Annotated in this window: 216 protein-coding genes, 2 tRNA genes and 5 pseudogenes (2 of these 223 only partly in view); 137 read left to right on the top strand and 86 right to left on the bottom strand. The window is 68.3% G+C overall.

All coding sequences use genetic code 11. The features are described from left to right. Positions 1-726: the 5' portion of an acyl-CoA dehydrogenase family protein gene (locus tag HBE64_RS12160; protein ID WP_167102147.1), read on the bottom strand. 420 nt of this gene lie to the left of the window's left edge; the window shows 726 of its 1146 coding nt (coding positions 1-726); it begins with the start codon at positions 724-726; its stop codon lies beyond the left edge, outside the window. A 62-nt stretch (positions 727-788) separates the two neighbouring features. Between HBE64_RS12160 and HBE64_RS12155 the strand changes: the two genes are divergently transcribed. Then, complete coding sequence (locus tag HBE64_RS12155) at positions 789-1367, top strand: TetR/AcrR family transcriptional regulator (protein ID WP_167102145.1); 579 nt, start codon at positions 789-791, stop codon at positions 1365-1367. Between the two features lies 1 nt (position 1368). Here HBE64_RS12155 and HBE64_RS12150 read toward each other — a convergent pair whose 3' ends face one another. Further along, positions 1369-2175 carry an SDR family NAD(P)-dependent oxidoreductase gene (locus tag HBE64_RS12150; protein ID WP_167102142.1) on the bottom strand — a complete coding sequence of 269 codons (807 nt, stop codon included), beginning with the start codon at positions 2173-2175 and terminating at the stop codon, positions 1369-1371. A 319-nt stretch (positions 2176-2494) separates the two neighbouring features. Beyond that, a pseudogene (locus tag HBE64_RS12145) lies at positions 2495-3121 on the bottom strand (biotin/lipoyl-containing protein); the annotation flags it as partial. Positions 3122-3263: 142 nt separating this feature from the next. On the opposite strand from HBE64_RS12145, the gene HBE64_RS12140 reads away from it, so the two are divergent. Further along, a complete protein-coding gene (locus HBE64_RS12140) occupies positions 3264-3608 on the top strand; it encodes an oxidoreductase (protein ID WP_167102139.1) in 345 nt (114 codons plus the stop codon). Positions 3609-3711: 103 nt separating this feature from the next. Then, positions 3712-5460 (top strand): SDR family oxidoreductase, encoded by a 1749-nt coding sequence (locus HBE64_RS12135; RefSeq protein ID WP_167102135.1) that lies wholly within the window; start codon positions 3712-3714, stop codon positions 5458-5460. Here the strand turns inward: HBE64_RS12135 and HBE64_RS12130 are convergent. Further along, positions 5457-6983, bottom strand: a complete 1527-nt coding sequence (locus HBE64_RS12130) for a leucyl aminopeptidase (RefSeq protein ID WP_167102132.1) — start codon at positions 6981-6983, stop codon at positions 5457-5459. The genes HBE64_RS12135 and HBE64_RS12130 overlap by 4 nt on opposite strands. A 40-nt stretch (positions 6984-7023) precedes the next feature. On the opposite strand from HBE64_RS12130, the gene gcvT reads away from it, so the two are divergent. Together gcvT and HBE64_RS12120 are read left to right on the top strand one after the other, a co-directional pair. Continuing rightward, positions 7024-8127: a glycine cleavage system aminomethyltransferase GcvT gene (gene gcvT / locus HBE64_RS12125; RefSeq protein WP_208300629.1), complete on the top strand. Its 1104-nt coding sequence runs from the start codon at positions 7024-7026 to the stop codon at positions 8125-8127. Positions 8128-8150: 23 nt separating this feature from the next. Continuing rightward, positions 8151-9257, top strand: a complete 1107-nt coding sequence (locus tag HBE64_RS12120) for a branched-chain amino acid aminotransferase (RefSeq protein WP_167102127.1) — start codon at positions 8151-8153, stop codon at positions 9255-9257. Here the strand turns inward: HBE64_RS12120 and HBE64_RS12115 are convergent. The 5 genes from HBE64_RS12115 to HBE64_RS12095 form a co-directional block, all read right to left on the bottom strand. After that, complete coding sequence (locus HBE64_RS12115; RefSeq protein WP_167102124.1) at positions 9254-10882, bottom strand: sensor domain-containing diguanylate cyclase; 1629 nt, start codon at positions 10880-10882, stop codon at positions 9254-9256. The two genes, HBE64_RS12120 and HBE64_RS12115, sit on opposite strands and share 4 nt — an antisense overlap. A gap of 113 nt (positions 10883-10995) precedes the next feature. Next, positions 10996-11745, bottom strand: a complete 750-nt coding sequence (locus tag HBE64_RS12110; protein ID WP_167102121.1) for an adenosylcobinamide-GDP ribazoletransferase — start codon at positions 11743-11745, stop codon at positions 10996-10998. 2 nt (positions 11746-11747) lie between these two features. Continuing rightward, positions 11748-12785 carry a nicotinate-nucleotide--dimethylbenzimidazole phosphoribosyltransferase gene (cobT, locus tag HBE64_RS12105; RefSeq protein ID WP_167102118.1) on the bottom strand — a complete coding sequence of 346 codons (1038 nt, stop codon included), beginning with the start codon at positions 12783-12785 and terminating at the stop codon, positions 11748-11750. Then, entirely contained in the window at positions 12785-13312 is a 528-nt protein-coding gene (locus tag HBE64_RS12100; RefSeq protein WP_167102115.1) for a bifunctional adenosylcobinamide kinase/adenosylcobinamide-phosphate guanylyltransferase, read from the bottom strand. Before HBE64_RS12100 ends, cobT begins: the two co-directional genes overlap by 1 nt. A 13-nt stretch (positions 13313-13325) precedes the next feature. Further along, a complete protein-coding gene (locus HBE64_RS12095; RefSeq protein ID WP_167102113.1) occupies positions 13326-13976 on the bottom strand; it encodes a DUF3043 domain-containing protein in 651 nt (216 codons plus the stop codon). Positions 13977-14047: 71 nt separating this feature from the next. Between HBE64_RS12095 and HBE64_RS12090 the strand changes: the two genes are divergently transcribed. Both HBE64_RS12090 and HBE64_RS12085 read left to right on the top strand, forming a co-directional pair. After that, a complete protein-coding gene (locus tag HBE64_RS12090) occupies positions 14048-15136 on the top strand; it encodes a glycerate kinase (RefSeq protein WP_167102109.1) in 1089 nt (362 codons plus the stop codon). A gap of 92 nt (positions 15137-15228) precedes the next feature. Continuing rightward, positions 15229-15591, top strand: coding sequence for an iron-sulfur cluster assembly accessory protein (locus HBE64_RS12085; protein ID WP_167102106.1), 363 nt, complete (start codon positions 15229-15231; stop codon positions 15589-15591). Positions 15592-15713: 122 nt separating this feature from the next. Here HBE64_RS12085 and HBE64_RS12080 read toward each other — a convergent pair whose 3' ends face one another. Beyond that, entirely contained in the window at positions 15714-16391 is a 678-nt protein-coding gene (locus HBE64_RS12080; protein WP_167102103.1) for a hypothetical protein, read from the bottom strand. Between the two features lie 176 nt (positions 16392-16567). Between HBE64_RS12080 and HBE64_RS12075 the strand changes: the two genes are divergently transcribed. Next, positions 16568-17551 (top strand): carbohydrate kinase family protein, encoded by a 984-nt coding sequence (locus HBE64_RS12075; RefSeq protein ID WP_167102100.1) that lies wholly within the window; start codon positions 16568-16570, stop codon positions 17549-17551. 16 nt (positions 17552-17567) lie between these two features. Here HBE64_RS12075 and asnB read toward each other — a convergent pair whose 3' ends face one another. Continuing rightward, entirely contained in the window at positions 17568-19499 is a 1932-nt protein-coding gene (gene asnB / locus HBE64_RS12070; RefSeq protein ID WP_167102097.1) for an asparagine synthase (glutamine-hydrolyzing), read from the bottom strand. A gap of 210 nt (positions 19500-19709) precedes the next feature. Here asnB and HBE64_RS12065 point away from each other — a divergent pair, with 210 nt between their 5' ends. The 5 genes from HBE64_RS12065 to HBE64_RS24730 all read left to right on the top strand — a co-directional run bounded on the left by HBE64_RS12065 (position 19710) and on the right by HBE64_RS24730 (position 22962). Beyond that, positions 19710-20744 (top strand): cytochrome c oxidase subunit II, encoded by a 1035-nt coding sequence (locus tag HBE64_RS12065; protein WP_167102093.1) that lies wholly within the window; start codon positions 19710-19712, stop codon positions 20742-20744. Positions 20745-20756: 12 nt separating this feature from the next. Then, entirely contained in the window at positions 20757-21176 is a 420-nt protein-coding gene (locus tag HBE64_RS12060) for a cytochrome c oxidase subunit 4 (RefSeq protein ID WP_167102090.1), read from the top strand. 171 nt (positions 21177-21347) lie between these two features. Then, complete coding sequence (locus HBE64_RS12055; RefSeq protein ID WP_167102088.1) at positions 21348-22037, top strand: MmpS family transport accessory protein; 690 nt, start codon at positions 21348-21350, stop codon at positions 22035-22037. Then, positions 22037-22747: a DUF2561 family protein gene (locus HBE64_RS12050; protein ID WP_167102085.1), complete on the top strand. Its 711-nt coding sequence runs from the start codon at positions 22037-22039 to the stop codon at positions 22745-22747. The genes HBE64_RS12055 and HBE64_RS12050 overlap by 1 nt, the downstream gene beginning before the upstream one ends. Next, positions 22744-22962, top strand: a complete 219-nt coding sequence (locus HBE64_RS24730) for a methyltransferase (RefSeq protein WP_167102082.1) — start codon at positions 22744-22746, stop codon at positions 22960-22962. Before HBE64_RS12050 ends, HBE64_RS24730 begins: the two co-directional genes overlap by 4 nt. Positions 22963-23241: 279 nt before the next feature. Here the strand turns inward: HBE64_RS24730 and HBE64_RS12040 are convergent, their stop codons facing one another. Genes HBE64_RS12040 through HBE64_RS12025 form a run of 4 tightly spaced genes read right to left on the bottom strand, consistent with a single transcriptional unit; the run spans position 23242 to position 27563 of the window. Next, complete coding sequence (locus HBE64_RS12040; protein WP_167102079.1) at positions 23242-24909, bottom strand: cytochrome bc complex cytochrome b subunit; 1668 nt, start codon at positions 24907-24909, stop codon at positions 23242-23244. Further along, complete coding sequence (locus HBE64_RS12035; RefSeq protein ID WP_167102076.1) at positions 24906-26066, bottom strand: ubiquinol-cytochrome c reductase iron-sulfur subunit; 1161 nt, start codon at positions 26064-26066, stop codon at positions 24906-24908. Before HBE64_RS12035 ends, HBE64_RS12040 begins: the two co-directional genes overlap by 4 nt. A gap of 31 nt (positions 26067-26097) precedes the next feature. Beyond that, a complete protein-coding gene (locus HBE64_RS12030; RefSeq protein WP_243841588.1) occupies positions 26098-26937 on the bottom strand; it encodes a c-type cytochrome in 840 nt (279 codons plus the stop codon). A 14-nt stretch (positions 26938-26951) separates the two neighbouring features. Next, on the bottom strand, positions 26952-27563 hold the full coding sequence (locus HBE64_RS12025) for a heme-copper oxidase subunit III (protein ID WP_167102070.1): 612 nt from the start codon (positions 27561-27563) through the stop codon (positions 26952-26954). 112 nt (positions 27564-27675) lie between these two features. Between HBE64_RS12025 and trpD the strand changes: the two genes are divergently transcribed. Beyond that, positions 27676-28758 (top strand): anthranilate phosphoribosyltransferase, encoded by a 1083-nt coding sequence (gene trpD / locus HBE64_RS24725; protein ID WP_243841587.1) that lies wholly within the window; start codon positions 27676-27678, stop codon positions 28756-28758. On the opposite strand, the pseudogene HBE64_RS12020 reads toward trpD, so the two are convergent. Continuing rightward, positions 28696-30447, bottom strand: a pseudogene (locus tag HBE64_RS12020) (DEDD exonuclease domain-containing protein); the annotation flags it as partial. The gene trpD and the pseudogene HBE64_RS12020 sit on opposite strands and share 63 nt — an antisense overlap. Positions 30448-30633: 186 nt before the next feature. On the opposite strand from HBE64_RS12020, the gene HBE64_RS12015 reads away from it, so the two are divergent. The 5 genes from HBE64_RS12015 (at position 30634) to HBE64_RS11995 (ending at position 34852) form a co-directional block, all read left to right on the top strand. Beyond that, the gene (locus HBE64_RS12015) at positions 30634-30855 is read left to right on the top strand and encodes a hypothetical protein (protein ID WP_167102067.1); all 222 of its coding nucleotides are present in this window, start codon (positions 30634-30636) and stop codon (positions 30853-30855) included. A gap of 170 nt (positions 30856-31025) precedes the next feature. Next, positions 31026-32162: a peptidoglycan hydrolase RipC gene (gene ripC, locus HBE64_RS12010; RefSeq protein WP_167102064.1), complete on the top strand. Its 1137-nt coding sequence runs from the start codon at positions 31026-31028 to the stop codon at positions 32160-32162. A 41-nt stretch (positions 32163-32203) separates the two neighbouring features. Then, on the top strand, positions 32204-33022 hold the full coding sequence (locus HBE64_RS12005; RefSeq protein ID WP_371744150.1) for a hypothetical protein: 819 nt from the start codon (positions 32204-32206) through the stop codon (positions 33020-33022). A gap of 11 nt (positions 33023-33033) precedes the next feature. After that, positions 33034-34182 (top strand): glycosyltransferase family 4 protein, encoded by a 1149-nt coding sequence (locus tag HBE64_RS12000; protein WP_167102061.1) that lies wholly within the window; start codon positions 33034-33036, stop codon positions 34180-34182. Positions 34183-34192: 10 nt separating this feature from the next. Beyond that, positions 34193-34852, top strand: coding sequence for a cutinase family protein (locus HBE64_RS11995; RefSeq protein ID WP_167102058.1), 660 nt, complete (start codon positions 34193-34195; stop codon positions 34850-34852). Here HBE64_RS11995 and HBE64_RS11990 read toward each other — a convergent pair. After that, positions 34849-36645, bottom strand: a complete 1797-nt coding sequence (locus HBE64_RS11990) for a long-chain fatty acid--CoA ligase (protein ID WP_167102055.1) — start codon at positions 36643-36645, stop codon at positions 34849-34851. The genes HBE64_RS11995 and HBE64_RS11990 overlap by 4 nt on opposite strands. Positions 36646-36769: 124 nt before the next feature. Between HBE64_RS11990 and HBE64_RS11985 the strand changes: the two genes are divergently transcribed. The 5 genes from HBE64_RS11985 to HBE64_RS11965 all read left to right on the top strand — a co-directional run bounded on the left by HBE64_RS11985 (position 36770) and on the right by HBE64_RS11965 (position 40144). Then, on the top strand, positions 36770-37159 hold the full coding sequence (locus HBE64_RS11985; protein ID WP_167102052.1) for a polyketide cyclase / dehydrase and lipid transport: 390 nt from the start codon (positions 36770-36772) through the stop codon (positions 37157-37159). A gap of 59 nt (positions 37160-37218) precedes the next feature. Further along, entirely contained in the window at positions 37219-37653 is a 435-nt protein-coding gene (locus HBE64_RS11980; protein WP_167102049.1) for an SRPBCC family protein, read from the top strand. Next, complete coding sequence (locus HBE64_RS11975) at positions 37654-38928, top strand: ArsA family ATPase (RefSeq protein WP_167102046.1); 1275 nt, start codon at positions 37654-37656, stop codon at positions 38926-38928. Next, the gene (locus HBE64_RS11970) at positions 38925-39329 is read left to right on the top strand and encodes a hypothetical protein (RefSeq protein ID WP_167102043.1); all 405 of its coding nucleotides are present in this window, start codon (positions 38925-38927) and stop codon (positions 39327-39329) included. Before HBE64_RS11975 ends, HBE64_RS11970 begins: the two co-directional genes overlap by 4 nt. 77 nt (positions 39330-39406) lie before the next feature. Continuing rightward, positions 39407-40144: a 1-acyl-sn-glycerol-3-phosphate acyltransferase gene (locus HBE64_RS11965; RefSeq protein WP_167102040.1), complete on the top strand. Its 738-nt coding sequence runs from the start codon at positions 39407-39409 to the stop codon at positions 40142-40144. Here the strand turns inward: HBE64_RS11965 and HBE64_RS11960 are convergent. Beyond that, entirely contained in the window at positions 40086-41408 is a 1323-nt protein-coding gene (locus tag HBE64_RS11960) for a glycosyltransferase 87 family protein (RefSeq protein WP_167102037.1), read from the bottom strand. The genes HBE64_RS11965 and HBE64_RS11960 overlap by 59 nt on opposite strands. Before the next feature lie 142 nt (positions 41409-41550). Here HBE64_RS11960 and HBE64_RS11955 point away from each other — a divergent pair, with 142 nt between their 5' ends. Genes HBE64_RS11955 through HBE64_RS11935 form a run of 5 tightly spaced genes read left to right on the top strand, consistent with a single transcriptional unit; the run spans position 41551 to position 46161 of the window. Further along, a complete protein-coding gene (locus HBE64_RS11955; protein WP_167109115.1) occupies positions 41551-42357 on the top strand; it encodes a hypothetical protein in 807 nt (268 codons plus the stop codon). A gap of 10 nt (positions 42358-42367) precedes the next feature. Further along, entirely contained in the window at positions 42368-42889 is a 522-nt protein-coding gene (locus HBE64_RS11950) for a polyadenylate-specific 3'-exoribonuclease AS (protein WP_167102034.1), read from the top strand. 52 nt (positions 42890-42941) lie between these two features. Next, positions 42942-44339, top strand: a complete 1398-nt coding sequence (locus HBE64_RS11945; RefSeq protein WP_167102031.1) for a class II 3-deoxy-7-phosphoheptulonate synthase — start codon at positions 42942-42944, stop codon at positions 44337-44339. A gap of 59 nt (positions 44340-44398) precedes the next feature. Further along, entirely contained in the window at positions 44399-45514 is a 1116-nt protein-coding gene (locus tag HBE64_RS11940) for a sensor histidine kinase (RefSeq protein ID WP_243841586.1), read from the top strand. Beyond that, on the top strand, positions 45511-46161 hold the full coding sequence (locus HBE64_RS11935; RefSeq protein ID WP_167102028.1) for a response regulator transcription factor: 651 nt from the start codon (positions 45511-45513) through the stop codon (positions 46159-46161). The genes HBE64_RS11940 and HBE64_RS11935 overlap by 4 nt, the downstream gene beginning before the upstream one ends. Here HBE64_RS11935 and HBE64_RS11930 read toward each other — a convergent pair. The 5 genes from HBE64_RS11930 to HBE64_RS11910 form a co-directional block, all read right to left on the bottom strand. After that, the gene (locus HBE64_RS11930) at positions 46146-47651 is read right to left on the bottom strand and encodes a multicopper oxidase family protein (protein ID WP_167102025.1); all 1506 of its coding nucleotides are present in this window, start codon (positions 47649-47651) and stop codon (positions 46146-46148) included. The two genes, HBE64_RS11935 and HBE64_RS11930, sit on opposite strands and share 16 nt — an antisense overlap. Before the next feature lie 163 nt (positions 47652-47814). Continuing rightward, positions 47815-49125: a nitrate/sulfonate/bicarbonate ABC transporter ATP-binding protein gene (locus HBE64_RS11925; protein WP_167102021.1), complete on the bottom strand. Its 1311-nt coding sequence runs from the start codon at positions 49123-49125 to the stop codon at positions 47815-47817. Between the two features lie 27 nt (positions 49126-49152). Then, the gene (locus HBE64_RS11920) at positions 49153-50838 is read right to left on the bottom strand and encodes an ABC transporter permease subunit (protein WP_167109111.1); all 1686 of its coding nucleotides are present in this window, start codon (positions 50836-50838) and stop codon (positions 49153-49155) included. 370 nt (positions 50839-51208) lie between these two features. Further along, positions 51209-52660, bottom strand: a complete 1452-nt coding sequence (locus HBE64_RS11915) for an LLM class flavin-dependent oxidoreductase (protein WP_167102019.1) — start codon at positions 52658-52660, stop codon at positions 51209-51211. Between the two features lie 80 nt (positions 52661-52740). Then, positions 52741-53979: a protein kinase gene (locus HBE64_RS11910; protein WP_167102016.1), complete on the bottom strand. Its 1239-nt coding sequence runs from the start codon at positions 53977-53979 to the stop codon at positions 52741-52743. Between the two features lie 38 nt (positions 53980-54017). Between HBE64_RS11910 and HBE64_RS11905 the strand changes: the two genes are divergently transcribed. Continuing rightward, entirely contained in the window at positions 54018-54422 is a 405-nt protein-coding gene (locus HBE64_RS11905) for an Rv2175c family DNA-binding protein (protein ID WP_167102013.1), read from the top strand. Positions 54423-54433: 11 nt separating this feature from the next. Here HBE64_RS11905 and HBE64_RS11900 read toward each other — a convergent pair whose 3' ends face one another. The 4 genes from HBE64_RS11900 to HBE64_RS11885 all read right to left on the bottom strand — a co-directional run bounded on the left by HBE64_RS11900 (position 54434) and on the right by HBE64_RS11885 (position 58473). Beyond that, positions 54434-55972, bottom strand: coding sequence for an alpha-(1->6)-mannopyranosyltransferase A (locus tag HBE64_RS11900; protein WP_167102010.1), 1539 nt, complete (start codon positions 55970-55972; stop codon positions 54434-54436). Between the two features lie 4 nt (positions 55973-55976). Further along, positions 55977-57035 (bottom strand): bifunctional (2E,6E)-farnesyl/geranyl diphosphate synthase, encoded by a 1059-nt coding sequence (gene idsA2 / locus HBE64_RS11895; protein WP_167109109.1) that lies wholly within the window; start codon positions 57033-57035, stop codon positions 55977-55979. Between the two features lie 120 nt (positions 57036-57155). Next, complete coding sequence (locus HBE64_RS11890; protein WP_167109107.1) at positions 57156-57800, bottom strand: DUF3153 domain-containing protein; 645 nt, start codon at positions 57798-57800, stop codon at positions 57156-57158. A gap of 73 nt (positions 57801-57873) precedes the next feature. Further along, positions 57874-58473, bottom strand: a complete 600-nt coding sequence (locus HBE64_RS11885) for an N-acetyltransferase (RefSeq protein ID WP_167109105.1) — start codon at positions 58471-58473, stop codon at positions 57874-57876. Positions 58474-58747: 274 nt separating this feature from the next. Here HBE64_RS11885 and HBE64_RS11880 point away from each other — a divergent pair, with 274 nt between their 5' ends. From HBE64_RS11880 to HBE64_RS11780, 21 genes are all read left to right on the top strand, one after another. Continuing rightward, positions 58748-59155, top strand: a complete 408-nt coding sequence (locus tag HBE64_RS11880) for a DUF3040 domain-containing protein (protein WP_167102007.1) — start codon at positions 58748-58750, stop codon at positions 59153-59155. Positions 59156-59452: 297 nt separating this feature from the next. Beyond that, complete coding sequence (gene mraZ / locus HBE64_RS11875) at positions 59453-59884, top strand: division/cell wall cluster transcriptional repressor MraZ (protein WP_167102004.1); 432 nt, start codon at positions 59453-59455, stop codon at positions 59882-59884. Continuing rightward, entirely contained in the window at positions 59859-61019 is a 1161-nt protein-coding gene (gene rsmH, locus HBE64_RS11870; RefSeq protein ID WP_167102001.1) for a 16S rRNA (cytosine(1402)-N(4))-methyltransferase RsmH, read from the top strand. Before mraZ ends, rsmH begins: the two co-directional genes overlap by 26 nt. Next, positions 61016-62071 carry a hypothetical protein gene (locus HBE64_RS11865; RefSeq protein ID WP_167101998.1) on the top strand — a complete coding sequence of 352 codons (1056 nt, stop codon included), beginning with the start codon at positions 61016-61018 and terminating at the stop codon, positions 62069-62071. The genes rsmH and HBE64_RS11865 overlap by 4 nt, the downstream gene beginning before the upstream one ends. Continuing rightward, positions 62068-64011, top strand: a complete 1944-nt coding sequence (locus tag HBE64_RS11860) for a penicillin-binding protein 2 (protein WP_167101995.1) — start codon at positions 62068-62070, stop codon at positions 64009-64011. Before HBE64_RS11865 ends, HBE64_RS11860 begins: the two co-directional genes overlap by 4 nt. A 40-nt stretch (positions 64012-64051) precedes the next feature. Then, entirely contained in the window at positions 64052-65596 is a 1545-nt protein-coding gene (locus HBE64_RS11855; RefSeq protein ID WP_167101990.1) for a UDP-N-acetylmuramoyl-L-alanyl-D-glutamate--2,6-diaminopimelate ligase, read from the top strand. Next, a complete protein-coding gene (murF, locus tag HBE64_RS11850; RefSeq protein ID WP_167101987.1) occupies positions 65593-67122 on the top strand; it encodes a UDP-N-acetylmuramoyl-tripeptide--D-alanyl-D-alanine ligase in 1530 nt (509 codons plus the stop codon). Before HBE64_RS11855 ends, murF begins: the two co-directional genes overlap by 4 nt. After that, positions 67119-68198, top strand: coding sequence for a phospho-N-acetylmuramoyl-pentapeptide-transferase (mraY, locus tag HBE64_RS11845; RefSeq protein ID WP_167101984.1), 1080 nt, complete (start codon positions 67119-67121; stop codon positions 68196-68198). Before murF ends, mraY begins: the two co-directional genes overlap by 4 nt. 1 nt (position 68199) lies before the next feature. Then, a complete protein-coding gene (gene murD, locus HBE64_RS11840; RefSeq protein WP_167101981.1) occupies positions 68200-69660 on the top strand; it encodes a UDP-N-acetylmuramoyl-L-alanine--D-glutamate ligase in 1461 nt (486 codons plus the stop codon). Between the two features lie 5 nt (positions 69661-69665). After that, positions 69666-71315 (top strand): putative lipid II flippase FtsW, encoded by a 1650-nt coding sequence (ftsW, locus tag HBE64_RS11835; protein WP_167101978.1) that lies wholly within the window; start codon positions 69666-69668, stop codon positions 71313-71315. Positions 71316-71386: 71 nt separating this feature from the next. Continuing rightward, on the top strand, positions 71387-72451 hold the full coding sequence (gene murG, locus HBE64_RS11830) for an undecaprenyldiphospho-muramoylpentapeptide beta-N-acetylglucosaminyltransferase (protein ID WP_371744186.1): 1065 nt from the start codon (positions 71387-71389) through the stop codon (positions 72449-72451). After that, complete coding sequence (gene murC, locus HBE64_RS11825) at positions 72448-73911, top strand: UDP-N-acetylmuramate--L-alanine ligase (RefSeq protein ID WP_167101975.1); 1464 nt, start codon at positions 72448-72450, stop codon at positions 73909-73911. Before murG ends, murC begins: the two co-directional genes overlap by 4 nt. Further along, positions 73908-74873 (top strand): cell division protein FtsQ/DivIB, encoded by a 966-nt coding sequence (locus tag HBE64_RS11820; RefSeq protein WP_371744149.1) that lies wholly within the window; start codon positions 73908-73910, stop codon positions 74871-74873. The genes murC and HBE64_RS11820 overlap by 4 nt, the downstream gene beginning before the upstream one ends. Before the next feature lie 198 nt (positions 74874-75071). Beyond that, positions 75072-76217: a cell division protein FtsZ gene (ftsZ, locus tag HBE64_RS11815; RefSeq protein ID WP_167101972.1), complete on the top strand. Its 1146-nt coding sequence runs from the start codon at positions 75072-75074 to the stop codon at positions 76215-76217. 34 nt (positions 76218-76251) lie between these two features. Beyond that, on the top strand, positions 76252-76959 hold the full coding sequence (gene pgeF, locus HBE64_RS11810; RefSeq protein WP_208300627.1) for a peptidoglycan editing factor PgeF: 708 nt from the start codon (positions 76252-76254) through the stop codon (positions 76957-76959). Further along, positions 76956-77693: a YggS family pyridoxal phosphate-dependent enzyme gene (locus HBE64_RS11805; RefSeq protein WP_167101969.1), complete on the top strand. Its 738-nt coding sequence runs from the start codon at positions 76956-76958 to the stop codon at positions 77691-77693. The genes pgeF and HBE64_RS11805 overlap by 4 nt, the downstream gene beginning before the upstream one ends. Before the next feature lie 63 nt (positions 77694-77756). Beyond that, a complete protein-coding gene (locus HBE64_RS11800) occupies positions 77757-78425 on the top strand; it encodes a cell division protein SepF (RefSeq protein WP_167101966.1) in 669 nt (222 codons plus the stop codon). 130 nt (positions 78426-78555) lie between these two features. Beyond that, positions 78556-78855 (top strand): YggT family protein, encoded by a 300-nt coding sequence (locus HBE64_RS11795; protein WP_167101963.1) that lies wholly within the window; start codon positions 78556-78558, stop codon positions 78853-78855. A gap of 221 nt (positions 78856-79076) precedes the next feature. After that, the gene (locus tag HBE64_RS11790; RefSeq protein ID WP_167101960.1) at positions 79077-79895 is read left to right on the top strand and encodes a DivIVA domain-containing protein; all 819 of its coding nucleotides are present in this window, start codon (positions 79077-79079) and stop codon (positions 79893-79895) included. 72 nt (positions 79896-79967) lie between these two features. Beyond that, a complete protein-coding gene (locus HBE64_RS11785; RefSeq protein WP_167101957.1) occupies positions 79968-80408 on the top strand; it encodes a phage holin family protein in 441 nt (146 codons plus the stop codon). 44 nt (positions 80409-80452) lie between these two features. After that, positions 80453-81823 (top strand): TIGR01777 family oxidoreductase, encoded by a 1371-nt coding sequence (locus HBE64_RS11780; RefSeq protein WP_167101954.1) that lies wholly within the window; start codon positions 80453-80455, stop codon positions 81821-81823. On the opposite strand, the gene HBE64_RS11775 is transcribed toward HBE64_RS11780, so the two are convergent. After that, complete coding sequence (locus tag HBE64_RS11775) at positions 81824-83683, bottom strand: pyruvate kinase (protein WP_167101951.1); 1860 nt, start codon at positions 83681-83683, stop codon at positions 81824-81826. A gap of 125 nt (positions 83684-83808) precedes the next feature. Here HBE64_RS11775 and HBE64_RS11770 point away from each other — a divergent pair, with 125 nt between their 5' ends. The 5 genes and pseudogenes from HBE64_RS11770 to HBE64_RS24720 form a co-directional block, all read left to right on the top strand. After that, positions 83809-84924 carry a 4Fe-4S dicluster domain-containing protein gene (locus HBE64_RS11770; protein ID WP_167101948.1) on the top strand — a complete coding sequence of 372 codons (1116 nt, stop codon included), beginning with the start codon at positions 83809-83811 and terminating at the stop codon, positions 84922-84924. Then, complete coding sequence (locus tag HBE64_RS11765; protein ID WP_167101945.1) at positions 84917-85777, top strand: FAD/NAD(P)-binding protein; 861 nt, start codon at positions 84917-84919, stop codon at positions 85775-85777. The genes HBE64_RS11770 and HBE64_RS11765 overlap by 8 nt, the downstream gene beginning before the upstream one ends. A gap of 1 nt (position 85778) precedes the next feature. Next, positions 85779-86546, top strand: coding sequence for an oxidoreductase (locus HBE64_RS11760; protein WP_167101942.1), 768 nt, complete (start codon positions 85779-85781; stop codon positions 86544-86546). Further along, a complete protein-coding gene (locus HBE64_RS11755) occupies positions 86539-87825 on the top strand; it encodes a Ni/Fe hydrogenase subunit alpha (RefSeq protein WP_167101939.1) in 1287 nt (428 codons plus the stop codon). Before HBE64_RS11760 ends, HBE64_RS11755 begins: the two co-directional genes overlap by 8 nt. Further along, positions 87744-88187 (top strand): annotated as a pseudogene (locus tag HBE64_RS24720) (hydrogenase maturation protease); the annotation flags it as partial. The gene HBE64_RS11755 and the pseudogene HBE64_RS24720, both read left to right, overlap by 82 nt. Before the next feature lie 60 nt (positions 88188-88247). On the opposite strand, the gene HBE64_RS24715 reads toward HBE64_RS24720, so the two are convergent. From HBE64_RS24715 to HBE64_RS11730, 4 genes are read right to left on the bottom strand one after another with little or no spacing between them, the layout of a single operon-like run. Further along, a complete protein-coding gene (locus HBE64_RS24715) occupies positions 88248-88958 on the bottom strand; it encodes a type 1 glutamine amidotransferase (RefSeq protein WP_243841583.1) in 711 nt (236 codons plus the stop codon). A gap of 26 nt (positions 88959-88984) precedes the next feature. Beyond that, on the bottom strand, positions 88985-89734 hold the full coding sequence (locus tag HBE64_RS11740; protein ID WP_167109097.1) for an SDR family NAD(P)-dependent oxidoreductase: 750 nt from the start codon (positions 89732-89734) through the stop codon (positions 88985-88987). After that, entirely contained in the window at positions 89731-90933 is a 1203-nt protein-coding gene (locus HBE64_RS11735; RefSeq protein ID WP_167109095.1) for an MBL fold metallo-hydrolase, read from the bottom strand. Before HBE64_RS11735 ends, HBE64_RS11740 begins: the two co-directional genes overlap by 4 nt. Positions 90934-90981: 48 nt before the next feature. Continuing rightward, positions 90982-92241, bottom strand: a complete 1260-nt coding sequence (locus tag HBE64_RS11730) for a sulfotransferase (protein WP_167101936.1) — start codon at positions 92239-92241, stop codon at positions 90982-90984. Positions 92242-92289: 48 nt separating this feature from the next. Here HBE64_RS11730 and HBE64_RS11725 point away from each other — a divergent pair, with 48 nt between their 5' ends. Together HBE64_RS11725 and HBE64_RS24995 are read left to right on the top strand one after the other, a co-directional pair. Further along, positions 92290-93177 (top strand): helix-turn-helix domain-containing protein, encoded by an 888-nt coding sequence (locus HBE64_RS11725; RefSeq protein ID WP_167101933.1) that lies wholly within the window; start codon positions 92290-92292, stop codon positions 93175-93177. A gap of 10 nt (positions 93178-93187) precedes the next feature. After that, complete coding sequence (locus HBE64_RS24995) at positions 93188-93649, top strand: DUF2784 domain-containing protein (RefSeq protein ID WP_167101930.1); 462 nt, start codon at positions 93188-93190, stop codon at positions 93647-93649. Here the strand turns inward: HBE64_RS24995 and HBE64_RS11715 are convergent. Continuing rightward, entirely contained in the window at positions 93545-93988 is a 444-nt protein-coding gene (locus HBE64_RS11715; RefSeq protein ID WP_167101927.1) for a RidA family protein, read from the bottom strand. The genes HBE64_RS24995 and HBE64_RS11715 overlap by 105 nt on opposite strands. Beyond that, positions 93985-95100, bottom strand: coding sequence for an acetamidase/formamidase family protein (locus HBE64_RS11710; RefSeq protein WP_243841582.1), 1116 nt, complete (start codon positions 95098-95100; stop codon positions 93985-93987). Before HBE64_RS11710 ends, HBE64_RS11715 begins: the two co-directional genes overlap by 4 nt. Positions 95101-95109: 9 nt before the next feature. Between HBE64_RS11710 and HBE64_RS11705 the strand changes: the two genes are divergently transcribed. Beyond that, a complete protein-coding gene (locus HBE64_RS11705) occupies positions 95110-96108 on the top strand; it encodes a TerC family protein (RefSeq protein ID WP_167101923.1) in 999 nt (332 codons plus the stop codon). 6 nt (positions 96109-96114) lie between these two features. On the opposite strand, the gene HBE64_RS11700 is transcribed toward HBE64_RS11705, so the two are convergent. From HBE64_RS11700 to HBE64_RS11690, 3 genes are all read right to left on the bottom strand, one after another. Continuing rightward, on the bottom strand, positions 96115-96423 hold the full coding sequence (locus HBE64_RS11700; RefSeq protein WP_167101920.1) for a hypothetical protein: 309 nt from the start codon (positions 96421-96423) through the stop codon (positions 96115-96117). Between the two features lie 139 nt (positions 96424-96562). Beyond that, positions 96563-96648 (bottom strand) — tRNA-Leu (locus tag HBE64_RS11695). 58 nt (positions 96649-96706) lie between these two features. Next, complete coding sequence (locus tag HBE64_RS11690) at positions 96707-97396, bottom strand: sensor domain-containing protein (RefSeq protein ID WP_167101918.1); 690 nt, start codon at positions 97394-97396, stop codon at positions 96707-96709. A gap of 95 nt (positions 97397-97491) precedes the next feature. On the opposite strand from HBE64_RS11690, the gene HBE64_RS11685 reads away from it, so the two are divergent. The 3 genes from HBE64_RS11685 to HBE64_RS11675 are packed head-to-tail and all read left to right on the top strand — an operon-like array spanning position 97492 to position 100965. Then, complete coding sequence (locus HBE64_RS11685) at positions 97492-98835, top strand: M20/M25/M40 family metallo-hydrolase (RefSeq protein WP_208300678.1); 1344 nt, start codon at positions 97492-97494, stop codon at positions 98833-98835. 24 nt (positions 98836-98859) lie between these two features. Continuing rightward, complete coding sequence (locus tag HBE64_RS11680) at positions 98860-99390, top strand: YbhB/YbcL family Raf kinase inhibitor-like protein (protein WP_167101911.1); 531 nt, start codon at positions 98860-98862, stop codon at positions 99388-99390. Between the two features lie 27 nt (positions 99391-99417). Beyond that, entirely contained in the window at positions 99418-100965 is a 1548-nt protein-coding gene (locus HBE64_RS11675) for an alpha/beta hydrolase (protein ID WP_167101908.1), read from the top strand. An 8-nt stretch (positions 100966-100973) separates the two neighbouring features. Here HBE64_RS11675 and HBE64_RS11670 read toward each other — a convergent pair whose 3' ends face one another. The 3 genes from HBE64_RS11670 to HBE64_RS11660 are packed head-to-tail and all read right to left on the bottom strand — an operon-like array spanning position 100974 to position 103320. Then, positions 100974-102038 carry a quinone-dependent dihydroorotate dehydrogenase gene (locus HBE64_RS11670; protein ID WP_167101905.1) on the bottom strand — a complete coding sequence of 355 codons (1065 nt, stop codon included), beginning with the start codon at positions 102036-102038 and terminating at the stop codon, positions 100974-100976. Then, positions 102038-102292, bottom strand: a complete 255-nt coding sequence (locus HBE64_RS11665) for a DUF5703 family protein (RefSeq protein WP_167101903.1) — start codon at positions 102290-102292, stop codon at positions 102038-102040. Before HBE64_RS11665 ends, HBE64_RS11670 begins: the two co-directional genes overlap by 1 nt. Next, positions 102289-103320: a hypothetical protein gene (locus tag HBE64_RS11660; protein ID WP_167101900.1), complete on the bottom strand. Its 1032-nt coding sequence runs from the start codon at positions 103318-103320 to the stop codon at positions 102289-102291. Before HBE64_RS11660 ends, HBE64_RS11665 begins: the two co-directional genes overlap by 4 nt. A gap of 141 nt (positions 103321-103461) precedes the next feature. Between HBE64_RS11660 and HBE64_RS11655 the strand changes: the two genes are divergently transcribed. From HBE64_RS11655 to HBE64_RS11635, 5 genes are all read left to right on the top strand, one after another. Continuing rightward, complete coding sequence (locus HBE64_RS11655; RefSeq protein ID WP_167101897.1) at positions 103462-103773, top strand: hypothetical protein; 312 nt, start codon at positions 103462-103464, stop codon at positions 103771-103773. 46 nt (positions 103774-103819) lie between these two features. Then, positions 103820-104653: an undecaprenyl-diphosphate phosphatase gene (locus tag HBE64_RS11650; RefSeq protein ID WP_167109091.1), complete on the top strand. Its 834-nt coding sequence runs from the start codon at positions 103820-103822 to the stop codon at positions 104651-104653. A 47-nt stretch (positions 104654-104700) separates the two neighbouring features. Beyond that, entirely contained in the window at positions 104701-105393 is a 693-nt protein-coding gene (locus HBE64_RS11645) for a histidine phosphatase family protein (protein WP_167101894.1), read from the top strand. A 99-nt stretch (positions 105394-105492) separates the two neighbouring features. Continuing rightward, complete coding sequence (locus HBE64_RS11640) at positions 105493-106080, top strand: DUF3090 domain-containing protein (RefSeq protein ID WP_167101891.1); 588 nt, start codon at positions 105493-105495, stop codon at positions 106078-106080. After that, the gene (locus HBE64_RS11635; RefSeq protein WP_167101888.1) at positions 106077-106892 is read left to right on the top strand and encodes an SCO1664 family protein; all 816 of its coding nucleotides are present in this window, start codon (positions 106077-106079) and stop codon (positions 106890-106892) included. The genes HBE64_RS11640 and HBE64_RS11635 overlap by 4 nt, the downstream gene beginning before the upstream one ends. Here HBE64_RS11635 and HBE64_RS11630 read toward each other — a convergent pair. Then, positions 106889-107335 (bottom strand): META domain-containing protein, encoded by a 447-nt coding sequence (locus HBE64_RS11630; RefSeq protein ID WP_167101885.1) that lies wholly within the window; start codon positions 107333-107335, stop codon positions 106889-106891. The two genes, HBE64_RS11635 and HBE64_RS11630, sit on opposite strands and share 4 nt — an antisense overlap. Before the next feature lie 57 nt (positions 107336-107392). On the opposite strand from HBE64_RS11630, the gene HBE64_RS11625 reads away from it, so the two are divergent. The 3 genes from HBE64_RS11625 (at position 107393) to HBE64_RS11615 (ending at position 110394) form a co-directional block, all read left to right on the top strand. Beyond that, complete coding sequence (locus HBE64_RS11625) at positions 107393-108154, top strand: 3'(2'),5'-bisphosphate nucleotidase CysQ (RefSeq protein ID WP_167101882.1); 762 nt, start codon at positions 107393-107395, stop codon at positions 108152-108154. A gap of 100 nt (positions 108155-108254) precedes the next feature. Continuing rightward, on the top strand, positions 108255-109493 hold the full coding sequence (gene mshC / locus HBE64_RS11620) for a cysteine--1-D-myo-inosityl 2-amino-2-deoxy-alpha-D-glucopyranoside ligase (protein ID WP_167101879.1): 1239 nt from the start codon (positions 108255-108257) through the stop codon (positions 109491-109493). A 22-nt stretch (positions 109494-109515) separates the two neighbouring features. Then, positions 109516-110394 carry an SDR family oxidoreductase gene (locus tag HBE64_RS11615; RefSeq protein WP_167101876.1) on the top strand — a complete coding sequence of 293 codons (879 nt, stop codon included), beginning with the start codon at positions 109516-109518 and terminating at the stop codon, positions 110392-110394. 1 nt (position 110395) lies between these two features. On the opposite strand, the gene HBE64_RS11610 is transcribed toward HBE64_RS11615, so the two are convergent. Then, a complete protein-coding gene (locus HBE64_RS11610; protein WP_167101873.1) occupies positions 110396-111499 on the bottom strand; it encodes an acyl-CoA dehydrogenase family protein in 1104 nt (367 codons plus the stop codon). A gap of 9 nt (positions 111500-111508) precedes the next feature. Further along, positions 111509-112684, bottom strand: coding sequence for an acyl-CoA dehydrogenase family protein (locus tag HBE64_RS11605; RefSeq protein ID WP_167101870.1), 1176 nt, complete (start codon positions 112682-112684; stop codon positions 111509-111511). A 150-nt stretch (positions 112685-112834) separates the two neighbouring features. Here HBE64_RS11605 and HBE64_RS11600 point away from each other — a divergent pair, with 150 nt between their 5' ends. Further along, positions 112835-114145 carry an HNH endonuclease signature motif containing protein gene (locus HBE64_RS11600; RefSeq protein WP_167101867.1) on the top strand — a complete coding sequence of 437 codons (1311 nt, stop codon included), beginning with the start codon at positions 112835-112837 and terminating at the stop codon, positions 114143-114145. A 1-nt stretch (position 114146) separates the two neighbouring features. Here the strand turns inward: HBE64_RS11600 and HBE64_RS11595 are convergent, their stop codons facing one another. Next, the gene (locus HBE64_RS11595; protein ID WP_167101864.1) at positions 114147-115037 is read right to left on the bottom strand and encodes a PAC2 family protein; all 891 of its coding nucleotides are present in this window, start codon (positions 115035-115037) and stop codon (positions 114147-114149) included. A gap of 316 nt (positions 115038-115353) precedes the next feature. On the opposite strand from HBE64_RS11595, the gene metH reads away from it, so the two are divergent. From metH to HBE64_RS11580, 3 genes are all read left to right on the top strand, one after another. After that, positions 115354-119112 (top strand): methionine synthase, encoded by a 3759-nt coding sequence (metH, locus tag HBE64_RS11590; RefSeq protein WP_167101861.1) that lies wholly within the window; start codon positions 115354-115356, stop codon positions 119110-119112. An 81-nt stretch (positions 119113-119193) separates the two neighbouring features. Then, positions 119194-119877 carry an HAD family phosphatase gene (locus HBE64_RS11585; protein ID WP_167101858.1) on the top strand — a complete coding sequence of 228 codons (684 nt, stop codon included), beginning with the start codon at positions 119194-119196 and terminating at the stop codon, positions 119875-119877. 96 nt (positions 119878-119973) lie between these two features. Then, a complete protein-coding gene (locus HBE64_RS11580) occupies positions 119974-121437 on the top strand; it encodes a sugar porter family MFS transporter (protein WP_167101855.1) in 1464 nt (487 codons plus the stop codon). Positions 121438-121444: 7 nt separating this feature from the next. Here the strand turns inward: HBE64_RS11580 and HBE64_RS11575 are convergent, their stop codons facing one another. Then, on the bottom strand, positions 121445-122023 hold the full coding sequence (locus HBE64_RS11575; RefSeq protein WP_243841581.1) for a hypothetical protein: 579 nt from the start codon (positions 122021-122023) through the stop codon (positions 121445-121447). A gap of 54 nt (positions 122024-122077) precedes the next feature. Between HBE64_RS11575 and HBE64_RS11570 the strand changes: the two genes are divergently transcribed. Genes HBE64_RS11570 through HBE64_RS11560 form a run of 3 tightly spaced genes read left to right on the top strand, consistent with a single transcriptional unit; the run spans position 122078 to position 123739 of the window. Then, entirely contained in the window at positions 122078-122359 is a 282-nt protein-coding gene (locus HBE64_RS11570) for a phosphoribosyl-ATP diphosphatase (protein WP_167101851.1), read from the top strand. 9 nt (positions 122360-122368) lie between these two features. Continuing rightward, positions 122369-123223 (top strand): ATP phosphoribosyltransferase, encoded by an 855-nt coding sequence (gene hisG, locus HBE64_RS11565; protein ID WP_167101848.1) that lies wholly within the window; start codon positions 122369-122371, stop codon positions 123221-123223. 33 nt (positions 123224-123256) lie between these two features. Next, positions 123257-123739 (top strand): glycine zipper 2TM domain-containing protein, encoded by a 483-nt coding sequence (locus HBE64_RS11560; RefSeq protein ID WP_167101845.1) that lies wholly within the window; start codon positions 123257-123259, stop codon positions 123737-123739. A gap of 1 nt (position 123740) precedes the next feature. Here the strand turns inward: HBE64_RS11560 and HBE64_RS11555 are convergent, their stop codons facing one another. Next, complete coding sequence (locus HBE64_RS11555; protein ID WP_167101842.1) at positions 123741-124514, bottom strand: thioesterase family protein; 774 nt, start codon at positions 124512-124514, stop codon at positions 123741-123743. A 67-nt stretch (positions 124515-124581) separates the two neighbouring features. Next, positions 124582-125430: a RecB family exonuclease gene (locus tag HBE64_RS11550; protein ID WP_167101839.1), complete on the bottom strand. Its 849-nt coding sequence runs from the start codon at positions 125428-125430 to the stop codon at positions 124582-124584. Between the two features lie 83 nt (positions 125431-125513). Here HBE64_RS11550 and HBE64_RS11545 point away from each other — a divergent pair, with 83 nt between their 5' ends. After that, a complete protein-coding gene (locus HBE64_RS11545; protein WP_167101834.1) occupies positions 125514-126371 on the top strand; it encodes a tRNA (adenine-N1)-methyltransferase in 858 nt (285 codons plus the stop codon). A 4-nt stretch (positions 126372-126375) separates the two neighbouring features. Here HBE64_RS11545 and HBE64_RS11540 read toward each other — a convergent pair whose 3' ends face one another. Genes HBE64_RS11540 through HBE64_RS11530 form a run of 3 tightly spaced genes read right to left on the bottom strand, consistent with a single transcriptional unit; the run spans position 126376 to position 127782 of the window. Next, on the bottom strand, positions 126376-126669 hold the full coding sequence (locus HBE64_RS11540; protein ID WP_167101830.1) for a DUF503 domain-containing protein: 294 nt from the start codon (positions 126667-126669) through the stop codon (positions 126376-126378). Position 126670: 1 nt separating this feature from the next. Then, a complete protein-coding gene (locus HBE64_RS11535; protein WP_167101827.1) occupies positions 126671-127276 on the bottom strand; it encodes a hypothetical protein in 606 nt (201 codons plus the stop codon). Between the two features lie 11 nt (positions 127277-127287). After that, positions 127288-127782: a hypothetical protein gene (locus HBE64_RS11530; protein ID WP_167101824.1), complete on the bottom strand. Its 495-nt coding sequence runs from the start codon at positions 127780-127782 to the stop codon at positions 127288-127290. A 147-nt stretch (positions 127783-127929) separates the two neighbouring features. On the opposite strand from HBE64_RS11530, the gene arc reads away from it, so the two are divergent. Beyond that, positions 127930-129741, top strand: a complete 1812-nt coding sequence (arc, locus tag HBE64_RS11525) for a proteasome ATPase (protein WP_167101821.1) — start codon at positions 127930-127932, stop codon at positions 129739-129741. A gap of 16 nt (positions 129742-129757) precedes the next feature. Here arc and HBE64_RS11520 read toward each other — a convergent pair whose 3' ends face one another. The 4 genes and pseudogenes from HBE64_RS11520 to HBE64_RS11505 all read right to left on the bottom strand — a co-directional run bounded on the left by HBE64_RS11520 (position 129758) and on the right by HBE64_RS11505 (position 133739). Further along, positions 129758-130372 carry a hypothetical protein gene (locus tag HBE64_RS11520; protein WP_167101818.1) on the bottom strand — a complete coding sequence of 205 codons (615 nt, stop codon included), beginning with the start codon at positions 130370-130372 and terminating at the stop codon, positions 129758-129760. Next, positions 130365-131373, bottom strand: a pseudogene (locus HBE64_RS11515) (hypothetical protein). The gene HBE64_RS11520 and the pseudogene HBE64_RS11515 overlap by 8 nt, the downstream one beginning before the upstream one ends. 1 nt (position 131374) lies before the next feature. Then, the gene (locus tag HBE64_RS11510; protein WP_167101815.1) at positions 131375-132523 is read right to left on the bottom strand and encodes a hypothetical protein; all 1149 of its coding nucleotides are present in this window, start codon (positions 132521-132523) and stop codon (positions 131375-131377) included. After that, positions 132504-133739: an amidohydrolase family protein gene (locus HBE64_RS11505; RefSeq protein ID WP_167101812.1), complete on the bottom strand. Its 1236-nt coding sequence runs from the start codon at positions 133737-133739 to the stop codon at positions 132504-132506. The genes HBE64_RS11510 and HBE64_RS11505 overlap by 20 nt, the downstream gene beginning before the upstream one ends. A 104-nt stretch (positions 133740-133843) precedes the next feature. Between HBE64_RS11505 and dop the strand changes: the two genes are divergently transcribed. The 4 genes from dop to prcA all read left to right on the top strand — a co-directional run bounded on the left by dop (position 133844) and on the right by prcA (position 137300). Then, complete coding sequence (gene dop / locus HBE64_RS11500; RefSeq protein ID WP_167101809.1) at positions 133844-135352, top strand: depupylase/deamidase Dop; 1509 nt, start codon at positions 133844-133846, stop codon at positions 135350-135352. 105 nt (positions 135353-135457) lie between these two features. After that, positions 135458-135652, top strand: coding sequence for a ubiquitin-like protein Pup (locus HBE64_RS11495; protein WP_167101807.1), 195 nt, complete (start codon positions 135458-135460; stop codon positions 135650-135652). Beyond that, positions 135649-136527 carry a proteasome subunit beta gene (gene prcB / locus HBE64_RS11490; protein WP_167101804.1) on the top strand — a complete coding sequence of 293 codons (879 nt, stop codon included), beginning with the start codon at positions 135649-135651 and terminating at the stop codon, positions 136525-136527. The genes HBE64_RS11495 and prcB overlap by 4 nt, the downstream gene beginning before the upstream one ends. Then, complete coding sequence (gene prcA / locus HBE64_RS11485) at positions 136527-137300, top strand: proteasome subunit alpha (RefSeq protein ID WP_167101801.1); 774 nt, start codon at positions 136527-136529, stop codon at positions 137298-137300. Before prcB ends, prcA begins: the two co-directional genes overlap by 1 nt. A 4-nt stretch (positions 137301-137304) precedes the next feature. Here the strand turns inward: prcA and HBE64_RS11480 are convergent, their stop codons facing one another. Continuing rightward, positions 137305-138999 carry an alpha/beta hydrolase gene (locus HBE64_RS11480; protein ID WP_167101798.1) on the bottom strand — a complete coding sequence of 565 codons (1695 nt, stop codon included), beginning with the start codon at positions 138997-138999 and terminating at the stop codon, positions 137305-137307. Next, entirely contained in the window at positions 138996-139268 is a 273-nt protein-coding gene (locus tag HBE64_RS11475; RefSeq protein ID WP_167101795.1) for a hypothetical protein, read from the bottom strand. Before HBE64_RS11475 ends, HBE64_RS11480 begins: the two co-directional genes overlap by 4 nt. A 127-nt stretch (positions 139269-139395) precedes the next feature. Between HBE64_RS11475 and pafA the strand changes: the two genes are divergently transcribed. From pafA to HBE64_RS11425, 10 genes are all read left to right on the top strand, one after another. Continuing rightward, positions 139396-140754, top strand: coding sequence for a Pup--protein ligase (gene pafA / locus HBE64_RS11470; RefSeq protein ID WP_208300625.1), 1359 nt, complete (start codon positions 139396-139398; stop codon positions 140752-140754). 52 nt (positions 140755-140806) lie between these two features. Then, a complete protein-coding gene (locus HBE64_RS11465) occupies positions 140807-141793 on the top strand; it encodes a YafY family protein (RefSeq protein WP_167101792.1) in 987 nt (328 codons plus the stop codon). Continuing rightward, entirely contained in the window at positions 141790-142761 is a 972-nt protein-coding gene (locus tag HBE64_RS11460; RefSeq protein ID WP_167101789.1) for a YafY family protein, read from the top strand. Before HBE64_RS11465 ends, HBE64_RS11460 begins: the two co-directional genes overlap by 4 nt. 66 nt (positions 142762-142827) lie before the next feature. After that, entirely contained in the window at positions 142828-143094 is a 267-nt protein-coding gene (gene tatA / locus HBE64_RS11455; protein ID WP_167101787.1) for a Sec-independent protein translocase subunit TatA, read from the top strand. Positions 143095-143196: 102 nt separating this feature from the next. Beyond that, positions 143197-144063 (top strand): twin-arginine translocase subunit TatC, encoded by an 867-nt coding sequence (tatC, locus tag HBE64_RS11450; RefSeq protein ID WP_167109085.1) that lies wholly within the window; start codon positions 143197-143199, stop codon positions 144061-144063. Continuing rightward, entirely contained in the window at positions 144047-146875 is a 2829-nt protein-coding gene (locus tag HBE64_RS11445; RefSeq protein ID WP_167101784.1) for an RNA helicase, read from the top strand. Before tatC ends, HBE64_RS11445 begins: the two co-directional genes overlap by 17 nt. 56 nt (positions 146876-146931) lie before the next feature. After that, entirely contained in the window at positions 146932-147783 is an 852-nt protein-coding gene (locus tag HBE64_RS11440; RefSeq protein ID WP_167101781.1) for a DUF4333 domain-containing protein, read from the top strand. 185 nt (positions 147784-147968) lie between these two features. Next, positions 147969-148805, top strand: a complete 837-nt coding sequence (locus tag HBE64_RS11435; RefSeq protein ID WP_167101778.1) for an SH3-like domain-containing protein — start codon at positions 147969-147971, stop codon at positions 148803-148805. Positions 148806-148824: 19 nt separating this feature from the next. Further along, positions 148825-149550 (top strand): thiocyanate hydrolase subunit gamma, encoded by a 726-nt coding sequence (gene scnC / locus HBE64_RS11430; protein ID WP_167101775.1) that lies wholly within the window; start codon positions 148825-148827, stop codon positions 149548-149550. After that, positions 149547-149891, top strand: a complete 345-nt coding sequence (locus HBE64_RS11425) for a thiocyanate hydrolase (protein ID WP_167101772.1) — start codon at positions 149547-149549, stop codon at positions 149889-149891. Before scnC ends, HBE64_RS11425 begins: the two co-directional genes overlap by 4 nt. A 7-nt stretch (positions 149892-149898) precedes the next feature. On the opposite strand, the gene HBE64_RS11420 is transcribed toward HBE64_RS11425, so the two are convergent. Then, positions 149899-151068: an LLM class flavin-dependent oxidoreductase gene (locus HBE64_RS11420; RefSeq protein ID WP_167101769.1), complete on the bottom strand. Its 1170-nt coding sequence runs from the start codon at positions 151066-151068 to the stop codon at positions 149899-149901. 105 nt (positions 151069-151173) lie between these two features. Next, positions 151174-152094: a 5'-3' exonuclease gene (locus HBE64_RS11415; protein ID WP_243841639.1), complete on the bottom strand. Its 921-nt coding sequence runs from the start codon at positions 152092-152094 to the stop codon at positions 151174-151176. Positions 152095-152177: 83 nt separating this feature from the next. Between HBE64_RS11415 and HBE64_RS11410 the strand changes: the two genes are divergently transcribed. Then, entirely contained in the window at positions 152178-153299 is a 1122-nt protein-coding gene (locus HBE64_RS11410) for a Xaa-Pro peptidase family protein (RefSeq protein ID WP_167101766.1), read from the top strand. Here HBE64_RS11410 and HBE64_RS11405 read toward each other — a convergent pair. Next, complete coding sequence (locus HBE64_RS11405) at positions 153296-155050, bottom strand: MOSC and FAD-binding oxidoreductase domain-containing protein (protein WP_167101763.1); 1755 nt, start codon at positions 155048-155050, stop codon at positions 153296-153298. The genes HBE64_RS11410 and HBE64_RS11405 overlap by 4 nt on opposite strands. A 17-nt stretch (positions 155051-155067) precedes the next feature. Beyond that, positions 155068-155481: a F420-dependent biliverdin reductase gene (locus HBE64_RS11400; RefSeq protein ID WP_167101760.1), complete on the bottom strand. Its 414-nt coding sequence runs from the start codon at positions 155479-155481 to the stop codon at positions 155068-155070. 36 nt (positions 155482-155517) lie between these two features. On the opposite strand from HBE64_RS11400, the gene HBE64_RS11395 reads away from it, so the two are divergent. The 4 genes from HBE64_RS11395 to HBE64_RS11380 are packed head-to-tail and all read left to right on the top strand — an operon-like array spanning position 155518 to position 158946. After that, positions 155518-156267: an SDR family NAD(P)-dependent oxidoreductase gene (locus HBE64_RS11395; RefSeq protein WP_167101757.1), complete on the top strand. Its 750-nt coding sequence runs from the start codon at positions 155518-155520 to the stop codon at positions 156265-156267. After that, complete coding sequence (gene cbiE, locus HBE64_RS11390) at positions 156264-157469, top strand: precorrin-6y C5,15-methyltransferase (decarboxylating) subunit CbiE (RefSeq protein WP_167101753.1); 1206 nt, start codon at positions 156264-156266, stop codon at positions 157467-157469. The genes HBE64_RS11395 and cbiE overlap by 4 nt, the downstream gene beginning before the upstream one ends. Continuing rightward, positions 157466-158221, top strand: a complete 756-nt coding sequence (cobM, locus tag HBE64_RS11385; protein WP_167101750.1) for a precorrin-4 C(11)-methyltransferase — start codon at positions 157466-157468, stop codon at positions 158219-158221. The genes cbiE and cobM overlap by 4 nt, the downstream gene beginning before the upstream one ends. Continuing rightward, on the top strand, positions 158221-158946 hold the full coding sequence (locus HBE64_RS11380) for a cobalt-precorrin-6A reductase (RefSeq protein ID WP_167101747.1): 726 nt from the start codon (positions 158221-158223) through the stop codon (positions 158944-158946). The genes cobM and HBE64_RS11380 overlap by 1 nt, the downstream gene beginning before the upstream one ends. Before the next feature lie 7 nt (positions 158947-158953). On the opposite strand, the gene HBE64_RS11375 is transcribed toward HBE64_RS11380, so the two are convergent. The 5 genes from HBE64_RS11375 to HBE64_RS11355 all read right to left on the bottom strand — a co-directional run bounded on the left by HBE64_RS11375 (position 158954) and on the right by HBE64_RS11355 (position 164951). Next, on the bottom strand, positions 158954-160462 hold the full coding sequence (locus HBE64_RS11375; RefSeq protein ID WP_167101744.1) for an amino acid permease: 1509 nt from the start codon (positions 160460-160462) through the stop codon (positions 158954-158956). 107 nt (positions 160463-160569) lie between these two features. Continuing rightward, on the bottom strand, positions 160570-162084 hold the full coding sequence (locus HBE64_RS11370; protein WP_167109081.1) for a precorrin-2 C(20)-methyltransferase: 1515 nt from the start codon (positions 162082-162084) through the stop codon (positions 160570-160572). Between the two features lie 137 nt (positions 162085-162221). Then, entirely contained in the window at positions 162222-162848 is a 627-nt protein-coding gene (locus tag HBE64_RS11365) for a precorrin-8X methylmutase (RefSeq protein ID WP_167101741.1), read from the bottom strand. Positions 162849-162864: 16 nt separating this feature from the next. After that, positions 162865-163977, bottom strand: coding sequence for a precorrin-3B synthase (cobG, locus tag HBE64_RS11360; RefSeq protein WP_167101738.1), 1113 nt, complete (start codon positions 163975-163977; stop codon positions 162865-162867). A 32-nt stretch (positions 163978-164009) separates the two neighbouring features. Continuing rightward, a complete protein-coding gene (locus HBE64_RS11355; protein ID WP_167101735.1) occupies positions 164010-164951 on the bottom strand; it encodes a TauD/TfdA family dioxygenase in 942 nt (313 codons plus the stop codon). Positions 164952-165046: 95 nt separating this feature from the next. Here HBE64_RS11355 and cobN point away from each other — a divergent pair, with 95 nt between their 5' ends. The 6 genes from cobN (at position 165047) to HBE64_RS11325 (ending at position 174030) form a co-directional block, all read left to right on the top strand. Further along, on the top strand, positions 165047-168649 hold the full coding sequence (gene cobN, locus HBE64_RS11350; protein WP_167101732.1) for a cobaltochelatase subunit CobN: 3603 nt from the start codon (positions 165047-165049) through the stop codon (positions 168647-168649). A gap of 261 nt (positions 168650-168910) precedes the next feature. Beyond that, positions 168911-169291: a PPOX class F420-dependent oxidoreductase gene (locus HBE64_RS11345; protein ID WP_167101729.1), complete on the top strand. Its 381-nt coding sequence runs from the start codon at positions 168911-168913 to the stop codon at positions 169289-169291. A gap of 68 nt (positions 169292-169359) precedes the next feature. After that, positions 169360-169845 (top strand): FxsA family protein, encoded by a 486-nt coding sequence (locus HBE64_RS11340; protein WP_243841579.1) that lies wholly within the window; start codon positions 169360-169362, stop codon positions 169843-169845. 48 nt (positions 169846-169893) lie between these two features. After that, positions 169894-171489, top strand: coding sequence for an amidohydrolase (locus HBE64_RS11335; RefSeq protein WP_167101723.1), 1596 nt, complete (start codon positions 169894-169896; stop codon positions 171487-171489). Continuing rightward, positions 171482-173248: an apolipoprotein N-acyltransferase gene (lnt, locus tag HBE64_RS11330; protein ID WP_167101721.1), complete on the top strand. Its 1767-nt coding sequence runs from the start codon at positions 171482-171484 to the stop codon at positions 173246-173248. Before HBE64_RS11335 ends, lnt begins: the two co-directional genes overlap by 8 nt. Beyond that, positions 173245-174030, top strand: coding sequence for a polyprenol monophosphomannose synthase (locus tag HBE64_RS11325; protein ID WP_167101717.1), 786 nt, complete (start codon positions 173245-173247; stop codon positions 174028-174030). The genes lnt and HBE64_RS11325 overlap by 4 nt, the downstream gene beginning before the upstream one ends. Before the next feature lie 3 nt (positions 174031-174033). Here the strand turns inward: HBE64_RS11325 and HBE64_RS11320 are convergent, their stop codons facing one another. Further along, the gene (locus HBE64_RS11320; protein WP_167101714.1) at positions 174034-174372 is read right to left on the bottom strand and encodes an RNA polymerase-binding protein RbpA; all 339 of its coding nucleotides are present in this window, start codon (positions 174370-174372) and stop codon (positions 174034-174036) included. 117 nt (positions 174373-174489) lie between these two features. Between HBE64_RS11320 and HBE64_RS11315 the strand changes: the two genes are divergently transcribed. The 15 genes from HBE64_RS11315 to HBE64_RS11245 all read left to right on the top strand — a co-directional run bounded on the left by HBE64_RS11315 (position 174490) and on the right by HBE64_RS11245 (position 190820). Beyond that, entirely contained in the window at positions 174490-174819 is a 330-nt protein-coding gene (locus HBE64_RS11315) for a hypothetical protein (RefSeq protein WP_167101711.1), read from the top strand. A gap of 168 nt (positions 174820-174987) precedes the next feature. Beyond that, a complete protein-coding gene (locus tag HBE64_RS11310) occupies positions 174988-175770 on the top strand; it encodes an ABC transporter permease (RefSeq protein ID WP_243841637.1) in 783 nt (260 codons plus the stop codon). Continuing rightward, positions 175767-176504, top strand: coding sequence for an ABC transporter ATP-binding protein (locus HBE64_RS11305; RefSeq protein WP_167101708.1), 738 nt, complete (start codon positions 175767-175769; stop codon positions 176502-176504). Before HBE64_RS11310 ends, HBE64_RS11305 begins: the two co-directional genes overlap by 4 nt. Positions 176505-176527: 23 nt before the next feature. Continuing rightward, positions 176528-177544, top strand: coding sequence for an ABC transporter substrate-binding protein (locus tag HBE64_RS11300; protein ID WP_167101705.1), 1017 nt, complete (start codon positions 176528-176530; stop codon positions 177542-177544). Between the two features lie 11 nt (positions 177545-177555). After that, positions 177556-178653 carry an LLM class flavin-dependent oxidoreductase gene (locus tag HBE64_RS11295; protein ID WP_167101702.1) on the top strand — a complete coding sequence of 366 codons (1098 nt, stop codon included), beginning with the start codon at positions 177556-177558 and terminating at the stop codon, positions 178651-178653. A 102-nt stretch (positions 178654-178755) separates the two neighbouring features. Further along, the gene (locus HBE64_RS11290; protein WP_167101699.1) at positions 178756-178926 is read left to right on the top strand and encodes a hypothetical protein; all 171 of its coding nucleotides are present in this window, start codon (positions 178756-178758) and stop codon (positions 178924-178926) included. Next, positions 178913-179113, top strand: coding sequence for a hypothetical protein (locus HBE64_RS11285; RefSeq protein ID WP_167101697.1), 201 nt, complete (start codon positions 178913-178915; stop codon positions 179111-179113). The genes HBE64_RS11290 and HBE64_RS11285 overlap by 14 nt, the downstream gene beginning before the upstream one ends. Positions 179114-179380: 267 nt before the next feature. Continuing rightward, a complete protein-coding gene (locus HBE64_RS11280; RefSeq protein ID WP_167101694.1) occupies positions 179381-179599 on the top strand; it encodes a hypothetical protein in 219 nt (72 codons plus the stop codon). Between the two features lie 315 nt (positions 179600-179914). Then, complete coding sequence (locus HBE64_RS11275; RefSeq protein WP_167101691.1) at positions 179915-180337, top strand: NINE protein; 423 nt, start codon at positions 179915-179917, stop codon at positions 180335-180337. Then, on the top strand, positions 180327-180740 hold the full coding sequence (locus HBE64_RS11270) for a DUF2752 domain-containing protein (RefSeq protein WP_167101688.1): 414 nt from the start codon (positions 180327-180329) through the stop codon (positions 180738-180740). The genes HBE64_RS11275 and HBE64_RS11270 overlap by 11 nt, the downstream gene beginning before the upstream one ends. 176 nt (positions 180741-180916) lie before the next feature. Then, positions 180917-185473 carry a glutamate synthase large subunit gene (gene gltB / locus HBE64_RS11265; protein WP_167101685.1) on the top strand — a complete coding sequence of 1519 codons (4557 nt, stop codon included), beginning with the start codon at positions 180917-180919 and terminating at the stop codon, positions 185471-185473. Continuing rightward, a complete protein-coding gene (locus HBE64_RS11260) occupies positions 185466-186965 on the top strand; it encodes a glutamate synthase subunit beta (protein ID WP_167101682.1) in 1500 nt (499 codons plus the stop codon). Before gltB ends, HBE64_RS11260 begins: the two co-directional genes overlap by 8 nt. A 68-nt stretch (positions 186966-187033) precedes the next feature. Further along, positions 187034-188452, top strand: a complete 1419-nt coding sequence (gene pyk / locus HBE64_RS11255) for a pyruvate kinase (RefSeq protein WP_167101679.1) — start codon at positions 187034-187036, stop codon at positions 188450-188452. A 16-nt stretch (positions 188453-188468) separates the two neighbouring features. Next, positions 188469-189338 (top strand): acyl-CoA thioesterase II, encoded by an 870-nt coding sequence (locus tag HBE64_RS11250; RefSeq protein ID WP_167101676.1) that lies wholly within the window; start codon positions 188469-188471, stop codon positions 189336-189338. 57 nt (positions 189339-189395) lie between these two features. Next, positions 189396-190820, top strand: coding sequence for a bifunctional lysylphosphatidylglycerol flippase/synthetase MprF (locus tag HBE64_RS11245; protein ID WP_167101673.1), 1425 nt, complete (start codon positions 189396-189398; stop codon positions 190818-190820). Here the strand turns inward: HBE64_RS11245 and HBE64_RS11240 are convergent. From HBE64_RS11240 to HBE64_RS11215, 6 genes are all read right to left on the bottom strand, one after another. Next, positions 190798-191316, bottom strand: coding sequence for a DUF4190 domain-containing protein (locus HBE64_RS11240; protein ID WP_167101670.1), 519 nt, complete (start codon positions 191314-191316; stop codon positions 190798-190800). The two genes, HBE64_RS11245 and HBE64_RS11240, sit on opposite strands and share 23 nt — an antisense overlap. A gap of 10 nt (positions 191317-191326) precedes the next feature. Further along, on the bottom strand, positions 191327-192970 hold the full coding sequence (cydC, locus tag HBE64_RS11235) for a thiol reductant ABC exporter subunit CydC (protein ID WP_167101667.1): 1644 nt from the start codon (positions 192968-192970) through the stop codon (positions 191327-191329). Further along, positions 192957-194561 (bottom strand): thiol reductant ABC exporter subunit CydD, encoded by a 1605-nt coding sequence (gene cydD, locus HBE64_RS11230; protein WP_167101664.1) that lies wholly within the window; start codon positions 194559-194561, stop codon positions 192957-192959. Before cydD ends, cydC begins: the two co-directional genes overlap by 14 nt. Before the next feature lie 62 nt (positions 194562-194623). Beyond that, positions 194624-195667, bottom strand: coding sequence for a cytochrome d ubiquinol oxidase subunit II (cydB, locus tag HBE64_RS11225; protein WP_167101661.1), 1044 nt, complete (start codon positions 195665-195667; stop codon positions 194624-194626). 10 nt (positions 195668-195677) lie between these two features. Continuing rightward, positions 195678-197126, bottom strand: a complete 1449-nt coding sequence (locus HBE64_RS11220; RefSeq protein WP_167101658.1) for a cytochrome ubiquinol oxidase subunit I — start codon at positions 197124-197126, stop codon at positions 195678-195680. A gap of 124 nt (positions 197127-197250) precedes the next feature. Continuing rightward, positions 197251-197859, bottom strand: a complete 609-nt coding sequence (locus HBE64_RS11215; RefSeq protein ID WP_167109077.1) for an HdeD family acid-resistance protein — start codon at positions 197857-197859, stop codon at positions 197251-197253. A 308-nt stretch (positions 197860-198167) separates the two neighbouring features. On the opposite strand from HBE64_RS11215, the gene HBE64_RS11210 reads away from it, so the two are divergent. Genes HBE64_RS11210 through HBE64_RS11200 form a run of 3 tightly spaced genes read left to right on the top strand, consistent with a single transcriptional unit; the run spans position 198168 to position 200727 of the window. Beyond that, the gene (locus HBE64_RS11210; protein ID WP_371744147.1) at positions 198168-199037 is read left to right on the top strand and encodes an ABC transporter substrate-binding protein; all 870 of its coding nucleotides are present in this window, start codon (positions 198168-198170) and stop codon (positions 199035-199037) included. Between the two features lie 5 nt (positions 199038-199042). Further along, positions 199043-199966: an amino acid ABC transporter permease gene (locus tag HBE64_RS11205; RefSeq protein ID WP_167101651.1), complete on the top strand. Its 924-nt coding sequence runs from the start codon at positions 199043-199045 to the stop codon at positions 199964-199966. Continuing rightward, complete coding sequence (locus tag HBE64_RS11200; RefSeq protein ID WP_167101648.1) at positions 199963-200727, top strand: amino acid ABC transporter ATP-binding protein; 765 nt, start codon at positions 199963-199965, stop codon at positions 200725-200727. Before HBE64_RS11205 ends, HBE64_RS11200 begins: the two co-directional genes overlap by 4 nt. A gap of 3 nt (positions 200728-200730) precedes the next feature. Here HBE64_RS11200 and HBE64_RS11195 read toward each other — a convergent pair whose 3' ends face one another. The 3 genes and pseudogenes from HBE64_RS11195 to HBE64_RS11185 form a co-directional block, all read right to left on the bottom strand. Further along, a complete protein-coding gene (locus HBE64_RS11195; protein WP_167109075.1) occupies positions 200731-201972 on the bottom strand; it encodes an adenylate/guanylate cyclase domain-containing protein in 1242 nt (413 codons plus the stop codon). Between the two features lie 23 nt (positions 201973-201995). Continuing rightward, positions 201996-202996, bottom strand: a pseudogene (gene speB, locus HBE64_RS11190) (agmatinase); the annotation flags it as partial. Then, positions 202993-204453: a cytosine permease gene (locus HBE64_RS11185; RefSeq protein ID WP_167101642.1), complete on the bottom strand. Its 1461-nt coding sequence runs from the start codon at positions 204451-204453 to the stop codon at positions 202993-202995. The pseudogene speB and the gene HBE64_RS11185, both read right to left, overlap by 4 nt. 128 nt (positions 204454-204581) lie before the next feature. Here HBE64_RS11185 and HBE64_RS11180 point away from each other — a divergent pair, with 128 nt between their 5' ends. Both HBE64_RS11180 and HBE64_RS11175 read left to right on the top strand, forming a co-directional pair. Continuing rightward, positions 204582-206057 carry a PucR family transcriptional regulator gene (locus HBE64_RS11180; protein ID WP_167101640.1) on the top strand — a complete coding sequence of 492 codons (1476 nt, stop codon included), beginning with the start codon at positions 204582-204584 and terminating at the stop codon, positions 206055-206057. Continuing rightward, a complete protein-coding gene (locus HBE64_RS11175; RefSeq protein ID WP_167101637.1) occupies positions 206054-206851 on the top strand; it encodes a nitrilase-related carbon-nitrogen hydrolase in 798 nt (265 codons plus the stop codon). Before HBE64_RS11180 ends, HBE64_RS11175 begins: the two co-directional genes overlap by 4 nt. A 46-nt stretch (positions 206852-206897) precedes the next feature. Here HBE64_RS11175 and HBE64_RS11170 read toward each other — a convergent pair whose 3' ends face one another. Together HBE64_RS11170 and HBE64_RS11165 are read right to left on the bottom strand one after the other, a co-directional pair. After that, a complete protein-coding gene (locus HBE64_RS11170) occupies positions 206898-207713 on the bottom strand; it encodes a polysaccharide deacetylase family protein (RefSeq protein WP_167109073.1) in 816 nt (271 codons plus the stop codon). A 149-nt stretch (positions 207714-207862) separates the two neighbouring features. After that, a tRNA-Leu gene (locus HBE64_RS11165) sits at positions 207863-207939 on the bottom strand. A 114-nt stretch (positions 207940-208053) separates the two neighbouring features. On the opposite strand from HBE64_RS11165, the gene HBE64_RS11160 reads away from it, so the two are divergent. The 6 genes from HBE64_RS11160 to HBE64_RS11135 all read left to right on the top strand — a co-directional run bounded on the left by HBE64_RS11160 (position 208054) and on the right by HBE64_RS11135 (position 213962). Then, a complete protein-coding gene (locus HBE64_RS11160; protein ID WP_167101634.1) occupies positions 208054-208683 on the top strand; it encodes an ANTAR domain-containing response regulator in 630 nt (209 codons plus the stop codon). 187 nt (positions 208684-208870) lie between these two features. Continuing rightward, complete coding sequence (locus HBE64_RS11155; protein WP_371744146.1) at positions 208871-210082, top strand: branched-chain amino acid ABC transporter substrate-binding protein; 1212 nt, start codon at positions 208871-208873, stop codon at positions 210080-210082. An 80-nt stretch (positions 210083-210162) separates the two neighbouring features. Next, complete coding sequence (locus tag HBE64_RS11150; protein ID WP_167101631.1) at positions 210163-211200, top strand: branched-chain amino acid ABC transporter permease; 1038 nt, start codon at positions 210163-210165, stop codon at positions 211198-211200. Then, positions 211197-212402, top strand: a complete 1206-nt coding sequence (locus HBE64_RS11145; protein WP_167101628.1) for a branched-chain amino acid ABC transporter permease — start codon at positions 211197-211199, stop codon at positions 212400-212402. The genes HBE64_RS11150 and HBE64_RS11145 overlap by 4 nt, the downstream gene beginning before the upstream one ends. Positions 212403-212425: 23 nt before the next feature. Beyond that, on the top strand, positions 212426-213235 hold the full coding sequence (locus tag HBE64_RS11140) for an ABC transporter ATP-binding protein (protein WP_371744185.1): 810 nt from the start codon (positions 212426-212428) through the stop codon (positions 213233-213235). Then, entirely contained in the window at positions 213222-213962 is a 741-nt protein-coding gene (locus HBE64_RS11135) for an ABC transporter ATP-binding protein (protein WP_167101625.1), read from the top strand. The genes HBE64_RS11140 and HBE64_RS11135 overlap by 14 nt, the downstream gene beginning before the upstream one ends. Positions 213963-213977: 15 nt before the next feature. On the opposite strand, the gene HBE64_RS11130 is transcribed toward HBE64_RS11135, so the two are convergent. Genes HBE64_RS11130 through HBE64_RS11115 form a run of 4 tightly spaced genes read right to left on the bottom strand, consistent with a single transcriptional unit; the run spans position 213978 to position 216379 of the window. Next, positions 213978-214460, bottom strand: coding sequence for a hypothetical protein (locus HBE64_RS11130; RefSeq protein ID WP_167101622.1), 483 nt, complete (start codon positions 214458-214460; stop codon positions 213978-213980). Positions 214461-214493: 33 nt separating this feature from the next. Further along, a complete protein-coding gene (locus tag HBE64_RS11125) occupies positions 214494-214721 on the bottom strand; it encodes a DUF167 domain-containing protein (RefSeq protein ID WP_167101619.1) in 228 nt (75 codons plus the stop codon). A gap of 9 nt (positions 214722-214730) precedes the next feature. Continuing rightward, positions 214731-215930, bottom strand: coding sequence for a lipid-transfer protein (locus tag HBE64_RS11120; RefSeq protein ID WP_167101618.1), 1200 nt, complete (start codon positions 215928-215930; stop codon positions 214731-214733). Further along, a complete protein-coding gene (locus HBE64_RS11115) occupies positions 215930-216379 on the bottom strand; it encodes a Zn-ribbon domain-containing OB-fold protein (protein WP_167101615.1) in 450 nt (149 codons plus the stop codon). The genes HBE64_RS11120 and HBE64_RS11115 overlap by 1 nt, the downstream gene beginning before the upstream one ends. A 158-nt stretch (positions 216380-216537) precedes the next feature. On the opposite strand from HBE64_RS11115, the gene HBE64_RS11110 reads away from it, so the two are divergent. Next, on the top strand, positions 216538-216915 hold the full coding sequence (locus tag HBE64_RS11110) for a hypothetical protein (RefSeq protein ID WP_167101612.1): 378 nt from the start codon (positions 216538-216540) through the stop codon (positions 216913-216915). Between the two features lie 91 nt (positions 216916-217006). Here the strand turns inward: HBE64_RS11110 and HBE64_RS11105 are convergent, their stop codons facing one another. Continuing rightward, the gene (locus tag HBE64_RS11105) at positions 217007-218140 is read right to left on the bottom strand and encodes an FAD-dependent monooxygenase (RefSeq protein WP_167101610.1); all 1134 of its coding nucleotides are present in this window, start codon (positions 218138-218140) and stop codon (positions 217007-217009) included. A 70-nt stretch (positions 218141-218210) separates the two neighbouring features. Here HBE64_RS11105 and HBE64_RS11100 point away from each other — a divergent pair, with 70 nt between their 5' ends. After that, positions 218211-219101, top strand: a complete 891-nt coding sequence (locus HBE64_RS11100) for a LysR family transcriptional regulator (RefSeq protein ID WP_167101607.1) — start codon at positions 218211-218213, stop codon at positions 219099-219101. Positions 219102-219147: 46 nt separating this feature from the next. Then, on the top strand, positions 219148-221811 hold the full coding sequence (gene polA, locus HBE64_RS11095) for a DNA polymerase I (RefSeq protein WP_167109067.1): 2664 nt from the start codon (positions 219148-219150) through the stop codon (positions 221809-221811). A gap of 29 nt (positions 221812-221840) precedes the next feature. On the opposite strand, the gene HBE64_RS11090 is transcribed toward polA, so the two are convergent. After that, positions 221841-222986: a PrsW family intramembrane metalloprotease gene (locus HBE64_RS11090; protein WP_167109065.1), complete on the bottom strand. Its 1146-nt coding sequence runs from the start codon at positions 222984-222986 to the stop codon at positions 221841-221843. Positions 222987-223174: 188 nt separating this feature from the next. Between HBE64_RS11090 and rpsA the strand changes: the two genes are divergently transcribed. Then, positions 223175-224623 carry a 30S ribosomal protein S1 gene (gene rpsA, locus HBE64_RS11085; protein WP_167101604.1) on the top strand — a complete coding sequence of 483 codons (1449 nt, stop codon included), beginning with the start codon at positions 223175-223177 and terminating at the stop codon, positions 224621-224623. Positions 224624-224702: 79 nt separating this feature from the next. Continuing rightward, on the top strand, positions 224703-225920 hold the full coding sequence (coaE, locus tag HBE64_RS11080; protein WP_167101601.1) for a dephospho-CoA kinase: 1218 nt from the start codon (positions 224703-224705) through the stop codon (positions 225918-225920). Between the two features lie 4 nt (positions 225921-225924). Here the strand turns inward: coaE and HBE64_RS11075 are convergent, their stop codons facing one another. The 3 genes from HBE64_RS11075 to HBE64_RS11065 all read right to left on the bottom strand — a co-directional run bounded on the left by HBE64_RS11075 (position 225925) and on the right by HBE64_RS11065 (position 227207). Further along, positions 225925-226431, bottom strand: a complete 507-nt coding sequence (locus HBE64_RS11075) for a hypothetical protein (protein ID WP_167101598.1) — start codon at positions 226429-226431, stop codon at positions 225925-225927. A gap of 66 nt (positions 226432-226497) precedes the next feature. Then, positions 226498-226998 (bottom strand): DUF402 domain-containing protein, encoded by a 501-nt coding sequence (locus HBE64_RS11070; protein ID WP_208300675.1) that lies wholly within the window; start codon positions 226996-226998, stop codon positions 226498-226500. Between the two features lie 8 nt (positions 226999-227006). Continuing rightward, positions 227007-227207, bottom strand: a complete 201-nt coding sequence (locus HBE64_RS11065) for a hypothetical protein (protein ID WP_167101591.1) — start codon at positions 227205-227207, stop codon at positions 227007-227009. A 62-nt stretch (positions 227208-227269) separates the two neighbouring features. Between HBE64_RS11065 and uvrB the strand changes: the two genes are divergently transcribed. Further along, positions 227270-229432, top strand: coding sequence for an excinuclease ABC subunit UvrB (uvrB, locus tag HBE64_RS11060; protein ID WP_208300623.1), 2163 nt, complete (start codon positions 227270-227272; stop codon positions 229430-229432). A 48-nt stretch (positions 229433-229480) separates the two neighbouring features. Further along, positions 229481-229840 carry the start of an MFS transporter gene (locus tag HBE64_RS11055; RefSeq protein ID WP_167101566.1) on the top strand. It continues 1047 nt past the right edge of the window, so only the first 360 of its 1407 coding nucleotides appear in the window; the start codon lies at positions 229481-229483; the stop codon falls past the right edge of the window.

The raw sequence follows: 229840 nt of genomic DNA, 5'->3' as shown, positions 1-229840 counted from the left end.
GGCATCCAGTGCGCTGAACGCGATCTGCAGGCCCTGGCCCTCGGCGCCGATCCTGCGGTCGGCCCCGATCTCGGCGTTGTCGTAGAACGCCGAGGTGGTGGGCACCGCGGCCAGCCCCATCTTCTCCTCGGGCTTGCCGAAGCTCAGGCCCGGCTGGTCGCCGGGAACCAGGAAGCAGCTGATGCCCTTGGAGGAGCCCTCCCCGGTGCGGGCGAACAGGTTGTAGAAGTCAGCGCGCCCGCCGTGGGTGATCCACGCCTTCGAACCGTTGACGACGTAGTTGTCCCCGACAGGCACTGCGGCGCACCGCAGTGCGGCGGCGTCGGAACCGGCCTGCGGTTCGGACAGGCTGTACGCACCGATCTGATCGCCGGACAACATCCCGGGCAGCCAGCGCTGTTTCTGCTCCTCGGTGCCGAAGGCCAGCAGCGGATGGCAGGACAGACTGTGCACGCTGACCGCGACGGCCACGGCTGCCCACCGCGCCGCGAGTTCTTCGAGTACCTGCAGATACACCTCGTAGGGCTGAGCGCCCCCGCCCCACTCCTCAGGCTGCGTCAGGCTCAACAGCCCGGCGGCTCCGAGCTTCGCGAACACGCCGTCCGGATAGGTCTCCGAGCGCTCGTGTTCGTCGACGATCGGGGAGAGGATCTTGTCGGCGATGTCGCGGGTGAGCTCGATGAGATCAGCGGCGTCCTGAGTCGGAAGGAGTCGGTCGACGGGCATCTGCGGCCTCTCTGCTAGTACCAGAAACAGTACTTTGTTATGACTTTCAGTACTATACGGTGATGGCCACCCGACCGGACTTCGGCACCAAACGCCGCAGCGAGCTGTTCGACGCACTGCTACGGCTGTTTCTCGCCGAGGGGTTCGCCCACCTCACCCTGGAGGACATCGCTTCGCGCCTGCACTGTTCGAAGGGCACGCTGTACACGCTCGCCGGAAGTAAGGAACAACTGGTTCACGCGGTGACCGTGCACTTTTTCCGGCGGGCCACCGACGATGTGGAGAAGCGAGTCGCCGGCGTGGCGGGTGCACGGGACCGGATCACCGCCTACCTGACCGCGGTCGGAGCGGCCCTGGAGGCAGCCTCCGATCGGTTCATGGCCGACCTGGACGCGTTCGGGCCGGCCCGTGCGGTCTACGAGCAGAACACCACGATCGCGGCTCGCCGGGTGGGGGAGCTAATCGCCGACGGGGTCGCTGCGGGGGAGTTCCGCGACGTGCATGCCGCGTATGCCGCCGATCTCGCCGCGGCCGCGATGGTGCGGATCCAGCAGGGGACGGTGCGCGCCGCAACGGGCCTGGACGATGCCGCGGCCTACCGGGAGCTGGCCGCCATCTTGACCGCAGGCATCAGCGCCTGAGTCACATGTGGGCGCCGCCGTCGACGCGCACCTCGGTACCCGAGACGAAGAAGGCGTCGGGGCTGCCGAGCATCGCGACGACTGCGGCGACAGCGTCAGGATTGGCGAAGATCGCGCCTTCGGGCAACGGCAACAGCGGGGCAACCCTGGCGAACAATTTGTAGTTGACGTCCTCGGGCAGTCCCGGGCCGACGCTCTGCTTCGATTCGCCGGTGCCGTCGGTCATGCCGGACGAGATCGAGCCCGGCTGCACGGAGTTGAAGCGGATGCCGTCCTTGGCGAACTCGGCGGCCAGCGCATGGGTCATCGCCTGGACGCCACCCTTTGAGGCGGCATAGGCAGACATATAAGGGTGGGCGAAGGTTGCCGAGGTCGAGCTGAAGTTGACCACCGCCGGTGCGACACCAGCGCGCAGTGCCGGCAACGCCTCCCGGGTGACCAGAAATGTGCCGACGAGGTTGACCCGCAGCACCTGCTCGAAATCGGCCAGCGACGTCTGCTCGAAATGTGCCGACCGCAGGATGCCGGCCACGTTGACCAGGGTGTCCAGGCCGCCGAGTGTGGCGATCGCTTCGCCGACACCGGATCGAACCGAGTCCTCACTACTCACGTCCACCACGACCGTGGACAACCGGGCGGCGAAATCGCCGGCCTTGGCGGTGGTGTCCTTCAGGCCGGATTCGCTGATATCGGCCGCAACGACCTGGCCGCCCTCGTCGAGGATGCGCAGGACGACAGCTTGGCCGATGCCCGATCCGCCACCGGTGACGAGAACGCGGCGGTCGGAGTAACGCTGACTGCTGGCCATGGCGAACTGCTCCTGATTTCCGGGTCGATTGGCGATGACGCTCGATCATTGTGGGACAGGTTCGGGTCCCGGTGAGGGGCATCCCACTGGGTGGGAGCGCCCTGCCACGGGTCCTGTTTGTGCGGTCCACTGGGCGACCGTGGCAACCCCTCCGGCATCGCGACCCGCCCATGGTCTCGATTCGCGAGAACTGCTTCCAGACGAGCGTTAAGTGCACTACTCTGCCAACACGCCACTGCAACACGTTCCAGTTTTATTGACGCACACGAGCATTGCCGTAGTTCTGTCCGGCATGACGATGGAGGCTCGTACAGGCGCCGGCGTCACCGATCTTGGCCAGCTCGCCGCCGACGGCGACGGTCACGTCCTCCTCGGCGGTGATCTCGATCAGCGTGCCGGCCACCGGCGAGGGGATCTCGGTGTCGACCTTGTCGGTGGACACCTCCACCAGCGGCTCGTCGACGGCGACAGCGTCGCCGACCTTCTTGAGCCAGCGCGTCACGGTGCCCTCGGTGACCGACTCGCCAAGCTCGGGCATCAGCACCGGTGTCGAGGATCCCGACGACTGTGCTGCCGGCTGCGGTGCGGCTTCGGGCTTGGGTGTCGGTTCGGGTTCGGTCTCCTCGGCCGCAGGCGCGGGCGCAGCGGCCGGCTCCTCGGCGGGCTTCTCCTGCTCGGCCGGCGCCGGAGCGGACGCGGCCGCTTCGCCTGCTTCGCCGATGACCGCCAGCTCGCCGCCGACCTCGACCGTGTCGTCTTCCTGGGCGACGATCTTGGTCAGCACACCCGAGGCGGGCGAGGGGATCTCGGTGTCGACCTTGTCGGTGGACACCTCCAGCAGTGGCTCGTCGACCTCGACGGTGTCGCCCTCTTGCTTGAGCCAGCGGGTGACGGTCCCTTCGGTGACGCTTTCACCGAGTGCGGGCATCTGGACGGAGACGGCCATAGGTGATGACTCCCTCGAACGGTCAGGCGTGCGGGTCTATGTCCATCCTGTCATCACCGGGCCACTGGCACGCACTCAGGGCGAAGCATGTTTTTTCTCTGGCACCATCGAAGAAAGCCCGTTGAAAGGAGTTCAGCCGAAGTTGGGGTTGTTCGACAGGTTCCGATCCGGCCGCCGCAGCGTGTCAGGGTCGGCAGCCGACCAGAAACACCTGCGGGAGTGGGCCGCCCAACGCACCGGAGTGGAAGCCTTCGTCGAGCCCCAAACCAGCGTCACACCGATGACCGTGGTGCTGGTGGCCGCGGACGGGGAGTGGACACGCAGGCCGACCGGCGGTCCCGCCGGAGCGCGACGCCTCGGCGAACAGCTGCGGATTCCGGTCTACGACGTGCAGAAAGTGGGCTACCCACAGCGCATGCGCAACTATGACGCCAAGCGCCGCATCGAGCGCCGCCGGGCACTGCGGGACGAACTCGGCGAACGCTGAGGTGTCTTGACAGCGGCTCGTCGCGGCGGGCAGGGTCAAAGTTGTTCGGTACCAACGGTATGAGCTACTGGCCGTTACAGGTAATCCTCTCGGGAGGGGTCTGATGCCCACGCGCTTCGTCGACAGCACTGACGGGACTCGCATCGCGGTCTACGAAGAAGGTAATCCAGAGGGCCCGACCGTCGTGCTGGTGCACGGCTGGCCGGACTCGCACGTGCTGTGGGACGGGGTGATGCCCCTGCTCGAGCAGAAATTCCGCATCATCCGCTACGACAACCGCGGGGCCGGGGCGTCGTCGGCGCCGCAGAAGGCGTCGTCGTACACGATGCCGAACTTCGCCGACGACTTCGCGGCCGTCGTCGCCGAGCTCAGCCCCACGGAGCGGGTGCACGTGCTGGCCCACGACTGGGGTTCGGCAGGCATGTGGGAGTACCTGTCCAGACCCGGTGCCGCCGACCGGGTGGCCTCGTTCACGTCGGTGTCGGGCCCATGTGCCGACCACTTCAGCCGCTACGTGCGCGACGGCCTCAAGCGGCCGTATCGGCCAAAGCGGTTCTCCCGCGCGCTTTCCCAGGCCGGCCACCTCAGCTACATGGCGGGCTTCTCCGTGCCGGTCCTGGCGCCTGCGCTGATGCGCGTCGGGGCAAAACGACTGCGGCACTTGATGATCCGGGGGATCCCCGCGGCGCAGGTGCACGATGGCGCCACCTACGTCACCGACGCCGCCAACGGAATGAAGATATACCGCGCCAACTTCTTCCGGTCGCTGCGCCGGGCCCGCACCGACCGCTACATCGACGTCCCGGTGCAGCTGATCGTCAACCTCGACGATCCCTACGTGCGGCCCTACGTCTACGACGACACCCCGCGGTGGGCGCCGCGGCTGTGGCGGCGCGACATCCGTGCCGGGCACTGGGCGCCGTTCTCGCACCCCAAGGTGCTGGCCGACGCGGTCACCGAACTCGCCGACCACCTCGACGGCAAGCCGGCCGCCCGCACCCTGCTGCGCGCCCAGGTCGACCGGCCGCGCAAACAGTTCGGCGACACGCTCGTGTCGGTGACCGGTGCTGGCAGCGGCATCGGGCGCGAGACCGCACTGGCCTTCGCCCGCGACGGTGCCGAACTCGTCGTCAGCGACATCGACGAAGCCGGCCTCAAGGAGACCGCCGGGCTCATCGCCGCCCTCGGCGGGCCCGTGCACGCCTACCCGTTGGACGTCTCCGACGCCGAGGCGGTCGAACGGTTCGCCGACGAGGTGTGCTCGGCCCACGGGGTGCCCGACATTGTCGTCAACAACGCCGGCATCGGTGTCGCCGGTGCGTTCCTGGACACCCCGGCCGAGCAGTTCGACAAGGTCCTCGACGTCAACCTCGGCGGTGTCGTCAACGGCTGCCGTGCTTTCGCCCGCCGCCTCGTCGACCGCAGCACCGGCGGCCACATCGTCAACGTCGCCTCGATGGCCGCCTACGCGCCGCTGCAGTCACTCAACGCCTACTGCACATCCAAAGCCGCGGTGTACATGTTCAGCGACTGCCTGCGCGCCGAACTCGACTCGGCCGGAATAGGTCTCACGACGATCTGCCCCGGCGTCGTCAACACCAACATCGTGTCCACCACCGCCATGCACGCCCCGCAGGACAAACACGACACCGTCGCGGGCCGGCGCGCGCAGCTGGAGAAGATGTTCGCGCTGCGCAGTTACACCCCGGACAAGGTGGCAGCGGCCATCGTGTCCGCGGTCAAGAAGAACAAGCCGATCCGGCCCGTCACCCCCGAGGCCTACCTGCTCTACGGGGTCTCGAGGATCGCGCCGCAGGCGCTGCGCAGCACCGCCCGCGGCAAGGTGCTTTAGCCGTTCTTCGCGATGTCTTCCAGGACGGCGAACATGGTCCGCGTCGGAACACCGGTGCCGCCCTTGGGCGTGTAGCCCCACGGTCCCGAGGTGTTGTAGGCCGGCCCGGCGATGTCGATGTGCGCCCACTGGACGCCCTCGGCGACGAACTCGCGCAGGTACACCCCGGCCACCAGCATGCCCGCGAAACGCTGTGAGCTGACGTTGGCCAGATCGGCCACCGACGACTTCAGGTCGTCCTTGAGTTCTTCGGGCAGGGGCATGGCCCAGGCGTTCTCACCCTCGGCCTGTGACACGGTGGCCACCCGGTCGCGGAACTCCTCGCTGCCCATCACGCCCGGCGTGCGGGCGCCGAGCGCGACGGTCTGCGCACCGGTCAGCGTGGAGGTCTCGATCAGGTAGTCCGGCTTGTCCTCGCAGGCCCGCACGATGGCGTCGGCCAGGATCAGCCGGCCCTCGGCGTCGGTGTTGAGCACCTCTACGGTGATCCCGCCGTACTGGGTCAGCACGTCACCGGGACGCTGCGCTGTCGACGACGGCATGTTCTCGGCCATCGGCACCGTTGCGATCACGTCGATCGGAAGCTCCTGGCGCGCCGCCAGCACGACCGTAGCGATCACCGCCGCGGCGCCGCCCATGTCGGAGGTCATGTGGTGCATCGAGGCGGCGGGCTTGATCGAGATGCCGCCGGTGTCGAACGTGACACCCTTGCCGACCAATGCGACCTTGGGTGAGCTCTTCTTGCCGCCCCGGTATGCCAGCCGCACCAACCGCGGCAGCCGCGAGGAGCCCTTGCCCACGCCCACGATGCCGCCGTAACCGGCCTTGGCCAGCGCCTTGTCGTCGAGCACCTCGACCTCCAGGCCGGCGGCCTCGCCAAGGGCCTTGGCGCGCTTGGCGAACTCGGCGGGGAACAGATGACTGGGCGGGGTGTTCACCAGGTCGCGGGCGGTGTTGACGGCGGCGGCGATGTCGGCGGCCCGGGCGGCCGCCTTCTTGGCACCGGCGGCCGTGCTCAGCGCGGTGATCTTGGCAAGGGCGGCGTCCTTGGGTGCGGTCTTGGCGCTGCGGAACTCGGTGAAGCGGTAGCCGCCGAGGATCAGGCCTTCGACCGCGGCCTCCAGGTGCAGCTCGCTCAGCGTGGTGATGACCGACTCGACGCCCGCCAGCGACCGCGCGGCCACGCCCGAGGCGCGCCGGATCACCTCGGCGGGCCACTCGTCACGCACGGAACCCAGCCCGACGGCCAGCACGCTGCCCACCGGAAGCGACGGCACATGCAGGCGGGTCACCTGCTCGGCGCCGCCCTTGGCACCCAGCGCCCGAAGCGCCACCTCGATCTCGCCGATCGCCTCGGCGTCGAGGAACGGGCCACCCACCACCTTGGGACTGCCGTCGGCGTCACCGCCGGCCACGCTGCCGGTCACGATGGGAACGACCAGCACCGCTGAGCCGATCCCGCGCTTGGGCAGCGAGGTGGCGACGGTGACGACGGGGGCTCGGTATCCGGGTTCGGTGCTCACGAGCATTCACCCTAACGAGGTGCGATTAATGTTGGTGGCCGTGACCGACACATCGGAGTTGTTGCACGGCCCCCTGGAGACCCAGCACCGCGAGCTGGGCGCCACCTTCGCCCCCTTCGGCGGATGGCTCATGCCGGTGTCCTATGCGGGCACCGTGGGTGAGCACACCGCCACCAGGGAGGCGGTCGGCCTGTTCGACGTCAGCCACCTGGGCAAGGCGCTCGTCGTCGGCCCGGGTGCCGCGGAGTTCGTGAACTCCGCACTGACCAACGACCTGCGCCGCATCGGCCCCGGCAAAGCCCAGTACACGCTGTGCTGCACCGAGAGCGGCGGGGTGATCGACGACCTGATCGCCTACTACGTCAGCGACGACGAGATCTTCCTGGTGCCCAACGCGGCTAACACCGCGGCCGTGGTTGCTGAGCTGAAAAAGCTTGCTCCGCATGGTATTTCGGTCACCGACGAGCACCGTTCGTATGCGGTCCTTGCGGTCCAGGGCCCGCGGTCCACCGAGGTGCTGGCCGCGCTGGGGCTGCCCACCGACATGGACTACATGGGCTATGCCGACGCCGAGTACTCCGGTGTGCCGGTACGGGTCTGCCGCACCGGCTACACCGGTGAGCACGGCTACGAGCTGCTGCCGCCGTGGGCGTCCTCGCCGACGGTGTTCGACGCCCTGGTGGCGGCGGTCGGCGACGCCGGAGGTCAGCTGGCCGGCCTCGGTGCCCGCGACACCTTGCGCACCGAGATGGGGTACCCGCTGCACGGCCATGAACTGTCGCTGGACATTTCGCCCCTGCAGGCGCGGTGCGGCTGGGCCATCGGCTGGAAGAAGGACGCGTTCTGGGGCCGCCACGCGCTGCTGGCCGAAAAAGAAGCCGGCCCGCGGCGGCTACTGCGCGGCCTGCGTGCCGTCGGACGCGGCGTGCTGCGCCCCGACCTCACCGTGCTCGACGGCTCCGAGCCGGTGGGCGTGACGACGTCGGGGACGTTCTCCCCGACACTGAAAGTCGGTATCGCCCTTGCCCTCATCGACGCCGGAGCCGGCATTGAAGACGGTGCGACGGTGACCGTCGACGTCCGCGGCCGCGGGATCGAATGTGAGGTCGTCAAGCCGCCCTTCGTCGAGGTCAAAACTCGATAGCGGCTCGGTCTACAATTTCGGTTATGACCAACGGCCCCCTCGAATTCACGGTTGAGCGCAACGCGAACCCGGTGACCGACGAGGTACGGGCCCAGATCCTGTCCGACCCCGGGTTCGGCCGCTACCACACCGACCACATGGTGTCGGTGCTCTACACCCACGAGCGCGGCTGGTACGACGCCCGTGTGCTGCCCTACGGCCCGATCGAGCTGGACCCCTCGGCGATCGTCCTGCACTACGCCCAGGAAGTGTTCGAGGGACTCAAGGCCTACCGGTGGGCCGACGGGTCGATCGTGTCGTTCCGCCCGGAGGCCAACGCCGCACGGCTGCGCAGCTCGGCACGCCGGCTGGCCATCCCGGAACTGCCCGAGGACGCGTTCATCGAATCGCTGCGGCAGCTGATCGCCGTCGACGAGCAGTGGGTGCCGCCGGCCGGCGGCGAGGAGTCGCTGTACCTACGGCCGTTCATCATCGCCACCGAGCCCGGCCTGGGCGTGCGGCCCGCCTCGGAGTACCGCTACCTGGTGATCGGTTCACCGGCGGGCGCCTACTTCAAGGGCGGCATCAAGCCGGTCAGTGTGTGGTTGTCCACCGAGTACGTGCGGGCCAGCCCGGGCGGCACCGGCGCGGCGAAGTTCGGCGGCAACTACGCTGCCTCCCTGCTGGCGCAGGCCGAGGCCGCCGAGCACGGTTGCGACCAGGTGGTATGGCTGGATGCAATCGAACGCCGCTACGTCGAGGAGATGGGCGGGATGAACCTGTTCTTCGTCTTCGGCAGCGGCGGGTCGGCCCGACTGGTCACCCCGGAACTCAGCGGGTCGCTGCTGCCCGGCATCACCCGCGACTCGCTGCTACAGCTGGCCAGTGACGGCGGCTTCGCCGTCGAGGAGCGCAAGATCGACGTCGAAGAGTGGCGCAAGGGCGTGGCAGCCGGCGAGATCACCGAGGTGTTCGCCTGCGGCACCGCCGCGGTGATCACCCCGGTGTCGCACGTGAAGTTCGGCGAAGGCGAGTTCACCATTGCCGACGGCGAACCCGGCGAGGTCACGATGGCCTTGCGCGACACCCTGACCGGAATCCAGCGCGGCACCTTCGCCGACAACCACGGCTGGATGACCCGGCTCGGCTAGCTGCGCACCGCGTTGCGCCCGGAGCGCTTGGCCCGGTACAGCGCCTCGTCGGCGCGCCCCAGCCAGGAGTCGAGCTGCTCACCTTTCTTCAGTTCGGCGACGCCGATACTGACGGTCACCGGACCGACGTCGGCGAAGACCGTGTCGGCGATCTGCGCCCTGATCTTCTCGGCGGTCGGCAACGAATCGTCCATGTCCGCACCGCGCAGCAGGATGACGAACTCCTCACCGCCCCAACGCGACACCACGTCGGTGCCGGGCAGGTTCGCCTGCAGAAGGCGGCTCACCTCGATGAGCACCCGGTCGCCGGCCTGATGGCCGTACCGGTCGTTGATCGACTTGAAGTGATCGATGTCGAGCATCAGCAGAGTCAGCGGCAGACCGCTCTGGTGGGCATCTCGCAGCTCGGCGTTGAACAGTTCCTCGCCGTGGCGGCGGTTCCACACCCCGGTCAGCGCATCGGTGACCGCCAGCCGCTTCAGCTCCGCCTCGAACGCCTTGCGCTCACTGACATCTCGGGTCACGCCGATGATCTCGACCACCCGCCCGTTCTCGTCGAGGTGCGGGATGACCTGCGTCTCGGCGACCATGGTCGTGCCGTCACCGCGGTACATCTCGACCTCTTGCCGATACCCGGGCAACGCTGTGCCGCGGCGGATCGCGGCGTGCAGATCGACGAAATAGTCGTGAATACTGGCGGCCGACTCGGGCGGGTAGATCTCCTCGAGCGGTTGGTTCATGGCCTGTTCGACGGGCACGCCGCGGACCCGCTCGACCGATGGGCTCACGTAGGTCACCAGTCCGTTGGGGTCGGCGGTCCAGATGATCTCCCAGGCGTTCTCGGCCATCAGGCGGGATCGCTCCTCGGACTTGCGCAACTCTGCTTCGACCAGCTTCTGCTCACTGATATCGCGGCTGACACCGAGCAGCTCGACGATCTCTCCGTCGTCGTCGACGTGGGGGATCACCTGTAAGTCGGCGCTCATGATGGACTGGTCTTTGCGGTAGAAGTCGAGCTCGCCGCGGAAGACAGGCAGCTCCTCGCCGCGCTCCTTGGCCTCGAAGAGTTGCTGGAAGTACTCCAACGCCATCACGGCGGAATCCGGCGTGAGCGCCTCGGCCAGCGACTCGCGCATCGCCTCGTCGGGAGTGAGGCCGCGGACACGCGCAACGGCCGGACTGACGTAGGTGATGGAGGTGTCCATCGCCATCGTCCAGATCACTTCCCAGGCGTTCTCGGCCATCAGCCGGTGCCGCTTCTCGGACTGACGCAGTTCCATCTCGGCCTCGCGCAGCTGGGTGATGTCTCGTGCGGAGCCCTCCAGGATCACCGAGCCGTCCTCGCGACGGCGGGACCGGACCTGCACCCGGCTGGCCGTGTCGTACCCGTCGCGGTGTCGCCACACCAACTCGACGCTCGCCTCGGCGCCGGGCGGCAGTGCCAGCGTCTCGGCCATGCGGTCGGCGTGTTCCGGATCGATCCTGCCCAGCAACGCCTCAGCGTCGGCGAGCGCCTCACCGGCCGAGACACCGATCTGGGCCTCGAGGGCATCGTTGATGAACTCGAAGGCAAGATCCGGCTGCACCCTCAGGACGAAGAAGACCAAACCATTGCTGTCGGCCATGCGACGAAACCAGTCAGCGTCGGGCAGTCTGCTTGATTCGTCCACGGCACCCCCTGCGGTTCTGTCGACAGGCTAGACCTCAGAGGCAACCGGCCACGCCGAAAACGTCGGGTTCATCGGGCACCGATCACCAACCCGACGGCGCACAGCGTCGTCGCCAGTTCGATCACCGCACCCAGCACGTCTCCGGTGATCCCACCGAACCGGCGTACGCAATGACGCACCATCACAACCGAAAGCGCCAGCACCGCGGCCACCGTCACCGGACCCTGCCACGGCAGTCCGGTCGCCGGCACCGACAGTGCGGCAGCGGCCAGCACCCACACCGTCGCCACCCACCAGGGCTGGGTGCCTGCGACACGATCACCGAGCACACTTCCGGCCGCGGCCGGCACGGCGCGCCGGCACGCCAGCACTGCCGCCACCCGGCCGGTCGTCACGGCCGTGACCACGCAGGCGAGTCCGGTCAGCCCCGTACCGGCGGCTGCGAACGCCAGCGCCTGGGTCACCACCACCACCACCACGGCCGCCACCCCGAACGGGCCTGCCGTCCCGTCGCGCATCACCTGCAAGGCCCGCTCTGGTGGCCCATAACAGCCCAGCCCGTCGACCGTGTCGGACAGCCCGTCGATGTGCAGGCCCCGGGTGGCCAGCAGCAGAGCGGCCACCGTGATCACCCCGGCCAGCGGACTATGCGGTCCGAAAGCCCACTGTGCTGCCCAGAGCAAGCCGGCCGCCAGTACGCCGAGGGTCATGCCGACCACCGGAAAAGCCGACATGGTCGCCCGCCCGACGCCGGGCCCGCGCGAGGGTACGGGAAGTACCGTTCCGAACGCGAAAGCCGTTGCCAGCGAGCCGAACACGATCAGTCCGTGACACGGTCCGAGACGCCCGCACCTTCGAATGTGGCCATCGACGCCAAGGTTGCGACAGCGGCGCGGACGATCGGCAGGGCCACCGCGGCGCCGGTGCCCTCACCGAGGCGCAGACCCAGATCGATGATCGGGGTCAGGCCCAGGTGATCGAGCGCCAGGGTGTGCGCCGGTTCGGTGGAGCGGTGCCCGGCCTGCCACCACGCCCGCGCCCCGGGCGCCATCCGGTCGGCGATCAGCGCCGCCGAGGTCACCACGACGCCGTCGAGCAGCAGTGGCGTGCGCCGCACCGCGGCCTGTGCGCAGAACCCCGCCATCGCGGCGAGGTCGGCGCCGCCGCACGTCCGCAACAGGCCGAGCGGGTCTGATCGCAGGCGCCGCGCCCGGTACATCGCATCGCGCACCGCCGCCGTCTTTCTGGACCAGCCGGCGTCATCGATGCCGGTGCCACGGCCGACGACGACCACCGGCTCGGTGTCGGTGAGGGTGGCGATCAAAGTCGTTGCAGCCGTGGTGTTTCCGATGCCCATATCGCCCGCGATCAACAGGTCGGCCCCGGCGTCGACCTCCTCGTCGGCGATACGCCTGCCGACCTCGACCGCGGCGATCGCCTCGTCCTCGCTCAGCGCGTCCCCGACGGCGATGTTGCCACTGGAGCGGCGGACCTTGTAGTCGTCAGCGGGCCCGTCGCAGTCCACCGCGATGTCCACCACGCGCACCGATGCGCCCGCCGCCTCGGCGAGTACATTGATTGCGGCGCCACCTGCGCTGATGTTAGCCACCATCTGTGCGGTCACCTCGGGCGGATACGCCGAGACCCCGGCGCGTGCGACCCCGTGGTCACCAGCGAACACCACGACCCGGGCGCGTTCGAACTGCTTTGGTGGACATGAGCTTTGGCAGGATGACACCCACACGGAGAGGTCCTCGAGGCGGCCAAGTGCGCCCGCGGGCTTGGTGAGGATCTCCTGCCTGCGGCGAGCGGCCGCTGCGGCGCGCGAGTCCGGCGGGGCAACGGGAGGGAATTCCATCAGTTCGGCACTTTCGTCGGTTTGACCCATACCGGCAGCCCCGCGACCACCAGGACCACCCGCTCACAGCACTGGGCGAGGCGTTGGTTGAGCGTGCCCAGCTCGTCGGCGAAACGCCTGCCGGATGCCGTCGCGGGCACCACGGTCAGGCCGACCTCGGGGCTGACCAACACCAGCGGGCCCTCGAATTCGCCGACCGCCGTGACTAATTCGTCGACGTCATCGTCCACCGGGCCGCCGTCCCAGCCGCACCGGTCCAGTGTCGCGGTCAACCAGCCGCCGACATCGTCGACCAGCGTCGCGGTATGTGGTTCGGCGCGCAGTTGCCCCGCGACGTCGGCGGTCTCCACCGTGCGCCACGAAGCCGGCCGGCGGTCGCGGTGCCGGGCCACCCGCTGCGCCCACGACGAGTCGGAGTCCGCCACCGGCCCGGTGGCCAGATACCGCACCGCCTGCTCACCGCTGATCGCTGTCTCCGCCCATCGTGACTTGCCCGACCTGATTCCGCCGAGCACCAGGGTGCGCACCGTGCGGGTGAACTCAGGCGACCTGTGCGCCGCGCTCGACCCGAGGTTTCGGGGCGCGCATGCGGCGCATCTGAGAAGCCCGGCCCGCCGCGTACATACCGAGCTTGAACGCGCCCTCGGTGTTGTCCGGGAACTTCGCGGCGACCGCCTTGTTCACCTTGCGTCCCAGCAGGACCGCGTCGAGGCCCATGATCGCCATCAGCACGAGCATCGCCGGCGAGATGAACAGCTGCACCTTGGGCAGCGCGAGCATCACGAAGATCATGAACAGCGCCGCGGGCATGAACAGTCCCAGCACGTTGCGGCGCGAGTCGACGATGTCGCGCACGTAGCGGCGCACCGGGCCCTTGTCGCGCGGCAGCAGGTAGTCCTCGTCGCCGGCCATCATGCGCTCGCGGCGGTCGTTCATCGCGGCGCGGCGCTGCAGCTTCTCGGCCTTGCGCTCTTCCTTGGTCAGCGTCGCGCGCATCTCCTTGCGGCGTTTGCGTGCCTCGGCAGTAGTCATCGGAGCGGGCGCGACCGGACCGCGGCGCTTCTCGGACTGGCTGCGCTTGGGCGTCGGCCTGCCCTTCGGCGCAGTCGTACGCGCCGCCGGGTCCTCGACCACCGTCGGCTCGGCCTCCGGCGCGTCGCCGTCGTCGTTCTTGCGACCCAGCAGCTTCACGCCTGCCAGGTTACTTCGCCACGCTGCAAGCCCGGCATGCACCTCACGATGCCGCGCCTTACCCTGCAGGAATGACCGGCTCCCAGGCCGCCCTTCGGGTGCTCGTGGCCCCGGACTGCTACGGCGACAGCCTCACCGCAGTCCAGGCCGCCGACGCCATCGCCGCCGGTTGGCTGCGGGCCCGCCCGGCGGACGAGATCGTCCGGGCACCGCAGTCCGATGGGGGGCCGGGCTTCATCGGTGTACTCGCCGACCGGCTCGGCGGTGTCCGGCACACCCGGGTCAGCGGTCCGCTGACCGAGGACGTGGACGCCGAGTGGGTCTACGACGACGCGACCTCCACCGCCTACATCGAATGCGCGCAGGCCTGCGGGCTGGCGCTGCTCGGTGGGCCGCCCACCGTCGACACCGCGCTGGCGGCCCACAGCCGCGGCGTCGGTCAGCTCGTTGCGGCGGCACTGCTCGCCGGCGCAGGCACCATCGTCGTCGGCCTCGGCGGCAGCGGCTGCACCGACGGCGGCCGCGGCCTCATCGACGCCCTCGGCGGGCTGCGCGCCGCCCGTGAGAGCCTGGACGGAATCCGGCTGATCGCTGCCACCGACGTCGAACACCCGCTGCTGGGACCGATGGGAGCGGCCCGGATCTTCGGCCCGCAGAAGGGCGCCGACCCGCCCACCGTGGAGATCCTGGAGCAGAGACTGACGGCCTGGGCAGCGCGGCTGGACGCGCTGGCCGGTCAGCCCGTCAGCGCACTGTCCGGTGCCGGTGCGGCCGGGGGACTGGGCGCAGCGCTGCTGGCCCTCGGTGCCACCCGAGAGTCGGGTGCGGCGGTCATCGCCGAGCACACCGGGCTGGCCACCGACATCGCGACCGCCGACGTCATCGTCACCGGCGAAGGCCGGTTCGATGACCAGTCCCTACACGGCAAGGTGGTCAGCGCGCTGGCCGCCGGCGCCCGCCCGCGCGGCATCCCGGTGCTGGTGCTGGCCGGCCAGGTCACCCTCGACCCCGCGGTCCTGCGCGACGAGGGCATCACGGCGGCACACGCGATCGCCGACTACGCCGGGTCGGTTCAGCTCGCCATCGACGACGCCGCCCGCCAGCTGACCGGCCTGGCCGAGCGCACCGCGGCCGACCTGGGCACTGCGTGTAGCGCCTGAGTCGGGAATAGTGGCCGAACAAGGTACCGTTGACCAGGTGGGCCTAACCCCCACGGGAACCCCACGACAGACATCTGCATGAGGGAGACGTAATGACTGTTTCCGACGAGTCGACCACGACCACGACCGCCCACGGCGTGACGTTGACCGACACCGCGGCCGCCAAGGCCAAGTCCCTGCTCGACCAGGAGGGACGCGACGACCTTGCGCTGCGTATCGCGGTACAGCCCGGTGGCTGCGCAGGCCTTCGCTACAACCTGTTCTTCGACGACCGCGCCCTCGACGGTGACCTCACCGTGGAGTTTGGCGGCGTCAACCTGACCGTCGACCGGATGAGCGCCCCGTACGTACAGGGCGCCACGATCGACTTCGTCGACACCATCGAGAAGCAGGGCTTCACGATCGACAACCCGAACGCCACCGGCTCCTGCGCCTGCGGCGACTCGTTCAACTGACGCACCGCTAGCGACGGCCGCCCGTTCAGAACTGGATTCAGTTCTTCACTTCGTTCAGAACTGGAGCTGATTCAGTTCTTCACTTCGTTCAGAACTGGAGCTGATTCAGTTCTTCACTTCGTTCAGAACTGGGCGGCCGTTCGCAGTAGGTACGAGCACACCAGCAACTGGTTGTCCTGGCGCAGCAGTTGCGCCACACCCTGCTCCTCGTCACGGCCGTTGCGCGCCGCCGACGTCGGCGCCACCTTCATCGTGAACAGCACTTGGGCCTGGTACGACGACGACAACACGATCTTGTCGATCGAGGTCACCTCGGCGCGGGCGAACTGCCTGCGGAACGCATCGCTGGCCAGCCGGGCCAGTGCCTGGTCGCCGCGGCGGTCCTTGACCGCGTCGAACATGCCGCACAGGTTGTTTCGCGCGATCGTCTCGGTGTCACCGTTGGCCAGCGCGGTGAGGTAGTTCTGAATGGTCGCCTTGGCTGCGGCGTCGGTGAAGGCGCCTGTCGCGCTCGCGGGCCGCTCAGATCGAATGGCCAACAGCGTCGCGACGAGAGCGCCGACGACGACCACCGCGAGCACGCTCAGCCACACCACCTTGCGGCGGCGGGGCCTGGTGGGGCCGTAGGACACCGGCGGCGGCAACATCCCGGGATAGCCGCCCGGATACTGGGCACCCTGCGGCGCTACTCCCGGTGGGCCGAACCGATCCTCGGGGTAAGGCTCGGAGTAGCCGGGTTGACCGGGGAAGGGATGACCCTCGGCGCCGGCCTGCGCAGGCGGCGGAAAGGGGTCAGCCATCGATGTGTCTCCTGGGGTCTGCGGAAAGGGATCCGGACCTACCGCCCACATCGGCACCGATGCAGGGCCATATAGTCGCCTCTTGTAGGCAGGCTAGCGCACCGGCCGGGAATGAGCGGCCGCGTGACGCGGGTATGGTTACCTAGGTTAGCTATCAATTGAAGGGCGGACGCTTCGTGACCATCGCGGTGACCGGATCCATTGCCACCGACCACCTGATGCGCTTCCCCGGGCGGTTCTCCGAGCAGCTGCTCGCCGAACACCTGCAGAAGGTGTCGCTGAGCTTCCTCGTCGACGACCTGGTGGTGCACCGCGGCGGCGTCGCGGGCAACATGGCCTACGCGATCGGCGTCCTCGGCGGCAAAGCCGCCCTGGTCGGCGCGGCCGGCGTGGACTTCGCCGACTACCGCACGTGGCTGGAGGCAGCCGGGGTCGACTGCACAGGCGTGCTGACCTCTCAGACGGCGCATACCGCGCGGTTCGTCTGCACCACCGACACCGAGATGGCCCAGATCGCCTCCTTCTACCCGGGTGCGATGTCGGAGTCGCGCAACATCAAGCTCGCGGACGTCGTCGCCTCGACCGGCACACCGGAGCTGGTGATCGTCGGCGCCAACGACCCCGAGGCGATGTTCCTGCACACCGACGAATGCCGCACCCTCGGCCTGGCGTTCGCCGCCGACCCGTCCCAGCAGCTGGCCCGACTCTCCGGCGACGAGATCAAGCAGCTCATCGACGGCGCGACCTACCTGTTCACCAACGACTACGAATGGGACCTGCTGCTGTCCAAGACCGGCTGGACCGACGCCGACGTGCTCAGCCAGGTCGGCCTGCGGGTGACCACGCTGGGCGCCAAGGGCGTCGACCTGGTCAGCCCCGACGGCACCAGCATCCACGTCGACGTCGTCCCCGAAATCGCCCAGGTGGATCCGACCGGTGTCGGCGATGCCTTCCGGGCCGGCTTCCTGACCGCCCGCAGCGCGGGCCTGGGTCTGGAACGGGCCGCCCAGCTCGGTTCGCTGGTGGCCGTGCTGGTGCTGGAGACCACGGGCACCCAGAACTGGACGTGGGACCCGGCGGTGGCCAAGACGCGGCTGGCCGACGCCTACGGCACCGAGGCCGCCGAGGAGATCGCTGAGGCGCTCGGCGCCGACAGATAGCGGAAGTGGCGCTCAGCTAGAGCTGCACGGGGTAGTGCGGCTCGCTGATCGTCGGGGTGATGCTGTGCTCGACGAAGATCGCGTGCCACAGCATGAAGATCAGCACCGTCCACAGCCGTCTGCTGTGATCGCTCTCGCCGGCGCGATGCTGGTCGAGCATGGTGCGTACCGCCGCGATGTCGACCAGGTGCCCGGCCTGCGAGCGGTCGATCATCTCGTAGGCCCACTCCATCAGTTCCCCTGAGCGCAGCCAGTGCCGGATCGGCACCGGGAAGCCGAGTTTGGCTCGGTTGAGCACATGGGCGGGCACGATCGGCTCCAGTGCGCGGCGCAGCGCGTACTTGGTGGTGGTCCTGGTGATCTTCTGGTCGTACGGCAGCCGCGAGGCCACCGCGAACACCGCGGGGTCCAGGAACGGCACCCGCAGCTCCAGCGAGTTGGCCATCGTCATCTTGTCCGCCTTGACCAGGATGTCGCCGCGCAGCCAGGTGAACAGGTCGATGTGCTGCATGCGGGCCACCGGATCCCAGCCGGCCGACTGCGCGTAGATCGGCGCGGTGACGTCGGTGTGCGTCCAGGCCGGGTTGAAGCCCGGCAGCACGGCGCGCAGCTGCTCGTCGGAGAAGCTGCGGGCGTTGCCGTAGTAGCGCTCCTCGAGCGTCAGCGACCCGCGATGCAGCAGGCTCTTGCCCCGCACCCCTTCCGGCAGCGGGCGCGAGGCCCGGCCCAACGACTTACGCAAGGGCCGCGGCAGGTAGTCGAAAGGCTTGAGCGACAACGGTTCCCGGTAGATCGTGTAACCGCCGAAGAGTTCGTCGGCACCTTCGCCGGAGAGCACCACCTTGACGTGCTTACGGGCTTCGCGGGCGATGAAGAACAGCGGAACCAGCGCCGGGTCGGCCACCGGTTCGTCCAGGTACCAGACGATTTCGGGCAGCGCGGCCACGAACTCCGCCTGGCTGACCACCTTCGCGACGTGCCGCGCGCCGATCGCTTCCGCGGAGGCCACCGCCACGTCGACCTCGGAGAAGCCCTCCCGTTCGAAGCCGGTGGTGAACGTGATGAGCCGCGGGTTGTGCCGGATCGCCAGCGCGGCGATCGCGGTGGAATCGATGCCACCGGACAGGAACGCCCCGACCGTGACGTCGGCGCGCATGTGCTTGGCCACCGAATCCTCGAGAACCGCGGTGATCTCGTCGTAGCGGGCCTGCTCGCTGCCCGCGGTGAACGGTTTCGCGGCGAATCGCGGGACGAAGTAGCGGCTGATCTTCGGCGCCTCGCCGGGGGAGATCACCGCATAGCAGCCCGACTCCAGCCGCCGGATGCCTCGATGCAGGGTCTCGGGTTCGGGCACGTACTGCAGCACCGTGTAGTGCTGCACCGCGCGCTCGTCGATCCCGGTGTCCAGGCTCAGCTCCGCCGCGAGGTCCAGCAGGCACTTCTTCTCGCTGCCGACGGCCGTGCCGCCGGGGCCGGTCGCCATGAACAGCGGCTTGATGCCGAACGGGTCGCGGGCGCAGAACAGCACCTGCTCGCGGGTGTCCCACAGCGCGAAGGCGAACATCCCGCGCAGCCGGCTCAGCGCCTCGGTACCCCAGAAGTGGTAGGCGGCCAGGATCGCCTCGCCGTCACCATCGGTGGCGAACACCGCGCCGTATGCGGAGCGCAACTCCGCCCTTAATTCCACGTAGTTGTAGATCTCGCCGTTGAACACCAGCACGTAGCGCTCGGGATCATCCTGCGGGCCCCAGCGCAACGGCTGATGTGAGTGGGCGATGTCGATGATCGAGAGCCGGTTGAAACCGAGGACTACCTGTTCGTCGGCCCAGGTGCCGGGTTCGTCGGGTCCCCGGTGGCGCATCAGGTGCGACGCGCCGGCCACCGCCTCGACCGTCGCCGGCGAGATGCCGCTTGCCGGGGCTGAAACCAGGGCAAGCAGTCCGCACACGCGGCCAAGTATGCCGCACGGCCACCGGTGCTTCGAACCCACGGCGCCGTCGGGGAAATGACGGAACACGACCGAATTGGAGGTGTGCCGGGCTTGCTGTTCGCGCGTGGTCTACGCTGCGTAGTATTCGATGCGCGGAAAAGTTCCCGCGATCCGAAAAATGCGGTTCATTAGGGCCACGAGCAGGACCTTGAAACAGGAGGCGCCAAAGTGAAGACCCGCGGATCCCGGCTCCGTTCGGTGGCGCTGGCCGTCACCTTCGGTGTCCTGGCGCTGACGCTCAGCGGGTGCAGCTGGCAGGAAGTCTTGGGCCTCGGCTGGCCCAAGGGCATCACTCCGGAAGCGCATTCCATGCGTGATCTGTGGGTGGGCTCGGTCATCGCCGCGCTCGTCGTCGGCGTGATCGTCTGGGCCCTGACCTTCTGGACCATCACGTTCCACCGCAAGAAGAAGGGCGACGAGTCGCTGCCCCGCCAGTTCGGCTACAACATGCCGCTGGAGCTGGTGCTGACCGTCGTGCCGTTCCTGATCATTTCCGTGCTGTTCTACTTCACCGTCGTTGTGCAGGAGAAGGTGGTGCACAGGGACGCCAATCCCGAGGTCGTCATCGACGTGACCGCCTTCCAGTGGAACTGGAAGTTCGGCTACCAGAAGATCGCCTTCACCGACGGCACGTTCAACTACGACGGCGCCGACCCCGCCCGCAAGGCGGCCATGGTGTCCAAGCCCGAGGGTGTGGACGCCCACGGCGAAGAGCGCGTCGGCGCGGTCCGCGGCCTCAACCCGGAGGATCGCACCTACCTCAACTTCGACAAGGTCGAGACGCTGGGCACCAGCGACGAGATCCCGGTCCTGGTGGTTCCGGTCGGCAAGCGCATCGAGTTCCAGGTGGCCTCCGCCGACGTCATCCACTCGTTCTGGGTGCCCGAGTTCCTGTTCAAGCGCGACGTCTTCCCGGACCCGGAAGCCAACCACTCGGAGAACAAGTTCCAGGTCAGCGAGATCCAGCAGACCGGGGCGTTCGTCGGGCGCTGCGCTGAGATGTGCGGCACCTACCACTCGATGATGAACTTCGAGGTCCGCGTGGTTTCGGCCAACGACTTCAAGGCCTACATGGACGCCCGCATCGCAGGCAAGACCAATGCCGAAGCGTTGCAAGCCATCAACCAGTCGCCGACGGCGACCACCACTCACCCCTTCGACACCCGTCGGGGCGAGCAGGTCATTCCGCAGGCGAGCAAGTAGGGGAGGGGCTCAATGCATATCGAAGCCAGGTTGTTCGAAATCCTGACCGCGTTCTTCGTCCTGGCCGCCGTCGTCTACGGGGTGCTCACCGCACTGTTCGGCCACGGGGGTATCGAGTGGGCAGGCACCACCGCGCTGGTGCTGACCGCCGGCCTGTCGCTGATCATCGGAACCTTCTTCCGGTTCGTGGCGCGCCGTCTCGACACCCGGCCCGAAGACTACGAAGACGCCGAGATCAGTGACGGCGCAGGGGAGTTGGGCTTCTTCTCCCCGCACAGCTGGTGGCCGATCCTGATCGCGCTGTCCTTCTCGACCGCTGCCGTCGGCGCTGCCCTGTGGCTGCCCTGGCTGATCGCGGCCGGCGTCGTCTTCGTGCTCGCCGCCGTGTCCGGTCTGGTCTTCGAGTACTACGTCGGGCCCGAGAAGCACTGACCACCCGAAGGTCACAACAAGGCGTCACTTGGCGCCCAACGGTGTGCTGCGACGCGCCCTGCCCGCCCGGTTGGGTAGGGTTCTGCCAGGGCAACGCGATCCGTCGGCACGCTGCGCGCCAGTCCTTGGCCCGCGTGCTGCGGTGATGTAGTCGAAAGAGGACAGGCGAGGATGAGCGGGCCGAATCCGCCACATGAGGAGCCGGGCGGTCAGCCCTCGGATCAACCGACCCCCGAGTACCGCGAGGACACCAGCGGCACTGGGTTCCAGGCCTACTCTGCCCCCGAGTCGGAGCAGTGGACCGCCGGCCCCTACGTCGCACCCGATCCCCGGCTCTACGACTACGACAACTACGACTCGGCCGCCGACGTGGTCGAAGACGCCGAGCCGCCCAAATGGCCCTGGGTCGTCGGTGTCACCGCGATCATCGCGGCCATCGCTCTGGTGGTGTCGGTGTCGCTCCTGGTGACGAGCACCGATACCAACGAGCTGGCCACGCCTGCGACGACGACGTCTGTCAGCCTTCCGCCGGTGCAGGACGAGATCACCACCACGGTCCCGCCGCCGCCTACCACGACTACGCCTGCCGGGCCGCGCCAGGTGACCTACAGCGTCACCGGGACGAAGGCGCCCGGTGACATCATCACGGTGACGTATGTCGACGCCTCGGGGCGTCGCCGCACCCAGCGCAACGTCTACATCCCGTGGTCGCTGACCGTGACGCCCATCTCACAATCCGATGTCGGCTCAGTGCAGGCCTCCAGCCTGTTCCTGGTCAGCAAGCTCAACTGCGCCATCACCACCAGTGACGGAACAGTGCTGTCGTCCAATCAGAACAACGCTGCGCAGACAAGCTGCTGATGACACGCGACACGGGGCCCGCCGGGGCCGGGGCCACAGAGGATGACGGGCGATCGCCGCAGACGGTGGACCGCCTGCTGGTCGGGATATGCGGGGCGATCTGGCTGGTGCTGTTGGCGGTCACGGTCGTCGCGATCGTCGCGCTGGTGGATCTCGGCCGGGGGCACACCCTCGGCGGCGAGGGTAAGCAGACACCCTGGGTGCTCTACAGCGTCATTGTGGTTTCGGCGCTGATCATCGTCGGCGCCATCCCGCTGCTGCTGCGCGCCCGGCGCGCCGCACAGACCGAGCCACCGCTGCCCGCGCGGCCGCGGCCCGCCACGCCGGCCGCACAGACCCCCGCTCCGGCCGCTGGGCGGCCCGCAGAGGCGCCGACGGAGAAGTTGAAGGTGTTCGGTGCGACCGTCGACCCGTACGAGCCGTATCAGCCGGCATTCGCCCAGTCCTCGAGTTCGCGGGCCGACCTGCTGATTCCGCCGACCCAGCTGGACCGCCTGTGGCTGCGGGGCAGCGCGACGCTGCTCGGAGCCATCGGCCTGGCACTGGTCGGGGTTTCACTGGCGACCTATCTGCTGGCCGTCGGCAGCGACACCGCGGCCTGGGTGGCCCTCGGGGTGTCGGCAGTCGTCACGATCGCCATGCCGGTGATCCCGGTGTTCTATCTCCGCGAGCTGCGCAACGCACTGGACGAGGCCGCTCCGGCTCAGTGAGCCTCGCCTGGGACCACAACGCCTACTACCACCGGCTCGTGCTCGACGAGCTCCCGCCGAGGTGCGGGCGTGTTCTCGACGTCGGCTGCGGGGCAGGCGCTTTGGCCGCGAAGGCGGCAAAACGGGCTGACCACGTCGATGCGCTCGATCGGTGGGACTGCCGGCCCGGGACGTGGCGGGAGAGTGGCACTCCGAGCTTGCCTCGGTGCTGCTGAATCCGGTGTGGGGCGTGGCCTTCGCGGCGCTGCGCCCCCTGAGCGGGCGGCCGTGGTACGCGCACGAAGCAACCCACGACGTTATGCCGGTCAGTGACCGTGCCCCGCTCACCACCCGTCAGATGGGGGGAGCTGACGCGCCAGATCCTGCCCGGCTCGACCGTTCGCCGACTCCTGTTCTGGCGCTACCTGCTCATCTGGCACAAGCCACCGGACTAGCGACGGGCAGAAACGCCGAAACCCCGGGTCCGAAGACCCGGGGTTTCGACTGTGGAACTGCTAGTGCTGGCCGTTGCCGTTCGAACCATTGCCGCTCGAACCGTTGCCGCGCGAGTCGAACTCGTCGTCCTGCCACTCGCGCAGCGCGGTGAGCGCCTTGTGTTCGGTCGCGTGTGCGGCCTCGTTGAGCGCGGCATCCTCGGAAGCCGGATCGGCTGTCAGGAAGCTGCCGCGACCCGGTGCACCACCGGAGCCCAGCTTGTTCATCCGTTTCGGTAGGGCAGCGCCCTGGTACTCCAGCGGAATCGGGTGGCCGTGGTCGTCGACCGGGCCCAGCGGCTGGTGCAGCTCGATGTAGGCACCGTGCGGCAGCCGCTTGATGATGCCGGTCTCCACACCGTGCTCGAGCACGTCGCGGTCGCTGCGCTGCAGGCCCACCGCCCAGCGGTAGGCGATGAAGAACACCAGCGGCGGCAACACCAGCATGCCGATGCGGCCGATCCACGTCGTCGCGTTCAGCGAGATGTGGAACTTGAGCGCGATGATGTCGTTCATGCATGCGTAGGTCAGCAGGATGTAGAACGAGATCGCCATGGCGCCGACCGCGGTGCGGACCGGTGCGTCACGCGGACGCTGCAGCAGGTTGTGGTGTGCGTCGTCCCCGGTGAACTTCTTCTCCAGGAACGGCCACACGATGAGCAGGATGAAGACCAGACCCATGCCCAACGCGATCCATACCGGCTGCGGGATGGTGTGGTGGCCGAAGTAGATCTCCCATGGTGGGAACAGACGGATCAGGCCGTCGGTCCACATCATGTAGAAGTCGGGCTGGCTACCGGCGGACACCTGTGAGGGCTTGTAGGGGCCCAGCTGCCAGATCGGGTTGATCTGCAGCAGGCCACCCATCAGGCCGAGGATGCCGAGCACCATCGCGAAGAACGCGCCCGACTTCACCGCGAACACCGGCATGACCCGGACGCCGACGACATTCTTCTCGGTGCGGCCGGGGCCGGGGAACTGGGTGTGCTTCTGGAACCACACCAGCGCGAGGTGAACTCCGATGAGCGCCAGGATGATTCCCGGGATCAGCAGAATGTGCAGCGCGTAGATGCGGGGGATGAAGATGTTGCCGGGGAAGTCGCCGCCGAACAGCGCCCAGTGCATCCAGGTGCCGACGACCGGGATACCCATCGTGATACCCGACAGTGCGGCGCGGACGCCGGTACCCGACAGCAGGTCGTCGGGCAGCGAGTAGCCGAAGAAGCCCTCGAACATCGCCAGGATCAGCAGCAGCGAGCCGATGACCCAGTTGGCCTCACGCGGGCGGCGGAATGCGCCGGTGAAGAAGATGCGGGCCAGGTGGACCATGATCGCCGCGGCGAACATCAGGGCCGCCCAGTGATGGACCTGACGGACGAACAGACCGCCGCGCACCTCGAAGCTGATGTCCAGGGCCGTCTCGTAGGCCCGCGACATCTGCACGCCGCGCAGCGGCTGGTAGACGCCGTTGTAGGTGACCTCGGCCATCGACGGGTCGAAGAACAGCGTGAGGTACACGCCGGTGAGCAGCAGGACGATGAAGCTGTACATCGCGACTTCGCCCAGCAGGAACGACCAGTGCGTGGGGAAGACCTTGTTCAGCTGTCGCCGGACCGCGGCCGACGGGTGGTAGCGGGAGTCGATGGCATCGCCCTGGGCGGCAAGGCGATCAGCGATCTTGGAACTCATGATGTGCGCTCCCAGAATGCGGGTCCGACAGGTTCGATGAAGTCGCCGTTGGCGACCAGATAGCCATCTTGATCAATGGTGATCGGCAACTGTGCCAGTGCCCGCGCGGCCGGCCCGAAGATCGGCCGAGCGAAATGCAGTGCGTCGAACTGAGATTGGTGGCACGGGCACAGGATTCGGTAGGTCTGCTGCTCGTACAGCGAGGACGGGCAGCCCAGGTGCGAGCACACCTTCGTGTAGGCGAACAGGTCGCCAAAGTTGAAGCTCTCCTGGCCTTTGCGCTTGACCACCCGGGGCATGTCGACCGGCTTGATGCGGATCAGCATCACCGGGTTGCGCACGCCCAGTGCGATCTCCGAGAGCTTCTCGTGCGACTCCACCGTGGTGCCGTCACCGTCGGACTCCCGCCACGGGAACACCGTCTCCATGCCGCCTGCGTCGAGATCCTCCGGGCGCATCTTGACGAACGGGGACTCACCCGGCAGGCCGGTGGCGCGGGCCAGGAAGATGGTCTCGCCCTTGAAGCGCGGGGTCCACCCGGAGGTCCACAGCACCGCCTTCTTGCCTTCGGCGGTGGGCACGACCGGCTTCCACGGATTCTTGATCAGGCCACCGACGAATGCCACCAGCGTGCCGACGCCGAACGCGCCGATGCCGATACCGAGCGACAGGCCGAGAACCTTGCGCCGCCGGATCGTCGAGCCTTCCAGGGCGTCGGTGAGGTTGGCCGCCACCGTCTTGCGGTCGAGTTCGGAGGATGCGCCGTCGTGGCGTTCCTGGACCGAGATCTCCTGCGGGATGAACCGCTTTTGGAACAGCACCGCGCCGATACCGATCGCCAGGATCGACAGGCCGAAGGTCAGGCCGTAGAGCGGAGTGGCCAGGTTGTACAGGAAGTTGCCCTTGGCGCCGTTCGGCTTGTACTCCCACGGCCAGAACAGGAAGACCAGCAGCAAGGCCAGACCGGACACGCCGCCGAGCAGCAGCCAGAAAGCCACCAGTCGCTCGGCGCGCTTCTCGGCGCGGGTGCCCTCGACCGGCCAGCGCGGCTCCTTGAGGATGGTCTCGACGCCGTCGATCCGGCCGCCGAGTTCGACCAACTCCTCGCGGGACATCTCCGCGAGCTGCTCGTCAGTCGGCTTGTTCACGTCGCTCATGCGCGATCCGCCTTCGCTACTCGCTGGGCGCTCATGCCCGCGCCCCGATCCACAGCGCCACACCGATCGTGGCGACCATGCCGATGATCCAGATCGCCATGCCTTCCGGCGCAGGTCCGAAGCCGCCGAGTCCGTAACCGCCGGGATTCGTTGTCTCAGAAGCCGTCCGGACGTAGGCGATGATGTCCTTCTTCTCCTCCGGCGAAAGCTGGCGGTCGGAGAACTTCGGCATGTTCTGCGGGCCGGTCAGCATCGCGGTGTAGATCTGGGCCGGGGTGGCCTGCTCGAGTTCCGGGGCGTACTTGCCCGAGGACAGCGCGCCGCCCTTGCCGGTGAAGTTGTGGCAGGACGCGCAGTTGAGCCGGAACAGGTCGCCACCGCGGGCCACGTCGTTGCCGAGCAGCGAGTGGTCGGCGATCTGACCGTTGGCGTCGCGGGGGACCAGTGGGCCGCCGCCGTTGGCCTGGATGTAGGCGCCGAGGGCGTCGATCTGGTTCTCGTCGAAGATCGGAGCCTTGCGGGGGGCCTGCGCCTCGCCACGCATCGCCGGCATGCGGCCGGTCGAGACCTGGAAGTAGACCGCCGCCTCGCCGACACCTACCAGGCTTGGTCCGCGCCCGTCGATGCCCTGGAGGTTGGCGCCATGGCAGGTGATGCAGGCCGTGTCGTAGAGCTGCTGACCGGTGCGCAGCAGCGCCGACTGCGATTCGTCGGCGACCGCGACCTGCGGCGTGGGCGTCAGCGTGGCAGCCAGCGCACCGGCGAAACCGAGGCCGGCCAGCAGCAGAACTGCGCCCGTCAGCCGGCGACGCAGTCGGCGGCGCGATTTGTCGCTCATGCCGGATCCGAACCGCCCGGTTGTCTTGAGCATCGAACCCCTTCTCATCAACGGATGAAGTAGATCGTCGCGAACAGGGCGATCCACACGATGTCGACGAAGTGCCAGTAGTAGGACACCACGATCGCCGCAGTCGCCTGCGCCGGTGTGAACTTGGCCATCCGGGTGCGCAGCAGCAGCAGCACGAACGCCACCAGACCGCCGATCACGTGCAGGCCGTGGAAGCCGGTCGCGAGGTAGAAGACGCTGCCGTAGGCGCTGCCCGGGATCGTGGTCCCGTGAGTCACCAGGTGGTAGTACTCGTAGGCCTGGCCGAGCACGAAGAAGGTGCCCATCGCCAGGGTGATCGTGTACCAGCGGCGCAGCCCGAACACGTCACCGCGCTCGGCCGCGAACACACCCATCTGACAGGTGAAGGACGACGCGATCAGCACCAGCGTCACCGGCACCGCCTGATACAAGTTCAGCTCGGTCGGTGGCGGCGGCCATACCCCGCCGGCCTGAGCACGGGCAGTGAAGTACATCGCGAACAGTCCAGCAAAGAACATCAGTTCACTGGAAAGCCACACGATAGTGCCAACACTGACCATGTTCGGCCGGTTCAGCGAATGTACGCGCGATGTGATCGCAGTTCCCGAAGTGCCAACAGCGCTCGTCACATCAAGAAGTATGACGCTTTGTAGTTGTCGAGGTACAGCCAGGGGCCGAATTGGTCATAACTGTCGTTGGCCGGCACTGTGAAGTTCCCGGGCGGCGTGCGAATATCGGCGCGTGACCGAGCCCGATTCGCACCCCCAGTCCGACCCCCCGATCTCGACATGGCCGCAGCTCCTGGGCCGGTTGACCGCCGGGGAGGAGCTCGCGTCGGGGGAGGCCGGCTGGGCCATGGACCAGATCATGACGGGAGCCGCGACACCGGCTCAGATCGCCGCCTTCGGCGTGTCGATGAAAATGAAGCGCCCGACGGCTGCCGAGGTGCGTGAGTTGGCCGACACCATGCTGCGCTACGCCAAGCGGGTACCGACCGACGTGATCGGAACCGACACCGTCGACATCGTGGGCACCGGCGGCGACCGCGCGAACACCGTCAACCTGTCCACGATGGCCTCGATCGTGGTGGCGGCCGCCGGCGTGCCGGTGGTCAAGCACGGCAACCGGGCGGCGTCGTCCAAGAGCGGCGGCGCCGACATGCTCGAGGCGCTGGGGCTGCGGATCGACCTGGGCCCCGAGGAGGTCGCCCGCAGCGTGGCCGAGGTCGGCATCGGGTTCTGCTTCGCGCCGGTGTTCCACCCGTCCTACAAGTACGCGGGCGCTCCACGCCGGGAGATCGGCGTGCCGACGGTGTTCAATCTGCTTGGGCCGCTGACGAATCCGGCCGGGCCGCGGGCCGGTCTGATCGGATGCGCGTTCGGAGATCTGGCCGAGGTGATGGCCGGGGTCTTCGCCGCGCGCCGGTGCAGCGTGCTCGTCGTGCACGGCGACGACGGGCTCGATGAGCTGACCACGACGACCACGAGCACGATCTGGCGGGTGCAGGCGGGGACGATCGACAAGCTGACCTTCGACCCGCTCGGCTTCGGATTCCCCCGCGCCCACATCGAGGAGCTGGTCGGCGGGGACGCCGAGTTCAACGCCGCCGAGGCGCGCAATGTGCTGGGCGGCGCGACGGGCCCGGTCCGCGACGCCGTCGTCCTCAATGCGGCCGGCGCGATGGTCGCCCACGCGGGACTATCCAGCCACGCCGAATGGTTGCCGTCCTGGGAGGAGGGGCTGGGCCGGGCTGCCGAGGCGATCGACTCTGGGGCGGCCGAGCAGCTGCTGGCGCGTTGGGTGCGGTTCACCCAGGAGCTCTGAGTCCAGCCGCTGGGCCTGTTCGGCGGCGAGCCGGGCCGAGCGCGCTGCGGCCGCCCACGGCGCCCACGGCCCCGCCGAGCCTGCTGGTGAAGCGAAACCTGTTGTCGCGCAGACAATTCGGACGCCTGGGGCGGCCAGCCAGCGGGCGATCAGCGCGGTCTCCTCGACCAGTGCGCCACCCAGCGGTGCCGACTCCGGCAGGACAGTCTGGGCGCAGGCCTGCAGGGCCTCGACCACTGGCATGGGTGGCACCCGGCGGGCGGCCACCCCGGCGGCGGCGAGCTGCCCGCGCCGGATGACCACCAGCTGCCAGCCGCCTGCGCCGTCGGGTGCGGCGGCCACCAGTTCCTCGACGGCGGCCAGGGCCCGCAGCCGCTGTCCACGCCACAGCACGTCCACCGCGGCCGCGGTCTGGTCGCGCAGCCGTGCGGCGCTCTCGTAGCGGGACCTGGCGGCCAATTCCTCGACGCGGGCCACGGCGTGCGCCAGTGCGCTGCTGTCGAACCCGTCGATAAGCGCAGCGGCCCGCTCGGGCGCCGGGAGGTAGTCGGCGGCGGTGGCCCCGCGCGGCGCTGGGCAGGGCGCGATCTCGCGTTCGGGGCAGGCCGGGCCGTGCTCGCCGGTGCGGCTGATCCGGGCGGTGCAGGTGCGCACGCCGGTGAAGCGTGCGACGAGTTCGGCGGTGTCGACGGCGTCGGCGCGGGACCGGAACGGGCCGATCACCCGGTCGTGGCGCGGCCGGCGGACGACCGACAGCCGCGGGAAGGCCTCGTCGGTCAACGCCACCCACCACCAGCGGTGCGGAAAGCGGGAGCGACGGTTGTAGGGCGGGGCGTGGGCGGCCAGCAGCCGTAACTCGCGCACACCGGCCTCCAGCGGGTGCGCGCATTCGACGTGGTCGACGGCGGTGGCCAGCGCCACCATCTCCTTTATCCGGCCGCGCGGGTCCGCACCGTTGAAGTACTGGCCCACCCGGCGGCGCAGATCGGTGGCCGTCCCGACGTAGAGCACCTCGCCGGTCGGCCCGCGGAACAGGTACACCCCGGGCCGGTTCGGCAGTCGCTGGGCCAGCGTCCGCTTGCTGCGCTGGGCGTTGGAGATGTTGGGCAGGTAGCCGCGCAGATCGGCGTAGGTGTGGATGCCCTGGTTGCCGACCCGCTCGATCAGCGCGTGCAGGACGTCGACCGTGGCGCGCGCGTCGTCGAGCGCCCGGTGGGTGGGCTGGGTGGCCGAGCCCACCAGCTTGGCCAGGGTGGCCAGCCGGACGCTGGGCGCCTCCTCCCTGGTCAGCACCCGGCGGGCCAGCCGCACGGTGCACAACACCGGTGGGCGCGGCCAGGTGATGCCGCACTGTTCGGCGGCCGACTTCAGGAACCCGATGTCGAAACCCGCGTTGTGGGCGACCAGGACGGCGCCGCGGGCGAACTCCAGGAACATCGGCAGCACCGATCCGATGGTGGGTGCGTCGTGGACCATCGCGGTGGTGATGCCGGTGAGCTGGACGATCTGGGGTGGGATGGCCCGTTGCGGGTCGACCAGGGTGGCGAACTCGCCGAGTACCTCGCCGCCGCGGACCTTGACGGCGCCGATCTCCGTGATGGCGTCGCGCGAGCCGTCTGCTGACGCGGTGGCCCGCCCCCCGGTGGTCTCCAGGTCGACGACCACGAACGTGGTGTCCCGCAGGGACACGTCGGCGGCCGGGTCGATGTCGGCGAAGCTCAGCTGAGCGTCGATCGAGGGGCCGTCCACAGCTGTCGACGGTAGGCAGCGGCACCGACAGATCCGGGCTGCCACACCGGGACGGCCACCAACTCGGCCCGTTCTTGTCGGTGCCCCCGGTTAGCGTGCGGCCAAGCCCAATGAGAGGAGCCCGATATGGGTACGGAGCCAGGCGATCCGGTGGTCATCGACTGTGACGACTGCGCGGTGCGCGGCCCGGGCTGCCGGGATTGTGTCGTCAGTGTTTTGCTGGGCGTCCCGGAGACTTTGCTCGACGACGAACGCGCGGCGCTGGAGGTGCTCGCCGACGCGGGAATGGCGCCCCGGCTGCGGCTGGTGCCGATCCATCGCCACGGGGGTTCGGGCCTGGCCAGCTGATCGCCTGGTACGTTGGCCGGCAGGTTGTGACTTGTGAGGCACGCGTGACTGGTCATTCTGTTAAATCTTGATCTCGCGTTGGACAATGCCGATGCCATTTCGTAACCTGTTCGAGACCTAAGGCAGATCGACGCAGAAAGCGTCGGCCGCACTTAAAAGGATGCGTAATCTTGAGGTTTGATCGCAGGTCCCTGGCGAAACGCGTTCTTCGGCGCCATGTCGTCGGTGGGATCGCGGCCCTCCTGTTCGCCTCGGCCGTTATCACAGGCACTGTGCACGCAGACCCCGCCGACGACGGTGTGGCAAAGCTCAACGAGCTGTCCCGGCAGGCCGAGCAGCTCACCGAATCGATGCATTCCGCTCAGCTTGATCTTGACAAGAAGCTGCAAGTCCAGGCTGCCGCGGAGAAGCAGCACGTCGACGACCTGGCCGCAGCCGATGCCGCCAAGGCGCAGCTGGCTACCTATCAGGTATCGGTCGACAAGTTTGCTGCGGCGATGTACATGGGTGGCCGGATGGACGGCTTCAACGCCATCCTGACCGCCGAGTCGCCGCAGGGCCTGATCGACAAGATGGCCGTCCAGAAGGTCATGTCCACCGAGATGACCGCACAGATGCAGAACTACCGGCGGCTGTCCGACGAGACCGTCAAGGCTGAGGCAGCCTCCGCCAAGTCCGCCGCCGACGCCAAGACCGCCGCCGAACAGGCCGCCGCGGTGCGCGCTGACCTGCAGCGCAAGCAGTCGCAGCTGCAAGTCCAGATCGCCATCGTCAAGTCGCGTTACCAGACTCTGACCCCCGATCAGCGGACCGCACTGGCCGCACCTGGCCCCGTCCCGCCGCCGGAGATTCTGGCCGCGCCCGCTCCTGATGCGCTGCCGCCGATCGACGCGCCGCCGCCACCGCCGGAGGCCGCCGAGGTCATCCCGATGGCTGCCGTGCCGTCGCCCGGTGAGGGTTCCAGCGAGGGTGCGATCGCCGTACAGGCTGCGCTCACCCGAATCGGCGACCCCTACGTGTGGGGCGGATCGGGTCCGAATCAATTCGACTGCTCCGGGCTGGTGATGTGGGCCTTCCAGCAGGCCGGGATCTTCCTGCCGCACTCCAGCCAGGCGCTGGCCGCCGGCGGCCAGCCGGTGTCGATGGACCAGATGCAGCCCGGCGACGTCGTGAACTACTACTCCGACGCGTCGCATTCGGCGATCTACATCGGCGACGGGATGATGGTTCACGCGTCGACGTTCGGCGTACCGGTGCGCGTCGCCCCGGTGAACAACGCACCGATCTACAACATCCGCCGGTACTGACCAGCCGATCTGCTCGCCGCTGGCTGCCGATCACCCTCGCGGTGGTCGTCGCGACCGCGGCCGTCATCGCAGCCTTCCTGCTCGGCTCACCCGCCCATCGCGACCCCGGCCCGGGCGTCACCTCCACCGCCCCGGCCACGGCCGCCCCGCTCGTCGTCGGCGACAACCGCACCGTTCGCCTGATCAGCCTGGGTGGGGCCACGACCGATGGACTGCTCAACCGCGTCGCGGCCGATATCGATGGCGCGGTCGGCGCCGTCGAACGCTTCTGGGGCACCGATTGGGAGCACGAGATCGTCATCATTGCCACCGATTCCGATGCCCAGTTCGTTGCCGAGGCGGGCCTGGACCCGCGCAGGCAATGGTCGGACATCGCCGCTGTCTCGGTTGCCGACAGCGTCGACCTCGAGCACCGCCGCGCCGGCGGACAACGCATCGTCTTCTCGCCGGGTGCGGTGGCCATGAGCGAGGCGTCGCTGCGAATCGTGCTCACCCACGAGCTGTTTCACCTCGCCGCCCGCACCGACACCGCGCTGGACGCACCGCGCTGGCTTGTCGAGGGCGTGGCCGACTTCGTCGCCCGCCCCGCCGCCCCGCTTCCCGCCGGCGCCGCCGCCGACACCTCGTTACCGAGCGACGCCGCTCTCGACGCCGCCGGACCGGCACGAGCCATGGGCTACGACCGGGCCTGGTGGTTCGCCCGGTTCGTCGCCGACACCTACGGCGTCGACGGGCTGCGCCGGCTCTACACCGACGCCTGCGGGCCGGGCCACCCGGACTTTCCCACCGCGGTGCGCCGAGCACTCGACACGGACGTTGCCGAGCTGCGTACCCGCTGGGCGCAGTGGCTGACCCGATAACGTGTGAGGCGATGACGCGGATCCTGCTGGTCACCAATGACTTTCCGCCGCGCCCCGGCGGCATCCAGTCCTACCTCGAGCAGTTCGTGGGCCACCTGGCCGCCGCCGGTGAACACCAGCTGACGGTGTACGCCCCGCGGTGGAAGGGCTGCGAGGATTACGACGCCGCCGCCGATTACCGGGTCGTACGGCATCCCGGCACCCTGATGCTGCCTGAGCCGGGCGTCGAGCGCCGGATCCGCACGCTGATCGCGGAGCACGACATCGAGACGGTGTGGTTCGGTGCGGCCGCCCCGCTGGCCCTGCTGGCCAACCGTGCGCGCCACGCCGGGGCCGGCTGGGTGCTGGCCAGCACGCACGGGCACGAGGTGGGCTGGTCCATGCTGCCGGGTGCCCGCTCGGCCCTGCGGCGCATCGGTGACACGACCGACGTGGTCACCTTCGTCAGTGACTACACCAGGGGCCGGTTCGCCCGGGCCTTCGGGCCGAAGGTCAATCTGCAGCACCTCCCGCCGGGGGTGGACTCAGACCGGTTCCGTCCGGATCCCGCCGCGCGCGAGGAGCTGCGTGAACGCTACCGGCTGGGTGCGCGCCCCACCGTTGTCTGCGTCTCCCGGCTGGTGCCGCGCAAGGGTCAGGACATGCTCATCAGGGCGCTGCCGGAGATCCGCCGCCGCGTCGAGGGTGCCGCTCTGGTGATCGTCGGCGGCGGTCCACACGCCGATCAACTGCACAAGCTGGCCCGCGACGGCGGTGTCAGCGAGCACGTGGTGTTCACCGGCGGCGTGCCGAGTACCGAGCTGCCGGCCCACTACGCGATGGCCGATGTCTTTGCGATGCCTTGTCGCACAAGGGGTTACGGCCTCGACGTCGAGGGGCTGGGAATCGTGTTCCTGGAAGCCTCGGCCACCGGTGTGCCGGTGGTCGCGGGCAGCTCCGGCGGGGCACCGGAGACCGTCCGCGACGGCGAGACGGGACGGGTGGTCGACGGCCGGTCGCAATCGGCGATCGTCGACGCCGTCAGTGCCATTCTGGCCGACCCGGCGCTGGCCGCACGGATGGGGGAGGCCGGGCGCCGCTGGGTCGCCCAGGATTGGTCGTGGGCCGCCCGGACCGCCAGACTCGCCGAACTGCTGTGTCCCCCCGCGCCGCTCGTGTGACCATGGGCCGATGGACACGCCGCCACTGCTGAGGACCCTGGCCGCGGCCGCGCTGGCGGCCGCGGCGGTGAGTCTGGTGCCCGCCGTCCCTGCCGAAGCCGACGACGACTGCCCCGACGTCGAGGTCATCTTCGCCCGCGGCACCGGGGAACCGCCGGGCCCCGGCCGGGTCGGTCAGGCCTTCGCCGATGCCCTGGCCCCGCAGCTCGGTGGTCGTTCGCTGGGCGTCTACGGCGTCAACTACCCGGCGAGCCTGAACTTCCTGACCGCGGCGGCAGGCGCGAACGACGCGGCAGCGCGCATCGCCGACATGAGCGTGCGCTGCCCGCAGACCAGGCTGGTGCTCGGCGGTTTCTCTCAGGGAGCGGCAGCGGTCTCGATGTTGGCCGGGGTACCACCGGTCGGCGACCGCATCGGCAGCATCGGATCAGCCGCCCCGCTGCCGCCCGACGCGGCAGGCCGCGTCGCCGTGGTCGCGGTCTTCGGCAACCCGGGTGCGCGCTTCGGCTCCCCGCTGAGCAGCACCGGCGCGTTCGTGGGCCGCGCCATCGACGTGTGCGTGCCCGGTGATCCGATCTGCTCCAACGGCCGCGACCGTGCCGCGCACAGCGCCTACGAACTGCCGCCCTACCCGCAGCAGGCGGCCAACTTCGTGGCCGGCCTGATCTAGCTGGACTTGGCGTAGATCGCGTCGATCTCGTCGGCGAACTTCTCTGCGACGACGTTGCGCTTGACCTTCAGCGTCGGGGTGAGCTCACCGGTGAGCACGGTGAAGTCGCACGGCAGAATCCGGAACTTGCGGATCGACTCGGCATGGGACACATGCTGATTGGCGTCCTTGATGGCCAGCTCGATCTCGCCCACCAGGTCCGGATCCTCGCGCAGATCGCCTACCGACGCCTCGGCGGCCTTGCCGTGGTGTTGCTTCCAGACATCGAAGGCTTCCGGGTCGATGGCGATCAGCGCGCCGATGAACGGCTGCTTGTCCCCGACGGCCATCGCCTGGCTGATCAGGGGATGGGCCCGCAGCGCGTCCTCGAGCACCGCGGGTGCGACGTTCTTGCCGCCTGCGGTGACGATGATCTCCTTCTTGCGGCCGGTGATCGACAGGAAGCCCTCGGAGTCGATGCTGGCCAGATCGCCGGTGTGGAACCACCCGTCGACGATCGCCTCGGCGGTGGCCTTCTCGTTGCGCCAGTACCCGCTGAACACCACGCCGCCCTTGACCAGCAGTTCGCCGTCCTCGGCGATCTTCATGCTGTTGCCGGGCACCAGCTTTCCGACGGAGCCGACCTTGAGTTCGCCGATCCGGTTCACCGTGATCGCCGCGCTGGTCTCGGTCAGGCCGTAGCCCTCGTAGATCGACAGCCCCACGCCGCGGTAGAAGTGGCCGAGCCGCTTGCCCAGCGGCGCGCCGCCGGAGATCGCCGCGTGGCAGTCACCGCCGAGGGCGGCGCGCAGCTTGCCGTACACCAGCCGGTCGAACAGGGCATGGCTCGCCTTGAGAAGCAGGTTCGGTGAGCCGGTCTCGAGCGCCTCGCTGTAGGCGATCGCCGTCTTGACGGCCAGCTCGAAGATCTTGCCTTTACCGCTGTCTCGCGCATTCAATTCCGCTGTGTTGTAGACCTTTTCGAACACCCGCGGTACCGACACCACGATGCTCGGCTTGAACAGCTGCAACATCGGGACCAGGCTCCTGATGTCGCTGGTGTAGCCCAGTGTCACCTTGTTGGCGAACGCGGTCATCGACAGGGCACGCGACAGCACGTGTGCCAGCGGCAGGAACACCAGCAGCCGCTCGTGCTGGCGCAGCAGGGTGGGGAAACATGTTGCGGCCCCGCGTGTCTCGTGCAGCAGGTTCGAGTGCGTCAACTGCACACCCTTGGGCCTGCCGGTGGTGCCCGAGGTGTAGATCAGCGTGGCCGGGGCATCGGAGCGCAGACCGTCGAGCCGGCGGGTCAGCTCGGCGCCGTCCACCGTGGCGGCGGCAGCGGCCAGCTCGTCGAGGGCGCCCGCCTCGATGTCGTACGTCGTGCGCAGGGCGGGCAGCTCGCCGCGCAGTTCGGCGACCATCTGGGCATGCGCCTCGGTCTCGGTGAACGCCACCACCGCGGCGGAGTCCTCCAGTACCCACCGCACCTGCTCGGCCGAGGACGTCTCGTAGATCGGCACGGTGACGCCACCGACGGACAGAATCGCGTAGTCCAGGATCACCCACTCGTAGCGGGTCGCCGACAGGATCGCCACCCGGTCGCCGGCCTGCACGCCGGCCGCGATCAATCCCAGCGCCGCCGAGCGGATCCGGGCGGCGACCTCGGCACATGTCATATCGGTCCAGGCGCCGTCGACCAGGCGCTGCAGGATCACATAGTTCGGGTCGTCGCGCTCGTGCTCGTAGACCGCTCTGACGACATTGTCGTTGGCACCGATGGTGAACGGCGCTGGAACGCTGTACTCACGCACATGAACCCCTTGTGGAATTGCGCTTTGATTGCGTCCAGCCTAGTCACCCGCGCGGTGCGGCTGTGACGGCCTTCACCGGCCGGGCCGCGATCGGCGGGGCGTGGCCATATGTGAAGCTGGTGCCATGCACAGCATCCAGATCGCCGACGAGACCTTCGTCGCCGCGGATCCGGCCGCCGTCGGCCGCGCGGTGTCCGATCCGGCGGCGTGGCGGCGGTGGTGGCCGGACCTGCGCCTGGAGGTCGTCGAGGACCGCGCCGACAAAGGGGTGCGCTGGACGGTCGCCGGGCCGTTGACCGGCACCATGGAGATCTGGCTGGAACCCGTGCTCGACGGTGTTCTGCTGCACTACTTCCTGCACGCCGAGCCGACCGGGGCGGCGGCCTGGCAGCTGGCGAAGATGAACCTGCCCAAGTTGACCCATCAGCGCCGGGTGGCGGGCAAGCGGATGGCCTTCGAGGTCAAGGCCGCGCTGGAGGTGGCGCGCCCGGTGGGGGTCGCTCCCCAGCGGTGATATGAGGTCACACCGCGGGCGGGGAGGGTACCGTTTGTGGCCAAGGAGGCAAGGCATCTGTGGCTGACAAAACGGCGCAAACCATCTACATCGATGCGGATGCGCGCACCGTGATGGACGTGATCGCCGACATCGGTTCCTATCCGCAATGGGTGTCGGAATACAAGGAGACCGAGGTTCTCGAATCCGACGAACAGGGTTACCCGCTGACGGCACGCCTGCATCTGGACGCCGCGGTGCTGCGCGACACCATGGTGCTGGCCTACGTGTGGCCGCCCGACCGCAAATCGGTGCGCTGGTCGCTGGTGTCCAGCTCGCTGCTGAAGGCGCTTGACGGTGCATATACATTGCAGCCCAACGGTTCTGGGACCGATGTCACCTATGAGCTGTCGGTGGACCTGATGATCCCGATGATCGGACTGCTCAAACGCAAGGCCGAACGAAGGCTGACCGACACCGCTCTGAAGGACCTGAAGAAGCGGGTCGAGGGCTGAGTGAAGCCCGATGACGCTCCCGCCGCCGATGCGGGCTCCGAAGCCCGGGCCCGGATCAGCTTCTTCGTCGGCAAGGGGGGAGTAGGCAAGTCCACCCTGGCCGCGGCGACCGCGGTGCGTGCGGCGCTGGCCGGCGAGCGGGTGCTTGCGGTGTCCACCGACCAGGCGCACTCCCTCGGTGACGTGCTGGGCGTGCCGGTGCCGCCGACCGGTGGCCGGGAGCCAGTGCGGATCCTCACCGAGCAGGAAGGCGGCCACCTCGACGCGCTGGCGCTGGACACCTTGGCTCTGCTGGAGGCGCGGTGGCGCACCGTCGCCCCCGTGCTGGCCGGCAGGTTCCCCGAGTCTGATCTCAAAGATCTTGCCCCCGAAGAGCTTTCGGCACTTCCCGGCGTTCAGGAGGTGCTGGGCCTCGCCGAGGTGTCCGCACTTGCCGCCGGCGGGCACTGGGATTACGTGGTGGTGGACTGCGCCTCGACGGCCGATGCGATGCGGATGTTGACGCTGCCCGCCGCGTTCGCCATGTACGTCGAGCGGGCCTGGCCGCGGCACCGCAGGCTCAGCTCGGCAGCCGACGACATCCGGGGAGCGGCCACCGTCGCGGTGGTCGAGTCGATCGCCGGCGGCATGGAAGCGCTGTCGGCACTGCTCACCGACGGCGAGCGGGTCAGCGCACACCTGGTGCTCACCGCCGAGCGGGTGGTCGCGGCCGAAGCCGTGCGCACCCTCGGCTCGCTGGCGCTGATGGGTGTGCGGGTCGCCGAGCTCATCGCCAACCAGGTTCTGGTCCAAGACGATTCATACGAGTACCGCAACCTCCCGGATCACCCCGCCTTCGACTGGTATGCCGAGCGGATCTCCGAACAGCAGGTCGTCCTCGACGAGCTAAGCACCGCGACCGGCGACGTCGCGCTGATCCTGGCCCCGCATCTGGCCGGCGAGCCGATCGGCCCCAAGGCGCTCGGCCAGCTGCTCGACAGCGTCCGCCGCCGGGACGGCTCGCCACCGCCGGGGCCGCTGCGGCCCGTCGTCGACCGGGAGTCGGGCTCCGGCCTCGATGCGGTCTACCGGATGCGGCTAGAGTTGCCGCAGGTCGACTCCGGCACGCTGACGCTGGGTCGAGTCGACGACGACCTGATCATCGGCGTTGCCGGGATGCGACGCCGGGTTCGGCTCGCATCGGTTCTGCGCCGATGCATCGTGACCGACGCGGCACTGCGCGGCAATGAGCTGACAGTGCGCTTTCGACCCAATCCGGAGGTGTGGCCGGCGTGAGTGGCACCAGCCACCCCGACATCGGGCCCGAGCTGCGCGCACTGGCCCAGGCGATCCTGGACCGCCTGGACCCGGCGGTGCGTGCCGCCGCGGCGATGGCTGCCAACCCCGACAACGGACCGGCCAAGTGCCAGCAGGTGTGGTGCCCAGTCTGTGCGCTGGCGGCACTGGTCAACGGTGAGCAGCATCCTCTGCTGACGGTGATCGCCGAGCACAGCGTGACGCTGATGACGGTGATCCGGTCGATGGCCGGGGATCCCGTGACGCCGTCCGGCCAGGACGGCCCCGCGGCCCCCGACGGCGAGGCGGCCGACCCGCCCGAGCCGCCCCGCAGCCGCTACCAACACATCCCGGTCACCGTGGAGGAATTCCCCGGGCCGGCGTCTGAAGATCCGGTGTGAACCGGAACCGACCTGTGGTCGGTGCATCGGCGGCTGGGTAGAGTTGGCGCAAAGCGCGCGCCCGATTGGGAGGCTCCATGTGGTATTGGCTGTTCAAGTACATCTTCATGGGACCCTTGCTGTCTTTGCTCGGTAGGCCGAAAGTCGAAGGGCTGGAATACGTTCCAGACTCCGGCCCGGCCATTCTGGCCAGCAACCACCTCGCGGTCGCGGACAGCTTCTACCTGCCGCTCGTCGTGCGGCGGCGAATCACCTTCCTGGCCAAGCAGGAGTACTTCACCGGCACCGGACTCAAAGGTTGGTTCAACCGGTGGTTCTACACGGTGGCCGGGCAGGTGCCGATCGACCGCACCGACGCCGACGCCGCGCAGGCCGCACTGGACACCGCCCAGCGTCTGCTCAACCAGAACAAGCTGCTCGGGATGTACCCCGAAGGCACGCGTTCACCGGATGGCCGGCTCTACAAGGGCAAGACCGGGCTGGCCCGGCTGGCCCTGGAGACCGGGGTTCCGGTGATTCCGGTCGCGATGATCGGAACCGACGTCGTCAACCCGCCCGGGTCCAAGATGTGGCGCTTCGGCCGGGTGACGGTGCGGTTCGGCAAGCCGATGGACTTCTCCCGGTTCGACGGCCTGGCCGGCAATCGGTTCATCGAGCGGGCGGTCATCGACGAGGTGATCTACGAGCTGATGAAGCTGTCGGGTCAGGAGTACGTCGACATCTACGCCGCGTCGGTCAAAGAGGGACAGACCGACCCTAAGCCGGGTGCACCAGGTCAGCCACCGGCACGGTTCCCGGAGACCGCCGCAGGCTAGCGGCCGGAGCCCGCACCGTCAGACCGGCGACCACGAGCACCGCCAGCGCCCACCACACGTAGGACATGCCCAGCAGCTGACGCCACCACGAGGCGGTTTCCTCGTGATGTTTGGGCAGCAGTTCCAGCGGGATCCACACCATCAGCGCCACCCCGGCCGCGCTCACCACGGCGAGCGCGATATTGCGCCGTTGATAGGCCAGCACCGAGGTGACCACGACGGTCGGCAGCGCCCACACCCAGTGATGTGACCACGACACCGGCGAGACCATCAGGCCGAACAGCGCCACACAGATCAGCGCCAGGGTCGGCTCACCGGCTTGCAGGACCCGTCGCGCCGCCCAGACCGTCAGCCCCAGCACCGCGAAGCAGGCCGCCAGCCAGATCAGCTGCTGGGTGGTGTGGCCCAGGCCGAGCCGTGCCAACGAGCCCGCGATGTTCTGGTTGGTGTTCAGCGCGGCACTTCCGATGCGGTCGGTGTGGCGCACCGTCGTCGTCCAGTACTCGATGGAGTCGCGCCAGGCGAACGCGAAACCCAGCAGGGTGGCGGCGAGGAACGAGGCGAACGCCGTCACGGTGGCGCGGACATCGCGGCGCAGCACGAAGTACAGCAGGAACACCGCAGGCGTGAGCTTGAATGCGATCGCTATTCCCAGCAACAGTCCCCGCGGCCACGGGGTGCGGCGCGGCACGCAGTCGGCGATCACCAGCGTCATCAGCACGACGTTGATCTGGCCGAAGGCGAAGTTGGCGGCGATCGGCTCGAGGTAGACCACCGACAGCGCCACGATGCCCGCAGCCAGCCAGCAGCGTCGCAGCCAGGCCGGCTCGCCGGTCAGCGCCGAGTCCTGCCACACGTCCAGGCGGGTCAGCACGATCCAGATCGACACCAGCAGCAGTACCAAGGTGATCACCGTGATGGCGACACTGGCCGCGTCGAGTCCGAGCCAGGCGAACGGGCTGAACAGGATCGCCGCCAGCGGCGGATAGGTGAACGGGAGGTCGAGGCCGATCCGGGTGGGGAACGTCGTGTCGCCGGCATAGAGCGGACGGCCGTCCAGCCAGGCCCGGGCGCCCATCCGGTAGACGTCGATGTCGATGCGGTAGGGGATGTGCCCGAGCAGCAGCCACCCCGCGTAGACCAGCAGCGCGACGATCCCCAGCTGGGTCAGCCGCCAGCCGACGGTCAGCCAGGACCGGGCCCTCGGTGATAGCGGGCCGCGCCCGAACACACTGCCCGTCTCGAGCGGCTGCCGCGTACTCATGTCGCAGACAGACTATCGGGGCGGGCTGTGCCCAGGCCGCATATCCCGCCTCGGCGAACGCTGTGCGCGTGGTTGGGTAAGTTCTCTGCTCGTGCCTCTCACCGTGCACTTCGACGTGGTCGCCCCCGGGCGAATTCCGCTGATGTGGTGCCTCATCGCGTTCATCGTCACGTTCTTCGTGACCAGGACGATCGTGCGCTACATCCGCAGCAACGCCGACAAGACCGGCCCGCGCAAGTGGTGGCAGCCGCGCAACATCTCCGGCAAGGGCGGGCTGCACATCCACCACGTCGTCATCGGAATCGTGCTGGTGATGATCTCCGGGGTCACCATGGTGACCCTCGCGGTCGACGGCACCGGAGGTCAATTCACCGCCGCTGCAATCGTTTTCGGAATCGGCGCCGCTCTGGTGCTCGACGAGTTCGCGCTGATCCTGCACCTGGAGGACGTGTACTGGTCCGAGGACGGCCGAGCATCCGTCGATGCGGTGTTCGCCGCCGTCGCGGTGGCCGGGCTGCTCATCCTCGGGTTCAACCCGCTGTCGTTCTTCGACATCGGCATCTGGCGCGACGACGACTCGGTCGTGGCCCGCACCACAGTGATCGCGATGGCGGCACTGACCCTGGCGCTGGCGGTGGTCGTGCTGCTCAAGGGAAAGGTGTGGACCGGGCTGATCGGCATGTTCATCACCCCGTTGTTGTTCGTCGGGGCGATCAGGCTGTCACGGCCCCACGCGCCCTGGGCCCGCTGGCACTACCAGGACAAACCGAAGAAGATGCGCAAGGCGCTGGAGCGGGAGCGCTATCTGCGCCGCCCGGTCGTGCAGGCCAAACTGTGGCTGCAGCACATCATCGCCGGCGAGCCCAGCTTCCCGGCCGACGCCGAGGTGGACGCCGAGCTGGATCGCGAGATCCACGCAGCACCGGCACCACAGGTTGCCGCGGGATAGGGTGCGGCCAGTGCGGTACTTCTACGACACCGAATTCATCGACAACGGGCGCATCATCGACCTGATCTCGATCGGGGTGGTCGCCGAGGACGGTCGCGAGTACTACGCGATCTCCACCGAATTCGACCCCGAGTCGGCAGGCAAGTGGGTCCGCAACAATGTGCTGCCCAAACTGCCGTCGCCGTCGTCGCAGCTGTGGCAGTCCCGCAGGCAGATCAGGGAGGGGCTGGAGAGCTTCTTCGACATCGACGGCGACGAGCCGATCGAACTCTGGGCGTGGGTGGCGGCCTACGACCACGTGGCGCTGTGCCAGCTGTGGGGCCCCATGACGAGCCTGCCGCCGCAGATTCCGCGTTTCACCCGCGAGCTGCGCCAGTTCTGGGAGGAACGCGGCTGCCCCCGGATGCCCCCGCGGCCGCACGACACCCACGATGCGCTCGTCGACGCCCGTCACAACATGCGGCGCTATGTGCTGATGACCACCGGTGTGGACCTCGGCGTGGTGCCCACCGACACCCCTATCCGCAGGTAGCCCCACCCGGCAGGTGGTCAGGGGGGCAATTACGCCCGGTTACCATGGACGGGTGAACTGGACCGTTGACGTACCGATCGAGCAGCTGCCGTCGCTGCCGCCGCTGCCCGCGGACCTGCGGGCGCGCCTGGACGCCGCGCTGACCAAGCCGGCCGCCCAGCAGCCCAGCTGGGACGCCGACGCGGCCAAGGCGATGCGGACCGTGCTGGAGAGCGTCCCGCCGGTGACCGTACCTTCGGAGATCGAGAAGCTGTCCAGTCAGCTCGCCGCGGTGGCCCGCGGCGAGGCGTTCCTGCTGCAGGGCGGCGACTGCGCCGAGACGTTCGCCGACAACACCGAGCCGCACATCCGCGCCAACATCCGCACGCTGCTGCAGATGGCCGTGGTGCTGACCTACGGCGCCAGCATGCCGGTGGTGAAGGTGGCCCGGATCGCCGGGCAGTACGCCAAGCCGCGCTCGTCGGACATCGACGCTCTGGGCCTGAAGTCCTACCGCGGCGACATGGTCAACGGGTTCGCCCCGGATGCCGCGGTGCGCGACCACGACCCCTCGCGGCTGGTGCGTGCCTACGCCAACGCCAGCGCGGCCATGAATCTCGTTCGCGCCCTGACCTCCTCCGGTCTGGCCTCGCTGCACCTGGTGCACGACTGGAACCGCGAGTTCGTCCGCACCTCGCCGGCCGGCGCCCGCTACGAGCAGCTGGCCGGTGAGATCGACCGCGGCCTGAAGTTCATGAGCGCCTGCGGGGTCAACGACCGCAACCTCGACACCGCCGACATCTACGCCAGCCACGAGGCGCTGGTGCTCGACTACGAGCGGGCGATGCTGCGGATGGACGCTGGAGATCCCGCGGCTGAGGCGACTCCCAAGCTGTACGACCTGTCGGCGCACTACGTCTGGATCGGGGAGCGCACCCGCCAGCTCGACGGTGCGCACGTCGCGTTCGCCGAGGTGATCGCCAACCCGATCGGGGTGAAGATCGGTCCGACCACGACGCCCGAGCTGGCGGTCGAGTACGTCGAGCGGCTCGACCCGCACAACAAGCCGGGCCGGCTGACCCTGGTGAGCCGGATGGGCAACCACAAGGTCCGCGACGTGCTGCCGCCGATCATCGAGAAGGTACAGGCCTCGGGTCACCAGGTGATCTGGCAGTGCGACCCGATGCACGGCAACACCCACGAGTCCTCGACCGGCTACAAGACCCGGCATTTCGACCGGATCGTCGACGAGGTGCAGGGCTTCTTCGAGGTGCACCGGGCGCTGGGCACCCACCCCGGCGGCATCCACGTCGAGATCACCGGTGAGAACGTGACCGAGTGTCTCGGTGGCGCCCAGGACATCTCCGACACCGACCTGGCCGGCCGCTACGAGACGGCCTGCGACCCGCGGCTGAACACCCAGCAGTCACTGGAGCTGGCGTTTCTCGTCGCAGAAATGCTGCGCGACTGAGGATTTCACGCCGTCTGCATTGGGCGGCCCGGGCGTATCGCGTTGCACCGCTGTTGATCGTGCCGGTGTTTCTCGGCCTCAGCGTCTTTCCCAGTCGATTCCATGTCTCCTGGTCGTACGCGCTGCTGTCGATGTGCGCTGCAGTGTGCTTCGTCGCCGGTTGGCGCTGGCCGACGCTCGCGTCGTTGACCATCTCGGCGCTGGCGGTTCCGCTGTTCGCCGCCGAAGCGTGGGGGCTGTCCGGCTTGGTCCCCTACCTGGGCGCGGTCGCGTTGGCCGACGTTGTTGCGCGTAGCGCCGGTACCCTGCCGATCGTCGCCACCACCGCAGCGTGGTCTGCGGCAGTTGTCGGCGGTTACGCACTGGATGACTACACGTCGTTGCGCAGCGCTGCCACTGCGGTGACTGCCACCGCGGTGGTCGCGGTGCCGGTTCTGGCCGGACTCTATCTGCGGGCGCAGCGACGACTTGCCGCCATGTACCGGCAGCGCGCCGAATACGCGGAGTTGCAGCGGGCAGCATCGGAGTCCGTCGTGCGCTCGCAGGAACGCACCGCGATGGCGCGCGAGCTTCACGATGTGGTCGCACACCATATGTCGTCGATAGCTTTGCGAATCGCTGTGGCGCAGCACACGATTGACGATCTGACCCCGGATACGACCGCCGTGCTCGCCGATGTTCACACCACCGCCTCGGCTGCGCTGGCCGACATTCGCCGACTCAACGATGCTTTGCGTGACCCGCAGCTGCGCGAGGTGGCGATGATCGAAGCCGACACGCTCTGGACCGAGATCGACGCGGCCGTCGCACGGGCTGTGGCCGCGGGTCTTTCCGTGCGCACCTGCATCGATCGAGGTGCGGGCGGATTGGATGTCATGTCGCGGCTGACTCTGCTGCGGGTGACGCAGGAGGCGCTGACGAATGCGATGAAGTACGGCGCCGGGCCAGACCCGGTGGAGTTGAGCCTCGACAGCCGCGACGACGGCGTCGCGATTCGGGTCAGCAACACGTGCGCATCGCCGGAACCACCGGCCGGCACCGGTCATGGGATCATCGGCATGACCGAGCGGCTGCACCTGGTCGGCGGCCGGTTCGATGCCCGCCGCGTCGACCGGCGGTGGGTGCTCGACGCATGGATTCCACAACGGATCACCGGGGCGGGGGACGTGCGATGACGGCCGGAATCCGGGTGCTGCTCGTCGATGACCAGAGGCTGATCCGGGCCGGCCTGCGCATGCTGTGCGAGGCGACCGAAGACCTCGACGTGGTGGGCGAAGCTGCGGACGGCGAGCAAGCGGTTCGAATGGCCGCAGAACTCGCGCCGGACGTCATCCTGATGGACCTGCGGATGCCCGGACTGGATGGCGTCGCAGCCACTCGTATGCTGACGTCGGTCAGGCCGGAGTCGAAGATACTGGTGCTCACCACCTTCGATGACGACGCGCATCTCTACCCGGCACTGGCAGCCGGTGCGGCGGGGTTCCTGGTCAAGGACACCTCCCCGGCCCAACTCGTCGACGCCATCCGGCGAACCGCCGATGGTGACGTCACGATGTCACCACACCTGCTGCGGCGGTTGGTCGCCAAAGCGGTAGCGGAAAGCGTTGTCGCGCAATCGCCCGAGCCGGAGCCGGTGTCGATGACGGCGCGCGAACGTGACGTGTTGGCGTTGATCTGCAGGGGATCCTCCAATCGGCAGATCGCCGAGGAACTCCATCTGGGGCTGACCACGGTGAAAACCCATGTCGCCAACCTGTTGGAGAAGACGGGTTGCACAAACCGCGTTCAGCTCGCGATCTACGCGACTCAAGGCATGGAGTGATCGCCGTGACCGGGCATCTGTCCCTGCATCGGAGCGGGTGCCTGGCCCGATGCGAGCACCAGGAACTGGCCCATCATTCCGCGGTCTTCGTGCATCGCCAGGTGGCAGTGATACATGTAGGGGAAGGTCGCGTCGGTGTAGTCGGTGAAGCGCACGGCCAGCCGAATCCGCTGTCCCGGAGCGACATACACGGTGTCCTTGTATCCGGCGAGTGCCGGTGGCGGCGGGGCTCCGTCGACGTCGATGATGCGGAACTGGGTGTCGTGCACGTGGAAGTTGTGCGGCCAATTGTCGACATTGCGAACCGCCCAGATCTCGGTGGTGTCGACGGTTGTGCTGAAGTCGACGACATCCATGTTCATCCGCGTGTGGTTGATCATGAACCAGCGCAGGTCGAATGTCCGCGTCGCTGCCGCATGTGACGTATCGGGCGCTGGGATGGACGCCAGCACCGCCGGAACCTCACCACCGGATCGCAGTGTCGCACCGGGGCGTAGCTCCAGAATCTCGAAGGTGTCGTGCAGCCCGCAGCGCTTCGCCTCGGACGGGGACAGGCCGGCGTTGTCGTCGAAGGCGAACGATCGCAGCGAAACGGCTGAGCCCGAGCGTAATTCGGCAACGATCTCGACCCGCTCGCCGGGGCTGAGCCGGACTCTCCTGGTCTCGACCGGCGCCGACAGCAGGCCACCGTCGCTGCCGACGATGAGGAAGGAGCGGTCGTCGCTGAAACCCAGGTTGTAGAGCCGGCCTCCGGAACCGTTGAGGATACGGAGCCGCACCCGTTCGGACTGGACCCGAAGGTAGGCATCGGCCACACCATTGGTGACGATCGTGTTGCCCAGCAGCCCGACGTCTGTCGAGTCGGACTCGTCCAGGGCGCCGGATGCGGTGAACCGGCGGTCCTGGATGACGAGGGGAATGTCGTCGAGGCCGTAGTCGCGGGGGAGTTGGCTCGACGACGCGTCGTCGATGATGAAGAAGCCTGCCAGCCCGCGGTAGATGTGCTTTTCGGTCATGCCGTGGGGATGTGGGTGATACCACAATGTCGCCGCCGGCTGGCGGATCGTCCAGGTCGGGCTCCACTGCCCTCCGGGTTCGACGACCTGGTGGGGGCCGCCGTCGCACCGCGCGGGCACGTGCATCCCGTGCCAGTGCACCGACGTCGGCTCGGGCAGTGCGTTGTCGAACCGCACGGCGACGGTCTCGCCGGTGCGGGCCCGGAGGGTCGGACCGAGGATCGACCCGTTGTACCCCCAGGTCGGCGTGTGCTGTCCGGCAACGATCTCCGAGATTCCGGGGGCAGCCCGGAGCGAGAAGACCCGGGTCTGACTGTCGTCGAGGGTGGAGTCGGCGAGCGGGGGGATCGGCAGTGGACGCTTGCCGCCGTTGGTCGTCGGTGGTTCGGGCGCGCTGCCCGAACACGCGAGTGACAGCGCGATCGGGCTCGCCGCCAACCCGAGTAGGAATCTTCGACGGGACACCGATGGCACGTTTGCTCCGAAGGTTTGTGGCTGAATGCTGACACCCACAGTCTTCGGCGCCGCGACGCCGCGGCGTATCGGTCCGGTGGTCGGTCGATCCCGACCGAAGATCCTCCGTCCGGCTCTTGATTCGGGCGCCCGGTTCCGGTATTGGAACCGGCCGCGTTTCGGGCTACGACGCTCTGGCCGCGAAGATCCCGGCCGCCGGGTCGGCGGTGATCTGGTCGGTGTCTGTGTCGTAGTCGAACAGCTCGCCGTAGCGGCCCCAGTTGATCGCGGTGTCCAGTTGGCTGCGGGCCTCATCGGGCCCGAACCCGCGCTGCAGCAAGTCCAGGAAGAAACCCGCGCGCAGGCCGCCGTCGGTGGAGCTGCCCAGGGCGCGGCAGATCGTCCGGATCAACGGTGCCCGCTCGCGGGCCTGAGCAGCGAAGATCTGCTTGCTGCTCTGAATGTCGGCCCCGGTGAACTCCCGGCCCGTCGGCGTCACCTCCAGATCGGCGTCGGTGACGGTGACCAGGCCCAGCATGGCCGCGGCGTCGACCAGGGGCAGCAGGTCGTCGATCTCGAAGTTGAGCTCGGCGGCAAGGTCGGGCAGGTCGGCCCGGCCGCCCTGGGCCACCACGATCTCGACGAGGCCGGCCAGACCTCCCACGGTGGCGGCAGGCAGCGGGGTGCTGGTCGGCGTCGCGGCCGCCGGGGCAACTCCGTGCCCGTCGGCTTCGGTGCCCGTCAGCAGGCCGTAGAGCCGGTCCACCACCGCCGCGAAACCTGGCGAGCGGCGGTCCCGGGGGCGGGGCAGGCCGACGGTGACCTCCGCGCGGATGCGGCCCGGGTTGGCCCCGAGCACCAGCACGCGGTCGGCGAGCATCACCGCCTCCTCGATGTTGTGGGTCACCAGGCAGATCGCCTTCGTGGGGAAGTCGTGGCGCCCCCACAGGTTCATCAACTCGGTGCGCAGATTCTCGGCGGTCAGGACGTCCAGCGCCGAAAAGGGCTCGTCCATCAGCAGCAGATCGGGTTCGAGGACCAGGGCGCGGGCGAATCCGACCCGCTGACGCATACCGCCGGACAGCTCCTTGGGGTAGGCGGACTCGAACCCGTCGAGCCCGATCACGTCGATTGCCTTGAGCGCACGGGCCTTTCGCTCCGCCGGTGGCACGCCACGGGCGGCCAGCCCGAGTTCGACGTTTTCCAGGACGGTGAGCCACGGCATCAGCGCAAAGGTCTGGAACACCATCGCGGTTCCCGGGTTGGCGCCGTTGAGTTCGGTTCCGCGGTAGCGCACCGAGCCACTGGTGGGCGCGATCAGTCCGGCGATGGTGCGCAGCAGGGTGGACTTGCCCGAACCCGACCTGCCCAGCAGGGCCACGATCTCGCCCTCGCGCAGGTTCAGGCTGATGTCGTCGAGGACCAGCAGGGACCCGTCTCCGGCTCCGGGAAAGCTCTTCGTCAGGTGATCGATCTCGATCAGGGTGTCCGACATGACGTTCTCCTTGCGTTGAAAGATGTTCTAGGACAGCGAGTACCGGCGTTGCGCCAGGTCATACATCCGCCGCCAGAACAGCCGGTTGGTGCCCACGACGAACGTGCTCATGACGATGACGCCCACCAGGATCCGCCCCGAGTCACCGGCCGCGGTCGCGGCGGTGATGTAGGAACCCAGACCGGTCGCGGTCAACGTGGTGCCGTGGTAGCTGACCACTTCGGCGACGATCGAGGCGTTCCATGCGCCGCCGGCCGCCGTAATACCACCGGTGACGTAGCTGGCGAAGATCGCAGGCAGGATCAGCTTGCGCCAGCGCAGGTTTCGGGTCAGGCGCAGGTTGGTCGAGGCCTCCCGGAGATCGTGGGGAATCGCGCTTGCGCCGGCGATGACGTTGAACAGGATGTACCACTGCGAGCCGAGCGCCATCAACAGCACCCCGCCGATGTTGAGGCTCACGCCGGTGGCGATCAGGGCGGCGGTCACCAACGGGAACAGGAAGTTCGCCGGGAACGAGGCGAGCACCTGGACCACCGGCTGCGCGACCCGGGAAACCTTGGGATTCATCCCGATCCACACCCCGACCGGTACCCAGATCGCGGTGGCCACCACCAGGACGGCCACCACCCTGGCGAAGGTCACCAGTCCCAGCTGCAGCGCGTGCCCCACCTCGCCGAATCCGACGCTGTGTGCGATATAGCTGACGACCCGGTAGCCGCCGTAGCCGACCACCGCCACCGTCGCGGCGGCAAACGCCACGTCACCGGCCCGCTGCGGCCCCGGCGCAGTGCGCAGCGGCCGTTCGGCGCGACCGAACACCGCCATCATCCGGTCGATCGGGGCCACCAGCCGCCCGAAGGGAGCGGCCACCAGGTGGGGGATCTGCGAGCGGCGCAGCACGTCGAGCACCACACTGCGCGGCACTTCGGCTGCGCCGGAGTCCTCGATCCGGAAGCGCTCGGCCCACGCCGTCAGCGGCCGCCAGAACAGCGCGTTCACCCCGATCACCAGCACCACCATGACCACGACTGCCAGCAGCACCCGGCCCAGTTCACCGGCGTCGCCCGCGGCGGCGACGTAGGCGCCGATACCGGGAAGCGCGACTTGATGTCCGTTGACGCTCAACGCTTCCGACGCGGTCAGGAAGAACCAGCCCCCGCCGAAACTCATCATCCCGTTCCACACCAGCGGGATCATCCCGCCGGGCAGGTCGACTCGCCACAATCGCTGCCACCGGGACAGCCGCAGCAACCGGGAGGCTTCATCGAGGTCACGCGACTGCGACTTGAGCGAGTAGTAGAACGCGAAGGTCATGTTCCAGGCCTGCGAGGTGAAGATCGCGAAGATCGACGCGCATTCGAGGCCGAGCTGCGAGCCCGGGAACAGTGCGATGAACCCGGTGACGGTGATGGACAGGAAACCCAGGATCGGCACCGACTGCAGGATGTCCAGCAGCGGGACGAGCACCTTCTCGGCCCTGGGAAGCCGGGCCGCAGCGGTGGCGTAGATGAAGGTGAACACCACCGACAGTGCCAGGGCGATGAACATCCGCAGCAGCGAACGAGCCGCGTAGTACGGCAGATTCGCGGGATCGGTCGATACCGTCGCCGCGGCGTGCTCAACGGTCCACGGGACGCCTGCGCCCTTGGCGACGTGGACGATCAGCCACAGCAGCGCTGCCGCGCCGACGAAGACCAGGACGTCGGCGGCCATGCCGGTGCGGGGGCGGCTGAGGACGCCGCGGCTGGGAAACGTGTTTGTGGACAACGCAACTCACCTGACTTCTCGACATCGCGACGTTGGCCTGTGGATCTCAGGCACTGGACATGCATGCATGCCATGCCCGTCAGAGATCGACCGCGTCGTCGATACGGGTTGTCAGAACGTGGAAATCAGCCGCGCAGATGCGCCACCAGCACGCGAGACAGCCGGGCATGGGAGCGGCTTCTACTTCCGTCTTCCATGTCCTCACCTCCTGCTGTCGATCGCGGCGGTTGCGCTGCGCCGGTGGCGCGCAGAAAGTAGACCTCATCGGGGCCGCCCGGGTCAACCGGGAATCTGCTGAATGTCGGCTGACAAAGAGCTAGCGGCGACTCACCGGCTGCGCCGCGGTCGACGCCGACGACGACGGCAGCGTCGAGGGGCGTTCGATGATCGTCGACTCCGGCCCGCCCACCCGGTAACGCGCGCCGCGGTGTTCATCGGGTAGCCGATCACCGTTCCCCAGAAGTTTGTTGCGCAGCGTGCCCGGTGCGTAATCCGCTTGGTAGGCACCGCGTTCGGTCAGCACCGGCACGACGTGGTCGATGAAGTCGGCGAAGGTGCCCGGGCTGATCGCATATGCCAGGTTGAACCCGTCGACGTCGGTCTCGGCAACCCACTCCTGCAGGGTGTCGGCGACGTATTCACCGGAGCCGACGATCCGCGGGCCCATTCCGCCGATCTCGCCCCATTCGGCGATGTCGCGCACCGCCCATTCGCCGCCGTCGGGGTCGGCGGACTGGAAGGCGGCCACCGCCGACAGGATCGCGTTGGAGTCGACATTGCCGATCGGTTCGTCGAGGCCGTAACGGGCCAGGTCGACTCCCATCCAGCCGGACATGAAGACCAGGGCACCCTCGGGATCGCCGTAGGACAGGTACTCGGCGTGCTTGGCGTGCGCCTCCTCGTCGGTCGCGGCGGTGACTACGGTGGTGAGGTTGAAGATTTTGGCGGCGTAGGGATCTCGGCCGGCCAGCTCCAACTCGCGGCGGATCGTCGTCACCGTCTTGGCCAGGATCTCCTTGGTGGGTGCCGCGGTGAAGATGGCCTCGGCGTTCTCGGCAGCGAAGCGGACTCCTCGAGGCGACGACCCGGCCTGGAAGATCACCGGTGTGCGTTGCGGGGACGGCTCGGACAGGTGCACACCGGGCACGCTGAAATGGGTTCCCTCGTGGCCGATGTGGTGCACCTTCGCGGGATCGGTGAACACACCGCGGTCCCGGTCGCGGACCACGGCGTCGTCCTCCCAGGAGCCTTCCCACAGTTTGTAGAGCACCTCGAGGTACTCGTCGGCGTGGTCGTAGCGGGCGTCGTGTGCGGGCTGATCGGTCTGGCCCATGTTCCGCGCGGCGGCGGGCAGATAGCCGGTTACGACGTTCCAGCCAATCCGGCCCTTGGTCAGATGATCCAGCGTCGACATCCGGCGGGCGAACGGATAGGGGTGCTCGAAGCCGGTGCCGGTGGTCAGGCCGAAGCCCATGTCCCGGGTCACCAGCGCCATCGCCGACACCAGTAGCAGCGGGTCGTTGACCGGGATCTGTGCGGCGTGCCGGATCGCGGCCTCGTCACTACCTCCGTAGACGTCATAGGTGCCCAGGACATCGGCGATGAACAGTCCGTCGAATCGGCCGCGCTCGAGCAGCTTGGCGAGCTCGGTCCAGTACTCGAGGTCCTTGTAGCGCCAGGATTGGTCGTCGGGGTGGCGCCACAGTCCCGGGGACTGGTGGGCCACGCAGTTCATGTCGAAGGCATTGAATCGGATCACTCGGGTCACCGCCCGAATACTCGCCGAGGACGGCGATGCGATCACCGGTTGGGCTCAAACCGATTGTATTTGCGGCGGTTACGGCGCCGCTAATTTCCGAGCAGGCCTTGCAGATTGGTACCCAGCGTCCACGCACCGGCGGCGACTAGACCGGTCAGGATCAGGACGGTCAGCACCCAGAACAGCACCGCCCGCCGGGCCCGCTGGCGGGCCCAGACGAACTCGTCGATGTCGATTCCGGCGAATTGGCTTGGCGGCTGCTCATATTCGTCATCGTCGTCTGGTGCGGCCGGCTCGTCGGCGGGGGAGGGTTGCCGATCGTCGGGTTCGCGGATCAGCTGGCGGGTGGGGTTCTTGACCGGCTGCCCTGGCCTGGGCGCCGGGTGGTGTTCGGTGGTGGGCTGTTCGGCCAGCCGGCTGTGATACGCCGTCGCGGCGGCATGCTGTGCCGAGTTCTTCGGGGCGGGGACGCGGAACTTCGGCAGCGCCAGTTCCGCGGCGATCGCGTCGAGTTCGGCACCCATCTCGGCGGCGTCGGCGTAGCGCCCGCCCGGATCGCGCGCGGTGGCACGGGCGACGAACTCGTCGAACTGCGGCGGCACCCCGCTGATGGCCGAACTGGGCGGCGGAACGTCGGCGTCCATCCGCTGGTAGGCCACCGTCAGCGGATTGTCCCCGCTGAACGGTGTTGCGCCGGTGAGTAATTCGTACGTCAGGATACCGACGGCATAGACGTCGCTGCGCTGGTCTGCGGTGCCGCTGCTGACCTGTTCGGGCGACAGGTAAGCGGCGGTGCCCAGGATGACGCTGGTGGAGGTGATGCCGGCCTCAGCGACCGCGCGCACCAGGCCGAAGTCGGCGAGCTTGACCTCACCGTCGTCGGAGATCAGCACGTTCTCCGGCTTGATGTCGCGGTGCACCAGACCGGCACGGTGCGCCACCGCCAAGCCGCCCAGCAGCGGCCGCAGCACGGCAGCGGCCGCATGCGGCGGCATCGGGCCACGCTCGGCCAGCAGTTCGCGCAGCGTGCCGCCGTCGATGAGTTCCATCACCAGAAACGGGTGCCTGGCATCCAGGCCCTGGTCGTAGACGGCGACCAGGCCGGGGTCCTTGAGCCGGGCCACGGCCCTGGCCTCGCGCTGGAACCGGGTCAGGAACTGGCTGTCGCCGGCATAGCGGGCGTCCATCACCTTCAGCGCGACCGGGCGGTCCAGGCGCACGTCGAGGCCGCGGTACACCGTCGACATCCCGCCGGTGGCGATCGGAGTCTCGACGCGGTACCGGCCGTCCAGCAACGCACCATCGAGTGGGTCCGACGTCACCGACACATGGTACGTGGCGGTGCGGGCGCCTCTAGACTGGCGCTGTGAGCAGCATTCCCGCCGGCGATGACGTCCTCGATCCCGGCGAACCCCTCTACGACCTGCCCAAAGTCGCCGAGTTGTTGCACCTGCCGGTGACCAAGGTGCACCAGCAGCTGCGCGACGGACATCTCGTCGCGGTCCGGCGCGGCGGCGTCCTGTTGGTGCCGCAGGTGTTCTTCACCGATTCGGGTCAGGTGGTCAAGTCGCTGCCCGGCCTACTGGCCGTGCTGCGCGACGGCGGCTACCGCGAGACCGAGATCCTACGGTGGTTGTTCACCCCCGACTCGTCGCTGACGCTGACCCGCGACGGCTCGCGCGAGCCGATCAGCAACGCCCGCCCGGTCGACGCCCTGCACGCCCACCAGGCCCGCGAGATCCTCCGCAGGGCGCAGGCCTCTGCGTATTGATGGCGTACTGATCAGGCGCCCGCCGACACTCCGGCGACGTCCTCGGCATCGTCGTGCGGCGGCGGCTCCTCGGTGCGGTAGAGCGCATACCAGGCCGCCACGGCGCACGCCGTCGCCAGCAGGACATGGATCCACGAATACATGCCGTGGGAGCCGTCAGGTTTGAAGATCACCATGATCCAGGTGGAGAACCCCGCGATCAGGGCGATCGCCCTGCGGGACTGAGCCAGTGCCGACACCACCGCCAGCGGCCAGGTGTAGTACCACGGTAGCGCGGCCGGGACGAACAACACCACCACCAGCATCGCCCAGGCGATACCCGTCAGCGCCTCCCGGTCGTTGTGGCGAAAACGCCACCACAGCAAGGGAAGTGACACCGCGATGATGCCGATGCCGATAATCCGGGTGACCTGTAGGACGGCGTAGAAGTTCACCCCGAACAGCAATCCGCCGATGGCGTTGGTGAGGTTGGCGATCGCGGTGGGGATGGTGAGCCAGTTGATGATCTTCACCGAGCCGGCCAGCGCCGTCAGCCAGCCCAGGCCCACCCCGGCCAGGCCTGAGAGCACCGCGAACACCGCGATGAACACCGCGATGGCCGCAGCTGTCGCGGTGGCGAAAGCCTTGGGGGCGGAGATGTTTCGGCTGTCCTTGAGGTGGCGCATCCATACCCACACCATGAACGGCAGAGCCAGCACCGCGGTGGCTTTGACCGCCACCGCGACGGCGATCAGGATCGTGCCCGCGACATGATGGCGCGCAAAGGTCAAGGCGATGCCGGCCATCATCATGCCGACCATCAGCATCTCGTTGTGCACCCCGCCCATGAGGTGGATGATCACCAGCGGATTGAGCACACAGATCCACAGCGCCACCGACCCGTTGGCGCCGATGTGCCGGGCCACCCGGGGTGCTGCCCAGATCAGCAGTACCAGCCCAGGCAGCATGCACAGCCGAAGCAGCATCGTGCCCGCCACCACGTGGTTGCCGACGAGCATGGTCACGAACTTGGCCACCAGGATGAACGCCGGACCGTACGGTGCGGTCGTGGTGGTCCAGATCGGACTCACGTTGTCCAGCAACGAGTTCTCGTTCTCGATCGGCCCCACCGCGTAGGGGTCGAAGCCGTCGCGCAGCAGTGCGCCCTGGGCCAGATACGAGTAGGTGTCGCGGCTGAACAGCGGGACGCTGAGCAACAGGGGAGCCAGCCAGAACCAGGTGGTGGCCTTCAGCGCGTACTCGGTGACCCCGGTGTGGATCACCCGCCTGCCCAACCACAGCCACGCCAGCAGCATCATCACCACGCCGCCCCACAGCAGCACCGAGGACACCACCAGGCCGTGGCCGAACCGCAGCCAGGACAGGTGCAGCGACTCCAGCACCGGATCGTGCTGGCGGGTGCTGCCGGCACCCAGCCCGCCGACGGTGATCAGGATTGCGCCGAGGAACCCGAACAGCGCGGGCCGTCCCTCGTCGCCGGACGCGAAGGTCCGCAGCCGGGACAGGCCCGGGTGAGCCGGCGTCGGTGTGGTCGGTGTCGCGTATGACATGGGTCTAGGCCGACCGGTCGACGGCCAATCTGGCGAGCTCGGTCAGACCCGCCTTGGCCGGCGCGTTGATCGGTGCGCTGTCCAGGAGCGCCATTCCGCGGCGTGTCAGGGTGCCGATGTGGTCTTCCACCGCGGCCAGTGCGCCGACCGACTCGATCACCCCGCACAGTTCGCGTACCTGGGTGTCGGTCAGGTCGGTGCCGATCCCGCGGCGCAGCAGGTCCGCGGCGGCCTGGTCGGTGCTGTCGGCGCGTTCCAGGGCTTCGGCCAGCAGCACGGTCCGCTTGCCGGAGCGCAGGTCGTCACCCGAGGGCTTACCGGTCACGGCGGGGTCGCCGAACACCCCAAGCACGTCGTCGCGCAGCTGGAAAGCCACCCCGAAATCGGTGCCGATCTCGTGGAACAGCTCCTGCACGTCGGGCCGGTCGGCGGCGGCCGCCGCGCCGAACTGAAGGGGCCGCGAGATCGTGTACGAAGCCGTCTTGTACGTGTTGACGTTCATCGCCGAGGCGATGGACTCGGCACCGCTGGATTCGGCGACGATGTCGAGGTACTGCCCGCCGAGAACCTCGGTGCGGATGTCCGACCACACCCGCTGCACCCGCAGCTGGGTGTCCCGGGGCACGTCGACGCCGGCGACGATGTCGTCGGCCCACACCAGCGACAGGTCGCCGAGCAGGATCGCCGCCGACCGGCCGAACTGCTCCGGGGAGCCGCTCCAGCCCTGGCCGCGGTGCAGTTCGGTGAAATGAACGTGGGCGGTGGGCATGCCGCGCCGGGTGGCCGAGTCGTCGATGACGTCGTCGTGCACCAGGGCGCAGGCGTGCAGCAGTTCCAAGGCCGAGAACAGCAGAAAGATGTCGTCGTCGACCGCGGTGTCGGGGTGTTCGGTGACCGCGCGGTAGCCCCAGTAGGCGAACGCCGGGCGCACCCGTTTGCCGCCGCGGAGCACGAAGTCCTCCAGCGCGGCGATCAGGCCGTCATAGTCGGTGCCGATGTAGGCGGCCTGCGCGCGGCGGTCAGCCAGGTAACTGCGCAGTTGCTCGGTGACGGCGCTGGCCAGTTCGACGGCCGACGGAGCTGTTGCTTCGACGCTCAGCGCGACGCCCCTTCCTGTGTACGTCCCGACCTTCGGCGGGTTCAACCAGAGTAGAGCGTGACCGCTGTTTTGCCCTACCGAGCCCTAATCGTCGCCCTGGTCGGCGCTGGCGAATCGGGGCGACTGGTCACGGCTGTGCCAGGCCAGCGTGCCGATGACGCCGGCGACGACCAGCGCGGCCAGCCCCAGCCACAGCGCCGCCGCGGTGAACGACCGGGTGCTCGGGTCGGTGACGCGGGCCTGGGCGCTCATTGTGGACACCACGCCGGGCTTGAGCTTCCATTCGACGACGTCGGTGTCGATCCGGTCGCCGTTGGTGGAGGTCACCTCACCGGGAAAGGCCACGGTGAACTGCACGTCGGCGTCGGGATCGCTGAGATTGGTCAGGTCCACGCGGCCTTCCAGGATCACCAGGTTGCCCGCCCGGCGCAGAGAGATGTCCACCCCGGTGGCTTCCCGGTTGAGGTTGGCCAGCTGGGGGACCTCGGCGAAGGTCAGATCGGAGAACACCGCTTCGGAGCCGACGTAGTCGTCGGATTGGTACTTGGACACGGCGACCTTCTGGCTGAAGGGCACGTTGAGGTCGAACTGAGGGCCCTGGTCGTCGCTGTTACGTGGTTTTGCTGCCGCGACGATCTGACCGGAGACTTTGTCGTCGGGTGCGACGGTGATCGAGGCATGGACCCGGATGCAGCCGACCATCAGCGGCGCCACGATCAGCAGCAGCATCGTCAGTGCACGCAGGCGGGGTCGGTTGGGCACGAGGGGTATCGTGCCAGACCGGCCGCGGTGGCGTGCCGACTCACAGCGGCAGGGCGCGTCCCAGGATCGCGAACGCCCGCGGGTCGCCGGCGAAGTGGTAGCCGCGGATCACATCGACGAACCCGAGCCGCCGGTAGAGCCGCCAGGCCCGGTTCGCCTCGCCGATGATCTCCGGCGTCGACAGCAGGACGTTGGATTCGCTGCGTCCGGCCAGCAGCCGGCGGGCCAGCGCCTCACCGAGTCCGCGGCCCTGAGCCTGCGGATGGATGTGCAGCTCGGTCAGCTCGAAATAGCTGCTCATCAGGTTGCTGATCTCGTCTGGCGGCACGCCCACCCGTTGGAGTCCGGCCAGAACCTGCTGTTGCCACCATTGGTCGGGCGCCCCGCAGTAGCCGTAGGCGATGCCGAGCAGGGGGGCGGCGTCGAGCTGGGTGGCCGAGGGTTCCGCCCCGGCGGCGGTGTCGGTCTCGACCGCGGCGACGGCTTTCCAGCCGTGCCGGCGGGTGTGCTCGAGCCACATCGAGGCCCGCTGACCCTCGGTGCCGCGCGGATACCTCATCGCGTCGACGTACACCGTCAACGCATCGTGAAGGCGGCGCTGCATGTCGTTGGGCGACAGGTCGATGAGGAATGTCGCCAACGCCTGGGAGCCCTTCTTCGCGTGCCGATCGGTCATGGGTACTACAGCCATTATCTTCGGTCCCGGGCCGGGCGCTGCGCCCCGACTGGTGACCGCAGCCTGACATCGTCGCGGTAGTAGCGGAACAACAGCAGGACACGGCTACAATCGGGTGGACCAACTAGGTGGTACGGCGCACCTTCACCTCGTATCATTTGGTTAGTTGCCCAGTACGTGCTGGGCTGCCATGTCTTATCGCCAAATCGTGACCCGCCGTGTCGGCAAGGAGGGACGAATGCCACTCTCCGATCATGAGCAGCGCATGCTCGATCAGATCGAGAGCGCTCTCTATGCCGAGGACCCCAAATTCGCCTCCAGTGTGCGGGGCGGAAATCTGCGGGCACCGTCGACTCGGAGGCGCCTGCAGGGCGCGGGTCTTTTCGTCATCGGGCTGGCCATGCTGGTCTCGGGAGTGGCGTTCAAAGCCACGATGATCGGAAGTTTCCCGATCCTGTCGGTGCTGGGCTTCCTGGTCATGTTCGCCGGCGTCGTGTTCGCGATCACCGGTCCGCGGGTGGTCGGTGGCCGCGATGGCGGCGTGTCCGGTCCCAGTCCGGCCGGCTCGCGCCAGCGTCGGGTCAAGGGCGCCGGTTCGTTCACCAGCCGTATGGAGGATCGCTTCCGGCGTCGCTTCGACGAGTAACGCGGAGGCGTTGACGGGGTAGCCGGTCGGCTGCCCCGTTTTTTTGTGTCCGGAACCCTCGACACGTGGGGTCTATTCGGGCGCGCCTTGACGTCCCCCCACAACGCCCCACCGGCCGTTGATCAGGCCTTTTGCACCCTTTGGCTGGCCTGCTGCCACCCCCTAGGTCCGTCCTGGTGGGAGAACGTGGTGCAGACACCCCGAAATGCACCCGCAGGGTGGCGCAAAGTGGGGGAATGTGGGGTATTGTGGCGGTTAACGGAGCGAAGGAGGCTCCGGGGCGTAGGAGGTGCGGGGATGTTTCTCGGTACCTACACGCCCAAGCTCGACGACAAGGGGCGGCTGACACTGCCCGCCAAATTCCGCGACGCGCTGGCAGGAGGGTTGATGGTCACCAAAAGCCAAGACCACAGCCTGGCTGTCTACCCGCGTACGGAATTCGAGCAGCTGGCCCGGCGGGCCGCGCAGACCTCGCGGAGCAATCCGGAGGCCCGTGCGTTCCTGCGCAACCTCGCAGCGGGCACCGACGAACAGCATCCTGACGCCCAGGGCCGGATCACCCTGTCCGCCGACCACCGCCGCTACGCCAACCTCTCGAAGGACTGCGTGGTCATCGGAGCGGTCGACTTCCTCGAGATCTGGGACGCCCAGGCCTGGCAGGAATACCAAGAGACCCACGAAGAGAACTTCTCCGCGGCCAGCGATGAAGCACTCAGCGACATCATCTGACCCGGCCCGTGCAACGTGGCCTCTGCCCGAACCGACCCTGACGTACTTCCCCAACGCCAGGTTCGCCAACTCGGACAGGGACCTCGCTGCATGTGCACCGTCTGACCTATCGGGAGGTTCCGTCGTGGTGGACAGCGCCGACCACGGACACATCCCCGTACTGCTGGACCGCTGCGTCGAGCTGCTGGCTCCCGCGCTCACCCGCACCGCCGCCAACGGCTCCGGTGCCGTCCTCGTCGACGCCACCCTGGGCGCAGGCGGCCACGCCGAGCGCTTCCTGAGCGATTTTCCCGGCCTGCGCCTGATCGGCCTGGACCGCGACCCCACCGCGCTGGCGAAGACGCGACAACGGCTGGCCCGCTTCGCCGACCGCATCACCCTGGTCCACACCCGCTACGACGGCATCGCCGATGCGCTGGCCGAAGCAGGCTGCGCCTCAACCGAATCCATCGAAGGAGTGCTGTTCGACCTGGGTGTCTCCTCGATGCAACTCGACCAGCCCGAGCGCGGCTTCTCCTACGCCAAGGACGCCCCACTGGACATGCGGATGGATCCCGAAGCGCCGCTGACCGCCGCGACGATCCTCAACACCTACGACCGCGCCGAGCTCACCGACATCCTGCGCCGCTTCGGTGAGGAGAAGTTCGCCCACCGGATCGCCGGGCTGATCGTCGAGCGCCGCAAGCGTGCCCCGCTGACCACCACCAGCGAACTGGTGGAGATCATCTATCAGGGCATTCCCGCCCCGGCGCGGCGCACCGGCGGCCATCCCGCCAAGCGGACCTTCCAGGCGCTGCGGATCGCGGTCAACGCCGAGCTCGACTCGCTGACCGCGGCGCTGCCCGCCGCGCTCGCCGCGCTGAAGCCCGGTGGCCGGGTGGTCGTCATGGCCTACCAGTCGCTGGAGGACCGGATCGTCAAGACCACCTTCGCCGACGCGACGGCCTCGCGCTCGCCCGAGGGACTGCCCGTCGAACTGCCCGGCTACGAACCGGAATTCGTCGCACTCACCCGCGGTGCGCAGCGGGCCGACGCCGACGAGATCGAACGAAATCCGCGGAGTGCGCCGGTACGGCTGAGGGCCGTCGAACGCGTCACGACCAGCAACCCGGGACGGGGAGGGAAGAAGTCATGAAGGTCGGGCGCAAGGAAGCCGGTCCCGCGGATCGCGAGAAGGACAAGAAGGGGGACAAGAAGGGCAGGGCCACCGCGGCGCGGCGGCGCACCAGCGAGACCGCAGCACGCAGCGGGCGGCCCCGCGGCGCGGCATCGGCCCGCCGCCCGTCCGAACCGCGTGCGCTCAAGCAGGGCCCGCAGACCGCACCGATGCCGCGGCCCGTCGAGCGCCCGGCCCGTCCCAAGACCGCCAGCCAGGCCAAGGCTCGCGCCAAGGCGCGTAAGGCCAAGGCGCCCAAGGTCGTCCGCTTACCGCTGCGCGAGCGGCTGATCGCCCGATTGGCCGGCATCGACCTTCGCCCGCAGACCTTGATGGCGAAGGTGCCCTTCGTCGTACTCGTCATCGGATCGCTGGGGGTCGGCCTGGCCGTCACCCTGTGGCTGTCCACCGACGCCGCGCAGCGGTCCTACCAGTTGGGTACCGCCCGCGCCACCAACGAGGCGCTCACCCAGCAGAAGGAAGCGCTCGAGCGCGATGTGCTCGAGGCCGAGTCCGCCCCGGCACTGGCCGAAGCGGCCCGCAATCTCGGCATGATCCCGTCGAAGGACACCGCTCACCTGGTGCAGGATCCCTCCGGCAACTGGATCGTCGTGGGCAAGCCGAAGCCGGCCGAAGGCGCGCCGCCACCGCCGCTGAACACCAAGCTGCCCGACGAAAAGCCGCCTGCCCCACCGGTACCGGCGCCGCCGGCCGCCCCGAAGCCGCGCCCGGGCGCCGCCGAGGTGCCCACCCGGATCACACCGCTGGCCGGTCAAGTGCCCGCCGCAGGCCCAGAAGTTCCGGTCCACCTGCCCTCGGCCACCGATCACGCCCCGTCGGCGGCGACGCTGCCCGGCCCGCCCACCGCACCCGGCCTGACTTTGGTCCCGGTCGACCCGGCCGCGACGGTGCCGCCCGCGATCGTCGCCCCGGTCACCGGGCTGCCGCCCGCACTGGCCCCGCAGCCGCCGGCTCCGGCCGACGCCGCGGCCCCCGCACCCGCGGTGCCGCTGACCGGAGGAGCCCAATGAGCCGTAGTCCCAAGCCGGGCCCGAGGGCGGCCGGCGGCAGCAGGAAACGTGCTGCGCTGCCCGCGAAGGCACCCGAGGCCGGCCAGGGACACGCCGCCACCGCGCGCCGCACCCGGCAGGCCACCGAAACCGAATCGCGCACAGCCGGATTCGCATTCCGGCACCGGGCGGGCAACGTCGTCATCCTGCTGGCTCTGTTCGTCGCCGCCGCGCAGTTGTTCAACCTTCAGGTGCCCAAGGCCGCGGGACTTCGTGCCGAGGCCGCCAGCCAGCTCAAGGTCACCGACGTCGAGAAGGCGGTGCGCGGCAGCATCGTCGACCGCAACAACGACAAGCTGGCGTTCACCATCGAGGCCAGGGCGCTGACCTTCCAGCCCACCAAGATCCGCAAGCAGCTCACCGATGCCAAGCAGGCCTCGCCGTCGGCTCCCGACCCGGACAAGCGGCTGGCGGACATCGCCAAGGATGTCTCGGCCAAGCTCGGCAACAAGCCCGATGCGGCGACACTGCTGAAGAAGCTGCGCAGCAACGAGACGTTCGTCTACCTCGCCCGCGCCGTCGACCCGGCGGTCGCCACCGCGATCATCAAGAAGTTCCCCGAGGTCGGCGCCGAACGACAGGATCTGCGCCAGTACCCGGGCGGGGCCTTGGCGGCCAACATCGTCGGCGGCATCGACTGGGACGGGCACGGGTTGCTCGGTCTCGAAGACTCGATGGACTCCCAACTCGCCGGCACCGACGGCTCCATCACCTACGACCGCGGGTCCGACGGCGTGGTGATCCCGGGTAGCTACCGCAACAAGCACGACGCCGTCGACGGCTCGACGGTGCAGCTGACGCTCGACGACGACATCCAGTTCTACGTCCAGCAGCAGGTGCAGCAGGCCAAGGACGTTTCCGGAGCCAAGAACGTCTCCGCGGTGGTGCTCGACGCCAAGACCGGCGAAGTGCTGGCCATGTCCAACGACGACACCTTCGACCCGAGCCAGGACATCGGCCGTCAGGCCGACAAGCAGATGGGCAACCTCGCCGTCACCTCACCGTTCGAGCCGGGGTCGGTCAACAAGATCGTCACCGCGTCCTCGGTGATCGAGTACGGGCTGTCCAATCCCGACGAGGTCCTCCAGGTGCCCGGTTCGATCGACATGGGCGGGGTGACCGTCGGTGACGCCTGGGCGCACGGCGTGATGCCCTACACCACCACGGGGGTGTTCGGTAAGTCGTCCAACGTCGGCACCCTGATGCTCGCGCAGCGGGTGGGCCCGGAACGCTACTACGACATGCTCGGCAAGTTCGGCCTCGGCCAGCGCACCGGCGTCGGCCTGCCGGGTGAAAGCTCCGGTCTGGTCCCGCCCATCGACCAGTGGTCGGGCAGCTCGTTCTCCAATCTGCCCATCGGCCAGGGTCTTTCGATGACCCTGCTGCAGATGGCGGGCATGTACCAGGCGATCGCCAATGACGGCGTGCGGATCCCGCCGCGCATCCTCAAGGCCACCATCGCCGGAGACGGCACCCGCACCGAGGAGCCGCGGCCCGCAGGCATCCGGGTGGTCTCACCCGAGACCGCCCGTACTGTGCGCAACATGTTGCGCGCCGTCGTGCAGCGCGACCCGATGGGCTACCAGCAGGGCACCGGCCCCGCCGCGGCCGTCGAGGGCTACCAGATCGCGGGCAAGACCGGCACCGCCCAGCAGATCAACCCCGCCTGCGGCTGCTACTACAGCGACGTCTACTGGATCACCTTCGCCGGGATGGCCCCGGCCGACGATCCGCGCTACGTCATCGGCATCATGATGGACAACCCGCAGCGCAACGCCGACGGCTCGGCCGGGCACTCGGCGGCCCCGCTGTTCCACAACATCGCCGCCTGGCTGCTGCAGCGGGAGAACGTCCCGCTGTCGGCCGACCCCGGACCGCCGCTGACCCTGCAGGCCATGTAGTAGCCGTGCGACCGGCTCGGCTCGGTAGGGTGTCAATCCGATGACCAACCCCCTGCGGCCCCGTTCGACACCGGCCTTGGCGCTGGCGACGCTGGCCACCCGGATCGGTGCCGTACCGGCCAACGGCGGTGCCGTCCCCGAAGTGCAGATCACCGGGATCACGCTGCGCGGGCAGGAGTCCCTGCCCGGCGACCTGTTCGCGGCGCTGCCCGGATCGTCGTCGCACGGCGCCGCCTTCGCCGGCGACGCGGTCGAGCGCGGCGCGGTGGCGGTGCTGACCGACGCCGACGGTCTGGCCGTCATCCACGGCGGTCCAGGTAGACCGGCGCCGGTGCCGGTGCTGGTGCATCCGAACCCGCGCGCCGTACTCGGTGAGCTGGCATCCGCGGTGTACGGCCACCCCTCGGACCGGGTGGTGGTGCTCGGCGTCACCGGCACCTCCGGCAAGACCACGACGACACACCTGATCGAAGCCGGCCTGCGCTCGGCGCAGCGGGTGCCCGGTCTGGTCGGCACCGTCGGCGTCCGGATCGCCGGGCACGACGTGCCAAGCGCACTGACCACCCCCGAGGCGCCCGCCCTGCAGGCGCTGCTGGCGGTGATGGCCGAGCAGGGCGTGGACACCGCGGTGATGGAGGTGTCCAGCCACGCACTCGAACTCGGGCGGGTGGACGGCATCCGCTTCGCCGTCGGCGGGTTCACCAATCTGTCGCGCGACCACCTCGACTTCCACCCGACGATGGAGGCCTACTTCGAGGCCAAGGCCAAACTGTTCGACCCCGGCTCGCCGGTGCACGCGGCCCAGGCAGTGGTGTGCGTGGACGACGATGCCGGCCGGGCGATGGCGCGCCGCGCCGTGCAGGTGGTGACCGTCAGCACTGACGGACACCCCGCCGACTGGCGCGCACAGGACATCACCGTCGGAGACAACGGCGTGCAGGAGTTCACCGCGCAGGACCCCGCCGGAGTGCATCATCGGCTGCGTATCCGGCTGCCCGGCCGGTACAACGTCGCCAATGCCCTTCTCGCACTGGCGATGCTCGACGCCGTCGGGGTGTCACCCGAGCAGGCGTCACCCGGCCTGCGGGAGGCATCGGTGCCGGGTCGCCTCGAAGCGATCGAGCGCGGGCAGGAGTTCCTCGCCGTCGTCGACTACGCTCACAAACCCGGCGCGCTGCAGGCGGTGCTGGAAACCTTGCGCAGGCCCGATTCGCGGCTGGCTGTGGTGTTCGGCGCCGGTGGAGACCGCGACGCGGGCAAGCGGGAACCCATGGGCCGCATCGCCGCCGAGCTGGCCGACCTGGTGGTCGTCACCGACGACAATCCCCGCGACGAGGACCCGGCGTCGATCCGCGCCGCCATCCTGGCTGGTGTCGCACAGGCCGGCCAGCGGGCCGACGTCGTCGAGATCGGCGACCGGCGCGCGGCCATCCGGCACGCCGTCGCGTGGGCCCGCCGCGGCGATGTGGTGGTGATCGCGGGCAAGGGCCATGAAAAAGGCCAGACCGGCGGCGGCCAGACCCGCCCCTTCGACGACCGTGAGGAACTGGCCCTGGCACTCGAATCGTTGGGAACTGCACCGTGATTCCGTTGACTGTCGCGAGAATTGCCGAGATCGTCGGCGGTGAGCTGGCCGATATCAGCCCGGCGCAGGCCGCCCAGCTCCGGGTGACCGGCACCGTCGAGTTCGACTCGCGCAAGCTCAGCCCCGGTGGCCTGTTCCTGGCGTTGCCTGGTGCCCGCTCCGACGGCCACGACTTCGCGGCGGCGGCGGTCGCGGCGGGGGCGGTCGCCGTGCTGGCCGCCCGGCCGGTCGGCGTGCCCGCCATCGTGGTGCCGCCTGCGGTCGCGGCCGACGCGGGAGCCGGTGTGCTCGAACACGACACCGACGGTTCGGGGGCGGCGGTGCTGGCCGCGCTGGCCAAACTCGCCAACGCGGTCGCCGCGGAGCTGGTCGACGGCGGCCTGACGATCATCGGGATCACCGGCTCCTCGGGTAAGACCTCGACGAAAGACCTGATCGCCGCTGTTCTGCGCCCACTCGGCGAGGTGGTGGCACCGCCGGGCTCGTTCAACAACGAACTCGGCCACCCGTGGACGGTGCTGCGCGCCACCTCCGACACCGACTTCCTGGTCCTGGAGATGTCGGCGCGCCATCCGGGCAACATCGCCGCGCTGGCCGCCATCGCGCGCCCGTCGATCGCGGCCGTGCTGAACGTCGGTACCGCCCACCTGGGCGAGTTCGGCTCGCGGGAGATCATCGCGGAGACGAAATCTGAACTGGTACAAGCCCTTCCAGCCAGTGGCGTCGCGGTGCTCAATGCCGATGACCCGTACGTGGCGGCGATGGACGCCAAGACCGTCGCCCGCGTGGTGCGGGTCGGACGCGGTGAAGGTGCCGAGCCGACGATGCGGCCGAGGAACGAGGCCGAGGAGGAGCGAGGCAATAGGCGGTTGGACATCCGCGCCGAGAATATCGAGCTCGACGAACTGGCCCGGCCCCGCTTCACCCTGACCACCGCCGAGGGATCCGTCGGCGTCGCGCTGGCGGTGCACGGCGAGCATCAGGTGAGCAATGCGCTCTCGGCCGCCGCGATCGCCCTGGAGTGTGGCGCGAGCCTGCCGCAGGTGGCCGCCGCGCTGGCCGACGCAGGCCCGGCGTCGCGGCACCGGATGGAGGTGCACACCCGCGCCGACGGGGTGACCGTGGTCAACGACGCCTACAACGCCAACCCCGACTCGATGCGTGCCGGACTGCAGGCGCTGGCCGTGATGGCCCGCCCGCAGGGCAGGCGCAGCTGGGCCGTTCTGGGCGAGATGGGCGAGCTCGGTGAGGACTCGATTACTGAACACGACCGTATCGGACGGCTGGCGGTGCGCTTAGATATCAGTCGACTCGTCGTCGTCGGAACCGGGAGGCCTATGAGCGCCATGCATCACGGGGCGGTCATGGAAGGTTCCTGGGGTTCGGAGTCCACCATGGTCCCCGACGCTGACGCCGCCCTGGAGTTGCTGCGCGCCGAGCTGCAGCCCGGAGACGTGGTGCTGGTCAAGGCGTCCAACGCCGCGGGCCTGAGCGCGCTGGCCGAAGCGTTGGTGGCCACTCCATGAGACTGATCCTCATCGCTGTCGGCATCGCGCTGGCGGTGTCGATACTGCTCACCCCGGTGCTGGTGCGGTTGTTCACCAGGCAGGGGTTCGGCCACGAGATCCGCGAGGACGGCCCGCCGAGCCACAAGACCAAGCGCGGAACGCCGTCGATGGGCGGGGTGGCGATCATCGCCGGAATCTGGGCCGGCTATTTCGGCACCCATCTGGTCGGGCTGGCAATGGACGGCAGCGGCCCGTCAGCGTCCGGGCTGCTGGTGCTGGGGCTGGCCACCGCGCTGGGTGCGGTGGGTTTCGTCGACGACTTGATCAAGATCCGCCGCTCCCGCAACCTCGGCCTGAACAAGACCGCCAAGACCGTCGGCCAGATCACCGCGGCCGTGCTGTTCGGCATCCTGGTGCTGCAGTTCCGCAACGCCGACGGGCTGACGCCGGGCAGCGCGGAGCTGTCCTATGTGCGCGAGATCGCCACTGTCACGTTGACCCCGCTGCTGTTCGTGTTGTTCGTCGTGGTCGTGGTCAGCGCCTGGTCGAATGCGGTGAACTTCACCGACGGCCTCGACGGGCTGGCCGGCGGCAGCATGGCGATGGTCAGCGCGGCCTACGTGCTGATCACGTTCTGGCAGTACCGCAACGCCTGCGCGACCGCCCCCGGCCTGGGCTGCTACAACGTGCGCGACCCGCTCGACCTGGCGCTCATCGCCGCCGCCACCGCGGGTGCGTGTATCGGGTTCCTGTGGTGGAACGCGGCCCCGGCCAAGATCTTCATGGGGGACACCGGCTCGCTGGCCCTGGGCGGCATCATCGCCGGGCTGTCGGTGACCAGCCGCACCGAGGTCCTCGCGGTGGTGCTCGGCGCCCTGTTCGTCGCCGAGGTGACCTCTGTCGTCGTGCAGATCCTGGCGTTCCGCACCACCGGGCGGCGGGTGTTCCGGATGGCGCCGTTCCACCACCACTTCGAGCTGGTGGGCTGGGCGGAGACGACGGTGATCATCCGGTTCTGGCTGCTGACCGCGATCGCGTGCGGCCTGGGCGTGGCCCTGTTCTACGGCGAGTGGCTCTCGGCCATCGGAGCCTGACGTGACTGGCCTGGAGCCGCTGGCCCGCGGAGCTCGGGTACTGGTCACTGGAGCCGGGATCACCGGACGTGCGGTGGTTGCCGCACTGGCCTCGTGGGACGTCCACATCGTGGTCTGCGATGACAACGACGATGCTCGGAAAGTCTTGGCCGCCAACGGGATCGAGACCATCGAGCCGACGCGGGCGGTAGCCGACATCGGCGCGGTCGACCTGGTGGTCACCAGCCCCGGCTTCCCGCCGCAGGCCCCGGTGCTGGCCGCTGCGGCCGGCGCGGGTGTGCCGATCTGGGGCGATGTCGAACTGGCGTGGCGCCTGGACGCAACGGGGCATTACGGGCCACCCCGGCGCTGGCTGGTGGTCACCGGAACCAACGGCAAGACCACCACCACTTCGATGCTGCACGCGATGCTGCTCGCCGACGGCCGTCGCGCGATGCTGTGCGGAAACATCGGCGATCCGGTCCTCGACGTCCTGTCCCAGCCCGCCGACCTGCTCGCGGTCGAATTGTCCAGCTTTCAGCTGTTCTGGGCGCCCTCGCTGCGCCCGGAGGCCGGGGCGGTGCTCAACATCGCCGAGGACCATCTCGACTGGCACGGCAGTTTCGCCGCCTACGCCGCGGCCAAGGCCAGGGCGCTGCAGGGCCGGGTGGCCGTCGTCGGGCTCGACGACGGGCCGGCGACCGCCCTGCTGCCCGCCGCCGCCGCGCCGGTGAAGGCCGGTTTCCGGCTCGGCGAGCCGGCGGCCGGTGAACTCGGGGTGCGCGACGGTCTGCTCGTGGACCGTGCGTTCGCCGAGGACCTCGCGCTGGCGCCTGCGGCGTCGATCCCGGTGGCCGGGCCGGTCGGGGTGCTTGACGCACTCGGCGCCGCGGCGCTGGCGCGTGCGGTGGACGTGCCGGCCTCGGCGATCGCCGACGCGCTGGCCGGCTTCCGGGTGGGCCGCCACCGTGCCGAGGCCGTCGGCGTCGTCGACGGGGTGAGTTACGTCGACGACTCCAAGGCCACCAACCCGCACGCGGCCCAGGCGTCGGTGCTGGCCTATCCGCGGGTGGTCTGGGTGGCCGGCGGCCTGCTCAAGGGCGCCTCGGTCGACGAGATGATCACCCGGGTGGCAGACCGGCTGGTCGGTGCCGTGCTGATCGGTCGCGACCGTGCGGTGGTTGCCAACGCGTTATCGCGACACGCACCCGATGTCCCCGTCATCGAGGTTGTGACGCGGGAGGATGCTGTGGTGCAAGGGACTAATGAGTCAGATGTTGCTCGTGGGACTCGGTTGGTCGACGCTTCCGGAACTGGCCTTGGTGCACGGGTGATGACCGAGGTCGTCGCGGCTGCCGCCAGCCTGGCCCGGCCGGGTGACACCGTGCTGCTGGCCCCTGCTGGTGCGTCGTTCGACCAGTTCGCCGGCTACGGCGACCGCGGGGACGCGTTCGCCGCCGCCGTTCGTGCTGCGGCGCGGTAGCGGCCATGGCTGACAACATCCTGACCCGGTTGCGGCGTCGGGGTGCCAAGGGCACCGCCGACGGCACTGATGTGCCCGCCGAGAACGACACCGCTGCCTCCGCCGCCGGCGAGACCACCACCGGCGCCGTCGCGGTCGCCACCGCCGAGGCGCCGGCCAAACTCCGCTTCCTGCCGCACAAGACGTTCGGCGCGTGGCTGGGCCGGCCCATGACCTCGTTCCACCTGATCGTCTCGGTGGCCGCCCTGCTGATCATCCTGGGCCTGACCATGGTGCTGTCGGCCTCCGGTGTGCACTCCTACGACGAGGATGGCTCACCCTGGTCGATCTTCTTCCGCCAGGTCATGTGGACGGTGTTGGGGCTGTTCGCCTGCTGGATCGCGCTGCGGCTGCCGGTGAGTTTCATGCGCCGGATGTCGTTCTTCGCATTCGCGGTGACGATCGTGCTGATCACACTGGTGCTGATCCCCGGGATCGGCCACGAGTCCAACGGCTCCCGGGGCTGGTTCGTCGTTGCCGGCCTGTCGATGCAGCCGTCCGAACTCACCAAGATCGCGTTCGCCATCTGGGGCTCCCATCTGCTGGCGACCCGGCGGATGGAGCGCGCCTCGCTGCGCGAGATGCTGGTGCCACTGATCCCCGCGGCGGTGATCGCCCTGGCGCTGATCGTCGCCCAGCCCGACCTCGGCCAGACGGTGTCACTGGGCATCATCCTGCTCGCCATGCTGTGGTTCGCCGGCCTGCCGCTGAAGGTCTTCGTCACCTCGGTGCTGGCTGCGGTCGGGGCCGCGGCGGTGCTAGCGGTGTCCGCGGGCTACCGCTCTGATCGGGTGCGGTCCTGGCTGGATCCCGCCGCCGACGCCCAGGGCTCGGGATATCAGGCCCGGCAGGCCAAATTCGCGCTGGCCAACGGCGGTGTGTTCGGCGACGGACTAGGCCAGGGCACCGCGAAATGGAACTACCTGCCCAACGCCCACAACGACTTCATCTTCGCCATCATCGGTGAGGAACTCGGGTTCGTCGGAGCCTTCGGCATGCTGGCGCTGTTCGGTCTGTTCGCCTACACCGGGATGCGCATCGCCCGGCGGTCAGCCGATCCGTTCCTGCGGCTGCTGACCGCCACCGCCACCATGTGGGTGATCGGCCAGGTGTTCATCAACGTCGGCTACGTGATCGGCCTGCTTCCGGTCACCGGCATTCAGCTGCCGCTGATCTCTGCGGGTGGAACATCAACGGCAACAACGCTGTTCATGATCGGACTGATGGCCAACGCGGCCCGCCACGAGCCTGAGGCGGTGGCTGCACTGCGCGCCGGCCGCGACGACCGGATGAACCGGCTGCTGCGGCTGCCGCTGCCCGAGCCGTATGTGCCGACCCGGGTGGAGGCGCTGCGCGACCGGCTGCGCACCAAGCCGGCCGCCGTCAAACCCGTCAAACCCGCCAAACCCGCCAAATCGGGCAGAGCCGCCAAACCGGTGAAGACGCCCACCCGCGGTCGCGCCGACGCACCCGCCAAAACGAGGACGGCGCAACGGCCCACCCGGCGCTCAGGGCATCATGGTGATGCTTCGCAACGCGGGGCACAGCGATACGGCAGCCAGGGAGCCGGCCAGCCACGGCGGTCCCGCACATTGGAAGGTCAGCGTTACGGGTGAGTAGTGAGCGCGGCGCATCGGTCTCGGTCGTCCTGGCCGGCGGCGGCACCGCAGGTCACGTGGAACCGGCCATGGCAGTCGCCGACGCGCTCAAGGCGCTCGACCCAAACGTTCGCATCACCGCCCTGGGGACCGCCCGCGGCCTGGAGACCCGGCTGGTCCCCGAGCGCGGCTACCACCTCGAACTGATCACTCCTGTCCCGCTGCCACGCAAAGTCAACGGCGATCTGCTGCGCTTGCCGCTGCGGGTGCGCCGCGCCGTCAAGGAGACCCGTGCCGTCCTCGACGATGTCGCCGCCGACGTGGTGATCGGCTTCGGCGGCTACGTGGCCGTGCCTGCCTATCTCGCCGCCCGCGGCGGGCCATTGCGCAGGCGCCGGGTTCCCGTCGTCGTGCACGAGGCCAACGCCCGCGCCGGCGTGGCCAACCGGGTCGGCGCACGGACCGCGCGCCGCGTGCTGGCCGCGGTGCCGGACTCTGGTCTGGCCGGCGCCGAGGTGGTGGGCATGCCGGTGCGCGCGTCGATCACCGAACTGGATCGCACGGCGTTGCGGTCCGCGGCCCGCGCCCACTTCGGGTTCGCCGACGACGCGGTGGTGCTGCTGGTGTTCGGCGGCTCGCAGGGCGCGGCGTCGATCAACCGCGCGGTCAGCGGGGCAGCGGCGGAGCTGGCCGCGGCGGGTATCTCGGTGCTGCACGCCCACGGCCCGAAGAACACCCTGGACCTGCGGACCCCGCCGCCCGGCGACCCGCCCTACGTCGCGGTGCCCTACCTCAGCGAGATGAACCTGGCCTATGCCGCCGCCGACCTGGCGATCTGCCGCTCCGGGGCGATGACAGTCGCCGAGGTCTCGGCCGTCGGGCTGCCCGCCGTCTACGTTCCGCTGCCGATCGGCAACGGCGAGCAGCGGCTCAACGCGCTGCCGGTGGTCAACGCCGGTGGCGGGCTTCTGGTCGCCGACAGCGACCTCACCAGCGACTTCGTCGCCGGCGAGGTCGTCGGCCTGCTCAGCGACACCGCCCGCCTGCAGGCCATGACCAACGCCGCCGCCCAGGTCGGCCACCGCGACGCCGCACGCCGGGTCGCCGAGGTGGCCCTGGATGTGGCTCGAGCGCACCGCGGAGAGGCCCGATGAGCACCGCCAAGGCACTGCCGCCGGAGCTGGCCCGGGTGCACATGGTCGGCATCGGCGGTGCCGGGATGTCGGGGATCGCGCGCATCCTGCTCGACCGCGGGGGGCTGGTGTCGGGCTCGGACGCCAAGGAGTCGCGCGGCGTGGTCGCACTGCAGGCCCGCGGCGCGCAGATCAGCATCGGCCATGACGCGGCGAACCTGGATCTGCTGCCCGGCGGTCCGACCGCGGTGGTCACCACCCACGCCGCGATCCCGAAGACCAACCCGGAGTTGGTCGAGGCCGCCCGGCGCGGGATCCCGGTGATCCTGCGCCCGGTGGTGCTGGCCAAGCTGATGGCCGGGCAGCGCACCTTGCTGGTGACTGGTACGCACGGTAAGACCACCACCACCTCGATGCTGATCGTCGCGTTGCAGCATGTCGGGATGGACCCGTCGTTCGCGGTCGGTGGTGACCTCGGGGAGGCAGGTACCAACGCGCACAACGGAAGTGGTGACTGTTTCGTCGCCGAGGCCGACGAGAGTGACGGCTCGCTGCTGGAATACACCCCGAACGTGGCGGTGGTGACCAATGTCGAGGCCGACCACCTGGATTACTTCGGCAGCGCGGAGGCCTACAGCGCGGTGTTCGACGCGTTCGTACAACGGCTGGTTCCGGGCGGTGCGCTGGTCATCTGCGCCGACGATCCCGGTGCGGCCGCGTTGGCCGAACGCAGCGCCGCCAGCGGTGTACGGGTGTTGCGCTACGGCAGCGGGCCGGGTGACGGTCTGGCCGGGGCACTGGTCGACTGGGAACAGCACGGCACCGGGGCAGTGGCCCACATCCAATTGGCGGGGGAGTCTCATCAGCGGGTGATGCGCCTGGCGGTGCCGGGCAGGCATATGGCGCTCAATGCGCTCGCTGCGCTGCTCGCGGCACTCGAGGTGGGCGCGCCGATCGACGAGGTGCTCGACGGATTGGCCGGTTTCGACGGTGTGCGTAGGCGTTTCGAGCTGGTCGGGGTGGCGGGCGGGGTGAAGGTGTTCGACGACTACGCCCATCACCCGACCGAGGTGCGCGCCGCGCTGACCGCGCTGCGCGCGATCGCCCGCCAGGACCGCACCGGCCACCCGACCATCACCGGGGCCCGCAGTATCGTGGTCTTCCAACCCCACTTATATTCGCGCACAAAGACTTTCGCGCGTGAGTTCGGTAGCGCGCTGGACACCGCCGACGAGGTGTTCGTGCTCGACGTCTACGCCGCCCGCGAGCAACCGATGCCCGGTATCAGCGGGGCCACCGTGGCCGAGCATGTCAGCGTGCCGGTGCACTACGTGGCGGATTTCTCCGCGGTCGCCGCACGGGTGGCGGCATCGGTGGGCAGCGGCGACGTCGTGGTCACCATGGGCGCCGGCGACGTGACGATGCTGGGTCCGGAGATCATCGCCGCGATCCAGGACAAGGCCGGCCGGGAGCAGCGGTGACCGAGCCGGATCCGCCGCAGCCTCCCGACGCGCCCGAACCGACGGCTGGGCGCGACAGTGCGAGTGAGGACGTGCAGAACGTCGATCTCGACGAGGCCGAGACTGAGACCGCAGAGTCTGGCGAAGCCCAGCCCGAGGAGCCCGACTTCGAGGGACCTCGGCGCAAGGCCCGCCGGGAGCGTGAGGAGCGCCGCGCGGCGCAAACCAGGGCGATGGCGATCGAGGAGGCCCGCAGGGAGGCCAAGCGCCGGGTTCGCAGCCAGCACGTCGAGGCGCCGAAACAGTTGGGCCGCGGCACGGTTCGGGGGTTGCGGCTGCTGGTGTGGCTGATCGTGTTGAGTGTGGTCGCCGTCGGACTCGGCCTGATCCTGTACTTCACCCCGCTGATGTCGGCCCGCTCGCTGGTGGTGACCGGGGTCGGCGCGGTGACGCGCGACGAGGTCATCGACGCCGCGAAGGTCCAGCTCGGCACGCCGCTGCTGCAGATCAACACCGACACGGTGGCCGACCGGGTTGCCGAGATCCGCCGGGTGGCCAGCGCCCGGGTGCAGCGCGAGTACCCGTCGACCCTGCGTATCACGATCGTGGAGCGGGTCCCGATCGTGGTGAAGGACTATCCGGACGGCCCGCATCTGTTCGACAAGGACGGTGTGGACTTCGCGACCGCGCCGCCGCCGCCGGGCCTGGCCTACATCGATGTCGACAATCCCGGACCCACGGACGCACCGACGCGTGCGGCCCTGGAGGTGATGACGGCGCTGAGCCCGGAGGTGGTCGGTCAGGTCAGCCGGGTCGCCGCGCCGTCGGTGGCATCGGTGACTCTGACGCTCACCGACGGGCGGACTGTGGTGTGGGGGACCACCGACCGCACCGCGGAGAAGGCCGAGAAGCTCGCGGCGCTGCTGACCCAGCCGGGCCGTACCTATGACGTCTCGAGCCCGGATCTGCCGACCGTCAAGTAGATCGGGTGGCGCCGTGACGGACGTCGCGCGAAATTCGCCCACGACACGTCGGCGCGCCTCCCCAATCCCGCGGGGACCGTCCATATCGTTCTGGTTGCGCGGAACTACTTGACATAACTCTAAGCCTGAGGTTGAGGTTGAGGGTTTGCCCAAGGGGATTAGCGCCACCCGAGCCCGACAGGGAGGAAGACCCAGACGATGACCCCCCCGCATAACTACCTGGCCGTGATCAAGGTCGTTGGCATCGGCGGCGGCGGCGTCAACGCCGTCAACCGCATGATCGAGCAGGGCCTCAAGGGTGTCGAGTTCATCGCCATCAACACTGACGCCCAGGCGCTGTTGATGAGCGACGCCGACGTCAAGCTCGACGTCGGACGTGACTCCACCCGCGGCCTCGGTGCCGGCGCCGACCCCGAGGTGGGCCGCAAGGCCGCGGAGGACGCCAAGGACGAGATCGAAGAGCTGCTGCGCGGCGCCGACATGGTCTTCGTGACCGCAGGCGAGGGCGGCGGCACCGGAACCGGCGGCGCGCCCGTCGTGGCGACCATCGCCCGCAAGCTCGGCGCACTGACCGTCGGCGTGGTCACCCGGCCGTTCTCCTTCGAGGGCAAGCGCCGGTCCAACCAGGCCGAGGCCGGTATCCAAGCGCTGCGCGAGAGCTGCGACACCCTGATCGTCATCCCCAACGACCGGCTGCTGCAGATGGGCGATGCCCAGGTCTCGCTGATGGACGCCTTCCGCAGCGCTGACGAGGTGCTGCTCAACGGCGTGCAGGGCATCACCGACCTGATCACCACCCCGGGCCTGATCAACGTCGACTTCGCCGACGTCAAGGGCATCATGAGCGGTGCGGGTACCGCGTTGATGGGCATCGGTTCGGCCCGCGGCGACGGTCGCGCGCTCAAGGCCGCCGAGATCGCCATCAACTCCCCGCTGCTGGAAGCCTCGATGGAAGGCGCCCAGGGCGTACTGATGTCGATCGCCGGCGGCAGCGACCTCGGGCTGTTCGAGATCAACGAGGCCGCCTCGCTGGTCCAGGACGCCGCCCACGTCGACGCCAACATCATCTTCGGCACCGTGATCGACGACTCGCTGGGCGACGAGGTCCGGGTGACGGTCATCGCCGCCGGCTTCGACGCCGCCGGACCCAGCCGCAAGCCGGTGGTCGGTTCGGGCTCCACGATCGCCGCGGGTGCCGCGGGCAAGCTCAGCTCCTCGCTGTTCGACCCGATCGACGCGGTGAGCGTGCCGGTGCACACCAACGGTGCGACGGTCAGCATCGGCGGAGACGACGGCGGCATCGCCGATGACGATGTCGACGTGCCGCCCTTCATGCGGCACTGACGCCGTCTCTCACCCGCCGCCGATACTGGGTGCTGTGACTGTTCGCATTCGCCGCGTGACCACCACCCGGGCCGGCGGGGCGTCCAAGCCGCCGTTCGACACCTTCAATCTCGGTGACCACGTCGGTGACGATCCCGCCGCGGTGGCGGCCAACCGGGCGAGGCTGGCGAAAGCCATCGGCTTACCTCCCGACCATGTGGTGTGGATGAATCAGGTGCACGGTGACCACCTCGAGGTCGTCGCCGAACCCCGCACCGACCCGCTGCCCGACACCGATGCACTCCTGACCTCCACGCCCGGGCTTGCGCTGGCGGTGGTGACGGCCGACTGCGTGCCGGTGCTGATGGGCGACGCCCGCGCCGGCGTCGTCGCCGCGGTGCATGCGGGACGGGTCGGGGCCGCCGACGGTGTCGTGCTGCGCACGCTGGAAGCCATGCTGGCCGCGGGTGCGCGCACCGAAGACATCTCCGTGCTGCTCGGGCCCGCTGTCAGCGGCGCCAACTACGAGGTGCCCGACCAGATGGCCGCCGACGTCGAGGCCCGCCTGCCGGGTAGTCGCACCCGAACGGCACGGGGGACCGCCGGGCTGGACCTGCGGGCCGGGATCGTCCGGCAATTGCGCGACGCCGGGGTCACGTCCGTCGACGTCGACCCGCGGTGCACCGTCGCCGACAAGAATTTGTTCAGCCATCGCCGGGGCGCACCGACCGGCCGGCTCGCTTGCCTGGTGTGGATGGAATGAGCGATCGCGAATCCGAACTCGCCGCGGCGCTGACCGGGCTGCGCGACAGGCTGGCCGCCGCGGCGTCGGCAGCGGGCCGCGATGCCGCCGACATCGAGCTGCTGCCGATCACCAAGTTCTTTCCGGCCAGCGATGTCGAGATTCTCTGGCGGCTGGGGTGCCGGTCCTTCGGCGAATCCCGTGAGCAGGAGGCGTCGGCCAAGATCGCCGAGGTGCAGACCGCGACCGGGGCGCGCGACCTGCACTGGCACATGGTCGGCCAGATTCAGCGCAACAAAGCCAAAAGCATTGCGGTGTGGGCGGATACGGTCCACTCGCTGTCGACGGCCAAGGTGGCCGCCGCGCTGGATCGCGGTGTGCAGCAGGCGATCGCTGACGGGGTGCGGTCCACGCCGGTGCGGGTGTTCCTGCAGATCAGCCTCGACGGGGACACGGCGCGCGGCGGCGTCGACATCGGCGATCGGGCCGGGGTTGACGCGATGTGCGATCAGATCGCAGGCGCCGACGGGCTGCGACTGGTCGGGCTGATGGCGATCCCGCCACTGGGCGCCGATCCCGACGCCGCATTCTCGGCGCTGGCCGCCGAACACCAGCGGGTACTGGGCCGCCATCCGCAGGCCACCGAGCTGTCCGCGGGCATGTCGGGCGATCTGGAAGCCGCCGTGCGACACGGATCAACGTGTGTGCGTGTCGGTACAGCGCTTATGGGAAATCGTCCTCTAACGTCTCCCTGAGTAGTCACTCCAGTCACATCTTCATCACAGACACCGAACTTCACGCTCAAGAAGGGTCCAGCGATGAGCACTCTCCACAAGGTCAAGGCCTACTTCGGGATGGCCCCGATGGACGATTACGACGACGAGTACTACGACGACGACGACCGCGGCACCGCCCGCGGCGGATACGCCCGTCGCGGTGAGCGTTTCGCCGACGAAGGCTACGAGCGCGCCGGTCGTTACGACGACCGCGAGCCGCGCGCCGCCCGTGAATACGACGACCCGCGCGGCGAGTACGACGCCCCGGCCACCGGCGGGTTCCGCAGCTACGCCGACGAGCCGCGGTTCCGCCCGCGTGAGTTCGACGACATGCCGCGCCCCTCGCGGTTCGGTTCCCTGCGCGGGTCGACCCGCGGCGCCCTGGCGATGGACCCTCGCCGGATGGCCGAACTGTTCGAGGCCGGCAGCCCGATGTCGAAGATCACCACGCTGCGCCCCAAGGACTACAGCGAGGCCCGCACCATCGGCGAGCGTTTCCGTGACGGCCAGCCGGTGATCATGGACCTGGTCTCGATGGACAACGCCGACGCCAAGCGTCTGGTGGATTTCGCCGCCGGCCTGGCCTTCGCCCTGCGCGGCTCGTTCGACAAGGTCGCCACCAAGGTGTTCCTGCTTTCTCCGGCCGATGTCGACGTCACCGCCGAGGAGCGCCGCCGCATCGCTGAAGCCGGCTTCTACAGCTATCAGTGAACCCGGCGCCGGCAACGGTTGCCGGCCCGGCGGCTCCCACGCCGAGTAGGTAGGCTGGCTGCGTCACGCTGGAGACATGCCAGCGATGTCGGCAATGTCACATCCGCTGTTAGTTAAGGACCGGCTTTAGTTGGCGCTGTTCTTCGAAATCCTGGGTTTCGCGCTGTTCATCTTCTGGCTGCTGCTCATCGCCCGGGTCGTGGTGGAGTTCATTCGTTCGTTCGCCAGGGACTGGCAGCCGCGCGGCCTCACCGTGGTCGTCCTCGAGGCGATCATGACGGTGACCGACCCTCCGGTGAAACTCTTGCGGCGCCTGATTCCGCAGTTGACGATCGGTGCGGTGCGTTTCGACCTGTCGATCATGGTGCTGCTGCTGGTTGCGTTCATCGGGATGCAATTGGCCTTCAACGCGGCGGCCGCAGCGGCCTGACAGGGCGGGGCAACTTACCTCACCAGGCGGGCGAATCCGGTTAGGCGCGCCGAGCTGCGGGGTACCAAAACTTTGAAATTCGCTCTTAATTATTAGTCTCGGGCGCAACCGACGGTTCTGGTGTGACAGGATGGACGCCAGTTACAGTACGGCACGATGAACGCGACACGCGTTCTACACTTTGACATCGGTTCGACCGTCCAGACTCGAGGGGGCAGGCAATGCCACTTACACCGGCCGACGTGCACAATGTGGCGTTCAGCAAGCCACCGATCGGCAAGCGCGGTTACAACGAGGACGAGGTCGACGCGTTTCTCGACCTGGTGGAGAACGAGCTCACCCGCCTGATCGAGGAGAACTCCGATCTGCGTCAGCGGGTCAGTGAGCTCGATCAGGAGCTGGCCTCGGCCCGTGCCGGCGGCGGTGTACCGCAGCCCACTCAGGCGATCCCGCTCTACCAGCCCGAGCCGGAACCCGAACCAGCCCCGGCGCCCGTCGCGCAGCCCGCCCCCGCTCCCGCGCCGTCGCCGTCGGTCACCGAGGAGCAGGCGATCAAGGCGGCCCGGGTGCTGAGCCTGGCCCAGGACACCGCCGACCGGTTGACGGGCACCGCCAAGGCCGAGGCCGACAAGCTGCTCGCCGACGCGCGCGCCAATGCCGACCAGATCCTCTCCGAGGCCCGGCACACCGCCGAGACCACGGTCGCCGATGCCAAGCAGCGCTCCGAAGCGATGCTCGCCGACGCGCAGACCCGCTCGGAAACCCAGCTGCGGCAGGCCCAGGAGAAGGCCGACGCACTGCAGGCGGACGCCGAGCGTAAGCACTCGGAGATCATGGGCACCATCAACCAGCAGCGGACCGTCCTGGAGGGCCGGCTCGAGCAGCTGCGCACCTTCGAGCGCGAGTACCGCACCCGGCTCAAGACCTACCTCGAGTCGCAGCTCGAGGAGCTGGGCCAGCGTGGGTCGGCGGCACCGGTCGACTCCGGCGCAGCCACCGACGGCGGCGGGTTCAACCAGTTCAACCGGGGTAACAACTAAGCCTTCCGTCGGGCAGGTCCGTCGGGCCACGTGTCCGAATCCAACCTTGATCTGGCTGCCGGAGGTTGATCGATGCTGATCGTTGCGCTCGTACTGGCGGTGGTCGGCCTCGCGGCCCTGGTCACCGCGGTCGTCACCAGCAATGAGCTCGTCGCGTGGGTGTGCATTGCCGCCAGCGTGCTCGGGGTGATCCTGCTGATCGTGGACGCGATCCGCGAGCGTCAGCATGGCGGTCCCGCCGCCGCGCCCGACCCGGAGCCCGCCGAGGAGCCGGCGATTGCCTATTCCGACGAGGACGTCGTCGAGTCCACCTACTCGACGTTCGACGCGGACTACCCGGCAGACGAGCTCGCCGAGGAGCAGCACCCCGATGAGGTGGTGTCCGAGGATCCCGAGGCCGATCTGCCCAGCGACGACGAACCCGAACTGCCGGAACCGGCCGAAGAGGCCGCCGTCCATCCCGTGGAGACCGCCGGCGAGCCGGACGTGACCGAGGACACCGACCGTCGCTGACTCAGCGGAGCAATCCGGTCGGACCGCGGCTCCGAATGTCACACGTGGGTATTGAATACGCGAGCATCGTCGACCATCCGCTCGACGAGGTGTTCGCCTGGCACACCCGGCCGGGTGCGATGCGCCGGCTGGTCCCGCCGTGGCAGCCGATGCGGGTCGTCGCCGAAACCGACTCGCTTGCCGACGGGGTGGCCATCCTGGGATTGCCTGCCGGGCTGCGCTGGATCGCCCGGCACGACCCGACCGGTTACGACCCGCCGTATCAGTTCCGCGACGTGCTGTCCTCGGATGGGTTGATGACGCTGCCGCCGCGGGTCATCGGCTGGTGGCGACACACCCACCGCTTCAGCGACGCCGGCGACGGTGCCACCAGGGTCCACGACGAGGTCGACACCACGGTGCCCGGCGCGGCGCTGCGCTCCACCTTCGCCTATCGCCACCGGCAACTGGCCGACGACCTCGCTGCGCACCGCGATGCGGCCCTGGCCGGTGCGGACCGCCTCACGGTCGCCATCACCGGCTCGTCCGGTCTGGTCGGCACGGCACTGGCCGCGTTCCTGTCCACCGGCGGGCACCGGGTGATCCGACTGGTTCGGCGCGAGCCGCAGAACTCAGACGAACGGCGTTGGGATCCAAGCGATCCCGCGCCGGATCTGCTCGACGGGGTCGACGCCGTGGTCCACCTGGCCGGTGAGTCGATCGCCGGGCGGTTCACCGACAAGCATCGCGTGGCGATTCGCGACTCCCGCATCGAGCCCACCCGCAAGCTGGCTGCGCTGGCCGCCGAATCCGGCAGTTCGCTGCGTGCCTTCGTCAGCGCGTCAGCGATCGGCATCTACGGATACGACCGCGGCGACGCGCTGCTGTGCGAAGACAGCGCCCACGGTGACGGATTCCTTGCCGATGTGGTCGCGGACTGGGAAGCGGCCACCGCCCCGGCCGCCGACGCGGGGGTACGCACTGTCGTGGTGCGCACCGGCATCGTGCAGTCCGCCGCGGGCGGCACCCTGCGGCTGCTGCGCCCGCTGTTCGCCGCCGGGCTGGGCGGCCGGCTGGGCAGTGGCAGGCAGTGGCTGTCGTGGATCGGTATCGACGACCTGCTCGACGTGTACTACCGCGCCCTCTACGACGACCGGCTGTCCGGCCCGGTCAACGCCGTCGGGCCGAACCCGGTGCGCAACAGCGAGTACACCGCGGTGCTCGCCAAGACCCTGCACCGGCCTGCGCTGCTGCCGGTCCCGTCGATCGGGCCGCGGGTGTTGCTCGGCGAGCAGGGTGCGCGGGAACTGGCCGAGGCAGATCAGCGGGTGCTGCCGACGAAGCTGCAGGCGCTCGGGCACCGGTTCCGCCACCCCACTGTCGACGACGCGCTGGCCCACCAGCTCGGTCACGACCCCGCGCCCGGCGTGCTCTGACTACAGTCCGGCGGCCGACCAGGAGTGCAGAGTGCGTAGCAGCGAATTCTTCTTGTACTCGTGGCCGGCCATCCGGCCCAGGATGTCGTCGAGGGTCAGCACCGCGTCGGTGACATAGGGGCCCTTGTTCAGCATCACGCATTCGGCTCGCTCGGCCATTGCGGCGTCACTGATCTCGGCCCGCGACGGCAGGCCCGTCTTGGCGAGTTGCTCAAGGACCTGGGTCGCCCAGATGACCGGCAGGTGCGCCGCCTCGCATAGGCACAGCGTCTCCTCCTGGACTTCGGCCATCCGCTCGTAACCGCACTCCACTGCCAGGTCGCCGCGGGCGATCATCACCCCGACCCGGTTGCGCCGCATGGCGGTCAGCATCAGTTGCGGCAGATGCTCGAAGGCGAGCCGGGTTTCGATCTTGAGGACCACTCCCAGTTCGGTGTCGCCGAGCCGGGCCAGTTCGTCGAACAACCGGATTACGTCGGCGGGTTCGCGGACGAACGAGAACTGGACGATGTCGGCGACCGCGACGACCGTGGCCAGGTCGGCCAGGTCCTTGTCGGTCAGCGCCGACACCGTCAGGTCGGTGTCGGGGGCGTTGATGCCCCGGCCCGCATGGAGTTTCGCGGTGCCATACGGCGGATGGTCGATGTGGACGTCGATGCTGTCGGGCGCGATGGCCACCACCTCACCGCCGATCTTGCCGTCGTCGAAGAAGATTCGTTCGCCGACTTCGGCGCTGTCGAACAACTCCGGCAACGTGCAGCCGATGTGGGGTGGCTCGTCGTCGGCGGGTGCGGGGGCACAGTCGCGTGTGAGGCGGATGACGTCGCCGGCCGCCAGGTCGATGCTCTGCTCGGTGACCGGGAGCGGGCCGACCACGCCCCGTTTCTTCGCGCCTTTATTGTTCCCCGAGTCGCTTCGCTCGTGCCCTCCGGGGCCTCTGCTCTTGAGCACCGTCCCGGACTCCAGATACGTCGTCTTCTCGGTCGTGATGACGAAACCACCCGGGGCCGCGGCCGCGACCAGCAGCCGCCGTTTGGACCCGCGCGTGTCGTGCAGGAGCAACTCCTCGCCTTCGACGCGGCGGGCCAGCCACTCCGGGTCGACGGGCACGGTGACCAGGCCGGGTTCGGGGGCGCGGGCCGGTCGCTGAGCTGAGGTCAGCCAGCCGCGGGCGGCCGCGACGACCTGGCCGCGGGCATTGCGGCTGGGGTGCAGGCGCACCACCTGCGGGCCACCCTGCAGCGGCCCGGTTCGCAACTTCGGCCCGGCGAGGTCCATCGCGATCAGGCACGGCCGGCCGGCGGCGGCCGCCGCCGACCTGACGTTGGCGGCCATTGTCTTCCAAGCGGTTTCGTCGTCGTGCGCGCAGTTGATTCTGGCGATCCGCATCCCCGCGTCGACCAGTGCACGCACCAGACGTGCATCGCCTGCCGCTTCGGACGGCAGGGTCACCATGATCCGTGCGGCGCGGTCCTCGGCGGCCGGGCCGAGCAGGGTGTCGGCATTGCGGGCGAGTAGGTTCGCGCCGTCCTGCGCGCTGACGGTGGCCGCACCGGGCGCCTGCCAGCCGCGGCCCAGCATCGCCGAGATCGCTGCCGCCACCGACCGCAGAGTCGCCTGGACGTGAGCTTCGCTGCGGCCGAGCGATGACAGGCCGAGCTCGGCCAGCCGGTGCTGCAGGTCCCGCAGATCGCACTGTCGCAAAGCCCAGTAATGCACGAGATTAATTGCACTGCAACGGTTTCCGGGAGTAACCGGAGCGATCCACGGTTGCCATCGGAGTTCTGCCTCGGCCAGCCGGTCGAGCAGCACGTCGATATCGCGCTGCAGGCACTCCAGCTGGTCGGTTTCGGCAGACATGTCCGCGACGCTAGTGAGGCCAGGTTGCGGTTGGGTGAACGATTGGGGCGATGTGACTTTAGGCCCCTCACCGGTACCCCGAATGACCCACGCGCAAGCCCATCGTCGTACGCGACGATGGCGGCATGGCACCCAGCGATACCGTCGTCCTCGACGGCGCGGGTCTGCACCGACTCGTCGACGAGCTGAGCGGGCGGGGATACACCGTTGTCGGCCCCACCGTGCGCGACAACGCCATCGTGGTCGCCGAGTTGGCAAGCGCCGACGACCTGCCTCACGGCTGGGGTGTCGACGTCGCGCCGGGAAGCTACCAGTTGCGCCGCCGCGACGACCTCGCCGCGTTCGGGCATTCCTCAGGCCCCCAGTCGTGGAAGCAGTTCCTGCACCCGCCCCGCCAGAAGGTGTGGGGGTGCGGGCCTGACGGCGTCGACACGCCCGAGCCCGAACCCAAGTACGCCTTCCTCGGCGTACACGGCTGCGATCTGGCCGCCATCGGGGTGCTCGACCGGGTGCTGTCCGGCGGAGCGCACCCAGACGGCTCCTATGTCGGCAGGCGCAGGCAGGCCTTCGTGGTCGCCGTCAACTGCACCGAACCAGGCAACCTGTGCTTCTGCGCCTCGATGGACACCGGTCCGGGCTGCCGGTCGGGCTACGACCTGGCGCTGACCGAACGCCTCGACGGACCGGAGCCGACCTACCTCGTCGAGACCGGCAGCGCGGCGGGCGCCGAGGTGCTGGCCGCGGTCCCGCACCGGGTGGCCGAACGCGCCGAGACCGCGGCAGCCGCCGATGACGTCGCGGCCGCGGCTGACCTGATGGGGCGCCGCATGCCCGACGTGGACCTGCGCCGGTTGCTCGCCGAGTCACGTGAATCCCCGCACTGGGACGATGTCGCCAGCCGCTGCTTGACCTGCGGCAACTGCACCATGGTGTGCCCGACCTGCTTTTGCACCAGCACCTCTGATGTCACCGACCTCACCGGCGAGCACGCCGAGCGGTGGACGGAATGGGCGTCGTGCTTCGAGCTCGACTTCACCTTCGTCCACGAGGGACCGGTGCGGACCTCGGGTCCCTCGCGCTACCGGCACTGGCTCACCCACAAGCTGTCGAGCTGGCATGACCAGTTCGGCTCGTCGGGCTGCGTGGGATGTGGGCGCTGTATCGCCTGGTGTCCCACCGGGATCGACATCACCGAGGAGATGGCGACCTTCGCCCGGCTCGCCGAGGAGGACCATGAGTGAGGCCGTGACGCGCGGGTGGGCGCCGGAGTCCTCGGCGATGGCGCCGATGCCGTATCGGGTGCGCTCGAAAGTCGTGGAGAACGCCGACTCGGTCACGTTGTGCCTCGAACCCGTCGCCACCGAGCTGTCGGCCCCGCGGCCGGGGGAGTTCATGATGCTCTACGCCTACGGGGTCGGCGAGGTGGCAATCTCGGTCAGCGGTGACCCGTCATCCTCCGACGGCACCATCACCCACACCATCCGCAACGTAGGTGCGGTAAGCGCGGCGCTGTGCGCCGCGGAGCCGGGCACCGCACTCGGTGTGCGTGGACCGTTCGGCACCAGTTGGGGACTCGACGAGGCGGCCGGACGCGATCTGGTGATCGTGGCAGGCGGAGTCGGTCTGGCGCCGCTGCGTCCGGTGGTTCTCGGCGCGCTGGCGCACCGGGAGCGCTACGGCACGGTGGTGCTCATCGCCGGCGCCCGTTCCCAGCGCGACTTCCTCTACACCGCGGAAGTGCAACGCTGGCAACAGGATCCGCGCCTGGACGTACACCTGACCGTGGACGTGCCGATCCAGGGCTGGCCGGGGGAGACGGGGTTCGTCACCGAGCCGCTGCGGCGGCTGTCGCTGACGCCCGCCCGGGTGAAGGCCTTCCTGTGCGGGCCGGAACCGATGATGCGCTTCGGTGCCCAGGCTCTGCTGGACAAGGGGGTTGCCCCCGGCGACATCCGGGTCTCGCTGGAACGAAACATGCAGTGCGGCATCGGCTGGTGCGGTCACTGCCAACTCGGTCCGCTGCTGGTGTGCCGCGACGGTCCAGTGGTCGGCTACGACGTGGCGCGTCCGCTGCTGGAAACCAAGGAGCTCTGACATGCCCAGCCTGGCTGTGTGGAAGTTCGCCTCTTGCGACGGATGTCAGCTCACCTTGCTCGACTGTGAGGACGAACTGCTCACGCTGGCCGAGCAGGTGCAGATCGCGACGTTCGCCGAAGCCTCCAGCGCGATCGTCGGCGGCCCCTACGACGTCTCGCTGGTCGAGGGCTCGGTGACCACCTCCTCCGACGAGCGCCGAATCCGCGAAATCCGCGAGCAGTCAGGCATTCTCGTCGCGATCGGCGCCTGTGCCATCGCGGGCGGCATCCAGGCGCTGCGCAACTTCGCCGACGTCGCCGAGTTCACGTCCGTGGTCTACGCCCGGCCCGACTACATCGACACCCTGGCCACCTCGACGCCCGCTTCGGCACACGTCACGGTCGACTACGAGTTGCGGGGCTGCCCGATTGACCGGCGCCAACTGCTCGACACCCTGGCCGCGCTGCTCGTCGGCCGCAAGCCCAGACTGCCCGCGGCCACCGTGTGCACCGAATGCAAACGGGCCGGGGTGACATGTGTGACCGTCGCCGACGGTATCGCCTGCCTGGGACCGGTCACCCACGCCGGCTGCGGCGCACTGTGCCCGCGCCACCACCGCGGCTGCTACGGCTGTTTCGGCCCGACGGCCACCCCCAACATGCCGGCGATGATCCCGCTGCTGCACCGCGACGGAATGTCAGGACCCGACGTGAACCGGGTATTCGACACGTTCAACGTCACGCAGTTCCACGACGCTCTGGAAGCCGAGCCACACCGCCATGACTGACTCCCGGACCATCCGTGTCGGTGCCCTCACCCGAGTCGAGGGCGAGGGCGCCCTGCACGTGGAGATGCGCAACGGCGTGCCCGAACGCGTCGAGCTCAACATCTACGAGCCGCCGCGGTTCTTCGAAGCCTTCCTGCGGGGCCGGGCGCACACCGAGCCGCCCGACATCACCGCCCGGATCTGTGGCATCTGCCCGGTGGCCTACCAGATCAGCGCCTGCAACGCGCTGGAAGACGCTTGCGGCGTCACGCTAGACCCACAGGTGATCGCGCTGCGTCGGCTGCTGTACTGCGGGGAGTGGATCCACAGCCACGCCCTGCACATCTACATGCTGCACGCGCCCGACTTCCTCGGCGAGCCCGACATCATCGCCGTCGCCAAGAACCACCGCGCCGCGGTCGAACGCGGGCTGGCGCTGAAGAAGGCCGGCAATCGGCTGATGGAACTCATCGGTGGCCGATCCATCCATCCGGTGAACGTCCGCCTCGGCGGCTTCTACTCGGTGCCCACCAAAGCCGATCTCAAGCCGATGGCGCAGGAGTTACGCCGCGCCCTGGACGACGCGCTCGCGACCGTGCAATGGGTGGCCGGGTTCGAGTTCCCCGACCTCACCGTGGATCACGAGCTGCTGGCGCTGACCGGGCCGCGCTACGCCATCGAGGACGGGACGATCACCCGCAGTGCCGGTGCGCCGTTCCCGGTGGCCGAGTTCAGCGACCACGTCCGCGAATCGCAGGTGCCGCATTCCACCGCACTGCACGCCACCCTCGACGGCGCCCGTCATCTCACCGGTCCGCTGGCCCGCTACTCGCTGAACTCCGCGCTGCTCTCACCGGTCGCCCGGCAGGCCGCCAGCGCGGCGGGGCTGGGAGCGGAGTGCCGAAACCCGTTTCGCAGCATCGTGGTTCGCGCGGTCGAGACCGTCTACGCGGTCGAGGAGGCGCTGCGCATCATTGAGGACTACGAGCGCCCGGCGCGGCCGTTCGTCGACGTGCCTGCCCGGCCCGGCATCGGGCATGGCGTCAGTGAGGCGCCGCGTGGGCTGCTGTACCACCGCTACGAGATCGGTGAGGACGGGCTGATCAAGGCCGCGGTCATCGTGCCGCCGACCGCCCAGAACCAGGCGGCGATCGAGGACGACCTGGCCAAGGTGGTGCTGGCCGGCGGCGACCTCGACGATGCCGCCCTGACGGCGTTGTGCGAGCGCATGATTCGCAACTACGACCCGTGCATCTCCTGTGCGACACATTTCCTGACGCTCACGATCGACCGCCGGTGAGGGTCGTCATCGGGATCGGCAACGACCATCGCCGCGACGACGGGGTTGGTCCCGCGGTGGCGGCCGAGGTGGCCCGCCAATGCCCGGGGCTACGGGTGGTGCGGTGCGCGGTGGAATCGGCCGCGCTCATCGACGCCTGGGACGGTGCGGATCTCGCGGTGGTGATCGACGCGGCGGCGGGGGAACAGGCGGTGCCCGGCCGGGTCCGGCGGTGCGGTATCGACGAGCTGGCCGCACCGGTGGCGGTCAGTTCACACGATCTGGACCTGGCCCAGACCTACGAGTTGGCTACGGTGCTGGGCCGGGCGCCGGCGCGGCTGGTGGTCGTCAGCGTCGACGTCGCCGACGTCGGATATGGCGCCGGACTGAGTAGTGCTGTGGCACAGGCTGTTCCGCGTGCGGTCGCCGTGGTGCGTGGCGAGCTAGACCGCCACCTTGTCCAGGAAGCCACGCACCAGGCGGCGCAGCCGGCGGGCGGCGTCGTCGACGTGGTGGCCGGTGTGGGCCCGGAGGTCCTCGTGGCGCAGCCCCAGTCGTTCGATGTCGCCGTCGGCGCGGGCCAGGTCGTCGGTGATCCACAGTTCCAGCAGGCCGTGGTCGAGTTCGGGGTGGAACTGCAGCCCCATCGCCCGTCCCTTCACGAAAGCCTGTGACGCGCTGTTGTTTCTGGCGATCTCCTGTGCCCCCGGCGGCGGGGTGAACCGGTCGAAGTGCCACTGGAACCACCGGCCCTCGGGCACCAGATCGTGGTCGCTGCTGTGGACGTGATGCCAGCCGACCTCCGGTGCGTCCGACCGCGTGACCGAACCGCCCAGCGCGGTGGCCACCAACTGACCGCCGAAGCACACGCCCAGCACGCCGACGTCCGCCGCGACGGCGCGGCGCACCGTGTCGATCTCGTCGGCGACCCATGGCAGCCGCTCGTCGTAGACCGCCCAGCGGGACCCCAGCGGCACGATTACGTCGTAGCGCGTCGGGTCGGGGAAGCTGACCTCGACCGCCGGGTCGGCGGTCCGGTCCGCGGGCACCACTTCGAAGGTGTCGACGTCGAAGCCGAGTTCGGTGAACGTCTCCCCGAGCAGCGCCTCTTGGGCGATCGGATCGTTGTAGATGAACAGGACCTTGCTGGGCACCCGATCACGGTACGGCAGAGTGAAGGTCAGACGCAGTCCGAGGCACCATCGACCACGATGACCGCCCCGTTGATGTAGCTGCTCTGCACAGTGCACAGAAAGGCGACGGTGGGCGCTATCTCGTCGACGGTGCCCATCCGGCCGGCGGGGATGTGGGCAATTTCACTCGCGACGATTTCAGGTGCGCCCTGCATGGGCGCGGTCATCGGGGTGTCTATGGTGCCCGGCGCGACGGCGTTGACCCGGATGCCGTATTTGGCCCACTTGACCGCGAGGTTGCGGGTGACGTTGATGATCCCGGACTTGGCCGCCCCGTAGCCCGGCACCAGCGGCACCGACCGCAGCGCCGACATCGAGGCCAGGTTGACGACGCTCGCCCCGCCGGGCAGCTGCGAGGCACGCAGTGCCTTGCGCAGGCCGACGGTCAGGCGGTAGGGCCCGGTGAGATTGACCGCCACCGAGGCGGCGAACCCGTCGGGTGCCGACTCGTCGAGGCCGCCGGGGAAGTTGGCCCCGGCGTTGTTGACCAGAACGTCGAGAACCGGGATATCCTGTGCCAGTTGGTCGATGGAGTCGTTACTCGTGAGCACCAGTTGCCGGTAGCTCATGCCGGACAGGTCGGTGTCGTAGTCGGCGGCGTCCGCCCTGGTGCCGGTGACTGTCACCTCGGCGCCGGCGTCGCGGAACAGCACGGCGACGGCGTGGCCGATCCCGCTTGTCGCGCCGGTGATCAGCGCCCGGGTGCCGGTGAAGTCGAAGCTGACGTTCGCGGTCACGAGTACCTCTCGATCTGTGTGCTCAGCCATGCGGTCTCCCAGAAGTTGACGCTGCCGGCCAGCAGCGTCTGGTGTGCGCCCTTGAGAACCGCACGTGCATCGGGATGCTCAGGTTCGCTGGCGGTCACGATCTCGGCGAGGTGGATGGCTTCCAGTGGGCGCCCGGCAGCCAGGTGCGCCCGGGCGCGCTCGACGATGGCCTGTGCGCCGGCCAGGTCCACCAGGTCGCTGCTCACCGATTCGGGGCCGATCGGGTACAACTCGGTGGTCGAGCTGTGGTGGAACCAGCCGGAGTAGTTCTCCCAGATGGCCCGCACGTCCCAGGCGACTTTGCCGTAGCCCTGGCCGACCTCCAACTCGGCGGGCAGGGTGATCTCGCGCATCAGGGTGCGGACGTCCTTGCCGGCGTTCATTCCCGCGACGGTCTGGTCGTGGATGTACTGGATGGCGTCGCGCAGCCTGGCCAGTTCGCTGTCGATGAGCTGCGCGCCGACGATGGGGTCGAAGTGGCCGGTGAGCAGGACCTCGGGGCGCAGACTGCGAACACGCTCGACGGTGTCGATCACCGTCAGCGCGTCGCGGTAGCGGTCACCGCGGATCGTCACCAGGTTGGGGATGTGGCCGAAGACTGGACCGAAGGTGTTGCTGCACAGGCAGACCCGCTCCTCGGGCAGCCACAGCACCATCGAGTCGGTGGTCTCGCCGCCCGGGGTGGCGATGAACTCCAGCCGCCGGCTGCCGACGTCCAGGCTCAGCCGGTCGGTGACGATGATATCGGCTGATGCGGCGCTCTGCGGCGGCAGCTTCTTGCCGAACCGGCGCTGGATTCCGGCGATGCCGTCGGCGAGGCGCCCGGCGAACGCGAAGGCGCTGCGGTTGGCGCGGTAGGGCAGCAGCCGTTCGTTGTCGTCGCGCCACTGCTCCCAGTTGGCTTGTGCGACAACCTGAGTCTGCGGGTCGCGGAGCGTGTCCAGTCCGCCGACATGGTCGTAGTGGCCCTGGGTGATGACGATGTAGCGCACCGGCGAGTCGTCGACGGCATCGAAGTTTGCCCGGTGCACGGGAGCCTCGAAGCCCATCCCGGTGTTGACGATCACCCGGCCGTCGGTGGTGGTCAGCAGGTAGGTGTTCGTCAGGCCCGGCGAGCACCAGATCCCGGGTGCGACCTCCTGCGCCGACTCCGCCGACGCGGGCGCCATCGCGTCGGCGCCGGGGCGGCTGCGGTAGATGGGTGTCACGGTGGCCTCTCAGATCTCCGGGCGGACGTCGAAGCGGTCGAAGTAGAAGTCGAACCGGGACCGCAGTTCGGCGGGGTCCACGCCGAAATGGCCGCGCAGGTCATAGGGGATGCGACCTTTGCCGCCGCGGCGATTGCCGTCGATATAGGCCTGGAATCGCTTGGCCACCTTGGGTTCGATGTCCACCCCGGCCAGTGCGTACAACTGCTGCAGCACCGGCATCTCGTTGCCGTTGAGGTGGTGGAAGGAGATGTCGACGCTGCGCTCGGCGGGCACCAGGGCCCGGTCGCGAACACACGCGCTCAGCAGCCGGTGGATCCGGTCCGACCAGTAGTCGACCAGCCAGTCCGGGTCGATGCTGGTGCGCCGCAACCGGTCCGAGTAGGCCATCATGGTGATCGCGGACTGGATCACCGCCACCGGATCGCGGTGGGTGAACGCCACGGTGGCATCCGGGAAGGTGGCCATCAGCGGCCCGAGCTGTTCGGCGTGCTGCGGGGACTTGAGCACCCAGGTGCGTGGTCCGCGCAGGAATGTCAACGCCTGCAACACCTTTCTGAGGTAAGCGTAGTGCCGGACGTGGTCCAGGCCGAGGTAGTAGTCCCGCCAGGCCGGCACCCGGGCATGCCATTCGAGGGCGTAACCGGCCATGTCGAGATCGAGGAGCTCGACCTCCTCCTCGATGGCCTCGGGAAACCGGTCGTGCATGGCGGCGACGTAGGGGGTGCTGGCCATCAGGGCGTCGTGCTCGGCCTTGGCCCGCCCGTAGCGAGGATCGACACCGAAGACGTCGGGGCCTCGGCCGCGGGCCGGGATCGGCTCGTCGCTCTCCCAGTAGGGCAGCGCACGCCGGCGCGGATCCTGCGCGATCAGGTTGACCAGGTGCGTCGTGCCCGAGCGGGGCATGCCGACCACGATGAGCGGCTTCTCGATGTCGATGGACTCGATCTCCGGGTACCGGGTGAGCAGATCGTTGAGCGAGAGCCGGTTGCGCAGCCGGCGCACCGTGCGGGCGCGCAGGGTGCCCCGGCTCAGCTGTCGAAGCCCGGTGTCGGACTCGATGGCGGCGATGTGCGCTGTGAGGCGGTCGGTGAACCCGTCGGTGTCGGCGAGGTCGTCGGTTCCGGCCTGGGCCGCCGCCTCCTCGAGCATCCGGTCGGCGTCGAACACCACCTCGCGCGCCTCGGTGTAGTCCAGGATCTGCTTCTGGGCGTCGGTGAGCAGGGGTGCGGTGAGGTCGTCGAGGTTCAGCGTCTGCGTTGACGACATCCGCGCTTCCCTTGCTGGTGTCGAATATTCGACGTACTGTTCGGAAATATGACGCTCAACGTAGACGCGACCGACGGTGCCCGTCAAGCGTCCTCCCCACCCACCGAGCGTGTGATCGCAATTATGGAAATGCTCGGTGTCGACCCGGGCCGCCAGTTCTCACTGGCCGAGATCTCCCGTCGCCTCGGCATCAGCCGGGCCACCGGTCACGCGATCCTGGCGACCCTGACCGCCCGCGACTGGGTCAGCCGCGACCCGGCCACCGCCAAGTACGCATGGGGCAGTGCGGTCACCGGCCTGAGCGGGGCGGGGGCGTTCCGCGCCGAACTCGAGGACCTGGCGGCGGCGACCGGGACCCAGGTTTACCTCGCGCGCCGCGAGGACACCAGCCTGGTGATCGTCGACGTGGCGGGGCGGACACCCACGGCCCCGGTGATCGGCAGGGGGATGCGAACACCGTTCGTCGCGCCGTTCGGCCGGGACTACGTGGCGTGGTCGGATGCCGATGCGCAGCGAACCTGGCTGGAGGCCATCGGGCAGCCCAGTGACGCGCTGCGCACTCGAATTACCAAGGTGATCAACGAGATTCGCACGCGCGGCTACGTCGTCGAGCGCTTGACCCGGGAATACCTGCGGGTCTACGCCGCACTGCGGGCGCTCAGCGACGACGGCGAGATCGACGCGATCACCGCCCGGCTGGCCCGTGCGTTCGCCGACCTCAGCGTGATCGACGTGCTACCCGAGGAACTCGGGGTCGGCCCGGTGCACGACATCGCCACCATCTCGGCGCCGATCGCCGGGCCCGACGGCCGGGTCGCGATGTCGGTGACCGCCGCCCCGTTCGCCACGCTGGACGCGGCCGCGATCGCCGGGCTCGGGGAGCAGGTGAAGCAGACCGCGGCGCGTATCCTTGCCCGTAGCGGTAATCGCGGCTGACAGGTGGCACATGACAGCGCTCTACACCCTTGTGGTCTGGCTGGTGGTCGCTGCGCACTTCGCGTTTCTGATCTACCTGCCCAGCGGTGGCTTTCTGGCGTTGCGCTGGCGTCGCTCCATCTGGTTGCACGTCCCGATCGTGCTGTGGGGCATCGGCAGTGTCGCCCTGCACTTCTGGTGCCCACTGACCGCGCTGGAGCAGTGGGCCCGCCCGCGGGCCGGCCTGCCGCCGCTCGGGTCGGCCGGCTTCATCGACCACTACATCACCGGGGTCATGTATCCCTCCGGCGCAACGGGTTATGCGCAGGCGTCGGCGTTCGCCGCGGTGCTGGTGTCCTGGATCGCCTACGCTGTGACGGCCCGGCGATCAGCCCACACCCGGCCAGCCCTCGGCTCGCCAGCACACCCAGTCGATCTCCACAACTGCACCGACGGCCAGTCCGGTCGTGCCGACGCACGTTCGGCTCGGTAGCCGGTCGGGAAACCACGGCGCGTAGGCGTCGTTGAACGCCGCGTAGTCCGACCAGTCGGTCAGAAACGCCCGCACCGACACCACATCGTCAATGCCGCCGCCGCACAGTTCGGTCACGCGCAGCAGGTTTCGCAGCACCTGCTCGGTCTGGGTGGCGACGTCGTCGCCGACCAGTGCGCCCGTGGTGTCAGTGGGCATCTGCCCGGTCACGTACAGGGTCGGCCCGGCGGCGGTGGCGTGCGAGAACGGGGCCACCGCGGGCGGCACGCCGTCTGCTGGTGTGAACGTGAAGGCCCGGATGCCGGAGCCGCTGGGCCGGCGACATTCGGAATCTGTCATGCCGCCGGATTCTGCCACCGCGGGAAGCACCGCTTGTCGATCCGGGCGTGCACGCCCTGGCGCTGGTCGACCACCTGCGTCACGGTGAAGTCCACCGCCACCGACATGAACGAGTAGGCATCCGGACGGGTCAGGCCGAAGTGGCGGACCAGCAGGTCCAGGGCGCGCAGCGCGGCACTCTTCATCGCTGCGTCGAGGGTGTCACCGAAGCCGTGCACCAGAAGCTCGGTCGCCGTCTCCAGCACCGGTACGGAGAACGGCAGATCGCGGCGAATAGTCAAGCGCAGCAACCCGTTCAGTGACGACTCCAGTGCCGTTCCGCTCACCTCCCCGTCGCCCTGGGAGACGTGCGGATCGCCGACCGACAACAGTGCGCCGGCGACCTGCACCGGGTAGTACATCCGGCCGCCGGCGCCGATCCGCCAGTTGTCGACGTTGCCGCCGTGATCACCCGGCGGCACCGACGAGACCCGGGCTGGTTCCGCGGGTGCGACGCCCATCGTGCCGAAGTGCGGGCGCAGCGGGACGACGACGCCGGCCAGGGCGGGCTCGCGGCGGCTCTCCGGCGGGGTGACGATGGTGCCGGGAGCGTCGGCTAGCGGCGTCGCGGTCCAGTCGTAGCCGAACAGGGCGCGGCCCAGCAGCGCCTCGGTGTCCAGCTCGTAGACGGTCACCCGTTCCACGGGCAGCTCGCGGTACAGGTAACCCCAGTGGGCGGCCAGGTTGGAGCCGTAGGGCAGCCGCGGGGTGGCCGCAAGGATGTCGACCTGCAGCACGTCACCCGGTCGCGCCCCGGCGACCGCGATCGGCCCGGTGAGGATGTGCGGGCCCGGACCGCGATCGTCGACCTCCTCGAAGACCTGCGCGATCCCGTCGTCCATCAACAGGTCCGGGGCATCGCCCGCGTGATGGGTCAGGGTCTCGATCTCCACCACGTCGCCGGAGTCCACCGTCACGGCGGGTGGTTGGCGGGGATCGAAGAACCCCCAGTGCACCGTCTGTGGCGTCGCCGGAAGGTGGTGCAGGGTCATAAGCACCGGATCATGCCAGCGCGCGGCGGTCTTGTCGCAGCGAGCAAACTTCCGGAACAGGCACTTCGCGCCGATCCGCATAATGGCAACATGGACGTTTCGTTAATGGTCTGGGTGGTCACCTGCGTGGTCATTCTCGGGCTGTTCGTGTTCGACTTCTACGCCCATGTGCGGGTCCCGCACGAACCGACGTTCCGCGAGTCGGCCACCTGGTCGGCGGTCTACATCGGCCTGGCCATCGTGTTCGGCTTCGTGGTGTGGTGGCAGTGGGGCGGGCAGTTCGCCGGTGAGTACTTCGCCGGCTACGTCACCGAGAAGGCCCTCTCGGTGGACAACCTTTTCGTCTTCACCGTGATCATGGCGACGTTCGCCGTGCCGCGGGCGTTCCAGCAGAAGCTGCTGTTGATCGGCATTGTCATGGCCCTGGTGATGCGGGCCGGCTTCATCGCCGTCGGCGCCGCCGCCATCAGCGCATACAGCTGGGTGTTCTACATCTTCGGCATCTTCCTGGTGCTCACCGCGGCCAAGCTGGCCCGCGAGGCCGGCCATGAGAAGGAGGTCGAGGAGGAACGCGACAGCCGGATCATCACGTTTGTGCGCAAGTTCGTGCCGACCACCGACGACTACCACGGCGACAAGTTCCTCACCACGGTCGACGACAAGCGGGTCGTCACCCCGATGTTGTTGGCGCTCATCGCAATCGGGTTCACCGACCTGCTGTTCGCGCTGGACTCCATCCCGGCCATCTACGGCCTCACCGAAGAGCCCTACATCGTCTTCACCGCCAACGCCTTCGCGTTGATGGGCCTGCGGCAGCTGTACTTCCTGATCGGCGGACTGCTGGACCGGCTGGTGTACCTGTCTTACGGGCTGTCACTGATCCTGGCATTCATCGGCGTGAAGCTCGTTCTGCATGCGCTGCACGAGAACACCCTGCCGTTCATCAACGGCGGCCAGCACGTCAAGGTGCCCGAGATCACCACCGGCCTGTCGCTGAGTGTCATCGGCGTGATCCTCGTCGTGACCACCGTCGCCAGCCTCATCAAGACCCGCGGGCGCACGGTGGCCGACGAAGGCGCGCACAGCTAGGTCGGCTCAGTTGTTGCTTGACGGGCACGAGACGTCGACGAAGACATCGCCGGGGTTGCTCTTGTCCATCGGCAGCATCAGGGTGCCGTCCGGCATCATCATGACCACCAGGCCGTGCACGCCGGTGACCGAACACCGGGCCAGCGGGCCCAGCACGGTGCCGTTGAATTGCACGCTGTACCCCTGATCCTGAAGTGTTTTGACGATGTCGGCAGCCGAGCCGCTGGGCGGGACGGCGGCGGCCGGTCCGGGTGTCGCCAATGCAGTGGCCAGTGCAGTTGCGGCGATGGCGGCGGAGAACAGGATCTTGCGCATGTGAGGGTCCTCGGGTCGATGGCCCCGCTGCGCGGGGCGAGATTGTGTTCCGAGGCTTGGTGTGCCGAACAGGTCCGCGCGTTACGGCGCGCCGGGCCGGGTACGAGAACGGCCCCGGGTGACCGGGGCCGTTCTGTTGTGTCCGAGGGGGGACTTGAACCCCCACGCCCGTTAATAGGGCACTAGCACCTCAAGCTAGCGCGTCTGCCATTCCGCCACTCGGACATCGCCCCTGCGGGGCAGCTAAGGCTAACGGATCGACGACCGGAGTCCCAAACCGGAACTAGGCCGCAGGCAGGCGCTGGGCGATTTGGCCAGCGATCGCCGAGGCCGCCGACGTCGGACCGTCGAGGCTGCACGCTTCGACATCGACCGCCACATTGCTGTGCACGGTCAGCGCCCGCTGGCACGACCATTTCTCCGGGGTCGTCTGCACCCGCGACACCGCGAGCACGTCGCGGTCGGTGCTGGGGCGGCCCACCGACCACACCTGGGCGGGGCCGATCGGTGCGGGGTAGGTGAGTTCGCGGTCCGAGCAGCCGGCCCACTGTGCCTGCGAGGCAGTGAAGAAGTCCGCGGCTGCCCGCGCGGTCGGGAACAGCACCACGGCCTGCACCGCGAAGTGCGACCAGGCCGGCGCCGTCGGCGGGTCGCGCAACACCTGTCCGTGGATGGCTGTCGAGCCACTCTTGGCGTACACGCTCTGCTGAGCGGCACCCGCGATGGCCAGGCAGTTCACGTCGTCGAGCCGGGCGCTGTCGTTCCACGCCCTGGTCACGTCGGCGGTGACCACGACGTCGTCGCTCGACAGGGCCGCCCCGACGTCACCGGCGGGCAGCAGCAGTGCGGGAAGCGAGTCGGCTGTGGCCAGCGGAGCGTGGTCGGCAGACATCGCACTGCCCGAGGTGGTGGCGGTGCAGCCGCTGAGCGCCAGGCACAGCAGCGCCGCGATCGCGGGCAGGCGGGGAGTCACTGGTAAATCAAACCCCATATCGGCGTGTTGCGCGAGGGGTTGGAGGGAAACATGTGGTATTGGCTGGACGCCACATCTCCGGTGTGGCGCCGCCAGTGGTAGGAAAGGTGACTGTGACACAACCCGTGGACGAGGTCGTCGACCTCGTCAGCGCCCTCATCCGTTTCGACACCTCCAATACCGGCGAACTCGAGACCACCAAGGGCGAGGCGGAGTGCGCCCTGTGGGTGGCCGAGCAGCTCAGCGCGGTCGGCTATGCCACCGAGTACGTCGAGTCCGGCGCCCCCGGCCGCGGCAACGTCTTCGCCCGCCTCGCCGGGTCGGACCCGAGCCGCGGCGCGCTGCTCATCCACGGCCATCTCGACGTCGTGCCCGCCGAACCCGCGGACTGGAGCGTGCACCCGTTCTCCGGCGCCATCGCCGACGGCTATGTCTGGGGCCGCGGCGCGGTCGACATGAAGGACATGTGCGGCATGATGATCGCTGTCGCGCGGCACTTCAAACGCGCCGGGATCGTGCCACCCCGTGATCTGGTGTTCGCCTTCGTCGCCGACGAGGAGCACGGCGGAACCTATGGCGCACAGTGGCTTGTCGACAACCGGCCCGACCTGTTCGACGGCATCACCGAGGCCATCGGCGAGGTGGGCGGGTTCTCGTTGACGGTGCCGCACAAGGACGGTGGGGAGCGCCGGCTGTATCTGATCGAGACCGCCGAGAAGGGGCTGTCGTGGATGCGGCTGACCGCCCGCGGCCGGGCGGGGCACGGCTCGATGGTCCACGACGACAACGCGGTCACCGCGATCGCCGAGGCGGTCGCGCGGCTGGGCCGCCACCAGTTCCCCTTGGTACTCACCGATTCGGTGGAGCAGTTCTTGACGGCGGTCGCCGAGGAGACCGGCTACAGCTTCGACCTGGACTCTCCGGACCTGGACGGCACGATCGCCAAGCTCGGCGGTATCGCCCGCATTGTCGGCGCCACACTGCGCGACACCGCCAATCCCACGATGCTCAAGGCCGGGTACAAGGCCAACGTGATCCCGCAGACGGCCGAGGCGGTGGTGGACTGCCGGGTGCTGCCCGGCCGTAAGGAAGCCTTCGAGCGCGAGATCGACGAGCTCATCGGGCCCGACGTCACCCGCACCTGGGAACGCGACCTGCCGTCCTACGAGACGACGTTCGACGGCGACCTGGTGGACGCGATGAACGCCGCGCTGCTGGCGGTGGATCCCGAAGCCCGCACCGTGCCGTATATGCTCTCCGGCGGTACGGACGCGAAAGCTTTTGCCCGCCTTGGTATTCGGTGTTTCGGTTTCATACCGCTGCGGCTGCCGCCGGAACTGGACTTCGCGGCGCTGTTCCACGGCATCGACGAGCGGGTACCCATCGACGCGCTGGAGTTCGGCGTGGCCGTGCTCGAACACTTCTTGAAGAACTGCTGACCAACCCCGAAAGGACTGGCACTCATGGCCTTTGACTACAACCCCTACGACTTCCTGCCCGAACTGCCCGGCTTCACCCTGACGAGTACCGACATCACCGACGGCAAGCCGCTGCGCAACGCTCAGGTCAGCGGCATCATGGGCGCCGACGGCGAGGATGTCTCACCCCAGCTGAGCTGGTCGGGCTTCCCCGAAGAGACCCGCAGCTTCGCGGTCACCGTCTACGACCCGGACGCCCCCACGGCGTCGGGCTTCTGGCACTGGGCGGTGGCCAACCTGCCCGCCACCACCACCGAGCTGCCCTCCGGTGTCGGCGACGGCTCGCTGCTGCCTGGTGACGCGCTGACCTTGGTCAACGATGCCGGCGTGCGTCGCTTCATCGGCGCCGCCCCGCCGGCCGGTCACGGCTACCACCGCTACTTCGTCGCCGTGCATGCCCTCAATGTGGAGAAGCTGGAGCTCACCGAGGACGCCAGCCCGGCCTTCCTGGGCTTCAACCTGTTCATGAACGCGATCGCCCGCGCGGTGATCCATGGGACCTACGAGCAGAAGTAGGCGGCGCGGCCTGGCAGCATGTCGAGGATGAGTCGCTCTGCGTGTGCCGGCCACAGCCGAGTATCCGGTCTCGGGGCTGTTCTCGGTGCGATCGTGCTGGTGTCCGCCGGCTGCGGTGCGATCGTCGAGGGGAAGCCGGTGGCGGCGAGGCCGCCGATCGGTCAGTCGGCTGCGATCGAGTGGGGGCCGTGTCACGCCGTCGGCGGTGGCGACGGAGCGCACATCCCCGCAGATGCGCAGTGTGGCGACCTCACTGTCCCGATCGACTACGCGAATTCCGGTGGGGCGGTTGCCAAGTTGGCGCTCATCCGGTTTCCGGCTACCGGGGGCAAGATCGGTTCGCTGGTCATCAACCCCGGCGGCCCGGGGGAGTCGGGCGTCGACGCGGCACTGTCGATGCTGGATTCGCTGCCACCGCAGATCCGGGCCCGGTTCGACCTCGTCGGGTTCGACCCGCGGGGAGTCGGTTCGTCGACTCCGGCGCTGTGGTGCAACTCCGATGCCGACAACGACGCGATGCGCGCCGATCCCCAGGTTGACTACACCCCTGCCGGCGTTGCCCATATCGAGAGCACAGAGAAACAGTTCGTCCAGCGCTGCGTGGACAAAATGGGTAAGGACTTCTTGGCTAACGTGGGAACCGCCAATGTCGCCAGGGATCTCGACCGGCTGCGTGCCGCACTGGGTGACGAGAAGCTGACCTATCTGGGATATTCCTACGGCACCGAGATCGGAACGGCCTACGCCGAGGCCTTTCCGGACAAGGTGCGAGCGATGATCCTCGACGGTGCGGTCGATCCTGACGCGGATCCGATCCAGTCCAACATCGACCAGGCGGCCGCATTCCAGAAGGCGTTCGACGATTTCGCCGCCGACTGTGCCAAAGAACCCAAGTGCCCGTTGGGCACCGACCCGGCCAAGGCTGTCGACGTTTACCGTCATATGGTCGATCCCTTGGTCGGCAAGCCAATTCGCACCGACGATCCGCGCGGCCTGGGTTACGGCGACGCGATCACGGGCACCATCATGGCGATGTACTCGCCGACTCTCTGGAAGCATCTGACCGAAGGGTTGACCGAGTTGTCCCAGGGGCGCGGCGACACCTTGCTCGCCATGGCCGACATGTACTGGAACCGTGACGAGCACGGTCACTACTCCAACTCCAACGACGCCGAGGTCGGGGTCAACTGTGTCGACGAGCCGCCCAACACTGACCGCACGAAGGCCGTCGACGAAGACCGCAGGACCCGGCTGGCGGCGCCGTTCATGAGCTACGGTCCGTTCACCGGTGACGCACCACTGGACACCTGCGCGTTCTGGCCGGTGCCGCCGACCGGCGCCCCGCACCAGGTGTCCGCGCCGGGGCTGGGGCCGGTGCTCGTGGTCTCCACGACCGACGACCCTGCGACGCCCTACCGGGCGGGCGTCGAGCTGGCCAAGGAGCTCGGTGGCGGCCTGCTGACCTTCGACGGCACCCAGCACACCGTGGTGTTCCAGGGCGACGCCTGCGTGGACAAGTACGCCGCGGCCTACCTGATCGACCTGACCCTGCCGCCGCCGAATTCCAAGTGCTGAACCGGTGACTACAGGGGCGCCGCGGAGCCGACGGCGTCACTGAGCGAGCTGAACCCGCCGGCGTGCAGCCGCGCGGCGATGCCGTCGTGAATTTCCTTGGCCCACAAGCCTCCGCCGTAGACGAAGCCGGTGTAGCCCTGCAGCAGCGACGCGCCCGCGGTGATTCGCTCCCAGGCATCGTCGGCGGTTTCGATACCGCCGACGCTGACCAGTACCAGCCGCTCGCCGACCCGGCCGTAGAGCCGCCGCAGGATCTCCAGCGATCGCCGCGCGACCGGCGGCCCGGAGATCCCGCCGGCGCCGAGTTCGTCGACGCCGGGGGTGCGCAGCCCGGCTCGCGAGATCGTGGTGTTGGTTGCGACGATGCCCGCCAGGCCGAGTTCGACGGCCAGGTCGGCCACCGCGTCGACGTCGTCGTCGGACAGGTCGGGGGCGATCTTCACCAGCACCGGTGTGGACGTCTCGCTCAGGACCGCGCTCAGGATGGGGCGCAGCGACTCCACCGCCTGCAGGTCGCGCAGCCCCGGGGTGTTGGGGGAGCTGACGTTGACCACCAGGTAGGCGGCCAGCGGGCCGAGCAGTCGAGCACTGGATCGGTAGTCCTCGGCGGCCAGCTCGGGCGGTGTGACCTTCGACTTGCCGATGTTCACCCCGATGGGTACGTCGGGGTGGTGGCGGGCCAGTTGCAATGCCAGCTGTCCGGCGCCGTGGTTGTTGAAGCCCATCCGGTTCAGCAGCGCCCGGTCCTGTGCCAGTCGGAACAGCCGCGGCAGGGGATTACCCGGCTGCGGAACGGCGGTCACCGTGCCCACCTCGGCGTAGCCGAAACCCAGTGCGCCCCAGGTGTGCAGGCCGACACCGTCCTTGTCGAATCCCGCGGCCAGCCCGAGCGGACCCGGAAAACGCACCCCGAACACCGTGGCGGCCAGCACCGGATCCTGCGGGGCGAGCCGGCGGCTCAGCTGCCTGCGGGCGACGCCGGTGGCCGTCGCGGCGCGCAGCCCGGCGAACACCAGCGTGTGGATCCGTTCGGGGGGCACCAGGAACAGCGCCCGCCGCACCGCGGAGTACATCACAGCTCTGGCTGGTCTGTGTGGCGGCCGTCGATGCGGATCTTCTTGCGCCGCAACAAGACCCGGCGGCTCCCGTCGGTGTAGAGGCGCACCCTGGTCAGTTCCCAGCCGCGGTACTCGGCTTCGATCGACAGCCGGGTCGACGCGCTGACGCGGGTCACGTCCGGCGGTAGCCGCAGCGGGATCCACTCGTAGTCCTCGGAGAGGTCGACCTCCCAGCTGGCCGGCATCCGGCCGCGGTGGGCGCTACTCATCGGCCACCGGCGGCGTTACGGATCACCTGCACCCCGGCGCCCGACCCCGACACGACGTAGAGCGTGCCGGTCCTGTCATCGAAGGCCAGCGAGTTCGGTTGCTGCACGGTCGGGTAGCGCACCTTTTCCACGGGGATTCCAGTAGCGAGATCGTAACCAATGACGACGTTCGCCGCGGTCTGTGAAACCCACACCAGCTTGCGCGATCCGGCCAGGCCGTAGGGTGCGGCGGGCACCGGATAGGCCTGGCGTTCGATCAGCGGGTCGACGCCGAAGACCAGCAGCTGGCCGCCGCGGGTGTCGGCGACGAGCACGCGTCCCAGCGGATCGGCGGCCAGCGTGGTGGCACCCTCGCCGGCGCGCAGCGCCTGCTGGGCTTTGCCGTCGGCGCTCAGCGCCGTCACCGAGGTCTGCCCGCGGTCCAGCACGACGGCGCTGTCGCCCTCGGTGACAATCGCGTCGACGCGGGCGAAGATCTCGGCCTTGGTGGCCACCGCGGTCTCCGTCGCCATCGTGAAGGCGGCGCCCTGCGCGCTGCCCAGCACCAGCCGGCCGTCGGCCCGCCGGGCGATTGCGGTGAAGTCGGTGTCTGCTTGGCCGTCGACGGCCACCTGGCGGGTGGTCCCGGCCGCCACGTCGACGACGGTGTAGCCGCCGCGCCTCGAGACGTATACCGAGCCCTGTCCGTCGCCGGCGATCGACGACGCCGGGCCGCCCAGCGCGATTGCCCTGGGAGTCCCGCCAGGTCCGAACACGGTGACCGTCGCGGCGGCCTTCGGGTCGGCGGCCGGGGTGAAAACCACCAGCGAGGCGGTCTTAGCGTCGAACACCGCGGCCTGCGCGCGGCCGCCCAGGGCCAGAACCTGCCCCGCAGGTGCAGTCGCGGGGGGCGGCGAGACGGCAGCCTGCGCGGGTTCGATGGTGGGCGGCGGGGCGTCGAGCGGACTCGAGGAGCACCCCGTAGCCACTGCGACGACGGTCAGCAACACGCCGGTGTACCTGCGCAAACCAGCGCTGTTTACAACCATTGGCAACGGGTAGCTCTCGGACGTGTGCACGATCGAGCGACCGGGTCGCCCTCTGTCGATCACTGATTCTAGGTCTCCGCGCAGAAGACAAATTTGCGGCTATGTCTACTGGATTTCCGTAACCGGGGTTATGGTGGCGTTATGACGCTGGCTGCGATACCCGAGTCCGACGGGCGGGAATTTGCCATCGAGGACCTCTCGACGGGCGTGTTCGCCAGCGGATTCGGCCACCTCGGTGATGGGCGGAGCTTCTCCTTCCACGTGCACCGCGGTCAGCTCGTGGTCGAGGTCTACCACCCGCGGCTGGCCGGTCCGGTGCCGCACGCCGAGGACGTGGTTGCCGCGGCCACCCGCAATATCGGCGATTTCGACGTCAACGACGAGCGCAGTCTGATCGCCGCGCTGCGCGACACCGTCGCCGCCGCGCAGCCGGTGCCCCGCCCGGCGCGCTGAAACTCCCGCGTTATCCAGTACGGTCGGCGGCGTGGAAGTCGCGTCGATGTCGTGGTTGCAGGTCGTCGTCTTGTCGATCGTCCAGGGGCTGACCGAGTTCCTGCCGGTCTCGTCATCGAGCCACCTGGCGATCGTGTCCCGGGTCTTCTTCGCCGGTGACGCCGGCGCGTCGTTCACCGCGGTGTCCCAGCTGGGCACCGAAGCCGCCGTGCTCATCTACTTCGCCCGCGACATCGTGCGCATCCTCAAGGCCTGGTTCAACGGCCTGTTCGTCAAGGCGCACCGCGACAACCCCGACTACCGGTTGGGCTGGTACGTCATCATCGGCACGGTGCCGATCGTCGTGCTCGGGGTCGCGTTCAAGCAGGCGATCCGTGGCGAGGTGCGCAACCTGTGGATCATCGCCACCGCGATGCTGGTCTTCTCCGCAGTGATCGCCGCCGCCGAGTACTTCGGCCGCCAGACCCGCCACATCGAACAGCTGACCTGGCGCGACGGCCTGTTGGTCGGCATCGCGCAATGCCTGGCACTGATTCCCGGTGTGTCGCGGTCCGGATCGACCATCAGCGCGGGTCTGTTCCTTGGACTCGACCGTGAGCTGTCCGCCAGATTCGGCTTCCTGCTGGGTATCCCGGCCATCCTGGCGTCAGGGCTGTTTTCGCTGCCGGACGCCTTCCACCCGGTGACCGAGGGGATGAGCGCCACGGGTGCCCAACTCCTGGTCTCCGTCGTCATCGCATTCGTCGTCGGCTTCGCGGCGATCACGTGGTTGCTGCGGTTCGTCGCCCACCACGTCATGTATTGGTTCGTCGGCTACCGGGTGGTGCTGGCCCTCGTCGTCATGGCGCTGCTGAGTACCGGCGTGGTGGCCGCGGGATGACCGCCGGCGACGATGCAGAGCGTAGCGATGAGGAGGAGCGGCGCTAGATGACTGTCATTCTGCTGCGCCACGGCCGCTCCACCTCCAATACCGCCCACACCCTGGCCGGGCGCACTGAGGGCGTCGAACTCGATGACAAGGGCCGCGCCCAGGCCGCCGCGCTGCCCGAGCGGGTCGACGGCCTGCCGATCGCCGCGCTGGTGCGCTCGCCGCTGCTGCGCTGCCGCATGACGCTGGAGCCGCTGGCCGAGGCCCTGGGCCTGGATCCGGTGGTCGACGAGCGGCTTGCCGAGGTCGACTACGGGCAGTGGACCGGGCGCGCGTTGAAGGACCTGGTCAAAGAGCCGCTGTGGTCGGTGGTGCAGCACCAGCCCAGCGCTGCGGTGTTCCCCGACGGTGAAGGCCTGGCCCAGGTCCAGTCCCGCGCGGTGGCCGCCATCCGGGACCACGACCGCCGGTTGGCGCAGGAGCACGGCAAGGATGTCCTGTGGGTGGCGTGCACGCACGGTGACGTCATCAAGTCGGTGGTCGCCGACGCGCTCGGCGCCCACCTGGACAGCTTCCAGCGCATCACCGCCGACCCGGCGTCGATGAGCGTGATCCGCTATACGCCGGTGCGCCCGTTCGTGATTCACGTCAACCACACCGGCGGCCAGCTGGCGTCGGTGCTGAGCGCCCCGCCGCCGACCGAGGCGGACACAGCCGCCGAGGACGCGGTCGTCGGCGGTTCCACGGACTAGGAATTCTCCGCGTCGCCGCGATCTGCGCCGAATGTCACCGGCCCAGCGGCTCCGCCGAGTTACGGCTCAGCTGCTTCTGCCGGTATTTTGGAGGTAACCATGCCCCGCGCCATTCACGTCTTCCGCACTCCCGACCGATTCGTGGCCGGGACCGTTGGGCAACCCGGAAACCGGACGTTCTACCTGCAGGCCGTGCACGACAGCCGGGTGATCTCCGTGATTCTGGAAAAGCAGCAGGTCGCCGTGCTGGCTGAACGCATCGGTGCGCTGTTGGTCGAGATCAACCGGCGCTTCGGCACCCCGCTGCCGCCGGAGACCGATGTCGTCGAGGACCTCAGCCCGCTGATCACCCCAGTCGACGCCGAGTTCCGGGTCGGCACGATGGGTCTGGGCTGGGACTCCGAGGCCGAGACCGTGGTGGTGGAGTTGCTGGCCGTCAGCGACACCGAATTCGACGCGTCGGTGGTTCTCGACGACGCCGAAGAGGGGCCCGACGCGGTGCGGGTGTTCCTGACCCCGGAGTCGGCGCGACAATTCGCCAGCCGGTCGCATCGCGTCATCTCCGCCGGACGCCCGCCGTGCCCGCTGTGCGACGAGCCGCTGGATCCCGAGGGCCACATCTGTGTCCGCACCAACGGATATCGGCGCGGCGCGTTCGGCGGCGCCGAGGACGACCTGGACCCGTGACGGGAACCGACGAGTCCGTGGCACGTGAGGTGCTGCAGCGCGGGGAGTTGAACGTTCTCGGCCGCATCCGCTCGGCCAGCAACGCCACCTTTCTGTGCGAGGCGACGCTGGCCGAACAGACCCTGCACTGCGTTTACAAGCCGGTCGCCGGCGAACAGCCGCTGTGGGATTTCCCGGATGGCACCCTCGCCGGCCGCGAGTTCGGCTCCTACCTGGTATCGGCCGCTCTGGGCTGGAACATCGTGCCGCTCACCGTGATTGGCGACGGGCCCGCCGGGCGCGGAATGCTGCAGCTGTGGGTGGACCAACCCGATGACGACGACGACGAGCCGGCCGGTCCCGCACTGGTCGACCTGTGCCCGGCGAAATCGATTCCGCCGGGCTACCTTCCGGTGCTCGACGCCTATGACTACGCGGGCAACGAGGTGACGCTGGTGCACGCCGACGACGAGCGGCTGCTGCGGATGGCGGTGTTCGACGTCATCGTCAACAACGCCGACCGCAAGGGCGGCCACATCCTGGCCGGTGTAGACGGGCGGGTCTACGGCGTGGATCACGGTGTGTCGCTTCATGTTCAAGACAAGCTGCGGACGGTGCTGTGGGGTTGGGCGGGCAAGCCCGTCGACGACGAAACCCTGGCGGCCGTCGCAGTGCTCGGCGAGCAACTGTCCGGCCCGCTGGCCGAGGAACTGTGCGGTCACATCACCGACGCTGAAGTGACGGCGTTGCGGCAGCGGGTCCGCGCTCTGCTGGCCGAACCGGTGATGCCGGGCCCGGACCGGCGCAGGCCGATTCCCTGGCCGGCCTTCTAGGGCTTGTGCGGCGTGGCCGGCTCCCAGTGCAGGATGCCGCCGTCGGCCAGTAGCGACATGTGCAGCCGGCCGTCCTTGAGCAGGAATCCCCGGACGTAGCCCAGCGCGGTGGACACCTGGCCGTCCAGCGACGGCTGCGGGCAGGCCATGCGGGTCGTCGCGATCGGCCCGAAGGTGAGGCTGCCGGAATCCGGCGACGCCGCGCTGGCGTGCCAGGTGGCGCTGCCGCGGTTGCAGTCGATGCGGAATGCAGCCTGTCCGTCGGCTCCGAAATCGACGGTGAACATCGACGGATCCGCGACGGTGGTGGTGCCCTGCTCGTCGCTCATCGATTCCAGGCTGAGCAGCCGCCAGCTCGTGCCGTCCAGTGGATGCGGCGGCGGCGTCGAGCCGCACGCCGCCAGGGCCAGGACGGCGCTGCCGAGGAGCCAGATCAGGCGCATTCGCTGCAATCTACGGGCGGCGGGCAGGGGTGATCATGATTCGGAGATACTGACACGGTGAGTCTGACCGATGCGGAGCTGGCCGCCGACCTGGCCGAGGAGGCCGGACGTCTGCTGCTGGCCGTCCGTGAGGAGGTCGGCCACGACTACCCGTGGGAGCTTGGTGACGCCGGCGACTTCCGCGCCAACGCACTGATCCTGCGCCGCCTGCGGGCCGAACGGCCCGACGACGCGGTGCTGTCCGAGGAGGCCTACGACGACCTCAAGCGGTTGCACGCCGACCGGGTCTGGATCATCGACCCCCTCGACGGCACTCGTGAGTTCTCCATGCCGCGACGGCCGGATTGGGCTGTGCACGTGGCGTTGTGGAAGCGCACCGGTCCCGACGGCGGCGCCATCACCGACGCTGCCGTGGCCCTGCCCGCGATGGGCGAGGTACACCGCAGCGACACTGTGCGGGCACCGGCCGCGCCGCAGGCGGGCCCGATCCGGATCACCGCCAGCTCCAACCGCCCGCCCGCGGTGTTGTGGCGGCTGCGTGACCGCCTGGACATGGAGTTCATCCGCATCGGCTCGGCGGGCGCCAAGGCGATGGCCGTGGTGCGCGGCGACGCGGACGCCTACATCCACGCGGGCGGCCAGTGGGAGTGGGACTCCGCCGCCCCAGCCGGCGTACTGCAGGCCGCCGGGATGCACGCCACCCGCCTGGACGGCTCGCCGCTGCTCTACAACCAGCCCGACCCGTACCTTCCCGACCTGCTGATGTGCCGGCCAGAAGTGGCCGACCTGTTGCTCGATGCAATGTGGCTGGCGAGCTAGGGAATGGATCGGGCCGCCACGTTGTAGCACTGTCCTGGAGAGTGCCGGTCCCATCACCACCCGGAGCGACGTGACGAGCGAACCCCTTAGAGTCAACGCCATGCAGTCCTGGCCGGCAGTCGAGATTCCGCAGCTGCCCGGTCGCGGGCCTGCCCTGCGGCTCTACGACACCGCCGACGGGCAGGTGCGCCCCACGGCACCGGGCCAGACCGCGACGATGTACGTCTGCGGCATCACGCCCTACGACGCGACCCACCTGGGCCATGCGGCCACCTACCTGACTTTCGACCTGGTGTACCGGGTGTGGTTGGACAGCGGGCATCAGGTGCACTATGTCCAGAACATCACCGACGTCGACGACCCGCTGTTCGAGCGGGCCAACCGGGACGGCATCGACTGGCGTGATCTGGGTGCCCGGGAGATCCAGCTGTTCCGCGAGGACATGGCCGCGCTTCGGGTGCTTCCGCCGCAGGACTACGTTGCGGCGACCGACGCCATCGCCGAAGTGCTGGAGTTGGTGGAGAAACTCGTTGCCTGCGGCGCGGCCTACGTCGTCGACGATCCCGAGTTTCCCGACGTCTACTACCGCGCCGACGGCACGCCTCAGTTCGGGTACGAGTCCGGATACGACCGCGACACCATGCTGGCGCTGTTCGCCGAGCGCGGCGGCGACCCGGATCGGTTGGGCAAGGCCGACCCACTCGACGCGCTGCTGTGGCGTGCCGCGCGTCCCGGTGAGCCGAGCTGGCCCTCACCGTTCGGCCCTGGCCGTCCCGGCTGGCACGTCGAGTGTTCGGCAATCTCGTTGGACCGCTTGGGTTTCGGGTTCGACGTCCAGGGCGGCGGCAGTGACCTCATCTTCCCGCACCACGAGTTCTCCGCCGCGCATGCCGAATGTGCCACCGGTGAGCGCAGATTCGCCCGGCACTACGTGCACGCAGGCATGATCGGCTGGGACGGGCACAAGATGTCCAAGAGCCGCGGCAACCTGGTACTGGTGTCCCGGTTGCGTGAGCAGGGTGTCGACCCCGCCGCGATCCGGCTCGGCCTGTTCGCCGGGCATTACCGCAGCGACCGGTTCTGGAGCGATGAGGTGCTGACGCACGCCAACGAACGGCTGCAGCGGTGGCGCAGCGCGACGGCCCTGCCCGCCGGCCCCGACACCACCGACCTGCTCGCCCGGTTGCGTCAGTACCTGGCCGACGACCTGGACACGCCCAGCGCCCTGGCGGCCGTCGACGGGTGGTGTACCGACGCGCTGGAGTACGGCGGACACGACACGTCCGCACCCGCCGCGGTAGCCAGCGCCGTCGACGCACTTCTGGGTGTGCGGCTCTAACAATCCGGTACCTTTGGCGGCCATGAGTTCCGTCAACGGCAAGGTCGTCTTCATCACCGGGGGCGCCCGCGGCGTCGGGGCCGACGTGGCCCGTCGGCTGCGGCGCAAGAACGCCACCTTGGTCCTGACCGACATCGACGCGGCACCGCTGGCCGAACTGGCCGCCGAGCTCGGCGAGGAGTACGTGCTGACCGCGGTCGCCGACGTCCGCGACCTGGCCGCTATGCAGGCCGTCGCCGACCAGGCCGTGCAGCGTTTCGGCGGCATCGACGTGGTGGTGGCCAACGCGGGAATCGCGACCTACGGCTCGGTGCTCAAGGTCGACCCGGAGGCTTTCAAGCGGCTGATGGACATCAACGTCAACGGGGTGTTCCACACCGTGCGGGCCACCTTGCCGTCGGTCATCGACCGCCGTGGCTACGTCCTGATCGTGTCGTCACTGGCGGCTTACTCGGCTGCACCCGGGCTCGCTCCGTACCACGCCTCGAAGGCCGCCGTGGAGCACTTCGCCAACGCGCTGCGCCTGGAAGTCGCCCACCACGGTGTCGACGTCGGTTCGGCACACATGTCCTGGATCGACACCCCGATGGTTCAGGACGCCAAGAGCGATCTGAGCAGCTTTGCGCAGATGCTGTCCAAGCTGCCGAACCCGTTGGGCAAGACCACAAGTGTGGACACCTGCGGCGAGGCCTTCGTCAAGGGCATCGAGGGCCGCCGCCGTCGGGTCAACGTGCCCGGCTGGGTGGGGGCGTTCCGCTGGCTTCGCCCGGTGCTGTCGACACCGCTGGGGGAGAAGCAGGTCGTGGCGATGGTGCCGTCGATCCTGCCCGCGATGGACGCCGAAGTGGAATCGCTGGGGCGGTCCACCAGCTCCCGGCTCGAAGAGCTCGAAACCCCGTGACCTACAGCGAAACGGTGTCGTAGGTGCCCACCTGAGCGGACAGGTAGCGCAGCTGGTCGGTCGCCGAACCCAGGGTCTGGTCGATACCGGTCAGCCGGGCCGCGTAGTGGGCGATCGGATACTCCGCCGTCACACCGATACCGCCGTGCAGCTGGATGGACTCCTGCGCAATGTGCTTGCCCGAGCGGCCGATCTGGAACTTGGCCCGCGCGGCCACCACCGGATCGAGCCTGCCGTCGGTGATGGACATGGCGGCGTAATAGCTCATGCTGCGCGCCAGCTCGAGTGAGACGTACATATCGGCGGCCCGCTGGGTCAGCGTCTGGAACGTCTTGAGCGGAACCCCGAACTGCTTGCGCGTCTTGAGGTAATCGGTGGTCAGCCGCAGCGACTCGTCCATCGCGCCGACAGCCTCGGCGCACAGCGCAGAGGAGTAGCGGACCAGCGTCGCGTGGATGCGGTCGCTGACATCTCCGCCGTCGCCCAGCGGTTGGGCCGGGGCGTTGTCGAAGTCGATCTGGGCGCCGCGCTGGCCGTCGAACGTGCGGTAGGACTTGCGTGTCACCGCGTCGCCGTCGACCAGGAACAGTCCGTTGCCGCCACCGGGCAATGCGGCGGTCACCACGATGACATCGGCCGAATCACCGGCCAGGACAGGGTTTTTCCGGCCTGTGATCGTCCAGCTGCCGCCGTGGTGGCTGGCCTGGGTGGACAATGTGTCCGAGCCGCGCAGGCCCGGCTCGAAATGCGCCAGGGCCAATAGCTTTTCGCCACCGGCGACCTCGTCGAGCAGGGCTTTCTGCTCGTCGCTGCCGAGTTCGGCGATCACGCCGCCGGGGATCAGCGCGGCCGCGGCCACCGGCTCGGGCGCCAGCCGCCTGCCGATCTCGGTCATCACGACCATGATCTCGATCTGGCCCGACTCCTCGGGCTCGAAACCCAGTCCCAGGATGCCGATTTCGGCGAGTTGTCCCCACACCTCGCGGCTCCAGCCGAGCTCGGAGTCGACGGCCTTGTTGCGGCTCTCGGTGTCGTAGCTGCGGGACAACACGTCGCGCGCGGTGTCGGCCAGCAGTTGCTGTTCTTCGGTCAGGTCAAAGTTCATGGCCGGCTCTCACAGTCCAAGGATCGTCGAGGAGATGATGGTGCGCTGAACCTCGTTGCTACCGCCGTAGATCGAGGTCTTGCGGAAGTTGAGATAGTGCGGCGCGGCATGCTGCGCCCACACCGGTGACTCGATGTCCTCGCCGCCGTCGAAAGGCAGCGCGTCCGGGCCCGCCACCTCGACGGCCAGTTCGGTCACCGCCTGCTGCAGCTGGCTGCCGCGTAGCTTGAGAATCGACGACGCCGGGTTCGGCTTTCCGGTGCCCTCGTCGCCGCTCACCCGCAACTGTGTCAATTCCAGTGCCAGCAGTTCATTTTCGATTTCGGCCACCTTGGCGGCGAACAGGGTGTCCTCCAGCAGGCTGCCACCGCCGACCTTGGTCTGCGCGGCGCGCTCCTTGACGTCGGCGAGCCAGACCTTGGTGGTGCCGACGCGGGCAATACCGGTGCGTTCGTTGGACAGCAGGAACTTGGCGTAGCTCCAGCCCTGGTTCTCCTCGCCGACAAGCTGATTGGCGGGAACCCGGACGTCTTCGAAGAACACCTCGTTGACCTCGTAGCTGCCGTCGATCAGCTTGATCGGCCGCAGCGTGATGCCCGGGGTGGACATCTCGACGAGGATGAAGGAGATGCCCGCCTGCTTCTTGGGGGCGTCGGGATTGGTGCGGGCCAGCACGAAGATCCAGTCGGCGAACTGGCCGAGCGTGGTCCAGGTCTTCTGGCCGTTGATCACGTAGTCGTCACCGTCGCGCACCGCGACGGTGCGCAGCGACGCCAGATCGGAGCCGGCCTCGGGCTCGGAAAAGCCCTGGCACCACCAGATGTCGAGGTTGGCGGTCGCGGGCAGGAAACGCTCCTTGAGCTCCTGGGAGGCGAACTGCGCGATCACCGGGCCCACCATGCTGGCGTTGAACGCCAGCGGTTCGGGCACGCACGCCATCCGCATCTCGTCGGCCCAGATCTGTCGCTGCAGCGGCGACCAGTCCTTGCCGCCCCACGCCACCGGCCAGTTCGGCACGGCCAGCCCGGCCTTGTTGAGGATGCGCTGGGTGGTGACGATGTCGTCGGGCCAGATCAGCGCCTCGCGGCGGGCGCGGTCCCGGATGTCGGCCGGGATCTGCGTGGTGAAGAACTCGCGAAGCTCGTCGCGGAATGCCGCGTCCTCGTCGTTCAGTGCCAGTTGCACGACTTCAACCTCGATTCGTCGTTACTCGCCGGTATTCACCGTGCACGCTATCGCAGCCCGACCAACCGGTCGGCAGGAGACCCCCTCAAGCCGCTGACGTTTTGGTGACGAGAACGTTTCTTGTCGGTGGGGCCGGATAGCCTTTCGAACATGAGTTCGATCGTTGCGGCGCTGGACGCACTCGATGCCGCGGTCGAACTGCTGGGTGCGGCCGAAATCGCCGAACTTCCCGCCCATCAGCGCTTCGCAGTCCTCGAGCGGCTGGAGACTACGCTGCGCCGCCAGGTGGCGATCTCCCATGAGCAGCTCACTCATCTCGAGCAGTACGAAGGCTGCCCGCCGATCCCGATCGTGCTGGCCGACGTGCTGCGGATCAGCCGCAGCGCGGCGAAGCGGCGGCTGCGGGATGCCGAGCACCTGGCCCCACGTACGACCCTGACCGGCCAACCGCTGGCCCCGTTGCTGCCAGCCACCGCGAAAGCCTGGGACGCCGGACTGCTCGACTGCGACCACATCCGGGTCATCCAGAAGTTCTTCCGCGACCTACCCGACCATGTCCCACCGGCCGAGATCGTCAGAGCCGAGCGCTCATTGGCCGAACACGCCGAACACCTGCGTCCCGATCAGCTGGAGAAGATCGCCGCGCGGATGGCCACCCACCTCAACCCCGACGGGATCTTCTCCGATGCCGACCGGGCCCGCCAGCGCGGCTTCACCTGGTGCGGACCGCAGCGCCCCGACGGCATGAGTGTGGGGCGGCTGACCGCCACCCCGGAACTACGCGCGATGTTCGATGCCCTGTTCGCCAAACTCGCCGCCCCCGGCATGTGCACCCCCGACGACGCTGGCCGCGATGCCCGCGGGCACGGCCAACGCCAACACGACGCCCTGGCCGAGCTGGCGCGGCGCCACCTCGGTGATCCGACACTCGGCCAGCACAACGGACTTCCCGTCACCGTGATCGCCACCGCGACATTGCAGGATCTGCAGGCCGGGGCCGGACACGCCGTCACCGCGGGCGGCACCCTGTTACCGATCACCGATCTGATCCGCATGGCCGTCCCGTCCTACAGCTACCTCGCTGTGTTCGACGGGGTGACCGGCAAGTCGCTGTGGCTGGGCCGCACCAAACGCCTGGCCTCCGCCGACCAACGCATCATGTTGCTAGCAAAAGACCGTGGCTGCACAGCCCCAGGATGCACCGTGCGCGGCTACGACTGCCACGTCCACCACGCCACCCGCCCCTGGAAACACGGCGGCACCACCGACATCGACGACCTCACCCTGGCCTGCCAACGCGACAACCTGCACGCCGACAACGACGGCTGGGACACCCGCAAACTCCCCAACGGCCAAACCGAATGGATCCCCCCGCCGAACGTGCCGCTCATCGGCGGGACCAACACCTACCACCATCCCGAACGACTGCTCCCCACCGACGACGAAGACGACGACCCGTGAGTCAGCCTCGGAAACCCGGTCCTCGCCTGCGCAGATAGCGCTCGAACTCTGCCGCCAGCGCGTCGCCGTCGATCTTTGACAGCGCCTCGTTGACGTCCACATCGGCGTCGCCACGCTCTTCGAGTGCGGTCACGTACTCGGCGATCTCTTCGTCGTCAGCGGTCATCTCGGTGACCGCCACTTCCCACTCCTCGGCCTGGGCGGGCAGGTCACCGAGAGGCACCTCGATGTCGAGGACGTCCTCGACGCGGCGCAACAGTGCGACGGTGGCCTTGGGGTTGGGCGGTTGCGAGACGTAATGTGGCACCGCCGCCCAGAAGGTCACCGCAGGGATCCCGGCCGCGACGCAGGCGTCCTGGAACACCCCGGCGATCCCGGTCGGACCCTCATAGCGGGTCTCCTCGAGACCGAAAAACTTCGCCGACTCGGGGGAGTAGGCGGCACCCGACACCGGCACCGGGCGGGTGTGCGGTGTATCGGCGAGCAGCGCTCCCAGGATCACCACGGTGTCGACATTGAGCTTGTCGGCGATCGCCAGCAGTTCAGAACAGAAGGTCCGCCAGCGCATGTTGGGTTCCACGCCGTGCATCAACACGATGTCGCGATCAGAGCCGGGCGGCCGGCAGTGCGCCACCCGCATCGACGGCCACACCAGTTCGCGGGTGACGCCGTCGACCTGCCGGATCACCGGGCGATTGACCTGGTAGTCGTAATAGGCCTCGTCGTCGATCTCGATGATCGTCTCGGCTTCCCAGATCGAGTCCAGGTGCTCGAGCGCGTCACTGGCGGCGTCGCCGGCGTCGTTCCAGCCCTCGAACGCCGCAACAATGATCGTGTTGTGGAGTTCAGGCAGGTCCGGGCCCTTGGCACCGCTGTAGCTCGACGGGGTCACCGTCTCAGCCTAAGGCTTGCGAGCCCGTGATGAGCCTTGTCGGACCTACTACCCTGGTGTGGTGATTGGTGCTGACGATGTTCGGTTGGGGACCGGCCGTGGGTACCCGGATTCCGGCCAGGGCCTGGCCTCGACGGCAGCGGCGGGGAGCTGTCGCCGACGATGAGTTGGGCGTCCCGTCGTCGAACAGAGGACGACGTAGACTTTTCTCCGTCGAGAGGCGTTGCAACGGTTACTTCAGTGGGACTGGATCCCCGCGAAGTAACCGCCACGCTCGACAGAGTTAAGGACGCCTTCCGTTACGGAAGGAACGTGTGTGAGCGCGAGCGCTGACGTGAACACCCCGCAGCCGAACATCCGTCCCGACTGCACCGATGAGCTGTCGGCCACCTTGCGGCAGCGGATCATGGTGATCGACGGCGCGATGGGCACGGCGATCCAGCGCGACCGGCCGGACGAGGCCGGGTATCGCGGCGAGCGTTTCAAGGATTGGCCCAGCGATCTGGTCGGCAACAACGACCTGCTCACGCTGACCCAGCCGCACATCATCGAGGCGATCCACCGCGAGTATCTCGAGGCGGGCGCCGACATCCTGGAAACCAACACGTTCAACGCGAACGCGGTGTCGCTGTCCGACTACGGCATGGAGGCGCTGAGCTACGAGCTGAACTATGCCGGTGCCGCGTTGGCCCGTGCCGTGTGCGACGAGTTCAGCACCCCGCAGTGGCCCCGCTACGTCGCCGGTGCGCTCGGGCCGACGACGCGGACCGCGTCGATCTCGCCGGACGTCAACGACCCCGGCGCCCGCAACGTGTCCTACGACCAGTTGGTCGCCGCCTACCTCGACGCCGCCAGAGGCCTGCTCGACGGAGGCGCGGACCTGCTGATCGTCGAGACCATCTTCGACACGCTCAACGCCAAGGCGGCGATCTTCGCCATCGAGACACTGTTCGAGGAGCGCGGACGTCGCTGGCCGGTGATCATCTCGGGCACCATCACCGACGCCTCCGGGCGCACCCTGTCCGGTCAGGTGACCGAGGCGTTCTGGAACTCGATCCGGCACGCGAAGCCGATCGCCGTCGGCCTCAACTGCGCTCTGGGCGCCCCGGAAATGCGGCCCTATCTCGCGGAGATCTCGCGGATCGCGGACATCTTCGTCTCCTGCTATCCGAATGCCGGGCTGCCCAACGCCTTCGGCGAGTACGACGAGTCGCCCAAGCGGCAGGCGTCCTACGTCGCCGACTTCGTCGAGGCCGGTCTGGTCAACATGGTCGGCGGGTGCTGCGGAACCACCCCGGCGCACATCGCCGAGATCGCCAAGGTGGTCGAGGGCAAGCCGCCGCGCGAGGTGCCGACGATCCCGGTGGCCACCCGGCTCGCCGGCCTGGAGCCGCTCAACATCACCGACGACTCGCTGTTCGTCAACATCGGTGAGCGCACCAATATCACCGGCTCGGCCCGCTTCCGCAACCTGATCAAGGCCGAGGACTACGACACCGCGCTGTCGGTCGCCCTGCAGCAGGTCGAGGTCGGTGCGCAGGTCATCGACATCAACATGGACGAGGGCATGATCGACGGCGTCGCCGCGATGGACCGGTTCACCAAGCTGATCGCCGCCGAGCCGGACATCAGCCGAGTCCCGGTGATGATCGACTCCTCCAAGTGGGAGGTCATCGAGGCGGGCCTGAAGAACGTGCAGGGCAAGCCGATCGTCAACTCGATCTCCATGAAGGAGGGCGAGGAGAAGTTCATCCGAGAGGCCCGGCTGTGCCGCAAGTACGGCGCCGCCGTCGTCGTGATGGCCTTCGACGAACAGGGCCAGGCCGACAACCTGGAACGCCGCAAGGAGATTTGCGGGCGGGCCTACCGGATCCTGACCGAGCAGGTCGGCTTCCCGGCCGAGGACATCATCTTCGACCCGAACTGCTTCGCGCTGGCCACCGGTATCGAGGAGCACGCCAGCTACGGGATCGACTTCATCGAGGCGTGCTCCTGGATCAAGGAAAACCTTCCCGGGGTGCACATCTCGGGCGGTATCTCGAACGTGTCGTTCTCGTTCCGCGGCAACAATCCGGTCCGCGAGGCGATCCACTCGGTGTTCCTGTTCCACGCCATCAAGGCCGGCCTGGACATGGGCATCGTCAACGCCGGCGCGCTGGTGCCCTACGACTCGATCGACCCCGAATTGCGGGACCGCATCGAGGATGTCGTGCTCAACCTCCGCCCGGACGCCGCTGAGCGGCTGCTGGAGATCGCCGAGCGGTTCAACAGCTCGGAGAAGGCCGAGGATCCGGCCGCGGCGGAGTGGCGCAGTCTGCCGGTCCGCGAGCGGATCACGCACGCTCTGGTCAAGGGCATCGACGCCCACGTCGACGCCGACACCGAGGAACTGCGGGCCGAGATCGCCGCCGCGGGGGGGCGGCCGATCGAGGTGATCGAAGGCCCGCTGATGGACGGGATGAACGTCGTCGGCGACCTGTTCGGCGCGGGCAAGATGTTCCTGCCCCAGGTGGTGAAGTCGGCCCGGGTGATGAAGAAGGCCGTGGCCTACCTGCTGCCCTACATCGAGGCCGAGAAGGCCGAACCGCTGCCTGGAGAGGCCGCGACGAAGGACACCAACGGCACGATCATCATGGCGACCGTCAAGGGCGACGTCCACGACATCGGCAAGAACATCGTCGGAGTTGTCTTGCAGTGCAACAACTTCGAAGTGATCGACCTCGGTGTTATGGTGCCTGCCCAGAAAATCCTGGACGCGGCCAAGGAGCACGACGCCGACATCATCGGGCTCTCCGGTCTGATCACCCCGTCGCTGGACGAGATGGTCAACTTCGCCGCCGAGATGGAACGCCAGGGTTTGCAGATCCCGCTGCTGATCGGTGGGGCCACGACGTCGCGCGCCCACACCGCGGTGAAGGTGGCGCCGCGGCGCAGCGGTCCGGTGGTCTGGGTCAAGGACGCCTCCCGTTCGGTGCCGGTCGCCGCGGCGCTGCTTGACGACAAGCAGCGTCCCGCGTTGCTGGAGGCCACCGAGAAGGACTACGCCTCGCTTCGTGAACGGCACGCGCAGAAGAACGAGCGGCCGATGCTGACGTTGGAGAAGGCCCGTGCCAACCGGACGCCGATCGAGTGGGACGGCTACACGCCGCCGGTGCCCGCGCAGGGCACGGGAGTGCGAGAGTTTCTCGACTACGACCTCGCCGAGTTGCGTGAGTACATCGACTGGCAGCCGTTCTTCAACGCGTGGGAGATGAAGGGCAGATTCCCCGACATCCTCAACAACCCGGCTTCGGGTGAGACGGCCCGCAAGCTGTACGACGACGCCCAGGAGATGCTCGACACCCTCATCAAGGAGAAGTGGCTGACAGCCAACGGGGTGATCGGTTTCTTCCCCGCGAACGCGGTCGGTGACGACATCCAGGTCTACACCGACGACACCCGCACCGAGGTGCTGACCACGTTGCACAACCTGCGTCAGCAGGGCCAGCACCGCGACGGCATCCCGAACCGGTCACTGGGCGACTTCGTCGCGCCCAAAGACACCGGCCTGCGGGATTACGTCGGCGCGTTCGCGGTCACCACGGGACTCGGCAGCCACGACAAGATCGTGGAGTTCAAGGCGGACAACGACGACTACAGCGCGATCCTGCTGGAGTCGCTCGCCGACCGGCTGGCCGAGGCCTTCGCCGAACGGATGCACCAGCGCGTCCGCAAGGAGTTCTGGGGGTATCAGCCCGACGAGCAGTTGGACAATGCGGATCTCATCGGTGAGAAGTACCGCGGCATCCGTCCCGCCCCCGGCTACCCGGCATGCCCGGAGCACACCGAGAAGGTGACGCTCTGGGAGTTGATGGATGTCAAGGAGCGCACCGGCATCGAGCTCACCGAGTCGATGGCGATGTGGCCCGGTGCGGCGGTCAGCGGCTGGTACTTCTCGCACCCGCAGTCGCAGTACTTCGTGGTCGGTCGGTTGGCCCAGGACCAGGTCGCCGACTACGCCAAACGCAAGGGCTGGACCCTGGCCGAAGCCGAGCGCTGGCTGGCTCCGAATCTCGGGTACAACCCGGAGGACTGAGACTGGTTGGCCGACAACCTGTTTCGTAGCCCCGCGATATTGATTTCCGCGCCGACCCCAGGTGATGACACAATGACAGGCATGCATGCCGTGCTGTTCGACATGGATGGCACCCTTGTCGATTCCGAAAAGCTCTGGGACATCTCGCTGCAGGAGCTCTACAAGAAGCTCGGCGGGGAGCTCACACCCCAGGTACGCGACGCCACCGTCGGCGGCTCGGCCGAGGGCGTGATGCGGATCGTCTACGACGACCTCGGCCTGGAACACGACCCCGTCCACATGGCGGCCAGCGCCGACTGGCTGCACGACTACACCGCGGAGTTGTTCGACGGCGGACTGCCGTGGTGCGACGGCGCCCAGGAGCTGCTGGACACCCTCGCCGACGCCGCTGTCCCGATGGCCCTGGTCACCAACACCCGTCGGGCGTTGACTGAGCGGGCGCTGAACAGCATTGGCAGGCACTACTTCTCGGTCAGTGTCTGCGGCGACGAGGTCGAGCGCGCCAAGCCTGCGCCCGACCCGTACCGGCGCGCCGCGACGTTGCTGGGCCTGGCCCCCGACCAGTGCCTGGCCGTCGAGGATTCGATCACCGGTGCGGCGGCCGCGGAGGACGCCGGGTGCCCGGTTTTGGTGGTGCCCAACGACGTCGAGGTCCCCACCAGCCCGCGGCGGCACCAGGTTTCGTCGCTGGCCCGGGTGGGCATCCCGCAATTGCGAGAGATCTATACCGAGTTGCGGCTCGGCCTGGGAGAACGCTCCGCCTGAAGGCCACCGGCCAATATCGTCGTGTCGGCTGGCTGACTGTGCGAAGGTAGTCCTTACCAAATCTCGACGTCTCGCAGTGCTGCGGAAAGGACGCTCATGGCCGGGCAGGGCCCCATCGACCAGACACCGTCGGCAATCACCGACGAAGACTTCTCATCCGGCGGGACGGCCGTCCGCATCGCGTCGGTGGCCGCGCTCGGCGGCCTGCTGTTCGGCTACGACAGCGCCGTCATCAACGGTGCGGTCGACTCGATCCAGGCACGATTCGGAATCGGCAACGCCGAACTCGGCTTCGCCGTCGCCTCCGCCTTGCTCGGCGCCGCGGCCGGCGCCATGTCGGCCGGCCGGATCGCCGACCGCATCGGCCGCATCTCGGTCATGAAGATTGCCGCGGTGTTCTTCTTCGTCAGCGCGATCGGCACGGGATTGGCTCCCAACGTCACGACCGTCGTCATCTTCCGGATCGTCGGCGGTATCGGCGTCGGCATCGCCTCGGTGATCGCGCCGGCCTACATCGCCGAGACCTCGCCGCCACGCATCCGGGGCCGGCTCGGATCATTGCAGCAACTCGCGATCGTGTCCGGCATCTTCTTGTCCTTCGCCATCAACTGGCTGCTTCAGCACGCCGCCGGTGGACCTTCCAAGGATCTGTGGCTGGGACTGGAGGCGTGGCGGTGGATGTTCCTTGCGATGTCCGTTCCCGCCGTCCTGTACGGCAGCCTGGCCTTCACGATTCCGGAGTCGCCGCGTTATCTCGTTGCCAGCCACAAGATTCCGGAAGCCCGCAAGGTGCTGACGATGCTGCTCGGTGAGAAGAACCTGGAGATCACGATCAGCAGGATCCAGGAGACCCTGGAGCGCGAGGACAAGCCGTCCTGGCGGGATCTGCGCAAGCCGACGGGCGGGCTCTACGGCATCGTCTGGGTCGGGTTGGGGCTGTCGATCTTCCAGCAGTTCGTCGGGATCAACGTGATCTTCTACTACTCCAACGTGCTGTGGCAGGCGGTCGGTTTCGACGCCGACCAGTCGGCGATCTACACCGTGATCACCTCGGTGGTCAACGTCGCCACCACGCTCATCGCGATCGCGCTGATCGACAAGATCGGCCGTAAGCCGTTGCTGCTCATCGGATCCTCGGGCATGGCGGTGACGCTGATCACGATGTCGGTCATCTTCGCGAACGCCACGCTTGTCGACGGCAAGCCCAGCCTGCCCGGTGCGTCCGGAGTCATCGCCTTGATCGCCGCGAACCTGTTCGTCGTCGCCTTCGGCATGTCCTGGGGTCCGGTGGTGTGGGTGCTGCTGGGCGAGATGTTCCCCAACCGCATCCGCGCGGCCGCACTCGGGCTGGCCGCGGCCGGGCAGTGGGCAGCCAACTGGCTGATCACCGTGACCTTCCCCGGCCTGCGCGAGCACCTCGGGCTGGCCTACGGCTTCTACGGACTGTGCGCGGTTCTCTCGGGCATCTTCGTGTGGAAGTGGGTCATGGAGACCAAGGGCGTCTCGCTGGAGGACATGCACGCCGAGGTGCTGCACGACGGCAAGGCCGCGACGGCCTGATTCGTCGCTACGGGACGTCGGTGTACTGCCAGTTCGCCCCGGCCGACGAGAAGGTGAAGCCCTTGGCGGTCTGCTCGCTGAGGCAGGCGATGCCGGCTTGCTGCGACACGTTGCAACGGAAACCCGCGGCGGCCAGGATCTTGCCGAACGGCAGGGTCTTGGCTGTCCCGGTCGGCGGCGTGAACTCGTCGGCGGCCACCGACGTGAACTGTGGGTCGCCCTCGGTGCGCACCACGATCGCGTTCGGGGTGACGCTGCGGCCGGTGTCGTCGGTGACGCTCTGCGGCGCCCCCTGGATGCTCAGGCTGCCTCCCGAGGACTGACAACCCGCCCAGCTGCGAGCCACGATCACACACCGCCAGCTGCCGCTGGGGCTGACGAAGTAATAGCCCGCCCGGTCGTCGGTCTTGGCGTAGAAGTCGAAGGCGTTGACCAGTTTGTCGTTGCTCGGGCGGGCCGACGATGTGGGCGGCGCAGGCGCGGGCGCCTGCTGGTTGGTGTCGTTGCTGATCGAGATCGGGCTCGAGCAGCCGGCCATGGCCAGCGCTGCGACCGCCACGATCCTCGCCGCCCGGATTCCTCCCACGGCACCGCAGCCTAGTCGCCGAGCGGAAACCGCCGTGACGGCGCATCGGGCGCCATGGAACAATCGCAGCCCGTGAAGACCTTCGAGGAGCTGTTCGCCGAACTGGGGGAGCGTGCGCGCACGCGTCCTGCGGGCAGCGCCACCGTCGCCGCGCTCGACGCCGGCGTGCACACCCTGGGCAAGAAGATCATCGAGGAGGCCGGCGAGGTCTGGCTGGCCGCCGAGCACGAGCCCGACGAGGCCCTGGCCGAGGAGATCAGCCAGCTGCTCTACTGGACCCAGGTCCTGATGGTCGCCCGCGGGCTGACCCTCGACGACATCTACCGAAAGCTCTAGATGGCTGCCATGTTGCGTGTTGCGGTCCCCAACAAGGGCGCACTGTCCGAATCCGCGGCCGAGATCCTCTCGGAAGCGGGCTACCGCCGGCGTAGCGATCCCAAGGATCTCACCGTCATCGACCGCGCCAACGGCGTCGAGTTCTTCTTCCTCCGTCCCAAGGACATCGCGATCTACGTCGGCTCCGGTCAGCTCGACTTCGGCATCACCGGCCGCGACCTGGCCGCCGAATCCGAGGCGCCGGTCAACGAACGGCTGGCACTGGGCTTCGGATCCTCGAGTTTCCGCTACGCCGCCCCCGCGGGGCCGGAGTGGTCCGTGGCGGACCTGGCCGGCAAGCGGATCGCCACCGCCTATCCGAATCTGGTCCGAAAAGACTTGCGGGACAAAGGAATCGACGCCACCGTGATCCGCCTCGACGGTGCGGTGGAGATCTCGATCCAGCTGGGTGTGGCCGACGCGATCGCCGATGTCGTCGGCTCCGGCCGCACCCTGAGCCTGCACAACCTGGTTGCCTTCGGTGATCCGCTGTGCGATTCCGAAGCGGTGCTCATCGAGCGTGTCCCCGACGGTGACGACCCCGCCCGGGCGGCCCGCGACCAGCTCGCCGCCCGCGTGCAGGGCGTGGTCTTCGGCCAGCAGTACCTGATGCTCGACTACGACTGCCCGCGCACGGTGCTCGATCGTGCCACCGCGATCACCCCGGGCCTGGAGTCACCCACCATCGCCCCGCTGGCCGACGACGACTGGGTGGCCGTGCGCGCCCTGGTGCCCCGCCGTGAGGTCAACGCGATCATGGACGAACTTGCCGCGATCGGCGCCAAGGCGATTCTGGCCTCCGACATCAGGTTCTGCCGCTTCTGAGTTAGCCCCCAGATGCCGTGCTAGCGTCCGCATGTGACGCATGCACTTGTACTGCTGCTGGCTCTGCTGATCGGGGTCGTCGCCGGCCTTCGGGCGTTCACCGCTCCTGCGGTGATGGCCTGGGCTGCCTTCCTCGACTGGATCAACCTGACCGGGACGTGGGCGTCGTGGGTGGGTCACTGGGGCACCGTGACCGTGCTGACGATCATCGCTGTCGCCGAGCTGATCTCCGATCAGATGGAGCAGACCCCGAGCCGCAAGACGGCCGTCCAGTTCCTGACCCGGCTCGCGACCGGTGCCTTCGCCGGTGCGGTGCTCGGCACGGCCTGGGGCTACCAGTGGAGCAGCCTGGGTGCCGGCATCATCGGCGCGGTCATCGGCACCATCGGCGGCTACGAGGCCCGCACCCGGCTGGTCCGGGCAACCGGGGGCCGCGACTTTCCGATCGGAGTGCTCGAGGACGCGGTAGCGGTGGTGGCCGGGCTGGCGATCGCCTCGCTGGTCAACGTGTTGTGAGCTAGCCGCGCCGCTGCACCAGCAGTGTCTGGGCCGAGGTGCCGATGAACCCGGCGCGGTCGAAGAGTTCGGCGGTGGTGACGCCGATCCCGTCGGGCCCGATGGAGCCGCGTGCCCGCACCGCGAAGTCGGCTCCGGTGGGCAGCCGGTGCAGATGCACCGCGGTGTCGGTGTTCATGAACACGAACTTGGCTGGATCCAGCGCTGCGCCAATGCCGTTCGCGGAGTCGACGACCATGGCCAGCCGTTGCAGGGGAGTCGTGGGCTCGTCGTCGACGAGGCCCACCAGCGGGGACATCCAGTACAGGGCCCCGGACGGCTCGTCGTACTGCGGTCGCCACTGCACCGAGTCCAGATAGCCGCCGGTGTCGGTCCAGTGCAGCGCCAGCGGGGCGGTCTCGCCTTCGACCAGCGGCGGGTAACGGTCGGCGGCGGCATCGGCGGTGTCCGAGGTGGCCAGTGCCCACGCCGTCACCCGGGCGACCGGCCGGTCGCCCGAGATCTCGGCCGACCACATCGAGATGCGACTGCCCGGCCGCTCGACGCGGACCCGCACGCGCAGCTCGGTCACCGGGATGGCGCCGAGAATGTCCAGCGTCACCCGGCCGATCCGCATCCCCGGCGGCAGCCGCTCCTCGATGGACTTGGTCAGCAGCGCCAAAGGCGGTGAGCCGTGCTGGATTTCGGGAGTCCAGTTGCTGCGGGTGTGATCGGTGGACTCGAACACCGCGGGGTCATCTCCGGCACCCACGCGCCGGTAGTAGCACTCGGTCACGCCTCGGCTCCCGCTCGCTCCGGTCCTCGCTGCGCTGAGATCCTCACTCGCGCTCGCCTTCGGGCGGTCACGCGGCGGGCTCGCGGTCTAACACCTCGGGCCAGCCGGGGTAGGGCGGTGGGGTGCCCCCGTAGGCCGGGCACAGCGACTGGTGGCTGCACCACCCGCACAACCGCGACGGGTTGGGCCGGAAATCGCCTGTGGCACCGGCTGATTGGATTGCCCGCCAGATCGCCATCAACGTCTTCTCGAACCGCAGCAACTCGTCGAGGTCGGGGGTGTAGTCGAGCACCTGCCCGTCGGCGAGATAGATCAGCCGCAACCTGCTGGCCAGCACCTCACGCGAGCGCAGCAGTGCCACCGCATAGAACTTCATCTGGAACAGCGCCTTGAACTCCGCGAGCGTCCGTACCGCCGACGGGGCCCTGCCGGTCTTGTAGTCGACCACACGGACCTCGCCGGTGCCCGCGACGTCGATACGGTCGACGAATCCGCGCAGCAGCGTTCCGTCGGCCAGTTCCACCTCGATGCGCTGTTCGCAGCTCTGCGGGTCGAACCGGGTCGGGTCCTCGAGCCGGTAGTAGCCGACAAGCAGCTTGCGGGCCTCGGCGAGCAGCTGCCCGCTGCCGTCGGCATCGAGCCCCTCGGTCACGCCCGGATGCTCGGCGAGCACCCGCTCCCAGGCGGGATCCACCAGCGCCAGGGCGGTTTGGGGTACCCGATCCGCGGCGGGCATGCCGTAGAGCTGCTCCAGGGCCGAATGCACCACTGTTCCGCGCAGCTGGGCGACCGACGGCGGCTCGGGTAGCCGGTCGATCGCCCGGAACCGGTACAGCAGCGGGCACTGCTTGAAATCGGCCGCTCGCGACGGTGACAACGCCGGGCGACGGCCGTGCACCGGCGCGACATCGCTCATGGTTGGCAGCCTAGGACGCGGCGCCGACAACGCGAGGCCACGACGTGCGGTGAGTCGGCTCGGCTATGGCAGGCTAAGCGGCTGTGACCGACGAACCTGACACCCCGCCCAGGACCGGTCCCTTTGTCGTCGGGGACCGTGTGCAGCTGACCGACGCCAAGGGCAGGCACTACACGATGATCCTGACGCCCGGCAGCGAGTTCCATACCCACCGCGGCGCGATCGAGCACGACACCGTGATCGGGCAGCCCGAGGGCAGCGTGGTCAAGTCCACCAACGGCGACGCCTTCCTGGTGCTGCGGCCGCTGCTCATCGACTACGTGCTCTCGATGCCCCGCGGCGCCCAGGTGATCTACCCCAAGGACGCCGCGCAGATCGTCCACGAGGGCGACATCTTCCCCGGCGCCCGGGTACTGGAAGCGGGAGCCGGTTCCGGGGCGCTGACGTGCTCGCTGCTGCGCGCCGTCGGCCCCGCCGGTGAGGTGATCTCCTACGAGATCCGCGACGACCACGCCGAGCACGCACGGCGCAACGTGGACACCTTCTTCCGGCAGACCCCGCACAACTGGCGGCTGGTCATCGGCGACCTCGCCGAATCCGATCTCGACGAGGCCTCGGTGGACCGGGTGGTGCTCGACATGCTGGCGCCGTGGGACGTCCTCGACACCGTCGCCCGGCTGCTCATCCCCGGCGGGGTCCTGATGGTCTACGTGGCCACGGTGACACAGCTGTCCAAGACGGTGGAGGCACTGCGCGAGCAGCAGTGCTGGACCGAGCCCAGGGCGTGGGAGTCGCTGCAGCGCGGCTGGAACGTGGTCGGCCTGGCCGTGCGGCCCCAGCACAACATGCGCGGGCATACCGCATTCCTGATCTCGGCACGCCGACTGGCCCCGGGCACGGTCACCCCGACTCCCTTGCGCCGCAAGCGGCTTGCCGTCTAGCCAGCTAGTCGTCGCTGTGCTGCAGGCCGCGGCGGGCTGAGAGCAGTTCGATCTCCGGCCGGGCGGCCACCAGCCGTTCAGCGGCGTCGAGCACTTCGACGACGTGCGCGCGGTCGGCAGCCACCACGGACAGCCCGATACCGGCTCGCCGGTGCAGGTCCAGGGACTCGGTTTCGGCCGCCGACACCTGAAAGCGGCGCTGCAACTCGGCCACGATGGGCCGGACCACCGACCGCTTCGCCTTCAGCGAGCGGACGTCACCGAGCAGGACGTCGAACTGCAGCCAGCCGATCCACACGTCAGCGGGTCGGGGTCGGGACCGCGGTCGTGGGGCTCGGCGACGGCGGCGGTGGCGGCGTCCCGGCCGGGCTGGGACTGGCGCCGGTGGCCTCGGTGCGGGCGTTGCCGAATGCCAGCAGCATCTCGGCGGTCTGCCGGGACAGCTGCCAACTGCCCTGATGGGAGCGGAACTCCATCGGGAAGGTGAAGCCGCCCGGATTGGCCGGGTTCGAGGTGCTCACGTTGACGGTGGCCAGGGCATCGTCGGGCTCGCGGTCAGACCATCGGATGTCCGCGGCGCTGAAGGTCAGCGGGGTGAAGCCGCCGTCGCGCAGGGCGGCGGCGAACTTGTCGATCGTCGTCGCGTCATCGGCGGTGGTGCCCTCGACGAGCGCGAGCTTGTCGGTGCCCTTCACCGCCGGGTCGGCCAACCGGTACAGCACGTCGGTCAGCGCCTCGGGTGCCGGCAGCTCGGCGGTGGTCGACGGGGGAGCCGAGACGGCCGGTGGGGCCGGGTCGACCGGACCGGTCGCCGGTTTCGACTCGTCCTGGTTGGAACACCCCGATAGTGCGAGCGCCGCCACAATCGTGGCGGCGCCCAACACTGCGAACGGGTTGCGACTCATCCAGCGGCGACTCAGCTGGCCGCGCTCATCAGCGCCAGCGCCGACGACTTGGTCAGCTGCCAGCCGGTGGGGCTCGGGCCGGCGATGAACTGGATGCTCTGAGTGGCGGTAGCGCCGTTGGCCGCGGTCGCGGTCACGTTGGCGGTAGCGGTCGGCCCCTCCTGGTCGATATCGGCCACGACGAAGCTGAGCGGGAAGTAGCCCTTGGCAGAGGCGTTGCTGAAGGCGCGGTCAGCGGTGATGCCCTCAAACCGGCCGAGTCCGCCCTGGATGTAGGAGGCCTTGGTACCGGAGAACGATCCGCCGCTCTGCAGCCCGTCCAGCGTGGCCACCAGTGCACTTTGCAGCTCGGGTGCGGGTGCCTGGGGCAGCGGCGCGCCGAACACGACAGGCGACACAGCAGGAGATGCGGCGGGGTTGCCGAATGCAACCGAGGTCACACCAGCGGCTGCGCCGGCGACGATTGCGGCGGCTGCTACGCCCGTGGCTAGCAGTTTCAGGGTCACGGCTGTCCTTTCGATCGGCCCGACTCATCCATGAGGTTAACAGTGTTGCCAGTGTGTCGATATTCCCCGAGCGCACAAGATTGGCCATTGGCCGGTAGCGTTGAGGTATCCGCCGCACCAACTCTCGGTGTGGGAAAGGAGCGCAACATGACTGAGTCACAGCACGAAGAGCCACAGCTGTCCAGCGATGACGCTGCCGAACTCGAGCAGCTGCGCCGGGAAGCCTCGATTCTGCGCGAGCAACTTGAGAACGCGATCGCTCAGGGCACCCCGCGCACCGCCCGGGACATCCACCAGCTCGAGGCACGGATCGATTCCCTGGCGGCCCGCAACGCCAAGCTGATGGATACCCTCAAGGAAGCCCGCCAGCAGCTGCTGGCGCTGCGCGAGGAGGTCGACCGGCTGGGCCAGCCGCCCAGCGGCTACGGCGTCCTGCTCAACGCCCACGAGGACGACACCGTCGACGTGTTCACCTCCGGTCGCAAGATGCGGCTGACGTGCTCACCCAACATCGACGTGAAGTCGCTGAAGCAGGGCCAGACCGTGCGCCTCAACGAGGCGCTCACCGTCGTGGAAGCCGGCAACTTCGAAGCGGTCGGAGAGATCTCCACGCTGCGCGAGATCCTGGCCGACGGTCACCGCGCGCTGGTGGTCGGGCACGCCGACGAGGAACGCATCGTGTGGCTGGCCGAGCCGCTGGTTGCGATCGAGGACCTGCCCGCCGACGTCGCCGAGGAACTCGACGACGACGACCTGCGTCCCCGCAAGCTCCGCCCCGGCGACTCGCTGCTGGTCGACACCAAGGCCGGCTATGCCTTCGAGCGCATCCCCAAGGCCGAGGTCGAGGACCTTGTGCTCGAGGAGGTGCCGGACGTCGCGTACTCCGATATCGGCGGCCTGACCCGCCAGATCGAGCAGATCCGCGATGCGGTCGAGCTGCCCTTCCTGCACAAGGAGCTTTACCGGGAGTACTCGCTGCGCCCGCCCAAGGGTGTGCTGCTCTACGGTCCGCCCGGGTGCGGCAAGACGCTCATCGCCAAGGCGGTGGCCAACTCGCTGGCCAAGAAGATGGCCGAGGTTCGTGGTGACGACGCCCGCGAGGCGAAGTCATACTTCCTCAACATCAAGGGCCCCGAGCTGCTGAACAAGTTCGTCGGCGAGACCGAGCGTCACATCCGGCTGATCTTCCAGCGGGCCCGCGAGAAGGCGTCCGAGGGCACCCCGGTGATCGTGTTCTTCGACGAGATGGACTCGATCTTCCGCACCCGCGGCACCGGCGTGAGCTCGGACGTGGAGACCACGGTCGTGCCGCAGCTGCTGTCCGAGATCGACGGTGTGGAAGGCCTTGAGAACGTCATCGTGATCGGCGCCTCCAACCGCGAGGACATGATCGACCCGGCGATCCTGCGACCCGGGCGCCTGGACGTGAAGATCAAGATCGAGCGCCCGGACGCCGAAGCGGCACAGGACATCTTCTCGAAGTACCTCACCGAGAACCTGCCGGTCAATGTCGACGACCTCGCCGAGTTCGACGGTGACCGCGGGCAGTGCATCAGGGCGATGATCGAGAAGGTTGTCGACCGGATGTACGCCGAGATCGACGACAACCGGTTCCTGGAGGTCACCTACGCCAACGGTGACAAGGAAGTCATGTATTTCAAGGACTTCAACTCCGGTGCCATGATCCAGAACGTCGTCGACCGCGCGAAGAAGTACGCGATCAAGTCGGTGCTCGAAACCGGCCAGCACGGCCTGCGTATCCAGCACCTGCTCGACTCGATCGTCGACGAGTTCGCCGAGAACGAGGACCTGCCCAACACCACCAACCCCGATGACTGGGCGCGGATCTCGGGCAAGAAGGGCGAGCGGATCGTCTACATCCGCACCCTGGTCACCGGCAAGACCTCGAGCGCCTCACGGGCGATCGACACCGAATCGAACCTGGGCCAGTACCTGTAGCGGCGCTGCGCCGCCGTCAGAACTCCAGCGAGTAGGTGTTCGTCAGATCGTCCTGGGTGACGTGCGCGTCGCGGGTAGTGGTGTCGACGGTCAACGGCTCGGTGAGGACCCGGGTTTCGTAGCGCCAGCCCTCGGGAAGGTTGAGCCGCCTGCCGAGTCCGGGCAGATCCTCCAGACCCAGGTTGGCGTCGACGATCTGGCTCCAGGTCTGCATCACCCAGCGCTGACCGTCGGGGTCGACGAGTTCGAACACCGGCCGGCCCGCGCCGAAGTGGAACGCGGTGTGCCGCGCGACGTAGTTGATGCTGTATGGCGCCGGATTGTGCGAGGCCAGTTGCACAGTGGCCTGTTTGATCATGTCGATTCCGCCGAAGGTCTTGATCTCCTGCTCACCCTGGCTCACCTTGTCGATGCTGCTCATCAGCCAGTAGCGCGGCCCGTTGAGCAGTGCGGCCACAGCGTCGTTCTCCCTGGCGAGGGCATCCGCGTCGAGGGCATCCCACAGTTCAGCGGGGCAGTCGTTGAGCGGAAAGGTGTTGTACACGGTGGCCTGCGGGCCGGACTCACCGATGCTCACCAGAAGTACTTCGCCATAACGCTTTCCGAACAGGTCTCGGGTCTGGTCAACCATGGCGTCCCTCCATCTCCAAGTATGCGTCGCGGCCGGCCAAGCTCACGGCCACGTCGGCGACCAGTGGGTCGAAGAACCGCTGGCGGTAGAGCGGGTCAACGCTCGTGCTCACCGTGAAGTACAACCCCGACAACACTGCTACGAATAACGAAGTATGCACCACGGTCTGGGGTACCGGCACGTGGATGCCGAACCACGTTCCATCACAGGGAGGTTCGCCGACCGGACAGTTCTTCTCGGCGGACCACAGCACGGTCACGTCGTCGGGAATGGCGATCGTCCCCAGCGCCAGGAAGAACGCGAAAAGTCCGGTGGTGAAGAACACCACCTGGATCGCCTGGGACACCACCATCACCGCGACGCCGTTGACCTGCTCTGCCAGCGACAGCGGGGTGCGGGCCGGTTCGGTGTCGGTGGCCAGCGGTGTGCCCGGCCAGCAGTTCGGCGGTGTCGCGGGGCCCGGACCGATCGTCGCGCAGGGCCTGCACCTCGTGGCGGATGGTGACCACCATGAAAGCGATGGCCACCAGGGACAGGAAACCGATTGTCTGCCAGAGTCGTTCGCGGGTCATCCGGGCGGGCAGCTGCCACAGTTCACCGGTGAAGTACACGACCACGGTCAGCATCAGTAACGGCAGGGCCCGGCTCATCAACGTCCCGAGCGCGCCGAACTGAACCCAGGCGTAGCGGAACGCCCACAGCAGAATCGAGCCGATGCCAATGTAGGTCAGCCAAACCGCAAGCAATGCAACGACTCCGAAGCCGGCGACCTCGGCCAGGGTTAGTCCGGACCAGCCGCTGAAGACGAGCGGAAATCCGACCACGAACAACGCCATAACCGTCAGCGCCGGACTGCGCCGCCCTGCCTCGCTGCGAGTGGTGCCGGCCCGGTGCAGCAGATAGAGCGCGAACGGTGCCGCCGCCAGCACGCCGGCCAGGACGACGAGTTTGGGCAGGCCGCGGGCCAGGAACCATTCGTGCACACGACGAATGTCGGACATGTCAGCGCCTTGGCAGTGCCGACCGGTAGCGATTGCGCGCCACAAGGGTCTGCCGCAGCTCGTCGATCAACGGCTCGATGAACTGCGCCCGGTAGTCGGTATCGCTGACCGCCTTCGCGGACAGGTACATAAAGGTGATCGCGGACAGCAACATGCTGGTCTGGAGCAACGCGTCGGGCACTGGCAGCGTCATCCCGAGTAGATGACCGTCGGGCCGTCCGGCGCCACGAGTCCAGGCGTCCAGCGTCTCGGGGCTCAGGATGATGAGCCCGAACACGACGAAGATGGCGCCGGTCAGCATCGCCACGGTGAGCACCTGGGTCACCTGGGAGGCGGCGACGACGAACACCACGTTGACACGTTCGGCCCGGGACAGCGGCCTGCCGCTCGCAGGGTCGGGTATCCCCGCGAACGGTGTGTCGTCGAGGGTCTCGTCACCTTCGAGCACCGGGCAGGTCTGCGCCAGAATTGGCCGCACCCGGTCCAGCGTGTTGGACACCAGAAACGCGGCGGCGATGACAACCAGGAAAAGCATTCCTGCCCAGAGTCTTTGGCGGCTGATCAGCGCCGTCATCTGCCATACCGGACCGTTGAAGAAAACCAGGAACGTCAGCAGCACCACCGGCAGCGCGCGCACGAACATGCCGCCGATCAACGCCAGGTTGGTGCGCGTGACGTAGAGCATGAAACCGAGCAGTGATCCGGCGCCCGACGCCGTGGCCGCCAGGATCAGGGCGACGGTGATCGCGGCACTGACCAGGTTCACCAGAATCCGGTTACCGGGCCCGCCGAAGATCATCCCGACGACGATGGCGGCCAACGCAGCGTTGGCTGCCATCGCCCGGTGCAACGGGTTGGTCAAACGTGAGACCAGCCAGCCCACGAGCGCGGCGACCGGTAGTACGAGGGCCACCAGCGCCAAGACCACACCTTCGGCCAGATCGGGCCGGCCGGGAATGTCGACGGTGTGCTGGCCGGTGACCGAGACGATTGCGATCGAATTGAGCGCGATGACGGCGTAGGCCGCCAGCGCCGGCGCCGACCGACTCCACACCCGGCTCACCAGCGCGCGCCTGCGAACCACCGCGGGCAGGCCACGGGCCAGAAACCAGTGGTCGGCCGCGTAGCGGTCAGTCGATGGCGAAGCCACCACGATTACCCACCGTCTTCCCTTCCTTGAGGACCAGCAGGACATTAGCCGGATCGCCGAGGGAATCGATGTCGTCGACAGGATTGCCCCGAACGACAACGAGATCCGCGATCTTGCCCGGCTCCACCGTGCCGATGGTGTCCTCGACGCCGCACAGCTGGGCCGACGTCCGCGTGCCCGCGACAATGGCCTGCATCGGGGTGAGCCCGCCGAACTTGACCAGCAGACCGAGCTCTTTGAGGTTGGTGCCGTGGTCCGGGGACAGACCGGCATCGGTGCCGACCGCGATCCTGACACCGGCTGCGGCCGAGGCCGCGATCGAATCATGAGCCATGGCATGCCATTTCGCGCTCTTGGCGGCGCCCTGCGGAGATGCGGTGACCGGTTTCATCGTTTCCAGCAGGGTCGGAACGAGAAACGTTCCCTGCGCGACCATCTGGTGGCGCAGTTCGTCGTCGAGTTCATAACCGTGTTCGATGCTGTGCACGCCGGCGTCGACCGCGGCCTTGATCCCGGCGTAGCCGATCGCGTGGGCGGCGACCGGCCGGTCACCGTAGTTGTGGCCTTCTTCGACGACCGCGGAGATCATTTCGCGGCGCATCCCGAGCCAGCTCGGGTCGTCGTTGGGAGATGACACCCCGCCGCTGGAGGCGATCTTGATGACATCGGCACCGGCGCGCAGGAGCTCACGGGCCCGCTTGCGGGCGGCATCGACGCTGTCGACGAGATAGGCCCCGAGGAAGCCGCCGAGGTCGATTCCGGAGGGCAGGTGGAAATCGGCATGGCCGCCGCTCTGGCTGAGCATGTTGACCGCCACCAGCAGGCGCGGACCGGCGATCAGTCCGTCGGCGACGGCCTCGCGGACACCGGTGTCGATACCCATCAGGTCACGTGCGGTAGTCACGCCGTTTTCCAGTGTTACCCGCAAGCGTTCGATCAACTGAAAGTAGCCGTAAGACGGCGGCTTGAAGGCCTTCTCCAACGGGCTGCCGGTCGAGCCGGGCAGCCCGAAGTGGACATGGCAGTCGAAGAAGCCGGGGCAGATCGTGTTCCCGCCGAGGTCGACGCGCACCGCATCGGCCGGTTGTGGTGGCGCATCGGACTCTGCACCGGCCCAGGCGATTCGGTCGCCGTCGACCACCACCGCGCCGTTGCGGACCGGTGCCGCGCCGGTTCCGTCGATCAGCACGGCATGGTGCAGCACAAGACGCGTCATTGTGCTGCCTACTTCACCAAGTCCGCAGGCGACATGCAATCGCCCACGCCGCACCGTCGCTCCTGCCGCACTGCTGTCATCGCCACCCCGTTAGGCTTACGGCCATGCAACGGATTATCGGGACCGAGGTCGAGTACGGCATCTCGTCGCCGACCGACCCGACCGCCAATCCGATCCTCACCTCGACTCAGGCGGTGCTGGCCTACGCCGCGGCCGCCGGTATCCAGCGGGCCAAGCGGACCCGGTGGGACTACGAAGTGGAGTCGCCGCTGCGCGACGCCCGCGGCTTCGACCTGAGCCGGGCGACGGGGCCCCCACCGATCGTGGACGCCGACGAGGTCGGCGCCGCCAACATGATCCTGACCAACGGCGCGCGGCTCTACGTCGACCACGCGCACCCGGAGTATTCGGCCCCCGAGGTCACCGACCCGATGGACGCGGTGATCTGGGACAAGGCCGGCGAGCGGGTGATGGAGGCCGCGGCCCGGCATGTGGCCAGCGTCCCCGGGGCGGCCAAGCTCCAGCTCTACAAGAACAATGTCGACGGCAAGGGCGCGTCGTACGGTTCGCACGAGAACTATCTGATGAGCCGGCAGACGCCGTTCTCCGCGGTGATCTCCGGACTCACCCCGTTCATGGTGTCGCGCCAGGTCATCACCGGTTCCGGCCGGGTGGGCATCGGTCCGTCCGGTGACGAGCCGGGCTTCCAGCTGTCCCAGCGTGCCGACTACATCGAGGTCGAGGTCGGCCTGGAGACCACGCTCAAGCGCGGCATCATCAACACCCGCGACGAGCCGCACGCCGACGCCGACAAGTACCGCCGGCTGCACTGCATCATTGGTGACGCCAACCTTGCCGAGACGTCGACCTATCTGAAGGTGGGCACAACCTCGCTGGTGCTCGACCTGATCGAGGAAGGCCCGCAGCACGGTCTGGACCTGTCCGATCTGGCGCTGGCCCGGCCCGTGCACGCCGTGCACGTGGTCAGCCGGGACCCGTCGCTTCGGGCGACCGTGGCGCTGGCCGACGGGCGTGAGCTGACCGCCCTGGCCATCCAGCGGATCTACCTGGACCGGGTGGCCAAGCTGGTCGACGCCCGCGATCCCGACCCGCGCGCCTCGCACGTCGTCGAGACCTGGGCGCACATCCTCGACCTGCTCGAACGGGACCCGATGGAATGTGCCGAGCTGCTGGACTGGCCGGCCAAACTGCGGCTGCTCGAAGGTTTCCGCAATCGGGAGAACCTCGGGTGGTCGGCGCCGCGCCTGCACCTGGTGGATCTGCAGTACTCCGACGTCCGGCTGGACAAGGGGCTGTACAACCGGCTGGTGGCCCGCGGATCGATGAAACGCCTGGTCACCGAGCAGCAGGTGCTCGACGCGGTGGACAATCCGCCGACCGACACCCGGGCGTACTTCCGCGGCGAGTGTCTGCGCCGGTTCGGCGCCGACATCGCCGCGGCGAGCTGGGACTCGGTGATCTTCGACTTGGGCGGCGACTCGCTGGTCCGGATCCCGACGCTGGAGCCGCTGCGGGGCAGCAAGGCCCATGTCGGTGCGTTGCTGGATTCGGTCAACAGTGCCGTCGAACTGGTGGAACAACTCACGACCTGACGATCGTTAGAAGGGGCAATACCGGCCCCGACCGGTAGTGTGGAGGAACCGGCGACCCGTACCGCATGGCACGACAAGGCCGCCGATGACGAGCAGGAGGCAGCGATGGCTCAAGAGCAGACCAAGCGTGGTGGTGGCGGCGGCGAGGACGACGACCTCACCGGCGACGCGGCCGGCGGGCAGGAGCGTCGCGACAAGCTCGCCGAGGAGACCGACGATCTGCTGGACGAGATTGATGACGTCCTCGAAGAGAACGCTGAGGACTTCGTGCGCGCATACGTCCAAAAGGGCGGACAGTGACCTGGCCGTTCTCTGATCGACTGGCCACTAGTTCACCCCTGACGGATCTGTCTTCGTTCTCCGAGTTCCTTCGGCGCGAGGCTCCTCAGTTGCTGCCGACCGCGGGCACCGTGGGCGCTCCGGCACCGGGTGACGCATTGCCGCACGGCACGACGATCGTGGCGTTGCGCTATCCCGGTGGCGTGCTGATCGCCGGTGACCGGCGCTCGACCCAGGGCCACATGATCGCTGGCCGCGATGTCCAGAAGGTCTACATCACCGACGATTACACCGCGACCGGCATCGCGGGCACCGCGGCGATCGCCGTGGAATTCGCTCGGTTGTACGCCGTGGAACTCGAGCACTACGAGAAGCTCGAAGGGGTGGCGCTGACGTTCGCCGGCAAGGTGAACCGGTTGGCGATCATGGTGCGCGGCAACCTCGGTGCCGCACTGCAGGGTTTCGTGGCGCTGCCGCTGCTGGTCGGCTACGACCTCGGCGATCCGGATCCGCAAGCGGCGGGGCGCATCGTGTCGTTCGACGCGGCAGGCGGATGGAACATCGAGGACGAGGGCTACCAGTCGGTGGGCTCGGGCTCGATCTTCGCCAAGTCCTCGATCAAGAAGCTCTACGGCGGTGTGACCGACGCGGAGTCGGCGTTGCGGGTCGCGGTGGAGGCGCTCTACGACGCCGCCGACGACGACTCCGCCACCGGCGGACCGGATCTGGTGCGCGGGATCTTCCCGACCGCGGTGACCATCGAGGCCGATGGCGCGCTCGAGGTGGCTGAGGAGCGGATTTCCCGGCTGGCCCGCGAAGTGATCGAAACACGTTCCCGGACAAACACATTCGGTCCCGGTAAGGGCCCGAGTAACGAAGCACCGCGGGTGGATTAGTGAGCTTCCCATATTTCATTTCGCCCGAGCAGGCGATGCGCGAGCGTTCGGAGCTCGCGCGTAAGGGTATTGCCAGGGGCCGCAGCGTGGTGGTGCTGGCCTACGCCGGCGGTGTGCTGTTCGTCGCCGAGAACCCGTCGCGTTCGCTGCAGAAGGTCAGTGAGCTCTACGACCGGGTGGGCTTCGCTGCGGTGGGCCGGTTCAATGAGTTCGACAACCTGCGCCGCGGTGGTATCCAGTTCGCCGACACCCGCGGCTACGCCTACGACCGCCGCGACGTCACCGGGCGTCAGCTGGCCAATGTCTACGCGCAGACCCTCGGCACTATCTTCACCGAGCAGGCCAAGCCCTACGAGGTGGAGCTGTGCGTGGCCGAAGTGGCCCACTTCGGTGAGACCAAACCCCCTGAGCTGTACCGGATCACCTATGACGGCTCGATCGCCGACGAGCCGCAGTTCGTCGTGATGGGTGGTACCACCGAGCCGATCATCAACGCGCTCAAGGAGACCTACTCCGAAAACGCCGAGTTGGCCGACGCCGTCGGTATCGCGGTCGGCGCACTGCGCGCGGGCATCGCGAGCGCGACCAACAATGCCAGCCCGCCGAGCGAGCCTCGGGTGCTGGGTACCTCGAGCCTCGAGGTGGCCGTCCTGGACGCCAACCGGCCCAGGCGCGCGTTCCGCCGGATCACCGGTGCGGCGCTGGAAGCGCTACTGCCCAAAGTGGATTCGGCCCCCGAAGAGCCGGTCGCCGAAGAGGGCGACCCCGAGTAGTTACCTACCGGATGTGTTCGCGGTCGCCGACGATCACAGCCAGGATGTTGTGCCACGCATCGGAGGGCTCGGTGAGCACGTCGCTGTGCGTCGACGGCCCGATCATCGGCCGGCCGGTCAGACGCCGGCCCGCGGCCAACGGGATCACCCCGGGCATCTCGTCGGGGTCGGCCCCGTGCGGCCCGAACGGGATGCCCTGCACCGCGCTGATCAGATCGCCGGGTGCGGTCATGCTGAAGCGCAGCACCGCCGGATTGCGGTTGTGCCAGTCGGCCGGGCTGTGCACACCCACCCCCGCTCCGGCGGCTTCGACGTAAATCACCCGGTCGGCGGTCAACCCGAACCGCTCGGCCGTCCCGACGATCGAACCGCCGTAGGAATGCCCGATATACGTGACGGGAATGTGCCCGGCCCGGCGTTCGACGTCCTCGCTGAACGCCACCAGCCTCGGTGCCATCGCCAGGGCGTAGTCCGGGTCGGCGGCGTCGACGATCCCGGCCAGCAGGGGACCGGTCGGGAAGGGACCGCCGAGAAAGTTGATCATCGCGACGTCGCCGCCGGATCCGGCGACGAACCGCCGTGTGGTGGCCAGGTCGTCGGCGGTGTCGTCGAAGGTGGTGTTGAGCCCCGGCACCAGCACCCCGATCGCCCGCGCCCGGCTGAGATCCCCGGACAGTTCGATGAACATCTCGCGCCCGGGGTCGAACGCCAGGATCTGGCGCGGGATTCGGCGCTCACGGTCCAGCGGGTCGGGAACGTCGGCGAGAAGCGTTTCGTAGTAGGCGATCCGGCGGTTGGCGGCACGGTCGTGCCCGGCGATCACCGCCGCGCGCATCTTCGGATCGGTGTGTAGAACCGCCCAGAGTCGTTCGGCGTCAGCCGGATTCATGCCCGGTGAGAGTGCGGAGCGCAGCTTGTCCTCGACGGGCCGGTCCAGGGTTCGGCGCTCATCGAGGATCGCGGTGGCGATGTTGAGGCGGTTGGCCGCCACACGCATCTCCCAGGGGATGCCGTCGGTGTTGCCGACCTCATGGGGCGCCTGCTCGACGAGCCGCTCACGCTCGGCGGGCGACAGCGCGGCGATCTGGCCGGCGATGCGGTCCTGGCTCATCGCGGGCCAGTCGCTCACCCCGGTGCCTGCGGCACCCGCCGGACGCACAGCCGCCGGTGCCGACTCGACGTCGAACGCCGCGTCGAGCGCCCGGGCGGCCTCGGCGTCGGCCGCTCCCAGCCGGGACAGGCTCTCCTGCAGCCGCCGCGTCAGGTCGGCGGCTCGCACACTCAGCATCGTCATCGCCGCCGCCGGCGACCCTCCGCTGCAGGCCACCAGCAGCTCCGGCGGGCTGGCCGGCGCCGCGACGGATCCGTCGTCACTGACCCGGCAGCCGTCGGCCTTCGCCTCGGCGAGGACGGCCATGACCTGGTCGCGCGCCGCGGTCAACGCCCGCTCGGCGTCGCGGGCTTCGGCGGCGGCCAGAACCAGCGCCCGGCACAGCTCGCGCAGCCCTGCGGCGGCCGGGGCGATACCCGTGCGGGCGGCGTCGGCTCCGGTGCCGGACCACGAGGTGGTCTGCGCTGCCTGATCGACGGTGTCGGCGTGGGTTTGCAGCCGGCCCGCGGTGGCGTCCCACTCCCGGGCGAGCTCACCGAGCGCGGCGGGCTGCCAGCCCAGCGCCTGGGAGACGGTCGGCCCGTTCACCGCAGCCGCAGGCCGTCTGCATGGGCCCGCTCGGCATCGGACAGCTCGTCGATGCAGCGCCGGGCCGCGGTCACCCACTGAGCCACCGCGGCGGCCTGTCGCCGCACGTCAGCGGTGGCGCGCCGGGGCGCATCGACGGCGTCCAGCGCCGAACCGGGCAGGGCTGCCACGGCCGGTACGGATACCGCGGCGAGGTCGTCGGCGGCGCGGGCGGCACGGTCGGTCAGGGCCCGCAGTGCGGTGGTGTCGAGACCGACGGGCTCGGGCATGGCTCATGGTCACACGCACCGCCGGCGGAGGTCGACAACCACTAACAGGGCAATCCGCAGCGACCCGAGGAGCTTTCGCTGCGGGCTTGCCCACCGCTACCGCAAGACAACCAGTAGTCTCGATGGTGTGCAGCGAAGGATCATGGGCATCGAAACCGAATTCGGTGTCACCTGCACGTTCCACGGCCATCGCCGGCTCAGTCCTGACGAGGTCGCCCGGTATCTGTTTCGCCGGGTGGTGTCGTGGGGCCGCAGCTCGAACGTGTTTCTGCGCAACGGCGCGCGGTTGTATCTGGATGTCGGAAGTCACCCGGAGTACGCCACCGCCGAATGCGACAACCTGGTGCAACTGGTCACCCACGACCGCGCGGGCGAGCGGGTCCTCGAGGATCTGCTCATCGATGCCGAGCAGCGGCTGGCCGACGAGGGCATCGGCGGGGACATCTACCTGTTCAAGAACAACACCGACTCGGCCGGTAACTCGTATGGCTGCCACGAGAACTATCTGATAGTTCGCGCCGGCGAATTCTCTCGGATCTCCGATGTCCTGCTGCCGTTCCTGGTCACCCGACAGCTGATCTGCGGCGCCGGCAAGGTGTTGCAGACCCCCAAGGCGGCGACGTTCTGTCTGTCGCAGCGCGCCGAACACATCTGGGAAGGCGTGTCCTCGGCAACGACCCGATCGCGCCCAATTATCAATACCCGCGACGAGCCGCACGCGGATGCCGAGAAGTACCGCAGGCTGCACGTGATCGTCGGCGACTCCAACATGTGCGAAGCCACCACGATGCTCAAGGTGGGCACCGCTTCGCTGGTGCTCGAGATGATCGAAGCCGGTGTCGCCTTCCGCGACTTCTCGCTCGACAACCCGATCCGGGCCATCCGGGAGGTCAGCCACGACCTGACCGGCCGCAGACCCGTCCGCCTGGCCGGTGGCCGGCAGGCCAGCGCGCTGGACATCCAGCGGGAGTACTTCACCCGCGCGGTGGAGTACCTGCAGACCCGGGAGCCCAACACCCAGATCGACCAGGTGGTCGACCTGTGGGGGCGCCAGCTCGACGCCGTCGAGAGCCAGGACTTCGCCAAGGTCGACACCGAGATCGACTGGGTGATCAAGCGCAAGCTCTTCCAGCGCTACCAGGACCGCTACAACATGGAGCTGTCCGACCCCAAGATCAGTCAGCTCGACCTGGCATACCACGACATCAAGCGGGGCCGCGGCGTGTTCGACCTGCTGCAGCGCAAGGGCCTGGCCACCAGGATCACCACCGACGAGGAGATCGAGGCCGCCGTCGACACCCCGCCGCAGACCACCCGGGCCAAACTGCGCGGCGAGTTCATCAGCGCTGCGCAGGAAGCCGGCCGCGACTTCACCGTCGACTGGGTGCACCTCAAGCTCAACGATCAGGCGCAGCGCACCGTGTTGTGCAAGGACCCGTTCCGGTCGGTCGACGAGCGGGTCAAGCGGCTCATCGCCAGCATGTAGCCCTCGCGCGCGCCGCAGGGACGACGGGCCGTTTCCCGCTAAGGTTGGGCGAGTGGCGACATCCAAGGTCGAGCGGTTGATGAACCTCGTCATCGCCCTGTTGTCCACCCACGGTTACATCACCGCCGAGCGCATCCGCGAGAGTGTGGCCGGCTACGCCGACAGTCCCAGCGACGAGGCGTTCTCCCGAATGTTCGAGCGGGACAAGAACGAACTGCGCGACCTCGGCATCCCACTGGAGACCGGACGGGTGTCGGCGTTCGACCCCGCCGAGGGATATCGGATCAACCGCAACGCCTACGCACTGCCCGACATCGAACTCACCGCGCAGGAGGCGGCCGCCGTCGCGGTCGCGGCCCAGCTGTGGGAGTCACCCGAACTGATCACCGCGACCCAGGGCGCACTGCTGAAGCTGCGGGCCGCCGGCGTCGAGGTGGACGCCGACGCGGCGGTCGCGATCACCACCGCGGCCGGCCCGCCGGGCCTGCGTGGCTCGGAGGACGTACTGGGAATCCTGTTGTCCGCCATCAATTCCGGCCAGCCGGTGCGGTTCCGGCATCGGCCGCTTCCGACTGAGCCGTACACGGTGCGCACCGTCGAGCCGTGGGGTGTGGTCACTGCCCGGGGCCGCTGGTATCTGGTCGGGCACGACCGTGACCGCGACGCCACCCGAACGTTCCGGTTGTCCCGTATCGGCGCGGACGTCGAAACCGTCGGGCCCGCCGGCTCGGTGACCCGGCCGCCCGGCGTGGACCTGCGGGCCATCGTCGAGAAGGCGATCGGCGAGGCACCCACCGGCGTGCGTGCCACGTTATGGGTGGCCGACGGGCGGGCCACGGCCCTGCGCCGCGCCGGCACGTCGATCGGCCCGCGGACGATCGGTGGCCGCGCCGGTGAGGTCATCGACCTCGACCTGGGCACCCGCGACCGGCTGGCCCGCGAGATCGCCGGGTACGGCGCGGACGCGCTGGTTCTCGAGCCGGCCGCGTTGCGTGAGGATGTCGTGGCCCGGCTGACCGCACAGGCGGGCCGCCGATGACGCCCGTCTCGACCCGGCTGGTCCGGCTGCTCAACATGGTTCCCTACCTCAAGGCCAACCCGCAGATCACCTATGACGAGGCCGCCGCAGACCTCGGCGTGACCCGCAAGCAACTCCAGCAGGACCTCGACCAGTTGTGGATGTGCGGCCTGCCGGGCTACGGTCCCGGCGACCTCATCGATTTCGAATTCTCCGGTGACACCATCAATGTCACGTTCACCGCGGGTGTGGACGCCCCGCTGCGGCTCACCTCGCCGGAAGCCACCGGGCTTCTCGTCGCACTGCGGGCGCTCGTCGACATCCCCGGTGTCGTCGACCCCGAGGCGGCCCGCAGCGCGATCGCCAAGATCGAGTCGGCGGCCGGCACCATCGCTCACGACCAGACCCACGCGGCGGCCGCCGTCGAGGAGCAGGCACCGATCGAGAGCGACGCCGCCGCGGCGGTCCGGGCCGCGGTCCGCGGTGGCCGTGCGCTGAGCATCGAGTACTACTCGGCGTCCCGGGACATGTTGTCCACCAGGATCGTCGACCCGATCCGGGTGGTCCTCGTCGCCGACCACTCCTATCTGGAGGCGTGGTCGCGGGAAGCCGAGGGCGTGCGGTTGTTCCGCTTCGACCGAATCGTGAACGCCAGCGTGCTCGACGAACCTGCCGCGCCACCGGAACCCGCCGTGCAGTCGCCGCCGGACACCTCGCTGTTCGACGCGGATCCGGCTCTGCCCGCGGCCAGGCTGCTGGTGGCGCCGACGGCGTCGTGGATGCTCGAGTACTACCCGATGCGGGTCGGCAAGCAGCTGCCCGATGGCTCGTGCGAGGCGGCGATGACGTATGCCTCCGATGAATGGATGACCCGGCTGCTGCTCGGATTCGGTCCTGACGTGCGGGTTCTGGGACCGGAGTCACTGGTCAACCGGGTGGCGCAGGCGGCAAACGCGGCGCTGGCGGCCTACGCCGAGCTGGCCGGCTGATTCCGCGTCCAGGCTCGTCACAGCACCCGTGGGGTAGCATCGAACCGACATCTGGAGGTGACCAAATTGGGTGCTCTACAACCGTGGCACTGGCTGATCCTTATCGCCGTGGTCGTGTTGCTTTTCGGGTCGAAGCGGTTGCCTGATGCTGCGCGTTCGCTCGGCAAGTCGATGCGAATCTTCAAGTCCGAAGTCAAGGAACTGCAGAACGACAACAAGGCGGAGACCCCGGTCACCCCTGTTCAGCCCGCGACGCAGGTCCAGTCCGAACGTGTCGAGGCTCCGGTGACCCCACCGCCGGCCCAGAACCCGACCGACGCCCGACCGGCCTGAACCGACCACGAACCGGCGCCCACGCGCCCGTAGTCAGACGCTGCCGTGCGCACTCCTAAGTTTCTGTCGCGGCGCAAACGCCGTACCAATCCCGACGGGACGATGTCTCTCGTCGAGCACATCCGCGAGTTGCGGACCCGCCTGCTGATCTCGATGGGCGCCGTCGCCGTGACCACGGTGTTCGGTTTCCTCTGGTACAGCCACGGCTTCTTCGGCGTCGAAAGCCTCGGGGAGTGGCTGCGCGCCCCGTACTGCTCACTGCCGCCGTCGGCGCGTGCGGATATCAGCGCTGACGGCGGTTGCCGGCTGCTGGCCACCGCACCGTTCGACCAGTTCATGTTGCGGCTCAAAGTCGGTATGACAGCAGGCATCGTGCTGGCCTGCCCGGTCTGGCTGTACCAACTGTGGTCGTTCATCACGCCCGGGCTGTACAAGAACGAGCGCCGCTTCGCCATGGCGTTTGTGACGGTCGCGGCGACGCTGTTCATCGCCGGCGCGGTGCTGGCCTACATCGTGCTGTCCAAGGCCCTGCACTTCCTGCTGACCGTCGGCAACGACGTTCAGGTGACCGCCCTCTCCGGTGACAAGTACTTCGGTTTCCTGATCAACCTGCTGCTGGTGTTCGGGGTCAGCTTCGAGTTCCCGCTGCTGATCATCATGTTGAACGTGGTCGGCGTGCTGCACTACGAGAAGCTCAAGACCTGGCGCCGTGGGCTGATCTTCGGAGTGTTCGTCTTCGCCGCATTCGCCACACCGGGCTCCGACCCGTTCTCGATGCTGGCGCTGGGACTCGCGCTGACCCTGCTGATGGAGTTCGCGATCCAGATCACCCGCCTGCATGACCGGCGTAAGGCCAAGCGCGAAGCGCAACAGAGCGCCATCCCCGACGATCAGGCCGCGCCCATCGAGCCGCCCGAACCGGTGGCCTCGCCCGCCCAGTACGCGGCACGGCATGACGACATCACCTGAGGCCGGCCAACCGGGGGCAGGCCTCGCACAGTTCGCGGCGCTGCTGACCTTCCAGCTCGACCCGTTCCAGCTTCAGGCGTGTGAGGCCCTGGAGCGCGGACACGGTGTCCTGGTCTGCGCGCCGACCGGTGCGGGAAAGACCGTCGTCGGCGAGTTCGCGGTCCACCTGGCCCTGGCCGCCGGGCGAAAGTGCTTCTACACCACCCCGATCAAGGCGCTGAGCAACCAGAAGCACAACGACCTGGTTCGCCGTTACGGCGCGCAGAACATCGGGCTGCTCACCGGCGACCAGTCGGTCAACGGGGACGCGCCCGTGGTGGTGATGACCACCGAAGTGCTCCGCAACATGCTGTACGCGGGATCGGATGCGTTGCAAGGACTTTCGCATGTCGTGATGGACGAGGTGCATTTCCTGGCCGACCGGATGCGCGGAGCGGTATGGGAGGAGGTCATCCTGCATCTGCCCGAAGACGTGCGCCTGGTGAGCCTGTCGGCGACGGTGAGCAACGCCGAGGAGTTCGGCGGCTGGATCCAAACCGTGCGCGGCGACACCACCGTGGTGGTCGACGAACACCGGCCGGTGCCACTGTGGCAGCACGTCCTGGTCGGCAAGCGCCTGTTCGACCTGTTCGACTACTCGGCAGGCAACGCGCCCGCAGGCAAACAGCACCTCGTCGACCCCGAGCTGATCCGCCACATCGCGCACCGCCGCGAGGCCGAGCGGCTCACCGACTGGCAACCTCGCCGCCGCGGCCTCGGCCGCCCCGGAGGTGGGCCGGGTCTGATCCGGCCCCCGTCACGTCCCGACGTCATCGCCGCTCTCGACCGGGAGGCGCTGCTTCCGGCGATCACGTTCATCTTCTCCCGCGCGGGCTGCGACGCCGCGGTCAAGCAGTGCCTGCGTAGCCCGCTACGGCTGACCGACGACGCCGACCGGGCGCGCATCGCCGAGGTGATCGACCGGCGCTGCGCCGATCTGGCTGATGCCGACCTGGCGGTGCTGGACTACTACGAGTGGCGCGAAGGTCTGCTGCGGGGGTTGGCCGCCCACCACGCGGGCATGCTGCCGATCTTCCGGCACACCGTGGAAGAGTTGTTCACCGCCGGTCTGGTCAAGGCCGTATTCGCCACCGAGACACTGGCGCTGGGCATCAACATGCCGGCCCGCACGGTGGTGCTGGAGAAGCTGGTGAAGTTCAACGGCGAGCAGCACATGCCGCTGACGCCGGGGGAGTACACCCAGCTGACCGGACGCGCCGGGCGCCGCGGCATCGACGTCGAGGGGCACGCCGTCGTCATCTGGACGCCGGACGTCGAACCGGCCGAGGTCGCCGGACTGGCCTCCACCCGTACGTTCCCGCTGAAGAGCTCGTTCGCCCCGTCGTACAACATGACGATCAACCTGGTGAACCAGATGGGACCCGAGCAGGCCCGCCAACTGCTGGAGCGGTCGTTCGCCCAGTTCCAGGCGGACCGCTCGGTGGTCGGGCTGGTGCGCGGATCAGAGCGGGGCGAGAAGATGCTCGACGAGATCGCCGCCGAACTCGACTGGGACCGTCGCGCCAAGCCGGTGCCCGAGCCTGCGGTTCTCGACTATGTGCGGCTGCGGGCCAAGATCAGCGAGCGGGAGCGCTCCCAATCGCGGTCGTCGCGGCTTCAGCGCCGGCAGGCCGCCAACGGCGCGCTGGCCGGTTTGCGCCGCGGCGACATCATCAACATCACCCAGGGCAGGCGCGGCGGGCTGGCGGTGGTGCTGGAGGCGGCCAACGACGCCGACGATCCCCGGCCGCTGGTGCTCACCGAAGATCGTTGGGCCGGAAGGATTTCCTCGGCCGACTACCCGGCTGCCGCCGCGCCGATCGGGTCGATGTCGTTGCCCAAGCGCGTCGAGCACCGCCAGCCCAGGGTGCGCCGGGACCTGGCCTCGGCGTTGCGGTCCGCGGCGGCCGGTCTGGTCATCCCGGCCGGGCGCAAGCGGCGGGCCGGTGCTGACGACGAGGCCGACATCGATCCCGAACTGATCGCGCTGCGTGAGCAGATGCGCGCACACCCCGCCCATCGGATCGCCGACCGGGAGGCCAAGGTCCGGATCGGTGAGCGATACCTGCGGGTGGAACGTGACAACGAACAGATCCGCAAGAAGGTCAGCGCGGCGACCAACTCGCTGGCCCGCACGTTCGACCGAATCGTCGGGCTGCTGACCGAGCGGGGCTTCATCACCACCTTGGGGCGGGAGCGAAGCGACCCGGGGATGGGCACCGTGGGGCAGGAGGGCGTGCCGAAGGTGACCGCCGACGGCCGGCTGCTGGCCCGGATCTACAGCGAAAGCGACCTGCTGGTCGCCGAGTGCCTGCGCACCGGGGTGTGGAAGACGCTGCAGCCGGCCGAACTGGCCGCGGTGCTCTCGGCCGTGGTCTACGAGTCCCGTGGCGGCGACGGCCCGACGCAGGCGGTCGACATGCCGACCCCGGGTGTGCGGCGCGCGCTCGTCGAGACCCGCAGGCTGTCCGGTCAGTTGCGCGCCGACGAGAACCGGCACCGGATCGCGCCGACGCGCGAGCCCGACGAAGGGTTCGTCGCCGCCGTCTACCGCTGGGCGACCACCGGGAACCTGGCCGCGGCCCTGGATGCCTCCGATCTCACCGGTACCGGCACACCGATGTCGGCGGGTGACTTCGTCCGCTGGTGCCGCCAGGTACTCGACCTGCTCGACCAGGTGCGCAACTCCGGACCCGACCCGGCGCTGCGGAGCGCCGCGAAACGCGCCATCGACGATGTCCGGCGCGGCGTCGTTGCTGTTGATAGCGGGTAGGGTGATGCAAACGCTACGGTGGGAGCGGCGAATCGCTACCAGACCAAGGAGAGACGATGAGCGGACCGCAGGGATCTGACCCCAACCCCTGGCAGGCTCAGCAGCCCGCCCAGGGTGAGGATCAGCCTGCCCCCAGCTCGGAGCAGCCGCAGTCGACGGCGCCGTCCTGGCAGCCTCCGGCAACCCCGGACCCGCAGGCGACCGAAACCCCGGCCTGGCAGCCCACCGGTGAGACCCCGGCCTGGCAGCCCCCGGCGTACAACCAGCAACAGCAGTACCCGCCGTACGGTCAGGCCCAGCCCGGTTACCCGCAGCAGCCCTATCAGCAGCCGACCGAGTACAACCCGGCCGCTTACGGCCAGCCGGGTCAGTACGCGCAGCCCCCGTACGGTCAGCCCCAGTACGGGCAGCCGCAGCAGTACGGCCAGCCCCAGCAGTACGGCCAGCCGCAGCAGTACGGTCAGTACCCGGGTCAGCCGGGACAACCCGGCCAGCCGGGTCAGCCGGGTCAGCCGGGTCAGCCGGGTCAGTACCCTCAGTACCCGCAGCCCGGGTCCGAGGAGGCCGCCAAGAAGTCGACGGCGGCGATCGGCATCGTGATCGGTGTGCTCGCGGCGATCATCCTGGCCGTCGTGCTGGTGCTCGGTTTCTGGAAGCCCGGCTTCTTCGTCACCACCAAACTCGACATCAACAAGGCGCAGCAGGGTGTTCAGCAGATCCTGACCGACGAGACCAACGGCTACGGTGCCAAGAACGTCAAGGACGTCAAGTGCAACAACGGCCAGAACCCGACGGTCAAGAAGGGTGACACCTTCACCTGTGAGGTCAGCATCGACGGCACCAAGCGTCAGGTGACGGTGACGTTCCAGGACGACAAGGGCACGTACGAGGTCGGTCGGCCCAAATAGCCGCTCGGCGGCGTCATCGGCGGGAGTGCCGCTCGGCGGCGTCATCGGCGGGAGTAGCCGCCCGGCGGCGGGTGAACACCCGGTGAATTGACGCTTCTGCCGCCGAATTGCGCTGTGCGCCATCGCCACATCGGGCTGTCTCAATTTCACGTCGGTGTTGCTGTGCGGTGCTAGCGTCCTAGTGCATGAGCAGTGCGGCGGAGCGTGCGGAACAGTTGGCGCTGATTTCCCGGCTCAAGGCGACCTTCCCGGAAGTGTCCGAGTGGCCGATGCCCGACGAGGTGGACAGCGCCCACTACTGGGCCTACCAGAAGACGGTGCACGATGTCGGCGGCGAGCTGCAGGTGCCGCTGCCGTACGAGAACAAAGAAGAAGAGCAATGGGAATTGATGACCTATGTGCTCTGCGAGGTTCTCGGCTGGCGGGGGATCTGGGTCTCCGAGGAGCGCCGCCGGATCGGCAATGTCGACGTCGGCCGTCCCATCTATCTCGGTCTGCCGTATTACAGCCGCTGGCTGTGGTCCGTGGGCCGGCTGCTCATCGAGAAGGGCTACATCAGCTGGGGTGAGCTCACCGATCGGCTGGTCGAGGTGCAGGCCCGCTACGCCGGCGGGCTGGCCGGCCGGCTGCCCGACGCCGAGCCGAAGTTCGAAGGCGACGGCTCGAAAGTCAAGCGCAACAAGCATCATCGCGCGGCGGTCGGTATCGGTGATCCGCAGATCTATGCCGGCAAGGCCGGTCCGGCAAAGTTCAAGGTCGGCGACGACGTCGTGGTGCGCGACCTGCCCGCCATGTTCTACACCCGCACCCCGGAGTACTGCCGCGGCGCCCGCGGTGTGATCGCCGAGGTCACCTACGAGAGCCCCGCACCCGAGGACGAGGCGTGGGACCGTGAGGACGCCGCCCCGGAATGGTTCTACATCGTGCGGTTCCGGCAGGCCGACCTGTGGGACACCTACACCGGGCCCGACACCGACACCCTGCAGACCGAAATCCCCGAACGCTGGCTGCAAGCCCTTTGAGAAGGAGTTCACCACTCTGATGTCTGATCACGGGCACGACCACGACCACGACCACGACCACGACCGGACCGTCAAACCCATGGTCGACGAGATCACCGACTTCGAGGTCCTGGAGATCGCGCTGCGCGAATTGTGCGTCGAGAAGGGACTTTTCACCGCCGCCGAGCATCGCGTCTTCACCGAGTACGCCGAGCAGATCGGGCCCACCCCGGCTGCCCGGCTGGTGGCCAAGGCCTGGCTGGACCCAGAGTTCAAGAAGCTCGCGCTGACCGACGCGGTCGCTGCGGCCAAGGAGGTCGGGGTGGACTGGCTGGACCCGACCGGGTTCGGCACGCCGAGTGACTTCGTGGCGTTCAAGGTTCTCGAGGACACACCCATGTTGCATAACGTGATCGTCTGCGCGTTGTGTTCGTGCTACCCGCGGCCGATCCTCGGCAACTCCCCGGAGTGGTACCGCACCCCGAACTACCGGCGTCGTCTGGTGCGCTGGCCGCGACAGGTGTTGTCCGAGTTCGGGTTACAGCTGCCCGACGGCGTCGAGGTGCGGGTGGAGGACTCCAACCAGAAGCACCGCTTCATGGTGATGCCGGTGCGCCCGGAAGGCACCGACGGCTGGACCGAGGATCAGCTGGCCGAGATCCTCACCCGCGACTGCCTGATCGGGGTGGCGCTGCCCAAGCCGGGCGTCACCTCCAACGTGTACACGACCGCGCGCCCGGCCGTGCGTCCGGTCGTCGAGTCATGAGCGACGAAGACTTCGTCGTCCTCGACGAGATCGTGCAGCGCAGGCAGACCTGGCCGGTGATGGCCGCCAAGTACGGCGTGGAGAACCCGCTGCCGCCCTGGAAGACCAGCCTCGACGGCCTGTGTGACGTGCTCGACAAGTCTTGCAACACAACTGATCTCGACTTCAAGCAGCGCCGCGACGAGGAAGACGAGCTGTCGGCCACCCGCTACGCCGACCTGCCGTATCCGGAGAGCCAGTTGGTGTCGCTGGCGCACTCCCTGATGGCCCGCGGGCTCATCGACGAGGCCGAACTTCGGCAGCGCCTGGCCGCGGTGCGGGCCCGTCTGGAAGCCCGGTAGCGCGGGATCAACGGGCGGCGCCCACGAAGGGGATCGACGCCGGTGCGGCCTGGGTGGCAGGCCCGTCGAACAGGCCGCGCTCGCGCAGGATAGGGACCACGCCTTCGCCGAACCAGAACAGCTCCTCCAGATGCGGGTAGCCCGAGAAGATGAACTCGTCGATCCCGATCTCGGCGTACTCGGCGATCCGGTCGGCCACGTCGGTGTGGCTGCCCACCAATGCGGTTCCGGCTCCGCCGCGGACCAGCCCGACGCCGGCCCACAGGTTCGGCGCGATCTCCAGACTGCGGGCGTCATGCCAGGACCCGTCGGAGCGGTTGGCCTCGTGCAGCGCGAGCATCCGGCGCTGGCCCTCGGACTGACTGCGCCGCAACCCGGCCTGCGCTGACCGCACGGTTTCCTCGTCGAGGGCCGCCACCAGCTTGTCGGCCTGCGACCAGGCTTCACTCGCCTCGTCACGCGAGATGGTGTGCAGCCGGATCCCGAAACGGACGGTGCGGCCCTCGTCGGCGGCGAGCTTGCGGATCCACTCCACCTTCTCGGCCACGGCGGCCGGTGGTTCACCCCAGGTCAGGTAGACGTCGGCATGGCGCGCAGCGATCGGGCCCGCCGCGGCCGAACTGCCGCCGAAGTACAGCGGCGGAACGGGGTTCGGCAGGGTGGCGAGGCTGGCTTCCTCGACACTGACGTAGTCGCCCTGCGTGGTGACCGTCTCGCCGCGCCAGAGCCGGTTGACGATGTCGAGGAATTCGTCGGCACGCGCGTACCGGGCGTCCTTGTCGAGATGGTCGCCGAAGGCCCGCTGCTCGTGTGCTTCTCCGCCGACGACCACGTTGAGCAGGATGCGACCCGGGGCGTGCCGGGCGAACGTGGCGGCCATCTGGGCTGACAGCGTGGGACTGACCAGGCCGGGCCGGAATGCCACCAGGAATGCCAGCGACGTGGTCTCCCGGGCGAGCAGGGCGGCGGTGATGAACGCGTCCTCGCACCAGGCCCCGGTCGGAATGAGAGCGCCGGTGAAACCGAACGTCTCCGCCCCGCGCACGATCGAGGCGAGGTAGTCGATCGAGGCGTCCCGGTCACTGTGGGCTGCTCCGGCCGGCGTGCCGTGGCCACCCCCGACGATCAGTCGGCTGTCGCCGTAGGTGGGCAGAAACCAGTGCAGCTTGATCGACATAACACGGACACTAGGCAATCAGCGGGCGCGGCCGGGCCGCCCATATCCGCAGTACCGCCTGCCATCTGCGGCCATGGTTTTCATCGACGTGATTCCGACGCGCCGTCATCCGGGCAGCGAGTCCAGGGCTTTCTGCAGTCGTGCGATCGATGAGCTCACCCCGTAGGCCTCCGCCAGCTCCGCCACCCGAGCCGGGTCGGCAGCCGAGAGCGGCAGCGTGTCGTCGGCGGTGGAGAACTCCACCGGGGCGTCGCGGGCCACCGCCACCACCGGGCCGGCCGCCTCGATGTAGTCGGTGGCGGCCAGGATCTTGGCCCGAAATGCCTTGGAGAGCTTGGACTTCGGGTCGTGTGCGGCCGCCAGGATGCCCTCGAGTGAGCCGTACTGGGACAGCAGGGTGGCGGCGGTCTTCTCGCCGACACCGGGCACCCCGGGCAGGCCGTCGGACGGGTCGCCGCGCAGCAGCGCGAGTTCGGCGTACGCGGGCCCGGCCCGATGTGCGGGCACGCCGTACTTCTCGGCGACCTCGGCCGGCCCGAACATCACCGCGTTGGACAGCCCCCGGCCCAGATACAGCACCCGGATCTCGACCGGGTCGTCGGCGACCAGCTGAAGCAGGTCGCGGTCGCCGCTGACGACGACGGCGCGGTGCTGGCGTTCGGCGGCGGCCAGGGTGCCCAGCACGTCGTCGGCCTCGAAGCCCGGGGCCCCGGCAGCGGCGATCCCGAACGCGTCGAGCAACGCCATGATCATGTCGACCTGCGGGCTCAGCTCGTCGGGAACCTCTTCCACGTCAGGCTCGTCGTCGGGGCTCTCCTGCGCCACGCGGTGCGCCTTGTACGACGGGATCGCGTCGACCCGGAACTGGGGGCGCCAGTCCAGGTCTAGACAGACCACCAGCCGGCTCGGTCGTTGCTGGGTGACCAGCGTCGCCACGCTGTCGATGAAGCCGCGCACCGCATTGACCGGTCTGCCGTCCGGCGCGGTGATCGATGACGGCACCCCGAAGAACGAGCGGAACCACATGCTGGCGCCGTCGAGCAGCAGGACCGGGGCAGACGAGTCGTGCGGCACGCTGTGATCGTATGCCCGCGGCTAATCTTGCAGTCATGAGCGCCAGCCGTTTCCCGTCCGACGTGTATGCCCGCCGGCTCAGTGCGGCCGCAGCTGCGGCATCCCGGGCCGGGCTCGCCGGTCTGGTCGTCACGCCCGGATACGACCTGCGCTACCTGCTGGGGTCGCGGGCGCAGACGTTCGAGCGGCTGACGGCGCTGGTGATTCCCGCCGCGGGAGCGCCGATCGTGGTGTTACCGCGGCTGGAGTTGGCGTCGCTGAAGGAGTCCGCGGCCGGCGACCTCGGCCTGGCGGTGCAGGACTGGGTGGACGGCGACAACCCGTACGTCCTGGTGGCCGACGCCCTCGGCGGGCACGCGCGGGCGGCGGTCACCGACTCGATGCCCGCGCTGCACCTGCTGCCGCTGGCGGAGCGCCTCGGGGCGGTGCCGGTGCTGGCCACCGACGTGCTGCGGGAGCTGCGGATGCACAAGGACCCGGCCGAGATCGACGCGCTGCGCACCGCAGGTGCGGCGATCGACCGCGTGCACGCCCGGGTGTCGGAGTTCCTCAAACCGGGCCGCACCGAAGCTGACGTCGCCGCCGATATCGCCGAAGCGATTGTCGCCGAAGGGCATTCAGAGGTGGCGTTCATCATCGTCGGCTCCGGGCCCAACGGCGCCGACCCGCACCACGAATGCTCCGACCGGGTGTTGCAGGACGGCGACATCGTCGTCGTCGACATCGGCGGCCCGGTCGAGCCGGGGTACAACTCCGACTGCACCCGCACCTACAGCCTCGGCGAGCCGAGCGCGCAGATCGCCGAGCAGTACGCGCTGCTGCAGCAGGCGCAGGCCGCCGGTGTGGCGGCGGTCCGGCCGGGTGTCACCGCGCAGGATGTCGACGCCGCAGCCCGCGACGTGCTGGCGCAGGCCGGGCTGGCCGAGTACTTCGTGCACCGCACCGGCCACGGGATCGGGCTATCGGTACACGAGGAGCCCTACATTGTGGCGGGCAACGACCTGCCGCTGGCCGCGGGGATGGCGTTCTCGGTGGAGCCGGGGATCTACTTCCCGGGCCAGTGGGGGGCGCGCATCGAGGACATCGTCATCGTCACCGAGGACGGCGCGCTGGCGGTCAACAGCCGCCCGCACGACTTGATCGTGGTACCGGGCTAGAGGTCGACGACCACGTCCTCGGTCGGCTGCGCGCAGCAGATCAGCACGCCTCCCGCCGCAGGCGGCTCGAGCGGCTCCGGGTCGTAGCGGACCGCGCCGGCAAGCAGCGGCGTCTCACAGGTGTGGCACACCCCGGTGCGACACGACCAGCGCGTCGGGACGTCGCAGGCTTCGGCGAACTCCAGCAGCGCCGGGTACGCGGGGCCCCATGGCGCGGACACCGCGCTGCGGGCGAACGACACCTGCGGTCCGGTGCCGGCTTCACCGGCGGGTGGATGGGGTGCGGTCGCGGCAGACGACGCCACGCCGGGTGTCAAAGCCGCACCGGCGCCGAAGGTTTCGGAATGAACCCGGGCGGCGTCCAAGCCGCACTCGGCCAGGGCGAGGCTCACCTCCGTCATGAACGACGCGGGGCCGCACACGTACGCCTCGGCGTCGACGGGCAGATCCAGCTCGCGCAGCATCGCCGCCGAGAGCCGCCCGGCCGCGTCGTAGTCGCCGCCCTGACGGTCTGAGTCGCCCGGCCTGCTGTAGGCGATGTGGCGGCGTGCGCTCGTCAATCCGTCCAGAAGCGCGCGGCTTTCGGCGGCGAACGGGTGTTCGGCACCGTCGCGGGCACCGTGCAGCCACCACACCTGCCGCTGCGGCTGCCTCGCCGCCAGCTCGTGCAGCATCGACAGCACGGGTGTGACGCCCGCGCCCGCACTCACCAGGACCACCGGCGCGTCGCTGTCGGACAGCACGAACGTGCCCCGCGGTGCGGCCACCTCGATGGTGTCACCGACGTGCACACCGGAAGCGATGAAAGTGCTTGCTGCGCCGTATCGTTCACGTTTGACGCTGATGCGGTAGGTGCCCGAGCCTGGCCGATTGGACAGCGAGTAGGTGCGGACCAGTGCTGGCGCGCCGTCCCCGGGCTGAAGCCTGACGGTGATCGACTGGCCCGCCAACCAGTCGGGCAGCGGTGTCCCGTCGGAGGCGGCAAGCGTCAGCGATCGGACTTGCCGGCTCTCCTGGTGCGCGTCGGTGACGGTCAGCGGACGAAAGCCCGCCCACGCCGGCGGCGGTGCCGCCGCCCCGGTGAGTCCGGCGTTTCCCGCCACGTCGGCGTCGGCGTCAGCCAGCGCCCGCAGCGACGCCTGCCATCCCGGGCTCAGCGCCGGAATCCTCAGCGCCCGTTGCAGTCCCGCGCGCGGATGGCCGGGCAGGTACAGGAGCGCGTCGATCTCGGCCACACTGACGAGTTCGGGCCCGCTGGCGACTTTTACGATCTCCTGGCCGGCTTGCACCTGGCCTTCGGTGATCACCCGCAGGTAGAAGCCGGGCCGCCGGTGTGCCACCAGCAGCGCCGCCATCCGCGGCTCGTCCAGTCGTAGCCCGACCCGATAGCACGTCACCCGTGGCTGGCTGACCTCGAAGACGGCATCTCCGATGCGGTAGCGGTCACCGATGCACACCTCGTCGTCGGAAAGCCCATCGACGGTGAAGTTCTCGCCGAAATGCCCGTGGCGCAGGTCCGCGCGGTGGAGGAACTCCGCCCAGTACCGGTAGGAGTCGAGCTGGTAGACGAGCACCGCCCGCTGCTCACCGCCATGGCCGCCGAGGTCGCCCTGACCATCGCCGTCCACGTTGAGCCTGCGCACCATGCGCGGCCCGTCGACGGTCGACTTCCATGCGCCGGTATGCACCACACGGTCGTTCCACGCCACATCGCGGGGGAGTCCGACGTTGACGGCTACCAGCGTGGCCACAGCGCGGGCCTTCCGGCTCAGGCCTTCGAGCGATCCAGCAGGCTCGACGAACCGAGCACCCTGGTGACATGGACCTCGATCACGACGCGGCGCGGGTTGGGCCGCGGAGTCCGGTAGCGCTGTGCGTACCGCAGCTCGGCCTCGCGGACCGCCGCAGCATCCCGGTTGACACTCGCCTGGCCCTCCAGCGACAGCCAGCGGGCACCGTCGACCTGAGAGAGCACACCCACCCCGGACCGCTCGGCATTGATCGCCTTCTGCGAGCCGTCGCTGGTGATCACGCGGGCGATGTGGGTGATGGGGTCAAACGTGAACCCGACGGCCACCACGTGCGGCGAGTGGTCGGCGCGCAGTGTCGTGAGCATCGCCAGGTGTCGCTCGGTGAGGAAAGCCAGGGCTTCGCTGGTCAGCCGGGTAGTGGAGTTCGCCATCAACCTCCACGCTAGCGCAGTGAATAATCGACTGCTGTGAGTGACACGGGGGCCGGGCCGGTCGTGATCTTCGGCGGCCGCAGCGAGATCGGCCTGGAGGTCGCGACCCGGCTTGCCCGGGGTGCCACGGTGGTGCTGGCCGCCCGCGGCGCCGACCGGCTCGACGCCGAGGTGGAGGCGGTCCGCGCCGCCGGTGCCGCCGCGGTGCACACCGTCGAGTTCGACGCCGACGACCTCGCCTCCCACGGCCCGCTGCTCGACCAGCTGGTGGCCGAGCACGGCCCCATCGGCACCGCCGTGCTGGCCTTCGGCATCCTCGGCGACCAGGCCCGCGCCGAAGCCGACGCCACCCATGCCGTCGCGGTCGTCCATACCGACTACGTCGCGCAGATCGGCCTGCTGACCCACCTCAGCGCCGCGATGCGCGCCGCCGGCCAGGGGGCGCTGGTGGTGTTCTCCTCCATCGCCGGGGTGCGCGGGCGACGCGCCAACTATGTCTACGGATCGGCCAAGGCGGGGCTGGACGCGTTCGCCAACGGGTTGGCCGACGCGCTGCACGGCACCGGGGTGCGGCTGCTGATCGTGCGGCCAGGTTTCGTCATCGGCCGGATGACCGAGGGGATGGACCCCGCGCCGCTGTCGCGCACACCCGCCCAGGTGGCCGAGGCGACGGTCCGTGCGCTGCGCAAAGGCCGACGCAGCGTGTGGGTGCCCGCACCGCTCGCGGTCTTGGCGCTCGCGTTCCGGATGACGCCGGGGTTCGTGTGGCGCAGGATGCCGCGATGATCACCGTGGTCGGTATCGGTGCCGACGGGTTGGCTGGTCTCACGCCGGCGTCTGCGGCCGAATTGCGCAGGGCTACTGTCGTTTACGGATCGCAGCGTCAGCTCGACCTGCTGGACGAGAGCGTCAGTGCAGAACGCAGGGAATGGGGCACCCCGTTTCTCGACGGACTGCACGCGGTCCGTGACTTCGACGGCGACGTGCATGTGGTGGCAAGCGGTGACCCGATGCTGCACGGTGTCGGCGCATCGCTGATCCGAGTATGCGGGGCCGACCGGGTGAGGGTGCTGCCGCACGTGTCGAGTGTGACGCTGGCGTGCGCCCGCATGGGCTGGTCGGTTCAGGACACCGAGGTGATCAGCCTGATGACCGCCCAACCGCGCACCGCGGTGCGTCGCGGCGGGCAGGCGATCGTGCTGTGCCGCGATGGTTCCGAGGTTGCCCAACTGGCGACCGTGCTCGCCGCCGCGGGCCTTGGCGATTCGCGGATGACGGTGCTCGAACAGCTCGGCGGTCCGGCTGAACGCCAACGCGACGGCACCGCGCAGGGCTGGGTCACCGCACCGCCGGATCGTGTCGACGATCTGAACGTGGTCGCCGTCCGGTATCTGCCCGATGAGCGGCTGCTGTCGGTGCTGCCTGACGATGCGCTCGACCACGACGGGCAGCTCACCAAACAGTCGATGCGCGCAGTCACCCTGGCGGCATTGGCACCGCGCCCCGGCGAGCTGCTGTGGGATGTCGGCGCCGGTTCGGGAAGCATCGCCGTCGAGTGGTGCCGAAGCGGATCTGGCTGTGCTGCAGTGGCATTCGAACGTGACGCGCAGCGGCGTGACCGGATCGGCGCCAACTCCGTAAAATTCGGGGCGAACGTCGAGGTGCGGGGTGCGGCACCGGAGGCTTTCGCCGATGCGGAACTGACTGACCGCGGCGTCACCGGCGTCCAGACACCGGCGGCGATCTTCATCGGCGGTGGTCTCACGACACCGGGGCTGCTCGATGCGTGCCTGCAGCGACTGCCCAGCGGCGGTCGACTGGTCGCCAATACGGTGACCGCGGAATCCGAAGCTGTTCTTCTGCAATACTATTCGAACCTCGGAGGGCAGCTGCGCCGCTTTCAGCACTATCGTGGCGAGGCCGTGGGCGGCTTGACCGGCTGGCGGCCCGCGATGCCGGTCACGCAATGGGTGGTGCGCAAACCGTGACCGTCTACTTCATCGGCGCAGGGCCGGGTGCGGCGGACCTGATCACCGTGCGCGGGCAGCGCCTGCTGCAGCGCTGCCCGGTCTGCCTGTACGCCGGCTCGATCATGCCCGAGGATCTGCTGGCCCTGTGCCCGACGGGGGCGCGGGTCGTCGACACCGGACCCCTGACCCTCGACCAGATCATCGACGAGCTCGCCGCCGCCGACGCCGCAGGCCACGACGTGGCACGGCTGCACTCGGGGGATCCGTCGATCTACAGTGCCGTCGCCGAGCAGTGCCGTCGCCTCGACGCGCTCGCCATCGCCTACGAGATCGTGCCCGGCGTCCCGGCATTCGCCGCCGCCGCCGCGGCGCTCGGCCGTGAGTTGACCGTGCCCGGCGTGGCGCAGACGGTCACCCTGACCCGGGTGGCGACGCTGTCGACCGCGATGCCCGACGGTGAGGACCTGGGCACGCTGGCCAAGGCCGGCGGGACACTGGTGATCCACCTTGCCGCCCATCGGATTGACGCCATCGTGCCGCAACTGCTCGACGCCGGCTACCGTCCCGAAACGCCGGTGGCTGTCGTCGCGTTCGCGAGCTGGCCGCAGGAGGTCGTGCTGCGGGGCATCCTGGCCGACATCGCCGGGCAGATGCGCGACGCGTCGATCACCCGCACCGCGGTGATCATCGTCGGCGATGTGCTTGCCGCCGGGGGCTTCACCGACAGCTACCTGTACTCCTCCGGGCGCACCCGGGGCAGCAGACACTGATGCGGATCCTGCTCCTCGGCGGCACGGGCGAGGCCAGGGCGCTAGCCGCCCGGCTGCACCCGGGCACCGACATCGTCAGCTCGCTGGCCGGCCGCGTCCCCGACCCGGCACTGCCGGTTGGACCGGTCCGCATCGGCGGCTTCGGCGGTGTCGACGGACTGGCGCAGTGGCTGCGCGACAACGGAATCGGCGCCGTTGTCGACGCCACCCACCCGTTCGCCGCCACGATGACCGCGCATGCGGCGCAGGCCTGCGCCGACCTGAACCTGCCGCATGTGGTGCTGGCCCGGCCGCCCTGGGATCCAGCCGGTGCCATCACGGTGAAATCGGACGTCGAGGCCGCCGATACCGTTGCCCGCCAGGGCTATTCGCGGGTGTTCCTGACCACGGGCCGGTCGGGGGTGGCGCCGTTCGCCGACAGCGACGCGTGGTTCCTGATCCGGGTCGTCACCGCGCCCGACTCCGAGGTGCTGCCGGCCCGCCATCGGGTGCTGCTGTCGAGGGGGCCGTACGACTACGCTGGCGAACGCACGCTGTTGCAGGACAACAATATCGACGCTCTCGTCACGAAGAACAGCGGGGGAGAGCTGACCAACGCCAAGCTGCACGCCGCCCACGATCTCGGCGTTGCCATAGTGATGATCGAGCGGCCACCGCTACCGGCCGGCGTACGCACGGTCGGCACCGTCGGCGAGGCCGCCGACTGGGTGCAGCAGCTGTCCTAGCAGCCCGTCACACGTTCGCGGACTTGCGCTTTCGGGCCGCCTCGGCATCGGCCTCACGCGAGTAGTTCGGGTCGGTGGCGAGCCTGCTGTGTCGTCGCCCGTGGATGAAGTACACGACGATGCCGAGCACCATCCAGACGCCGAACCGGATCCAGGTCGCCGCCGGAAGGTTCAGCATCAGATAGAACGCCGCGAGCACGGCGAGCACCGGAACCACGGGAACCCAGGGACACCGGAACGCACGCTTGAGATCGGGCCGGGTGCGCCGCAACACGATCACTCCGATGGCGACGAGCACGAACGCGAACAGGGTGCCGATGTTGACCAGTTCGGCCAGCGCCGTCAGCGGCACGAACGTGGAGATCAGCGCCACGACCACGCCGGTCAGCAGGGTGGTGCGCACCGGGGTGCCGAACCGGGGGCTGACTTTCGCGAACGTCGCCGGAAGTAGCCGGTCGCGGCTCATCGCGAAGAACACCCGGCTCTGGCCAAGCATCAGGATCATCATGACCGTCGTCAGCCCGAACAGGGCGCCAACCGAGATGACGTTGGCATAGCCCGGATGGCCGACCGACCGGAACGCCTCCGCCAGTGGCGCATCCACCTTGATGTCGGTGTACTTGACCATTCCGGTGACCACCAGCGAGACCGCCACGTAGAGGATGGTGCAGATGCCCAGGGAGGCGAAGATGCCGATCGGCATGTCGCGCTGCGGGTTCTTGGTCTCCTCGGCGGCGGTTGCCACGATGTCGAACCCGATGTAGGCGAAGAACACGAGGGCGGCGCCGGTGAAGATGCCGCTGATCCCGAACGCGCCCGGGGCCAGGCCGAGATCCTGCAGCAGCGACGGGGTGACGTCCCCGCCGCCGGCGGCCGGCGATCCCGACGGCGGGATGAACGGCGAGTAGTTGGCGGTCTTGATGAAGAACGCGCCCGCCACGATGACCAGCAGCACGATCGCCACCTTGATCACCACGAAGACGAAGTTCACCTGCGAGGAGATCTTGATCCCGGCACACAGCACCCCGGTCAGGATCAGCACGATGGCAGCCGCGACGAGGTTGTGGCCGTCGCCGTAGGCGAAGTCCGGGATGGTGATTCCGATCCCTTTCATCACGTCGGCGAAGTAGCTCGACCACCCCACAGCGACCGTGCTGGCCCCCAGCCCGAGCTCCAGGATCAGGTCCCAGCCGATGATCCAGGCGACGAGCTCGCCCAGACTGGCGTAGGAGAACGTGTAGGCCGAGCCGGCCACCGGCACAGTGCTGGCGAACTCGGCGTAACACAGCGCGGCCAGCGCGCACGCGATGCCGGCGAATACGAAGGACACCGCAATCGCCGGGCCGGCCTTCTCCCCGGCGGCCTCCCCGGTGAGAACGAAGATGCCCGTCCCGATCACGACCCCGACGCCGAACACGGTCAGCTGTAGCGGCCCAAGTTCCTTGCGCAGCTGGTGATCGGACTCCTCGGTGTCGGCGATCGACTGCTCGACGGTCTTCGTGCGGGTGAGGTTCATGGCTTCCCCCTGTCGCGTAGGCGCAGTGCTACCCACGCCCCAGTGCGCCGTAGCGGCCAGAGGAGAAGTGCCCGCGCCGCGGGGAACGCAAACCGATCGCAGCGAGTTCAGCCCGGGTAGCGCCGCGGGGTGAACACCGTGTCGCCGTACCACTGGGTCTGCGACGAGCCGACGATGAGCAGACAGCGCATGTCGACATCGGCCTGATCCAGGTCGGCCAGCCGCACGACCTTCACCGACTCCTGCGGACCGGCGATGTCGCGCCCGATCACCACCGGGGTGCCCGGATCCCGATGCTCGAGCAGCAGATCGCGCATCGCGCCCACCTGCCAGGTGCGGGTCTTGGATGCCGGGTTGTAGATCGCCAGCACCAGGTCAGCGGCCGCCGCGGCCGACAGCCTGGCCGAGATGATCTCCCAGGGCTTGAGCCGGTCGGACAGCGAGATCACCGCATAGTCATGGCCGAGCGGGGCGCCGACCCTGCTGGCCACCGCCTGGGCCGCCGTCATCGCCGGTATGACCCGGACAGTCACGTCAGGCCACTGCTTGGCCTCCTCGAGCACCGCGGTGGCCATCGCGAACACCCCGGGATCACCCGAGGAGATCACCGCGACCGCGCGGCCCTGCTCGGCGAGTTCGCAGGCCAGCCGGGCGCGGGCGGGTTCGTCGGTGTTGTCGCTGGGATGGCGAATCTGACCGGCGCGCAACGGAATCCGGTCCAGGTACGGGCCGTAGCCGATCAGGTCGGTGGCGGCGTCCAACTCACGAACGCTCTGCGGGGTCATCCAGTCGACGTCACCGGGACCCAGGCCCACCACCGCGACCCCGCCGGTCACCGGTTTCGTCCGCGCCCCGCGGGTGTCCGATGTCGCTCCGGGAACGATGGCAATCGAGAAGTACGGCACGCTGTCCACATCGACGTCGCCAGCGGGCAGCACCCGCTGCGCATCCGTACTGGCCCGCTCGACATAGAATGCCTCGTCGAGGCGTCCCGCCATCGAAAGTGCTTCGCGCACTTGCGGATAGGTGCGCCCCAGCTTCATCACGACCGCGGCGTCGGCGTCGGCGAGCCGGCGGGCCAGCTCACGCACCGGCATCGTGCCGGGTAACACCGAGAGCACTTCGTCGCCGGTCACCAGCGGTGTGGCGATCGCTGCCGAGGCGGCGCTGACTGACGTCACCCCGGGGATGATCACCGCCTTGAACCGTGCCGTGAGCCGGGTGTGCATGTGCATGTAGGAGCTGTAGAACAGCGGGTCGCCCTCGGCGAGCAAGGCCACGTCGCGCCCGGCGTCGAGGTGGGCGGCGATCCGCTCGGCGGCCTCGCGGTAGAAGTCCTCCATGGCGCCGCTGTAGCCGCCCGGGTGGTCGGTGGTCTCGGTGGTCACCGGGTAGACGAGATGCTCTTCGAGCTGGCCCGGTCGCAGGTAGGGCTCGGCGATGCCGCGGGCGATGCTGCGGCCGTGCCGGGCACTGTGGTAGGCGACGACGTCGGCCGCACCGATGATGCGGGCCGCCTTGACCGTGACCAGTTCCGGATCGCCGGGGCCCAGGCCCACGCCGTAGACCGTTCCGGTGCGGATCGCCTCGCTCCTCCTCCGCCCTCGTTCCTCGGGCGGCATCGTCGACTCGGCCGGGCGGATCGCCTCGCTCCTCCTCCGCCCTCGTTCCTCGGGCGGCATCGTCGACTCGGCCGGGCGGATCGCCTCGCTCCTCCTCCGCCCTCGTTCCTCGGGCGGCATCGTCGACTCGGCCGGGCTCATTCGCGTTCACTCGCAATCGCATTGACGGCCGCGGCGGCCATCGCGCTGCCGCCGCGGCGGCCCCGCACCACCAAATACTCCATGCCGCGGGGGCGTGCGATCAGTTCGTCCTTGGACTGCGCCGAGCCGACGAACCCCACCGGTCCGCCGAGCACAGACACGGGCGCCGCCACACCGTCGTCGATCAACTCCAGCAGCCGGAACAAGGCGGTGGGGGCGTTGCCGATGGCCAGCACCGCCCCGCCGAGGCGCTCGGCCCACAGTTCCACTCCGGCGGCCGAGCGTGTGGTCTCCCGTCGCTTCGCCAGCTCCGGGGCGCGCGGGTCGGCCACCAGCGACACCACCTCGTTGCCCGCGGGCAGTCGCGCCGCCGTGATGCCGGCGGCCACCATCGACGAATCGCACAGAATAGGGGCGCCGGCAGCCAGCGCGGCATGGGTCGCGGCGACGACACCGGCGGTGAACGCGACGTGCTCGGTGAGGTCCACCTGCCCGCAGGTGTGGATCAGGCGGACCACGACGCGCGCGACATCCTCGGGGAACGACGCCAAGTCGGCTTCGGCGCGGATCGTCGCGAACGACTGCCGGTAGATCTCGGCGGCGTCGCGGGTGTAGTCGAGCACGTGCCCACCCTACGACCTAGCGTTTCAGGGCTTGGAAGCCCTTGCCCGTGGCCAGCATCACCGTGCCCGACGGCGGACTCCCGCAGGCTCTTTCGCAGCCCACATAGTGCACATGCCCGTGCGAAGTCTGCTCGGCCACCGCCCTGGTGGCCTCGGCCCGGACGTCGGCCGCCGACTTCTCGCAGCCCGGGCTGCCGACGCAGGCACTGACCGTCAGCCACGGCGAGTTTGCGTCGAACACCAAGCCCAGCGGGGCGAGCACCCGCAGCGAGGTGTCGGCGATCGGTTCGGACAGGTCACACACCAGCAGGGAACGCCACGGCGTGATCACCACCGGGGCGTCGATCGCCGCCACGAACTGGGCCTGCCGGGCCTGCAGCACACCCAGCGGCACAGCGGCGCCCAGCGCCACTCGGTCGTCGTCCTGCACCATCCAGCCCACCGGCGGCGCGACAGTCGGGGGATAGGTGGTGCCGGCCGGTGCGGTCACTGCGAAACCTGCAACCAGCGCAGATGTGTCAGCTAATTCGCTTACCCGCCAAGCATTTCCGCGGACCGCGACGAAGTGGCGGGCGACAGTCAACAGGGCGTCCACCACCTCGTCGACCCCGAGCCGGATCCCGGTGTCCTGCCCGGCCAGCAACAACGCGACCCCGTCGTCCAGAACATGGGCCCCCGCGTCGGCGCGCTGTCCCGACACGTCACCGCGGCCGTCGTCGATGCTGAACATGAACCGGCCGGGCAGCCCGGCCAGTAGTGGGTCGGCCTGGATGCCGCGGTCGAGGTCGGCCACCCACGGTCGCACGTCGGTCTTGCCGCCGATCCGGCCGGTCAGCGGGGAGGCCAGGATGTTGCGCACCCGCTCGTGGCTGGGTGAGGGCAGCAGTCCCGCGGCAGCCGCCGCCTGGGCCACCGCCTCGGTGTCGCGCACCGCGCGCAGCTGCAGATTGCCGCGCACCGTCAGCTCGATGGTGCCGTTGCCGTACTTCACGGCGGCATTGGCCAGCGCCTCCAGTTGGGCGGGGGTGATGATGCCGCCGGGCACCCGCAACCGCGCCAGCGCGCCGTCCGCCGCCCGATACACCTGCAGCGCGCCCGGGCAGGCGTCGTCGTCGCGCGTTCTGCTCACCCGTCCACCGTACGGGCGTCAGCTCGCGAAGATCACCCGGCCGGAACCGGCTGGGCGGCAGCCACATCAGCGGCCACCACGTCGGAGTAGTGCGAGGCGTCCCCGGCGATCGACTGGCTGTACTGGCCGTGGATGTCGACCGGGATGTCACCGGCGAGGGTCACCCGGCGCAGATAACGCGGCTGACCGTCGTAATCGGCGACGCCGTAATGCTGAGTGGCGCGGTTGTCCCACACCGCCAGATCGCCGTCCGCCCACGTCCACCGCACGGTGTTCTCCAGCCGGGTGATGCGGTTCTGCAGCAGCGCGAACAAGGTGGCCGACTCGGCACTGCCCAGTCCGACGAATCCGCGCACGAAGTTACCCAGGAGCAGCACCCGTTTCCCGGTCTCGGGGTGCACCCGAACCACCGGGTGATTGGTCTCGTAGTAGTCGGAGACGAATTCGTCGCGGTACTGCTTGACGTCGTCGGTGAGCTCGACGTCGAGTTCGGGACGGTCGGCGGCGTAGTCGTAGACATTGCTGTGGGTGGCCCACAGGTTCTCGACGAGCGCGCGCAGCGGCGTGGGCAGCTGGTCGTAGGCGGCCTCGGTGGAGGCCCACACCGTGCTGCCGCCATAGGTGGGCAGGGTCACCGCGCGCAGCAGCGACGCCTTGGGCAACCGGTCGACGAAGGTCACGTCGGAATGCCACGAGTTGGCGGTGCCGAAGCGGGAGTCGATCGGCAGCACGGTGTCACCCCTGGAGGTCACCGTGGGATGGGCGATCGTGGGGACCCCGAGCAGCCGGGCGAATGCGACCTGCCCGTCGTCGTCGAGGTGCTGCTGGTCGCGGAAGAAGATCACCTTGTGCTCCAGCAGCGCGGCGCGAATCCCTTCGACGGTCGCAGGGTCGAGCTGGCCGCCGAGACGGACACCGGAGATCACCGCGCCGATATTGGCGCCGAGCTTGGAAACGTCGATCGATGTGGGCATGACGTGATCCTCGGCGCCGTGAGTACGGCCGTACACCATTGCGCTAGCCACGATCCGAATGGGCTCTACCTGCGGTCGTACGGTACGAATGGGGGGTGCCTCCCACTGTCTTGCTGCTGTCGACGTCCGACACCGACCTGATCACCGCGCGGGGCAGTGGCGCGAACTACCGCTGGGCGAACCCGTCGCGGCTGGTCGAGGGCGAACTCGAGGATCTGCTGGCCGGCGCCGATGCAGTGGTGGTGCGGATTCTGGGCGGCTATCGGTCCTGGCAGCAGGGCATCGACACCGTCGTCGCGGCCGGGGTGCCGACCATCGTGGTCAGTGGTGAGCAGGCGCCAGACGCCGATCTGATGGAACGCTCGAGCGTGCCCGCCGGCATCGCCATGCAGACCCACATCTACCTTGCGCAGGGCGGTGTGGAAAACCTGCGGCAGCTGCACGCGTTCCTGTCCGACACCCTGCTGATGACGGGCTACGGGTTCAACCCGCCCGCGCCGACCCCGTCCTGGGGTGTACTCGATCCGCCGTGCGAGGGATGCGAGGGCTGCGGGCTGGAGCGCGGCGACGATCCGAGGCCCACGATCGCGGTGCTGTACTACCGCGCCCAGCAGCTGGCGGGCAACGTCGCCTACATCCGCGGGATGTGTACGGCGATCAGGCAGGCCGGCGGGCGCCCGCTGCCGGTGTACTGCACCTCGCTGCGGACTCCTGAGCCGGAACTGCTCGAGCTGCTGTCCACCGCCGATGCGATGGTCGTCACGGTGCTGGCCGCCGGGGGAGCGCGGCCCGCGACGGCGGGCGCGGGTGAAGACGACGGCAGCTGGGACGTCAAACACCTTGCCGCCCTGGATGTCCCGATCCTGCAAGGGCTGTGCCTGACGAGCTCGCGCAGCAGCTGGGCCGCCAATGACGACGGCCTGTCCCCACTGGACGTCGCCACCCAGGTGGCGGTGCCCGAATTCGACGGCCGCATCATTACGGTGCCTTTCTCGTTCAAGGAGATCGACACCGACGGGCTGATCTCTTATGTGCCCGACCCGGAGCGGTGCGCGCGGGTGGCCGGGCTGGCCGTCAAGTACGCCATGCTGCGCCGGGTCGACGCGCAGGACAAGCGGCTGGCGCTGGTGTTCTCGGCCTACCCGACCAAACACTCCCGCATCGGCAACGCCGTCGGTCTGGACACCCCGGCCAGTGCGGTCGCACTGCTGAAGGCGCTGCGCGACAACGGCTATCGCATCGGCGACATCCCCGGCGTGGAAGCAAGCGACGGCGACGCGCTGATGCACGCGCTGATCGAACGCGGCGGGCAGGACCCCGACTGGCTCACCGACGCCAAACTCGCCGACAACCCGATCCGGGTTCCCGCTGCCCGCTACCGCGAGTGGTTCGCGGCGCTGCCGGCTGAGCTGACCGAGGCGATGGTGCAACACTGGGGGCCGCCGCCGGGTGAGCTGTTCGTCGACCGCAGCCGCGACCCCGACGGCGAAATCGTCGTCGCCGCAATCCAATCCGAGAACGTCGTGATCCTGGTTCAGCCGCCGCGCGGATTCGGGGAGAACCCGGTCGCCATCTACCACGATCCGGACCTGCCGCCCAGCCACCACTACCTGGCCGCCTACTTCTGGCTCCGCCACGAGTTCGGCGCGCACGCCATGGTCCACCTCGGCAAGCACGGAAACCTGGAATGGCTGCCCGGTAAGACCGTCGGCATGTCCGCGGCGTGCGGCACCGACGCCGCGCTCGGCGACCTGCCGCTGATCTACCCGTTCCTGGTCAACGATCCCGGGGAGGGCACCCAGGCCAAGCGGCGAGCGCACGCCACACTCGTCGACCACCTGATCCCGCCGATGGCCCGTGCCGAAACCTACGGCGACATCGCCCGCCTGGAACAGCTCCTCGACGAGCACGCCAACATCGCCGCGCTGGACCCGGCCAAGCTGCCCGCGATCCGCCAGCAGATCTGGACGCTGATGCGGGCGGCCAAGATGGACCACGATCTGGGACTCGACGACCGGCCCGGCGACGACACCTTCGACGACATGCTGCTGCACGTCGACGGCTGGCTCTGCGAGATCAAGGACGTCCAGATCCGCGACGGCCTGCACATCCTGGGTGTCGCGCCGCACGACGAGGGTGAACTCGACCTGGTGCTGGCGATCCTGCGGGCCCGCCAGCTGTTCGCCGGCGAGCAGCACCTGCCCGGGCTGCGTCAGGCCCTTGGCCTGGCCGAGGACGGCAGCGACGACCGGGTCACCGTCGACGAGGCCGAACACCAGGCCCGCGACCTGCTGTCCCGGCTGCAGGCCAGCGGCTGGGACGCGGGCATCGCCGACACGCTGACCGACAGCGCCGACGTGGCCCGGATCCTGCGGTTCGCGGCCACCGAGGTGGTGCCGCGGCTGGCGGGAACGGCCGCCGAGATCGACCAGGTGCTTCGCGCACTGGACGGCCGGTTCATCCCGGCCGGCCCCTCCGGCTCACCGCTGCGCGGCCTGATCAACGTGCTGCCGACCGGACGCAACTTCTACTCGGTGGACCCCAAGGCGGTGCCGTCGCGGCTGGCCTATGAAACCGGTGTGGCGATGGCCGATTCGCTTCTCGAGCGCTACCGGTCCGACTACGGGGACTGGCCGCGGTCGGTCGGGTTGTCGGTGTGGGGTACCTCGGCGATGCGGACCTCCGGTGACGATATCGCCGAAGTCCTTGCGCTGCTGGGTGTTCGGCCGGTGTGGGACGACGCATCCCGGCGTGTGGTGAACCTGGAGGCCATCGGGCTGGCCGAGCTGGGCAGGCCCCGCATCGACGTGACGGTGCGCATCTCCGGGTTCTTCCGCGATGCGTTCCCGCACGTCGTGACGATGCTCGACGATGCGGTGCGGTTGGTGGCCGCGCTCGACGAGCCGGTGGAGCAGAACTTCGTCCGCGCGCACGCGCAGGTAGACCTCGCCGAGCATGGCGATGAAAGGCGCGCCACCACAAGGATTTTCGGCTCCAAGCCGGGCACTTACGGGGCGGGGTTGTTGCAGCTGATCGATAGTCGCAACTGGCGCGACGATGCCGACCTGGCCGAGGTGTACACCGCGTGGGGCGGTTTCGCCTATGGCCGCGAACTCGACGGCCGACCGGCCGCCGAGGACATGTCGACCCAGTACCGCCGGATCGTGGTGGCGGCCAAGAACACCGACACCCGCGAACACGACATCGCCGATTCCGATGACTACTTCCAGTACCACGGTGGCATGGTCGCCACCGTGCGGGCGCTGACCGGCACGGCACCGGCGGCCTACATCGGCGACAACACCCGCCCCGATGCGGTACGGACCCGCACCCTGTCGGAGGAGACCACCCGGGTGTTCCGTGCCCGCGTGGTCAATCCGCGCTGGATGTCGGCGATGCGTAAGCACGGCTACAAGGGCGCGTTCGAGATGGCTGCGACGGTGGACTACCTGTTCGGGTACGACGCCACCGCGGGGGTGATGGCCGACTGGATGTACGAGCAGCTCACCGAGTCCTACGTACTGGACCCGGAGAACCGCAAGTTCATGAACGAGTCCAACCCGTGGGCGCTGCACAGCATGTCGGAGCGGCTGCTGGAGGCGGTCGGCCGCGGCATGTGGGCCGAGCCCGATCCGCAGATTCTGCAGGGTTTGCGCCAGGTGCTGCTGGAAACCGAAGGCGACCTCGAAGCGCGCTAGATCCGGTGGGCTGGGGGTACCGCCCGGCCGAAGGCTAGGGGGAGAGCGGAGCGACTCGGGAAGCTGGATCCGGTGGGCAGGAGCGGAGCGACTCGGGAAGCTGGATCCGGTGGGCAGGAGCGGAGCGACTCGGGAAGCTGGATCCGGTGGGCAGGAGCGGAGCGACTCGGGAAGCTGGATCCGGTGGGCGGGAGCGGAGCGACTCGGGAAGCTGGATCCGGTGGGCAGGAGCGGAGCGACTCGGGAAGCTACATTGTGGCCATGGCTACAACTTTCGCGGACGTCATCAAGGCCCAGTACGTCTCGCTGACGACCTTCACCAAGGACGGCCGGCCCAAGCCGACCCCGATCTGGATCGCACCCGACGGAGATCGCGCCCTGGTCATCACCGGCCGCGACTCGTGGAAAGTCAAGCGGATCCGCAACACCCCGCGGGTGACGCTGGCGGTCTGCGACCGCAGGGGCAAGGTGACCGGTGAGACTGTGGAAGCGGTCGCCACCGTGCTCGACGACTCCCAGATCGAAACCGTCTACAGCGCCATCGGCAACCGCTACGGGCTGCTCGGCAAGGTCTTCAACTTCTTCAGCAAGCTGCGCGGCGGGTCGCACCGCAACGTCGGCCTGGAGCTGCGCGCCCCCTGAAATTCACAGGCTCCTATCAGCAGGCACCGGAACCCGGCCGCACCCCGAGCCGTTGCCTGTACATGGTGATGCGGACGTTTCTCGTCTACGCACTCGTCGAACTGGCGGTGCTGGCGGCCCTGACCTGGTCCATCGGGCTGGGGTGGACGCTTCTGGTGTTACTGGCCACCTCGGTGGTCAGCGTGGCGCTGGCCGGCTCCCAGGTCAAGCGGCAGATCGCCCGCTTGCAGCAGACCCGCACCAATCCCCAGGGCGCGGTCGCCGACGGCATGCTGGTGGCCCTCGGCACGTTCCTGGTGTTCATCCCGGGGCTGGTCACCACCGCCCTGGGTGCGCTGATGCTGCTGCCGCCGACCCGTAGCGCCGTGCGGCCGCTGGCGGGGATTCTGCTCACCCGCGGTATCGCCCGGCGGATCAGCGTGGTCAACCTGAGCGGCCCGGGCCAGATGTATGCACCGCCGCGATACGCCGGTGACTACATCGACGGCGAGGTCATCGACGATCAGGCCTACGGCCGCATCCACGATGCCAACATCGTCCGGCGCTACAACTAGCGCCACGCGGTTTCGACCTTCTCCTTCCCTCGCGGGACACTGACCGACGTGACAACTCTGTTGCTGGGCGGGCGCGTGCACAGCCCGTCGCATCCCGATGCCACCGCTATGGCCGTGCGCGACGGTGTCGTCGCCTGGCTGGGCAGCGACGACGTCGGTCGCGAACAGTTCGGTAGCGCCGAGATCGTCGACCTCGACGGCGCCTTCGTCGCCCCCGCCTTCGTGGACTGCCACATCCACGTGACCTCCACCGGGCTGCTGCTCACCGGGCTGGACCTGACCGCGGCGACCTCCAAACAGCACTGCCTGCAGCTGATCGCCCAGCACGCCGCCACCCACCCCGGCCAGCCCATCTGGGGCCACGGCTGGGACGACAGCGGGTGGCCCGGCGGTCAGGCGCCCAGTACCGACGAAATCGACGCGGTCGTCGGCCCGACACCGGCCTACCTGGCCCGCGTCGACGTGCACTCCGCGGTGGCCTCGACCGCGCTGCGGGCCCTGGTGCCCGGCCTGCCCGCCGTCGCCGGCTTCGCCCCGCAGCGGCCGTTGTCGGCCGCCGCGCACCACCTGGTGCGGGCGCAGGCCCGGTCGCTGCTGACCTGGCAGCAGCGCGCCGACGCGCGCCGTGCCGCGCTGGACGCCGTCGCGGCCGCCGGGATCGTGGCGGTGCACGAGTGCGCTGGCCCCGAGATCGGCGGCAGTGACGACTGGCAGGAGCTGCGGGCCACCGAACACGGGGTCGACGTCGTCGGCTACTGGGGTGAGGCGGTGTCCACCGCCACCCAGGCCAGGGCGCTGCTGGACGCCACCGGTGCCAATGGTCTGGCGGGGGATCTGTTCGTCGACGGCGCGCTGGGCTCCCACACCGCCTGGCTGAGCAGGCCCTACGCCGACGCACCCGACACCTGCGGCAACTGCTATCTCGACCCGGATACCGTCACCGAGCATCTGCTGGCCTGCACCGAAGCCGGGATCACCGCCGGCTTCCACGTCATCGGCGACGCCGCGGTCACCGCGGTGGTCGATGCGCTGGAGAAGGTGGTGGAGAAATTCGGGGCGCCCGCGGTGGCCCGCTGTGGGCACCGGCTCGAACACCTGGAAATGGTGTCCGCCGAGCAGGCGGCCAAGCTGGGCCAGTGGGGTGTCATCGCCAGCGTGCAACCCAATTTCGATGCGCTGTGGGGCGGTGACAGCGGAATGTATGCGCGTCGTCTCGGTATCGACCGAGCCGCCCTGCTCAACCCCCTGGCGCTGTTAGCATCGGCAGGCGTGCCCCTGGCGTTCGGCTCAGATGCCCCTGTGACCAGCATCGATCCGTGGGCGACGGTGCGCGCGGCCGGCCACCACCACACCCAGGGAAGTGCCATCTCCATGCGCGCCGCTTTCGCTGCCGCCACCCGCGGCGCCTGGCGCGCCGCGGGCGTGCGCGACGGGATCACCGGCACGCTGGTGCCCGGCGCACCGGCGTCATATGCGGTGTGGGAAAAAGCCGGCGAGGTCGACGTGAGTGCTCCCGCCGACAGTGTCCAGCGGTGGTCCACCGACCCGCGCTCGCGGGTACCCGCACTGCCGCGGCTGGACCCGGCCGACCCGCTGCCGCACTGCCTGCAGACCGTGCACCGAGGTGTCGTGCTGCATGGCTGACACCGGAGTCGACGAGGTGGATACCCAGCCGCGACCCGGCCGCCTGCAGCGCCTCGGCGACGCGCTGGCCCCCCGGATGTTCCGGCTGCTCGCCGCGACGACGGCAGGCGTGGCCATGTGCATCAGCTTCCCGCCGATCGGCTGGTGGTGGTCGGCGGTCCTGAGCTTCGCGATGCTGAGCTGGGTGCTCGTCCATCCCAGGACCACCGTCGCAGGCGGGTTCGGCTACGGGATGTTGTTCGGGCTGGCGTTCTACATCCCGTTGCTGCCGTGGATCAGCGGACTCGTCGGCCCCGTCCCGTGGCTGGCGCTCGCCGCGCTGCAGGCACTGTTCTGCGCCGTGTTCGGCATGTTCGCGGTGGTGGTCCGCACACTGCCGGGCTGGCCGCTGTGGCTGGCCCTGGTCTGGGCGCTGCAGGAATGGCTGAAGTCCAATGTGCCCTTCGGTGGATTCCCTTGGGGCGTCGTCGGTTTCGGGCAGACCCGTGGGCCGTTCCTGCCGCTGGTTCAGCTGGGCGGGGTGCCGCTGCTGTCGTTCGGCATCGCGCTGCTGGGCATGTCGCTGTGCGCGCTGGGCATCGAGATCGTGCGCTGGTGGCAGCACAGCGGCCCACACAAGACGCCCGACGCTCCGTCGATTACCGCGCTGTTGGTGCCTGGCCTGTGCATCACGGCCGTGCTGCTGACCACCGCGGTCGCCGCACCGCAGGTGCGCCGCGCCGGCGCCGGCAACGAACCCACGGTCACCGTCGCCGCGATCCAGGGCAATGTTCCGCGCCTCGGGCTGGAGTTCAACGCCCAGCGCCGCGCCGTGCTGGATAACCACGTCCGCGAGACCGTGCAGCTGGCCGAAGAGGTGCGAGCGGGTCGGGCCCCGCAACCGCAGTTCGTGGTGTGGCCGGAGAACTCCTCGGACATCGACCCGATGACCAATTCCGACGCCGCCCAGCAGATCGCGGTCGCCGTGCAGGCCATCGGCGCGCCGATCCTGGTCGGCACCGTGCTGGCCCGCCCGGACTGGACGCCGGAGAACCCGGCGGCGTCGAACACCGTCGTCGTGTGGGATCCGGTCTCGGGACCCGGCGAGCGACACGACAAGCAGATCGTCCAGCCCTTCGGCGAATACCTGCCGTGGCGCAGCTTCTTCAAGCACCTGTCGTCCTACGCCGACCGGGCGGGCTACTTCGTCCCGGGCACCGGTAACGGAGTGGTGCACGCGGCCGGGGTGCCGGTCGGGGTGGCGACTTGCTGGGAGGTCATCTTCGACCGCGCGCTGCGCGAGTCGGTCCGCAACGGCGCGCAGGTGCTGACGGTGCCCACCAACAACGCCACCTTCGACCAGAACATGAGCGAACAGCAGCTGGCGTTCGCCCGGGCCCGCGCCGTCGAGCATGACCGATACGTGGTCGTGGCCGGCACCACCGGCATCAGCGCGGTGATCGCCCCGGACGGCAGCGAGATCGCCCGCACCGACTTCTTCACCCCGGCCTACCTCGACGTCCCGGTCCGGCTGAAGACCAGCGAGACGCCCGCAACGCGGTGGGGGCCGCTGGTCCAGTGGGTACTGGTGGGAGCAGCGGTTTCCGTGATTGCGGTGGCGATACTGCACAATGGATGGTTCATGCGCCCGTTGCGCCGCAGGCGGCAGCAACGGGACGAGGCCACCGGGTCCGGGGATCCAGACGGTGACGACTGCCCGCCAGATGAGGGCGAAACGCCCTCGGCCCTGGCCGGGCAGCACGACAGAGGAGATTCATGAGCGACCAGGGCAAGAAGGGCGCTGAGACGGGCGCGCAGCGTCCCAGCCAGCGCACCCTGGTGATCATCCCCACGTTCAACGAGCTAGAGAACCTGCCGTTGATCCTGGGCCGGGTGCACAAGGCCCGGCCCGATGTTCACGTTCTGGTGGTCGACGACGGCAGCCCCGACGGCACCGGCGCCCTGGCCGACGAGCTGTCCCTGGCCGACCCGGACCGCATCCACGTCATGCACCGCACCGTCAAGGACGGCCTCGGGGCGGCGTACCTCGCCGGCTTCGCCTGGGGGCTGAGCCGCCAGTACAACGTGCTGGTCGAGATGGATGCCGACGGCAGCCACGCCCCCGAGCAGCTCTACCGCCTGCTCGACGCCATCGACGGCGGCGCCGATCTGGCGATCGGGTCCCGCTACGTCGACGGCGGAACGGTCCGCAACTGGCCGTGGCGGCGGCTGGTGCTGTCGAAGACGGCCAACACCTACTCGCGTGTGCTGCTCGGTGTCGGCATCCACGACATCACCGCCGGCTACCGGGCCTACCGCCGCGAAGTGCTGGAGAAGATCGACCTGTCCGCGGTCGACTCCAAGGGCTACTGCTTCCAGATTGACCTGACCTGGCGCACGATCAACAACGGGTTCAGCGTCGTCGAGGTGCCGATCACGTTCAGCGAACGCGAGCTCGGCGTCTCCAAGATGAGCGGGTCGAACATCCGCGAGGCGATGGTGAAGGTCGCCCAGTGGGGTATCGGCGGGCGCGTCGACCGCGCCCGCGGCGTCGTCCGCTAGAGGTCAGCTACCGCGGCGCTTGGTCTTGATCAGGTCCAGCCGCTCCTTGAGCAGCTCGTCGAGCTCTTCGACCGAGCGCCGCTCCAGCAGCATGTCCCAGTGGGTGCGCGGGGGCTTGACCTTCTTGGGCTCGGGCAGGTCACCGTCGAGCAGGGTGCCTTCCAGGCCGTTGCGGCACAGCCAGGTGCCGGGGATCTCGGCGTCGTCGGCGAACGGGACGTCGAACTCCTCGCCGTTCTCGGTGCGGTACCGCGCCATCTGACGCGGCGCCAGGTCGTGGTTGCGGTCCGTCTCGTAGCTCACGGCTCCGAGCCGGCTGCCTCTCAAGACACGATCAGCCATCGTCAACATCTCCTAAGCCATATATGAAGTCCAGATAAGGAACGCAGGACACAGGTCCGCAGTTCCCGACCCAACGGTCCATGATACCGGGACCGCGGCCGTCTACAGTCTCAAGGCGTGACGCGTCGAAGCCGCCCGCAGCCGTGCCGTTGGTGCGGGCGTGAAGTCGCTGATTCCGGGATGGGCCGGCGCAGGCAGTACTGCAGGCAATCCTGTCGGCAGCGGGCCTACGAACAGCGTGCCATGGTGAAGGGCACCTCTGTTCCGGTCGACGCGGTGGTGCTCACCGCTGACGAGGCGGCCGAGCTGTCGGACCGTGTCTACCAGGTGCGATGTGCCGCCGAGGACGTCGCGACCGCGGTCGACGAGGGCGCCGACATGGCCGAGTTGCGGGACCTGTGTGACGCCCTGGTCAAGGCTGCCAAGGCCGCCGACGGGTGGCGCTGACGGTCCCGCGCACCGATTTCCTCATCGCGAATCAAACCCTTATCGGCGCCGACGGGCGTTCCTAGTCTCAAGTGACGCGACAGCCCCGGGCTGCCGCGTGCCCGCAATCCGTCGCCACCGAGGAAGTGCACCGTGACAACGCCTGCCGCGCCGGCCACCGCGCCGGCACTGCCGGCGACAGGTCGCACGGCCGCCCAGCGCAGGCATCGCCGGTGGACTGTCGTGAGGTGGATCTCACCGCTGGTGCTGCTGGCGTTATGGCAGCTGGGCAGTGCCGTCGGGCTCATCTCGCAGGACGTCCTGCCCGCGCCGTCGCTGATCGCCGAGGCCGGGGTGGAGTTGATCCGCAACGGTCAGCTGGCCGATGCGTTGCGAGTATCAGGTGTCCGGGTGGTCGAAGGCCTGCTGCTCGGCGGGGTCATCGGCGTCGGCCTGGGCAGTGTCGTCGGATTGTCGCGGTGGGCCGAGGCCACCGTCGATCCGCCCATGCAGATGCTGCGGGCATTGCCGCACCTCGGTCTGATTCCGTTGTTCATTCTGTGGTTCGGCATTGGCGAGCTGCCCAAGGTGCTCCTGGTCGCCTTGGGCGTTAGCTTCCCGCTGTACCTCAACACGTTCTCGGCGATCCGCCAGGTCGATCCGAAACTGTTCGAAACCGCTGATGTGCTTGGCTTTTCGTTCCGTCAGCGGTTCAGCCACATCATCATCCCGAGCGCGGCGCCACAGGTGCTGGTCGGATTCCGGCAGTCGCTGGCGATCGCATGGCTGACCCTGATCGTGGCCGAACAGATCAACGCCGACAAGGGCATCGGCTTCCTGATCAACAATGCCCGCGACTTCCTGCGGATCGACATCATCATTTTCGGGCTGGTCGTCTACGCACTGCTGGGAATCGCGACCGACGCCGTCGTGCGGGTGCTGGAACACCGCGCCCTGAGGTATCGCTCGTGACGCTGACCTCCGACCGCAAGACCGGGCACGCCGCCGAACTTCGGCATGTCGACAAGTGGTACGGCGACCACCAGGTGCTGCGCGACGTCTCGTTGACCGTGGGGGCGGGGGAGATCGTCGCGCTGGTGGGCCGCAGCGGCTCTGGCAAGTCGACGGTGCTGCGGGTGCTGGCGGGGTTGTCCGACGACCACACCGGCGAGCGTGCCGTCGCGGGCGCCCCGGCGCTGGCATTCCAGGAGCCACGACTGTTCCCGTGGCGCACGGTGCGCACCAATGTCGGCTACGGGCTGACCCGCTTCCGGCTGCCCCGCGCCGAGGTCACCACCCGGGCCGATCAGGCACTGGCTGATGTCGGGCTCGCCGAGCGTGCCGACGCCTGGCCGCTGACCCTGTCCGGCGGCCAGGCGCAGCGGGTGTCGCTGGCCCGCGCGCTGGTCGCCGAGCCCGAGCTGCTTCTACTCGACGAGCCGTTCGGCGCCCTCGACGCGCTGACCCGGCTGAGCATGCAGTCGCTGTTGCTGGATCTGTGGCGCCGACACGGTTTCGGCGTGCTGCTGGTCACCCACGACGTGAACGAGGCGGTCGCACTGGCCGACCGCGTGCTGGTGCTGGAGTCCGGTGCCGTGGTGCACGAAACCGAGATCACCGAACCCCGCCGGCCACACGGCAGCCCGTCGGCCCAGTCCGAACACCACCGGGTTGAGCTGCTCGCTCAGCTTGGCGTCCAACTCTGACAGGAGTCATCTTGCACCGCAGAATGTTTCGCACCGTCTTCGCCGTACTGGCCATCGCCGGGCTGCTGTTGACCGGGTGTGTATCGCGCACAGGCAGCACCGGTGCGACATCGGCACCCGAGACGGTTCCGCTCAGCGACCTGGCCGGGCTGACCTTGCAGGTGGGCGATCAGAAGGGCGGAACCGAATCACTGCTGCGGGCCGCGGGCGCGCTGGACAACCTGCCGTACAAGATCGAGTTCTCGACGTTCACCTCCGGTCCGCCGCAGATCGAGGCCGCCACGGCAGGCAAGATCGACTTCGCGATCACCGGCAACACCCCACCCATCTTCGGCGCCGCCTCGGGCGCGAAGGTGAAGGTCGTGTCGGCCTACAACGGCGGCGGCGTGGGTGACCAGATCCTGGTGCAGGCCGATTCGCCGATCACCTCCGTCGCCGACCTGCGTGGCAAGACGATCCTGGTGGCCAAGGGCAGTTCGGCGCACGGAAACGTACTCGGGCAACTGGACAAGGCGGGACTGACCCCCGCCGACGTCAAGCTGGTGTTCCTGCAGCCCGCAGATGCGCTGTCGGCGTTTCGTGCCGGCCAGGCCGACGCGTGGGCGATCTGGGATCCCTATACCGCGCAGGCCGAGCAGCAGTTGAAGGTCCGCAGCATCGCCCAGGCCAAAGGCGTGACGAACGGCTACTGGTTCGGGGTGGCCTCGGATGCGGCGCTGGCCGACCCGAAGCGCAACACCGCATTGTCCGATCTGCTGATCCGGTTCGCCAAGGCGGCGAAATGGGCGCAGGACAATCCCGCGCAGTGGGCCGCAAAGTATGCTGCCGCAGTCGGTTTGGACCCGAAGGTCGCCGAGGCGTCCCAGGGTAGGAGCCTGCGGTTGCCCACGGAGCTGTCCGATCAGGTGGTGGCCTCGGAGCAGAAGCTCGCCGACCTGTTCGCCGCCTCAGGGCAGATCCAGTCCGCGCCGGACTTCGCCAAGTGGGTCGACCGCCGCTACAACAGCGCCCTGCAGTCCACAGTCATCAGCGCCAACTGAGGGGGATCGCAATGTCGGCGAAGTTCTTTTGGTTCCTGCCCACCAACGGTGACAGCCGGTCGATCGTCGGGGCGTCGCACGCGTCGTCTCATCATGCGATCCCCGAGGGGTATCGCGCACCGACGCGACGCTATCTCGCCGAAATCGCCCGCGCCGCTGACCGACTTGGTTATGAGGGGGTGTTGACCCCGACCGGAACCTGGTGTGAGGACGCGTGGTTGACGGCGTCGGCGATGCTCGCCGAGACCGAACGGCTGAAGTTCCTGGTGGCGTTTCGCCCGGGGCTGGTGCCGCCCACACTGGCCGCGCAGCAGGCTGCCACCTTCCAGCGGTTCTCCGACGGCCGGCTGCTGCTCAACGTGGTCACCGGCGGTGATGATTCCGAGCAGCGCCGGTTCGGTGACTGGCTCAGTCACGACGAAAGATATTCGCGCACAGGTGAATTCCTGCACATCGTCAAGTCGGTCTGGCAGAACGAGACGTTCGACTTCAAGGGCGAGTACTTCACGATCCGCGACGGTCGGGTGTCCGAGCCGCCAAACCCGATACCCCAGTTCTACTTCGGCGGGTCGTCGGCGGCAGCGCTCCCGATCGCGGCCGAACACGTCGACGTCTACCTGACCTGGGGTGAGCCGCCGCAGGCCGCCGCGGCGAAGATCAATCAGGTTCGCCAGCTCGCCGAGCAGCGCGGCCGCACACTGCGATTCGGCATCCGCCTGCACACCATCACTCGGGACACCTCGGCGGCGGCATGGGCGGTGGCCGAGGAGTTGGTCAAGGAGCTCACGCCCGAGCAGATCGAGCAGGCCACGAAGCTGCACACGAACTCGCAGTCCGAGGGGCAGCGCAGAATGGCGGCTTTGCACGGCGGGCGAATCGACGAGCTCGAGATCTACCCCAATCTGTGGGCCGGCGTCGGACTGGTCCGTGGCGGCGCAGGCACCGCCCTGGTCGGCAGCCACGAGGAGGTCGCCAACCTGATCTGGGAGTACCACTCACTGGGCTTCGACGAATTCATCTTGTCCGGCTACCCGCATCTGGAAGAGGCGTACTGGTTCGCCGAAGGAGTCTTGCCGCTGTTGCGCGCCAAGGGGGTAGTCGCGACGTAGTCGTGCCGAGCCCACAACTGCTCTGCGCGACGTTGGCTCATCGACACAAGCCCCACGGGCCACCCGGGCCATACGGTCGTCTTCGACGAAAGGACGATCGAGATGACTGCGTGCGAGTTTCTCGTCGATGGCGAGGAATGCCGGCACCCTGCCGTCATCCGGGTGGTGCGTGCGGCCGCTGAGGGTGGCACCTACACGGTTGCCGTCTGCACGCTGCATGCCCCCGACGTGCTGCCCATCGTCACGTGGGAACCGATTCGTGGTGGTCGGTGAGGCGTTCGCGGTTGCGCACTTCGGTGCGCTAGCCGGACTTTCGCAGCCGGGCCGGGTGGTGGGTATAGCCCTTGGTGTGCAACGTAATTCGTTGATCGCCGGTGGCGATGCGCTTGCTAGGGCCTACCACTACCTCGCCTACATCGCCCTGTTCGACGGGCCGTGGGTGGCCATCCGGATGACATAGGGGATGGGGATAAGGGTGCCGCCGGCGGTGACGGCTTGTCCGGTTTGGACTGGGTGCGGTTCAGGGTGGCCGATGTCCAGTTGCCTGTAGGTCATCGCGGCAGATCTCTTCGATTTTCGAGTAGGGCACTACTCGTAGTGTTCGGGACTGTCTCCAATAGCTTTCTGATATGGGGAGCTGGTCTGAAGCAGCTCCTGAGCAAACAAGCAAAGGATCAGGGACATGTCGAAAACTGTTCACAGCACATTAGAAACGAGCATCCGGGCTATGAACGAAGCCCTCGCGGGGCTGTCCAAGCGACTGGTCGAGACTGACTCGTCGAACTCTGCCACCGACCTGCTGACAATCATCCACCGGCCAGGCTGGACGACAATTGCGGAGGAGATGCTGGTCGAGTCGATGGCCGAGGTCATCACACAACACGCATTGGCTCTCACACAGGCGCATAAGGCCCTCATTGAGGGGGCTCTGGCGGTAAGCCAATAAGGCCGCGTTTCTCCTTGGGACTCGGACAACGGACCCATCGGCGCAGGAGTTGGGGCCGTCGTAGGAGGCTTCATCGGTGGGGTGGTCGGCGCCGCTCTTGGCTGGGTGGCCGACCAATTCAGTAGTGACTAGACGGCGGTGGGTGCAATACTGTTGACCAGGATAACTGGAATCAACTGACCATCGGCCAGTGCTGCTGAGGGGTATCGGTCCTCGCACGATCTTCGATTCGTCGCCCGCCGAAAACGACGGCGATCCGCCGTCCTTCTCACCGGCCTCGCCTCATCCGGTGACCCGCTCTGGCATGCTGAACACATGACCGAGCCGCAGTTCGGAGGCACTGAAGGCAGCACGCCGCCGCCCAACTATCCGCCGCCCAGCTACCCGCAGCCGCCTGACTACCCACCGCCGCCCAACTATCCGCCGCCGACGCAGTACCCGGCCCCGGGGTTCTATCAGGATCCGTCGGCACCGTACGGTCGCCATCCGGTGACGGGCGAGCCATTGTCGGACAAGTCGAAGGTCGTCGCGGGCCTGCTGCAGTTGCTGGGGCTGGTCGGCCTCGTCGGTATCGGCCGGATCTACCTCGGATACACCGGGCTCGGGGTGGCCCAGCTGCTCGTAGGCCTGGTCACCTGCGGCATCGGTGCCGTCATCTGGGGCATCGTCGACGCTGTACTTATCCTCACCGACAAGGTGCGCGACCCGCAGGGCCGGCCACTGCGTGATGGAACCTAACGCTCCGCACCGCCACGGCACCCGCCTCTACACAGCGCTCGGGACGGGCCTGCTGGCAGCGGGCGCGCTGACCTACGTCGGACTGGCCGACCCGCACCGTCCGGGATTCCTTTTCCCGACCTGCCCGTTCAAGCTGCTCACCGGCTGGAACTGCCCAGCCTGCGGCGGCCTGCGCATGACCCACGACCTGCTCAACGGCAACCTCACCGCCGCCGTCGTCGACAACGTCTTTCTGCTGGTCGGGCTGCCCATCCTGGCGCTCTGGACGATCTGGCGGATCCGGCAGGGCCGGCGGGCGTTCACGGTGCCCGTCATCGTCGTCATCGCCGTCGCCGCGATCGCCTGGACGATCACCCGCAACATGCCCGGCTTCCCGCTGGTCCCCACGCTTCTCAACCAGTAGGCGCCGAGCCTCGCTGATACACTCGGTAACCGGTGCGGCGGTTCGCCGCGCCACATCATCGGGCCGGCGCAGTCCCGGACGTCACACGTCAGACTGCGGCACGGCCGAAAGTCCCAGTGCCCTTGGTGCACAGCAGCTTTCGCGCTCCGCATGACGGATTGCGGAGGAGTGTGAAGATGCTGTATTCAGCACTTCCGGAAGCGCAGGGTCTCTACGACCCCCAGAACGAGTCCGACTCGTGCGGCGTCGCGATGGTCGCCGACATCCAGGGCCGACGCTCCCACGCCATCGTCAACGACGGCCTGGTCGCGCTCGAGCACCTCGAACATCGCGGCGCGGCCGGCGCCGAACCCAACAGCGGCGACGGCGCCGGCATCCTGCTGCAACTGCCCGTCGAACTGCTGCGCGACGTGGTGGACTTCACGCTGCCCGAGCCCTCCGCCGACGGCGCGAACACCTTCGCCGCCGGCATCTGCTTCCTGCCCCGGGACGCCGAGGCAAGGCAGGCCGCCACCGAGCGGGTCGAAGAGATCATGCGCGACGAGGGCCTGGAGGTCCTGGGCTGGCGCGCCGTCCCGGTCGACCCCGACGGCGCCGAGATCGGTGCGACCGCGCTGGGCTGTATGCCCTACATGTCGATGCTGTTCGTGACCGCGCCTGAGCGCAACGGACTACGCCCGGCCGGTATCGACCTCGATCGCCTGGTCTACCCGGCACGCAAGCGTGCCGAGCAGCAGGAGGTGTACTTCCCGTCGCTGTCCAGCCGCACTATGGCCTACAAGGGCATGCTCACCACGATGCAGCTGCCCAGGTACTTCGCCGATCTGCGCGACGAACGTTGCGCCAGCGCGATCGCGATCGTGCACAGCCGCTTCTCCACCAACACCTTCCCGTCCTGGCCGCTGGCCCACCCGTTCCGCTTCGTGGCCCACAACGGCGAGATCAACACGGTGCGCGGCAACCGCAACCGCATGCACGCCCGCGAGGCCATGCTGGCCAGCTCGGTGATCAAGGGCGATCTGGCCCGGCTCTCGCCGATCTGCACCCCGGAAGCCTCCGACTCGGCCTCCTTCGACCAGGTCCTCGAACTGCTGCACCTGGGCGGGCGTAGCCTGCCGCACGCGGTGATGATGATGATCCCGGAGGCCTGGGAGAACAACACCACCATGGATCCGGCCCGCCGGGCGTTCTGTCAGTACCACGCCTCGCTGATGGAGCCCTGGGACGGTCCCGCCTGCGTCACGTTCACCGACGGCACCGTCGTGGGAGCGGTGTTGGACCGCAACGGATTACGGCCCGGCCGGTGGTGGCGCACCATCGACGACCGGGTGATCCTGGCCAGTGAGAGCGGTGTGCTGGACATCCCGTCGGGCGAAGTCGTGGCCAAGGGCCGCCTGGAGCCGGGCAAGATGTTCCTCATCGACACCGCCGCCGGGCGCATCGTGTCCGACGACGAGATCAAAGGTCAGCTGGCCGCCGCGGAACCCTACGCGGAGTGGCTGCACGCCGGGCTGCTCGACCTGAAGACGCTGCCCGCCCGCGTCCGTGTGCAGCCGAACCACGAGTCGGTGGTGCGCCGCCAGATCGCCTTCGGCTACACCGAAGAGGACCTGCGGATCCTGCTCACCCCGATGGCCGCTTCGGGCCAGGAGCCGCTCGGCTCGATGGGCACCGACACCCCGCCCGCGGTCCTGTCGCAGCGGTCCAAGCTGATGTACGACTACTTCGTCGAGCTGTTCGCGCAGGTGACCAACCCGCCGCTGGACGCGATCCGCGAAGAGATCGTCACCTCGATGGCCCGGGTGATGGGGCCCGAGCAGAACCTGCTGGCGCCCACCGCCGCGTCGTGCCGCCAGATCCTGTTGCACTGGCCGGTGCTCGACAATGACGAGCTGAGCCGGATCGTGCACATCAACGACGACGGTGAGCAGCCCGGCCTGAAGACCGCGGTGCTGCGCGCTCTCTACGACGTCGAGCGCGGCGGTGAGGGGTTGGCCGAGGCCATCGAGGATCTGCGCCTGCGCGCATCGAAGGCGATCGCCAAAGGTGCTCGCACCCTGGTGATCTCCGATCGCGACTCCGACCACACCCGCGCGCCGATCCCATCGCTGCTCGCGGTGGCGGCGGTCCACCATCACCTGGTGCGCACCAAACAGCGCACCACGGTGGCCCTGGTGGTCGAAAGCGGCGACGCCCGCGAAGTGCACCACATCGCACTGCTCATCGGCTACGGCGCCGCGGCGGTCAACCCGTATCTGGCGTTCGAGTCCATCGAGGACCTGATCCGCGAAGGCGAACTCACCGGCATCGAGGCGCCCACCGCCGTCCGCAACTACCTCAAGGCGCTCGGCAAGGGTGTCATGAAGGTGATGAGCAAGATGGGCATCTCCACCGTCGGGTCCTACACCGGCGCACAGGCTTTCGAGGCCATCGGGCTGAGCAAGCAGGTCGTCGACGAGTACCTGACCGGCACGGTCAGCCAGATCGGCGGCGTGGGGCTCGACGTCCTTGCCGAGGAGGTCAAGCTGCGCCACCGGCGGGCCTACCCGGAGAACCCCACCGAGCGGGTGCATCGCCGCCTCGAGGTCGGCGGCGAATACCAGTTCCGCCGCGAGGGGGAGCTGCATCTGTTCACCCCGGAAACCGTTTTCCTGCTGCAGCATTCGACACGCACGGGACGTCACGAGGTGTTCGCCAAGTACTCCGAGGAGGTCAACCGGCTCTCCCGCGAAGGCGGCACCCTGCGCGGGTTGTTCACCTTCAAAGCGGACCTCCGCGCCCCGGTGCCCCTGCACGAGGTCGAATCCGTCGACTCGATCTGCGCCCGGTTCAACACCGGGGCCATGAGCTACGGCTCGATCTCCAAGGAAGCCCACGAGACCATGGCCATCGCCATGAACAACCTCGGCGGGCGCTCCAACAGCGGCGAGGGCGGGGAGGACGCCGACCGGCTCTATGACCCGCGTCGGCGCAGCGCGGTCAAGCAGGTCGCCTCCGGCCGGTTCGGCGTCACCAGTGACTATCTGGTCAACGCCAGCGACATCCAGATCAAGATGGCCCAGGGCGCCAAGCCGGGGGAGGGCGGTCAGCTGCCCGGCTTCAAGGTCTACCCGAGCATCGCCAAGACGCGTCATTCCACTCCGGGTGTCGGCCTGATCTCCCCGCCGCCGCACCATGACATCTACTCCATCGAGGACCTGGCGCAGCTGATCCACGACCTCAAGAACGCCAACTCGCAGGCCCGCATTCACGTCAAGCTGGTCAGCTCGGTCGGTGTCGGCACGGTCGCCGCCGGGGTGTCCAAGGCGCATGCCGACGTGGTGCTGATCTCCGGGCACGACGGCGGCACCGGTGCGGCTCCGCTGACCAGCCTCAAGCACGCCGGCGCGCCGTGGGAGATCGGCCTGGCCGACACCCAGCAGACGTTGATGCTCAACGGACTTCGCGACCGCATCACCGTCCAGTGCGACGGTGGCTTACGCACCGCCCGCGACGTGGTGATCGCCGCGTTACTCGGCGCCGAGGAGTTCGGATTCTCCACCGCCCCGCTGGTGGTGGCGGGCTGCATCATGATGCGGGTCTGCCATCTCGACACCTGCCCGGTCGGTGTTGCCACCCAGAACCCCGAACTGCGCGAGCGGTTCAACGGCAAACCGGAGTTCGTCGAGAACTTCTTCCGCTTCATCGCCGAGGACGTTCGAAAAATGCTCGCCGAGTTGGGCTTCCGCAGCATAGACGAAGCCGTCGGCCATGCCGAGGTGCTCGACACCGACACCGCCGTCGCGCATTGGAAGAGTCAAGGTCTCGATCTCAGCCCGATCTTCGCCGTCCCGACCGACGCACACGGCGAGCCGCTGACCCAGCGCCGCCGCGTCCGCGACCAGGATCACGGTCTTGACCAGGCACTGGATCGCACCCTGATCGCGCTGGCCGAGGGCGCCCTCGAGGACGCGCATCCCGTGCGGCTGGAACTGCCGGTGCGCAACGTCAACCGGACGGTGGGAACGCTGCTGGGCTCGGAGGTCACCCGCCGCTACGGAGCGCAGGGCCTGCCCGACGACACCGTCCACGTCACCCTCACCGGCTCGGCCGGCCAGTCGCTCGGCGCGTTCCTGCCTCCGGGTGTCACGCTCGAACTCATCGGTGACGCCAACGACTACGTCGGCAAGGGGTTGTCCGGCGGCCGGGTGATCGTGCGACCGCCCGACGACGTGTTGTTCCTGCCCGAGGACAACGTCATCGCCGGCAACACCCTGCTCTACGGAGCCACCTCCGGTGAGGTGTATCTGCGGGGCCGGGTCGGAGAACGCTTCTGCGCCCGCAACTCCGGCGCGCTCGCCGTCACCGAGGGAGTCGGTGACCACGCCTGTGAATACATGACCGGGGGACGGGTCGTGGTGCTGGGCCGCACCGGCCGCAACTTCGCCGCAGGCATGTCCGGTGGCATCGCGTTCGTGCTCGGACTGGACCCGGCGAAGGTCAACACGGCCATGGTCGACTTGCAGCGGCCCGAACCCGACGACCTGGTCTGGCTGCACGACGCGGTGACCCGCCACGCCCGCTACACCGGAAGCACCCTGGCCCGGTCGGTGCTCTCCGACTGGCCAAGGCGCAGTTCGCAGTTCACCAAGATCATGCCGACGGACTACCAGAAGGTACTGGAGGCAACCAGAATGGCGAAGGCAGAAGGGCGCGACGTGGACACCGCGATCATGGAGGCGACCCGTGGCTGACCCGACCGGCTTCCTGCGGGTTCCTAAGATCGAAGCCGCCAAGCGGCCCGTCGACGAACGCGTCGGCGACTGGAACGAGGTCTACGAATCCCAGGACCCGCAGCAGCGGGCCGCCGAAGTGGCACAGCAGGCCCGCCGCTGCATGGACTGCGGAATCCCGTTCTGCCACTCCGGAACCGCGGGATGCCCGCTGGGCAACCTCATCCCGGAGTGGAACGATCTGGTACGGCGCGGTCGCTGGGATGCGGCCAGTGAGCGTCTGCACGCGACCAACAACTTCCCGGAGTTCACCGGCCGGCTGTGTCCGGCGCCCTGTGAGGCGGCGTGTGTGCTCTCGATCGCCGAGGACCAGACCGGCGGAAGCGTCACCATCAAACGCATCGAGAACACCATCGTCGATACTGCCTGGCGGCTGGGTCTCGTCGAAGCGCAGCCGGCCGCGATCGGCACCGGCAAGAACGTGGCCGTGGTCGGCTCGGGCCCGGCAGGCCTGGCCGCCGCTCAGCAGCTGACCCGGGCTGGTCACCACGTCACGGTCTACGAACGTGACGACCGGCTCGGTGGCCTGCTGCGCTACGGCATCCCGGAGTACAAGCTCGAGAAGGCGACGCTCAACCAGCGACTGTCCCAGATGCGCGCGGAGGGAACACGTTTCGTCACCGACTGCGAGGTCGGGGTGGACGTCTCCGTCGAGGAGCTCCGGCACCGGTTCGACGCCGTCGTGCTGGCGGTCGGTGCACTGCGCGGCCGCGACAACGACGTCGAAGGACGTCATCTGCGCGGTGTTCACCTGGCGATGGAGCACCTGGTGCCCGCAAACCGGGAATGTGAGGGCGACGGCCCGTCGCGCATCACCGCCAAGGGCAAGCACGTGGTGATCATCGGCGGCGGTGACACCGGTGCCGACTGCCTGGGCACCGCGCACCGCCAGGGTGCGGTCTCGGTGACCCAACTCGACTACAACCCGCAGCCGCCGGATGTCCGCGACGACGCCCAGTCGCCGTGGCCCACCTGGCCGCTGGTGCTGCGGACCTCACCGGCCCACGCCGAGGGCGGCAACGTGCACTACCAAGTCGCCGTGCAGCGTTTCGTCGGCGACGAGGAAGGTCACGTCCGCGCGATGGAGATCGCCGAGGTGAAGGTCGAGCGGGTCGACGGCCGCAGGATCATCTCGCCGATCGGCCAGCCATTCCAAATCCCCTGCGATCTCGCGTTGCTGGCCATCGGATTCGAAGGCGTCGAGCACATGCCACTGCTGGCCGACCTCGGTATCGAGCTGAGCAGGCGCGGTGCCATCTCGTGCGGATCTGATTGGCAGACTTCGGCTCCCGGCGTCTTCGTCTGCGGTGACGCCCATCGCGGCGCCTCGCTGGTGGTGTGGGCGATCGCCGAGGGCCGCGCTGCCGCGCACGCCGTCGACACCTACCTGATGGGGGATTCGGACTTACCCGAACCGGTGCGGCCCAATCAGTTGCCACTGGCGGTCGTCTGAGTGAACACCCCACCACCGCGGTCTGTATCGGTCGAGATGCCCGTGAACCGCGACTATGCTGAGGCGTCGTGACTAGACGCGGCAAGATTGTCTGTACTCTCGGCCCGGCCACGAGCACCGATGAGTCGGTGAAGGCTCTCGTCGAGGTGGGCATGGACGTCGCCCGCCTGAACTTCAGCCACGGCGACTACGCCGACCACGAGGCCGCCTACAACCGGGTTCGCAAAGCGTCGAACTCCACCGGCCGGGCTGTCGGCATTCTCGCCGATCTGCAAGGCCCCAAGATCCGCCTCGGCCGCTTCGCCGAGGGCCCCACGTACTGGGCGAACGGCGAGACCGTCCGCATCACGGTCGAGGACTGTGAAGGCAACCACGACCGGGTCTCGACCACCTACAAGCAGCTGTCGAAAGACGCCCAGCCCGGCGACCGGTTGCTCATCGACGACGGCAAGGTGGCCCTGGTCGTCGAACACATCGACGGCGACGACGTGGTGTGCACCGTCACCGAGGGCGGCCCGGTCAGCAACAACAAGGGTCTGTCGCTGCCCGGTATGAACGTGTCGGTGCCCGCGCTGTCGGAAAAGGACATCGACGACCTCGAGTTCGCGCTTCGTCTCGGGGTGGACCTGGTGGCGCTGTCGTTCGTCCGGTCGCCCGCCGACGCCGAACTGGTGCACGAGGTCATGGACCGGGTGGGCCGGCGCGTCCCGGTGATCGCCAAGCTGGAGAAGCCCGAGGCGGTCGACAATCTCGAGGCGATCGTGCTGGCCTTCGACGCGGTGATGGTGGCCCGCGGCGATCTGGGCGTCGAGCTGCCCCTCGAAGAGGTGCCGCTGGTGCAGAAGCGGGCCATCCAGATGGCCCGGGAGAACGCCAAGCCGGTGATCGTGGCCACCCAGATGCTCGAGTCGATGATCGAGAACTCCCGCCCGACCCGTGCCGAGGCCTCTGACGTCGCCAACGCCGTGATGGACGGCGCCGACGCGGTGATGCTGTCCGGGGAGACCTCGGTGGGCAAGTTCCCGCTCGAGGCGGTGCGTACCATGGCGCGGATCATCTCGGCGGTCGAGGAGAACTCCACCGCCGCGCCGCCGCTGACCCACGTGCCCCGCACCAAACGCGGCGTCATCTCCTACGCCGCCCGCGATATCGGTGAACGCCTCGACGCCAAGGCGCTGGTGGCGTTCACCCAGTCCGGCGACACCGTGCGCAGGCTCGCCCGGCTGCACACCCCGTTGCCGTTATTGGCGTTCACGGCGCTGCCGGAGGTGCGCAGCCAGCTGGCGCTGACCTGGGGAACCGAGACGTTCATCGTTCCGCACATGAAGGCCACCGACGACATGATCCGTCAGGTCGACCATTCCCTGCTGGAGCTGGGCCGCTACAAGCGCGGCGATCTGGTTGTCATCGTCGCGGGCGCTCCGCCGGGCACAGTAGGCTCGACGAACCTGATCCACGTCCACCGCATCGGTGAGGACGACCACTAGACCCCGGGAGCCAGACTTGGCCAGCGCGGACCTCGACGACCTGCTGGCCATTCTCGACCTTCGTCCCATCGGTGACGACGTGTTCGCCGGGGCCCATCCGCGCAAGAATCCGGTGCGGACCTTCGGCGGGCAGTTGATGGCCCAGGCCTTCGTCGCCGCCACCAGAACCCTCGCTCACGACCTGCCGCCCACGGCGTTGTCGGTGCACTTCATCGCCGGTGGCGACCCGGCCGCCGACATCGAGTTCCACGTGGTCCGGCTGCGCGACGAGCGTCGTTTCGCCAATCGGCGCGTCGACGCCATCCAGGACGGCAAGCTGCTGGCCACCGCCCTGGTGTCCTACCTGGCCGGCGGGCGCGGGCTGGAGCACAACACCGAGATGCCTGCCGACCTGCCCGACCCGGCCACCCTGCCGACGATCGACGATCTGCTCGTCGGATACGAGGAGGTCGTGCCGCATTTCGTCACCGCGCTGCGGCCGATCGAATGGCGCTACACCAACGATCCCGCCTGGGTGATGCGGGACAAGGGCGGGCAACTGGCCCACAACCGGGTCTGGCTCAAGGCCGACGGTGTGATGCCCGAGGATCCGACGCTGCACACCGCCGCGATGGTGTACTCCTCGGACACCACGGTGTTGGACTCGATCATCACGACGCACGGGCTGTCCTGGGGGTGGGACCGGATCTTCGCCGTCACCATCAACCATTCGATCTGGTTCCATCGGCAGGTCGACTTCTCCGAGTGGGTGCTGTATTCGACGGGTTCGCCGGTGGCCGCCGAGTCCCGCGGGCTGGGCACCGGGCACTTCTTCAGCCGCGCGGGCGAGGTGGTGGCGACGGTCGTCCAGGAGGGGATCGTCAAGCACTTCCCGAGTAATCCCTGACCGCAGGCGTACTGTTTACCTGTTTGAAGGACGTTGTTGAACCTGGGGGAAGGTGCAATGACCGAGCCGCCGCTGCAGGTCGCGCCGCGCTTACGCGCGCGCGAGCGGGTGGTCATGCACGTCGACTCTCCGGCTGCCCGTTGGACCGGGGCACTCGGTCTTCTCATCGCGGCCAGCTGGCTGGTCACCCTGCTGGCCCGCTCCCACCACCACGAGAACTGGCACGCCGACGGGAGGCTGGCCTGGTCCCTGACCATTCTGGCCGCGGTCACCCTGATCGCACGCGGGATCTTCTTAGGCCGGCCGGTGACCGCCGCGCACGCTGCAGGCGCCGGGGTAGCGGTGTTGGCGGGCTTGGGGGCCCACATCGTGGCGTTCGACGTGCTGGGCAACGTTTTGATCGCCGCTTCGGGACTGGTGCTGATGTGGCCCACCACGATGCGGCCGCAGCCCGAGGAACTGCCGAGGATCTGGGCGCTGGTCTCCCAGACAAGCGGCGACCCGTTGGCGCCGTTCGCGATGCTGGCACAGAAGAGCTACCACTTCAGCGCGGACGGCACGGCGGCCATCGCCTACCGCACACGGCTGGGATACGCGGTCGTCAGCGGGGACCCGATCGGTGACGACACCCGGTTCGAGGAGCTCGTCGCCGACTTCGTGACGATGTGCCACGCGCACGGTTGGCGGGTTGTGATCCTGGGGTGCAGCCAACGCCGTCTGGGACTGTGGACCGATCCGGCGACGGTGGGCCAGACCCTGCGCCCGGTTCCCATCGGACGTGACGTGGTCATCGACGTCGCGGCGTTCGACATGGTCGGGCGCCGATTCCGTAATCTGCGCCAGGCCGTGCAGCGCACCCACAACTTCGGGATGACCACCGAGATCGTCGCCGAACAGGATCTCGACGACGCCCAGATCGCCGAGCTGACCGACATCCTGTTGTCGTCGGTGAAGGGCTCGCGCACCGAGCGCGGGTTCTCGATGATCCTCGATGGTGCCCTCACCGGCCGTTACCCGGGCATCCTGCTCATCGTCGCCCGCGACGCTTCCGGTCGGGTGCAGGGCTTTCACCGCTACGCGGTGGCCGGGGGTGGCAGCGACGTCACCCTCGATGTGCCGTGGCGTCGCCGAGGTGCGCCCAACGGAATCGACGAACGACTGTCGGTCGACATGATCGAGGCGATGAAAGCCGCTGGCGCGCAACGACTCTCGCTGGCGTTCGCGGCGTTCCCGGAGATCTTCAACGACAAGGAACGCGGGCCGCTGAGCAGCTTCTTCTACACCGCGATCCACCTCGGCGACTCATTGATCGCACTGGAGTCCCTGTATCGCTACCTGCGGAAGTTCCATGCCCTTGGCGATCGCCGCTATGTACTGCTGTCGATGAGCCAGGTGCTGCCGCTGCTGGTGGTGTTGCTGTCGTTGGAGTTCATGCCTCGGCGGCGGCAGATGACCGCGGCTATGGCGTCGGCGTCAGGGTGACGCTGAACTGGTTCTCCACGGACTGGCGGAACTCGTTCTCGCAGAGCCGCTGAGCGGTTTTGTCCGGGCCGGCCTTGCTCAGGCAGTCGAAGTAGTCGCCGACACCGGTGTCCTTCAACGCGTTGACGTAGATGACGATGAAGACCAGGCCGATGATGATGGCCACGAATCCGAGTACCACGCCCGCCAGGGCGATTCCGCCGTTGTCGGCCTCACCCCGCTTGACGCGCCCGCGCGCGGCGAACCCGATGATGACGGCCACGATGCCCAGGACGACGCCGCCGACGACGGTGAACGACGACACCAGCGCGACGATCGCGGTAACCAGCGCCGCGACGCCCAGCCCGTTGCGTGGAGCGGCGGGTGGGGGCGTGTAACCGGCGTATGGCTGTGGCGGCGGCGGGGGATAGCCCTGGTATGGCCCGCTCGGGTAGGGGTACGGGTATGGGTACGGCGGCGGAGCCGGTTGCTGAGGCGTGTTGGAGGGCTCAGTCATGGTGAGCACGTTACCCGTCGTTGCTGACCGATAGTCGCGGACAGGTGATGTCGTCGCCTAGCTGGTGTGTCGCGACCACAACGGTGCGCGATGCTGATATCAGACCGTTGCGCGTGCTGAGCAGTGCGGCCAGGACGCGGTGTGCGTCGGCCGCGTCGAGATGTTCGGTCGGTTCATCGAGCAGCACCACCGGCGCGGGGCACAGCAGCACCCGGGCCAGCAGCAGGCGGCGCCGCTGGCCGGCCGATACCGCCGCGGCGCCCCCGAGCAAAACGGTGTTCAATCCGTCGGTGAGCCCGGCCAGCCAGTCTCCGAGGCCGACCACCCCGAGGGCGTGCATGAGCTCCTGGTCGGTGCAGTCACCCCGGGCGACGAGCATATTGTCTCGCACCGTGGTGGCGAACAGGTGGGCGTCCTCGGCGAAAAAGCATACCGCGCTGCGTAATTGGGACTCCGTCATGGTTCCCGTGGCAGTACCGTCGATTGTCACCTCGCCGCTCCGCGGCGGCAGTATGCCCGCCAGCGTCATCAGCAGTGCCGTCTTGCCGACACCGCTTCGGCCGGTGATCGCCAGCCGGGTGCCGGGCGGGAGATCGATTGTGAGACTGGGCGGTTCGGGTCCGCCCGGGTAGCCGGCCCGGACGTCCACTGCGCGCAGGTGCGGGGTCGTCGCCGGGGTGGCGATGGTGGTGGCGGCGGTGGCAGCGGGTACGAGGTCGGCGACGTGTGCCGCGGCGATGCGCGCCCGCGCCAGTGCCACCGCGGCGCCCGGTAACGCACCGGTGGCCTCGAACGCCGACAGCGGCAGCAACATCAGCACCGCCAGCGTGGTGGGTGCGGTGGTCGCGGCGAGCGTTATCCCGATCACGACCGCACCGATCACGCTGGTCCCGACCGCCGCGGTCGGTACCGCTGCCGCCAGAGCTGCCGGTGCGGCGGCGCGATCGAGCGCGGCACCCCAATCACGCTGGCGCGCCGATGCTTCGGCGATCACCGCGGGCAGCCGCCCGGCGACGCGGAGTTCGCTCGCGTGGTCGAGCGCGGTCATCGCCGCGGTGTCGCGGCCGGCATGGTGTCGGCGCGCCGCCTGTTCGGAAGCGCGGACCGCGCGGCCGGCCAGCCAGGGTGCCAGTAGCCCCGCGATCAGCAGGCAGGCCGCCAGCACGAGTGCCGCGGCGGGCGAGATCAGGGCGATGACGGTCGTCGCCGCGATGCCCAGAACCACGGCCACGCCGATCGGGACCAGGGCGCGCACCAGGACATCGGCCAGGGTGTCGACGTCGGCGCCGACCCTGGTGAGCAGTTCGCCGCCGTGCAACCGCGCGGTGATCTCCGGCGGCCCGTACGCCAGCCTGCGGTAGATCTCGCTGCGGGCGTTCTCGGCGGCACGCAGTGCGGTGTCGTGGGAGGCCAGCCGTTCGCTGTAGCCCAGGACGCCGCGCGAGATGCCGAACGTGCGCACCGCCACCACCGCGATCGACAGGTCGAGCACCGGCGGCATCTGCCACGCCCTGGTGATCAGCCACGCCGAGACGCCGGCCAGGGCCAGTGCGCTGCCCAGGGACAGGGCGCCGAGTGTGACGGCCAGTAGCAGTCGTGGCAGCCGCGGACGTAGCAGGGGCAGCGCTGTCCGCAGCAGGTCAGAGCCGGGCATGGCGGTCCGCCTGCATGGTGATCACGCGATCGGCGATCGCGACCGCGCTGTCGTGGTGCGCGACCATCACCACCGTCGCTCCGTCAGCGGCCCGGGCGGCGATGGCCTCCAGCACCGCCGCCTCGGTGGCCTGATCCAGGTGTGCGGTGGGTTCGTCGAGCAACAGGACCCGAGCCGGTGACGCGAGTGCCCGGGCCAGGCCGAGGCGCTGCCGTTGCCCCAGAGACAGGCCGGTCCCGGCCCGCCCCAGCACGGTGTCCATGCCGTTCGGCAACGCGGCGATGACCTCGTCGAAACCGGATGAGCAACAAGCGGATTCGACGTCGGCAAGCTCGCCGAACAGGGCCAGGTTGGCTGCCACGGTGCCGGGGATGACGACCGGCCGCTGTGCCAGCCAGACGAGTTGCCGCCACCACGATGTGAGGTCGAGGTCGGCGACGTCGACACCCTCGACGGTGACTCGTCCGGACGCCGGCGTGACCAGACCGGCGATGAGCTGCAAGGTGGTGCTCTTGCCCGTGCCGTTGGGTCCGGTCAACACGGTGACCTGTCCCGGCTCGCAGCGGCCGGACAGTCGTGCCGGTGCCAACCCGTCGCGTCCGGCCACCGAGACGTCCTCGAGTGCGATGGTGACGGCGTTCGTGGTCACCGTGCGGATACCGCGCGGCGGTGTCGTGCTCTGCTCGATCAGCGCGAAGGCGTTGTCGGCGGCGGTCTTTCCGTCCTGTGCTGCGTGGAACTCCACTCCGACCCGGCGCAGCGGCCAGAATACGTCGGGCGCCAGCAGCAGAACCGTCAGGCCGGCGGCCAACGTCATCTCACCGAACACCAGCCGCAACCCGATGCTCACGGCGACCAGGGCGACACCCAACGTCGCGATGAGCTCGAGAACCAACGACGACAGGAAGGCGATCCGCAGGGTCGCAAGTGCCGAACGCCGATGAGCGGCGCCCAGTTTCGCGATGCGGTCGACCGGCCCGTCGGCCCTGCCGAGCGCCCGCAGGGTCGGGATGCCGGCGATGAGGTCCATCAGCCGGGCCTGCAGGGTGCTCATCGCGGTCAGCGCCGCCGCCGAGCGTTCGGCGGTGGCCAGTCCGATGAGCACCATGAAGACCGGGATCAGCGGCAGGGCGATCACGACGATCACGGCCGACTGCAGGTCGTAGAAGGCGATGACCGCGATGCTGGCCGGGGTCAGGACGACCGCGAGGAACAGTGCGGGCAGGTAGGCGGTGAAGTAGGGCCGCAGCTTGTCCAGCCCGGTGGTCACCAGGGTCGCGGCCGCGTCACGCCGGGCCTGTTGGTCGGCAGGCGGCAGGGCGGTCACCGCGCTCAGTACCTGGCCGCCCAGGTCGCCGATCACCGCGCTGGCGCCGCGCTGACCGAGCCTGCCCTGCAGCCAGTGGGCGGTGGTGCGGAGCGCCCACAGCGTGACCAGAAGTGCCAGTTCCCAACGCCAGTGCCCGATGGTGCGGGTGGCCGGATCGGTGATGACACCGGCCACCAGGTGACCCAGGATCACGGCGGCGCCGATCGCGCAGCCCGCGACGACGGTCCCGCACGCGACGCTGGCGACCAGGAAGGGGCGCACCGCAGGGGAGGCCCGCCACAGCCGTGGATCAAGCGGGCCCGATCGCCGTCGATCGTCTCGGGTCAGGGCACCCGCCTCAGCGGCAGCCCGATGGACGGCGGGATCGCCTCGGCGAAGATCCGTTTCCGGAACACCCAGTAGGTCCAGCCCTGGTAGAGCAGCACGAGCGGAGTGAAAATCACTGCAGCCCAGGTCATCACCTTCAAGGTGTACGGACTCGACGAACCGTTGACGATGGTGATGCTGTAGGCCGGGTCGATCGTCGACGGCACCAGGTTGGGGTAGAGGCAGCCGAACAGCAGGACCACGACCGCTGCGACCACGATGGTGGTCGACAGGAACGCCCATCCTTCACGGCCGGCACCGACGGCGGCCACTGCTGCCAACTGGGCGACGACGGCGAGTGCGACCAGCGCCCACGTCCACGACTTCCCGTGTGCCAGTTGTGTCCACAGGCCGAATCCGGCGACCAGGGCCGAGGTCGGAACGCTGAGCTTGCGTGCCAGCCGCACGGCATCGTGACGGACGTCGCCGCCGGTCTTGAGCGCCAGGAACACCGCGCCGTGGAACAGGAACAGTGCGCAGGTGGCCAGGCCGCCCGACAGGGTGTACGGATTGACCACGTCGGTGAACGTCAGTCCGGTGACGTTCTTGTCGGGGCCGACGGGCAGTCCGCTGACCAGGACGGCGAACGCGACTCCCCACAGGATGGCCGGTAGCCAGGAGCCCACGGCGATGCCGATATCGCACCAGCTCCGCCACCGGGGATCGTTGATCTTGCCGCGCCATTCGATCGCCACGATGCGGGCGATCATCGCCAGCAGGATGACCAGCAGCGGCAGGTAGAGGCTGGAGAATACGGTGGCATACCAGTTCGGGAATGCCGCGAACATGGCACCGCCGGCGGTGATCAGCCAGACCTCGTTGCCGTCCCATACCGGGCCGATCGTGTTCAGCACGGCCCTGCGGTGAGATTCGATGTCTCCCTTGCCGGCTCGGCCGAGCCACTCCATGAGCATCCCGACACCGAAGTCGAAGCCCTCCAGGACGAAGAAGCCCAGGAACAGCACCGCCACGATGCCGAACCAGAATTGCTGCAGGCTCATGATCACCTCCTCAGTAGGCGAACGACAGGGGGGCTACCTCGTCTTCGCCGGGCGGCGACGGCGGCGCGGGCTCGGAGTCGTGCTCCTGCGGGCCGGCCACCACGTAGCGCCGGATCAGGTAGAACCAGATCACCGCGAGCACGGCGTAGATCAAGGTGAACGAGATCAGCGACACCCACACCAGGCCGGGCCCGTGCAGCGACACCCCCTGGCGCACGGTGAGCCGAACCAGTTGGTCGCCATCAGGATTGGGGGCCACTACCCATGGCTGCCGGCCCATCTCGGTGAACACCCAGCCGGAGATCGAGGCCAGGAACGGTGTCGGGATGGTCCACACCGCGAAGCGCGACAACCAGCGCTGCTGGGGCACGCGGCCGCGGCGGGTGAGCCACAGCACGCTCACGGCGAACAGGAATGGGATCGCCATCAGGCCGATCATCGCGCGGAACGACCAGTACGTGACGAACAGGTTGGGCACATACCAGTCCGGGCCGAACCGCTGTTGGTATTGCTGCTGAAGGTCTTTGGCGCCTTCCAGCGTCACCCCGCTGAACTTGCCCTCGGCCAGGAACGGCAGCACGTAGGGCACCTCGATGACGCGGGTGATGCTGTCACAGTTGTTGTGCGTCCCGACGGTCAGGATCGAGAACTTCGGGTCGAGTTCGGTGTGGCACAGCGATTCCGCGGCGGCCATCTTCATCGGCTGCTGATGGAACATCAGCTTGCCCTGGACGTCGCCGGTGAAGAACAGTCCGAACGAGGCGACGATCGCTACCCCGGCACCCAGGATCGCGCCGGGCCGGTAGAGCACGGCGGCATCGGGAGTTCCCTTGGCGCGCACCATCCACCATGCGCACACTGCGGCAACGAATGTCGCCGCAGTCAGGAACGACGCTGCCACCGCATGCCAGAACGCCGCGACGCCGGTGTTGTTGGTGAACAATTCGGTGATGCTCTGCAGCTCCGCCCTTCGGGTCACCGGGTTGTAGCGGGCGCCGACCGGATGCTGCATGAACGAGTTGGCCGTGATGATGAAGAAGGCCGACAGGTTGACCGCGAATGCGACCAGCCAGATCGAGGTCAGATGCAGCCATTTGGGGATTCTGTTCCAGCCGAAGATCCACAGTCCGATAAAGGTGGATTCCAGGAAGAAGGCGACCAGGGCCTCCAACGCCAATGGCGCGCCGAAGATGTCACCGACAAAGCGCGAATATTCGCTCCAGTTCATGCCGAACTGGAACTCCTGGACGATTCCGGTGGCGACGCCGATGGCGAAGTTGATCAGGAAGATCTTGCCGAAGAACTTGGTCATCCGGTACCACGCCGAATTGCCGGTGACGGCCCACACGGATTGCATCACAGCGATCAAGGGAGCCAGCCCGATCGTCAGCGGTACGAAAATGAAGTGGTAGACGGTCGTAATGCCGAACTGCCACCGTGAAACGTCAAGAGCACCCATAACGCAAGTCTCCCCAGAATGAAAGACCGAAGACGCGGATCGCCTATCTACGACAGAGTGTAGTAGCGATCCGCGCCTTCGGCGCTAGGGTCTTTCGTCCTAGGTGAGCAGCGTCATAGCCGGCTCAGGCTGCTCCGGTGATCCGCTCCCGGAGGTTGTTCGAGGCCTTGCGGATCCCGAAGGAGGACACGATCTCGAACACGCCGATCACGACCAGCCAGATGCCGACGACCAGGGTGAGGGTGGCCAACGACGGGAACGGCGAGGCCAGGACGACGATGCCGGCGATCAGGCTGATGACGCCGACGAAGATCTCCCAGCCACGGCCCGGGGTGTCGGGGTCGCTGATCGCCGAGGCGGCTGTGGCGACACCGCGGAAGATGAAGCCCACGCCGATCCAGATGGCCAGCAGCAGGATCGAGTTCGCGATGCTGCGGAAGCACAGCACCGCCAACACCAGGGCGGCCGCGCCACTGATGAACAGCAGCGCGCGGCTGCCGGCCGACACGTGCAGCGTGAAGGCGTGGAACACCTGGCTGATGCCGCTCACCAACAGGAAGGCGCCGAAGAAGATCGCGGCGACGAGGATCGAGATGCCCGGCCAGACCAGAACCAGGATGCCCAGAACCAGCGACAGGATTCCGGACAGCAGCACAGACTTCCACAGGTGTGGTAGCAGCGGCGGCGCGGCGGTAGGCGCAGAGGTAGTTGTCATGGCCGCAGTGTGACACAGCGTCGCGTCGGCTTTGTGTATTTGAACGCTCGGCGAATTGATTGGGGCCTTAAGTCCCGGTGCATGTTCGCAGTGACGAAACAACCTGATCGGCCGCTCGGACAGCGCGCGAGTATCAACAGGGTTAAGTTTCCCCGTAGGTCGTTCACCATGGCTTAGTGTTCGGGTACCGGCAGTGCGAGCTGGGTCCACGGTCCTCGGCGTCCTGAGCGTGGGGCGCCGGGAGGCCCGAAGCAGAAAGAAGAGTCAACGTGCTTACTGGATGTCAAGACCGTCGGGGGATCGGCCGTTGGTGGCGTGTTGTCGGGGTGGTCGCAGTCGCGGGTTCTCTGGCTCTGTCCGGCTGCAGCAGCAAGACCGAGCCCAGCGCCGGACCGACGGAGTCCACGACTGCCGTCAAGGCCGCCAAGGTCGACGAGATCGCGGCGACTCTGCCTGACGACATCAAGAAGTCGGGCAAGCTCGTCGTCGGCGTGAACATCCCCTATGCGCCCAACGAGTTCAAGGATTCCAGCGGCAAGATCGTCGGCTTCGACGTCGATCTGATGAACGCCATCGCGTCCACCCTGGGCCTGACCGTCGACTACCGCGAATCCGACTTCGCCAAGATCATCCCGTCCATCCAGCAGGGCACCTACAACGTGGGCATGTCGTCGTTCACCGACACCAAGGAACGCCAGGCGTCGGTCGACTTCGTCGACTACTTCAACGCCGGCATCCTCTGGGCGCAGCGCCCCGGCTCGCCGATCGACCCGAACAACGCCTGCGGCAAGAAGGTGGCGGTGCAGGCCACCACCACCGAGGAGACCGACGAACTTCCCGGCAAGAGCAAGAAGTGCACCGACGAAGGCAAGCCGCCGATCGAGATCCTCAAGTTCGACGGCCAGGACGCCGCCACCAACGCGGTGGTGCTGGGCCAGGCCGACGCGATGTCGGCTGACTCGCCGGTGACCGCCTATGCCATCAAGCAGAGCAAGGGCAAGCTCGAGGCCGCAGGTGAGATCTTCGAAGCAGCGCCGTACGGCTGGCCCGTCGCGAAGGGCTCACCGCTGGCACAGTCGTTGCTGAAGGCTCTCGAGCACCTGATCGAGACCGGCGACTACAAAGCGATCGCCAGCAACTGGGGCGTTGAGCAAGGCGCGATCGCGAAGCCGGTCATCAACGGGGCGACCAGCTGAGCAACATGACGAACGTTGACGCGTCCGCCCCACCCGCAATCAACGCCATTCCTCTGCGGCATCCGTGGCGGTGGGTGGGGGCGGGCGTCATCATCGTCCTCTTGGGGCTGTTCCTCTACGGCGCAGCCACCAACCCGGCCTACGGGTGGTCGACGTACCGGGAATACCTGTTCAACGACCGGATCCTGCTGGGTGTCTTCAACACGTTGCAGCTCACCGTCTACGCGATGGCGCTCGGTGTCGTCCTGGGCGTGATCCTGTCGGTGATGCGACTGTCGCCCAACCCGGTGTTCCGGACGGTGTCATGGGTGTTCCTGTGGGTCTTCCGTGGCACACCGGTGTACGTGCAGCTGGTGTTCTGGGGCCTGATCCCGACGATCTACCAGAACATCCAGCTGGGGATCCCGTTCGGGCCGACCTTCTTTCACCTCAACGTGCAGAGTCTGTCGATCCCGTTCCTGCTGGCGATCATCGGCCTGGGCCTCAATGAAGCGGCCTACATGGCCGAGATCATCCGGGCGGGGATCACGTCGGTGCCGGAGGGTCAGTCGGAGGCATCGACGGCGCTCGGCATGTCGTGGGGAATGACCATGCGCCGCACCGTGCTTCCGCAGGCGATGCGGGTCATCATCCCGCCGACAGGCAACGAGCTCATCAGCATGCTGAAAACGACGTCGCTGGTCACCGCCGTGCCGTACTCCTACGACCTGTACAGCATCGCCTCCCGTGAAATCGCCGCCCGCACATTCGAACCCGTGCCTCTGCTGCTGGTGGCGGCATCCTGGTACCTGATCGTCACCAGCATTCTGATGGTCGGGCAGTTCTACCTGGAGAGGTACTTCTCCCGTGGTATCTCGCGGCGGTTGACCTCGAAACAGCTGGAGGCGCTGGCCAAGGCGCAGACCGGCACGGAGGCAGGACACGTATGACAGAGCCGATGGTGCGCGCCGAGCGCGTGTGCAAGGACTTCGGGGCGCTGTCGGTCCTCAAGGGTGTGACCCTGACGGTCGACCGCGGCCAGGTGTTGGTACTCGTCGGGCCGTCGGGCTCCGGCAAGTCGACGTTCCTGCGGTGTATCAATCATCTGGAGACGGTCACGGCCGGCCGGCTCTACGTCGACGGCGATCTGGTGGGATACCGGGAACGTGGGGACAAGCTCCTCGAGATGTCGCCGCGGGATGCCGCCAAACAGCGCCGTGACATCGGGATGGTGTTCCAGCACTTCAACTTGTTTCCACATCGCACCGCAGTGGACAACATCATCGAGGCGCCGATCCACGTCAAGAAGGTCAAGAAGTCCGCAGCTATCGAGCGGGCCCGCGACCTGCTCAACCAGGTGGGCCTGTCGGACAAGGCCGACGCCTACCCGGCGCAGTTGTCCGGTGGTCAGCAGCAGCGCGTCGCCATCGCCCGTGCGCTGGCGATGGATCCCAAGCTGATGCTGTTCGACGAGCCGACCTCGGCGCTGGACCCTGAGCTCGTCGGCGAAGTGCTGAGCGTCATGAAAAAGCTTGCCAGCGAAGGTATGACGATGGTGGTCGTGACCCATGAGATGGGCTTTGCCCGTGAGGTCGCCGATCAGTTGGTGTTCATGGACGGCGGCGTCATCGTCGAGAGCGGCGCGCCCCGGGAAGTGCTGAGCAACCCGCAACACGATCGCACCAAGTTGTTCCTGTCCAAGGTGATGTAGCGGCTAGGTAACCGGAACGGTCTCGGGGGCAACGCTTTTCGTCTCCCGACTGGCGACCAGGTACCAGGTGCACATGATGCCCTTGCCTTTGACGTCGACCTCGCCGCGCTTCTCGAGGACGAACTCGTCCTTGAGGCGCAGGTAGACATTCTCGGGGACCTGGATGCGGCCTTCGGGATCGGTGGATTCCATCCGGGACGCCACGTTGACGGCGTCACCCCACACGTCGTAGAAGAACCGCCGCGCACCGACGACACCGGCCACCACCGGGCCTGAGGCCATCCCGATGCGCAGCGGCACCCGCTGGCCGTTGGGGTCGCGAAGGTCGGACACTGCGCGCGACATGTCCAGAGCCAGCCGGGCCAGCGCCTCGACGTGGTCGTCGCGCGCCTCCGGCACCCCGCTGACCACCATGTAGGAGTCGCCGGTGGTTTTGATCTTCTCCAGGCCGTGCTTGTCCACAAGGCGGTCGAAGGTGGTGTAGAGCCTGTCGAGGAAGCGCACCAGGTCGGCGGCGGGAATCTGGCTCGCGCGTTCGGTGAAGCCGGCGATGTCGGCGAACAGGATTGAGGCCTCGTCGTAGCGATCGGCGATGGTGCCGTGCGCCGGATCCTTGAGCCGTTCCGCGACGCTGCCGGGCAGGATGTTGGCCAGCAGCGCCTCAGACCGTTTGTACTCGACTTCCATGGCGCCTTCGGCGCGGGAAACCTCGCGCATCGCGTACCAGACGGTCGCGAAGATCAGCACCGACGCCGACACCGTGGTGATGACGAAGCCGGCGTTGACGGCCCACCGGGGTTGCAGATGGGTGTCGCCGGGCACCAGGAACTGCGAGGCGATGGTGAGTCCGACCCCGATTGCCACCATGATCGAGGCGAGCACAGCGTGTTCGACGCCGAGCACCAGAACCGCCAGCGACGCCGATACCAGGTAGTAGAACTGCAGACCCGAGTCGGTGCCCACTTGCCAGCCGACCACTGTCAGCGACGCGAACGCGAAGAAGACGAACACCAATGAGGCGATCACCTCGCCGAACGGCTGCAGCAACGGGATGGCGAAGAAGACCAGCGCGGTGCCCAGGTTGATCAGGCCGATGTTGAACACCCCGGGTCCGGTGACGACCTGCATCACCCCGAAACACGCCGTGACGAAGCCGGCGATATAAGTCGCGATGTTGAGCACTCGCATCTGACGGGACACCGACTCGGCCCAGTGCTGATTGCGGGCCGACGGGCGGCGCTGCATACGCTCGCAGTCCGCCTGCCGGGCCGAGTCGTCCGGCGGCACTGGACCAGCGCAGTTCCGCTTGGTGCCCACCCTGGAGAGACTAGCTGTTGGCGGCAAGCACCGACAGCAACTCGTAGCCGACGGTCGCCGCGGCGATTCCGGTGATCTCGGCGTGGTCGTAGGCGGGAGCCACCTCGACGATGTCGGCTCCGACGACGTTGAGGCCGACCAGACCGCGCAAGGTGTTGAGCAGTTCGCGTGACGTCAGGCCGCCCGCTTCCGGAGTTCCGGTGCCCGGGGCATGCGCGGGATCGAGTACGTCGATGTCGACGGAGACGTACACCGGGCCGCCGTCGAGGCGGTTGCGCATGCGTTCGACGATGCTGGCGACCCCGTCGAATTCGTAGTCGTCGGAACGGATCACCTGAAACCCGAGCACGGCGTCGTCCTCGAGGTCGGTCTTGCTGTAGAGCGGCCCGCGGATGCCCATGTGCAGCGACCGCTCCATGTCGATCAGGCCCTCTTCGCTGGCGCGCCGGAACGGGGTGCCGTGGGTGTAGGCGGCGCCGAAGTAGGTGTCCCAGGTGTCGAGATGGGCATCGAAGTGCAGCACCGCGATCCGGCCATGGTCGCGGGCCAGCGAGCGCAGGATCGGCAGCGCGATGGTGTGATCGCCACCGATGGTGAGCAGAGTGGTGCCGTCCTTGCGGAGCTCGGTGATCTCGGTGTCGATCGTGGTGATCGCCTCGTTGATGTCGAACGGGTTGACCGGGATGTCACCGAAGTCGGCCACCTGGTGCGTCGCGAAGGGTTCTACATCCAACGCAGGGTTGAAGGGCCGCAACAACTTTGAGCCCGCACGGACATGTGATGGCCCGAAGCGGGCACCGGGCCGGTACGACACGCCGCTGTCGAACGGCACGCCGACGATCCCGACGGCCGCGCCGGGGACCTCGGAGATCCGGGGGAGCCGGGCGAAGGTGCTGGGCTCGGTGTAACGCGGGAACTTGGTCGCGTCCGTCTGTCCGACGACGTCGGTCATCGTTCCTCCTCGGCAACGGTTTTCGCGATGGCGATCGCATCAGTGGGATCAGCCAGCGCCGGGTTGGCCTCAATCATCGCCAATTCGGCCGTGACATTCAGCGTTCGTGTCACCGCCACGTACGTCACCCCGGCGACCAGCATGCCCACCGCGAAGGCGATGTCGACTTCGCCCATCGCTTCGGCGGCGGGGCCGACGAAGAACGGCAGGTCGACGAACGGGATCTCGGCAGCCACGCCGGCAATGAAGGCGACCAGGCCGCGCCATGACCATGCACCGTAGATTCCGGCCGGAGTGAACAGGTCGGCGATCGCATAGTGCCCGCGGCGGACGAAGAAGTAGTCGGTGAGATTCACCGCGGTCCACGGGGCCAGCAGATACAGCATGAGCAGCAGGGTGGTGTTCAGCGCGCTGGTGGCGTTGGTCAGCGCCAGGCTCATGGCCAGCCACGCGACCGCGAGCACCGCGATCGTGACCACCCGCAGCCGTCGGGTCGGGGCGACCGGCTTGAGCGAGTCGATGGCGGTGACGACGGTCAGCATCCCGCTGTAGGCGTTGAGGCCCATGGTGGCCACCAGAACCAGGGTGGAGACGACGGCAAGGACCGCGCCGAGCACAGGCACAACCTCGTTGCCGGTGGTATTGATGCCCGACAGCGCGTCGGTCGCGCCGAGGTAGGTGGCCATCCAGGCACCCAGCGGAATCAGCCAGGCCGGCGAGGCTGCCGCCCCGACGAACACCGAGGCGATGATCGACGACGGCTTGGTGTCGCGGGGCAGGTAGCGGCTGTAGTCCGATACGTATGGGGCGTAGGTGATGTTGTAGGAGGCTGCGACACTGAACTGCACGAGGAACGCGACCAGGCTGAAACCGCCTGTGGCGGTGGCAGTTCCGGTGACCGAGCCGAAGGCCACACCGAACGTCAGAGCCAGCCACAGCGGCAGCGACAGCCAGAACAGGATGCGGAAGGTCCGGTGCAGCAGGTCGTGTCCGTAGATGGCGAGCAGGGCCGCGGCGGCGGTGATCACCACGGCGACGACCGCGGGGTTCCAGCCGAAGATCGACTCGAGGCCGGACTTGATGATCACGACGTCGACGACGTTGAAGCCGACGAAGGTGAACAGCGTGCCGATCAGGGGCAGAAGCACTCCGCGGTAGCCGAACTGGGCTCGCGACTGGATCATCTGTGGCAAGCCCAGGACCGGCCCCTGGGTGGCGTGGAAGGCCATGAACACCGTGCCGAACGCGATGCCGGCAAGCCCGGCCACGATGGTCCACCACAGCGACAGCCCGAGGCTCGGGCCGACGAAGCCCAGCGCCAGCGTGAAGGGCTGGAAGTTGCCGACGAACCAGAACGGCCCCTGATGGCTGACCTTGCCGTGTCGTTCGTCGTCGGGGACGTAGTCGATGGACCGGGTTTCGATGAGGGACGCGGCGCGGTTGTCGGGAGCGGTCACGTGTCCTCCGGGGTACCTGGTTGCGGTCGTTCATCTCACGATGCGCGGTCGTTGTGGCGTGCAACATGGCGGAATTGTTCAATTCGTCTATTACGGTTGGACGATGTGTACAACCACCGGTGGTCGTGGTGCTCACCGTCGCTGACGTGGTGGGTGAGCCGAGCCTCAATCTGCAGGTTCTCGCCGCGGCCGACCTGACCCGCGCAGTCACCTCGGCTCACGTTTCGGAATTGACCTCACCCGCCGACTGGTTGCGCGGCGGGGAGTTGCTGATGACCGTCGGCCTGCTGCTGCCGATGCGGCGTGCCGACTGTCGCGCCTACGTCCAGGAATGCGCATCGGCCGGGGTTGCGGCACTGGCCCTCGGACTGGGTCACGGACTGCCGTATCAGCACTGCCCCGACCCGCTGATCAGGGCCGCGCGGGAGTCTGGGGTGACCTTGCTGACCGTCCCGGATGAAACGCCGTTCATCGCGGTCACCAAATGGGTGTTCGAGACGATCGCACGGCGGGAACGCCAAGAACTGCAGACCGCGCTGGAGATCAACCGCTCGCTGACCGCAGTTGCCACCAGTTCGGCCCCGCTGGCTTCGCTGCTGTCGGCGTGGTCGCAGGCCAGCACTACGCCGTGCGTCGTCTGCGACGCCGGCGGCCGGATCCTCGGCGCCACGCCCGCCACGGCGCCGGAGGTGGTCGATGCCGCCGTGGCTGCGGTCGCGACGGCACAGCACTCGGGCGCGGGTTGGTCGGTGGTCGAGGGTTTCGAGATACACGCTGTCGGAGCTCGCAACCCGTTGGCCTTCATCGCGCTGGGCGCCGACATGGACCTTCGGTCGCGCAGTTCCTCGACCGTTCTCGTGTCGTTGATCGCCGTCGACATCGAGCGCCGCAACCTTTCCGGGCAAGCCGAGCGGAATCGCCGGTCCCAGGTGTTGGCCCAGTTGCTTCGGCCGGGCCTCAAGCGGGAGCGGGCCGTCCAGCTGGCCTCGTCGGTCGGCCTTGATGCCGCGTGTCAGGTGGCGGTCGTTGCCGCCGACGATGCCGAGTCGCTGGCCTTCCGGTTGCAGACGATTCTGGAGACGTCCCTGGTGCACGTCCGCGGCGATACCGTCGAGATCGCGCACGCCGATCTCACGGCCCTCGTCGAGGCCCTGCGCACCCACGCAGCCGGCCTGCCCTGCGGTGTCGGAGCGCCGACGGAGGCAGACGCGTTGGCGGTCTCGGCCATGCAGGCCAGATCCTTGGTGCCGGTCAGTGCGCGCCTCGGGCGGATCGTGACGGCCAGCGAAGGCGAGACGGTGTCGTTGTTGCTGTCGCTGGGTGACCCCACCGCGGTGCGCGGCTTCGCCGATGCGGTGCTCGCACCACTGGATGCACTGGACCCGCGTGAGCGGCTCGAACTGCTGCGCACCCTCGAATACTGGTTGCGGGCCAACGGCGCGTGGGACCCGGCGGCTGCGCGACTGTCGTTGCACCGCAACACTGTTCGGAATCGCATCGAGCGGATCGCAAGGCTGACCGGTCGGCGCCTCGATGACGGCGACGATCGGATGGAACTCTGGTTGGCGCTCAAAGCCCGCTCAGCGGTTAGCCTGCAGAGGTGACCCGTATCGCCTGCGCCCAGATCGCCCCCGAGGTGGGCCAACTCGAAGCCAATCTTGAGTTGTCGACGGCCGCGATAGCGCAGGCCGTCGCGGCGGGAGCGGACATCGTGGTGTTGCCGGAACTGGCCACCTCGGGATACATGTTCGCCGACGCCGACGAGGCCCGCTCAGTTGCGCTGCGCCCCGGCGCCTCCGCTTTTGACGCGTGGCGGTCGGTGGCCGGTGATGCGGTGGTGATCGGCGGGTTCTGCGAACTCGGCGACGACGGCTTGCTCTACAACAGCGCCCTGGTGGTCGAAGGCGACGGGGTGCTGGCGAGCTATCGCAAGACACATCTATGGGACCGGGAGAAGCTGATCTTCACCCGCGGAGACCGGCTGCCGCCGGTGCTGAAGACACGGCACGGTGTGATCGCCGTAATGGTCTGCTACGACGTGGAATTCGGTGAGCTGACTCGCCGGGCGGCACTTGAAGGCACCGAACTGATTGTGGCGCCTGTTAATTGGCCACTGTTTCCCCGGCCGCAGGGGGAGCGCCCCGGCGAGGTGATCACTGCCATGTCGACGGCCCGGTGCAACAAGATTGCCGTGGCTGTCTGCGACCGGGCCGGGGTGGAGCGCGGGCAGCCCTGGACCGAGGGCAGCGCGATCGTCGACCCCGACGGGTGGGTGGTGGCCGTAGCCGGCGCCGGGCCGGGTTTGGCAATCGCCGACGTCGACTTGAGCCGTACCCACGACAAGACGCTGACCGAACACGTCGACCTGCTCGCCGACCGGCGCACCGACCTCTACTGAGCGTGGGTCGAAACCGCCCCGCGGCGGCCGGCATCGATCCCAGTGATCAGGGTTTCAGGAATACGTCGTTGAGGGTGACGGTGCGCAGGTTGCGTGCGCGGATGATGTCCACAAGCTGCCCGTAGACGTGGGTGACGGGCAGGTGGTTGAGGTGTCCGATCACGATGGTCTGCGGCGTGAAGTATTGGTCGGCCATCTTGACGATGTAGTCCTCGGTGATCAGCGTGGAATCCGACAGCGAACCCGACCACAATGTGGTGGCCGTGTAGCCCAGATCGGCCGCGACGGCGTCGACGGTCGCGTTGTGGTTGCCGTACGGCGGCCGGAAGTAGGGCGCGGCGTCGATCCCGTAGGTGGCTTTCAGAAATCGGTCGTTGCGGGTGATTTCCTCGGCGATGCGTTGCTGCGACACCGTCGTCAGATCCGGGTGTGACCACGTGTGGTTGCCGAGTTGGATCTGCCCGGACTCGACCAGCGGCCGCAGCAACCCCAGGTGCTCGGTCCACGAACCGTATCGGCCATTGACGAAGAACGTCAGCCGGATACCGGTGTCTATGGCGAACTGGGTGTAGAGGCGGACCACCTCCGAGTTGACTCCGTCGTCCACAGTCAGCGCAAGCAGGTCTCCGGTGCCGGGAAGTCTGGTCAGTGCGCCACCGCCCGGCAGCGGAATCCGATTCCCCAGAGGTGGCGGCGCCAACACGGAAGGAGAAGGATTCGACGGACCGGAGATTCCCACTGTCGCCGCGTGTGCCGATGGAGCCGGGAAGGTGCGTGACGGCGCGCCGAGGAACTCGCGGGCCACACCTACACCTGCCACCGTTGCCGCGGCGAGCGCTCCCAGGAAATGACGCCGGTTCACCGTCGCCACAGCGCTGCCTGGGCCGTGATTCCGGGGCTCACAAACGCCGTGTTCACAGCGGCGGACCATACCACCGGCTGGTTAATGATTGATCGGGCAAACGGTGGGGCCCGATGTCGGGGTGGCCGCGAAGGCATATGCACCAGAACTGGTGCCCTCGGTGAGATTCGAACTCACACTGCACGGGTTTTGAATCCGTTTCCTCTGCCAGTTGGGATACGAGGGCGGGGCCGCGTCGCGGCGGTTTTCCACCATAGTGGATGGCGGCGGGAAACCCGCCAAGCGGTGCGCCGAGCGCCCCGAGGTCGCTGTTTGGCCCCAGCCACGCGACAATAGCCTCATGACCGGGTCTACCAACGACGCCGAAGGCCGCACGCCCCACCGTGTTCTGATCGCTGAGGACGAGGCGCTGATCCGGCTGGATTTGGCCGAGATGCTGCGTGAAGAGGGTTACGAAGTCGTCGGCGAGGCCGGTGACGGGCAGGAAGCCGTCGAACTCGCCGAACAGCTGCGCCCTGACCTGGTGATCATGGACGTCAAGATGCCGCGGCGCGACGGCATCGACGCTGCCTCGGAGATCGCGGCCAAGCGCATCGCCCCGATCGTCGTGTTGACCGCATTCAGCCAGCGCGATCTGGTCGAGAAGGCCCGCGACGCCGGCGCGATGGCCTACCTCGTCAAGCCGTTCTCCATTACCGATCTGATCCCGGCCATCGAAGTGGCCGTCAGCCGCTTCGCCGAGGTCGCCGAGCTCGAGCGCGAGGTCGCCAACCTCTCGGACCGGCTGGAGACCCGCAAGCTCGTCGAGCGGGCCAAGGGCCTGCTGCAGAGCAAGCAGGGCATGACCGAGCCGGAAGCCTTCAAATGGATTCAGCGTGCCGCCATGGACCGTCGCACGACGATGAAGCGGGTGGCCGAGGTGGTGCTCGAAACACTCGACGCCCCCGAGGGCACCTCGTCGGAGAACTGAGTCGGCGACGCGCCCCGTTAACTCTGCGTTTCCTGGCCGGTCGGTGGCCGGTGCACGACCGTCCTGACCGCGCCGTTTGGCCTTGACCGCAATATGCTCGCAGCCAGCCGTTAGCCAAGACCACGCGCTGCGGCCCAGCGTTGGCTATGTTCTACCCACCGACGAAACTACTGACCGGAGGTGAAACGTGCGCTCTCGCACGACACGGAGTGCAATCGCCGCGAGTTCGGCCCTGCTGGTGATGTTCGGCATCGCCGGCTGCAACCAGTCCAAGCCGGGTGAGAACTCGTCGCAAAGCGATCTCAAGATCGTCGAGCAGGTTCAGATCGACCAGAACGGTGCCGAGGTCAAGCCAGAGGCCGGCGCGGTCCCTGCCGACCCCGCCGGTGATGGCAAGGCCACCTGCCCGCCGGTGTCCATCGCCATGGCGGGTGCCCTCAACGGCCCCGACGCGGCACTGGGCATCAACATCAAGAACGGCGTCCAGCTGGCCATCGACAAGCACAACGCCGCCAACCCCGGCTGCCAGGTTCAGCTGAAGCCCTTCGACACCGAGGGCGACCCGCAGAAAGCGACGGCCATCGCGCCGCAGATCGTCGACGATGCATTCACCATCGGCCTGGTCGGCCCCGCGTTCTCGGGTGAGACCAAGGCCACCGGTTCGGTGTTCGACCAAGCGGGCCTGGTCTCGACCACCGCGTCGGCCACCAACGTCACACTTTCGGAGCAGGGCTGGAAGACGTTCTTCCGCGGCCTGGCCAACGACGGAGTGCAGGGCCCCTCGGTCGCCAACTACCTGAAGAACACCCTCGGTGAGAAGAAGGTGTGTGTCGTCGACGACAGCACCGACTACGGCACCGGCCTGGCGCAGGCGGTCCGCGAAACCCTCGGCCCGGTGGCGGTCTCGGCCTGCAACATCTCGGTCAAGAAGGGCGACAAGGACTTCTCGGCCGCGGTGACCCAGGTCAAGGGCCAGTCGCCGGACTCGGTGTTCTACAGCGGCTACTACGCCGAGGCGGCTCCGTTCGTCCAGCAGCTGCGTGACGGCGGCTTCACCGGCAAATTCGTCTCTGCCGACGGCACCAAGGACCCGGAGTTCGTCAAGCAGGCCGGCTCGTCGTCCAAGGACGCCATCCTGTCCTGCCCCTGCGGCCCGGCCACCGGCGCCTTCGCCGACGAGTACACCAAGAAGTTCGGTCAGGCTCCCGGCACGTACAGCACCGAGGGCTACGACCTCGGTACCGTGCTGCTGAAGGGCATCGACGCGGGCAAGATCACCCGTCCGGACTTGCTCGAGTGGGTCAAGAACTACAACGGCCAGGGAGTTGCCCGTAAGTACCAGTGGACCGACAAGGGTGAGCTCACCACGACCCTGATCTGGATCTACAAGGTTCAGTGAGTGATTGACGAGACGCGTCCGAGACCGCAAGGCTCGGGCGCGTTCTCGTTGAACACAGATCCCAAGGAGTCGTCTCCAGGATGATCCACGAGTGCCTCGGTCAGTACGCCTGCCTCGCCAGTGACATCGGTTTCAACATCGAGAATCTGCGAAACGGCTTCTGGCAGTTGACCATCGACGGACTGTCCTGGGGTGCGATCTACGCCCTGGTCGCCGTCGGCTACACCCTGGTCTTCGGGGTGCTGCGGCTGATCAACTTCGCCCACTCCGAGATCTTCATGCTCGGCATGTTCGGCGCCTACTTCTGCCTGGACATCATTCTGGGCTTCACACCCAGTGGCAATGCCTACAACAAGGGCGTACTCCTGACCGTCCTTTACCTCGGCGTCGCCATGCTGTTCGCGATGTTCGTCTCAGGTTCGGCGGCAATAGGATTGGAGTTCGTGGCCTACCGGCCGCTGCGCCGGCGCAACGCGCGCCCGCTGACGTTCCTGATCACCGCCATCGGCATGTCGTTCGTTCTTCAGGAGTTCGTCCACTTCGTGCTGCCCAAGATCATCAAGGGCTACGGAGGCAGCAATGCCCAGCAGCCGATCACCCTGGTACAGCCCAAGGCCCAGTTCCACGTCTTCGGCGCCTCGGTCACCAACGTCACCCTGGTGATCGTCGCTGCGGCGCTCGTCCTGGCCTTGCTCACCGATGTGGCCATCAACCGGACGAAATTCGGCCGCGGCATCCGCGCGGTCGCCCAGGACCCGACGACCGCGACACTGATGGGTGTCTCGCGCGAGCGGATCATCATGACGACGTTCCTCATCGGCGGCATGCTCGCCGGAGCCGCGGCACTGCTCTACACCCTCAAGGTGCCGCAGGGCATCATCTACTCCGGCGGCTTCCTACTGGGCATCAAGGCGTTCTCGGCGGCCGTGCTCGGCGGCATCGGCAATCTGCGCGGTGCGCTGCTCGGCGGCCTGATCCTGGGCATCATGGAGAACTACGGCCAGGCCGTCTTCGGCACCCAGTGGCGCGACGTCGTCGCGTTCGTCCTGCTGGTTCTGGTGCTGCTGGTCCGGCCCACCGGAATACTCGGGGAGAGCCTCGGAAAGGCGAGGGCATGAGTCACCGGGAGAGCGCGAACGGCACGCCGGGCCGCTGGAGCAGACGTCTGCTGGCCCCCGGCGATGGCCTGCGCGGGTGGTGGGCGGGGCTGAGCCGGGTCCAGAAGTGGGTCTTCGGCGTGCTCGGCTTCGGGCTGCTCGCCCTGACCCCGCTGTTCCCGCCGCCGTTCTTCAACACCACCGGCATCAGCTTCGGCGGCACCATGGCCCAGTTCTCGATGGTGGCGATCATCGCGATCGGGCTCAACGTGGTGGTCGGCCAGGCCGGCCTGCTGGATCTGGGGTACGTCGGCTTCTATGCGGTGGGTGCCTACACAGTCGCGCTGCTGACCAGCCCGGATAGTCCGTGGAACAAGATGGCTCCCAACGGATTTCTCCACGAGAAGTGGGCGTGGCTGGCCTGCGTCCCGCTCGCCATGGCGGTGACGGCGTTAGCCGGGCTGATCCTGGGCATTCCCACCCTGCGCCTGCGCGGCGACTACCTGGCCATCGTCACCTTGGGCTTCGGCGAGATCATCCGGCTGCTGGCCGACAATCTTTCTGACGTCACCAACGGCTCCCGCGGCCTCAACGAGGTGGCCTACCCCCGGGTCGGGCAGAGCGAGAAGCTGCCTGAAGGGGTGTTCTCCAGCGGCAACTCCTCGGGCCACGCGAACTACGGAACCTGGTGGTTCTGGCTGGGGCTGATCCTCATGATCGGCATCCTGCTGTTGGTCGGCAACCTGGAACGAAGCCGGGTCGGGCGAGCCTGGGTCGCCATCCGCGAAGACGAGGACGCCGCGGAAGTGATGGGCGTCAACACCTTCCGGTTCAAACTGTGGGCCTTCGTCATCGGCGCGGCGATCGGCGGCCTGTCCGGGGCGCTGTACGCCGGGCAGGTGCAGTACGTAGCGCCGCCGACGTTCAACATCATCAACTCGATGCTGTTCCTGTGTGCGGTGGTCCTCGGCGGCCAGGGCAACAAACTGGGCGTGGTCTTCGGGGCGTTCATCATCGTCTACCTGCCCAACCGGCTGCTGGGAGTGCAGTTCCTGGGCATCAACCTCGGTGACCTGAAGTACCTGTTCTTCGGCCTGGCCCTGGTGGTGCTGATGATCTTCCGCCCGCAGGGCCTGTTCCCGGTGCGCCAACAGCTGCTCGCCTACGGCAAGGCGGCCCGCAAGCTCCTCGGTGCGGCCGACGACACGAAGGCCGCCGCGTGAGTGAACCCGTGATCGACGAGGGTATGGCCGCACTGCACCGAGAGGTGCAGGTGGCCGAAGGTGAAGCCCTGTTGGAGACGAAGGATCTCACCGTCAAGTTCGGTGGCCTGACCGCGCTGGACGCGGTGAGCTTCTCGATCAAGCGCGGCGAGATCCTCGGCCTGATCGGGCCGAACGGCGCGGGCAAGACCACCTGCTTCAACGCCATCACCGGGGTATACCGGCCCAGCTCGGGTTCGGTCACCTTCGACGGCGAACCGCTGGGCCGCATCAAACGTCACGAGATCACCCGCCGGGGCATCGCCCGCACCTTCCAGAACATCCGGCTGTGGGGCGAGATGACCGCGCTGGAAAACGTCATCGTCGGCACCGACGCGCGGCACAAGACCTCGGTACCGGGTGCCTTGATCCGCAGCCCCCGGCACCGCAGCGAGGAACGGTCGGCCATCGAAAAGGCCGCCGCGCTGCTGCAATTCGTCGGTATCGCGCACCGTGGCGAGGAGAAGGCCAAGAACCTGCCCTACGGCGACCAGCGGCGCCTGGAGATTGCCCGCGCACTGGCCACCGAGCCCAAACTGCTGTGCCTCGACGAACCGGCCGCCGGCTTCAACCCCAGCGAGAAGGCCGCCCTGATCGACCTGATTCGCGCCATCCGCGATGACGGCTACACGGTGCTGCTCATCGAGCACGACATGCGACTGGTTATGGGCGTCACCGACCGGATCGTGGTGCTGGAGTTCGGCCGCAAGATCGCCGACGGCCTGCCCGCCGAGATCCGCGATGATCCGGCCGTGATCGCCGCTTACCTGGGGGTGCCCGATGACCAGCTCTGATGACCGGTCCATCCTGTTGGAAGTGCGCGACATCGTCGTGCACTACGGCAGAATCGAAGCGCTGCATGGTGTTTCGTTGCAGGTTCGTCAGGGGGAGTTGGTCACGCTGCTCGGATCCAACGGGGCGGGCAAGACCACGATGATGCGCGCCATCTCCGGTCTTCGTCCTTTGTCGTCGGGCTCGGTATGGTTCGAGGGCCGCGACATCTCGAAGGTCAAAGCGCACGAGCGAGCGGTCGACGGCCTGGTGCAGGCCCCCGAGGGCCGCGGCGTCTTCCCGGGCATGACGGTCCTGGAGAACCTCGAAATGGGTTGCTACGGGCGCAAATTCGCCAGCAAGAGCGAGCACGACGAGCGACTGGACTGGATCCTGGAGACGTTCCCGCGGCTGGCCGAGCGGCGCACCCAGGTCGGCGGCACGCTGTCCGGAGGTGAGCAGCAGATGCTCGCCATCGGGCGGGCGCTGATGGCCCGCCCGCGGGTGCTGCTGCTCGACGAGCCGTCGATGGGTTTGGCGCCGATGATCATCTCGCAGATCTTCAAGATCGTCTCCGAGATCAACGCCCAGGGCACCACCGTTCTGCTGGTCGAGCAGAATGCCCAGCAAGCGCTGAGCCGCTCTGACCGCGCCTACATCCTCGAGACCGGTACGGTCACGCGCAGCGGTCCGGCCCAGGACCTGTTGGCCGACGACAGTATTCGCGCGGCGTATCTGGGTGTGGCCTAGCCGCGACCCCGGTGCTCAGTCAGAGAGTTTGGTCAGCAGGAGGTAGGCGCTGGTCAAACCGCCCACGATTGCGGCGCATGTCGTGGGGAGCAGCGTGTAGGGAGCCCAGCTGACACCGGTGAGCAACAGCAGTCCGGTCAACGCCACACCGAGGGCGGTGGTGACGTTGGGGTTGACCCGATTGAGGATGCGGCTCAACGAATCATCTGACGCCTTGTCCCCGGCCGACCTGTCGAGGGCGAGCAGCAGGGCAGCTGCTGCCACGGCCAGCACGGTGAGTTCGGCACCGACCACCCGGTCCGGCTGCGACGGCACTGCCAGCACGACCGCCAGCAGAAGCAGCATGGCGAACACCACCAAGGTCTGGGCGGCGCGATGTCGAAGGCCTACCGAACCGGCAATCCGCCCGGCATGGATCGAGATCGCGACGAACAACAATCCCACGAGGGCGCCACCCACACCGCCGACGATGACAGCAAAGTTATCCCAACCCGACATCAGACGAACTCTAGTTGTGTCTGTCCTTCTCGGTCAGCCGACGGTGAAGCGCTTGATCCGCGACGTCGCACCCGAGGCCAGCTGCACGCTGCTGCGGGGGACACCGAGATGGTCGGCCAGCAGACGGGCGGCCGCTTCGGTGGCCTTGCCCTCGATCGCGCGCTCGCGGACGTAAATCGTCAGCGCGCCATCGGCGTTCACCTCGACTAGGGGGCCTTTGCGGCTGCCGGGTTTCACGGTGACGACGACGGTCTCGGCCACCGGGTGAGCCTACTTGGCGACGACCACCGACGAGCCGTGGCCGAACAGACCCTGGTTGGCGGTGACGCCCACCGTGGCGCCCTCGACCTGACGGCCGGTGGCCTGGCCCTTGAGCTGCCAGGTGAGTTCGCAGACCTGGGCGATGGCCTGAGCGGGGATCGCCTCGCCGAAGCTGGCCAACCCGCCGGAGGCGTTGACCGGAACCCGGCCGCCGATGGTGGTCGCACCGCTGCGCAATAAAGCCTCGGCTTCACCTTTAGGGCACAGGCCCAAGTGCTCGTACCAGTCCAACTCCAGTGCCGTGGACAGGTCGTAAACCTCGGCCAGTGACAGGTCCTCGGGGCCGATGCCGGCCTCGGCGTAGGCGGCGTCGAGGATCTGGTCTTTGAACACCCGCTCCGGTCCGGGCACGACTGCAGTGGAATCGGTTGCGATGTCCGGCAATTCGGGTAGGTGCTGCGGGTACTGCGGGCTTTGCAGGCTCACCGCGCGGACCGAGGGCACGCCCTTGGCCGAGCCGAGGTGCTTCTCGGTGAATTCCTTGCTGGCCACGATCACCGCGGCCGCGCCGTCGGAGGTAGCGCAGATGTCCAGCAGCCGAAGCGGATCGGAGACCACCGGGCTGGCGAGCACGTCTTCGACGCTGGCCTCTTTGCGGTAGCGCGCGTACGGGTTGTTCAGGCCGTGCTTGGCGTTCTTGACCTTGACGTTGGCGAAGTCCTCCAGCGTCGCGCCGTAGAGGTCCATGCGGCGCCGGGCGAGCAGAGCGAAGTACACGGTGTTCGTGGCGCCGATGAGGTGGAAGCGCTGCCAGTCGGGGTCGTTGCGGCGTTCACCGCCGACGGGGGCGAAGAAGCCCTTGGGGGTGGTGTCGGCGCCGATGACCAACGCGACATCAATGAGCCCGGCGAGAATCTGCGCCCGCGCGCTCTGCAGGGCCTGCGAACCGCTGGCGCAGGCGGCGTAGCTGGATGTGACGGGGATGCCGTTCCAGCCGAGCTTCTGGGCGAACGTCGCCCCGGCCACGAAACCGGGGTAGCCGTTGCGGATGGTGTCGGCCCCGGCGACGAGCTGAATCTGGCGCCAGTCCAAACCGGCGTCGGCCAGTGCGGCGCGGGCCGCCACGACCCCGTATTCGGTGAAGTCGCGGCCCCACTTGCCCCACGGGTGCATGCCGGCGCCAAGGATGTAGACGGGTTCGGGTGCCATCAGACGATCCTCCACGCGTAGGTGATCCGCTCGATGCCGTCATCGTCGGTGTACAGCGGCATTGTGGTCAGCTCGACCTCCATGCCGACCTTGAGGTCGGCGGCCAGCGTGCCCTCGACGACCTTGCCTAACACGATGAGTCCCTCGTCGGCCAGCGCAACGGCAGCCACCGCGAACGGCTCGAACGGATCAGGCGACGGGTACGGCGGCGGCGGTGCGTAGCGGTTCTCGGTGTAGCTCCACACCGTGCCCCGCCGCGACAGGGCGACCGGTTCGAGCACATCGCTGTCGCACGTCGGGTTCGGGCAGTTGTTGGCCCGAGGCGGGAAGACGTAGGTCCCGCACTGCGGGCACTTGGCGCCGACCAGGTGGGGGACACCGGCGTCGTCGTGGTCCCACCAACCCTCGATGGCCGGTAGTTGGGCGGGCGCGTCTGGAGAAGCTGGCACGCGGTCATCGTATGCGATCACAACGACCGAACTGAAACGTGTTCCAGTACGCGGGCACCCAATTTTGGGATCGGTAGCGATCGACCCCGTGTGCACTTGTCCCGGAGTAGCGTCCCGGACATTCCGTCTGGCGCACACAGCATCGAAAGAACAGGTCAATGGGTATTTTCAAGAAGGCCAAGGAAGCAGCCACCGCCGCCGCGCAGGCGCTGAACCAGCAGCAGGACGACGGGATGGTGCACGTCCGTGGCGCCGGGCTGGTCGACCCCGCGGTGCTCGGTGGTCCGTCCACCCGTTCGGTCGCCGAGACCGACCCGATCTGGGAGCCCATCAACGGCATCTCGCTGCAGGACTACGCCGACCTCGCCCGCACCGCGCAGAGCCGGGGCGTCACCGACGAAGCCGGCATGATCGCGCTGGGGCAGGAGCGTGGCTGGGACGCCGCCGACGTCAAGGCCGCGCTCGACGGCTGGGTGCAGCGGATGGGCCAGTCGATGGCGGTCGGGCAGCAGTTCCGCAAGCTGCTCGGCTACTGACTGGATCTGTCCCGCTCAGCTTCGAGTCCGTCGACGAGGACGGGCAGCAGGTCCTCAGGGTTGTCGCGCACGGCGATGAGAACGAACTTGGTCATGAGCTGCTCCTTGTCGTGTCGATGCGGTACTGGGTGGCCACGCGGGCGATGTCGGCGGGACGGCGCGCCTGCGCGCTGTGCATGGTCCGACTCGCCTCGACGACCGCTGCGGTCGCCGGGCGGCGTTTCTCTTCGTAGCGGCGCAGTCCGCCGTCGGTTCCCGCCGCCAGTTCGTCGGCCAGCACCCGCGCGTCGACGATGGCCTGGGACGCGCCGTTGGCCCCGACCGGGTACATCGGGTGGGCGGCATCGCCGAGCAGGGTCACCCGGCCGATGCCCCACCGCGGCAGGGGATCTCGGTCGACCATCGGATACTCGAACACCTCGGCCGTGCCCGAGATGAGTGCGCTCACGTCGAGCCAGTCCAGCCGCCAGTCCCTGACCAGGGCGGCCACTGCGGCGCGGTCCGCCGGACGATTCCACCCCGCGTCGCCCGGCAGCGGTCCCGGCGGTCCCGCGGGCACCTGCAACACCCAGTTCAGCCTGCCTGATCCGATTGGATAGGTGACTAGCTCGGCGTCGTCACCGGCGATGATGGCCATCGTCCGGCCGTCGAGAAAGGCGTAGTCGTCGGCCGCGCCGCGAAACATCCGCACGCCGGACCACACCAGCGGGGTAGACGCCGGGTGGAGGGCGTCGCGCACCACCGAACCGATGCCATCGGCTCCGACAAGAACGTCCGCGGAGAGGTCGCCGCCCTCGGTATGGCCGACGACCCCATCCTCGGTGGCCGTGAAGCCGGTCAGCCCGTGATCGGTGCGGACCGCAGCGGACCCGAGCCTCGTGGTGACTGCCTCGAGCAGCAGTGCCTGCAGTTCGCCACGGTGCACCGAAAGCTGGGGGTGGCTATCACCGGCCGCGGTGCCGCGCGGTTCACGGAAGAGGAGATCCCCCGATGTGTCGAAGTACGAGATGTTCGACGGGGCGACCGCGATGTCGCAGAGACGGTCGGCGAGGCCCAGGTAGTCGAGTTCGCGCACCGCGTGGGGCAGGAGGTTGATGCCGACGCCCAACGGGCGCAGGTCACAGGCCTTCTCGACGACGGTTGCGCCGAGACCAGTCCGGTGAAGGGCGAGGGCTGTGGTGAGGCCGCCGATGCCGGCGCCGGCGACGAGAACCGATGGAGTCATATCTCCACGGTCTATCCCAACCGGCTATAAGTCCAATACTGATTGGGTAGTGAAACTATAATCAGAAATTATGGACATCCGGCAGCTCGAGTACCTCGTGGCGGTGGTCGAGGAGGCGAACTTCACCCGGGCCGCGCAGCGCGTACACGTGGCTCAACCCGCGGTCAGCGCGGCGATCGCCCGGCTGGAACGGGAATTGGGCCAGCCACTGCTCGACCGCGCACGGCGCGCGGTGACCACGACGGCCGCTGGAGAAGCCGTGCTGCCGCACGCTCGAGCCGCGCTGACCGCTGTCGCAGACGTCCGGCGTGCGGTCGAGGAACTGTCCGACCTGGTGCGCGGCTCGGTGTCGATCGGCACCGTGACGGCCCACAACGTCGACATGCCCGCCTTGCTCGCGGAGTTTCACAGAGCGCATCCCGCCGTCGAGATCACGCTCTGCTCCGACGATTCTGACGCCTTGATCGACGGTGTCCGATCAGGCCGCCTCGACCTGGCCATCGCCTCCCTCGGGGCCGACGAGGTGCCGGACGGTCTGGCGGTCGAGGTCGCCACCGACGAGGCGATCGACGCGGCCGTGCACCCCTCCGACCCGTGGCGAGGGTGCACCTCCGTGCCGCTCACCGCGCTGGCCGACCGGCCGCTCATCGCGCTGCCTCGAGGCACGGGAATCCGACGCCGGCTCGACGATGCGTGCGCGGCCGCCGGCGTCACCCCCCGGATCGCCTTCGAGGCTGGCAACCCGATGGAACTGGCCGATCTCGCCGCCCGAGGCCTCGGAACCGCCATCCTCCCGCAGTCGGTATCGCGTCACAGGTCCGATCTGCACGCCGTCGCGCTGACCCCCGAGTTGCGGGGGCGCCTGGTTCTGGCGTGGCGTGCCCACGGACCGGTTAGTCCCGCGGCCCGTGTGCTGATCGGCCTGGCCCGTGACCACCTGCGTGTCGGAGCGGGTGCCTAGAGTTAGGTCCGTGACCGCGAGCCTTACCGACCAGAAGTCGACGTTGATGTTGTTGGACGGCAATTCGCTGGCCTTTCGGGCGTTTTATGCGCTGCCCGCCGAGAACTTCAAGACCAAGAACGGGCTGACCACCAACGCGGTGTACGGGTTCACCGCCATGCTGATCAATCTGTTGCGCGACGAGAAGCCCAGCCATATCGCCGCGGCCTTCGACGTCTCGCGGCAGACCCACCGCTCCGAGAAGTTCCCGGAGTACAAGGCCAACCGGTCGGCCACCCCCGACGAGTTCCGCGGCCAGATCGACATCACCAAGGAAGTCCTTGTGGCGCTGGGTATCACGGTCCTCGCCGAGGTGGGTTTCGAGGCCGACGACATCATCGCGACGCTGGCCACCCAGGCCGAGCGCGACGGGTACCGGGTCCTTGTGGTCACCGGGGATCGGGACTCGCTGCAGCTGGTCAGTGACGACGTCACGGTGCTCTACCCGATCAAGGGCGTCAGCGAGCTGACCCGGTTCACCCCCGAGGCGGTCGAGGCCAAGTACGGCTTGACCCCGCGGCAGTACCCGGATTTCGCGGCGCTGCGCGGCGACCCGAGCGACAACCTGCCCGGTATCCCGGGCGTGGGGGAGAAGACGGCCACCAAGTGGATCGCCGAGTACGGCTCGTTGCAGTCGCTGGTCGACAATGTCGATGCGGTCAAGGGCAAGGTCGGTGACGCGCTGCGCGCCCACCTCGGCAGCGTCGTGCTCAACCGCGACCTCACCGAACTGGTCAAGGATGTCCCGCTGGCCCAGACCCCGGACACCCTGCGCATGCAGCCGTGGGATCGCGACCACATCCACCGGCTCTTCGACGACCTGGAGTTCCGGGTGCTGCGTGACCGGTTGTTCGACACCCTCGCCTCGGCCGACCCCGAGGTCGACGAGGGCTTCGACGTCCGCGGCGACGCGCTGGCACCGGGTGCGGTTGGCGCCTGGCTGGCCGAGCACGCGTCCAGCGGTGCGCGTTCGGGCCTGGCGGTGGTGGGCACGCATCTGGCCTACGACGGTGACGCGACTGCGGTCGCGATCGCCGCCGCCGACGGCGAGGGCTGCTACATCGACACCACGACGCTGACCGCCGAGGATGAGGCGGCGCTGGGCCAGTGGCTGGCTGCGGCGGACAAACCCAAGGCGCTGCACGAGGCCAAACTGGCCATCCACGACCTGGCCGGGCGGGGCTGGTCGCTGGCGGGGATCACCTCCGACACCGCTCTGGCGGCCTACCTGGTGCGTCCCGGTCAGCGCAGCTTCACCCTCGACGATCTCTCGTTGCGCTATCTGCGCCGCGAGTTGCGTGCCGATACCCCTGAGCAGCAACAGCTTTCGCTGCTCGACGACAGCGAGGGCACCGACGACCAGGCCGTGCAGACGCTGATCCTGCGGGCCAGGGCTGTCATCGACCTCGCCGACGCGCTCGACGACGAGTTGACCCGGATCGACTCCTCGGCCCTGCTCGGTGAGATGGAACTGCCGGTGCAGACGGTCCTGGCGGATCTGGAATCGGTCGGTATCGCCGTCGACCTGGACCTGCTCAGGCAACTGCAGAGCACCTTCGCCGACGCGATCCGTGACGCCGCCGAAGCGGCCTACGGCGTGATCGGCAAACAGATCAACCTCGGGTCGCCCAAGCAGCTGCAGGTGGTGCTGTTCGATGAGCTGGAGATGCCGAAGACCAAGCGCACCAAGACCGGCTACACCACCGACGCCGATGCGCTGCAGGGCCTCTTCGACAAGACCGGCCACCCTTTCCTGCAGCACCTGCTGACCCACCGCGATGTCACTCGGCTCAAGGTGACCGTCGACGGTCTGCTGAATTCCGTTGCCGCCGATGGCCGAATCCACACCACGTTCAACCAGACCATCGCCGCGACGGGCCGGTTGTCCTCCACGGAGCCCAACCTGCAGAACATTCCGATTCGCACCGAGGCGGGCCGGGAGATCCGCGACGCGTTCGTGGTCGGCGAGGGCTACGCCGAGCTGATGACCGCCGACTACAGCCAGATCGAGATGCGGATCATGGCGCACCTGTCCAAGGACGCCGGCCTCATCGAGGCGTTCAACACCGGCGAAGACCTGCATTCGTTCGTCGCCTCGCGGGCCTTCGGCGTGGAGATCTCCGAGGTGACCCCGGAACTACGCAGGCGGGTCAAGGCGATGTCCTACGGCTTGGCCTACGGGTTGTCCGCCTATGGTCTGTCGGCGCAGTTGAAGATCTCGACCGAAGAGGCCAAACAGCAGATGGACCTGTACTTCGCGCGGTTCGGCGGGGTGCGTGACTACCTGCAGTCCGTGGTCGACCAGGCCCGCAAGGACGGCTACACCTCCACGGTGCTGGGCCGCCGCCGCTATCTGCCGGAGCTGGACAGCAGCAACCGCAACGTGCGCGAGGCCGCTGAGCGGGCCGCGCTCAACGCCCCGATCCAGGGCAGCGCCGCCGACATCATCAAGGTCGCCATGATCAACGTCGCGCAGGCGATCAAGGACGCCGGCCTCAAGTCACGGATGTTGCTGCAGGTGCACGACGAACTCCTGCTCGAAGTGGCCGAGGGTGAACGTGAGACCGTCGAGGCACTGGTGCGCGACAAGATGGGCGGGGCCTACCCGCTGGATGTCCCGCTGGAGGTGTCGGTGGGCTACGGCCGCAGCTGGGCCGCGGCCGCGCATTAGCACTGGGCGCGGTGAACTAGCGCTGCCGGTCAGCGAGCAGGCAGCTGGTAGCCGTTCAGCCACTGCAGGGCCGGCCCGGCGGCCGCTCGGGCCGCGACCACGCCGTCGACCTCCTCCTGCTGCAGCGCCAGCACCCGGGCGTCGACGAAACCGCGCTCGATGCGATCCCGCACGAATGCCAGCTCGATCACCTGGTGTGCGAACTTCTTGACCCCGCTGCCTGCCGGTTTACCTCCGAACCCGGTGGCTGCGGCCACCGCGTGCTTGCGGGTCTTGATCGAGCCCAGCCACGCCGTCTCGGCCGGCGTCACCAGACCGGCCGCCACCATCCCGGGCAGCTTCTGGGCGACGATCGCCTGCTCGCGGCGCCGGCTGCGAACGGCCAGCACAATCGCCAGGAAGAAGACCGGCATCATCCACACCACATACAGCCCGAAATACGCGCCGGGGCTGACCAGGGCAGAACCGTTCCAGAGCCCGTGCATGACCACCGCGCCGACGAAGCCAAGCGCGATACAACCGACTTTGGCCAGCGTACTGCGTTGCTGAAGCGCGAAGTAGACGCCGATACCGGTGAATGTCGTGAACAGCGGGTGGGCGAACGGCGCCATGATCAGCCGCATCGCCGCGGTGAGCAGCGAGGTGGCCAGAGTGTCGCCGTTGGCGATGTAGAAGATGTCCTCGATCCAGGCGAACCCGACCGCCGTCACGCCCGCGTAAACCAGGCAGTCGGTCAGCGAGTTCAGCTCTAGGCGGCGCACCCCGGTCATCATCAGCAGCAGGAATAGCCCCTTCGCGGCTTCCTCGATCACCGGTGCGGCGACGGCGGTGGTGAAGAAACTCGTCGTCTCCTGGCCGGGGTTGACCGCCGACTCGACGAGCAGTTCGAGCACTATCGAGACCAGGATCGCCACCGAGGCGCCCCACAGGAACGCGAACACCAGCAGCCTGGGCGGCTCGGGCTCCCAGCGGTCCAGCCACAGGTAACACAGCAGCACCAGGACCATCGCGAGGGTCGACAGCGTGAACCCGATGGCCGTGCCAACCGGGTTCACCGCGGTCAGCAGGATCAGGATGAGACCCGCGACCGTGCCGCAGGCGATGATCGCTGCCAGCGGCGCTCCGACTTTGCGGATCGGGCGGTGCAGCGGGGGCAATGTGGCGTAGGGCACCAGAGGAGCGTAATCGCCCGAGTGCGCCCGCCCGGACCCGAGTTTGTCCAGCGTGTGCCTAGTCGAGTAGGCTCGGACGGTACCTGTGTGCGTACCTATGGGCTAGCTATTAGGCCAGCTATTGGCACTGTGCGGGTACACCATCGAAAAACTGTCCCTACGACCGACCCTGTCCGGAGCAACCCAACAATATGCCAAGTCCCACCATCACCTCGCCGCAAGTAGCCGTCAACGACATCGGCACTGCCGAGGACTTCCTCGCCGCTATCGACAAGACCATCAAATACTTCAACGATGGCGACATCGTCGAGGGGACCATCGTCAAGGTGGACCGGGACGAGGTCTTGCTCGACATCGGTTACAAGACCGAAGGTGTCATCCCTTCCCGCGAGCTGTCCATCAAGCACGACGTCGACCCCAATGAGGTTGTGTCCGTCGGCGATGCGATCGAAGCCCTCGTCCTCACCAAGGAGGACAAAGAAGGCCGTCTGATCCTGTCCAAGAAGCGCGCCCAGTACGAGCGCGCCTGGGGCACCATCGAGGAGCTGAAGGAGAAGGACGAGGCCGTCAAGGGCACCGTCATCGAGGTCGTCAAGGGCGGCCTGATCCTCGATATCGGCCTGCGTGGCTTCCTGCCTGCGTCGCTGGTCGAGATGCGTCGTGTCCGCGATCTTCAGCCGTACATTGGCAAGGAGATCGAGGCCAAGATCATCGAGCTCGACAAGAACCGCAACAACGTGGTGTTGTCGCGTCGCGCGTGGCTCGAGCAGACCCAGTCCGAGGTCCGCAGCGAGTTCCTCAACCAGCTGACCAAGGGCGCCATCCGCAAGGGTGTGGTGTCCTCGATCGTCAACTTCGGCGCGTTCGTTGACCTCGGTGGGGTCGACGGCCTGGTGCACGTCTCCGAGCTGTCCTGGAAGCACATCGACCACCCGTCCGAGGTTGTCAATGTCGGCGACGAGGTCACCGTCGAGGTGCTCGACGTCGACATGGATCGCGAGCGGGTTTCGTTGTCGCTCAAGGCAACTCAGGAAGATCCGTGGCGCCACTTCGCCCGCACCCATGCGATCGGCCAGATCGTGCCGGGCAAGGTCACCAAGCTGGTGCCGTTCGGTGCGTTCGTCCGCGTCGAAGAGGGCATCGAGGGCCTGGTGCACATCTCCGAGCTGGCCGAGCGCCACGTCGAGGTGCCCGATCAGGTCGTCCAGGTGGGCGACGACGCGATGGTCAAGGTCATCGACATCGACCTCGAGCGTCGCCGCATCTCGCTGAGCCTCAAGCAGGCCAACGAGGACTACACCGAGGAGTTCGACCCGTCGAAGTACGGCATGGCCGACAGCTACGACGAGCAGGGCAACTACATCTTCCCCGAGGGCTTCGACGCCGAGACCAACGAATGGCTCGAAGGCTTCGACAAGCAGCGCACCGAGTGGGAGGCCCGCTACGCCGAGGCCGAGCAGCGCCACAAGATGCACACCGCGCAGATGGAGAAGTTCGCCAAGGACGAGGCCGAAGCGGCCGAGCGTCCGGCGGGCAACGGCTCGTCGTCTTCGTCGAGCTCGGGTGAGTCGGCCGGCGGTTCGCTGGCCAGCGACGCCCAGCTTGCGGCCCTGCGTGAGAAGCTGGCAGGCAACGCCTAACAGACACTCATTCGCCGAGTGAAGACCACGCAGGGAGTCTCCGGACTCCCTGCGTGGTTTCTTTTGTGAGGACGGATTCATGCTTCGTATCGGATTGAGCGGCGGTATCGGTGCCGGTAAGTCGACGGTGTCGGCCACGTTCTCGGCGTGTGGTGGCGTCGTCGTGGACGGCGACGTCATCTCCCGTGAGGTCGTCGAACCCGGGACTGAGGGGCTGGCCAAGCTCGTCGACGCGTTCGGCGCGCACATCCTGCGCTCTGACGGCGCCCTGGATCGCCCGGCGCTGGCCGCGATCGCCTTCAGTGACGAGGACAAGCGCCAGACCCTTAATGGCATCGTCCATCCGCTGGTGGCGCACCGCCGTTCGGAGCTGATCGCCGCGGCGGTCGAGTCCGTAGAAAGCCCGGTGATCGTCGAGGACATCCCGCTGCTGGTGGAGTCCCAGATGGCGCCGATGTTCCCGCTCGTGGTCATCGTCAACGCCGACCCCGAACTCCGGGTGAAGCGGCTGATCGAATACCGCGGCTTCACCGAGGCCGACGCCAGGGCCCGCATCGCCGCTCAGGCGACCGAAGAGCAGCGCCGGCTGGTCGCCGACGTGTGGCTGGACAACACCGGCACCGAGGGTGAGCTGGTCGAGAAGGCCCGCGAACTCTGGTACCAGCGGATCCTGCCGTTCGCGCACAATCTCACCACCCGGACGCCCGCGCGGGGCGCCGTCGAGCTGGTCGTCGCCGACCCGACGTGGCCGGAGCAGGCGCGGCGGATCGTGGCCCGGCTGAACACCACCTGCGGGCATCGCGCCGTCCGCATCGACCACATCGGCTCGACCGCGGTGGCGGGTCTGGACGCCAAGGACGTCATCGACATGCAGGTGACGGTCGCCTCGCCGGAGGTCGCTGACGAGCTCGCCGACGACTTGCTGCGCGCCGGCTATCCGCGGGTCGAGGCGATCACCTCCGATGTGCCCAAGTCCGACGGTCGCAGCACCGACGGCCGGTTCGACCGCAGCGACGACCAATCGTTGTGGCACAAGCGCTTTCATGCCTCCGGCGATCCTGGCAGGCCCACTAACGTCCACATTCGGGTGGCGGGCTGGCCCAATCAGCAGTTCGCGTTGTTGTTCGTCGACTGGCTGGCGGCCAACCCGGGGGTACGTGCCGACTACCTCGCGGTCAAGCGGTCCGCCGCACAGCACGACGACGTCGCCCGCTACGCCGATGCGAAGGAACCGTGGTTCCTCGACGCCTACCGCCGCGCGTGGGAATGGGCCGATACGACCGGCTGGCGCCCCTGAGCCGTCAGGCAGCCGGCGGGGCCACCTGCGCCGGGGTGGGCGTGTCCAGCGGAGCACCGCACTGCAACGTGCCATAGAGCGGGTCGTCTTTGACGCGGAACAGCCGTGGCGCGATGAACTGGTCGGCCTGGGCGACGGTCTGGTCGTCAACCAGGATCTCGCAGTGCAGGTTCGATCCGTAGGGCCACTGGATGGAGATCTCCATACCGGCCTGCTTGGGGTCGTGCAGCACCGTGTTGACCTCGAACGTGACGCCCGGCAACAGCGTCGGCTGATCGCTGTTGACGTTGTTGTCGTCGATCTTGTAGGCGACCACCGCACCGCGCGAGGTGCCGTCGGCACGCGCGCGGTACGTCACGTTGTGCAGCACTTCGCCCGTGGGCGGCGGCGTGGGCGGGGCCGGCGACGGCGATGCGGGGTCGGCATGTGCCGGGCTCACACTTAACTGAGAACCTGCGAACACCATCGCACCTACCGCCGCAGCCAGCCAGCGGCGCTTGCTGAGGCTCATGGTTAGCGAGACTACCTGTTCGGCGTATGGCGCCAATCGGGGTGGCCGGGCGACGCCGATAGGTTGCTAACGCCAGAACACGTCCATGCCCTGGGCTGCCAGCCACGCGGTCAGGTCGTGGTGGTGCCGGGCCAGGCCTTCGACGGCGCCGATGGCCCGCCGGATCGCCGTCTCGGTCGTTTCCGCGCTCACCAGGCCCACCCGGTGCGCCTCGAGCAGTTCGTCGACGTCGACCAGCTCCGTGCGAGTTCCGGTCCGGACCACGAGGTCGAGGTAGTGGTCTTCGGTGCGCCAGACGGTGTCCCCGGCGACGATGTCCGCCACGTCGAGGTAGTAATCCTGGTCGCGTTCGTAGCCGGGATTGAAGTGGAAGACGTTGGCCCGCAAGCCCAGTGCGGGTAGCAGCCAGGATTCCAGATAGTGGAACTGGACCCGTCCCGGCGTCGGGCGGGCCATGTAGAGGCCCCACGGGCGCGCGATGTACTCGTCTACCTCGCGCACGAATCCTTTGTTGTCGGTGTTCGTCCGGGCGGGCAGGTCGAAGATCTCCCGTTTGGGCGTGTGGATCCGGCTGTTCATTGCCGGCGTCGCCTACGCAGGCCGATCGTGCGCGGATCCTTGCCGTTGGTGCCGTCGCGGTCGTTGGCGCAGCTCATCCCGATTGCCTCGGCCACCCGGACCGGCCCGGGCCAGAGCAGGGCCACCCGGCGACTCAGACCGACGACGGTCAGCACAAACCCCGGGATGTGCAGGCCGATTCGTAGTGGTTCGGGCACGGCGACAGCGTACGTAATGCAGCGGGAATGAATCTGTCGGTGGGGGCGCTTAACCTGGTCTCATGGCCTTCGCTACCGAACATCCGGTCCTCGCGCATTCGGAGTATCGCGCGGTCGAGGACGTCGTGCGCGCCGGCGCCCGGTTCGAGGTGGTCAGCGAGTACCAGCCGGCCGGCGACCAGCCGGCGGCGATCGCGGAACTGGAACGGCGGATCAGGGCGGGCGAGCGTGACGTCGTGCTCCTCGGTGCCACCGGCACCGGTAAGTCCGCGACCACCGCCTGGCTCATCGAGCGGCTCCAACGGCCCACGCTGGTGATGGCGCCGAACAAGACGCTGGCGGCCCAGCTTGCCAACGAGTTGCGGGAAATGTTGCCGCACAACGCTGTTGAGTACTTCGTCAGCTACTACGACTACTACCAGCCTGAGGCGTACATCGCTCAGACCGACACCTACATCGAGAAGGACAGCTCGATCAACGACGACGTCGAGCGGCTGCGCCACTCGGCGACCTCCAGCCTGCTGTCTCGGCGTGATGTCGTCGTGGTCGCCTCGGTGTCGTGCATCTACGGCCTGGGTACACCGCAGTCCTACCTAGACCGGTCGGTGGAGCTCCAGGTCGGCGCCGAGGTGCCCCGGGACGGGCTGCTGCGGCTGCTGGTCGACGTGCAGTACAGCCGCAACGACATGTCCTTCACCCGCGGTTCGTTCCGGGTGCGCGGCGATACCGTCGAGATCATCCCGTCCTACGAGGAGCTGGCTGTCCGCATCGAGTACTTCGGCGACGAGATCGAGGCGCTGTACTACCTGCACCCGCTCACCGGTGACGTGGTCCGCAAGGTCGACTCGCTGCGTATCTTCCCGGCCACCCACTACGTCGCCGGACCGGAGCGGATGGCGCAGGCGATCTCGACCATCGAAGAAGAACTGGCCGCGCGGCTATCCGAGCTGGAGAACCAGGGCAAGCTCCTGGAAGCCCAGCGCCTGCGGATGCGGACCAACTACGACATCGAGATGATGCGCCAGGTCGGCTTCTGCTCGGGTATCGAGAACTACTCAAGGCACATAGATGGGAGGCCGGCCGGCTCCGCCCCGGCCACGCTGCTGGACTACTTCCCCGAAGACTTCCTGATGGTGATCGACGAGTCACACGTGACAGTCCCGCAGATCGGCGGCATGTACGAGGGCGACATGTCCCGCAAGCGCAATCTGGTCGAGTTCGGCTTCCGGCTGCCTTCGGCCGTCGACAACCGGCCGCTGACCTGGGAGGAGTTCGCCGACCGCATCGGTCAGACGGTGTATCTGTCGGCCACACCCGGCCCCTACGAGCTGAGCCAGACCGGCGGCGAATTCGTCGAACAGGTGATCCGCCCGACCGGCCTGGTCGACCCCAAGGTGGTGGTCAAGCCCACCAAGGGGCAGATCGACGACCTCATCGGGGAGATCCGCGCCCGCACCGAACGCGACGAACGCGTGCTGGTCACCACGTTGACCAAGAAGATGGCCGAGGATCTCACCGACTACCTGCTCGAACTGGGCATCCGGGTGCGCTATCTGCATTCCGAGGTCGACACGCTGCGCCGCGTGGAGCTGCTGCGCCAGCTGCGGCTTGGCGAGTACGACGTGCTGGTCGGCATCAACCTGCTCCGTGAAGGTCTCGACCTGCCCGAGGTGTCGCTGGTGTCGATCCTCGACGCCGACAAGGAAGGGTTTCTGCGTTCCACGCGCAGCCTGATCCAGACCATCGGCCGCGCGGCGCGCAACGTCTCCGGCGAGGTCCACATGTACGCCGACAAGATCACCGACTCGATGCGGGCGGCGATCGACGAAACCGACCGCCGCCGGGCCAAGCAGATCGAATACAACGTCGCACACGGCGTGGATCCGCAGCCGTTGCGCAAGAAGATCGCCGATATCCTCGACCAGGTTTACAGCGAGGCCGACGACACCGATGCGACCGTCGATGTAGGTGGCTCGGGACGCAACTCCTCCCGCGGCCGCCGCGCCCAGGGGGAGCCGGGCCGGGCGGTCAGCGCCGGGATCATCGAAGGCCGCGACACCGCGAATATGCCGCGCGCCGAGTTGGCCGACCTCATCAAGGACCTCACCGCGCAGATGATGGCGGCGGCGCGTGATCTGCAATTCGAGCTTGCGGCCCGCATCCGTGACGAGATTGCCGACCTGAAGAAGGAACTGCGCGGCATGGACGCGGCCGGCCTGAAGTAGGCCGGTGCACTTGAGCTCAACTGCGGTTGAGCCTCTACGGTGATGCACATGACCGGGAAGACGGCGTCGGCCGAGGGCAGCTGGCGCGAGCTACTCGGAGATCACCTCGGTGCCACCGTCGTCCTGGCAGGCGGCGTGGCGATCTACGCCATCAACGAGTTCATCACCATGAGCCTGCTGCCGAGCGCGGTCGCCGACATCGGCGGCGAGCGGCTGTATGCCTGGGTGACCACGGTGTATCTGGTGTCGTCGGTCGTCGCGGCAACCACGGTGGGCCCGTTGCTGACCCGGTTCGGCCCGCGACTGTCCTATTTGGGTGCGTTGTTGTCGTTCGCGCTCGGCAGCGCAGTCTGCGCCACTGCGCCGTCGATGGAGCTGCTGCTGGTGGGCCGGGTGGTGCAGGGCCTG

Origin of the sequence: Mycobacterium sp. DL592 (assembly GCF_011694515.1) — a bacterium.
In the GTDB taxonomy this organism is placed as follows: Bacteria; Actinomycetota; Actinomycetes; order Mycobacteriales; family Mycobacteriaceae; genus Mycobacterium.
Note: the sequence above shows the minus strand (reverse complement) of the source record. Positions and strands in the feature narration are given on the sequence as shown.

Coding starts and splice junctions, on each gene's coding strand:
- mshC (WP_167101879.1), top strand. CDS start 108,255: ATGCAGTCCTGGCCGGCAGTCGAGATTCCGCAGCTGCCCGGTCGCGGG.
- HBE64_RS11400 (WP_167101760.1), bottom strand. CDS start 155,481: ATGGCGAACTCCACTACCCGGCTGACCAGCGAAGCCCTGGCTTTCCTC.
- HBE64_RS11790 (WP_167101960.1), top strand. CDS start 79,077: ATGCCACTTACACCGGCCGACGTGCACAATGTGGCGTTCAGCAAGCCA.
- HBE64_RS11865 (WP_167101998.1), top strand. CDS start 61,016: ATGAAGGTCGGGCGCAAGGAAGCCGGTCCCGCGGATCGCGAGAAGGAC.
- HBE64_RS12050 (WP_167102085.1), top strand. CDS start 22,037: ATGACACGCGACACGGGGCCCGCCGGGGCCGGGGCCACAGAGGATGAC.
- HBE64_RS11765 (WP_167101945.1), top strand. CDS start 84,917: ATGAGTGAGGCCGTGACGCGCGGGTGGGCGCCGGAGTCCTCGGCGATG.
- HBE64_RS11195 (WP_167109075.1), bottom strand. CDS start 201,972: ATGCAGCGCCGCCCGTCGGCCCGCAATCAGCACTGGGCCGAGTCGGTG.
- HBE64_RS11550 (WP_167101839.1), bottom strand. CDS start 125,430: ATGAGCGATGTCGCGCCGGTGCACGGCCGTCGCCCGGCGTTGTCACCG.
- hisG (WP_167101848.1), top strand. CDS start 122,369: ATGTTGCGTGTTGCGGTCCCCAACAAGGGCGCACTGTCCGAATCCGCG.
- HBE64_RS12060 (WP_167102090.1), top strand. CDS start 20,757: ATGCATATCGAAGCCAGGTTGTTCGAAATCCTGACCGCGTTCTTCGTC.
- HBE64_RS11445 (WP_167101784.1), top strand. CDS start 144,047: ATGACGACATCACCTGAGGCCGGCCAACCGGGGGCAGGCCTCGCACAG.
- arc (WP_167101821.1), top strand. CDS start 127,930: ATGACTGAGTCACAGCACGAAGAGCCACAGCTGTCCAGCGATGACGCT.
- HBE64_RS11140 (WP_371744185.1), top strand. CDS start 212,426: ATGGCCGCACTGCACCGAGAGGTGCAGGTGGCCGAAGGTGAAGCCCTG.
- HBE64_RS11615 (WP_167101876.1), top strand. CDS start 109,516: ATGAGTTCCGTCAACGGCAAGGTCGTCTTCATCACCGGGGGCGCCCGC.
- cobT (WP_167102118.1), bottom strand. CDS start 12,785: ATGGAATTCCCTCCCGTTGCCCCGCCGGACTCGCGCGCCGCAGCGGCC.
- HBE64_RS11580 (WP_167101855.1), top strand. CDS start 119,974: ATGGCCGGGCAGGGCCCCATCGACCAGACACCGTCGGCAATCACCGAC.
- HBE64_RS11880 (WP_167102007.1), top strand. CDS start 58,748: ATGCCACTCTCCGATCATGAGCAGCGCATGCTCGATCAGATCGAGAGC.
- HBE64_RS11415 (WP_243841639.1), bottom strand. CDS start 152,094: ATGTGGTTCCGCTCGTTCTTCGGGGTGCCGTCATCGATCACCGCGCCG.
- HBE64_RS11075 (WP_167101598.1), bottom strand. CDS start 226,431: ATGAGCCTCAGCAAGCGCCGCTGGCTGGCTGCGGCGGTAGGTGCGATG.
- gltB (WP_167101685.1), top strand. CDS start 180,917: ATGCTGTATTCAGCACTTCCGGAAGCGCAGGGTCTCTACGACCCCCAG.
- cbiE (WP_167101753.1), top strand. CDS start 156,264: ATGATCACCGTGGTCGGTATCGGTGCCGACGGGTTGGCTGGTCTCACG.
- HBE64_RS11760 (WP_167101942.1), top strand. CDS start 85,779: ATGCCCAGCCTGGCTGTGTGGAAGTTCGCCTCTTGCGACGGATGTCAG.
- lnt (WP_167101721.1), top strand. CDS start 171,482: ATGGCTGACACCGGAGTCGACGAGGTGGATACCCAGCCGCGACCCGGC.
- HBE64_RS11145 (WP_167101628.1), top strand. CDS start 211,197: ATGAGTCACCGGGAGAGCGCGAACGGCACGCCGGGCCGCTGGAGCAGA.
- HBE64_RS11610 (WP_167101873.1), bottom strand. CDS start 111,499: ATGAACTTTGACCTGACCGAAGAACAGCAACTGCTGGCCGACACCGCG.
- HBE64_RS12135 (WP_167102135.1), top strand. CDS start 3,712: ATGCCCACGCGCTTCGTCGACAGCACTGACGGGACTCGCATCGCGGTC.
- HBE64_RS11925 (WP_167102021.1), bottom strand. CDS start 49,125: ATGTCGGACACCCTGATCGAGATCGATCACCTGACGAAGAGCTTTCCC.
- cydB (WP_167101661.1), bottom strand. CDS start 195,667: ATGAGCCTGCAGCAATTCTGGTTCGGCATCGTGGCGGTGCTGTTCCTG.
- HBE64_RS11675 (WP_167101908.1), top strand. CDS start 99,418: ATGAGTCGCTCTGCGTGTGCCGGCCACAGCCGAGTATCCGGTCTCGGG.
- HBE64_RS11435 (WP_167101778.1), top strand. CDS start 147,969: ATGAGCAGTGCGGCGGAGCGTGCGGAACAGTTGGCGCTGATTTCCCGG.
- HBE64_RS11900 (WP_167102010.1), bottom strand. CDS start 55,972: ATGTCATACGCGACACCGACCACACCGACGCCGGCTCACCCGGGCCTG.
- HBE64_RS11505 (WP_167101812.1), bottom strand. CDS start 133,739: ATGACGCGTCTTGTGCTGCACCATGCCGTGCTGATCGACGGAACCGGC.
- HBE64_RS11520 (WP_167101818.1), bottom strand. CDS start 130,372: ATGGTTGACCAGACCCGAGACCTGTTCGGAAAGCGTTATGGCGAAGTA.
- dop (WP_167101809.1), top strand. CDS start 133,844: ATGCAACGGATTATCGGGACCGAGGTCGAGTACGGCATCTCGTCGCCG.
- HBE64_RS11120 (WP_167101618.1), bottom strand. CDS start 215,930: ATGGCACCCGAACCCGTCTACATCCTTGGCGCCGGCATGCACCCGTGG.
- HBE64_RS11105 (WP_167101610.1), bottom strand. CDS start 218,140: ATGACTCCATCGGTTCTCGTCGCCGGCGCCGGCATCGGCGGCCTCACC.
- HBE64_RS12080 (WP_167102103.1), bottom strand. CDS start 16,391: ATGGCTGACCCCTTTCCGCCGCCTGCGCAGGCCGGCGCCGAGGGTCAT.
- HBE64_RS11160 (WP_167101634.1), top strand. CDS start 208,054: ATGACCGGGTCTACCAACGACGCCGAAGGCCGCACGCCCCACCGTGTT.
- HBE64_RS11650 (WP_167109091.1), top strand. CDS start 103,820: ATGTCGTGGTTGCAGGTCGTCGTCTTGTCGATCGTCCAGGGGCTGACC.
- HBE64_RS11295 (WP_167101702.1), top strand. CDS start 177,556: ATGTCGGCGAAGTTCTTTTGGTTCCTGCCCACCAACGGTGACAGCCGG.
- HBE64_RS12090 (WP_167102109.1), top strand. CDS start 14,048: ATGACCGGCTCCCAGGCCGCCCTTCGGGTGCTCGTGGCCCCGGACTGC.
- HBE64_RS11110 (WP_167101612.1), top strand. CDS start 216,538: ATGGGTATTTTCAAGAAGGCCAAGGAAGCAGCCACCGCCGCCGCGCAG.
- HBE64_RS11600 (WP_167101867.1), top strand. CDS start 112,835: ATGAGTTCGATCGTTGCGGCGCTGGACGCACTCGATGCCGCGGTCGAA.
- HBE64_RS11340 (WP_243841579.1), top strand. CDS start 169,360: ATGCGGACGTTTCTCGTCTACGCACTCGTCGAACTGGCGGTGCTGGCG.
- HBE64_RS11440 (WP_167101781.1), top strand. CDS start 146,932: ATGAGCGGACCGCAGGGATCTGACCCCAACCCCTGGCAGGCTCAGCAG.
- HBE64_RS11680 (WP_167101911.1), top strand. CDS start 98,860: ATGGCCTTTGACTACAACCCCTACGACTTCCTGCCCGAACTGCCCGGC.
- HBE64_RS11220 (WP_167101658.1), bottom strand. CDS start 197,126: ATGGGTGCTCTTGACGTTTCACGGTGGCAGTTCGGCATTACGACCGTC.
- HBE64_RS11890 (WP_167109107.1), bottom strand. CDS start 57,800: ATGCTGCTGCTGATCGTGGCGCCGCTGATGGTCGGCTGCATCCGGGTC.
- HBE64_RS11275 (WP_167101691.1), top strand. CDS start 179,915: ATGACCGAGCCGCAGTTCGGAGGCACTGAAGGCAGCACGCCGCCGCCC.
- HBE64_RS11150 (WP_167101631.1), top strand. CDS start 210,163: ATGATCCACGAGTGCCTCGGTCAGTACGCCTGCCTCGCCAGTGACATC.
- HBE64_RS11960 (WP_167102037.1), bottom strand. CDS start 41,408: ATGAGTACGCGGCAGCCGCTCGAGACGGGCAGTGTGTTCGGGCGCGGC.
- ftsW (WP_167101978.1), top strand. CDS start 69,666: ATGGCTGACAACATCCTGACCCGGTTGCGGCGTCGGGGTGCCAAGGGC.
- HBE64_RS11955 (WP_167109115.1), top strand. CDS start 41,551: ATGTGGTGCCTCATCGCGTTCATCGTCACGTTCTTCGTGACCAGGACG.
- HBE64_RS11725 (WP_167101933.1), top strand. CDS start 92,290: ATGACGCTCAACGTAGACGCGACCGACGGTGCCCGTCAAGCGTCCTCC.
- HBE64_RS11240 (WP_167101670.1), bottom strand. CDS start 191,316: ATGACTGAGCCCTCCAACACGCCTCAGCAACCGGCTCCGCCGCCGTAC.
- HBE64_RS11425 (WP_167101772.1), top strand. CDS start 149,547: ATGAGCGACGAAGACTTCGTCGTCCTCGACGAGATCGTGCAGCGCAGG.
- HBE64_RS11700 (WP_167101920.1), bottom strand. CDS start 96,423: ATGCGCAAGATCCTGTTCTCCGCCGCCATCGCCGCAACTGCACTGGCC.
- uvrB (WP_208300623.1), top strand. CDS start 227,270: ATGGCCTTCGCTACCGAACATCCGGTCCTCGCGCATTCGGAGTATCGC.
- HBE64_RS11670 (WP_167101905.1), bottom strand. CDS start 102,038: ATGTACTCCGCGGTGCGGCGGGCGCTGTTCCTGGTGCCCCCCGAACGG.
- HBE64_RS11460 (WP_167101789.1), top strand. CDS start 141,790: ATGACGCCCGTCTCGACCCGGCTGGTCCGGCTGCTCAACATGGTTCCC.
- HBE64_RS12015 (WP_167102067.1), top strand. CDS start 30,634: ATGGGTACGGAGCCAGGCGATCCGGTGGTCATCGACTGTGACGACTGC.
- HBE64_RS11805 (WP_167101969.1), top strand. CDS start 76,956: ATGAGCGATCGCGAATCCGAACTCGCCGCGGCGCTGACCGGGCTGCGC.
- HBE64_RS12120 (WP_167102127.1), top strand. CDS start 8,151: ATGACCAACGGCCCCCTCGAATTCACGGTTGAGCGCAACGCGAACCCG.
- HBE64_RS11995 (WP_167102058.1), top strand. CDS start 34,193: ATGGACACGCCGCCACTGCTGAGGACCCTGGCCGCGGCCGCGCTGGCG.
- HBE64_RS11785 (WP_167101957.1), top strand. CDS start 79,968: ATGCTGATCGTTGCGCTCGTACTGGCGGTGGTCGGCCTCGCGGCCCTG.
- HBE64_RS11655 (WP_167101897.1), top strand. CDS start 103,462: ATGACGCTGGCTGCGATACCCGAGTCCGACGGGCGGGAATTTGCCATC.
- rsmH (WP_167102001.1), top strand. CDS start 59,859: ATGAAGCACTCAGCGACATCATCTGACCCGGCCCGTGCAACGTGGCCT.
- HBE64_RS11570 (WP_167101851.1), top strand. CDS start 122,078: ATGGAACAATCGCAGCCCGTGAAGACCTTCGAGGAGCTGTTCGCCGAA.
- HBE64_RS11100 (WP_167101607.1), top strand. CDS start 218,211: ATGGACATCCGGCAGCTCGAGTACCTCGTGGCGGTGGTCGAGGAGGCG.
- HBE64_RS11855 (WP_167101990.1), top strand. CDS start 64,052: ATGACCAACCCCCTGCGGCCCCGTTCGACACCGGCCTTGGCGCTGGCG.
- HBE64_RS11585 (WP_167101858.1), top strand. CDS start 119,194: ATGCATGCCGTGCTGTTCGACATGGATGGCACCCTTGTCGATTCCGAA.
- HBE64_RS11710 (WP_243841582.1), bottom strand. CDS start 95,100: ATGCGGATCGGCGCGAAGTGCCTGTTCCGGAAGTTTGCTCGCTGCGAC.
- HBE64_RS11375 (WP_167101744.1), bottom strand. CDS start 160,462: ATGAACCTCACCCGCACGAAGACCGTCGAGCAGTCGATCGCCGACACC.
- HBE64_RS11270 (WP_167101688.1), top strand. CDS start 180,327: ATGGAACCTAACGCTCCGCACCGCCACGGCACCCGCCTCTACACAGCG.
- HBE64_RS11245 (WP_167101673.1), top strand. CDS start 189,396: ATGACCGAGCCGCCGCTGCAGGTCGCGCCGCGCTTACGCGCGCGCGAG.
- HBE64_RS11755 (WP_167101939.1), top strand. CDS start 86,539: ATGACTGACTCCCGGACCATCCGTGTCGGTGCCCTCACCCGAGTCGAG.
- HBE64_RS11135 (WP_167101625.1), top strand. CDS start 213,222: ATGACCAGCTCTGATGACCGGTCCATCCTGTTGGAAGTGCGCGACATC.
- HBE64_RS11280 (WP_167101694.1), top strand. CDS start 179,381: ATGAACGAAGCCCTCGCGGGGCTGTCCAAGCGACTGGTCGAGACTGAC.
- murG (WP_371744186.1), top strand. CDS start 71,387: ATGGCAGTCGCCGACGCGCTCAAGGCGCTCGACCCAAACGTTCGCATC.
- cydC (WP_167101667.1), bottom strand. CDS start 192,970: ATGCCCGGCTCTGACCTGCTGCGGACAGCGCTGCCCCTGCTACGTCCG.
- HBE64_RS11735 (WP_167109095.1), bottom strand. CDS start 90,933: ATGGCGCCCGCGTCGGCGGAGTCGGCGCAGGAGGTCGCACCCGGGATC.
- HBE64_RS12030 (WP_243841588.1), bottom strand. CDS start 26,937: ATGCTCAAGACAACCGGGCGGTTCGGATCCGGCATGAGCGACAAATCG.
- HBE64_RS11475 (WP_167101795.1), bottom strand. CDS start 139,268: ATGCCCGAGCCCGTCGGTCTCGACACCACCGCACTGCGGGCCCTGACC.
- HBE64_RS11965 (WP_167102040.1), top strand. CDS start 39,407: ATGTGGTATTGGCTGTTCAAGTACATCTTCATGGGACCCTTGCTGTCT.
- mraY (WP_167101984.1), top strand. CDS start 67,119: ATGAGACTGATCCTCATCGCTGTCGGCATCGCGCTGGCGGTGTCGATA.
- HBE64_RS12085 (WP_167102106.1), top strand. CDS start 15,229: ATGACTGTTTCCGACGAGTCGACCACGACCACGACCGCCCACGGCGTG.
- HBE64_RS12155 (WP_167102145.1), top strand. CDS start 789: ATGGCCACCCGACCGGACTTCGGCACCAAACGCCGCAGCGAGCTGTTC.
- HBE64_RS11300 (WP_167101705.1), top strand. CDS start 176,528: ATGTTTCGCACCGTCTTCGCCGTACTGGCCATCGCCGGGCTGCTGTTG.
- HBE64_RS11645 (WP_167101894.1), top strand. CDS start 104,701: ATGACTGTCATTCTGCTGCGCCACGGCCGCTCCACCTCCAATACCGCC.
- HBE64_RS11985 (WP_167102052.1), top strand. CDS start 36,770: ATGCACAGCATCCAGATCGCCGACGAGACCTTCGTCGCCGCGGATCCG.
- HBE64_RS11420 (WP_167101769.1), bottom strand. CDS start 151,068: ATGTCGATCAAGCTGCACTGGTTTCTGCCCACCTACGGCGACAGCCGA.
- HBE64_RS11495 (WP_167101807.1), top strand. CDS start 135,458: ATGGCTCAAGAGCAGACCAAGCGTGGTGGTGGCGGCGGCGAGGACGAC.
- HBE64_RS11410 (WP_167101766.1), top strand. CDS start 152,178: ATGAGCGCCAGCCGTTTCCCGTCCGACGTGTATGCCCGCCGGCTCAGT.
- HBE64_RS11730 (WP_167101936.1), bottom strand. CDS start 92,241: ATGTCGTCAACGCAGACGCTGAACCTCGACGACCTCACCGCACCCCTG.
- HBE64_RS11665 (WP_167101903.1), bottom strand. CDS start 102,292: ATGAGTAGCGCCCACCGCGGCCGGATGCCGGCCAGCTGGGAGGTCGAC.
- HBE64_RS11640 (WP_167101891.1), top strand. CDS start 105,493: ATGCCCCGCGCCATTCACGTCTTCCGCACTCCCGACCGATTCGTGGCC.
- HBE64_RS11355 (WP_167101735.1), bottom strand. CDS start 164,951: ATGCCCACATCGATCGACGTTTCCAAGCTCGGCGCCAATATCGGCGCG.
- HBE64_RS11630 (WP_167101885.1), bottom strand. CDS start 107,335: ATGCGCCTGATCTGGCTCCTCGGCAGCGCCGTCCTGGCCCTGGCGGCG.
- HBE64_RS12040 (WP_167102079.1), bottom strand. CDS start 24,909: ATGAGTTCCAAGATCGCTGATCGCCTTGCCGCCCAGGGCGATGCCATC.
- HBE64_RS11380 (WP_167101747.1), top strand. CDS start 158,221: ATGCGGATCCTGCTCCTCGGCGGCACGGGCGAGGCCAGGGCGCTAGCC.
- HBE64_RS12000 (WP_167102061.1), top strand. CDS start 33,034: ATGACGCGGATCCTGCTGGTCACCAATGACTTTCCGCCGCGCCCCGGC.
- polA (WP_167109067.1), top strand. CDS start 219,148: ATGTTGTTGGACGGCAATTCGCTGGCCTTTCGGGCGTTTTATGCGCTG.
- HBE64_RS11130 (WP_167101622.1), bottom strand. CDS start 214,460: ATGTCGGGTTGGGATAACTTTGCTGTCATCGTCGGCGGTGTGGGTGGC.
- HBE64_RS11715 (WP_167101927.1), bottom strand. CDS start 93,988: ATGACAGATTCCGAATGTCGCCGGCCCAGCGGCTCCGGCATCCGGGCC.
- HBE64_RS11320 (WP_167101714.1), bottom strand. CDS start 174,372: ATGGCTGATCGTGTCTTGAGAGGCAGCCGGCTCGGAGCCGTGAGCTAC.
- HBE64_RS11775 (WP_167101951.1), bottom strand. CDS start 83,683: ATGTCTGCCGAAACCGACCAGCTGGAGTGCCTGCAGCGCGATATCGAC.
- scnC (WP_167101775.1), top strand. CDS start 148,825: ATGTCTGATCACGGGCACGACCACGACCACGACCACGACCACGACCGG.
- HBE64_RS12115 (WP_167102124.1), bottom strand. CDS start 10,882: ATGGCCGACAGCAATGGTTTGGTCTTCTTCGTCCTGAGGGTGCAGCCG.
- HBE64_RS12150 (WP_167102142.1), bottom strand. CDS start 2,175: ATGGCCAGCAGTCAGCGTTACTCCGACCGCCGCGTTCTCGTCACCGGT.
- ftsZ (WP_167101972.1), top strand. CDS start 75,072: ATGACCCCCCCGCATAACTACCTGGCCGTGATCAAGGTCGTTGGCATC.
- coaE (WP_167101601.1), top strand. CDS start 224,703: ATGCTTCGTATCGGATTGAGCGGCGGTATCGGTGCCGGTAAGTCGACG.
- HBE64_RS11705 (WP_167101923.1), top strand. CDS start 95,110: ATGGACGTTTCGTTAATGGTCTGGGTGGTCACCTGCGTGGTCATTCTC.
- HBE64_RS12055 (WP_167102088.1), top strand. CDS start 21,348: ATGAGCGGGCCGAATCCGCCACATGAGGAGCCGGGCGGTCAGCCCTCG.
- HBE64_RS11535 (WP_167101827.1), bottom strand. CDS start 127,276: ATGAGTCGCAACCCGTTCGCAGTGTTGGGCGCCGCCACGATTGTGGCG.
- HBE64_RS11770 (WP_167101948.1), top strand. CDS start 83,809: ATGGCACCCAGCGATACCGTCGTCCTCGACGGCGCGGGTCTGCACCGA.
- HBE64_RS11800 (WP_167101966.1), top strand. CDS start 77,757: ATGAGCACTCTCCACAAGGTCAAGGCCTACTTCGGGATGGCCCCGATG.
- rpsA (WP_167101604.1), top strand. CDS start 223,175: ATGCCAAGTCCCACCATCACCTCGCCGCAAGTAGCCGTCAACGACATC.
- tatC (WP_167109085.1), top strand. CDS start 143,197: ATGTCTCTCGTCGAGCACATCCGCGAGTTGCGGACCCGCCTGCTGATC.
- HBE64_RS11660 (WP_167101900.1), bottom strand. CDS start 103,320: ATGGTTGTAAACAGCGCTGGTTTGCGCAGGTACACCGGCGTGTTGCTG.
- HBE64_RS12035 (WP_167102076.1), bottom strand. CDS start 26,066: ATGAGCGACGTGAACAAGCCGACTGACGAGCAGCTCGCGGAGATGTCC.
- murC (WP_167101975.1), top strand. CDS start 72,448: ATGAGCACCGCCAAGGCACTGCCGCCGGAGCTGGCCCGGGTGCACATG.
- mraZ (WP_167102004.1), top strand. CDS start 59,453: ATGTTTCTCGGTACCTACACGCCCAAGCTCGACGACAAGGGGCGGCTG.
- HBE64_RS11290 (WP_167101699.1), top strand. CDS start 178,756: ATGACTGCGTGCGAGTTTCTCGTCGATGGCGAGGAATGCCGGCACCCT.
- HBE64_RS11860 (WP_167101995.1), top strand. CDS start 62,068: ATGAGCCGTAGTCCCAAGCCGGGCCCGAGGGCGGCCGGCGGCAGCAGG.
- HBE64_RS11920 (WP_167109111.1), bottom strand. CDS start 50,838: ATGGCCGCCGACGTCCTGGTCTTCGTCGGCGCGGCAGCGCTGCTGTGG.
- HBE64_RS11325 (WP_167101717.1), top strand. CDS start 173,245: ATGAGCGACCAGGGCAAGAAGGGCGCTGAGACGGGCGCGCAGCGTCCC.
- HBE64_RS11935 (WP_167102028.1), top strand. CDS start 45,511: ATGACGGCCGGAATCCGGGTGCTGCTCGTCGATGACCAGAGGCTGATC.
- HBE64_RS24995 (WP_167101930.1), top strand. CDS start 93,188: ATGACAGCGCTCTACACCCTTGTGGTCTGGCTGGTGGTCGCTGCGCAC.
- HBE64_RS11345 (WP_167101729.1), top strand. CDS start 168,911: ATGGCTACAACTTTCGCGGACGTCATCAAGGCCCAGTACGTCTCGCTG.
- HBE64_RS11370 (WP_167109081.1), bottom strand. CDS start 162,084: ATGCCGCCCGAGGAACGAGGGCGGAGGAGGAGCGAGGCGATCCGCACC.
- HBE64_RS11200 (WP_167101648.1), top strand. CDS start 199,963: ATGACAGAGCCGATGGTGCGCGCCGAGCGCGTGTGCAAGGACTTCGGG.
- HBE64_RS11205 (WP_167101651.1), top strand. CDS start 199,043: ATGACGAACGTTGACGCGTCCGCCCCACCCGCAATCAACGCCATTCCT.